This is a genomic window from Bacillus sp. FSL M7-1345, from assembly GCF_038006985.1.
Taxonomy (GTDB): domain Bacteria; phylum Bacillota; class Bacilli; order Bacillales; family Bacillaceae_G; genus Bacillus_A; species Bacillus_A cereus_U.
Genome location: NZ_JBBOWG010000001.1, coordinates 1,862,301 through 2,092,986 on the forward strand (window position 1 = coordinate 1,862,301; position 230,686 = coordinate 2,092,986).

Below are 230,686 nucleotides of genomic sequence, written 5' to 3' on the forward strand. Positions count from 1 at the left end.
ATGGGGCCGTACTGGGAAGTATGTGAAGACTGTGAATGAACATGAAAAAACATCCGTATACACGGATGTTTTTTCATGTTTTTTGAAGTTGTTTAAAGGCAATAATCGGTAGTAAAATGATGCTCACCCAACCGATAATAGGGTATAGAATATGAAGTAATTCACTATATCCGATGAAACTAAAGCAATAACTAATTAGTAATATGAAATAAATAATGTTATTACTTTTCCATCCGGTAATGGATTGCATTTGTTTTGTCATTCCGAATATATTCCCAACTAATGTTGTGAATACTTCACCAAAAATGATAAGAACAAAGAAAAAATGGAAAGTTGCATTAAACCTTCTTACAACTTCAGCCATTGGGATGTTATATTGATAAAATTGATCAACTGATAATATTGCTAAATGGCTACATAATAAAATAAAGCAAAGCCCCGCGCCTCCTAAAATGCCACCCCATAAAATAGCTTTTCGATCTTTTACTTCACTGGCCAATGGGACGAGAACACTTTGGGCGAGAGAAAGATTTAATGCGACATATGTAATAGGGCTAGTAATCCATTTCATATTCCAACTTTCTGTAGGAACAGTTTCAATAATAGGAGTTGTACCATGAATAAAGGTTGTAATAGCAAGTCCGATAATAAAAATCATCATAATAGGTACGACAAGTGTATTCACTTCAAAAACACCTTGTAACCCCCGGCTCCCAATAATGAGGCAGGCGATGACTGTGATGAAAATACCAAGTTGTCTCGGGAGACGGAGTTGTTCTTCAAATACTGCCCCGGCTCCTGATAACATAACGCTAGTTACGCCAAATAATACGAGTAATAATAAAGTATTTACGACATTTCCAAATACATCCCCAAATAAATATTTATTAAATTCTTGCGCTGAAAATGCCCCGATTTGTGATGAAAGTAACATCATTTTTGTACCGAGCCAAATAAAAAAAAATCCACTTATACATATGCCGATGGTCCCGTACAATCCGTTAACTGTAAAAAATTCAACAATTTCTCGCCCAGTAGCAAATCCAGCTCCAACGACCGTTCCGATATAAGTAGCAGCGACTTTCTTTGCTACTTGCCATTGTTGATTGTCCATGTTATCCCTCTTTCTTCTATGATGAGCTTGACTTACTATTATGCATATGTGTGAGCTTGGACAATTAGACATATGAAGTAGTTGAAAGGATACATGAATTATATGATATTAGGGAAATATTAAGGTTGTTAAAACTTTGTTACATATAAGCTGTTCATTCGGAAGAATAGGGGATATATGGTAAAATGAAGTTAGGTTATTAAAAGATAGTAACATGATAAGAGGAGTGGATTGTATGAGTACGAAAACAAATGTTGTTGAAGTATTAAACAAGCAGGTAGCAAACTGGAATGTATTATATGTGAAACTGCATAATTATCATTGGTATGTGACAGGACCACACTTCTTTACATTACATGAGAAATTTGAAGAGTTTTATAATGAAGCAGGAACGTACATTGATGAGTTAGCAGAGCGTATTTTAGCGTTAGAAGGAAAACCGTTAGCGACAATGAAAGAGTATTTAGCAACTTCAACTGTAATCGAAGGGACAAGCAAAGAGTCTGCAGAAGAAATGGTACAAACTTTAGTAAACGATTTTTCTGCACTTATTCAAGAATTAAAAGAAGGTATGGAAGTAGCTGGTGAAGCTGGTGATGAAACGTCAGCTGATATGCTATTAGCAATTCATACGACATTAGAACAACATGTATGGATGTTAAGTGCATTCTTAAAATAAACATAAATTGATTACAGAAAAACTCTATCGAAAAATTCTTTCAATAGAGTTTTTTGTAATTTTTCAGTTTTCTTTTATGCTATAATATAGTAAAAAGGAGGCGATACGATGTTTCGCTTTTTCAGAACTGGAAAAGAAGATAGGGAAATTACGAAAGATGAATTAGAACAAGCGATGGCTAAGTTTCTAGAAACGAATGCTAATATCGTTTATACAGTCTTAGTAAATGATGATTACACAGTAAATTATGATTTGTTAAAGCCTTATTTACCTGCATTTCCAACAAATTTTTTTCTGATAACGAAGGAAACGCTTGAAGTATTTGAACATACAGAAGAAAATTTAAACCTAGTTAAAGAAATTGATATCGTACAAAAGGCCGTAGATCAATATGTAACAGAAAAAGAAATGTTCCCAATTGTTGAAGATAGCGAAGATCGCCTCATATGCGGAGTGAAATTAGGACCATATTTAAATCGTATATTAAAAAGAAACTTATATATTTCAGAAAAGCATTATTTAGTTTCAAGTAAACCAGATAAGAAAAAAAGAATAGTGGATAAGATGTTATGAGAACAACAATAATATATTGTTGTCTTTTTTTTTGTTAAAATATTGATTTTTCAGTTTATTTAGTTTTATACTACAACTAGTGGATAGGAAGGAGTGGTGTATTATGCGTATACATACATTAATTATTAAATATCATTCTGAGAATCAGGTATTGTTAAGTTGAATTGTAGAATTCACCTACTTATACCGTGACCCTAGAATGATAGGAATATTGGAGAAACAATTATTATAAAAGGTTACGGGGGAATTTCTATATGAAAAATAGTATGACTTATATTAAGTTATTAAATGAAACGTTAGATTGTTATACAAATAAAGGAAGTTTTGAGGCGTATTCTTACATAATGAAAAACGCTAAAGATGTAATGGGTAATGAAGCACAAATATATAATTTTAAATATGCGTTAGCAAGTGCTGCAGGACTTGAAGAAGAAGCGATGTATTTAATGAAGGAAGCCATTATAGAGAATGGATTTTGGTACGGAAGTGAGTATTTAATTTCCGATGATGATTTAAAACCACTACATAAATTTGAAGAGTTTCATAGAATGGTTCAATTATGTAAAGAAAGAGAAGAATTAGCAAAGAAATCGGAACAAGCAGACCTGAAATATAAATACAGCAAACAAAATGAAAATCTACTAATAACACTGCATGGGGATCAAGAAAATATACAAATAATAGAACCATATTGGAACTCTGTAATGGAACAAGGTTTTATGCTAGCGTTGCCTCAATCTTCCCAAATTCAATTTTCAGATGGATATGTTTGGGATAATGTCGAAAGAGGAAGAGAAGAGTTAAAAGGACATTACAATAAGATTATATTGAATAATACATTTGAAAATATTATTATTGGTGGCTTTTCTGCTGGGGCAAGAGTAGCGTTACATTCCATGTTACAAGGTGAAATAGAAGTGAACGGTTTTATTTTTGTGGCACCGTGGCTCCCGGAAATGGAAGAATGGGAAGAAATGATTGGAATATTACATGATAAAAGCATAAAAGGATATATAATATGTGGGGATCAAGATGAAGATTGTTTCGAATGTACACAGCAATTTGTAAAGTTATTAAAGGATAAAAATATAGAACATAAGTATAAAGTTGTGCCTAACTTAAATCATGATTATCCTCATAATTTTGAGGAGTTATTAAAAGAAGCTATTGAATATATAGGAAGCAAAAACAATTGATTGGTAGTAAGAAAGGGAGATGCATCATATGTGATGCATCTCCCTTTCGTTATTATAAATTAAAAGCGTCTGCCAATAGGCGATAAGAGTTTAATTTATGTTCAAATTGATGAGTAATCGTGACAATCATAAATTCGTCAGTATTATACGCTTTGCTTAAGTTTAATATTTTTTCTTTCACAGAAGACGGATCACCGACGATCATACGTTGACGATTTTCTTTTATGCGGAATAGATCATAAGCACTATACGCATAATTTTGAGCAGTTTCGATAGAAGGAGTACCAGTAGTCCGTTTTCCTTGTTCTAATAGTAAAATCGATAAATCAAGGCTTGATGCTATCTTCTCCGCTTCTTCATTTGTTTCTCCGCAAATAACAAAAATAGATACGATTGATTTTGGTTTATCACCTAAATAGGAAGGTTGGAATTGTTCTTGATAAGCCCTCATTACTTCAGGGCCACCGTATCCGTTAATGAATTGTGCAAATGCAAAAGAAGCGCCTTGCTTTGCGGCAATCATTGCACTTTCTCCGCTAGAACCGAGCATCCACATTTCAGGAGATGTTGTGATAACTGGAGTAGCCTTTAAGTTTGCATAATGATGATTTTCTGGTACTTGATCATGTAAGTACATAGCAACATTTGCAATTTGTTCTGGATATTGATCAAGTGAGACCATTTTACCTTCTTGAAGTGCGCGAGTTGCTATCGGCATACCACCAGGTGCTCTCCCGACACCAAGGTCGATGCGGTTTGGATAAAGTGCTTCTAGAACGCGGAAATTCTCGGCAACTTTATATGGACTATAATGTGGCAGCATAACACCACCAGAACCAACTCTAATACGATCAGTTTTCGCGGCAATATGTGAAATGAGTATTTCTGGACTTGAACCAGCTAAGCTAACTGAATTATGGTGCTCGGATACCCAAAAACGTGTGAATCCTAGTTTTTCAACTTCTTGTGCAAGCGTAACTGTATGTGAAAAAGCTTCAACTGCTGTGCTACCATCTGAAATAGGTGATTGGTCTAATACACTTAATTTGATCATAGAATATACCTCTCAATCTTAATGTACATTCTATTATATATTTACTTACGAAAAATGCGTAGTGAAATGCTCACACAAAAAAGAGGGTGATATTATATCGGCTTTTAACGAGAGAATCCTCGTTCATAATGATTCATTTCGACTAAGTTTAATATATATTCGTAGTTATCGATCTCGAGTTTTATTTGTTCACGTTCTTTATTAGATAATTTCATATTACTAAGTTTTTTGCATAGGTGTTGTTTCTTTAATTCCAAATGCTTTTTTGTAGCATGGTAGTCATAAGTATGTTTCATTTATCTAACTCCTTCCTTACCGTTTCCTTATTATATGAAGCATGGGGAAATGCGAGAGCTATACCTTATGTATTTTTAGTGAATAATCCAATTGCTATGGTGTTATGTTTATAGGAACTTATGAATAAAATGCACTAAACCACTAATGCATATTTTATCCCGCATTAACGGGCAGTAAAACTCCCACCTCAAAATGCGGCTGGAGCAAAGAAGGTAGGTGGGAGATCAACTGCCCGTAAACGCCCGATTGGTTCAACTAATAATCAGTGGGGGATGAACAAAACCCCCACTGATTAAAGTTTCACTTTATGAAGTAAGGGGTGGAATTGTGCAGAAAGATATAATGTTTAACACTGAGATGGATGAAACGTTAAAAGTTATAGATAAAGGATTGAAGAAGACGACACACCCGAAACAAATTATTGTAGTAGGGGCTGGTATGGCGGGATTAGTTTCGGCATCTTTATTAAAGGCTGCAGGACATCAAGTGAAGATTTTTGAAGCAAACAACCGTGTAGGGGGCCGGATAGAGACGGTTAGAATGGAAGATACCGGATTATATCTAGATGTTGGAGCGATGAGAATACCATATTCGCACACATTGACGATGGCTTATATAAGAAAATTCGGGCTTCAGGTGAGTCCTTTTATGAATCGGAATGAAACAGATATTATATATGTTAATGGCCGAAAAACGACATTGCAACAATACGAAAAAGATCCAAGTATTTTAAGATATCCCGTTGAAATGAATGAAGTTGGGAAAACATCTGAAGAATTATTATTATTAGCAGTACAGCCAATTATAAATTTTATTAAAAAAAATCCAGAAAAAAATTGGGATATTGTAGTAAAGGATTTTGGGAGATACTCTACAGGTCAATTTTTAAAGTATCATCCTTATCAATATAATACGTATTTTTCACCGGTAACGATCGAGATGATTGGTGTTCTATTAGATTTAGAAGGTTTTTTGGAAAGGTCATTCGTTGAGACATTAAGATTTTTATATATTATGCAAGAGGAAAGTGGATTTTGCGAAATAATAGGTGGGAATGATAGATTACCAAAGTCTTTTTTACCACAATTAGAAGAAAATATTATATATAATCAAAAATTAATGAAGCTTCATCAACAAGCCAATGGTGTAACAGCCTATTATCGAAATGAGGAAACTTTTGAGTATAGTAGTATAACTGGCGATTTAGTTATTGTTACAATTCCTTTTTCAACAATGCGATTTGTAGAAGTAGATCCATTTGATTCGATATCTCATGCGAAGTGGAAAACAATTCGCGAATTGCATTATATGCCGGCTACAAAAATAGGGATTCAATTTAAAAGTCGTTTTTGGGAGGAACAAGGGCAATTAGGTGGGAGAATTATAACAGATCTTCCTATACGTTATGCGTATTATCCAAGTCATGGAATCGGTTCAAAAGGACCAGCCATTATGCTTGGGAGTTATACGTGGTCATACGATGCATTACTATGGGATGGTTTATCAAAAGGGGATCGTATCTATTACACATTACAAAATTTAGCAACAATATTAGGTGGTCAAGTATATGATGAGTTCATGTCTGGAATATCAAAGAGTTGGACATTAGATCCATATGCGCTTGGAGGGTTTGCACTATTTCAAGCTGGCCAAGAATCTGAATTACAGCCAGTCATTGTAAAACCTGAGGGGAGAATATATTTTGCTGGTGATCATACAACGCTGTATCACGGATGGATTCAAGGTGCGATTGAATCCGGAGTGCGTGTGGCGGTAGAGGTAAATGATTCGAAAGTATAAAATTCAGAAAGTTCTTTACTGTCTACCTTGAGATGGATATTATTAAATATAAAAGAATTATGGGGAGTGTTTAATTTGAATCCATTATTATTCGATTTTCCTTCTGAATTTTATACCGAAAGGCTTTTAATTCGAATGCCAAAACCAGGTGACGGTAAGGTTGTATATGAAGCGATTCAAGCTTCAAAGAAAGAATTAAGGCCTTGGATGGTTTTTGCACAAAAAGAGCAAACAGAGGAAGAAGTGGAAGAGAGTATTAGAAAATCGCATATTCAATTTTTGCAGCGAGAAGATTTGAGATTACTAGTGTTTTCGAAAGAAACTGGCGAGTTTATTGCATCTGCTGGATTACATCGTATTGTTTGGGATATACCTCAATTTGAAATCGGGTATTGGGTTGATTCAAGGTTTAGTGGAAAGGGCTATATGGTAGAGGCCGCAAAAGGTATAACGGAGTATGCTTTCACTGAACTGAAAGCAAACCGGGTAGAAATTCGTTGTGATTCTCTAAATAAGAAGAGTAGAGCGATACCTGAGAAATTAGGTTTTAAATTAGAGGGGATTTTAGAAAGTGCGAGTGTTGCGGTAGATGAAAATGGATTAAGAGATATGTGTGTATTTGCAATGACGAGAAATACATATGAAAAAGAAGAGCTGTAAAGTAACGGCTCTTCTTTTTGTACATTATGGGACAGGATGTCCGTTAGAGCTTTCGAAAATTGTAAACCATTGTTGGCGGTCTAAGTTAACTTTTGTTGCCATTGCAGCCGTTTTTACTCGATCTAATTTACCAGAGCCAACGATTGGCATCATTTTAGCTGGATGAGCAAGTAACCATGCATACATAACAGTATCGATGCTATCAACGCCTAGCTCAGTAGCAATTTTTTGTAAAGTTTCACGTACACGTACGGCGCGTTCTGATTGGCCAGTAAAGATTTCTCCACCAGCAAGAGGTGACCAAATCATTGGATTGATTCGTTTTTCTTGGCATAAATCAATCGTACCTTTTTCAAAATGCTCAAGCTGCATCGCAGATACTTCAATTTGATTTGTAATGAGCGGGAAATCTAAATATGAACTTAACATATTAAATTGAGAAGGTAAAAAGTTAGAAACACCGAAGTGACGAACTTTTCCTTCTTGCTTTAAGCGTGAGAACGCCTCTGCCACTTCGTTTGGGTCCGTGAATGGATCAGGACGATGAATGAGCAATACATCAATATAATCTGTATGTAAGTTTTGTAATGAATCCTCCGCGCTCTTTATGATATGTTCAGCACTCGTATTGTAGTGAGCAACATATCGCTCTGGAAATTTCGGTGATGGGGGAGCGATTCCACATTTTGTGATAATTTGCATGTTTTCGCGTAAGGAAGGCTTGAGTTGTAACGCTTCTCCAAACAATCCTTCACATGTATATCCGCCATAAATGTCAGCGTGATCAAAAGTAGTAATCCCGATATCCATACAAGATTCAATAAAAGAAAGTAATTCTTGTTTCGTCATATTCCATTCTGCTAAACGCCAAAACCCTTGAATAATACGAGAAAATTCTAGTGTTTCGGCCATTTGAACTCGTTCCATTATAAGTACCCCCTTGATGAATGATAATATTTTTGAAAAGGCTTTCTTGCTACATATTATTATATAGTTACCCGGTTGTACATACAATAAATATGTTTTGCTACAAAAACGTTTTTCTCTATATGCTATAATATAGAAACATATAGCTATAAGGAGAGGTACGAAATGATTCCAGTAACAATATTAACGGGTTTTCTTGGATCAGGAAAAACGACATTATTAAATCGAATTTTAACAGAGAATCACGGTCGGAAATTAGCAGTGATTGTAAATGAAATCGGGCAAATTGGTATCGATAATCAATTAATTATGAACGTTGAAGAAGAAATTATGGAAATGACAAACGGTTGTTTATGCTGTACTGTGCGAGAAGATTTACTCGTTGCTTTAAAACAATTACTGGACGTAAAAGCAGAAGGGAAAATGGACTTTGATGGTTTAGTAATTGAAACAACGGGTCTTGCAAATCCAGGTCCGATTATTCAAACTTTCTTTTTAGATCCAGTTATTCAATCAGCGTACCAAATAAACGGTGTTGTAACAGTTGTAGATAGCTATCATATACATAAACATTTTGAAAAAGGACTAGAAGCAAAAGAACAAATTGCCTTTGCTGATGTTGTGTTAATTAATAAATTAGATTTAATTGAAGAAAATGAGAAAGAAAATCTCTTGCATGAACTTCAAGGAATTAACCCGACTGCAAAGTTAATCGAGGCTACTAACTGTGAGGTAGATATTCCATCGTTATTACAAATTCAAACGTTTAAAACGAAAGATACGTTGCAAATTTACCCTCATACAGAACATAACCATCTAGAAGGTGTAAAATCGTTTGTACTACGTGAAGAACGTCCGTTAGACTTACAAAAATTGAATGAGTGGATGTCAGCTGTCGTTCAAGAACTAGGGGAGTATTTATATCGCTACAAAGGAATTTTGTCTATTGATGGAGTAGATAAACGTATTGTTTTCCAAGGTGTGCATACGTTATTTGCTGCTTCGTACGATAGAGAGTGGCAAGAGGGCGAAGAGCGAGTAAGCGAAGTAGTTTTCATCGGAAAAGATATTAATAAAGAATGGTTTCAAGAACATTTTCAAGAGTGTGTGAAGTAAGCCTGCATAATTGCAGGCTTATTTTTTTAGTTTCAAAAGATATATGAGTGAATTATAAAAAGCCTGTTTTCACAGGCTTGTATTTTCATCTATAAGTAATTCCATTACAACACCTACAACTGGGCCCTCATCATCAATATCCCCATTTAAGCGGAATCCAAATGACTCATATAGTCCCATTGCGTGTTTGTTGTCTGGATGTAAACTTAAATAAATTATTTTACATTCAAATTTTTGTTGTAAATATTGGATTAGTAAACGAAGGAAACGTTTTGCATATCCTTTTCCTTGAAAATGCTGATCAATCATAAAACGATCTAACCATACGCTTTCATGCTTTTGGGAATACCAACCGTACATTGCATATCCAACAAGTGTTTCTTCATCATATAAGCCTACTGACGTTCCGTTTTCTTCATATAATGATTCTGCTAAAGAAAACGCATTACTTTCAATAAATTGCTGCTGTTCTTTTGTTACGTTTAAAGCAGCTACTGAACGCCAATTATTTGCTGTTACTTCACAAATGTGAAGATTCATAGTTCCAACTCACCTTCTAAATTATTATAGCTTAAAAGCTAATATGGATAATTTTACTTGTTATTTCGGTCAAGTCAAGGGTGAATACATAAAAAGGCAGCTGAATGACATATTCAGCTGCCTAGAAAATATAGTTGATTAGTTTGTTGCTTCTTTTAAAGTATTTACGTTTTCTTCCATTAATGTGAAGTAATCTTTATTGTTCTTTGCATCATCCTCAGAAATAGTAGCAAGGTGATTTAAGCGTAAAATTTTTGTACCTGTTTCTTTTTGAATAACTGATGCTACTTTTGGAGTAGAGAATGTTTCAAATAAAATATATTTTAGACCGTGCTCTTTTACTGTTTTTGTAATGTCAGCAAGCTGTTTTTGGGATGGTTCATCAGATGCTGAAATTCCAGCGATTGGAATTTGTTTTAAACCGTATCGTTGTTCCCAGTAGCCATAAGCTGCATGTGAAACTAATATTTCTTTCGTTTTTGCATTTGCAACAACAGCTTTAAATTGATCATCTAAATCAGTAAATTTTGTTTGTAGTGCTGCAAAGTTTTTTTCGAACTCTTTTTTATGTTCAGGCTGTAATTCTACAAGTGCATTTTTAATTTTTTCTGCTTGTTTCATCGCAAGAGTAGGATCTATCCAAACGTGTGGGTCTTTATCGTGATGATGTTCATCTTCTTTATGACCGTCTCCATGATCGTGCTGCTCTTCTTCAGATGAAGCACGAAGTTCGATATCTTTAGATGCATTTACAATTTTTACGTTTTCTTTTTTTAATGATTTTTCCATTTTTTCGGCAAATGGTTCTAATTCTGCGCCGTTATAAACAAATAAATCGGCTTTCGCAACTTGTACAGTCTGCTTTTGACTTGGTTCAAATGTATGAGAATCCGCACCAGGTGGGTAAATTGTTTCTACATTTACATAATCACCACCGATTTTTTTTGCAAAGTCAGCGAGTGGGAAAATGGTTGTATAAACAGAAAGTTTCCCATCTTTTTTCGCTGCACCATCTTTGTTGTTAGAACATCCAGCAAAGATGAGTGTGAAAATAAGTATAAATGAAAATAGAGCTAATTTTTTAGGCATATAATTCTCCTCTTTTCTTTTTTACAATTATATTTTCTCCAAATATAAGAAGAAAATATCGTCTTAATACAAAACGGAATAATTACGTTTTAGTTTGCGAACCTAGTATAATACATCTTTATGAAAGTTGCAATAAATAATAATCATTACGATTTGTTTTTGTTATAAATTTGTCAAAAAGAACGGTATTAATTTGTATGATTGGTGCATATGTGACAATGTTACTTTCATATATTGGGAGGGAGCGGAAAAAAAGGGGATGAGTGCTTGGGTTACTTCATGGAGGCTATCTTATTAATACTTGCCGTAGTATTGCCATTATCTTTTGTTTTAATTTTTTTAAGGAGATTAATAAGTAATTTAGGAGATGCTACAACAATTACGAAATTGCCAGCGGAAGAAAAAGAAAAGAAAAAAGAGTAAGTAAAGCACTATGCATACGCATAGTGCTTTACTTATGGTAAAATGGGGGAACGGAAACTCCTGTTAGCGACGATTAGCTATAGGAGAGAAAAGTAAATAAAGAGGTATGCATATATATGAATGAACGAACAGCGTTAGTACTTGGTGCAAGTGGATTAGTTGGACAAGAAATAACGCGTCTATTACTTGACTCAGATTACTACGATTCGGTTACTATTTTTGTAAGGGAACCATTACAATTACAGCATGAGAAATTGCAGCAGAAACAGGTGGATTTTTCAGTATTAGAGGAATATAAAGAATTTTTTGCAGTAGATGATGTTTTTAGTTGTTTAGGAACAACGATAAAAAAAGCGAAGTCGAAGGCGAATTTTAAAAAAGTAGATTATGAATATACATTGCGAGCTGCCTGCTTAGCTGAAAAACAAGGCGTGCAAAATTTTCTTGTTATTTCATCAATGGGAGCAAATCCTAAATCACTTTTCTTTTACTCGCAAGTGAAGGGGAAAATGGAAGAGGAGCTGAAAAAGCTAGTTATTGGAGGCATACATATTTTCAGGCCGTCATTATTAGTAGGAAATCGACAAGAATATCGTTTTGGGGAAAGAATGGCCGAGAAATTATCTCGTATTCTTCCGTTTATATTTAAAGGGGCTTTTAAAAAGTATAAACCAATTTCAGCTAAAGATGTGGCGAAAGGAATGTATATAACAGCGCTGCGTGAAGAATCTGGTATCTATACTTATAATTCAAATGAAATTAAAACGATAGAATAAACAAAACCGAGAAGAATATGTAATACTGAATCTAAAATAATTAAAGATATATAAGATATACTACACGACAACACATGTTGTTTAACAATGTAGTTTTAAGGTGTATCAACACTTTGCTTGATACACCTGTTTTTTATGTTTTTATCACCCATTTATCACTACATTCAAACTCTTTATTACCACTTTTATTACTACATTCATTAAGTCAACAAATATGTTATGTCCTTTCTTTTAAAACTGCTTTCTTTACTTTAAGTACAATACTTCACAATTTTTTTACACCTAAATAAATTCAATCTCTTAAAAGTGTTATCCATGTAAAAAGATGCCACCTTATTAAAGAAAAGCGCCCTATAGTGGAATAACAAAATAGAGAAATAGAAACAACTTAGGTTATTTCCCTTCAAGTAGGGGTAGCGTCACACATCCATCAACTTAACGTATATTTTTATACAAAATGCGGTCTTTCCACGTAGTTTTTTATTATCTTTTATAGATGTTATAAAAGTAGGCACATCAAATAAACCCTGACGGGCAGAAGTGGTATACTCATACACAACACCTAAAATATCAAAGACTGTTTTTTTCTCATATCTGTGAGATTTTCGTCCGTTTCGCTGTAGGAGGTTAAACAGACGAAGGAGAATCTTTGATAATTCTTGGGTGTTTTTATGTAGTGCTTGATGAAAAAGTAAGAAATAATCTTTAATTATGTACATCGCTTTATATTCACTTAGTTCTTTCTGTTTCTTACGTAACAGGAGTTCTCTCATTTTAAACATAGTAGAAGAACATAATAGGATACTAATGAGTTGTCCATAAAGGTGGCATTCTAATCGCTCTTGTTTAATAGATTTACAACGATGAATTCGAAACCAAGATTTCCATATTTTAAATAACAGCTCAATTTGCCAACGCAGTGAATATAAATCATAGATTTTCTCTTTCGGTACCCATTCCGTAGGAATGTTTGTCATATATACCGTAATTCCTTGTAAAAGTTTCGTACGCTCTGTATATGTAATCCCTTTTTTCTTTTCACGAATAGCTCGATCATGTAGACGTTTCTGTTTTTGCTCCTCTGTACATCTATAAACCACAATGCGAGTGGGTAGTTTGTCTTTGCTCCCTACATATACATCATGTAATTCATACACTTGGCCAGGTTGTAATTGGTTCATGATGTCTTCCAAATGAATTTGTATATATACCGGTCTCAATTGAGCAGGTTTTGTTTTAAATACCACTGTTTCGAATTCTTTTCTATATATTTTAGTTGGTAATTTAAGACGCGATAAATAATACCCTTCCTTATCTTGGATCGATTTAAAGTCTTGTAAACGAAAATACCCTAAGTCACGAATATATAGTTCATTCTTTTGTGTCATGTCCATTCGAGTCGCCCCATATGCCTGATCACTTCGTTTTCCTGGTTCAATTTTCACATCAGAAAACTCTCCACTCAACAAGTCATACTCTAATTGAATTTTCACACCAGCTGTATGACTACAGCCTCCGGCACCAGGATAAGTAGCTGCGAATCGATCTGGAACTTGAAAGGTTGTAGAATCAAGGATGCGAATCCGCTCAAAGTAAGCAGAAAGAGAATGAGAAATTGTAGATGATCCTCCAATTTTAGCTTGTAGAAGTGTAGTAAATACATTTCGAAAGAAGGCTACAGAAGCCGAGTTAAATCGTCGATTCAGTCCCTCAGGACTTAATAAAATTCCTGTTGAAGTTTCTAATTGACTACAAAGTTGAGTAAGAGAGGTTGTAGCGATTTGTTGATTTAACCATACACACAAAGATAAAAAATGGTGCCCATGGCACTTACGTTTTCGTTTCATTCCACCTGCTTCTATAGCTAATTGATTAAGTGTAGCGGGAGACATATATCGATATAACTCTTCGGCAAATAAAGACAGCTCTTGTTTTTGATGCATATTCATAAAAAGCACGTCACCCTTTCTCATTAACATAAGAGAATAGTAACGTGCTTTCAAGTTTAAGAATAGTCTAAATCCTTAAGTTGATGGATGTGGGGTAGCGTCACATGCCCATCAACTTAAGATATGGATATGAAATAAAATCACGATGTTTATAAGAAAGATGCGATGCTATATCTTTTCAATTAAAGAATTCTAAATGTGTTTTGATCAAACTTTTTTATAAAAATTGAACATCCAGTCACAAAGAAAGACTCTATTTTGATCAATCTTTTTTCAAAATGGAGTCTTTTTGTGTAACACAGAATGTGGATTTGTAAGAGGTTTTTAATCAAACTTTATAAACAGTATGTTTTTTATCTTAAATCAATTATATCCATAAATTTAAGAAAAATTCTGTTATAAGATGCATCAGTACAAGTTATTAAATTTATTATCGGATTTATGTCAGTTACAGTCATATATCTAGTAAGCAAATGATCATCTCTATAATAAGTAATCAATTTCTTCTCTTCAGAAAGAAATGGACATAATAACATGTTTTCAATACGTTCTTGTTAGTCTTGGGTTAATGTAGGGCGCTCCACTTTTGTCTGCTTTTTAACAATCTTACCAATACCGATGAATTTCTTCGGTATCGAAGCGAATGGAGTCCGCTTAACCATTCCTATTCTTTTTGGCATATTTGTATAGTTCATGCTGTATATCCCCCTAATTGCTATTAATAACTGTATCATTGTATCTAACTTTAGTTATATTAGGATTAATTATGTTATTATAAAATAAATATTTAGAGGTTTTTGGCTTCTTATAAAATCAAACCAATTTAACTAAGCATGATTTATATATATAATAGGAAAAATTACTGTGGAGTCCCTTTGTAGGTAAGTGTGTTGTTGCTGGTTCTGTTGATGCAGGATTAGGATTTATAATTGATGTGGAGATAAGGGTTCTGGTGCAAAAACTTAAGGACAATTGCAATGAATCTATAAATCTTGGACATACTGTTACTATTACTTTAGAAAGGGTGCGTGATTGGTATGGAAAATGTATTCAAATGGAGGAATTATCAGCCTGATATTATTTTGTTAACGGTAAGATGGTACCTACGGTACAACCTCAGTTTTCGTGATTTGGTGGAAATGCTAGAAGAACGGGGTTTATCCATTTCTCATACAACGATTATACGTTGGGTACACCAGTATGGTCCTGAATTGGACAAACGAATCCGACGTCACCTCAAACAAACAAATGACTCTTGGAGAGTCGATGAAACATATATCAAAGTAAAAGGTCAATGGATGTACCTGTATCGTGCTGTTGATTCGAAAGGAAACACAATCGATTTTTGCCTAGGCAAAACAAGAGACCAGAAGACTGCAAAGCGCTTTTTCAAGAAAGCTTTGCGGTCTTTTCATGTTTCGCAGCCTCGTGTTATGACAGTCGATAAGAATCCAGCTTATCCTATAGCAATTGAACAGTTGAAAAAAGAGAAAAGCATACCTGATGGTATGCAACTTAGACAACAAAAATACTTGAATAACATAGTAGAACAAGATCATCGCTTTATAAAGAAGCGATGATCTTGTTCTATGCTAGGGTTCAAATGTTTTGACACAGCTACATCCATTCTTTCTGGAGTAGAAGCTATGCATATGATTAAAAAAGAACAGATTGATTTACGGGACCAGTCTGTTCAAAACCAGAAAAAATTCATCCATCAATTGTTTGGACTGGTAGCATAAGATACGATTCCGTTAGGAATATATGCGCTTTATTCTCTTTTATTTTATTTTTGCACCAGACCCCCCTAAGGTGCCTTCCTCCGACTTGAACCATCTTAATTTTAATAATATGTATTGGACTCCCATCCAAATATTATTTTACCATGTTAAGTTATATTGTTCATTGAGAAATATGGTTCAAATCTATATTTCTAATTTACTTGATTACACCACCAGAAACTCCGGACATTGCCATAATATTAATTATTTTATCTGATACGGTGGCTTCTTCTCCACCTCCATAGTAGGCGTTTAATGCATCAATAAACCAATATCTATCTTCACGACAAACCTTACAGGAGAGCGTTTAGAAGGCGCATATGATGAACGAATTGTATCGCGTATTTTCAATAACTTTAAAGCGCTTGTTTTCAAAGATACAAAGGATTACAGAAGAAAGGCGCTACCATTCTAAGGGGGAATTAAGATGTGTGCATGTAACGGAACAGGAGTAATCAGAAACGATATGGGAACGGAAATATATCAATTTGGGCCATGTATTTGCGAGGCAGGGAATATTACACCTGAAGAATCGGATAGAAGACGTCATGCCGTTATGGCCGAACTAAGAGAAATTCATCAATTACAACTGGAGGAGGAATGGGATGCCGAGACTTGGGACGGATTTGGAAAAGGAGAATTACACAATCGCAGCACAGCAAAGGAAGTACATGAAGAAATCGCGTCGTAACATGTATGTAGCGTTAGAAGATTTGGACTTGTTATTCGATGAGAGTGAAGTGATTCGATTCCAAGAAATGTGGGAAGAAGATAAAAGTTTCATTGAAATTGCAGTAGAGATGGGAAGACATCAATTAGAAATCGCAGCATTAATCATGGACCGGGCGGATAAGAGCAAGATAAAATCTCGCCCAATGGGGTTAGGGGCATGAAACAACTAACACTTGAGGATGTTGTGGGAAGTTTTGACTATGCAGCAAAAAGTACGTCAGAGAGGTTCTTGCAGCGTAATAGCGTTATGACGTACTCAATAGAGTTTTATGACAAAGATGAGAAGTGGAAGCTTCGTTGGATTGAGGCGGGGTCCGAGGGCGAAGCTATAGGAATGGCTAAAAAGAAATACGGAAAGATACAAATTATTACCACTTATATTTCGGATAGAACCTTAGAAGAGATAATGCATTTGGATTGGGAGGCATAGTGCTATGACGTGTGATACAAAGTTACGCGTGGTTATCGGATAGTGAAAGAGGCAATAACGGGTTTGGATCGACAGGAGTAAAGTAAGACCAATTTTGAATTTTATTCAGGATGGGAATTCAGTGCAACAAAAAGTAATGAATAAAAGAGAAAATCCCTGCGGGGACAGGGATTTTATAGGAGAGATATTATTGTCGTACGGTGTCGAAATTTGGCGTATTCGACGAATTAATATTATCACGAGTTTTCAAGTAATTGTGATGGTTGATGTGTCAAAAATGTGTACGACTTTCATATAAAAGCGTTATTTTATTGCTAAATGTATTTAAAAATTTTGAAGAGGCTTTCTAAAATATAGAAAGGGAATTTTTGTTTATATAAATTATGTTATTAGAAATTCCCCTTCATTTATCATTATGGGTATAGAAAATGGTAAGAACTTAAGGTATAGGACTTGTAAGTGGGAATCTTGCTGCAGAAAAACTAAGCATTGATGGAGTCGGTAAAGCTAAAATTCTACCTTTTATAGTAGCAAGAAATACTACTCTTACGGTATCACCTGGATGTAATCCATAGATAGTGGATACGCTGAAACTAGTAACATCGTCTTTTATATCTCGATAAACGGAAGTGTCATTGACAAATAAATCTAATATTCCCACAAAAGGCTGAATGAATACAGGTTCAAATGTCAAATTTGCATTAATTTGGTATAAACCTTCTTGTTTGGCTGTAAAAGTATTTATACCATCATATTCATTATTAAAATCAAAGAGTTCAGTTGTGAAATTTACAGTTTGAGAGGTAAAAGCAACAGTAAATTGTTCATCAGTTCCTATATTTGCCCTGAATGCAGATTCTATAGCTCCCGGTCCAGTCGGCCCAGTAGCACCGATAACTCCTCTGCGGCCAGTCGGTCCAGTCAATCCAGTAACACCGGTAACACCAGTAGGACCGGTATTGCCGGAAGGACCAGTAATTCCTATTCCGGAAGGTCCAGTAGGTCCAGTGTCGCCGGAAGGACCAGTAGGTCCAGTGTCGCCGAAAGGACCAGTAATTCCTATTCCGGAAGGACCAGTAGGTCCAGTGTCGCCGGAAGGACCAGTAATTCCTATTCCGGAAGGTCCAGTAGGTCCAGCGTCGCCGGAAGGACCAGTAATTCCTATTCCGGAAGGTCCAGTAGGTCCAGCGTCGCCGGAAGGACCAGTAATTCCTATTCCAGACGATCCAGTAGGTCCAGTATCGTCGGTAGGACCAGTCGGCCCTGTTGAATCGATTGAATCTGGGTTTAGAGCAGCGGAAGACAGAAATTCATCCATTATATTTTCACCTCTGAAAAGATTTTAATATCAATAATAAATATAGGGGGAGTGTAAAGTGAAGTGGACAAGTGATTGTATTTTATAAATTTAACAAAATAGTTATTTTGTAAGAATCAAAAAAGAGCACCTCGTATAGGTGCCAGAATAAGAATTATTCAATGATCAAGATAATTACTTACCACCATTTTGATATATATGTTTTAAATAAAAAAATAGAACAAGATTCTTATTTTGTACATCAAGGTAGTCAGCACAATTAACTAACGGCTTGTTGAAAAAAGAAGCCCTGAGGAATTGTTACAGGACTTCATAAGGTTGAGTTATGTCATACTCACAAGGGATTTTAACATGAATGTTGTGGTAAATAAACTGGTAAATGTGTCCGATTGGTTTAGATCTATTATTTTAAACAAAAACGCTATTTGGTAGCTAGACTTAAAAGTAAAAAGAGCTCCGTCTACTGGTCGGAAGCTCTTTTATGAAAATCAGTGAGTTTCGTTCACTAATTGAATATATGTATAGATTATATGTATAGATTATTTTAGTGTGACTAGTACTATAAAAATTTCATTTTGTAGAAAAAAGTAAAAAGAGCACTATCAATTAGTGCCCTTTGTAAAAATAGCGTAAGTGGCCAGCTCACGTTATAAAGAGAGGTAGAATTTAATATATTCAACCCCTGCTTAAATGGTGAAAACAAAAGAACAGCTAGCAAAAGCTAACTGCTCGCCTCCAGAGGAATTGGAGAATGGGTTGTCTACAGTATTGACGGAATATTGAGTTTTATTCAGGAGGTAGAGGGAAATGATTAATTTTAGACTGTCCCAACTTGATTTTGGTCTGCAACATCAGAATCGAATGTGTTTGTTGCACTAACACCGCTAAATGTATTGGCAACAAAAGCAACATTTGATGAACCTGAACCATTATAAGCTTTTGTATTTTCCTTTGGAGAAACGTTATAAAAATCACCTAAGTTGAAAGAACCGTTACTATTTTGTACAACCAGATTTCCAACAACAGATGGCATAGGTTTCACCTGCTTTTCTAAAAAGTATTTAAATTAGTATATGGTGTATGCGTCTAGAGGTTCATTTGAATCTGAAAATTTTGAAATGAATTTTGTTAGAAAACACAACAAAATAATCCTTTGAATAGAAAGCGAGGAATAAAAATGGGACAAGGTAACCGTGGAATGGCATTTGAAATGCTTACCAATCTAGCTAATGAAATGTATCAAAGAGGGGGAGTGGCACTTATAAACAAGCGTCCAACTCCTGTGAAGGTGTTAAAGAGTAAAGGTGGCCGTGTGCTAAATAGATTCTATGAAGCTAAAAGTACAGTAGACTATGACGGCGTGTATAAGGGAAGAGCTGTTGCATTTGAAGCGAAGTCTACAGAGAGTGCTACACGCTTTGATTTAAAGAACATTGCACAGCACCAGTTAGACTACTTTGAGAAAGCAGAGAAGATGGGAGCAATTTGTTTCTTCCTTATTGAGTTTAGCAAGGACCAGTCAATATTCGCGGTATCACTATCAGTCATTCAATCTTATGTAAGGATATCGCAGCAACTAAAAGATAAGAAGTCGATACCGAGAGCAGACTTTGATATTTATGGATACTTAGTAGATCAGACAGAACGAGCGCCAGTTGATTACTTACAATACATTGATGAAGCAGTATCTCCAGTTATGTTTGATAGAATGATTCAATTCGATCAGGACCATAAAAGGGTAACGAATAACATTGAAGCAGCAAAAGCGAAGATGGCCAACAAGAAACACAAATTATTAAAGGCCTAATGGATAATGGAACCATGCAGAGTGGATGATGGGGGCTACTCGCTATGCATGTTTCCCTTATTCAACAAAGAGGTATTAAAATTTCACGTACCTGATGTGAATGTAAAAACCAAAATTTGAAATAAGGGGATTCCTTCATGGAGAGACAATTAACATTATTACCAGCAATCGATGACAAGAAAGTACAAAAGGAAGTAGTCAGCATCTTAAAGGAATACCGTGCATTAAAGATGCGATTCAATAATGAAGTGGAACAGGAAGGGATCAGTTTGTTTCCTGAGTTACGTGATTCAAGAGTGACGAGCAGGATGAAGGTGCAGCAAATAGAAAAGACATTAAACAATATCTTAGATGAAGATGAAAGAAACATCATTACTATGAAGTTCTTAGATAATAAACCAGTTAAAGATTCGTTCGTACAAAATGAACTGATGATGAAAAACTCATACTTTTACGAGAAGAAGAAGAGTGCCATTAAATTGATTGCTACTACATTAGGAATCATTTAAAAATGGTAGAGAAAATGTAGAGAAATAGCGTATTTTTTGGGGAGTTTTTGCAAATGAAATCAATGGTAAGCTATTCCTATAAACAGTTCTTTGAAAAGAGAATACGTTTTGGGGATAGCGTTCCCATTATAATAAAGTTACTCGGTGACGCGGAGGCTAGAGGGGATAAGAGCTTCCCGAAATTATTTGTATTTATCGATCAGCTCGGAATGCGTCCTCTGGGTTGATAATAAATATAAGTCTATTACTCTCTAGTATGTCGGTTCTTGAAAATGGAATGGGGGTGGTTGCTTATGATTGAGTGATACTTACATTAAATTTTAAGAACAATAATGTTTTACCAAGTACATCAGTAATTACTCACGATCTTTATTGATGTAGCGAGCAGAGAGCTTCCGCTTTTTGTTTGAGCTAACGTAGCGGAGCCTTCTCTCCGCCCCCTTGAAAATACGTTAGTCCAAACAAGGCGTCGGAAGAAACATATACGTCTTGGATATTATATAGATCCTTTAGATTTCGACATAGGCCAGCAAAGGTGAAAATGACATTAAGTAGCCGAAGTATTGAGCAAGCTCTACGGAGTGTAAACGAGAAGATTCTTAGTCTTCTCCCAGTCACCGAACACAGAGCGTGTAGCCATACTAGTTGATACGGCGGCTTGGAGAAGCCCGAGAGTATCTAGAATACCAGAGGCTTGAAGAGATATTTATTGCCATTTGTTATCTCTCTTCCCCTTTGAGGAGCTGTCACCTTTCGGTGATGGCTTTTTCTTTGTTATATAGAAATTACACATTAAACCAGTGAACATTCTAATCAGACAGGCATATAATGGATTCGTGGGACGAGTTATCATATGAGGTGAGACTTGGAGCACCATACTTATTTTTGAAGAGTATCTAATGGCAGGTACTCTTTTTTATTGCAGCTTTTGATAAGGACATGCATATATTGAATTGTGGGACAAGTTTTTCATGTCTCATTCAATACCCATAGGAAACTCCTTATCACATTAAGAGCACCCACGGCATGGGTGCTCTTTTAAATTTGAACAAAATGGACATTTGGATTAAAGGATATCTATATAAATAGGTAGAATCTAGTGATTTGGTTCACATTTTAATCCAAGGGGTACAAATTCGATGCGACGTGAAAGGATTTGTTGAAACAGTGGAAGGCGGATTTGCAAGCTGTTCAAGAAGAAAAGAGGCTGAAGAAGAAGGCTAAGAAAAACAACAAAAAATATAGCATTCCTGGTAATACAGCTGACTTCATGAATGGAAAGAATACTTATCGTAAAGAGAATGGGGTATGGAAGCAAAGAAATAAATAATGTGAGGATAAATGAGTTTGATTAAGTGTATAGCAATTATCGTAGGCGCTGCCGTGATTTGGGTGGCGTCTTGTTTGTTGTTAGGGAAAGATAAGGGATGAAATAGATTTGAAACTTAAAGATTAGATAATAATATTATTACTTTTAAATGCAGAAAGTAGACTAGTAAACAAGCCGTTTTTGTTTTTTAGCATAGAATATGATGAATCCTAGAGTTAAGAGGAGGTAATTATATTTATGGAATGTAATTGTAATTTCAGACGTTCCCGAGATTGTGATAGATTTTGGGATGATTTAATGTTCTGCAGACGCAGAAATAGAGATTGTGATGACCGTCGTTGTAGACGTGACCACGACTGTGATTGTGATAAGCGTAAAGATTGGTAAAGTCCTTTGAATGAGTGCGTTTCTTCACAGCACTTTTTTTTTGTTTATGGGTTTCCTAAATTTATACTTATTAAATACGAAGAATGTAGTTGCAATTCGATTTAAGAACTAACAAAATAAACGAACTCAACGAACGGAAATAAATGTTCTCTTTACCTGTCTAAAAGTTGACCTTCTTGTACAATTTAAATTTATAGGGTAAAAACTTTGTAAACAGATAGTTGTTAATGTCTAAAATAAAATTATATAATTCTTAAAAGAATGAAACCAGATTTTGTGTTTACAATATGTCCAAAAACAGTTAAAGTCTATCGGCAATTAGGAGTCCCAGCTGCTCATTTGGACTTTGGCTTTGAAGAAACAGCACACTACAAATCTCCTAAATCCTCAGAATACAATTGTTCAATTGCAGTTGTTGCAAATGTATATCCTCATATTTTGGGAAAATACCCTGATCATTTTAGAAGTCATGCTCTTAATGCCCTAATTCGACCGCTTTTGGAAAAAATATTCGTATTGATTTTTGGGGGAATAAATGGGATGAAATGAATCGTTTTTTTGGCATGGATATACCAAAAGACTGGATTCATGGCCCTATGCACTATTTAGAGACATATAAGGTGTATAACTCGGCAGATATTATAATAGGGTTACAAAATTATCAAGAGCTAATTACCCAAAGAACGTATGAAATTTTAGGATCGGGTGGATTTCTTCTTACGCTAGATACTCCAGGTGTTAAGAAGATATTTAGGCCAGGGAAAGATTTAATTACGGTTTCATCATCAAAAGAAACACTTGAAGCAATACACTATTTTTCGAATCATCCAAAAAATAAAGCGGAAATTCAAGAACGGGGGCGAATAACAGTACAGGAGCATACTTATCAAGCTCGTGCTAAACAAATTATAGATACACTAATTGAGCATAATATATTAATAGAAAGAGAAAAAACAAGTAAGCAAACAGGGAAAATGATGTATGTTACTGATTTAGAAGAAGACTATGAAATGTATACAATTGAAAAAGGAGGTTACACGGGATTTCAAAGGAATTCGGTGTATCTATTGAATCTTTAAAAAAATTAAATCATTTAACATCTAATATGATAGTAGAAAACCAAAGATTAGCAATAAGAAAGAAGAATATCGAATGGAATTTTTAAATTGCATATAACGAACTTTAAGAATTCTTAAGATTTGACTTTTATAGATTTCACCCCAGACCATGGGCACTTTTAAAAAGCGTCTGTCTGGGGTTATATTTTATATACGCATTTCACTTCCTTTTATAAAGAACCTAATAAGATGGGATGGATGAGAAGCAAAAATTTGGTTCATCACCGTAACATGGGGTTGATATTTTGCAAATGAATCAATTTTAGCACACTCTAAGTGTCCACTCAGAATGGAGTGTACATCTATCCAAATGTTACCCTGTCTTATGGTGATGAACTAAAAGTTTACATATTTTCTTTAGCATAGAATCCGTACAGTTGAATTTGTCTATATGACTTTTTCACTACAAGTATCCATAATAGTTGGAGAACCCCTGTTTCAACTGCTCTGTATTTAAATAAAGAGGATGCATACCATATATATCGTCCATATTCGGGATACTTAAAGGATTCCAATCAGGTTTGTCTAAGTTAGAGAAGAAAGGACAAATATCTAAAGAGGTGAAATGGATGCAAATCCTACTAATTCGTCATGGAAAATCTGAAGATGATTTTTTAGAAGAGGGTTATAAAGGATCTAATGATTTACAGTTAACAAAAAGGGGATTGGAACAAGTTGAAAAAATGTCTAGTTATATATCAAAGGAACTCTCTCCAGAACTTATTTGGTCGAGTACTCTATTGAGAGCAACTCAATCTACTGAAATTTTGAATAATGCTGTTAAATGCCCTGTAGAGTATCTAACTGAGTTATGTGAAATGCAGAATAGAGAGAGTAAACTAGACTTTAGATTACGTGCTGAGAACATCCTTGCAGCTGTTAGAGAAAGGGGGAAACAGTACAAACGAATTGCAATTGTTTCCCATGGAGGAGTGATTACAAAAATTATAGATAGCTTCCTTCGGTTACCGAAAGAACATGATGTGTGGTTCCATACTGACAACACAGGCATACATCTACTTGAATATAAGTCAAATTTCCGTATTATTAGGTTTAGTAACAATACCAATCATTTAAACTAAGACAAAAGTCAACTTCTGAAATCGGGAATTAAGTAACCTACTAATCATTTTTTTCATATTCATCATTGTAAAAAGATAAAAAGAGAACGATCGGAATGCCATTTGTATGGGCAACTGATTGCCATTCTACTCTGTTCTTCTACCATGTTTCAAATGCGGCAATTACTTCTTATGAAAAAGAAACGAGAACTGAGTGAATATAAGGCAATATATATGATTAAAGATTACTTTCTTCTTCTTTTCCAAGCTATACAGAAAGACACCCAAGAGCTATCAAAGATTCTAATTCGTCTGTTCAACCTCCTACAGCAAAACGAGCGAAAATCCCATCGGTATGAGAAGGAAACAGTCTTTGATATATTAGGTGTCGTTTACAATTGTATCATGTCTCATAATCAAGCGGCCTAATTCAAAAAATGAAACCCGATAAGTTTTATTTCACATATAAATCTTTAATTTCTCTACACATACCCTTTAAAAAAAGAAACAATCTCTACTATAATTGACATTGTATGAGCTTAAGTTGATAGCGATGTGTTTGTACACCACATCTATCAACTTAAGCATTTTATAACACACCTAAAACGAAAAAATGTGCATCTCCAGAGGAAGATGTACATTTTTTCGTTTTGGGACACTTGTTTCTCTTATCTTAATAGTGATGTGGTGAGACCTATTAATTGTAATCATCATTTTGATAATTGTTATCTAATCTCAGCACGCTTCCATATGAACGATATTATGTTTTTACTTATACTGAGGCTCTTCCTGTTCAATTTGCTGAAGTCGAGGATTTAAAGATTCAATAATTTCTTGAGTTTGTTGTGCTGCACCTATATATAATTGTTTTGCTTGCTTGTTATCAGTATCAAGAACAAATCCTTCTAGGCATGCTTGAGCACTCTTTAATCCAGCAATAGTTTGTTTAAGTTTAGTGATTACTGTCATGTAATATTCCTCCTTGTAAATGTACTTCAAAACATAGAATGCCTCTTTTGTTATCATAGTACGATTTCAAATTTTAGGGTTATGCGAATGGAGAATTTTACAGTTAATCATTCAAAGAAGAATTTTTTAGCTAATAAATGCATGGAATAGCTTTGTCCCAATAACAAAAGAAAAAGAGTACATATTTAATATGTACTCTTGAAAAAGGAAGTCTATAAACGTGATGGAATATTATATGTTTGTCGCGTTTAAAAGTTCAAGGAAATCAATAAAATTGTTATTTAGTAATAAATAGAAAAAACACATGTATTCAGCTCATGTTAAAATATGTACTTTCATATGAAGGGTAAGAAGAAAAAATAATTATGAAGCAAATATCATACGCCCTAACTTTATTTGTTAAATATCAAAAAACTATAAGGATGTATTCATGTAAATATTGGTAATGGAGAGGCTGACCAACAAAATCCTTATTTAATATTGAAATGAAAAAACATGTACAAAAATTGTACATGTCTATATAAGACCTATGCCTTATCTCTGTAAATATATGTTTGTTTTATGAAAATGTTGAGTACCTTTGAAAAATAAAGAGTACTTTAAAAGGTACTCAACAACTAATACTGAGGTGACTATGATTATTATATGTACGTTTCCAATGAATGAGCATTTTATTAAAAACCTTTAATTCATTATATTAAAATGCGCAAATAAATATCGATTGAGATCACACCTTATACCTAATCATAGTGAAAGTGACGAGTTCACATTATACAGAAAGGTAATAATTATAGTTTTTCGAAACATGAGATTAGCGAATGGGTTCAGATAAAATTTAAAAAATATAAAAGAGATCTTAGTGGTCTGAAGTCAAAAGCAAAATATTATCTTTAAAGAGAAAGTAACATCTTGATATGAAATTGTTTTTAAAAATCTTGATACAAAAAACATTACAAAAATAGTTATTCAAATAAAAATACATGCTGGTCTAGGTTACATATGTAAGTGATGAATCATAGAATGTGAGATGGGACTACTGCAAAATCAAGAAATACTTATTAAGGAGATATAAAATGAACAAATACTTTAATAAAAGAAAAATAAGTAGAAAAGATTTAGTGGAATATAAGCTCATTGGAGACGGAAAAGATGGAGAAGTATACCAATTAAGCCATGATAAATGCGTAAAAATATTTTTCCTGGAAGAAACTCAAAAAAAAGAGTTGAGAGCTCTAGTAATTGGGCAATCATCACCTATTATTCCAAGACTTTATGGATATGGAGAAAATTATATTATCATGGAGTATATACAAGGAATTTCACTTGCACGTCACTTGAAAAAAGAAAAACAAATTACAGAAGAACTAACTGAAAGGATATTAATAATGTTGGATGAATTAAAAAAGATTGGATTTACTAGGTGGGACACGGAAGTAAGACATGTGTTAATAAATGAAGAAGGTCAGTTAAAAGTCATTGACCATAAAAGAGCTTTTACTTCAAATAGTGAGGTTCCTACGAAGTTGTTAAAAGGGTTTAAGAAATTTGGACTATCACAAGATTTTCTGAACTATGTGAAAAATATACGTTCTTCTGTTTATGATAGATGGGCGGAACATCGATAAAAAACAGATTATCTTGTGTATAACGTTTTTATATTGAAACTTTCATTTGGCTTCTTAATTATTCCCTTGTAAAATTCATTATAAAAATGAATAAATATATATGTAAATCTTAATACAAGATTATTTTCTCTCTCTTTTTGCGGGCAGTACCCCCATCGTCATCAAGCTAATAAAGGCAAATACCCCCAAAATAAGAAAAATGGCATATAAGGTTCTATATTTCATGTTGCAAGCAAAGTAAAAGAACCCTACACAAAGCCGGATTCTCTTACAAATGTATTCGTTTATAAAAGGCTTCACTAAAGGAATTGAGCCTGAACCACTCAATTCCTTTTTTATGTTATAACAAATGAATAAAAATTTTCAATAAAGGAAATTCCTTTTTGTCTTAAACTTAATTACAAATTGAAATTTTGAAGCAGAAGAATAACAGAACCACTCAAGGTGTTTTCTTAATCTCGCATTGCCCCTGCCTCTCGGGAAGTCATTGCCCCTTGTCCTTCACTTACATCTTTTTGGATTTCTTGCTTTACTTTGTTTGCATCAGTTCCAACAAAATCAGGTTTCAAAATAGAACCCGAATTTTCTTTAGCTTTGTTATGATTTAGCATACAAGTCCTCCTCAATTTCTTGTTTAACGATCTTATTATTTACAAAATTCATTTGGTATATCCCGAGTAGTTGAGCGAATTTTACGTAAAGTAAAAGGGATTTAAATTGTATAAGTGGTTTCTTATTTTAGGAATAGCCATTAGTCGGATTTTATAACTTTTCGCTTACATTTTTGATAACATTTTCAATAGATTGGCACATATAAACTGAAAAGCCCCTCCGGTACTTCTGAAGGGACACATTAATATATTCATTGTTATCAGCTATTTATAGTTCTATTTGGTGAGAGTCTCCCTGAATATACATACATATACTCAACAGTGACAACATAATACCCACAACGAAAGTCATAGGATTATCTTCTTTTTCCTTGTCAAAAGTAAAGAAAGTTACTATACAAAAAATAATTGTGAATATGGGCATGATTACAAATGCGTAACCGAATATAAATGAAACTCCACCCATAACCATCCCTATTAGTCCATATAGATTTTGGGTTGGAATTTTTTCTATAAGTTCCCTCTCATAATCAGATATGCCTTCATAATCATCTTCTTTCCATTTGTTCTTTAGTTTATTAAGAAAATTGATTGTTTTTTTGAAAAACTTCATTGTTTACACTCCTAGAGATTACATGAACGCTACGGTTTATTAAGTTTTCTCCTCTTTATTTTAACAGTAGGTACATTTGCTTTTTCTAAATAAAAACTATTCATTAGTCTAAACCATTACATAAGTAAAGTAGAAAAATAAGAATAGAAGATTGAAATTTTGTTTAAAACGTGGAAGTCATTTTTTGAAATTGATGAATGTAAAAATATTAAAAGAGAACGCCTAGAGTGTCATTTATATGGACAACTCATCGGCATTCTTCTCTGTTCTTCTACGATGTTTCAAATACGACAGTTTCTGCTTGAAAAGACAAAGCAGGAACTGAGTGAATACAAAGCGATTTATATGATTAAAGATTACTTTCCTTTACTGTTTCAAGCGATAGCCGCTGGCACAGAAGAACTTTTGAAAATTCTGCATCGTCTTTATCTGTTGCTCAAAAAGAATGGTCGTAAATGTCATCGGTATAAGAAGATGACCGTCTTTGATATTCTAGGGATTGTGTATAAAACGACGGTGAAGCATAGACAAGCTGCCTAGCGAAAAAATCACGTTTTAATAGGCTTCTTTAGCATGCCTACTTTTCTATCAATTGCTAGTTTTAAAACAAGGATCGTTTCATATCTAGTAATTTACTCGGTTAGCTTGATGGGCATGGGGTAGTACCCCTTATATCATAAAATTGTTGGGGGAGTAAAGAAGTTAGGGCGGAGATAGACTGGCAAGGGTATGAAAAGATGGCAAACAATGAAGCGGTATTTCCGCTAATGCCAGTTTCTTTTTGTAGCATCATTCATACATTAGGATTAGGTCGTATAGGGAGGGATAAGAGTTATGAGAGAGTGTGTTTTAGTTATTGGTGCTCACCCAGATGATGAGTTATTAGGATCTGGAGGGACTTTAAAAAGATTAGTGGAGAATGGCCATCGGGTTATTTCAATAATTATTGCTTCAGGAAGAAGGGAGGAAGCGGATCGGATACATCAACTAGGCAAGGATGCAAATAAAGAGATTGGTATTGAAGAAGTGATATTCCTCAATCATCCTAATTTAGAATTGGAATTAATTCCGTTGCATCAATTAACGAAAGAATTAGAACAATTAATACAGAACTATAAACCAAGTAAAATTTTCACCCACCATTATGGAGATGTCAACATTGATCATCTAATTACCTTTCAAGCGGTTTTGACCGCAACGCGACCTCTACCTAAACGAAATCCGATAGAATTAATTACGTTTGAAACGGTTTCCTCTAGTGAGTGGAATGTCTATACAAATGATAAAGTTTTCAAACCTAATTATTTTGTTAATATTACAGATCAAATGGATTCAAAGATTGCGGCGCTCAAACATTATGATGTAGAAATGAGAGATTTTCCTCATCCTCGTTCGTATGAAGGCGTTCAGCATTTAGGAAGGGTTAGGGGTATGACGATTGGCGTACCATACGCTGAAGCGTTCGAAGTGATAAGGAGGATCTGGCAATGAGAAATGAGAGTATGTTTCCGTATTCCTATTTAATCGAAGCGATGGATAAATATTTTGGAATGCATTCACCTTCATCACCTAAAAAGAAAGATGCAACGAGAGAACGATATGTAAATGCAAAGCCAAAGGTGACTTCAAAGAAAAGAAGACTTTCTATATTAATTGCTACGTTTTGGGATTATCCTCATACGGGGGGGTTATCTAATTATATTACAGCACTTAGAGAAGGTTTAAAAAAATTGGGCCATAAAGTCGATATTATATCTCCTAATCAATTTCTTACGAGCGAAGTAAGAAACATGCGTAAAAAGGTTGTTCCAGAATTGAAAAATTTCTTTTCTGCACGTTATGGAAGCTATAATACCACGATTTTGAGAAATTGCAGACGTATGTATATCTACGAAATGATGTTGCTTAAAAATATCAACTTAAAAAAATATGATGTTTTTCATGCGCAAGATTTGTTTACAGCCAATATATTGGGAAGAATCAATCGACTTTATAAGAAACCTTTGCTATTTACACCCCATGGGATGTTTACTTTTAACCGGGTGAAATTTGGTATATTTGAAAAAGATTCACTAGAAGAAGCCTATTATAAAACATTAGAAAGTAAAGCTATTGAATTTGCCAATCATCTTATTATTCTCAGTGATTCATTTCGTCAACCGTTAATGCAACTGGGGGCAAAGCAAGAGGAAATGACAACTGTGCTTACGGGTATTGATTATCCTGAGAAGTATGATGTAAAAAATACATTGGCACAGAAAAAAATCGTTATTACATGTGTGGCGAGATTAGGACCAAGAAAAGGTCATAAAGTATTATTTGATGCACTTTCACAGATGGAAAGGAAATATACTGAAAACATTAAGGTGCTTATTGTCGGAGATGGCGAGATGAGAGATGCGTTAGAAAAGCAAGTTGCTTCTTTGAATCTTTCCATGGTGGAGTTTTTAGGGGAAAGAGATGATGTACCAAACATTTTAAGTAAAACCGATATTTTTGTACTTCCAACTCTAAATGATAGTCTGCCTATTTCTATTATTGAGGCCATGCATAGTGGAGCTTGTGTCATTTCGACAACATCGGGAGGAATACCTGAATTAGTGCATCACGAGAAGACAGGTATTCTAGTAGATGTAGGAGATGTAAATAAACTAAAACACGCATTAAAGTTCGTTATTGAAAACCAGCAAGATCGGGAGAAGTTAGGTGAAAATGCCAGAAACTTCGCTAAAAAATATTTAACTAGAGAGACAATGATAGCTCATATCGAAAAAATCTACAAAGATATTTAAGTGAGGAAGGATTCTATGTATCATGAACACAGTGCAGTTGTACTGGACTTAAGTGCCAATGGAGTTGGAATTATTAGAAGTTTAGCGAGAAAAGGAATTAAAGTTTATGCGTTTGATGTAGAGGGGCCTTATAAGATAGGGAGATCACGCCTTGCTTCATGTGGAGTATGTCCAAGTCCTTTATCGGAAGAAAAGGAATTATTAACTTTTTTAATCCACTTGGCTAAAGAATTAAAATTGAAACCAGTTTTGTGTACAGGTGCGGATGATTATGTGGTATTTATTTCAAAATATCGAGCGGAGCTGTCTGACTACTATTTATTTTTGTTTCCTGAGCATTCATTAATTGAAACAATACTAGATAAACATAAAATGTATGAACTGGCTGTGAAGCATAATATTCCATGCCCGAAAACATATGTGATTGAACATAAAGGACAGTTAGAAGAAGCAATATTGAACCTCGGTTTTCCATGTATATTAAAGCCGACTTTGGGCCATAAGTTTCGAAAAAAAATAAATAAAAAGGCTATATTTATAAAAGATCCAGATCAACTAAGAAATGAGTATGAATTGTACCGACAGCATGGAAAGCTCATCGCTCAGGAAATCATTCCTGGAGACAATCAGCATTTTTATAAAGTGGCTACTTTTTATGACGACAATATGGAGCTATTAGCATTATTTTCTTTGCAAAAGAACCATCAATTTCCAGCTGACTTTGGAACAGGAGCTCATATTGTTAGTAAACAGATTCCAGAACTAGTGGATGTATGTTTACCTCTTTTTAAAAAAATACAACTTAAAGGTATTGGCATGGCAGAGTTTAAAAAGGACCCGCGAGATGATGTTTATAAGTTTATTGAAATCAATCCCCGTTTTTGGTTAACTCATAGCCTAACAGAATCTGCAGGCATCGATTTTGCTTATATGTATTATTTATATCTAACCAAGCAAAACCCAGCGCCAAGACTTAAACAAAGAGACGGTATCAAATGGATTTATCTTGTGCGGTATTATTTAACTTTCCGTGACAAGAAAAAAAGAGATGAAATGACATGGCAAGATTTTTATGAAGGCTTGCGAGGAAAAAAAGAGTTCGCTCTTTTTGCGTGGGACGATCCGATGCCATTTATTAGAAGCGCATGGTCTCATTTGAGGAATGCATGGAAACGAAAATGAAAATGAAAGGAATGAAATCATTGTATGAAGCAAAAGAATTATCCTATTATTTAAAGAAGTTTAGAATTTCAGATAAAATCTCTTATTCAATGGGTGAAAGGGTAGCAATAGATCCTGCTAAAATTGAATGTCTGAAATCAACAACAAGAACTAGTATCTACAAATTATTTCTTCGAAAAAAAATGAAAAACTATCCCATTATTTTAAAAGTATATAATTCAACAAGCTACAGAAATGAAGTAGAGATTCAAGTATATGAAAAAGCGTATCCGATATTGAAAGAGTTTCTTCCTCAAATATATTATATTGAAAAAAAAGGAACTGAAACCTGGATATTCATGGAGTTTGTCCAGCAAGTACGCGGCCAGATTACTTTCTCCCCAAAACATTTAGAACATATTATCCCCACTGTTGCCAAACTTCACGCACACACATTTGAAGACAATTTGAAAAAATATAAAAATATTTGGAATGAATGGCTCCCCATTTATGAATCAAGCAAAATGAGAAGTGGTCGATCTAAATACATTGGAAGAACGATTACTTTTCTTGATGATGCAGTGCAAGACGATAGGGTAAGTGAGACCATTAAACCCTATCATAAATCGCTAATAAAACTGTGTCAGAAGGGACCAGATTTTTTTCCAGAATTATTTGAAAACGGTTCATCTATAACACATGGAGACCTTCATATGCAAAATATATGTAGTAATAATGTGACACTAGATGCTCCATGGAATATTCAGTTTATCGATTGGGAGTCTATTAAATACGGACCCGTCTGGTTTGATATGGTTGTTTTAGTCGAAATATTATTAGGCTTTAGAAAAGATTGGCAGAGCAATGCAGAAGAGATTCGCACGCATTGTGTGAATTTATATACAAAACAAATGCAGAAGAATGGGATTGAATTTAAAACAGCTCCAATTGATCTTTATAAAATGGCGTATTTGCAGAGAACATTAGAAAAGGGGCTGCATACTCAGTTACGAAGAATATTCAATAACCGTTCTGGTTGCGAATTATTAGCATATCATCTTGAAAAAGTTTCAATTTGGGGAGAAGAATTAGGTTTATAGAGGATAAATCTCCCTTGTATCATTAGAAGAGTTAGGATTTGACACTCCCACCCCTAAAGGGGCCAGCTGACTAACATCAGTGGGATTCTTGCTACCAAAGGCGAAGTCCATTTCTGGTATCGCTGACGTGCAAGATTGCGGTGTGCCATCACCACTCCCACAACAGACCATATAGGTTCGTGGGCTACGGTACTGTGACCATACCGTACAGATTGTTGGTTCTCAAATGTTTTTACGTCTTTTGCATGACGACTTAATACATTTTACGGAGTAGAAGAATTTGCTACCCCAACCTCATATGTATTCTGTTTTCAGAGAACAGTCGTTTTAGAGTCTTTTGCATGACTATGAATAAAGTATATCATGTTTTGCTACGCAAAAACGATACTTGCATCCCACGTCTAAAGACGGACTAAAGTCCTGCGTGGGCTTTCCCGTATCGTAAATTCTGTAATACTTCTGATTGCAATAAAGGAAGAGTGAAATAAATATATCAAATATAGAACTGCAATTTGGATTTGGCAGGAGGCACATCTATAGATTTGGAAAAAGATGTTTAGAAAAGGACGAATTTGAAATGATAATGGGCTATAGAGCTCTAATCCCTTATAAAAAATTACCGTAGGGAATCTTTTCCGATGGTAATTTTTTTTCGATGGCTTATATTGCAAAGGAAAATTTTTTAGGTGCTTTTAATTTATTAATCAATACGTATCCCTAGATAAGAGAAATGATAATAAATTTGTATTTTAATAGAAATAGTAAATATAATGTGAATGATCCAATTATTTATATCAAACCTCATGTTCGTTCAATTAGTAATAACTAATCATGGACAACTAATTCAATCCTTATTTAATGACTTAGACTCCGATACAGCACATGAGCCAACATTAAAGACTGATATAGGAGTTACCATCATTGATGAGGCCCATGAATTTCAAGAAGCATTTATGAAAATAATCGAAAGAAAGGTTAACATGCCTCAATTAAAATCAATAACTAATACGATTAAAAGAAAAATGAAAAATGGAAAAACTCAGTGCAATAGCTATTAAATTGGATACATACATTAAAAAAGAACACCCAGATATAGATAACGGTAAACCTTTAAGAGGTCGAGATGAAGGCGATCCTTTAGGATGTGCCCATTATGATTGCGAATGGGATACTGGTGATCTTTTTGGAGAAGTCAAATATGTTTATAATAAAACTGATGAATCGGATAATAAATAATACACATAAAGAAAAGACACCCATATAAGAGCATAGCCATCAACTTTTTTTACAATCATTGAGTAAAATCCTGTATTTTGGGCATACTCAAATAGAACTTCCCTTGGTTCATATTTTATGAAGCCACTGGAAGTTGCTCCGTTGATATCTCTATTAAGCCTAGGATTTCAAACGGCGTTGTTTTTCGGTACCGCCGCGCTTTTTTCCCATTCTTACTAATATCTTGAAAGAGCCTGCTAAGCACTGAAACAGGATGTTGGAAAGTACAAAAAAGTGTGGTGTGTATTTTTTTCAGATAGATTTGCACCATATAAGCGCATTTAAGCTCACTCATTTCTTTTCTATGTTTCTCCCATAAAAGTCTCCGCATTTGATAGGTCGTGCTTGCGACTAGACATAATCGCAAGAGTTGGCCATATAAGTGACATTGAAACCGTTCTAGTTTCATCCGTTTGTTTACATGAATGCTAAATATAGATTTCCATGTTTTGAATACAATTTCTACTTGCCATCGTAAAGAATAAAAAGCGTAAACCTCTGTGGCTGGCAATATTTCTGAAGGAGCGTTGGTAACTAATAAGTTTACGCAACTTGCAGCTTTAGGCATCTTTTTCTTCATTTTTTTATGATGTATCAACCGTTTATCCCATTCGTTTTGTGTTAAACGGTATAAGATGAGTCGAGTTCGATGCTTGTGCTTCAATCCGATATATACCTCTGGCAATTCTAGCGTCTCTCCTTCTTGTAATTTCTTCGTTAAGGTTTCTATATGTAATAAAATCCATTTCCCATCTTCACCCTTTTGGTACACTTGCGTGTTCCAACGAATTCTAGATATATAGTAAGCCTCGCGTAGTGAGATATTCTCTAAATCACCAATATCATGATATCCAAGATCGCGAAGTACAAGATCTCCATTTTGTAAGGTCTTCGTGCGTTCTTGCCCATATTTTGCGTCGTTACTAGTAGCGTGATCTACCGTCATGCCTAGAAACTCTCCTGAAAGTAGCTCATATTCCAATTGAATCTTCACACCAGCCTCAGAACCTCCACCCCCAAAGCATTTATAAATTTCGGCATAGGAAGAAGGTAGTTGAAAGGATGTCGAATCTAAAATACGGATTCGTGTAAAGCGACTGGATAATGATGTGGAGGAACAAACTTTTTGCCGGAAGGCATACAGAAATAACTTTTTAAGGAATACCACAGTTCGTGCATTCCAACGCTTATTAAGCGCTTCGGCTGAGATACAAGTTCCTGTGGCTTCATTTAATTTTGTGCAGAGACTAACTAAAGACTCAGAACTGATTGTTTGACCCAAAAATACACAGAGTGATACAAGGTCTTGTGCCTGAAATTTTCGTTTTCGTTGAATCATACCTGTTTGATACGCAAGTTCTTGTAAGTGATGGATAGAAAATTTATTTCGAAATTCTTCACCCAATATGCGTAATTCCTCAACTAATATGTTGTTGTTTGTAGACATAAATTAAAACACCCTTTCATGCAGTACTGCATGAAAGGGTGCCCTAATTTTATTATTTTATTCATTTTCTTAAGTTGATGGCTATGCACCCTAAGGTGTCTTGCTTCGACTTGAACCATCTAAATTTTAATAATATGTATGGACTCCCATCCAAATATTATTTTACCATGTTAAGTTATATTGTTCATTGAGAAATATAATAAAATTTAATTAGACATATTTTTGCTACTTACATTATAAAGATCCACTTGCTTATTTATGCTGGTTGTCTGTGTTAGGTCGTTTTGTAGTCCATGCAGCGATTAACAAGAGAAAAATAGCAGTGACGACACCTAAAAGTCCTTGTTGGAGCCACATAGATAATGCGAAATTTGAGCCAATAGCTAGAAAAATAAGCATTACTGTGTATTTATTGAATTTCATTACGAACAACCTCTCAATGGAACTATATTTAAGGGGATTTTACCATAGATTTAAGGAGGATATTTCATAAATGGAGCAGGTTATACAAGAGTTTTTTTCTCCAAATAAAAACTATAAGGTTCAAATCATTAAAAGAAAAGATGGTCTATATACAACAGAAGCCTATAGATGGATGGAGGATTGTGGGTATGAATTTTGGAGTTATATATCACAAGGATTGACTTTGATAGATAGTGAGGAACATGCGTGAAAGATTGCTATGGAACAACTAAAAGAATGTTCAAGAGAAAGGTTTTAAAAATACGTTATTCCATCTGTGAAATTATAGGAAAGTATGATGTTTTATTATTGGTGAAAGAATACAAATATTTTGTAAGTGAACCTAGTATTATTTATTTCAATAGTCATTGAGAAAATATTAAAAAATACTTTAGTAAACATAAAGCGACTGCAAAATCTACTTTTAGTGTATATTTTGCAGTCGTTTTATTTGAAAAAATAAATTACTTGTAGATGTATGAAGTGGTTATAAATAGTTCAATATGAGTATATTGAAACATTAAATATGCAGTAATCAAACAATAAGAAGAGAGTGGTAAAAACTCTCCTTTTTATAGAACTGCAAAGTTCGCACGAAATACTAATTCAATACGAACTTGTGTTCGTATATTTTTTCTGTTATAGTATATATGAGGTGATTTTTATGGATTACAGCAAACAACGTCAAAAATCCGTACATCGTAAAAAATTATACGAAAATTTAAATGAAATGCCATTTTACATAGAAGAATTTGTGGAGTACAAAGAATTGCATGATGCCTCTCCCTCCACCCTACTGAATTATGTATATGATTTTAGAGTCTTCTTTAATTGGCTATTATCTGAACAAATTATTGAATTTAAGCCCATTAAAGACATATCTTTCTCTGATTTGGAGAATTTAAGGAAAAAAGATATTGAGAACTTTATGAGGTTTCTAAAACTACAATAAAACATGCAAAATTCCTCTGTTAACAGAAAAATTTCAGCTTTAAAATCTTTATTTAAGTATCTTACTTCCCTTTCAGAAGATGAAGATGGAGAATGCTATCTTTATAGAAATGTAATGGCTAAAATTGAAATACATAAAGATAAAGAAACATTAAACGCCCGTGCGAAGCGTATGAGATCTAAAATATTCCATAATGATGACGATCAAGAATTTTTAAATTATGTTAAGTTTGAACATGAAAAAGCTTTAACAAAACATCAGTTGTTCTATTTCCTAAGAGATAAAGAGCGTGATGTAGCTATTCTCTCTCTCTTTCTTGGTAGTGGTATTCGTGTAAGTGAATTGGCCGATCTTCGTATGGAAGATATAAACTTAAAAGAAAGACTAATTGATGTAATACGAAAAGGAAACAAAGAAGATTCTGTATGGATTACCCCAATTGCATTGAATGATCTTGAGAAGTATATGGAAATTAGAGATAACAAATATGCTCCGGGGAAAGAATTAAAAAATGTATTCTTATCAAAGTATAAACATACTGCACAGCCTCTTTCAGTCAGGGCTATCCAAGAGGTTCTGGTGCAAAAACTTTGAAGTAGATGAAAATGGTCTATCAAACTTGGAAATACTGATAGTACTACTCTATAAAAGGTGTGTGATCAGTATGGAAAAGGAGAATTTATTTAAGTGGAAACATTATCAACCAGACATCATCTTGTTAACTGTACGTTGGTACCTACGGTACAACTTAAGCTTTCGTGATTTGGTGGAAATGATGGAGGAACGAGGGTTATTCCTGGCTCATACAACTATTATGCGATGGGTACATCAATATGGACCGGAGTTTGATAAACGAATTCGACGTTATCTCAAACAAACGAATAACTCATGGAGAGTGGACGAAACATATATAAAAGTAAAAAGACAATGGATGTATTTATATCGTGCTGTTGATTCTGAAGGAAATACGATTGACTTTTATTTGAGTAAATCTAGAAATCATAAGGCTGCAAAGCGATTCTTCAAGAAAGCCTTGCGGTCTTTTCATGTCTCAAAACCTCGTATCATCACGGTTGATAAGAACCCTGTTTATCCAATTGCTATCGAACAGTTGAAGAAAGAAAAAAGCATACCAACAGGCACCAAAATCCGAAGGATAAAATATTTAAATAACATAGTAGAACAAGATCATCGTTTTATTAAAAAACGTATACGCTCTATGTTGGGATTTAAATCATACAAAACATCAGCCTCTATATTGAGTGGTGTTGAAGCCATGCATATGGTCAAAAAAAAACAAATTGATTTGCAGGACCAGTCTGTCAAAAATCAGAATATTTTTATCAACCAGCTGTTTGGATTAACTGCTTAACAGGTGATTCCGTTAGGAATCCTTGATTCTTTTTTATTTATCATCTTTTTGCACCAGAACCGAATTTTCTTACATTGTATCATTCACTTTTTTGCTTTACTAATAAAACGCCTATACGAAAAATTTTGTCTATTCGTGTTACAATGACTAATATGAACTGGATGGGAGGATAACATATGTACCAGGCTTATTATGAAAGTGAACTAGGTTTGCTGGAAATTACAGCGAATCAAGAAGGAATTACGTCTGTTATATTTGTTGATGAGCGACAAGAAGAAAATACAAATGAAATGATAGAACAATGTATAAATGAGTTAGATGAATATTTTAAAGGAAAAAGAAAAGAGTTTACAATCCCGCTGTCTGCTGAGGGAACAGCATTTCAAAAAAATGTATGGGATGCGCTCTATACTATTCCGTACGGCGTAAGTGCTTCATATCTAGATATTGCAGAGAAGGTTGGAAATACGAAAGCTGTACGAGCGATAGGAGGAGCAAATAGTCGTAATCCCATTTCAATTATTGTTCCGTGTCACCGCATAATAGGAAAGAGTGGAAAGCTTGTAGGGTATGCGGGTGGTTTATGGAGGAAAGAGTGGTTGTTAAAACACGAAGGTATTTTGAAATGAAGTGTGGAAGGAAAGAGGGATTGTTTTGGAATGTATAAATTGTGGGCAACCTTGCGTGAGTAATCAGTTGAATTGTGCAAATTGTCAACGAAACTTGCACAATGAACAAGGTGAAGAAAGCTCGCTAATAGATAAAGAATTAGAAGTATATGTAGGGAGACAATATCCATATTACAAAAGAAAATGGGATCTTGAAAATAAGCGAATTGCTAGGTGGAGTTGGAATGGATGGGCTACTATTTTCAATGTAGGTTGGCTAGGGTATCGTAAGTATTATTTACCTGCTGCTTTATTTATACTGTTATTAGTAGCATGTGATGCATTTTCTTATTATATGGGGTTCAACGTAGCATTGCCAATCATTAATATGGTGCCTCTCACGTTTTTATTACTCGTTTTTATACTATTTGGGATGGGGATTTTTGCGAATGGATTATATTATCAATTTGCAGAAAGGCGTATATATAGAATAAAAGCACGGGGAATTAAAGATGAATCGGTTGAAAATTATCTCATTCGTGATAGTGGCGGAACAAGTAGAATGGGAGCGACAATCGTTACTATTTTAGCAGTTGCTAGTATTTTTTTCAGTCATTTCTTTTTTCCGACTGATCGAGATATTATACAAAAAGTACGTACAAGTTCGCTTTATGAATATCCGTTCTTTTCGATTGGTGAATCGTTTGAAAGCTATTTTCAAAATTCAGGGTGGATATATTATCGTGGTTCGGAAGGTATGGAATTAGTAGAATTTCAAGGATACAGCCCAGGGATGCCAAGACAAAAAGTTACAATTCAATTTATTGTTGATTATAAATTGAGTGAAATTGAGCCATACTCCCTTACGATTAATGGTGAATCTAAAAATGAAGAAGAGTTTTTGAAGATGATGGAAGAAATATTCAAGGTTCAAAATCCGTTTGAAATAGAGGATGGATTGCAAGTAAAAATGATAGAAAAAGAAGCGGATGGAAAGAACTCTCTATCTGCTTCTTTTTTATTTGTGAAAAATAATATTTGAAATAATCTGAATCTTTTGTATAATAATATATATTATACTGGCTTTCATTTATACATATAGATTGGGGGAAGGAAGAATGAAGAGAAAGGTAACAACGATTGCTGTAGTCGCATTATCGACTAGTGTATTAGTTGCAGGTTGCGGAAATGGGGAGAAGGCATCTACAACGAAGAAAGAAGCAGGTAAGGGAGTAGCGGATAAGCAAGTATTAAATTTATTAGAAACAGCAGAAATTCCTTCAATGGATACATCAAAGTCAACAGACTCTGTATCATTCCGGGCCTTTGTAAATGCAATGGAAGGGTTATATCGTTTAGATAAGGATAATAAGCCAACGCCAGGTATGGCAAAAGATGTGAAAATTAGTGAAAATAAAACAACATATACATTTGAATTACGAGATGCAAAGTGGTCTAACGGAGATCCAGTTCGAGCACAAGACTTTGTATATGCTTGGCAACGCGCATTAGATAAAGCAACTGCTGCTGAGTATGCATTTATTTTATTCGATGTGAAAAATGCACAGAAAGTAAATAAGGGAGAATTACCGTTAGATCAATTAGGAGTTAAAGCGAAGGATGATAAAACGTTAGTAGTAGAATTAGAACAACCAGCACCGTATTTCCTTGAGCTTACTTCATTCCCAACATTTTTCCCTTTAAATGAAAAATATGTGAAAGAACAAGGGGATAAATACGCATTAGAAGCAGATAAACTATTGTACAATGGACCATTTACAATGAGCGAATGGAAACATGAACAAAGTTATCAGTTAAAGAAAAACCCTAATTACTGGGATAAAGATACTGTAAAGTTAGAAGAAATTAATGTAAGTGTTGTGAAGGAAACGAGTACAGGAGTAAATCTATACGATAGTGATCAAGCAGATCGAGTTATTCTAAGTTCTGAATTTGTTGACAAATATAAAAAGAGTAAGCCAGGTGAATTTAAAACGAAGCTAGATCCACGTATGTATTTCTTGCGCTTTAATCAACAAAATGAAATATTTAAAAACCAAAAAGTTCGTGAAGCAATTGATTTGGCATATGATAAAAAGGGAATTGCAAATGTTATTTTAAATGATGGCTCATTACCAGCATATTTCTTAGTCCCTGAAAAATTTACGACAGGGCCAGATGGAAAAGACTTCCGCTCTGTAAATAAAAATTTCCGTGATAGTAAAGATAATGCAGCGAAAGCAAAAAAATTATGGGAAGAAGCAAAGAAAGAACTTGGTCAAGATACAATAACAGTGGAATTCCTAAATGATGATAACGGTAGCCGTAAAAAAGTGGGCGATTTTATTAAAGAAGAGTTAGAGAAAAATTTACCGGGTCTAAAGGTGAATTTAAAACAACAACCATACAAACAAAAATTAGATTTAGAGAAGAAGTTACAATATGAATTCTCGTTATCTGCATGGAGCCCAGACTATCCAGATCCAATGACTTATATTGATATGTTCATTACAGGAAGCTCATTTAACGAAATGGCCTATTCTAATCCGAAGTATGATGATTTAGTAGCGAAATCAAAAGGAGAACTATTAAAAGATGACGCAGCACGCTGGAAAGCACTTGCAGAAGCTGAAAAAATCTTGATTGGTCAAGATGCTGCAATCTCACCTGCGTACCAGCAAAGTACAGCTTATTTAGAGAAGCCGTTTGTAAAAGGTATTGCAAATCATACGTTTGGTGGGGACTTTAGTTATAAATGGGCGTATATTACAAAAAAATAGTACAATAAAAGATGAGTGAATTTTCACTCATCTTTTATTGTATAAGGAGGAGCTATAGTTGTTAAGGGGAATCAATCATCTTTGTTTTTCAGTTTCAGATTTAGAAAAATCTATTATATTTTACGAAAAAGTACTAGAAGGAGAGTTATTAGTTAAAGGGAGAAAACTAGCGTATTTTAACATATGCGGAGTATGGATAGCGCTTAATGAAGAGGCACATATTCCGAGAAATGAGATTCATCAATCTTATACGCACATTGCATTTTCTGTTGAACAAGAAGACTTTGAACGCCTACTGCAGCGATTAGAAGAAAAGGAAGTTCATATTTTACAAGGAAGAGAACGGGATGTGAGAGATTGTGAATCTATATATTTTCTAGATCCAGATGGTCATAAATTTGAGTTTCATTCAGGGACATTGCAAGATCGTCTAAATTATTATAGGGAAGAGAAACCTCATATGACATTTTACTAAGGGGGGGGGGAAGCAGTTGCATGTACTTGTAATTGGTGGAACAGGAATGCTAAAGAAAGTTTCTATGTGGCTTTGTGATCAAGGGTTTCATGTTTCTATTATTGGGAGAGATGAAGTGAAATTAGAAAGTGTTAAGCGAATGAGTTCTGCACCAGAAAATATTACATGCCTTTCGTTAGATTATCATAATGATGACGATGTAAAGTTAGCTATTAAAAGTACGATTGAGAAAAATGGTCCAATAACATTAGTTGTCGCATGGGTACACTCAAGTGCCAAGCATGCGCTATCAAACATCTGTAAAGAACTAGATTTGTCGTCTGAAACATATAGTTTATTTCATATTTTGGGCAGTAAAGCATCGCGTATGACCGCATCGAAAATAGGTGGTACACAATGTAATTATCACAGAATTATATTAGGTTTTATGTTAGAAGGTACATACGGAAGATGGCTTACCAATGAAGAGATAGCGGATGGGGTTATAAAAGGGATTGAAAGTAAACGAGCGGAATGGATTGTAGGGAGAGTAGAACCGTGGGAATTACGACCAAAATGGTGAGGGGGAATAAGAAATGAAAACAACTGTCTATGTAACAAGGCATGGTGAAACGGAATGGAATGTAGCGAAACGAATGCAAGGACGGAAAAATTCAGCTTTAACTGAAAATGGTATGTTACAAGCGAAACAATTAGGGGATCGAATGAAAGATTTATCGATTCATGCGATCTATAGTAGTCCGAGTGAAAGGACCCTTCATACTGCGGAGTTAATAAAAGGTGAACGTAATATACCTATTATAGAGGATGAGCACTTCTATGAAATTAATATGGGTATATGGGAAGGACAAACAATCGCGGATATAGAAAAGCAATATCCAGAAGAAGTACATTTATTTTGGAATGAGCCACATCTTTTTCAGTCAACATCAGGAGAAAATTTTGGGTCTGTTTATAAAAGAGTTATTAAAGGGATACAGCTTCTATTAGAAAAGCATAAAGGAGAAAATATATTAATTGTTTCTCATGCGGCAGCGGCGAAATTACTTGTAGGACATTTTGCGGGTATTGAAATTGCAAATGTATGGGATGATCCATTCATGCACAGCGCGAGTCTTAGTGTGATTGAATTTGATGAAAATCTTGGTAAAGTAAAACAATTTGCAGATATAAGCTATTTTCAGTAAACGTAAAAAAGGCCGCAATGCGGTCTTTTTTGGTGGGTATAAAAAACTAGCAATTACGCTTTTTATACCAGAAGTGATCGAATTTTTTATTTTTGCAAGAAGAGGACTTGTGTCCGCTATCTTTGCAATCATTCCATTTACGCCCTGTTGTACATTTACGCCCTGTTGTACATTTACGCCCTGTTGTACATTTACGCCCTGTTGTACATTTACGCCCTGTTGTACATTTACGCCCTGTTGTACATTTACGCCCTGTTGTACATTTACGCCCTGTTGTACATTTACGCCCTGTTGTACATTTACGCCCTGTTGTACATTTACGCCCTGTTGTACATTTACGCCCTGTTGTACATTTACGCCCTGTTGTACATTTACGCCCTGTTGTACATTTACGCCCTGTTGTACATTTACGCCCTGTTGTACATTTACGCCCTGTTGTACATTTACGCCCTGTTGTACATTTACGCCCTGTTGTACATTTACGCCCTGTTGTACGTTTACGTCCTGTTGTACATTTACGCCCTTTTGTACATTTACGCCCTATTGTACATTTATGATGAGAGAATTTATCATCATCGCACTCAAAATTACTTGGATCTTGATATAAGAAATCCTCCATCCCTGCACTTTTGATTTCTTCAACAGCTTTTCTAATATCACGTTTCATAGAAATCCTCCTTATGGTGTATTAAATTGAAAAGGTATTCTTTTTCCTTAACATGATATGAGATACGGTTTCTTTCTGAACAGGACAAGAGTGTAATTTTATATAAATGGATGATAGCGGATGTATGGACAAGGCGTGGTGCATACATTGAATGAAGAGAACTGAGAAGGGATGAGAAAACATGCTGCCTTCATATGATTTTTTTGTTCATCCAATGTACTTAGTGGAATTGAAAAAAGACATTTGGTCAGATAGTCCAGTGCCAGCAAAATTAACTTATGGAAAAAAGAAGTATGACATTGATATTGTCTACCGTGGTGCTCATATTCGTGAATTTGAGAAAAAATCTTATCATGTTATGTTTTATAAACCGAAAAAATTTCAAGGTGCGAAAGAATTTCATTTAAATTCTGAGTTTATGGATCCGTCTCGCATACGAAATAAATTATCTCTAGATTTCTTTCATGATATTGGTGTACTTTCACCAAATTCACAACATGTATTTATAAAAATTAATGGTCAAACTCAAGGGGTATATTTACAGTTAGAATCAGTTGATGAAAACTTTTTAAAAAGTAGAGGATTACCGAGTGGTTCTATTTATTATGCGATCGATGATGATGCGAACTTTTCTTTAATGAGTGAGCGAGATAAAGATGTTAAGACAGAGCTCTTTGCAGGGTATGAATTTAAATATTCGAATGAAAATAGTGAAGAACAACTGAGTGAATTTGTATTTCAAGCGAATACTTTGTCGAGGGAAGATTATGAAAAAGAAATTGGGAAGTTTCTAAATGTAGATAAATATTTACGGTGGTTAGCTGGAGTTATTTTTACACAAAATTTTGACGGTTTTGTTCATAACTATGCACTATATCATAACGATGAAACAAATTTATTTGAAGTCATACCGTGGGATTATGATGCGACTTGGGGGCGCGATGTACAAGGGAGACCACTTAATCATGAGTATATTCGTATTCAAGGATACAACACGTTAAGTGCAAGATTGTTAGATATACCTGTAATTCGAAAACAATATCGAAGTATTTTAGAAGAAATATTAGAAGAGAAATTTACAATTTCTTTTATGAGGCCGAAAGTAGAAGAAATGTGTGAATCGATTCGTCCATATTTAATACAAGATCCATATATGAAAGAAAAAATCGAAACATTTGACCAAGAGGCTGATATGATTTGTGAATATATAAATAAAAAAAGGAAGTATATACAAGACCACTTACATGAATTGGATTAATTTTGAAGAGATTGAAACATTATCAATCTCTTTTTTGTATAATAAAGAAGTATCGATAAAAAGTGAAATAGTATGAATATAATAGAGAATGGAGTTGTGTAGATATGACGGTTAAATGGATTGATTGGGTAAAACAAATACAATCATTAGCACAAGCAGGTTTAACGTACTCCAAAGATGTGTATGATCTAGAGCGTTTCCAACAATTACGAGACATTTCAATTGCGATGATGTCACATTACACAAAAACAGATTGGGAAGTAGTAGAGAATTTATTTGCAAGTGAGACAGGCTATCAAACACCTAAAGTTGATATACGGGCAGTTATTTTTCAGAATGAAAAATTATTATTTGTGAAAGAAAAAAGTGATGGAAAATGGGCATTGCCAGGTGGATGGGCCGATATTGGTTATACGCCAACAGAAGTCGCAGTAAAAGAAGTATTAGAAGAGACAGGTTATAAAGTAGATCATTTTAGGCTACTAGCAATATTTGATAAAGAAAAACATCAACCGTCCCCATCAGCAACCCATATATATAAGATTTTTATAGGTTGTGAGATTGTTGGTGGAGAAAAGAAACTAAGTATTGAAACAGAAGATATAGATTTTTTTAGTGAAAATGAAATACCTGATTTATCAATCGCTAGAAATACCGAATGGCAGATTAAAGAAATGTTTGCGTTTATGAAGGATCGAAATAAGGAAAAGATACTTGATTAATTAAATGAATCAAGTATCCTTTTAGGGTATATTGATGAAGGGTTGTACATATTCTTGTAACAAAAAAGAGTCTAGTGTAGTCTTCTTTAAAGTCTATGAGTTAGGTGAAGAGATTCACATGATTATATTGGCAGATGGCAATCTTTATGTGATAATGGGAGGGTATGTGAAGAAAAAAGGAGATAGAAAAGAATATGTTAGCGAATATAATAGATCAGTTATTGCAATTCTTTGCAAGTCTAGGATACTTTGGAGTAGCACTAGGTTTAATGATTGAAATTATCCCAAGTGAGATTGTACTTTCGTATGCTGGATTTTTAGTGGCAGAAGGGAAAATTAGTTTTGTCGGTGCTGTTATTGCCGGAACAATCGGTGGTACTTTAGCGCAAATCTTTTTATACTGGCTTGGATACTACGGAGGGCGTCCGGTTGTTGAGAGGTTTGGGAAATATCTGCTTATTAATAAACATCATTTAGACATAGCAGAAAATTGGTTTAAGCGTTATGGAGCTGGAGTGATATTTTCTGCACGTTTTATCCCAGTTGTACGTCATGCTATCTCTATTCCTGCAGGACTAGCTAAGATGCCGTTAAAGCTCTTTACACTGTATACAGTAGTAGCGATTATTCCATGGTCAATTCTTTTTATATACTTAGGAGAAAAGCTGGGTGGAAATTGGCGACATATTAAAGAGTATGCATCTGATTACACACATTACATAATTATAGGTGCGGTTTTCTTTATTGCTCTTTACTTCGGTTTAAAGCTTTTGAAAAAAAGAAAAACAACGCATTAAAGTCAATGATTTTTCATTGGCTTTTTTTTAATTGTTTCGGTTCTAAAAAAAAGGAGTTGTCCATAATGTGTAATAATAAAGCGTAGCGGGGGAATGTGATGAAAGGATCACCGTTTTTACGTGGAACGATATTTTTAACGATGGCAACGATGATATCTAAAATGTTAGGGTTCATATATGTTATACCATTTACAGCAATGGTGGGTACGAGTGGGTACGTATTATATACGTATGCATACCGTCCTTATACAATTATGCTTAGTATTGCAACGATGGGATTGCCACTTGCCGTTTCGAAAATGGTATCAAAATATGATCAACTCAATGATTATCATACGGTTAAAAGAGTATTAAAGAGTGGTATTGTTTTTATGCTTTTAATGGGGATTATCTCGTGTTTTACGTTATATATGTTAGCGCCGCATTTAGCTGAACTTGTAATCGATGGAAACGATCAGTCGGGGAATAGTGTAACGGCGGTCACTTACAATATTCAAATTGTAAGTTTTGCGTTATTACTCGTTCCTGTAATGAGCTTGTTACGTGGTTTCTTTCAAGGTTTTCAATCTATGGGACCTTCTGCACTCAGTGTAGTTGTAGAGCAATTTTTTCGGGTCTTAACTATTTTGATAGGAAGCTTTGTCGTTTTATATGTCATAAAAGCTTCTGTTTCGTTGGCAGTTGGTATTTCAACGTTTGGAGCATTTATGGGAGCACTAGGTGGATTAAGTGTTTTAAGTGCGTATTATATAAGAAGGAGAAAACATTTAAAGAAAAAAGAGATGGCAAGTATACCACAAACAACGAAATCTTTCTTCTCGTTATATAAGGAGCTCTTTACATATTCAATACCGTTTGTTGTGGTTGGTTTAGCGATTCCGTTATATCAGACAATTGATACATTTACAATTAATAAGCTACTTATACAAGTAGGATATATACAAGGAGAAGCTGAAAAGATTAATGCGATAATTGGTCTTGTTCAGATGGTTGTACTTATCCCGGTTTCTGTTGCAACGGCTTTTAGTATGTCCCTTGTACCTGAAATGACGAAAGCTTATACAGCGGGAAATGAGAAGCTACTGTATAAACACCTTACAAGGACAAATTTATTAGTGGTAGGAATTACCGTACCGGCGGCGATTGGAATGATGGTTTTAGCAAAACCAGTGTATACTCTTTTATTTGGTGCTGGAAATGATCCAGAGATGGGCAGTATTATTTTGCAGTATTATGCTCCTGCTTGTATACTATTCTCACTATTTACAGTAACCGCTGCCATGTTACAAGGAATTAATCAACAACAGAAAACAGTGCTAGGATTAGTAATCGGAATAACTGTGAAGATAGTTTTAAATATTGTATTGCTACCGTATTTTGATTATGTAAGTTTTATTATTTCAACATACGCTGGCTATACGATTTCAGTCGGCTTTAACTTGTGGATGCTTTCTAAATATGTTATAAAGGCAACATAAGCTTTTTAAAAGGCAGAGAACACTCTGTCTTTTTCTATGTTTACAAGATTTTTCTTAAAAAAACGTTTTCAAAATAATTTTTCTATTGAAATTTAATCGTTTGTTTCATATGCTGAAAATAGCGGTTCAAAAACTGTTGTTTAAGTGAGGTAGATTCCCACATGTAAAAAGAATCGGGGTGATAGTATGTTAAATATTTATTTAACAGACCGAAACGGAAAACTACAAGAGATTGAGGAAATGCAAAAGGGCTGCTGGATTAATGTACTTCATCCAACAGAAGAAGAAATTCAGTATCTAGTACAAACTTTAAATGTAGACTTAGATTTCATTAAAGACCCTTTGGATGATGAAGAACGCTCTCGTATTGAAAAGGAAGACAATAATACTTTAATTATCGTGGATATTCCGACAGTCAGACATGATGAAGAAGGAAATTCAATTTATGACACGATTCCAATAGGTATGATTGTAATGCCAGATTGTTTTGTTACTATTTGCTTAGAAGAAAATCCAATTTTTGAACGCTTTATTAATCAACGTATTAAAGAATTTTATACGTTTAAAAAGACGCGCTTCGCACTTCAGCTCTTATATACAATTTCTACTTATTATTTAAGGTACTTAAAGCAAATTAATCGAAAAACAATCGATTTAGAGCACCAATTAAATAAGTCGATGAAAAATAAAGAAATTTTCACATTGCTCGGCCTTGAAAAAAGTTTAGTTTATTTTACAACATCATTAAAGGCAAATAAAATTGTAATTCAAAAATTAATGCGAAACAGTACATTTTTGAAAATGTATGAAGACGATCAAGATTTACTAGAAGATGTATTAATTGAAAATAAGCAGGCTATTGAAATGGCGGAAATATATAGTCACATCTTAAGTGGAATGATGAATACATTTAGTTCGGTTATTTCTAACAATTTAAATAGTGTTATGAAACTGTTGACTTCTATTACAATCATTTTATCATTACCAACGATGGTTTCTAGTTTCTTTGGAATGAATGTAAAGGTTCCATTTGAAGGAGAAGCATATGGTTTTGTAATTGTACTTATAATATGTGTAACATTATCTTTCACTTTAGCATTTGTTTTTTGGAAGAAACGTTACTTTTAATGATAAGAAAGCTGCTCTAGCATAGTTATAAAACTGCGCTAGAGCAGCTTTTTTTGCTATAAAATTTCAATTTTGGAACAGAATCTAACTTTTGAAATGTAATGTGTATGAAGGTTATGAATTCCATATAACTCTTGTTCAAATAATAAAATGGAGTTAAAATTACATATTGTTAATGAAAAGTTGGAGGAAATACATCATGGAATTGTTTCAATTACCGAAAGCATTCCTGCAAATGAATACAATCTTTATCTCAATATTAATCGAAGCACTTCCTTTTGTGCTAATTGGCGTATTTATTTCAGGATTCATTCAAATGTTTGTGACAGAAGATATGGTGGCAAAATGGATGCCTAAAAACCGATTTCTGTCTGTTTTATTAGCTACTTTTTTAGGTATGATGTTTCCTGGGTGTGAATGTGGAATTGTTCCGATTGTAAGAAGATTAATCGGAAAAGGGGTTCCACCCTATGCAGGAATTGCATTTATGTTAACTGGACCGATTATTAATCCAGTTGTATTATTTGCAACATATGTTGCTTTTGGAAGTAGTATGCACATGGTATGGTATCGTTCTATTGTGGCGATTATCGTAGCAATTATCGTTGGAATTATATTATCATTTATGTTTAAAGAACATCAATTAAGAGATGATCACTTCCCAGAAGTGAATCATAAGCGTCCGTTACGTAAAAAAATGTGGGATGTATGTACACATGCTGTTGAGGAATTCTTCTCAATGGGAAAATACTTAGTGTTAGGAGCGTTAATTGCTGCTGCAGTTCAAACGTTTGTACAAACTTCAACATTGCTTGCTATTGGACAAGGTCCGTTTTCTTCATCAGCTGTAATGATGGGACTTGCTTTTATTTTATCACTTTGTTCAGAGGCAGATGCATTTATTGCTTCTTCGTTCCAAAGTACATTTTCAACAGCGTCACTAGTCGCGTTCCTCGTATATGGACCGATGGTGGATATTAAAAATATGTTTATGATGCTTGCGACATTTAAAACAAAATTTGTAATTGTTGTGACGGTTACAGTTACACTTGTTGTTTATGCAAGCTCACTACTCATTTATGCGATGGGGTGGTAGGTTATGTTTCGAGCATATATATTACTAGGTTTCACAATTTTAATTGGTCAGCTTCATATTTCCGGTAACATTACGAAGTATATAAATATGAAGTATGCCTATTTATCAAAAACTGCAGCTATTATTTTAGGTTTCTTAACGATTATACAAATTATTATCGTTTTCCAGAAAGAGCATCAAAAAGAAAAAGAGAAACATGATTGCAGTTGTGATCATAGCCAGTGTGGGCATGATCATTCGAAAGATGAAAATACATGGTGGAAACGAACGTTTTCTTATACTCTGTTCTGTTTTCCGATTATTTCAGGATTATTTTTCCCAATTGCAACATTAGATTCGGACATTGTTAAGGCGAAGGGGTTTCACTTTCCTGTTGCACAAGCGGAAAGTAAAGATCCATTTATGACAAGACAATTCTTAAGACCGGATACGAGTATTTATTACGGGAAAGAAGGATATCGTGGTGTAATGGAAAAAGGGAAGAAAGAGTTTGTTACGAAAGACAATATCACTTTAAAAGATGAAGATTTCTTAAAGGGTATGGAGACAATTTATAATTATCCTGGTGAATTTACTGGTAAAACCCTGTCTTATAAAGGATTTGTTTTCCGAGATGATTCTTCTAAAAAGGAACAATATTTCTTATTCCGTTTCGGTATTATACATTGTGTTGCGGATTCGGGTGTATATGGTATGTTAGTTAAAAAACCAGAAGGTGTAGAGTGGAAAAATGATGATTGGATTCAGGTGGAAGGAGAAATTTCAACTGAATTTTATCAGCCATTCCATGCAAATATTCCAGTGTTAGAAGTAACGAAATGGAATAAAGTTGAACAGCCGAAAGAACAATATGTATTTAGAGGAGCCGATTGATAAAATCGGTTCTTTTTTGTGGACTAAAAGTTCTAAAAATTGTTAATATTAAACGTGTAGTTCATGAGATGTAGTAAATGTTTGGATATTAGAGATATATAATTAAAGGGGTGATAACAATGACTGAAGTAAAGGGTAAAACAGCTAATGAATCAAGAGTTTTTAAAACAAGTCGAGTATTTCCAACGGATTTAAATGATCATAACACGCTATTTGGTGGAAAGATATTGGCGGAGATGGATATGGTTGCTTCAATTTCAGCAACGAGACACTCGAGAATGGAATGTGTCACAGCGTCTATGGATTGGGTAGATTTCTTATACCCAGTACGTTCTTCAGATTGTGTTAGTTATGAATCTTTCGTAATTTGGACGGGAAGAACTTCTATGGAGATATTTGTGAAAGTAGTAGCAGAAGATTTAATTTCAGGTGAAAAACGTGTAGCAGCAACTTCATTCGTTACTTTTGTTGCGCTTAGCAAGGAGAATAATCCAGTCCCTGTACCTCGTGTTATCCCTGAGACAGAAGAGGAGAAAGAATTGCATCGAATTGCTGTGTTACGTGCAGAACAGCGTCATATTCGTAAGGCGGAGAGTAAGAAGGTAGCTACACTGCTAACTTTTTGATGTAAAATACTTTCCTAGTGGTACTATTTTTGTAATGGGCTAGGGGATTTTATGAAATGAAAAGCGGACACCTAAAAATAGGTGTCCGCTTTTATAGTTTTTTCATCCCCATATCGTATTACAATAACTGCTTAGCAGAAGCAAGCAGCACCGACGATAATTAAGAGGATAAATAATACGACTAGTAGCGCAAATCCATTACCATGTGCGAAGCCCATTGTTATTTCCTCCTTTTATTTTAAGATACAACATACAATATGCAGATGAGCTCCTGTTTGATATGGACGTATATCATGCAATGACATATTTTTTGTATGATAATGTTTAAAAAAAGGAAAGATATAGGAATAACAGTAGTTAGAGAAAGGAACGTATCCATGAAGCACTTTTTAATTGTAATAATTTGTTTTATAGGTGTATTCATATGGATGAACGTTGATGTGGAAATGGGGAAGAAAATGGCTAGTGGATATGAATTAGAAAAAATTCGATCAGGGGATTTTCAATTATATACGAACGGTGATGAGTTATATAGAAGTTTATTTGAGAATATAAATCGTGCAGAAAAGAATGTGTATATTCATTTTTATATTGTAGGTAAAGATGAGGTAAGTAAAGAATTCTTACAATTATTAGAGAAAAAAGCATCTAGCGGAGTAGATGTAAAATTGTCAGTAGACCGCATTGGCGGATATAAGCTTAAGAAAAAGATAATTAATCAATTAAAAGAAAAAGGCGTGAAGTTTACATTTAGTAAAAAACTTAAATTAAAAAACTTATTTTATTCTTTGCATCAACGTAATCATAGACGCATTGTTACTATAGATGGGAAAGTTTCGTACATTGGTGGCTTCAATATCGGAAAGGAATATCTTGGGCAGGATCCTAAATTTGGTCCGTGGCGTGATTATCATGTACGCATCGAAGGGAATGGAGCTACTGATATGGAACGGAAGTTTGCGGAAGATTGGCAAGAAGATACGGGAGAGAAATTCCTTATACATCAAGAGTTACCGGTACAAGGAAATGTAAAATATCAATATATATTTTCGAATGGAAAAGGCTTATGGCGGAAGTACGGGGCACTATTAAAGAAGGCAAAACACTCCTTAATTATTGCTACACCATATTTTGTACCGAGTAAAGAAATGGTAAAAGGACTGAAAGATGCATTAAATCGTGGTGTCCGTGTGAAAATTCTCGTTCCCTTTAAAAGCGATGCCGTATTGTTAAAACAAGCTGCCTATCCTCATTTGAAAGATATGTTAGATGCTGGGGCGGAGATTTATCAATATCGAAACGGATTTTTTCATGGGAAAGTGACAATCATTGATGAGGAAATCGTCGATATTGGTACAGCGAATTTTGATAATAGAAGCTTTTATTTAAATAACGAATCAAACTGTGTCATATATGATAAGACAGTCGTTGCTGATGTCTGGAATCGACTAAAAGAAGACTTTCATAAGTCAAAACGATTTTCAGAAGAAGATTTTGAGAAAATTAGTCGCTGGGATTGGTTTCTAGGAAGAATAGCGAATGGTATCGCATCATATTTATAGTATATAGATGGAAAATAGGAAGGGAGGCGCTTTAATGGATTGTATGAAAGAATTGATGACATATAGTTACACACTTATATATAAAGTTGGAGAGTACACGGGCAAGGTTCGAGATGAAGAATTAAAGGATATTTTAAAGCATCATTTACCGTATATGTTACAAGCATATAATGAACAAGTAAATTTTCAAGAAGGAGAAAATGTACAGCATATAACTTGTAAACAAATGTGGCCGGAATTTACAGAAATGGATAGGGAAACAGATAATGAATATACAGGGGATATGGGGATTGCTATTTGTTATATTACACATTTGAAACGATTGGCATTAAAGTTTGCTCAGGTGGCAGTAGAAGTTGCGAACCCGGAGTTTCGTTCTTTTCTGGAAAATTGTTTTGTGAAAATGAATCGTTACGCATATAATGTTTGGCAATATGTTGTGAAGAAGGAATATAAAATTAAACATGTATATGAAAATGAAAAATTCGCGTGAAAAGCTAAGGTGGAATGAAAGGCGCCTTAGTTTTTTTATGTCTAATTAGAGGGGGGATTAAAGATTGGTTATGTTATCCGAAAATTTACAAAAGTTTACTGTATCTTTACTATTTTTAAATCTTTCCTTTAAAAATAAAGAGTAATATGGGATTGTACATATTCTATCAAAGGGAGGAAACGCAAATGAACAAATGGGTTAAGTCATTAACTGCTATGGCACTTGCAAGTTCTTTATTAATGGTAGGTTGTAGTAAAGATGAGGATAAAAAGAAAGAGGATGACACAACAACAAAGCAAGATGAAAAGAAAGATAAAGAAACAAGCGGAACAGATAAGTCTTCAGATTCGAAAGAAAAGAAATAAATGGATAATAGAGCTTCCTCACATATATGAGGGAGCTTTTTTGTTGCGTATTTGTAAGTTTTGCGGAAAAATAGAGAGAAAGAATTGAAAAGGAGAAAGTAAATGAAAGTATGTATATTAGGAGCGACAGGTAGAGTAGGGTCACACATTATGAAATTGGCATTACATGATTCATATGAAGTGACGGTATTAGTTCGTGATTTGAGTAAAGTAGAAATAGAGCATGAAAGGTTACATATTATAGAGGGAAATGTGTTAAACGGAAATGATATAAAGGAAGCGATTAAAGGATGTGATATTGTAATTAGTGCTCTTGGAACTGATCGGAATGGGACGTTAGAGAAGAGTTTACCGATTATTATAAAGCAAATGGAAGAAGAGGGCATAAAGAAAATTGTTACAATAGGAACTGCTGGTATTTTACAAGCGCGAACAAACCCAAGTATATATCGTTTCCAATCAAAAGAATCGAAAAGAAAAATGACAACAGCTGCGGAAGATCACTTAGCTGCTTATAAAGCACTACATAACAGTAATTTGTGTTGGACTGTTGTTTGTCCGACGCATTTAATAGATGGTGATGTAACAGGTGTATATCGAACTGAAAAAGATATGTTGCCAACAGATGGATCGAAAATCACAGTTGGTGATACAGCTCATTTTGCATGGAGTTTACGTAATAAAAGCTTATACGAGAAAAGCCGAGTAGGTATTTCATATTAAAAAACCATCCCAAAATAGGGATGGCTAAAAAATGATATAGCATACAAAGATGATAATCATAATGATTTGGAGAATGGCTTTGGCTACTGTACTACTTAAAAAACCGACTACAGTTGCAATTCCGACTAAAAGGGCGTCTTTTGGCGCCTTTTTATGCATTAGTTCCGTAATAAATACAGATAAGAACGGTATGATAATAAGCCCGAATGGTGGGAAGAAGAACGATCCGACAATGATAGAAACCATACCAACACGTTCGCCCGATTTTGTACTTCCGTATTTTTTTAGGAAGTATCCATTTGCAATAAAGTCAGCAACGAAAATGAAGAGTGTAAAAATGACTTGAATAATCCAAAAAGATGTCGTTAACTCTCCGCCATTTATTCCAAAATGATAAATGAAATAGCCAGCCCATACGGCAAGGATGCCAGGAATAATGGGGTAAATAAAGGCAAGAAATGAAACAATGAAACAAGCAATGATACAAATTGTTAGTAAAACAGTCACTTTATAACTCCTTTGTAGTATCTAATTTATGTACAGCAATCTTTTTAATTTGATGCCCATCAAGTTCTAATGCTTTAAATTGAAAACCATCATATTCAACTGAATAGCCAGCCTCAATATTTAAATCAATTGATTGAGAGAGAAGCCAACCACCAATTGTATCTAAATCACTTTCATCGATATGTAGGCCAAACATATCATTTACTTCAGAAATGAGTACTTTCCCATCTAAAACAGTAAGCTTAGGAGTACGCTTTTCAATCATTGGTGATTCGTCTGCGTCAAATTCATCTTGAATTTCTCCGATAATTTCTTCAAGAATATCCTCCATAGTTAAAAGGCCAGCAGTTCCACCGTATTCATCCATAACAATCGCCATTTGTACGCGGTTCTTTTGGAGGTGTATTAACGTTTTACGAATGGGAACTGTTTCAAATACAGTTAAAACAGGATGTATGTAAGCATCAAGTGGTTTGTAAATGCCTTTTGTTTGATTATGAAAAATCTCTTTCGTATTTATCATTCCGATAATATCATCTTTATCCTTTTCAATAATAGGATAACGTGTATACTTTTCAGTTGCAACGATTTTCATATTTTCTTCTAACGTATTTTCAGTAGATAAACAAACCATTTCAGTTCTAGGTACCATAATTTCTTTAGCAACACGATCATCAAATTCAAAAATATTATTTACATATTTATATTCGGTTTGATTAATTTCGCCGCTTTTATAGCTTTCACCTAAAATGAGTCGTAGTTCTTCTTCGGAATGAGCAAGTTCATTTTCTTTTGCAGGTTCTAAACCTAATAATTTAGTGAAAAATACAGCTGAACTATTCAGTAACCAAATGAATGGATACATAATTTTATCAAATAAAATAAGCAGTTTTGCAAATTTTAATGTGATTGCTTCAGCTTTTTGGATTGCGAAAGACTTAGGAACTAACTCGCCTAATACAACATGGAAAAAAGTAATCACACTAAAAGCAATAATAAAGGATAGCGTGTTAGCCATTGTTCCAGTAATATTGATTCTTTCAAATAGTGGTCGCAATAAATGCTCTACAGTTGGTTCACCAAGCCAACCAAGTCCTAAAGATGTGATAGTAATACCGAGCTGACAAGCAGATAAATAAACATCTAAATTAGATAAGACGCTTCTTGCAGCTAATGCTTGTTTATTACCTTCATTAGCAAGCTGGTCAATTCGACTTTTTCGTACTTTTACGACAGCGAATTCTGAAGCAACGAAAAAACCAGAAATAAGGATAAGTATAAAGATGAGAAAAATATTTAATATGTCCAAGTGTGTTCTTTATTCCTACTTTGGAATAAAGATGTCACCTCCTGCAATTATGTTATACTTTTATAATAAATCCAAATGAAAAGATTAGTCAAAGAAAATGGGTGAATAATGGTAGGTTTTAATAGTAGTTTTTTAATTTGCTGTTATTTTGTCCTCTATATAATAGGAATAACCGTCTACTTTTAATTTAAGTAGACGGTTATTCTATGTTATGGTTTCGAAATACTTCTAGTTAAAGTATACGTGTTCTGTTTAGGATAGTTTGTTGTCCATAAAGCTTGGAGAAACGATAAGATGCTATATGGAATATAAAGTAGTAATAAACCAATCGTGACAACTATAGGTGCGCTTCCGCCAAATTGGACGATAAATTGTAATAGTCCGTTTGTATGAAAAATACATTCCATAAAAACGAATGAAAGAATAATGGAACTCAAAATAGATTTATGATTAGAAGTAAGCGCAATAAATAACGTATCAACAAGGAAAGATGAATTTTTTATTTCGTATTCATTAGTAATATTTAAGAACGGTAGCCATTTTTTAATTGCTTGCATAACGATTATCATAGAAGTGCTACATACGATGATAAAAGAGGAGAAGAAAGGAAACTTTATGAATTTCGCGATATAGAGAAGTGATAATAGGACTAAACATTGTAATATCACAGTGCCAAAAGAATACGGTATCCAGCGAAATAAAGAACTACACTTTTTTAATGAGTTTGGTGCTTTTAAAAATAGATGGCCAATTCCTAGACTTATAAAGAAACCGATTACAAGAGTGAATGTGAAACGAACGATCGATAAAAAATATATTTCCCATATGTAGGGGAACAGTGGTGACGAATGGTTAGAGGTATGTATTATATTTTGTGTATGTATAAGCTGATTTGCTGAGAAAAGGATAGGTTCATGCATCCAATCAATTGTTGGAATTGAAATGGAAGAAGACTGCACTAAATTATGGAAAATGCTTACAAATCCAGTTAAGTAGGAATAATTATGTGTAATGAATAATGCTGGAAGAGGACTTATGACAAAAATAATCAAAACACCGGCTATAAATTTACATATATGTGAGCGCAATAAGGACATTCAATCACCTACTCTTTGAATATTCAGAAAATTCTTATTCTTATTTTAGCTTTTTTCGGATGAAGTTACAACACATTTTTCTCGAAGTAAGTTAGAGAGAATATACTATACTGAGATTATCCCGCTTTAACGGGCAGTAGACTCCACCTCAAAATTCGGCGAATGCGTAGAATTTAGGTGGGGAGATCAACTGCCCATAAAAGCCCGATTGGTGAAGGCTAATAATAAATGGGGTGGAAAAATCCCCACTTATTAAGGTTTCACTTTAAACAAGTGTATGATTAATGAATAAATTATGACGGAAAAATGAATAATTTTCAGAAAAATAAAATAATATATTTATTTTTTTCTGAAAATATAATATAGTTAGGGCACAGAAAGTATTTTAGCATAAGGAGGCTTTTTTATGAGGATTAAAGGGAATTATGTGCCAAAGAGGGAAGTTTTGTTTTGCTCAAGTTCAATTACGATAGGGGAAACGCTGGAGCATTTAAATAAAACGGGGTATCGTTGTGTACCAGTTTTAGATGAAAAAAAAGAGAAGTTTTTAGGGAATGTATACAAAGTAGATATTTTAGAATATAAAGGTTCACTTGAAGATAATGTATTACAATTATTGAACGATAAGAATGGGTACGTGAGAGAAGACTCTTCCTTCTTTAAAGTATTTTTTACAATTAAAAAACTACCGTATTTATCAGTAGTTGATGAAAAAGGGGTCTTCCTTGGTATTTTAACTCATAAAAAAGTTTTTGAACTATTAGAAGATGCATGGGGAGTCCATTCTAGTAAATATTCTGTCATGATTGGAACACAAGATTATAATGGGGCCATTCAAAAATTATCGACAGTGCTAAAGAAATACACTGGTATTCAAAGCTTAATGACTTTTGATAATGATGCTTTATTAGTACGTAGAATTATGTTTACATTGGGAGAAGAGTTTGAAGATAGTGAATTAGAAACATTGCTAAAGGATTTAGAAGATCATGGATTTAGAGTTGTTTATGTTGAAGAGATGAATAATCCACGTGAAGTTGAAACGATAGAGTAACAAGTAAAAGCCATCTTATTTTTTGATGGCTTTTACTTTCTTTCGCATAAAAATATTCAAATATAATAAAATGTAAAAATCGTAAATTTCTAAAAAAATTTGTGTAATAGAATAAATAAAGGAGGTATGCGTGGATAATTTTGATTTTCAAAAAATTCTATTTAAAAATATGTTTTTATTTTTCAGCCAAATATGTTACTATATGTGTGATAAAAACAAAGAGGTCTGACAACTAAACTCCACGTCATAACACTCTAATGACTTAAATTTTCAAAAAAATCAAAATTTATTATTTAGAGTAATTAAAAGGGGAATGGAGAAATTATGGAGAAGGACATTGCTTTGTAAGGGACATACTTTATGATTATGAACGGAGAGGAGGATGCATAGCATATTGTGAGAATAGAGAAAAACAATGAAAAAGTGCTATGCAAATGAAAGAGATGAAGGGACGATTAAGGCCAGGTGATACGCTAGCAATCGGTTTAATGTTATTTGCATTATTTTTAGGAGCAGGAAATTTAATTTTTCCACCAGTTTTAGGTCAACAAGCAGGAGAAAATGTTTGGATTGCTACAATTGGATTCCTTGTAACGGGAGTCGGACTTCCCCTATTAGCTGTCACAGCTGTCGCGTTTGTAGAGGGGGACTTGAAAGCGCTATCTTCTAGAGTTCACCCTATATTTGCGTTTATTTTTCCACTAGTTAGTTATTTAGCAATTGGACCATTCTTTGCGATCCCGCGTACTGGAGCTGTTTCGTTTGAAATGGGAATGAAGCCGTTTTTATCAGAAGCAATGGTTTCAGAATGGTACATGCTGTTCCTTTACACTATAGTTTTCTTCGGAGTAACGTGGTATTTATCATTAAATCCATCTAAATTAGTTGATTGGTTTGGAAAGTTCCTTACACCGTTGTTAGTATTAATAGTTGCTGTTATTGTCGGAAAGGCAATTATTGATCCGATTGGAACACCGGCGGAACCGTTAGCTGCTTATAAAGAAAATGCTTTCTTTGGAGGGTTTATTCAAGGGTATTTAACGATGGATGCAATTAGTGCTCTTGTGTTTGGAATTGTTGTTGTACAAGTTATTCGCTCAAAAGGAATAAAAGAGAGCGGACAAATCGCAAAAATAACAGTCGTATCAGGAGTAATTGCTGTAATAGGTTTAACGTTAATATATTTATCACTTGCTTATCTAGGTTCAACAAGTACATCACTTGGTGTTTCAGAGAACGGTGGTCTTATATTAACGAATGTTGTAAATGAGTTGTATGGAACGAGTGGGAAAATTTTATTAGGACTTGTTATTACACTTGCTTGTTTAACGACTTCGGTTGGATTAGCATCTGCCTGTGCAGGCTTCTTTACAAACTTATTCCCGAAATTTTCACATAAAACGATTGTAACAATAGTATGTGTATTTAGTTTAATTGTATCTAACTTAGGATTGACACAATTAATCGCAGTAACTTTACCAGTGTTAATGATCATTTATCCAGTTGCAATTGTATTAATTGTACTTTCGTATTTCCATAAATGGATTGGAAAGCGTAATACAATTTATATTGGTGCAATATTAGGTGCATTGTCGATTAGTTTATTTAATGGTTTAGAAAGTGCGAACATCAAAATTGACGCAATTTCAAATGTACTACAAATGTTACCGTTATATAAAGAAGGAATAGGGTGGTTAATCCCAGCATGTATTGGCGGAGTTCTCGGTTTCTTCTTCTATAAATCAAATGAATCAAGCGAATTACAAAAGAAAGGTGCCTAGGCGCCTTTCTTTTTTTGAAGGAGATTTTTGTGCTTTGTCTAAGTAATAATTGGGAGGATTGATAAAATGGCTAGTTTTGAAGATTTTTTAACTTTGGATTTGCGTATTGGGACGGTAAGAAAGGCAGAGGAATTTAAAGAAGCAAGAATTCCTGCAATTAAGTTAGAAATCGATTTTGGAGAGTTAGGGGTTAAGCAATCAAGTGCTCAAATTACGAAAAGATACAATCCAGAAGATTTAATCGGTCAACAAGTCGTTGCTATAGTGAATTTCCCACCAAAGCGTGTGGCAGGATTTAAATCGGAAGTGCTTGTACTTGGCGGAGTTCCTGAAGATGACGATGTTGTTTTACTTCAGCCTAATATGGAACTACCGAATGGAACGAAAATTAGTTAGTGTGAAGGTAGGTGTTAATTTGGATATTGGACGAGAGTATTTAAAATGTGCAATTTCGAATTTCAAAGCAACACAAAACCAAGGAGAACGAGTACTTTCTCAATTATCTTATGAACAGATAATGTGGTCTTCTCATGAGGAGACAAATAGTATTGCGATTATTATTAAGCATTTACATGGTAATATGCGTTCAAGATGGACAGATTTTTTAACGTCTGATGGTGAAAAAATAAATCGTAACCGAGATGGTGAATTTGAAGGAGGCTATCATTCAAAGGAAGAAGCCCTTGCAGCGTGGCAAGAAGGGTGGGATTATGTTTTTGAAGCTTTGGATAATTTAACGCCAGAGAAGGTTTTGCAGAAAGTATACATTCGCGGAGAAGAACACACTGTAATGCAAGCGATCGAAAGGCAAATTTCTCATTATGCTTTACATATTGGACAAATCATTTACATTGGTAAAATGTTAAAAGAAAATGATTGGGAGTGTTTAAGCATTCCTAGAGGTCAGTCTACTAGTTATTTACAGAAAAAACGTTCAACGTAATAATAGGAAAGAAACCGATATAAAATAGGAAGCAAAAAAATAAGCCAAACGATAGATGGCTCCGTGAACATTAGAATGCTACCAGCAATAAGTCCATATATAATAAGAAAGAAACCAAAGAGTGTATTTATAGGAATAAAACGTGAGACAAATAATTGCTGATTTTTGAAACAAGTGTTGTGAAATAAATAAAATCGGAAATGCCATGTAGAGGTAATAAGATCTTTCTTTCTTGCTATTCTTTTTTTACATGTATGACAGATGAATGGTGGCTGCATTTCGTTACGCTCCATTTTTTATATTCATTAGTTTCATAATAATTTGAGACAAAATTAAGTACAAAGTGTATACCCCTATATACGCTCCTGCAAGTAGAAAAAATGGATTTAGTAAAATTCCATGAATGCTTGTCATGAAAACTAAATTTTGTATTAAAACATCATATATATTAATAGAAATAATTGTCCCGAGTACATACAGTGCTAAGTATGCGAAAATATGTAGCGTAATACGAATTTTAGGATGTAAAGCAAACAAATAAAAAATAAATGATAAGACGATTGGTAATGTTCCTATTAGTAGCTTCAATTCATTTCACCTCATTAACAATATAGCCGGAATTTAAGCGGTCTATTCTCTAGAGCTTGTACATAACTTGAAATAGAGAGGGTGATAGTATGAATCGAGGCTTTTTTTACGTGAAATTAACAAGTGTACGCAAGTTAATTATATTTGTTATTACTACGGTATTAGCGACTTTCTTTCTTATTAGTGTAATGGTAACTTCCATGAAAGAGACAAAGTCAACGTATTTATATAATTGGTTAAATGAGTTATCAATGAATGGTTACATGTACGTTATTGGGAAAGAGAATCATTATTTTACACAGGAGTACCGGAATTTGAATCAAGACTTTTCTATTTCTTCATTCCTCTTTTCGATGGCTACGAATATTCGTTTTGATGATGTACGTAGTTTTGTCGGAAAGGAGCTTCCGGGATTTGGAAAGTATGATACAGAAATCGTTATAGCAGGTGAAGGAACAAATTACTCCAACTTACCGATAGAGTCGAGTGTCCCTCTTGAAGAAGTAGTGAAGGAACGGACTGGAGAAGCTGGACAAGTTCCTAAGCCTGATCCGAATAAAGAGAAGAAACAACCATCTCAAACGACGGGAAAAAGGCAAGTTGCATTGATTTATCATTCACATAGCTGGGAATCTTATTTGCCGCTACTCAACTTAACGAATGATCCAAATCCAAATAAAGCAACGAGTTCTGTCACGAATATTTCAATAGTTGGCGATCGATTGCGTGAACAGTTAGAAAGTGAAGGGATCGGTGCTACTAACGATAAAACGGATGTTGGTCAAAAATTAATAAGTAAAGGATTAAACAGTAATAGTTCTTATAAACTATCACGAGAAATTGTACAAGAAGCGATGGCTGGTAATAAAGAACTCCAATATTTTTTCGATTTGCACCGTGATAGTGCACGGAAAAATGTCACGACAAAAACAATTGGAGATAAATCATATGCAAAGCTTGCTTTTGTAATTGGGAAAGGAAATAAAAATTATGAAAAGAACTTACAATTAGCAACAGCTCTTCATGAGGAAATTAATAAGAAATATCCAGGAGTGAGCCGTGGTGTAATTCAAAAAGGGTTCCAAACAGGAAATGGAGTCTATAATCAAGACTTATCAGGACAGGCGATTTTAATTGAAGTTGGTGGCGTAGATAATACAGATGAAGAATTAAATAGATCGATTGATGTTCTTGCTAAAGCATTTGGAGGGTATTTTTGGCAAGCGGAAAAAGTGAATGGATAAAGTGGGAATTTAATTAGCCCTCATCAATCGGGATACCCGTTAATACGGGAAACACGTAAGCGAGAAGCTTACGTGTTTTTTATTCATAATCTATAGGTAGAAAGACATGTCACAGTATAGACATAATTACCTATTATTATAGTAATATCGAAATTTGTCTATTTATAGTAAGAAATTTAGAAAGGAATTTTCAGAATAGTGGAGAAAATGTTTTTACAAGGAAAATTTTAAACTAACAGAATGGATAGGGGATCAAGATGATACGAGAGATTAGAGTAGAAGATGCAGCATCATTTTTACAATTAAGTAAGCAATTAGACGAAGAAACGAAATTTATGTTATACGAACCAGGAGAACGAAAAACTACAGTAGAGCAACAAGAAAAGATGGTCCACCGTTTTATAGAAAATGAATATGCGACAATATTTGTAGCAGTTGAAGATGATAGAGTAATTGGATTTATTTTAGCTAATGGTAATGATGTTCAAAGAAAGAGACATGTGGCAGGCATTGTAATTGGTATTTTGCAAGAGTATAGTGGCCGAGGTATTGGAACGAGTTTGTTTAAAGAAGTAGAGAAGTGGGCAAGATTACATGATGTATGGCGTTTAGAATTAACGGTAATGGCCCACAATACAAGAGCTCAGGCACTATATAGCAAAATTGGATTTGCGCAAGAAGGTGTCAAAAAATCTGCTCTTATCATCGATGGAAAAGGTATCGATGAGTATGAAATGGCCAAATTATTAAAATAAGAGGTCGTTATATGAAAAAAAGATGGGCACTACTTGGTACCGTAGCAATGATACTGATCATTGGAGTAGCGGGAATAAATTATAAGATGTACAAGGAGCAAGAGGCGCGGGAAGTAAATGTAAACAATATATTTCCGAAAGCTAAAGAAACGATTGCTAATATGGATGGGGATATCGCAGTCATTAGTAATCCAAATTCGATGCTTGTACTTGTGAATAAAAATAGGCGTTTACCAGATGGGTATAGACCGCCAGATTTAGTTGTTCCGAAAGTACGTTATTCTAGTGAAGGTGATCAGGAGAAGAAAAAGATGAGGAAAGAGGCAGCGGTGGCACTTGAGGAAATGATTCAGCAAGCCGATAATGAGCGGATTTTCCTTTTTGCAGTCTCTGGATTTAGATCTTTTGATCGACAAAAAGCATTAAATACAATGTATAAAAAACAAGATGGAGAAGCAAAGACAGCGATGTCTAGTGCAGTCCCTGGTACGAGTGAACATCAAACAGGACTAGCTATGGATATTACATCTCAATCTGCTAAATTTCAGTTAGAAACTGTTTTTGGGGAGACGAAAGAAGGAAAGTGGCTTTCTGAAAATGCCCATAAGTTTGGTTTTGTTATTCGATATACGAAAGAGAAAGAAGGGATTACCGGCTATCGTTATGAACCGTGGCATGTACGGTATGTTGGGAATCCGCAAGCTACATATTTATATGAAAACCAACTGACGCTTGAAGAAGTAACGCAGTAATGAATTGAGGGGAGAGGGCTAAGATGACGATGTTATATAAGAAAAAGGTACATGCATATATTACGAGAGAAAAAGAAGGGGTTATGCAACTACTCGTTTTTAAACATCGTGATATACGAGAGGCTGGTATCCAAGTGCCAGGTGGGACAGTATATGAAGGGGAAACGTTAGAGGCAGCAATTTTACGCGAAGTACAAGAAGAGTCAGGACTACGCCATTTTTGTATCGAACGCTTCCTTTCTGATTACATTATTTATATGAAAGAAAAAAAGGAATATCAAAAACGTCATTTTTTCCACATTTCATTATTAACAGATGTGAAAGATACGTGGGAACATATAGTAAGTGCCGGTGAGGAAGACAAAGGTTTAGTATTTTGTTATGAGTGGATTGATATTAACAAATGTCCTGAATTAGCGGGTAAACAAGGCGAGTTTTTACATTTGTTAGAAGAGGTATATGTAAAATAATAAAAAGAGTCTGAGGCGATATTGAATTCGTTTCAGACTCTTTTTATTTCTCTGGAAATTAAAGGTTTTTAAACTGGTAAGTTGAAGTCCTTTAAAGGGATTGTAGTTGTTTATGCGAGGAGCGGAGAAAATGAAAAAGTAATAGATATACGTCGTATATAAAAGGAGAATGAAAATGGAAATTCAGTTCAATACATTATTGCAAAAAGAATTAACAATTCATGATATACAAACTGCAATGGAAGAAGGAAAATTAACGTCGAAAGAATTAGTCATGTATTATCTTCATAGAATCGCAAAATATGACCAAGATGGTCCGAAACTCAATTCTATTTTAGAAATCAACCCAGATGCTATCTTTATTGCAGAAGCGCTAGATCATGAAAGAAAGACTAAAGGTGTAAGAGGCCTATTACATGGTATCCCTGTTTTACTTAAAGACAATATTGAAACGAATGACTCAATGCATACGAGTGCAGGTACGATTGCTCTAGAACAAAATATGAGTAGTGAAGATGCATTTCTCGTAAAAAAACTACGAGAGGCAGGAGCTGTGATAATAGGTAAAACAAATATGACAGAGTTAGCAAATGCAATGTCTTTTGAAATGTGGGCTGGATATAGCGCTAGAGGCGGTCAAACAATCAATCCATATGGAACAGGAAAGGATGATATGTTTGTTGGTGGATCGAGTACAGGATCTGCCGTTGCAGTTGCTGCTAACTTTACTGTATTATCCGTTGGAACAGAGACAGATGCTTCTATTTTAAGTCCAGCTGTTCAAAACTCTGTAGTAGGTATTAAACCGACAGTTGGTTTAATTAGCCGTAGAGGAATTATTCCGTTCACATATTCTCAAGATACAGCCGGTCCGTTTGCTAGAACGGTAACAGATGCGGCTATTTTACTAGGGAGTTTAACTGGAGTGGATGAAAAAGATGTAGCTACTTATAAAAGTGAAGGCATGGCATATCAAGATTATACATCTTATCTTGATGCTAATGGTTTAAAGGGAGCGAAGATCGGTGTTTATAGCAATGCTCCAAAAGATTATTACGAAAATGGTGAGTACGATGAAAAATTGTTTGAGGAAACGATCCAAGTATTACGTAGTGAGGGAGCGACAGTAGTAGAAGATATTGATATTTCGTCTTTTCATAGGGAATGGAGTTGGGGAGTTCCACTTTATGAGCTGAAGCACAGCTTGGATAACTATCTTTCTAAATTACCTTCTACTATTCCAGTGCATTCTATTTCGGAGTTAATGGAGTTTAATAAAAACATAGCAGAAAGAGCTTTGAAATATGGACAAACTAAGTTAGAAAGAAGAAAAGATTTTCCTAATACGTTAAGAAATCCAGAATATTTAAACGCAAGATTAGAAGATATATATTTTTCGCAAAAACAAGGTATTGATTTTGCGTTGGAAAAATATAATCTTGATGCGATACTGTTCCCTTCCTATATAGGCTCTACTATATGTGCGAAAGCAGGTTATCCGTCTATAGCAATACCTGCGGGATATATGGAAAGCGGGAGACCTTTTGGAATTACGATTGCAAGTACTGCTTTTAGTGAAGGAATATTAATTAAACTAGCATACGCTTTTGAACAAGCGACAAAACATAGGAAGATTCCCAACTTGTCATGAATAGAATAAACAAAGAGGACAGGAATTCCTGTCCTTTTTGTTTTATTGATTAAAGTGAAATATCTTTCTGCTCCGTCTTATGATATTTTAATAAGTTAAAGGATAAACAAGCAGAACATAAAATAAGAAAAGCGGCGATAATATAAATAGTACGAACGCCGAACATATCAGTAATAATTCCAACGCTAAGCATAGAAAGACCAGAAGCTGTCGAGAGAAGTGCACCATGAGCTGTATACATCTTCGACAATAAAGAAGGAGTGACGCTGGATTGTAAAACCGTCGTTTGAGAAATATCTCTAATTTGATAACATGGCCCCATTAGAACACAAAGAAATAGAGCAATAAATCCGCTACTTGTCATACCATATAAAAATGTAAGAATACTAAACATAAGAGAGCCTATCGCCATGGAGCGTATTAAATTTTTTTGAATATATGTACTCATTTTCCACGCTAATATCCCGCCAATTAATGTGCCGACGTAATAACTTGTGTTAATATATCCCCACCAATCTTCGCCTTTATGTAAAGCAGTCGTTACATATGCCATCGTAATAGCACCGATCCACATCGTCCCTGCGAAAGTTTCAATTAAGTGCATAATTGTAACGGTACGGAGAGAAGGATTTTGAAATAAGAGTTTCCATCCTTCTAATAAAGCAGCACTGTTTGAAGAGGAAGGCTCTGTTACGCGTTCAGTATGTATGGAACGTAATGAAAAGTGTAATGCAACACATCCAAGAATCATCAAAATGTTATTAATCATGAGTGTAGAGCTAGCGCCAATGAGAAGAACGATAATACTTGTAAATGAATAAGCTGCCGCTTGTACAATTTGTGTTAAAAAGGAAAAGATACTATTTACTTTTACTAAGTTTTCTTTTGGTGTAAGGCACGGAAGAATGCCGTATAGTAATGGAGCACTCCACCCATTACATAATGAAATGAAAAAAATAAAAGTTAATAGGGCTAAAATGTTTGTGGATAAGACCGGGAATAAAATCATTAATAATAGGAAAAGAGCTGCTTTCAGCCATTGCAAAGTATATAGCAACTTATAAGATGGAAAACGATTCATTATAAGTGGTGCAGATATGTTAGCAATTAGATTTGTGATAACTTGCAATAATGGGAAAAGGGCAGTAATAGTAGCTGATTTAGTTGATATATAGATATGAGTTGTAATAATCATAATGTAAACGATGTCAGCGAGAGTAATGCATATTTTGGAACTTAAATAGTAAGCTATTGAGCGATTTCGCAATAAGAACACCACTTTCTTAAAAAATAATACTTTTGAAGTTAGAATTATTATAGTTTGAAAATCAAATTTTCGAAAGAATTTAATTTTTTGTCGTTTTTTGAAAGGAATTTTCATGTATAATGAAGAATATATTAATATAGTATTTTATTAATGCTTGTTGTAACAGCGAATATATATAATAGCTTGTAGCAAACGCCCCTCTATGAGAAAGGGCGGATAAACCATTCTTTTCTTCATATACATATAGAAAATGAGAAAGAAAGTGAGGGTTGCATATGGCTGGATGGGTGATTTGGTTTATAATAGCGGGTATTTTATTTATTGCAGAAATGTTGTCGATTACTTTTTACATGCTTTGGCTTGGAATTGGAGCTGTTGTCGGAGGTCTTATTGCTTTGTTTGCTCCTGATGCACTATTCTTACAAGTTGTTGTTGGGGCGATTGTAAGTTTAACATTGACTTTCTTTACGAAAAGAATTTCAAAAAACTTTCGAGAAGCAAAAGGTTTTACTGATACAGTAGATAAACTGGTTGGTAAAAATGGAATTGTTATGCAAGCGATTACAAGTGAAGTGAACGGTATTGTGAAAGTGGATGGAGATACTTGGACAGCTATTTCGGATACTCCTATTGATGCTGGAGAAAAAGTCGTTGTTATAAAGAGGCATAGTACTATTTTACAAGTGAAAAAGGAGAGTGAATAAATATGGCAGTAGCATTAACGTTAACGATTATTTTCGCATTGATTGTCGTTGTATTTATTGCATTGACGATTAAAATTATTTCGCAGCAAAAAGTTGGGGTTGTTGAAAGGTTTGGTAAATTTCAACGGATTATGCATCCAGGATTAAATATTTTAATCCCAATTGTAGATCGTGTTCGTGTATATCATGATTTGCGTATTCAACAAACGAATGTACCACCACAAAAGGTAATTACGAAAGATAATGTACAAGTAGAAATTGATACAATTATTTTCTATCAAATTGTTGAACCAGAGCTTGCGACATATGGTATTTCAAACTATGAATATGGTGTTCGTAATATTACATCTGCAACAATGCGACAAATTATTGGTAAAATGGAGCTTGATGAAACATTATCAGGTCGTGAAAAAATTTCAACAGAAATTCGTTTAGCACTTGATGAAGCGACAGAAAAATGGGGCGTTCGTATTGAGCGTGTCGAAATAGTCGATATTAACCCACCAAAAGATGTGCAAGTATCAATGGAAAAACAAATGAAAGCAGAACGTAATAAACGTGCGATCATTTTAGAAGCTGAAGCAGCGAAACAAGATAAAGTCCTTCGTGCTGAAGGGGAAAAACAAAGTAAAATTTTAATGGCTGAAGGGGATAAAGAAGCGCGTATTCGAGAAGCTGAAGGTTTAAAAGAAGCAAAAGAATTAGAAGCGCAAGGGGAAGCAAGAGCGATTGAGGAAATCGCAAAAGCAGAACAAAATCGAATTGAATTACTTCGCGCAGCAGATTTAGATGAGCGCGTACTTGCTTATAAATCATTTGAATCATTGATTGAGGTTGCAAAAGGACCAGCAAATAAAGTCTTTATTCCGTCTAATGCAATTGAAACACTTGGTACTCTTGGTGCTATTGGGGAAATTTTTAAAGAGAAACAAGCGAAGAAATTACCTTCGTCAGATACAGAAAAATAACTATCAGAGTGAGGAAGAGAAATGGGATGCCATTTCTCTTTTTTGTGCGTATATTGCGAAAGGCTTGTACATATCCATGTATAAAGAAGGTGATACAGTGAAAAAGTATGCTACTCGTATACATGGGAAAAAACTAGTTTCGTTACTCTTTCTATATGCACTAATAGTAATTATTATTGCGTCGATTTTGACGTCACTTTTACATACAATGAAATCGAATTATGCGAATCAATGGTTTGGAAAAGTATCTATGCAAGGTTTTGTTCAAATGATAGAAAGTGAGAATCGCTATTATGGATTTGATTATTTTAAGCAAAATAAACGAGAATCGGTTGGGAATTTAATGTTCTCTATTGCGACAGATTTAAAAATAAAAGATTTGAGAACGTTTGTCGGTAAAGAAGTACCTGGTATGTCAAAGTATTACTCTAACATTATCGTAGCTGGAGAAGGGACAAACTTTACGAATATCCCAAATGAATCTAGTGTACCGATTGAAGAAGTAACGAAAGAGCGAGAAGTAGCAAAAGATAAAGTTACAGAAGCGGAAAAGAATAATCCAATCAAGAAAAAGAACGGAACGAAAAAAGGAGAAAGCGCAGTATACATTTATCATACACATAGCTGGGAATCCTTCTTTCCGTTATTACCAGGGGCTACCGATCCATCAAGCCCGGATGTAAATGTGTCCTTACTAGGGAAACGTATGAAAGAACAACTTGAAGGACAAGGAATTCCGGTAATTCATGATAAAACGAATATGGGGGATTTATTAGCGAGTAAAAAATGGAAATGGCCGCAATCATATAAAGCGTCTCATGGATATGTAAAAGAAACATTAGCACAAAATAATAAAATTGCGTTTCCGATTGATATACACCGTGATGATCAGCGGAAGAAGGTAACAACAAAAGTAATTAACGGGAAATCGTATGCAAGATTATATTTTATAATTGGGATGGAAAATGAAGGGCGTGCTGAAAATGAAAAAATTGCAAGGGCAATCAATAGTTATTTAGATGAAAACTATTACGGATTAAGTAGAGGGATTTTTCCGAAGTATAAAAAAGATGGAAATGGCGTTTATAATCAAGACTTATCTAAAAACGCAATGTTAATTGAAGTTGGTGGTGTTGATAATACGTTAGATGAATTATATAACACAATTGATGTGTTAACGGAAGCGTTTAGTAAGTATTATTGGAATGATGCAGAGAAAGTGAATGGGTGAGGAACGGGAAACCGTTCCTTTTTTATTTTTGAAATCCTAAAATATGATATAATAGAATTTTGCGAATATTGAACGAGGAGTGGGATAGACATGCAAATACTATTAATACGTCACGGTGAATCAGAAGCTGATATTTTAAATGTACATGAAGGTCGAGCTGATTTTGAATTAACAGAAAAGGGAAGACAGCAAGTACAAAGACTTGTACAGAAAGTGAAAGCGGACTTTCTGCCAGATTTCATTTGGGCAAGCACATTAAAACGTGCTCGAGAAACGGCTGAAACATTAGCTGAAGCGATTCAGTGCCCAATTCAATTAGAAGAGGAATTAATGGAGTTTAATAATGGGGTACAAGCAGGGTTATCATTTGAGGAAGCAAAAAAATATCCAGAGCCAAAGTTTCTTCATGATCGGTTTGAAAACGGGGAATCATTTATTGAATTTAGAATGAGAATAGAAGGAATCTTTTCTAAAATCGTGACAGAGAATACATATGACCGAATTGCAATTGTTGCACACGGTGGTGTAATAAATAGTATTTTACGAGCATTTTTCCAAATGCCAATTAGTATGGACTATTATTTTAAAATGGGAGATACGGGTATTAGTTTGATTGAACTTACGGATAAACAGAAAACTGTTCATTTTATAAATGATACAAATCATTTGGATGGATTGTAAGAGGGTATGTACAAAGTTGTATTTTTCGATGTTGACGGTACTCTTTTAAGTGAGATTGATAGAAGTATGCACGAAAGTACAAAAGAAGCGATACAAAGGTTAATAGATAAAGGAATTCACGTCGTTGTTACAACTGGGAGACCATATAGTTTATGCTCACAATTTAAAGAACTGGGCATAAATACGTTTATTTCTGCAAATGGTGCACATATAAAATGTGCTGATGAAGTTATACATAAATCGGTACTTTCAATTGAAATTGTTCATGACATTTCAAATTTCGCTGAATTACATGGTCACAGTGTTTCTTATTTTACAGAAGAATTTGTAATGAATGGTATTGCCTCAAAAGACGAACGTGTAATACGAGCATTAAATGAAACGTTAAATTTAGAGCGGTATCCTGACAAAGTTAGAAACTTGTCAGAAGAGATTTATTGTGTATGTCTGTATGCTGATGAAACAGAAGCTCAAAAATTCTTTGAAAGATATCCAGCACTTACGTTTGAACGTTTTCATGGTTACGTTATGAATGTGTTGGAAGATAATAAAGTATCGAAGCTAACTGCAATTCAAAAGGTATTGGAACATCTGGAAATTTGTAAATCAGAAGCAATTGCTTTTGGTGACGGTGGAAATGATGTTGAGATGTTACAGTATGTAGGACTGGGAATTGCGATGGGGAATGGCGGAGAAGAGTTAAAAACAAGAGCAGATTTCGTTACAAAGAAATCAAGTGAAGGTGGTATTTCTTTTGCTTTAAAAGAGTTTGGGATTATTTAAAAATAATAGCTAGTCAGTGCAGAGAGAGCCTGTTTAATAACAGGATTTTTTTGTCTAATAATATTCTTGCAATAAAAGGAAGGAAATGAGTATAATGAAAAGTAGTTAGGTAAGCTAATTAAATGAAAGGAAGGAGAGTGAAAATGAATGGATTCAAAAAAAGGTGCTCTTCCTTTAGGGATTGAGCCTTATGCAGAGTTAATAAAAAAGACAGCATCAGCGGATACGGATCCAATCGCAGCAAAACTTGGTTTGTTAATGTTATGGACGTCTGATAATGTTCTTGATGCTGTTGACGTAGATTTAGCTCCGCTTGGTATTTCGGAAAGTAAATTAGATTTTTTACTGTTATTTATTTTGCGTGAAATGGAATCGAATGGGGAAGAAGTGAACATGAGTCCTTCGGATATTGCGAGTCGATTAGGGATTACACGTGCTTCTGTCACTGGCTTATTAGATTGGATGGAGAAACGAGAGTTAATCGTAAGATTCCATCATTCTGAAGATCGAAGAAGATTAAAGGTGAAAATTACTCCAAAAGGAAAAGAACGAGTTACGCATTCTTTACCAACTTTTTGGTTATCTTGCGCTTCGTTAGTTGATGACTTTAATCAAGAAGAGCGTCAAGTTTTAGAGAAGCTATTAAATAAAATGCAAGTAACTATGCAGGTGAAATTAGGAGAAGGTAGATAAAAAAGTTGATTGTGAGAGTCGACTTTTTTATTTAAACATATAATTAGGTTACCTTATTATATGTTTAGCTAATTTGATCAAGGTGGTGATATGTCTTTTAACGTAAACAAATTAAGTGAGTATTGAAGGAATGTCATTTTGAGTAATTTGCTTCAGATGTTTTAAACCGATGGGAAAAATCATTGTAAGGGGGAGATTGTATGATGGAAATATCAAAAGAAGTAAATAGTGAAAGGAATTATGCAGTAATGACAGCGGTGTTATGTTGGGCAGGTATGGTAGTTATGTCCAGCCTATATGTGACGATTCCTTTAAATGCTCTATTTTCAGACCTTTTTAAGGTTTCATTAGCGCAATCTGCGGCTACAGGCAGTATATTTTCTGTAGGCTTTGCTATAGGTTGTTTGTTATTTGGGGCAATCTCTGATAAATATGGGCGGAAGAAAGTGATTTTTTTCGGATTACTTGCGCTGTCGATTGTTTCTTTTTTATTAGGGTTTGCCGATAGTTTATTTTGGTTTGTTATTCTTCGAGGATTACAGGGGATAGCAGCAGCTACATTTTCTCCAGTAGCGTTGGCTTACGTTGTAGAAATGTTTCCAGTAGAAAAAAAGGTTACAACAATAGGATTTGTTAGTACCGGTTTTTTAGTAGCTGGAATTGCAGGGCAAGTAATAAGTACAGCTGTTAGTCAGCATTTTGGATGGCATATGGTGTTCTTTCTTCTTAGTATTGTCTATATCATTACTGCTGTATGGATTCATTATTCTCTTCCGAAAGGGGAAACGCCTCAATCCTATACTGATATTTTGGGACCAATTAAACAGATGGGTAAAGTTTTTACACATAAAAGCTTAGTATTGAGCTATATGATTGCTTTTGTTTTATTAATGGCTTTTGTTAATATGTATACTGTTTTAGGGAATTATTTGAGCTCTCCTACTTACAATTTAACTCCAGAACAAATTCTTTATTTTCGCTTAGCAGGGCTATTGGGTATGTTGCTGTCACCACTTGCGGGTCGCTTAACAAAGAGGTTCGAAGTAAGGCAAGTTCTTCAAGGCGGATTGTTGGTCTCTATTTTTAGTCTAAGTTCAATGGGCTTTATTTCGAACCTGCCGCTACTTGTAATGATGAGCGTCTGTTTTGTAATAGGTATTGCTATATCCGTTCCGTCTTTAGTTTCTCTTGTCAGCCAATTAGGAGGAAAATCAAGGGGAATAGCAGTTTCTATTTATACTTTCATTTTATTTTTAGGAACTAGTATAGGACCTATTATTTCTATTTATCTTATGAAATTAGGGGACTATGCTCAGACGTTTATTTTATTAGGATTGATACTCTTTATTGGTGTTGTTTCCACTCTTTTTATTCAAATAAAGGAATCCAAGGATCTTTAATATGCTCAACTAATAAAATATGAATTTGCCCGCGATGATGATAAAAGTGTGCAACGATTTCAAGTAACCATTCGAATCGAGAGTAAGAAATACCCCAATAAGCAGTCATAATTTCTGCTAATTCTTCATTGGAATAGGATAAAAAAGTTTTAGAAAGTAAATCGTACCCTTGTATCATCGTTTGTTGCATTTGAGTAATTGTTTCTGGTGTTTGTTCTATATAAAAGGTATGTAATTCTTTTTCTGTAATACCATTTAATATGAGTAAATCAGCATGGAAAATAAGGGAAAGATGTGTACACATTTCAAATAATGACCGCTTTGATTCAATCGGTTGTATTTTCAAATCACTTTCAGTATATTGGTTCAGTATTTGAATGGAAGTATCGATAGCAATTTTAACTTGATTCAATGCAGATGGAACAAACATTGTAATTATTCTCGCCTCCGTATATAATAATTTCTTAAGGGTATTATATCATACTCAAAATTCCGAAAATTCTAGTAGTTTGACTAGCATAGTGAAAAGTATTATATTGTAAAAGGTCATATGAAACGTGAAATAGAATGGAATGTAATTATTGAGTTAGGAGTTAGACCAATGAGCTTGAAATATGGAAGAGATACAATTGTTGAAGTTGACTTAAATGCTGTAAAACATAATGTAAAAGAATTTAAAAAACGTGTGAATGATGAAAATATTGCAATGATGGCTGCTGTAAAAGCAAATGGGTATGGTCATGGGGCAGTTGAAGTTGCGAAATCGGCTATTGAAGCAGGAATAAACCAACTTGCAGTTGCATTTGTAGACGAAGCAATTGAATTAAGAGAAGCTGGAATCACTGTACCTATTTTAATTTTAGGATATACACCAGTAGCAGCTGTAGAAGATGTAATTCAATATGACGTTATGATGACTGTTTATAGAGTAGAAGATTTACATGGTATAGATGAAGTTGCAAACCATCTTCAAAAGAAAGTGCGAATTCATGTGAAAATTGATACAGGAATGAGCCGTATTGGTTTACAGGAAGAAGAAGTTAAACCATTTTTTGAAGAGTTAAAACGTATGCGATATGTAGAAGTAGTAGGGATGTTTACACATTACTCTACCGCTGATGAAATAGATAAAACTTATACAAATATGCAAACAAGTTTGTTTGAGAAAGCTGTAAATACAGCGGAAGAATTAGGAATTCATTTTCCATATATTCATAGTTCAAACAGTGCAGGATCAATGGAACTTAGTAACACATTTCAAAATATGGTTCGTGTCGGTATTGGAATTTACGGTATGTATCCTTCAAGAGAAGTGGATCATACAGTTGCTTCCTTACAGCCAGCGTTGTCTTTAAAATCAAAAGTAGCTCATGTTAAACATGCGAAGAAAAATCGTGGTGTTAGCTATGGGAATACGTATGTAACAACGGGTGAAGAATGGATTGCAACTGTACCAATTGGTTATGCTGATGGTTATAATCGTCAGTTATCTAATAAAGGGCATGCATTAATTAATGGAGTTAGAGTACCTGTTATTGGTCGTGTTTGTATGGATCAGCTTATGCTGGATGTTACAAATGCAATGCCAGTACAAGTAGGAGACGAAGTTGTATTCTACGGCAAACAAGGTGAAGAAGAAGTTGCGGTGGAAGAAATAGCAGATATGTTAGGTACAATTAACTATGAAGTTACATGTATGTTAGATAGAAGAATTCCACGTGTTTATAAAGAAAATGATGAAACGACTGCGGTTGTAAATATATTAAGAAAAAATAAAAAAGCTGAATCGTTATGATTCAGCTTTTTTGCTTTTGGCAAATGAAAAATGTTCTATTTGCACCGTGTAGTTGTATATTGTTAAATCCTACAGATTTTAAAGAGGCAATAATTTCGTCTCTAAAATAACATGCTTCCTCGATAGAAAAGTCACTCCTATTCCAATAATCCATAATAATCATACTTCGTCATGATTTCAAATCCACACTGTGTATAAAGTTTTAAGGCATTGTTATTTTTCGTTTCGACGTCTAGTTCAATTGTTGAAACTCCTTCTGTAATAAGTGTATGTACCATATAACTAAGAATATCTTTACCATATCCTTTACCTTGATAAGAAGGATGAACTGCGAATCCTGATAGTGTAGTAGATTGCTCTTGCTCAGTAACGGTAATGGTTCCAATTGCTTTTTCATTAATAAGAGCAATGTAAACTTGATGAGAAGGTGAAGTCATCATCTTTTGTAGCCATGTAGCCATGTAGACGTATTTGCTGCCGAATCTCCAAAAGCTTCACTAGCGATTTCTATAAGATCAGGAAGTAATTCAGAAGATGCAACGGTAAGATTAATATTATTTTTCATTGTTTTTTGTACTTCGTTTATTTTGAACTCCATACCGTACTCGCTATATAAATAAGGCAAGTTCATTTGTTTTGCAAATGATTTCCCTGAAATAGAGTCACCATTAATTATAAGAAGGGCTTCATCTGCTTCTCTTTTTTTTATTTCTTTCATGGCAGTTTGTAAAAGGGTAGTGCCTATATGTTGTTTTCTATAGTTTGGATGAACAAGCATTTTAAAGTACCAATTAGTACATTTTTACTTGCTGTAAATGCGGTTATTTTTGTATTTGTTGCTATTTTATTTTCAATTGAGCAAGCGATGTTCTCATTAGCAATTTTCTATATTGTTACGAAGATGATTGATTTCATATTAGACGGTATTAATCAAGGAAAGAGCGTCATGATTATTTCGAATAAAAATAAAGAAATTGGCGAACTGCTTATGAAAGAATTACAACTGTCTGTTACGTATCTACATGGAGAAGGTGGTTTTTTAGGAGAGCACCAGAGAATTATTTATTGTATTACAAACCGTTTCATTTATCCGAAAATGAAAGGTCTCGTTCTCTCTGTAGATCCAAGTGCTATAATTGAAGCTTCTTATTCAACAGAAACAACTGGTGTAAAGCGTCCAGGAAGGAAAGCGAGATCAGGGCAAGTATCAGAAAAATAGTGAATGAAAATAACTCCACGTAAGTATAACTTGCGTGGAGTTATTTTTAGTTAGGGAACCAGACTCTTTTCAGTAATTTGACAACAGTTTCGATACAATCTTCTGGAATACTACCAAAACCGAGTAATACATACGACGCCTCCCTTAAATTATGAACAGAATCGTATGTTGAGAGAGGGTACAACTTAATGCGTTGTTTCGCAGCGACATGAATAAGTTCTTGTTCGTTCATTCCATTATGAACGTGAAGTACGATATGAAGTCCTGATTGTTCGCCGAGTATTTGAACACGAGATTTCATTTCATTTTTGATAGATTTAACTAGTAATGTATGCTTTCTTTTATATAACGTACGACTACGGTTTAAATGACGTTCCCAATCACCTTTTTGAATAAAGGTGGCAAAAGCGAGTTGTTGCAGGGTAGAAACCGTTTGTTTAAACATGCCACCAAGTTCTTTATAGATTTTTAAAAGATGAGGTGGTAAGACGATATATCCCATTCGTAAAGAAGGTAAAAAGGATTTCGAGAAAGTTCCCATATAAATAACACGTTCCTTTGAATCCAGTCCTTGTAAAGAAGGAATAGGTTTGCCTACATAACGAAATTCCCCGTCGTAATCATCTTCAATAATATATCCTTCGCAATCATTGGCCCATTTTAATAGTTCGAGTCTTCTAGATAAAGGCATAATTATTCCAAGTGGAAATTGGTGAGATGGAGTGACGTATGCTACATTGGCACCTGATTCACGTAAAGCTGAAATGTGAATCCCTTTATCATCTAAAGGGATAGGATGAACGGGAAGGCCAGAACTTTGAATCATAGCAGTTACACGGTGAAATCCAGGGTTTTCGATTCCGTATTCTTTTTTTGAACCGAGCAGTTGAATTAATAACCAAAGAAGAGGTTGCGTACCGGCTCCGATAATAATTTGATCAGGTGAAGAATGTACCCCGCGGGCATGATATAAATACTTTGAAATATGTTCTCGAAGAACGAACTCACCTTGGGGGTCTTCTTTAGCAAATAATTCATTTTCGTACTGAAATAAAGTTTCGTTTAAGGCTCTTTTCCAGTTTGTGATCGGAAAAGCTTTTTGATCAATAAGCCCTTGGCTACAATCATAGTCATATCGTGATTCTATATTATTGTTAGTTTTGTACGACATATTTTGTTCATTTTTTGACATGATATCAATATCAACTTCCGCAACAAAAATACCCCGTTTCGGTTTGCTTTCTACATATCCTTCAGCTATTAATTGTTGATAAGCAGATTCAACAGTAATACGGCTAATATTAAGTTGTACTGCTAAATTTCTGTGAGATGGAAGGCGTATGCCGGCCGGGAGTGTTCCTAAAGAGATTTCTCGTTTCATATAATCATAAATTTGTAAGTAAATTGGTGTTTTACTTTCTAATTGCAGTGGAATAGTAAAATCCATTTTTGCGTTCTCCTTTAAATACTGGCCTTATAAAAAAGAATTGAACTGTCACTTAAGAGAATGACAGTTACTTTCTATAATGATGATATAACATTTAGAAAATTTTATAAACAGTTAGGGGAGAGGCATATTGAATATTAGAGAAGTAATAACAGAAACAGATTTATATGATGTATTACCCGTATTACAACAATTACGAACGAAACTTTCAAAAGAAGAAGCAAGTTCTTTATTTCGAAAAATGAAAGAAGAAAATTATAAACTACTTTCATTATGTAATGAAAATGATGAAGTTGTTTGTCTTGCTGGTGTAGCGATTTGTACGAATTTTTATAATGAGAAACATGTTTTCGTATATGACCTTGTAACTGCAGAAGCCCACAGATCAAAAGGGTATGGTAAAGTTCTTCTGTCATATATAGAAAAATGGGGAATAGAAAAAGGTTGCAGTTCTATCGTTCTTACATCAGCGTTTCCAAGAGTTGATGCGCATCGTTTTTATGAAAGAGAAGGGTATGATAAAGTAAGTTATTCTTTTTATAAAGAGTTATAATATTAAATAGGTTCTGTGTGTAAAAACATATGGAACCTATTTTTTATTTAGATAAGAGCTATGAAAAGGTCTAATGATGTATTTTGTCGAATAGATTCTAGAAAATAATAAGGTGATATGGAATTTAGAGAATGTTAGGAGCGTTTATACGTGGAAAAAATAAAGAAATTAGTAATCCCTAATAATGTTAGAGTGATCGTAATATCGGATATCCATGGAGAATTAAAACTCTTTAAGGAACTATTACATAAGGTGAATTTTAAAGAAGAGGACTATTTAATTATTAATGGTGATCTTTGTGAAAAAGGAAGAGATAGCATCGGTGTAGTCAACTACGTAAAGGATCTTGTAGAGAACAATTCAAATGTTCATGTTGTTGAAGGAAATTGTGAAGTCGTAGTTGAAGCGATTGTAAATGAGAACCCTGCGCTAATTAATTATTTATGTACGAGAAAAAATACAATATTTAATGAATGGTTAGAGCAATTGAACGTTTCCGTTAATGAAGAGACTGATATTCGTGTAGTGAAAAATATATTAATGAGTCATTTTTCAAAAGAAATAAAGTGGTTAACAAAATTGCCAACTGCTATTGAAACAGAGGATTATATCTTTGTGCATGCAGGGCTTGAAGATAGAGTAGATTGGAAAGAAACAGAGCGGAAAAATGCGATAGCAATGCCGGAGTTTTATAATAAATCACATAGAACAAATAAGTATGTAGTAGTTGGGCATTGGCCTGTTGTGAATTATTCTGAAGAAGCGCCGTCTAACAATCCAGTTATTGATAAGGAGAAAAAAATTATTGCAATTGATGGAGGAAATGCGATTAAAGAGGCAGGGCAATTAAACGCATTTATCATTCAGAGGACACCTAAAGGTGATGCGTTTTCTTATACATATGTAGACTATTTTCCGGAGTATGAAGTAATAGCAAATTTTAATGCGGATTCAGAAATGCATGGCGGGGTTACATATCCGTATTATTACATAGAGCCTGTGGAGAGAATGAAAGATTTTACTATATGTAAACAAATAGAAACAAATGAACTACTTCATGTGAAAAATGAGTATATAAAGCAACTTGAATCAGGTGAGTATACAGTGAAAACGGATATTTCTTGTGCCCAAATAGGCGTTAGAAAAGGGGATATTGTTTCTGTCATTGATGGTAGCTGCATGGGATATGATTTAATAAAAAAAGACGGTGTAGAAGGCTGGATAGAGAAAGGGATTCTACTTGAGATAGAAAAGAAGGGAAATAAAATATTTAGCTAAAATAGGAGGGATATAGCCTCCTATTTTTTATTAACTATGTTACGAGTTCGTACTTCATCTAAATTTTTCCGAAGTTCCGTTTCTAAATTAAACTCGAAAAAATTAGCGAACTAACATAAATAATTCGTATCTTATAACAAAAGTATACAATATAATAAAGGGTTTTTGTTTTGATTTTTCAGAAAAAACATTATAATTATTTATGAAATAAAGAGAGATGTAGGAGGAAATTATGCAAAACGTTATATTAAAGGGGAACAAAGTTACAATTCGTACAATAGAAGAATCAGATATAAAAACATTATGGAATCTCGTATTTAAAGAAGAAAATCCAGAGTGGAAAAAATGGAATGCACCGTACTTCCCGTTCTCAATGCAAGGATACTCGTCCTATAAAGAAAAGATGCAAACTTGTTTAAAAGAAGAACCGTTATCAAATCTTATTGTGGAAAATAATGGTCAAATTATTGGGGCAGTAAGTTTTTATTGGGAACATAAACCGACGCGTTGGTTAGAGATGGGAATCGTTATTTATGACCCAGCATACTGGAATGGTGGCTACGGTACAGAAGCATTAACACTATATAGAGATTTGCTATTTGAAAATATGGAGATTGGTAGAGTTGGGCTCACAACTTGGTCTGGCAATGAAAGAATGATGAAAGTAGCGGAGAAAATAGGAATGAGCTTAGAAGGTAGAATGCGAAAATGCCGATATTATAACGGGACATACTATGATTCTATTCGAATGGGAATGATTCGTGAAGAATGGGAAGTGCTATGTGTAACGAAGGGGTGAGGAAGCATGTACGCTATTATTGCTACACTTGATTGTGTGTTCACTAATAAAATTAGAGAATTGCAAAATGAATTAACAAATATAATTGGAACAAATCCACTAGCCGGAGTAGAACCACATATTACATTGGCTGATTATAATGAGTTAGATGTTAATTTATATACTGAGAAGTTAGAGGAGTTTGTAGTTTTTCAAGAGAACATTGCTGCTGTAACTTTTCCTTCTGTTGGAACTTTTCCTACTAATAGAACGATCTTTCTAGCACCAACCATTACCGATGAGTTATTAAGACTTCATCATTCTTATCATGATTATTTCAAAGTTTTTCATGATAATCTACAGTCATATTACGTACCAGGAAAATGGGTTCCGCATTGCACGATTGCTAATGGGTTAAATTCAAATCAATTTTTAAGTGTAATGGAATATATATATGAAAAGTTTGATGTTACACTAGCTTCGATTGAGAAGTTAAAATTAATTAAGGTAAATTATGAAGATGGTTCTGCCGTTTCTTCTAGTATTTTAGCAGAGTGTAATTTAAAGAGAATGGAGACATCGAGATGACATATGTAATTAGAGAAATGAAGCAAGAAGATATTCATGCTGTACAAAACGTAGCGAAAATAGCTTGGCATGATACTTACGAAGGAATTATTCCGGGAGAGATTCAAGACAACTTTTTAAATGAAGCGTATTCCGATGAAAAAATGAAATATCGCCTTGAAAATACACATTTATTTGTTGCGGAAGAAGAGGGAGAAGTAATTGGCTTTGCAAATTTTTCACCAATTAGACTGCAAAACGAAGCAGAATTAGGTGCAATTTATTTGTTGCCAGATCAGCAAGGGAAAGGGATAGGGACAGCTTTGTTACAAAAAGGGATCACGACGTTAAAAGGGATTCGAAAACTGTACATTCATGTAGAAGCGGAAAATGAAAAAGGAAAACGATTTTATGAAGCAAAAGGTTTTGCGGCTTTAGAGCAATTTGAAGAAGATTTCGAAGGGCATATGCTGCAAACAGTGAGAATGGTTTTATACATATAAGGAGGATCAGAAATGAAAATCTTTGATTTCAGTGAAAAAGTGGGAGAGCATATATCAGCATTTCAATCTAATTTTATAATGTCAAAAATATTAAAACATCAAGGGAGTATACATATCGGTTCTATGCATCTACAACCGAATGGAGTTATTGGATATCATGAAGCAGTTGTATCTCAACTGCTTCTAATTGTACAAGGAGAAGGATTTGTTTGCGGATCAGATAAAGAAAAAGTGAAGATAGGAGCTGGACAAGCTGCGTTTTGGGCGAAGGGCGAGTTACATGAAACGAGTACGGAAAAAGGATTGATGGCAATTGTAATTGAGTCAGACGGTCTTGAAAATGGTATTTCAATGATGGTTAGAGGGCAGGAAGGAGAAAGGAATGATTACAAAAGCGGATGAGGAAGAAACGAAACAAATATTACATTATGCAGCTCAATCACTTTTCGAAGGAACGAGAGGAAATTGTCAACTAAGTACGGAAAAAGCGATTGAAATTACAGAACCTTTAGTAGAAAAAGGGGCATATTATTTAGTCATTAAAGAAGAAGATAAAGCAATGGGATGGATATTAATAGGAGAAAATACCGACTATTTTTCTCGTGAAAAACTAGGGTTTATATACGAATTGTATGTCTTTTCAGAGCATCGCGGAAAAGGATTGTCAAGAAAATTAATGGAAGCTGGGATTAAGGAGTTGCAAGAGAAATATTCAGAGATTCGTTTGAACGTATTTGCTGGAAACTTTGCAAAAGAAATGTACGAAGATTTTGGCTTCGTTGAAAGACAAGTAATCATGACTTTGAAGTGAGAAAACGATTTTAAGTGGGCGAAGAAACAAGAGAAAAATGAGTATGTAATTTGTAAAGGTTATATTCTGAATTTTGGGTAAAAAAGGTTTTCTTTTTAATATTAAATAGAAGTAGAAACGCTTAGCAGTCCTTTTTTTAAAAAATAGTTAAATTCATATTATATAATATAATGTTATTATGTTAAAAGAGAAATTTTGGGAAAATATCATTTTTTTATTTAGAAATTTTTAAATTATTGTTATAATCAATTTGTAGAATTGATTTTGGGTTAATTTTACTATTTTTAAATTTTAAGGGGGATTTAATAATGGCAGGACAAATTCGTATGTCACCAGAGGAGCTTAAATCAAAAGCGACTCGATATGGACAAGGTGCAAATCAAATTGAGGACATTTTACGTCAGTTACAAAACTTACAAAATGAATTAAGAGGAGAATGGGAAGGTCGTGCTTTCGAAGGTTTTGATCAACAGTTCAATCAATTAAAACCAAAAGTACAAAACTTCGCAGAGCTATTACAAGAAATTAATATGCAGCTTAATAAAACTGCAGAGGCTGTTTCTAGACACGACGAAGATCTTTCTCGTAATTTCGGTCTACAATAAAAACGGGTAAAAAGAAACATGTAATTTAGCCATGCAACTTTCGTTGTATGGCTAAATTGCTTTAAAACTATAGTAAGATAAGGAGTCCTTAACTTAATAGACTCGCAGCCGCAGGAGTGATAAGTAGTGAAAAAGTTTAAGTGGAGCATCTTGTTGTTTATTATTTTAGCTCTTGTGCTATCAACAGGAGTCTCCTATTTAGCATTAAATCAAAATGTTAAGAAAGCTAATGAGAATAGCACGCCAAAAATGACAGTTGCATTAGTAAATGAAGATCAAGGAACTGTATTTGAAGGGAATAAAATAGCGTTTGGAGATCAATTTGTTAAAAATGTAAATAAAAATACGAAACAAGAATGGTACGTAGTTAGTCGCGGAGTAGCAGAAAATGGTTTGAAAAATAATAATTACAATATGATGATTGTAATACCTAATGATTTTTCTAGGAAGGCCGTTGCGATTGATTCAGAACTTCCAGAGAAATTAACGTTAAACTACAAAGTAAACGCGACTGGGAATAAAGATTTGAAAGCTGAGGCTGAAAATACAGCTTCTATGATTTTAGAGGACTTTAATAAACAAATAATTGATGTTTATTTTGCAAGTATTATCGGAAAGTTGCAAGGCGCACAAGATAATATAGGTAAAATAATTGAAAAAGGAAGCACTCAAACCAATATGTACAAAAAAGATGTACATAGCCCGTTGGCAAATTATACAAATCAATTTAAAACGGTACAAGACTATACAGGGATTTCTGTTAATAGTTTTAAAGGATTTCAAGATGTATTAAAAGGGTTTGGTCAAACATTAGATGAAGGAAATAAATCTAATAATACTTATTTGGAAGGTTTTAATAACTTTCAAAAAATACAATCTGATAATAATTTGTTAGCTAATAATTTTTCAAGTCAATTTAATCAATTTATGAGTGAGATGAGTGCAGGCGATGCTTTAAAGCAGTTAAGCACACTGGAATCGGCAAATAAAATTATTGCAAATCAATTTACGCTTTCAGAGAAAGAACCCAATATTTTAGCAGATGCTTCAGCAATTCAAAAATATTTAACAGATGTAAAAAAACAAGTATCAGAATATGATACAGAACTTGCAGGGAAGTTAGAGAGTGACATTCAATCAACGATAAATAAACGATTACAGAAGTCTCTTTCAAATGATGGGCAACAAGAAGTAGTTATAAATACGTTAATGAGACAACCAGATGTTCGAATAAAGCAACAAATCGAGAATTTAATTACGAAATTACCTAGTTTAAATATGGAAGAAATAGTTCAAAGTGATTTGCCAGATGAAACGAAATTACAACTGAAAAATGTAATTCAATTTACAAATAAATATAATAAAGAAAATAACTTTAATTATGATTCTGTAAATAAAATCTCTTTAGGAAATTCAATTAAAGAAGTAAAGAATAGTCTTTCTAAGGATGGAATTATATTCAGTGATACAGCGAAAGTAATCAAAATGGATTCTTCACAAACTATGAACATAAGTATTCCAAGTGGCTTTGAATTATATGGAAGTACAGGGTCTTTGTTTATTGATGATGTGGATCGTACAAGTGAATTTCTGCAAAACGGAGCAGTTACAATACCTGCTCGTAATGAAGGGGATTTAAAAATTAACCTTCATGTGAAGTTAATAGATCCAAGCATTAATATAGATGTTTTCTCTCCAGTAACATGGGAATGGAGATTAAATGGGAATTACGAAAAAGAAACTAGTTCTGGAAAAGAAGAGCCTAAAAAAGAAGAACCTAAAAAAGAGAATGAAGGAACACAATCCGAAAATAGCAAGGTGGAAAATGTAGTTAATAAAACGCAGTATGGAATAATGCCGCTAGTACACACTGCTAAAAAAACTATCATTCAAAAAACGGAACAGGATAACAATGGTAACGGAGGAACCCCTGAAGGCGGAACGGGGACAGATCCAGGAGGAAACCCAGGAGGCGGAACGGGAACAGATCCAGGAGGGAACCCAGGAGGCGGAACGGGAACGAGATCCAGGAGGAAACCCAGGAGGCGGAACGGGAACAGATCCAGGAGGAAACCCAGGAGGCGGAACGGGAACAGATCCCCAGGAGGCGGAACGGGAACCCAGGAGGAAACCCAGGAGGCGGAACGGGAACAGATCCAGGAGGAAACCCAGGAGGCGGAACGGGAACAGATCCGGAGGAAACCCAGGAGGAACGGGAACAGATCCAGGAGGAAACCCAGGAGGCGGAACGGGAACAGATCCAGGAGGAAACCCAGGAGGCGGAACGGGAACAACGGGAACAGATCCAGGAGGAAACCCAGGAGGCGGAACGGGAACAGATCCAGGAGGAAACCCAGGAGGCGGAACGGGAACAGATCCAGGAGGAAACCCAGGAGGCGGAACAGGGACAGATCCAGGAGGAAACCCAGGAGGCGGAACAGGGACAGATCCAGGAGGAAACCCAGGTGGTAACTCAACGGTTATTGAACGAACGACTAATCAAGTTGTACATCAAAAAACAGAAAAATTAACAACTAATACATCTAATGTACTAATTAAAGAAGCAGTAGATACTGTTCAAAGTTACCAAGGTTTACTTAGTCTGTACCAAATGTATTATGGGATTGACTTAAGAACGAAAGATGTAGGTCCTAAGCTAGAAGAGGGAAGTTTAGATGCAATTGCGACTGATCACTCTCTGTACTATTTATTAAACAAACAAAGCTTAGTTGATTTAATTTCAAATCTTGTTTCATCTAATATTACTGCAGAAGTAAAGCAGGATATGACAGGGTTAAAACAAAAAATAGACTCCTACCAACAACTTGTTTCTAATGCGGATCAAAATTCAATGCTACTAGCAGAGAAATTAAATGAAACATCGCAGCAAGCAAATAGTATGAATCAAAATTTAGGGGAATATTTAAAAGGTTTAGCGACATGGCGTGAGAATAGTTTAAAGCTAGTTGAGGGACAGCAAGTGTTAACGACTAATAATGCTGGTGAGCAAACGGCCACATTATCGTTAGACTCTGGTATTAAATCATTAATGATGCAAAGTCAATCATTAGTTGAAAGCTCAAAACATAGCTTAGCATCATCAGACGATGTATATAAAACATTTGATCAAATTAATGGACAAGCTAAGGAAATTCAAGATAGCGGAACAACCATTGTGTCAAAAGCAGATTCGTTATTAAATGACTTCACAAAGAAAATGGAAGATGATAAATCATTCTCGAAAAACTTCACGAAAATTTTGGCTAATAGCCGTATTGGTGAACGTCAAAATGAGATGTTATATCAATTTTTATCTAGTCCAGTACAGAAACAAAATGAAGGTGTCATTGTAGCTGGTAATGCCTTTACACCATACTTAATCGTATTAGCATGTTTCATCGTTTCGCTATTTACAGCATACGCAATTGCGAATCAAGAAAAGAAACGAACGCAAACAGATCACTTTGAAGAAAGATTCTCGTTAATCGATATGAATGTACCAACTACAGTAGTAGCATTCGGTATATCGATAGTAGAAGGTATTAGTATAGGGGTCATTTCTGGACGTATGCTACAGTTCGGTCAGGATCAAAGTTTACTGTGGATTGCGTTTATCACAATCATTATGATGGCGTTTGTATTAGTTTCAACATACTTATTGCGACAAATGAAAATGGTAGGGATGTTTATATTATTAGTATTTTTAAGTATGTACCTATTTTTAACTGAAGCAGTTGGAAGTAAAGTAGATCAAATGTCATCTGTAGGAAAGATACGTCAATTTTCACCCCTCCAGTATATAGAAGGTTTTCTGAATGATTTTATTAGTGGTAAAGATACTGGAAAAGTAATTTTTATTGTGTTGTTTGTAATTGCCATTATTGGATTGGTTAGTAATCTATTTGTATGGCATAAGAAATGGGAGGAAAAAGAAGTAAATGATCAAACAATGGAGCATAGTGGCTAAGTTATCATTTATCTGTTTCCTTTTACTGTTTGTCGCGCTACCGATAAGGAGCGCGGCTGACAGTTATCTTGGTGATGATGGAAAGATAAACTTTAAAGTAGACCGCGTTGAAGAAAAGGACCAAGAAAAAAATAAAAAGGAACATAAGGAAACAGAATTAGATAAAGCATCGATTGAGTTATTTAACAAAGAAATAGAAGAAGAAATTAAGAAAAAGAAAAAGAAAGAACAAAAAGAGATGGAATCTTTACGAGATTCTCTTTTTATAAAACAAAAAGAAATAAGTAGTGTTAAAGATACGAAAAATAGTTTGTTTAGTAGTGAATACGTTGTGAGAAAAAGCGCAGATGGAGTAGCGAGTAATCAAACAATGAATGAAAAGCCAATTAGTACAACAATAATAATATTGTTTGGAGGCGGCATTGTACTTATTTGCATCGGTATTTATACGGTTCTTCGCAAAAGTTGGAGGTAAGGTAATGGCGATACAAACGCATATTAACGTAACAGTAGATTTTAGTAAATGGAATGGAAATACATATGATTTACGTATTCCAAATCATCAATCTATTAAATATTTATTGAAAAATTTATTAGATACGCTAAAGATTGATAATCATGAAGGTTCGCATTTTGTAATAAAAGTAAAAAATAAATCGATTGTTTTAACAGATAGTGATCGTTTAATAGATCATCAAATAACAGATGGGGATATTTTACAAGTTTTGTAAAGAATATTACCTGTTTTTAGTTTTTTACAAAAAACAGCTTTGTTATTATGGTTTATAAACAAAAGGAGAAGAGGATAAAAATGACGGAAAAAACAATTCAAATTGATTCAATGAACTATCAATTTCAAATAGAAAAAGAAATTTGGAAATTGGAAATGACAAAATCTCAAACGCGTATAAAAGATTTCCGTCAATTCGATATAATTACGGGCGCATCATCTGAGTTTGTACCATTAACGATAGAAGAAACGGATGATATGTTTACGTTTATATTTCAAGTGGATAAAAAATTATATAAGTGGGACGATCTTGGCCGTTTTGGAAGAAATGAGAAATTAAGACTGCTTCGAAATATAGCGCAGTTTCGTAAATACTTAAATAAACGAATAACGTTCTTTTTACATCCAGACAACATAGTTTTTAATGCTAATTTAATACCAAGTATTATACATAGAGGAATTCGAGATATTGTTCCACCAACCCCGTTGTTAGAAGAGCAATTTTTAACACAGTATAAGTGTCTAATCATTGCTTTATTCTCCCAAAAGCATAATTTTGATGATTTGTATGCTGGGTTACTAAAAGATGCAAAAGAAACAACATTTGAACAAACGGTTGCTCAAATGGAGAGCCTAGATGCATTACTGCAGTTTCTTGATGACAGCTTTGAGAAGGAACAAGCAAAAACAGAAAAAAACATGCAGTTAGTACATAAAAAGAGCTACAAATCATTTAAATATTTAGCTTTTTCCTTCATAGCGGCGACAGTTATTTTAGCTGCTCCTTTAATATATTTCACTTTTATAAAATTTCCTTATCAAAATAAATTATTAGAAGCAAATGCGAGTTTCATAGCAACTGATTATGACCAAGTAATTACGCAATTAAATGAAGCGGAATTTGAATCATTACCGATTGCTTCTAAATATGAGTTAGCATTTGCATACATTACAGCTGAAAAACTAGATGAAGATCAAAAAAAAGCAATTATGAAAAATATTAGTTTAAAAAGTGATGAAAAGTATTTGCTTTATTGGATGTATAACGGAAATGGTAATTTTGATAAATCATTGGATTTAGCTAAGACTCTTGATGATCCGGAGCTTATTATGTACGGCCTTGTTAAACAAATTGAATCGCTGAAAAATAATCCGGATTTGTCAGGAGAAGAGCGTGATCAAAAGTTAAAAACATATGAGCAACAATTAGATGAATATAGAAAGAAATATGGTAAGTCATCAAGCGATAAAGATTTGTCGAACACAGAGAAAAAAGAATAAGAAAGCACTTGATGAGACAGTTGAAAAGGAGCAGTGAACGCGCATGGAGCAACTATTAGTATTGACTTATGGAGACAGAATATATAAGAGCACATTACATCCAAAAGAGCAATCAATAGTGTCGATTGGAAAAGAGTGGACAAATGATATTACGAATCCAAGTTTAGAGAAAGAAATAGAGTTAAACTGGAATAATGAAGTAAACGCTTGGATGGTAGAAAGTCAATTAATAGAATTCAACAAAGAATTTGAAATTGGAAAAAATCAAGGCGTGAGCTTAAAAGTCTTTATATCTATTATTGGCACAACTAAAGTGTTTGATATAGGAACGAAACATTCTCTTACAATCAGTCAAAATAGTTATGATGATATCGCTATTACAGGGAGTAGCGTAGATTTAATACTGTCTCGTGAAACGTTGTATGATTCTTTTAAAGTGAACGTATATGACGGGGCTGTATTTCATAATTATACGAAGCTAAATGATAGCGTTATGTTAGAAGCGGGAGACCAATTATATTTTGATGGTGTTTTGATGGAGATTGGCAGTGAAGATATTCAAGTATTGTCCGCAGAAGACAACGTGAAATCTACATTACCTATTTTAGTAGAATCAGAAACGAATTATCAAAGTGGTTATCCAGACTATCATCGTTCACCACGTATTATTTATCGTGAACCAGAAGAGAAAATGACAGTTGCGAAACCATCAAGTAAGCCGACAAAACCAACTGAGCATTTAGCAAGAATAATCGCACCTTCTCTTGTCATGATTGTTGTGACAGTATTACTCGCTATTTTTATGAAATATGGTCTATTTATATTAGCATCAGTTGCAATGACTGTAGTAACGATAGTTGTTTCTGTCACATCATATATAAAAAATTTAAAGCAATATAAAATCGACATTATTGAACGTGACAAAAGTTATAGAGATTATATAAAACAAAAAACGAAAGATTTACATGCAGAAAGTGAAAAACAACGCCATGCATTACAGTATCATTATCCGAATGTTGAAGAAATACGTAATATGGCTGTTCAAGTAAATCCACGTATTTATGAAAAAACAATGCAACATCATGATTTCTTAACATTCAGTGTTGGAACGGGACAAGCTAATACTAGTTTTGAAATTCAATTTAATGAAGAAGAGTTTAGTCAAACGAAAGATGAGTTAATTGATATAGCACGTGAACTAAGGCAGCGTAATCTTTCATTAGACGATGTACCAGTCGTAACAGATTTAATGAATGGACCAGTCGGATACATTGGGCAGCGCTCTTTAGTACTAGAACAATTACAATTATTAGTCGTACAAACTGCTTTATTCCATAGCTATTATGACTTGCAGTTTATTACTATTTTTCCTGAAGAAGAAAAAGAGAAATGGGATTGGATGCGCTGGTTACCCCATGGAAGTGTTCGCGATATAAATGTACGTGGATTTGTATACCATGATCGTAGCCGAGATCAGGTGTTAAATAGTTTATATCAAATTTTAAAAGAGAGAAAACAAAAAGTAGATGAAAAAAGTTCTACAAATGAAAAACTGTATTTCGCACCACACTATATCGTACTCATTACAGATGAAAAACTAATTTTAGATCATGTTGTTATGGAATTTTTCAATGACGATCCGAGTCAATTAGGTGTATCACTTGTGTTTGTTCAAGATGTTATGCAAAGTTTACCAGAGCATGTGAAAACGGTAATTGATATAAGAGATGCAAAGCAAGGGAACATCATCTTAGAACAAGGAGAGCTTGTTAACCGTCAATTTAAATTGAATCATGTACCGAAAGGGTTCAATTTAGAAGATGTTTCACGAGCACTAGCACCGTTAAATCATTTGCAAAACTTAAAAAATAGTATTCCAGAAAGTGTAACATTTTTAGAAATGTACGGTGTTGAGAAAGTAAAAGAACTCAATATCACAAGTCGCTGGGAGAAAAATGCAGCGCATAAATCTTTAGCTGTACCACTTGGATTACGTGGTAAAGAAGATATCGTAAACTTAAATTTACACGAAAAAGCACACGGACCACACGGATTAATAGCAGGTACAACAGGTTCAGGTAAATCGGAAATTATACAATCGTATATTTTATCTCTAGCAGTCAATTTCCACCCTTACGAAGTGGCCTTTCTACTAATTGACTATAAAGGCGGCGGTATGGCGAATTTATTCAAAAACTTACCGCATTTATTAGGAACAATTACGAACTTAGATGGAGCACAAAGCATGAGAGCGCTCGCATCAATTAAAGCTGAATTACAAAAAAGACAACGATTATTTGGTGAAAATGATGTAAACCATATTAATCAATATCAAAAACTGTATAAAGAAGGCTTAGTAAGTGAGCCAATGCCACATCTATTTTTAATTAGTGATGAATTCGCGGAATTGAAGTCAGAACAACCAGAATTTATGAAAGAGTTAGTTTCAACAGCACGTATCGGTCGTTCGCTCGGAATTCATTTAATATTAGCTACACAAAAACCGAGCGGTGTTGTAGATGATCAAATTTGGAGTAACTCGAAATTTAAACTAGCATTGAAAGTTCAAAATATGTCAGATAGTAATGAAATTTTAAAAACACCAGATGCAGCTGAAATTACATTACCAGGACGTGCTTACTTACAAGTTGGGAATAATGAAATTTATGAACTATTCCAATCAGCTTGGAGCGGAGCAGACTATGTAGAAAATAAAGAGGATAAAGAACATTTAGACGCAACGATATATGCAATAAATGATCTAGGACAATATGAAATATTAAGTGAAGACTTAAGTGGACTTGGTAGTAGTAAAGAAGTAATAAGCGTACCATCTGAGCTAGATGCTGTCATTGACTACATTCACGATTACGCAGAAGTAAATGAAATTGAGGCATTAGCAAGACCGTGGTTACCACCACTTCCAGAAAGCGTATATTTACAAGACTTACACGCTATTCAGTTCAAAGAAGCATGGACGAAAGAAAAGAAACCATTAAAAGCAACAGTTGGTCTACTAGATCAGCCTGAATTACAATCACAGACGCCGTTAACATTAGATATTAGTAAAGACGGGCACGTGGCAGTCTTCTCAAGTCCAGGTTACGGAAAATCAACATTCTTACAATCAGTCATTATGGATGTAGCTCGTCAGCATAGTCCGGAGCATTTGCATGTGTATTTATTAGACTTCGGAACAAACGGTTTAATGCCATTAAAATCTTTACCACATGTGGCAGACATCATTACATTAGACCAAGTTGAAAAATGCGAGAAATTTCTTCGCCGCATAGAAGACCTATTAAAAGATAGAAAGCAATTGCTAAGTAAATATGGCGTTGCGAGTCTTGAAATGTATGAGAGAGCTAGTAAAGAAGTATTACCAACAATATTAATTACGTTAGATAACTATGATTCTGTTAGAGAAGCTGGATTTGTCGAAGACTTTGAACGCATTGTTGCACAAATTGTACGTGAAGGGGCAGCGGTAGGAATTCATTTAATGCTTACGGCTACGCGTCAAAATGCATTGAGAGTACAAGTAAATACAAATATTAAACTACAAATTGCTCTATATATGATAGATGAGGCAGAATCTAGGGCTATTGTAGGAAGAACGGATTTAAAAATTGAAGAATTAGCAGGCCGTGGTTTAGTTAAAATTGACGAACCAACAATCTTCCAAACAGCTTTACCGACAGATGGAGAAGATGTCCTTACTCGAATTGAAAATATACAAGCTGAAGGAAAAGAGATGGATTCCTTCTGGGATGGAGAAAGACCGAAAGCAATTCCTATGGTTCCTGAAGTTCTGGAATACAAAGAATTCATTGCATGGCCAGAAACAAGAAAAATTATTGAAGCAGGCAAACTAACATTTGGTGTAGAGACAGAAAACGTTACACCTCTCGAATTAGATTTAACGGAAGCATCTAATATTGTTGTAGGGGGAATTAAGAAAGATGAAGTTGAAAATGTAGTTCATCAATTCCTTCAACAGTTAGCTGACAGTGGACACTTTGACCTAGGTTTAATTGATACAAGAACACGCAATTTCTCAAACTATAGAGAGAGCGCTGCTTTATATGTAGCTGAAAAAACAGGAATTGAGAAAACGATTAAACAAGTTACAAATGCTTATAAATCGAGAGAAGCGGCGTTTAAAGAGGAGCAGGAAGCATCAAGTGAAACAGTGAACCCAGCTGAATTTATTAAGAAATTTAAGCCGATTGTAATCGTAATTGCAGATGTAAATGATATTTTAAGTAATTTAGAAGATAGTGATATATATAGTTTAGCGGAATTAATAACAAATGGTGCATTTATGGGCATCCACTTCGTAATTGGCTGTGATGTTGATTCAATTGACAGTCGATACGATTTAGTTTCAAAAACAATAAAAACGCAATCTCATGTTATTTTACTTAGAAAATCATCAGGCCAAATGGTCTTTGATGTATCTAATAAAGATTTAAGTAGTACAAAATTAAATCCATTTGAAGGGTATTTTGTTGAAAATCGTTTTGCTACTAGAATTAAAGTGCCAACTATTTAAGGGGGGATTTGCATGGGGATAGAGGAATTAAATAGTCAAAAATCTGGTTTATTAAGTAGTATAAGTCATCAACAAGGGCAATTGGCTGAATTACAAATGAAACTACGAAGGCTAATAACTGCTAAGGGGAAATTTGTAAATAATCTTGAAGCAATTAAACAAAATCAAGAGCAGTTTAAGTCTTTAGAAATAAACGAGAGTAGTTGGAAAGGGCAAAGAGCAACTACTTTTAAAGAAACGTATGAACAACAAGTCATTTCGAATTTAGGGAAGTTTATCGGAGAACTAGGGAGAGTGCAAGAAGACATCGATCAAGCTATACGGCGGCTTGAAAGAGAAATCGCTACATGTGAGTCTAGTATTCTTTCTTTAAGTAGAAGTGTTTCAATGGTTGACGCTAGTATTCAAGTAGAAGTACAGAAGGCGGGGAAATGATAAATGGGGGAAATTAAATTAAATAAAGGGGTATTTGATGCGAAAGTAAGTGAATTGAAAAGTAGTGCTAGTGATTTAGGAAAAACGAAATTTAATGATATGAAGTTGAGTCGTACTAATTTGACGAGGTTGATTCAATATTGTGAAGCAATTGAAAAGTTATCTCAAAAAGTGCAGCAATATGAACAGATATTAGAAAATGACTTAAATAAAATACAACAAACCGGGGAGAAAATAGTCGAAAAAGACGAACAACTTGAGAAGCAATTAAGGATCGGTTCAATTCATCATGCTATGAAAAATTAAAATAGGGTGGGAGAAGCGTGGATAAAAATATAGAGTTACAAGAAGTAAAAGAACTTCAAAATAGATTTCAAGCAAGTGCCACCGAGTTGAATCTACAGTTTGAATGTTTGATGCAAAAAATACTTGATTTTACAGAGATTAACTCTTTTCAAGGGAAAGCTGCTTCTGATATTAAAAATTATTTATCTACAGTTCATGGAAGTGTTATTTTTAAGTATATGGAAGCAGTGGAATTATTAAAAGAACAATTTCAAAAAAGTATTAATGATTTCAATAGTACTGTTGACAGTGATGCTGATACGAAAATTTATGGAATTTACTTGGATGATGTAAAGAAAAAAATTAATGGGTATAGTGAAGGATTTAATCTATCTAATGACCAAGCAAGACAAACAGTGGGGTCTGTTAGCGACATCATCGCAATTCAATATCCATCATCAGCAGGGATCATGGAAGGGTCTATAAAAAGCCAAAAGGAAATTAGTGACACTTTAGAAAAATTAGAAGCTTATAATAGTAACCAAAGTGACCTACAAACATTTCAAGAAATGATACGTGAGTTAGATGATGGAATGAATCGAGTACAAGCTTATGGCGGGGATTTTTCTAGTGATTCAATAGAAAAAATAATGCCCGAAGAATGGGTAGCAGCAACAGTTGTGACTTCGAAAGCTTGGATAGGCGGTGTTAATAAAGGAAATAAATGGGGAAAAGGAGTGATATCTTCATTTTTGCGCTACCATTATATGAAAAAAGTTTTAGGGTTTGGTACGCAGTTTGACATTATAGATGGTGAGGGACAATTTTTATTAAAAACAACCAAACCGAAACAAATGGTAGAAGCTCTTGAATTTTTAAAGGCTGATAAGAACGAGGATCATATTTTTAAATTTCTTAAAGGTAGAGTAGAAGAGTATTTAACTGGTTGGATGAGGCCAACTGATCCAAAAGTAACAGATAGAGAAGTAAGAATAGCGAAAAGAGAGATTGTGGAATTACCGGAATTCACAGCGTATAAAGATTTCAAACTAGACTGGAAGAGTAATGGGTTCGTAAAAGCTGTTGGAAACAAATCTTGGAGTTCACTCAAAACAGAACTCGTAAAAGGTATTACTGATTTGAAGCCTTGGAAATGGAAGGATACACTCAAAGAATTAGGTGGAGTAGGGAAAACAATGAAAAGTTTTGGGATAGCTGGATCTGTTCTTTCCGTTGCAAATAATGTTGTAGAGGCTAGCGATAATGCTAAAAAGAATGGTGGTTGGCAATTACATGACGTAGTGGATATAGCAACGGATTCAGCGGTAGATGTTGGAACAACTGCTGGAGCAGCTGCAACTGGTGCTGTAGTAGGTTCATTTTTTCTGCCGCCTATTGGGACAGCAGTTGGAGCAGCGGTTGGGATAGGAGCTACATTTTTAATGAATGAAAAATTTGAAACTTTTGGAGGAGAAAGTTTGGTAAGTGGTACAAAAAAAGGTATAAAATCAGTGACTAAGAAGATTACATCTTTATTTTGGTAATATAATATAGTTCGGGGAAAGGTGGAGTTAACAAATGTGGAACATAAAAGAAGAAGATTTAGATGAATTTAAAATAACATGTAGACATCGTTTAAGCCCTGAAGGAGCTATGTTGTTTATGTTTGGTGGAATGCTTTATAGTTCGTTATTGATGCTTTTTATTTTTGTAGCATTAATTAGATTTGGCTGGGATTACTATCCGACTCTTTTTGACACAGTAATAGTTAGAATGGAATTGTTGTTATATAGCCTACAAGTAATCTTTTTTATTATATATCTGATCCCTAAGGTACGTTTTAAATTTCAAAAGCTCCAGACATTGGTGATATTATTATATGCGTTTCAGTTAGGTACTATAGGTCTTACGGCATTTGTTCTTCCAGGGATGAGTAATTATTCTATTAATTTTATTACGCTTATTTATGTAGGTTTACTAGTATTAGGAGCAATACTTGTTCATGGTGTAACAACAGTTGATACTTTTAAACAAGCAAGTAAAGGTGCATTTAGTATGGGAGAAAGATCTACTTCATTTTTTAATAAGGCAAAGAAAAATGTAATGTTTGGTGTGGCAATTTATGTACTAATTCTTCTTGTTTTAATTTATATACAAAATAATTACTCATTGAGCATAATGTTTGGTTACTTTATATTTACGTTCATCATGTACGCGATAGCCATAGGCGCAGCTGAGTTCCAATTATTAGCCTATTGTAGATTTAAATTTCCATCATTTTATATTTCATGGGAAGAACATGAAAGAGAACGCCAGGAATTCTTAAAGCGTTATAGAGAGAGAGAAGAAAAGAAAGAAAAAGAAATAAAATGAGTTGAAAATTGCTCAAATCTTAATAGGATATATGTTATAAACTTGATGACTATTTATGAATCCACAAGTTGAAAAGGGGGAGATTTTGTGAAAGTTCAGCATAAAGCATTGTCACTTTTAAATTTAATAAGCATTACTCAAATTGTAAAAAAAGAAGATTGGTTGTTACCCGCAAGAGCACTTAGAAATCAAGTAGTTCGTAATGGGATATATGCAGTAGGACCTGTTCTATATAAATATTCACAGTTAGAAAATGAACCAGAATATGGGGAATATACGTATTGTATTCCTGTCAATGGAAGAGTTGATTTAGGTGAGAGCTCTGCATATGAGTATTATGATGCTTTAATTATTAAGAGTGCTCTATGTGTGCGATTTACAGATGAAGATGGTGATATTGAGGAGGCTTATAACCTAATACGTGAGGTTGCAGAGCAGCATCATATGAAATTAGATAGTAGTTTTTATCACGTATGTTTAGATGTATATGGTGATACATGGTTAGATATTTATGCTCCTATTATAGAAGTAGGTGAAACAGTGAAATGCTAATTGAAAAACAAAGTATTGCATATACAAATGTTGTTTCAAGAGAATACATTTTTCATTACCCAGATATGAAAGAAGCAATTGAAGATTTTATGTCAGAAATTTCAAAAGTAAATTTAACGATAAAAGGTCCTATGTTTTATTCTTTGAAAAATATACCATCTGATGGAAATATGTATATTGAATTATTTATGCCGGTAAATGAAGATAAAATTCCAACATCAGAAACACTTCAATTTAGAAGTTATTACTATGTTGATGAGATGCTCATGAAACGATATACGGGAGATTATGAAAAATTAACAGAGCAGGTGTATGGTGAAATGCTTCAGTATATGGAGGATAATAACCTGAATTTAGCCTCGCCAATTTATCATGTGTTTAGCGGTGATGAGTCTTTACAGTATGTTGAAGTGAAGATTGCTGTATTTAATGAAGAATAATATTTTAAGCTTGTGACTTTTAAAATATGGAAACATCATGAAATATCATAAAAGAGATAGTTTTGAATAGGGTTTGGGGAAATGACATAAATAAAACCTTCTCTTCTTGTTAGAATGAGGAGGTTTTTTTATTCTAAAATCTATATGCAATTGATTGAATAGTTCGACATGAGATTTTTCAGTTGGGCCAATCTGTATGGGGAGTAGTTACGTTCTGCAGTTCGCTTTGTTCTTATTTTGAAAGGTGAAATTTATTCGAAAGTCAATTTGGAAAGAGGGAAAGGTGTTATTTTGGATAAAGATCGGAATGTTTCGGAAACAGAGAAAAGTTTTTTTCAAAGGACAATAGTATCTATCTATAAAGCGTTAGAACTTATAGTGAAATATACAATGATTCTTATAATAATAATGTCAATATTTGTGATAATTGCTGCTGTTTATTTTAAAATATATGAGGGTATAGGGGCGGGGGTATTCCTCTTAATCTCGTCATTATTTGCATATTTGGTATTTTTTAAGAAAAGTAAAAATGCCTAAATTAATAGCGAAAATAAAAATCCAAAGATTAACAACTATAATATGTTATTTGAAGAGGGAAAGTTTTGTATATGGCATGAATGTATAACAGCAAGAAAACCTTCTCTTTTCGTTAAAATGAGAAGGTTTTTATTTTTAATCTACATGATTTAAGTAAAGGTAGTTAAAGGTGGGACAATTGGATGTGGAATATAAAAGAAAAAGATTTAGATGAATTTAAAATAACATGTAGAAATCGTTTAAGTCCAGAACGCTCCATGGTGTTTATACTTGGCGCAACTGTTTATAGTTCATTATTCATGCTTTTTATTTTTGGAGCATTAGTTAAATTTGGCTGGGGTTATTATCCAAATCTCTTTGACAAAATAATTGTTTGTATTGAATTAGTTTTATATACCTTGCAAGTAATCTTTTTAATTCTATATCTATTTCCAAAAGTTCGTTTTAAATGTCAAAAGTTGCAAGCGCTTGTGATATTATTATGTACATTTCAGCTGGGAACTATAGGATTCACATTGTTTATACTTCCAGCAATTTCAAATTATTCGATTGATCAAATTACATTATTGTATGTGGGTTTATTGTTTCTAGGAGCAGTTTTTGTTCATCTGGTGACCACAATTGATACCTTTAAACAAGCAGAGAGTGGAGCATTTAGTATGGATGAAAGGGCAGCTTCATTTTTTAGTAAAACAAAAAACAACGTAATGATTGGTGTTACGGTATATGCACTAATCCTTCTTATTTTAATTTATTTTCATAATGATTATGAAACAGAGATATTAGTAGGGTATATAGCAGGAACTCTTGTAATGTACGCGGTAGCCATAGGTGCAGCAGAGTTCCAATTATTAACCTATTGTAGATTTAAATTTCCATCATTTTATATTTCGTGGGAGGAACATGAAAGGGAACGTCAGAAAAGACTAAAGCTTTATGAAGAGAAGGAAAAAAGAAAACTAAAGAAATAAAATAAGTTTTGTGTCGAAATGAGGAAAGATGAATGCTTAAAATAAAGGAAGAAGATTTAGGTTTTTTCAAAATTGAAAATAAAAATCGATTAAGTCCGGATTATATAAGAATCTTTTATGGGGGAGTTTTTGCATATACTTCTATACCCATGCTTATTATGTTTTTAGCTTTTTTGTTGAACGGTGACAAGATTTCTCTAAATCCTTTTGAAAAGATAGTTGTACAAACTGAGGTTAAGTTGTATGTTTTGGAGTTCATTTTTTTAATATTATTCATGTCTAAAAAGATTGCTTTTAAATTACAGAAACTACAAACAATCGTAACTGTATTTTATGCTTTTCAGTTAGCGACATTACCTTTCATAGTTATGGTTGTTGAAGGAATATATGATTTTCCATGTGACAATAAAACATTGGTTTATATTGGTTTAATACTATTAGGGGCAATCTGTACGCACATTGTAGCTACAATTGATGTTTTTAAACAGGCAAAACATGGAGGATATAAATTGGAAGGACCGGCTGTCTCGTTTTTTACTGACATGAAATTATATTTATTAATTGGGATGATAAGTTGTGTAGTAGTTTTGCTTATATTAATTTTCTTAAACCTTAATTATGCATTTGATGAAATGGCAATTTATGTGACACAAACAATAATATTATATACATTTGCTGTAGTATCAGCAGAATTCGTCCTATTGGTGTATTGTCTCTTTAAATTTCCATCATTTAATATTACGTGGGAACAACATGAAAAGGAACGCCAAGAATTTATAGCAAATAGAAAAAGAATAAGAGAGAAAGAGCAAAAGCGAAATAAAAACTGAAATGATAATTGTAAATAATAGTAATAGATTGTTTTTTCATGGTGGAAGAATCTATTTGTGAAGAATTAAAACATTGTATAAGGGTTAGTGATTATGAAAGTTCACTATAAGCATTATCGCTTTTAAATTTAATAAGCATCACTCAAATTGTAAAAAAGGATGATTGGCTGTTGTCAGCTATCGCACTTAGAAATTAAGTAATTCATAGTGATATATACCCAAAAATTAGCTAGAGGTGTGTAACTAGATGTGGGATGTAAAAGAAGAAAATTTAGAAAAGTTTAGGATGATATGTAGAAGGCGTTTAAGTCCAGAAGGTGCTTTAGGTTTTATGATAGGAACAATAGTGTACGTTTCAGTTATGATGTTTTTTCTTATTGGTACTTTAGTAACCTTTGGTTGGGACTACTATACTAGTTTATTTGAGAAAACAATTGTTAAAATTGAACTTGTGCTATATAGCTTGCAAATAATTTTTTTAATTCTATATTCATTTCCAAAAGCTCGATTTAAATTTCAAAAGTTTCAAACGATTGGTGTGTTATTATATGCATTTCAATTAGGTACGATATTATTCACGGCTTTAATTCTTCCTGGAATGTCTGATTATACAATCGACGGAATTACATTGGTATATGTAGGTTTCTTATTTATAGGAGCAGTGATTGTTCATATTGTGACAACGATTGATACGTTTAAACAGGCAAGTGAAGGTGCATTTAGTATGAATGAAAGATCTGCTTCCTTTTTTAGTAAAACAAAAGAAACTATGATGAAAGTGGCTTCAATATACGCATTAATCCTACTTATTTTGATTTATTTTCATAATGATTATGCGATTGATACTTTGATTGGATATGTAATAGGTACTGTTTTACTGTACACTGTAGCCGTTGGTGCAGCAGAATTCCAGCTATTGGTGTACTGTAGATTCAAATTTAAATCATTTAATATGACTTGGGAAGAAAATGAGAGAATGCGTGGGAGAACTCGAAAACAAAATGAAAAATTCAAAACGAAAAGTAAATAATGGTGAAATAGAATTTAAGTGTATGAGAATTATTTAAACTATATAGAAGGTGAAAAAGCTGAATGTGGAATATAAGAGAAGAAGATATGGGTCTTTTTGAAATTGAAAATAGAAATCGATTAAGTCCGGATTATATAAGAATCTTTTATGGGGGAGTTTTTGCATATACTTCTATACCAATGCTCATCATGTTTTTAGGTATTTTGCTGAACGGTGATAAGATTTCTTTAACACCATTTGAAACATTTTTGGTACGATCTGAGGTAAAGTTATACATTTTGGAGTTGATTTTTTTAATAATTTACATGTCTTCAAAGGTTGCTTTTAAATTACAGAAATTCCAAGCCATCGTGACTTTATTTTATTCTTTTCAGTTAGCAACATTACCATTTATCGTTATGATGGTTGAAGGAATGTTTGATTTTCCTAGTAATAATAAAACGTTAGTTTATATTGGTTTAATAATGTTAGGGGCGCTTTGTACTCACATTGTAACTACAATTGATGTTTTTAAAAAGGCAAAACATGGAGGATATAAATCGGAAGGACCAACTGTCTCATTTTTTACTAACGCAAAATTATATTTATCGATTGGAATGACAATTGGTGTAATGGTTCTACTTATATTAATTTTTCTAAATCTTAATTATACATTTAGCCAAATGGCAATTTATGTTGTACAAACAATAATATTATATATATTCGCTGTAGTATCAGCAGAATTCGTCCTATTAGTGTATTGTCGCTTCAAATTCCCATCATTTAATATTACGTGGGAACAACATGAAAAGAAACGCCAAGAATTCATAGCAAATAGAAAAAGAATAATAGAAAAAGAACAAAAGCGAAACAAAAACTGAAATGAAAGTTGTAAATGATACTCGTAAACTTATATTGAAGATAGAATGAATACATTATTCATAAATTAACTAGTAAAGGGAGGAATGTAATATCTTGAATAAAGATTCTAAAGCTGTAAAAAAAGTAAAAGGTTTATTTGAAAGTGTAATAGCACCTATTATCGTTGGGATTATATTTATCTTTTTAATTCTATATAAAGTAGCAGAGTTTCTGGGGAAATGGATTGTTATCCTTGGAATAATATTTTTTATTGGTAGTATATTTCTTTGCATATATCTAGAAGAATATGGAGGGGTGTTGGGCGGTGAGATAGGGTTAATATCGATGTTATTGTTATATTTTATGTTTATTAGAAAAAGTAAAAAAGGCTAGTTTAATATGAAATACCAAAAACATTTATTTACTCTCAGTTTGTCTACAAAAATAGAGTTATTATATGTTTTTAGAAAAGATGGTGTAATTATATGTGGAATATAAAAGAAGAAAATTTAAATGAATTTAAAAGTACTTGCAAGAATCGCTTAAGTCCCGATTGGGCTACAGGATTTATGTTTGGAACGATGTTTTTTATTTCTTTAATAATGTTTTTTCTTATTGGAGGGTTAATAAGGTTTGGTTGGAGTTATTACCCGACTCTCTTTGATAAAATAATTGTTAGCCTTGAGTTAGTGTTTTATAGTCTTCAAGTAATTTTTTTAATTATTTATCTGTTTCCTAAGATGCCATTTAAATTACAGAAACTACAAACACTTGTGGTACTATTATATGCATTTCAGCTAGGCACTATAACATTTACAATGTTGATAATTCCAGGAATGTCAAATTATTCAATTGATCAAATTACATTAATGTATGTTGGGTTATTATTTTTAGGTGCAGTCATTTTCCATATTTTAGCGACTATTGATACTTTTAGACAGGCAAGTAAAGGGGCATTTAATAAGGGAGAAGAATCCTCTTCATTTTTTAGTAAAACAAAGAGGACTGCAATAAAGTGTGCTGTAATTTATGTGTTAATTCTTCTCATTTTAATTTATGTGCATAATGATTATACACTAAATATTTTAGGATTGTATGCGGGAGGAACTCTAATCATGTACGCAGTAGCCATAGGCGCAGCTGAGTTCCAATTATTAGCCTATTGTAGATTTAAATTTCCATCATTTTATATTTCATGGGAAGAACATGAAAGAGAACGCCAGGAATTCTTAAAGCGTTATAAAGAGAGAGAGGAAAAGAAAGCGAAAGAAATAAAATAAGTTTTGGTTTCTGAAAATTCGAACAGATTATATAAGCAATTAAGAATTGTATAAAAATCGATGCTAATAAAAATTAAAGTATCTTCAATATAATCTGTATGAGTAAATAAATACCAATAAGTACAGGTGAAGTGTATTACTTTCCAAAAGGGAACATAATGAACTTAAAAATGCCTAGAGAAATCAACGGGGTGTCAGTATGAAGTTAAAGAAGAAACCTAAGATGATGATAGTTCTGTCAATAGTATCAAGTTTATTAAGTGGATGTGGTTTTGGGGAGACGAAGATAGAGTATGAGAGATTAGTAAAGGCATTGGATGAAGGTGATATGAAGACGGTTATGTCTGCGAGTGATGATGGGTATGCTTATGTGAAAGAAGAGGTTAGGGATAGCACGTTTGGGGCGGAAAATGATAATCGCATTAGCGTTGTATATCAAACAACAGGAGGAGTATACAATATTAAAGAAAAAAGTTCTATGGAACAACTTTGCAAGAAATTGCTAGTTCATTAAATAGTGAGCAAAAAAAAGAAGAGATTGTATATAGAACTAGTATTAAATATGAAGATAATCAATCAAAAAGTCCAGATCAAAATTTGGATGTTTCGAATGTTCGATTTATATTTAATAGATTAAAGGGAATAGATAGTTTAAGACCCAAAAAAGATAAAAAAAGATTTAGTGAGTCATCCAAGGTAACATATTACTTAACCGAATCGGAATTTCAAGAAATAATTAATAATAAGTTAAAGGTGGACTACGAGAAATTTGATGAAGCAATATTATTAATGGAGTTTAGTTCGGCGAAAGATTCAAAAGAAAATCCAATGGAATTCACTACAATAAGCATCACAATGGGATATGAAAAAAAGAATAAAGAAGGCCGATTAATAAGGCATGATCAAAAAATAGCAATCTATTTAAATACTAAAGAAGATAACGATAAAGCTTCTAAAACCCGATATGAGGAGTATGAAAAACAATATTTGAATAATAAGTAATGTATAAAATAAGGGGAAAGGTGTAATTATGGCATGAGTAAAAGGTTAGTTAAAAAAATAGTTATTGTAATGACAGTAACGTTTTTACTAAGCGCGTGCAGTTTCGGGGAAACAAAAATAGAGTATGAGAGATTAGTAAAGGCATTGGATGAAGGGGATATGAAAACGGTTATGTCTGCGAGTGATGATGGATATGCATATGTGAAAGAAGAGACTAGCGAAAGTACTTATGAAGAAAAAGAAGATGGTGAACATAGCAGGATAATATATCAAACAACCCATGGAGTATATAATGTGAAAGAAGACGACTTATATGGGAAAACAACTCAAAAGGTTGTTACTGATATAAAAAATGATAAAAACGTTGGTAGTAATCAAAATTACAAAAAAGAAACGGTCTATAGTACAAATTTAAAAAATGAAAAATCCCGTTCAGTAGCCCAGGATCAAGCTATGAATGTTTCATATGTAAAATTAATGTTTAGAGGATTAAATGAACTTAGTAAATTGAAACCGAGTGAAGATACAAAAAGATCTAGTGAACCGAGCATAATAAGCTATGATTTAACTGAATTACAGTTTAAAAGCATAATAAATGACAAGTTAAATTTAAAATATGATAAATTTGATTCTGCAATATTGATGATTGAATTTAATACGCCTAATAATACAAAAGAAAATCAAATGAGAATAATACAAATAACAATATCGGTAAATTATGAAGAAAGAAAAGAAGATAAGCTTATAAAACGCAATCAAGAAATTTCAACATATTATCATACCAGAGAAGATAATAATCAAAGTGCCAAAAAAGAATATGTAAATTATGAAAAAGAGTATATAAATTAAAAATAATATATTTTGATTGAATTTTGAGAACGATAAATGTTGTGAAGATATGAGTAAAGGGGTAGTAAAAAATAGTTATTGTGATAACAGTTATGTTTTACTGAGCGCGTATAGTTTTGGTAAATCAAAATAGAGTATGAGAGTCTAATAAAGGCATTGGATGAAGGTGACAAGAAGACGGTTATACTTAATTGAAAGAAGAATATTTGGAACTTTTGAGGAAAAAGAATACTACTTGAACCATCAAAAGGCATTCTGGTTAGATGATTATGGTAATTAATATGGTAATGATATACCTAAAAGATTATCTGAATTTAGTTGTACAAAGATCTATGTACTTAAAAATATTAAGAATGTAATAGAATTTTAGTGCACGAAAATTATTTAAACTGTATAGAAGGGGAAATGTCAGGGTGTGGAATATAAAAGAAGAAGATTTAGATAAATTTCGAATAACATGTCAAGGACGTTTAAGTCCTGAAGGTGCGACGGGTTTTATGCTTGGAACAATATTTTATATTTCAATATTTATGTTTATTATTTTTGTAGGTGATTTGAATTACTACAACAATTTTTTTGATAGAACAATTGTTAAAACTGAAATTGTGTTATTTAGTATTCAAATTATATTTTTAATTATATATCTATTTCCGAAAGCATGTTTTAAATTTCAAAAGTTACAAACGCTAATCGTATTACTATATGCGTTTCAACTTGGAACGATATTATTTGTAGTTTCGATTGTTTCTGAAATGGCTGATAATTCAATTGGTAGGATGTATACCGGGCTACTAGTTGTAGGAGCAGTTATTATCCATATTGCAGCAACGCTAGATACATTTAAACAAGCAAGTGAAGGTGCATTTAGTAGTGATGAAAGATCCACCTCGTTTTTTAGTAAGACAAAAGGAGCTGTGATAAAGGGGGCTATAATATATATATTAATACTACTTCTTCTGATGTATTTTCAAAATGATTATTCAATTGATTTTTTTGTTATGTATGGAGTAGGAACTGTTTTAATGTATGCGGTTGCAATCGGAGCGGCAGAATTCCAATTATTGGCGTACTGTAGATTTAAATTCAAGTCATTTAATATGTCATGGGAAGAGAATGAGAGAATGCGTGGGAGAATTCGAAAGCGAAATACAAAATCCAAATCGAAAAGTAAATAAGAGGGAAATAGAATTGAAGTGAATGAAAATTATTTAAACTGTATAGAAGGTGAAGAGCCAGGATGTGGGATATAAAAGAAGAAGATTTATATAAGTTTAGGATGACATGTAATGATCGTTTAAGTCCTGAGGGTGCTATGGTTTTCTTTATTGGAGGGATAGTTTATACTTCAGTATTTATGTTTTTTATTTTTATGGGGGGATTGGATTATTATCATACTTATTTTGATAAAACAATTGTTAAAACTGAAATTGTTTTATATAGCTTACAATTCATCTTTTTAATTCTATATTCATTTCCAAAAGCACGTTATAAATTTCAAAAGTTACAAACGCTCGTTGTATTATTATATGCATTTCAATTAGGTACAATAACATTTACAGCGTTAGTTCTTCCTGGAATATCTGATTATTCAATTGATCGAATGACTTTAATTTGTGTAGGGTTATTATTTATAGGAGCAGTTATCGTTCATATTGTGACAACAATTGATACATTTAAACAAGCGAGTGAAGGTGCGTTTAGTAAGGATGAAAGATCCATCTCATTTTTTAGTAAAAGAAAAGGAGATGTGATGAAGTGGGCTACAATATATGCGCTAATCCTGTTTATTTTGATATATTTTCATAATGGTTATGGAATTGATGTTTTAGTTCTTTATGCGGTAGGTATTGTTTTACTGTATACAGTAGCCATTGGAGCGGCAGAATTTCAACTATTGGTGTACTGTAGATTTAAATTCAAGTCATTTAATATGTCATGGGAAGAGAATGAGAGAATGCGTGGGAGAATTCGAAAGCGAAATACAAAATCCAAATCGAAAAGTAAATAAGAGTGAAATAGAATTGAAGTGAATGGAAATTATTTAAACTGTATAGAAGGTGAAATGTCAAGGTGTGGAATATAAAAGAAGAAGATTTAGATAAGTTTCGAATGACATGTCAAGGGCGTTTAAGTCCTGAAGGTGCGACGGGATTTATGCTCGGAACGATATTTTATACTTCATTATTTATGGTTATTATTTTTATAGGAGGAATAGATTATTATACTACCTTGTTTGATAAGGTAATTGTTAGGATTGAATTAGTGTTATATGGTTTGCAAGTAATGTTTTTAATTCTATATTTATTCCCTAAAGCTCGTTATAAATTTCAAAAATTACAAACGCTCGTTATATTATTATATGCATTTCAACTTGGAACTATCGGATGCACGTTATTTGTTCTTTCTGGGATGATTGAGCATTCAATTGATCTCAATACACGTGTTTATGTAGGTCTATTAGTATTAGGTGGAATTATTGTTCATATTGTGACAACAGTTGATACATTTAAACAAGTAAGCGAAGGTGCATTTAGTAGTGGGGACAAATCAGATTCGTTTTTTAGTAAAACAAAGGGACATGTTATACAAGGTGCTGTAATTTATGTGTTAATTCTTCTTGTTTTGATTTATATAAATAATAATTACTCATTAAACACAATGTTTGGTTATGTTATGTGTAATGTTGTTATGTATGCAGTAGCCATTGGAGCGGCAGAATTTCAACTATTGGTGTACTGTAGATTTAAATTCAAGTCATTTAATATGACGTGGGAAGAGAATGAGAGAAAGTGTGGAAGAATTCGAAAACAAAATAAGAAATTCAAAACGAAAAATAAATAATATATTAATAGAATTTTAGTGTTCGAAAAATAATTGAAACGTATAGAAGGTGAAGAGCCAAGATGTGGAATATAGAAGAGGAAGATTTAGATAAGTTTAGGATGACATGTAATGATCGTTTAAGTCCTGAGGGTGCTACAGGATTTATGTTTGGAGGAATACTTTATAGTTCAATAGCCGTTTTTTCTATTATTGTATCAGGTGGTTGGGAGTACTGTATGGTTCTCCTTAACATAGGAATTGTTAAGCTGGAAGTGTTGTTATATGCTCTGCAAGTAATTTTTTTCATTCTATATTTATTTCCAAAAGCTCAATTTAAATTTCAAAAGCTACAAACAATTGTTGTATTATTAAATGCATTTCAAATGGCAACAATATTACTCGTAGTTTTGATTGGTACTAAAATGGCTAATAATTCAATTGATCAGATTACATTACTGTATGCAGGATTATTATTTTTAGGAGCAGTAATTTTTCATATTTTGACAACAATTGATACGTTTAAACAGGCAAGTGAAGGTGCATTTAGTATGGATGAAAGATCCGCTTCCTTTTTTAGTAAAGCAAAAGGAAAGATGATGAAGTGGGCTACATTATACGCAGTAACTATTCTTATTTTTCTATATTTTCATAACGATTATGGATTTGATACTTTAGGTATGTATGTAGTAGGGACCTTTTTAATGTATACGATAGCTATCGGAGCAGCTGAATTTCAGCTATTAACATATTGCAGGTTTAAATTTCCGTCATTTAATAAAACATGGGAGCAACATAGAAGAGAGACTCCGAGATATCAAAAGAAAAATAAAAAAGGTAAATCAAAACGTAAGGTGTAAAGGAAATTGGCAGAATAAATTTAAATGTCCGCCATTTAATATAACGTGGGAAGAGAATGAGAGAATGCGTGGGAGATTTCGAAAGCGAAATACAAAATCCCAATCGAAAAGTAAATAAGAGTGAAATAGAATTGAAGTGAATGAAAATTATTTAAACTGTATAGAGGGTGAAGAGTCAGGATGTGGGATATAAAAGAAGAAGATTTAGATAAGTTTAGGATGACATGTGAATATCGTTTAAGTCCTGAAGGTGCTACAGGATTTATGTTTGGAGGAATACTATTTAGTTCAATAACCATTTTTTCTATTGTTTTATCAGCTGGGTGGGATTACTGTATGCTTCTCTTTAATATAGGAATTGTTAAGTTAGAAGTGTTATTATATAGCCTACAAATAATTCTATTAATTATTTATTCATTCCCGAAAGCTCAATTTAAATTTCAAAAGTTACAAACAATTGTTGTATTATTATATGCATTCCAAATGGCAACAATAGCGCCTACTGCTTTGACTGTTACTAAAATGGCTAATAATTCAATTGACTGGATTACACTAATGTATGCAGGTGTATTGCTTTTGGGAGCAGTTGTTGTTCATATTGTGGCAACCTTTGATACGTTTAAACAAGCGAGTGAAGGTGCGTTTAGTATGGATGAAAGGTCTGCCTCTTTCTTTAGTGAAACAAAAGGAAAGATGATGAAGTGGGCTACACTATACGCAGTAATTATTCTTATTTTGATATATTTTCATAATGATTATGGGTTTGATGATTTATTTATGTATGTAGTAGGGACCTTTTTAATGTATACGATAGCCATCGGAGCAGCAGAATTTCAGCTATTAGCATATTGCAGATTTAAATTTCCGTCATTTAATAAAACGTGGGAGCAACATAAAAGAGAGACTCCAAGATATCAAAAGAAAAATAAAAAAAGTAAATCGAAACGTAAGGCATAAAGAAAGTGAGTATTGTAAGTTTTGATGGTAAAAAAGTAATAATTTATAGGAGAGTATTTGAACTACTAAAAGAAAATTTACTTATGTAAGGTGATTAAAGTGATTAGAAGGTTATCTGATCGAAAATATAGAGAGTGTAGTGTGATGATGATGAAATGAACAAAAAAAGGGTTTCTAAAATGATTACTATCATAATAGCGACATAAGCGTGGTGAATGTTTCAGAAATATTTCTATTTGTAGTGGAAAGAATTTGAGAATAAACATGTAGCCCCAATTGCTGGAGTAGATCCAATAGTTGGGGCGTTTATCTGTCTAAATTTAGTTTGAATGCATAACATTTTTTAGTTAGAGTCCTCGCTCCTCAAGTAGTTTCTTCATAATAAGGGTGTGAAGTTTTTGTGTAATCGGCTTTTATTGCAAAGTTACAACTATTTCCGCTTATAGAGTACCTCTTATTATCGATACATCGTCCACATCCCAATGTCTTTAAACCCTAGACGTTTATAAATTCGTCCAGCAGCTGGATTGTTATAAAATAAACAAAGTGTTCGGCCTTCTTTCGTAAAGTCTTGAATCATTTTTTGCAATATGAGTGAGGCATATCCATTTCCGCGGTAATCCGGGTGTGTACATACACCAACTACCATTGCGGATAATGAATTTTCAGCGGAAGTTGAGGCGGATGCGATGATTGCGCCGTCTTTTTCAATATAATATGTACGTCCTGTATTTGTTTCAATAGCTTGTCGTAAAATTTTTTCTGATTCATGAGCAGTTCGGAATTCAGTGATGTTATTTCGTAATTGCATAATTCGTTCTATATCATCGAGTGAGGCAAGTTTAATTGTTTCATGAATTTGTGTATTAGGTAAGTGTTTATTGTTTAGACATTCACAAAAATACATTTCATTTTTGGCACCTAGTTGTATAGTAGGAGAAGCTTCAAGTCTTTCTACAATAGTTGATTTGCCAGAGAGTTTAAGCGGCTTATATGCGGAAAGAAGTGCCTCATAATCAGTGGTAACAAATGCTTCTTTACTGTAGGGTATGAATGCATCATGGAAGCGGAGTAAAATCGATTTTAATGTTCCATTCTCTTTAAATACGCCCCATAATTCTTGAAAGTCTGTTTCATAACCGAAAGCTTCTAAATCCCCAATAATAAACAAGTTAAGGGCTGCTTCTTCTTTTAGGTAAGCGAATACTTGTTCATGATCTTTCTTTGTTAATTTTCTCATCATAAAGAATCGACCTCTTTTTTATTTTTCTAAATATTACAACTTAAGTTTTTTGAAATCAATATAAAATTTTATGTTTAGTTCACAAACTTTCGGAAAAACTAGGAAAGATATGACAAAGGAGGTTATGAACGGTGGATCATCCAATTCAAGGGTTAATGAAAGCAGCGATGGAAAATTTAAAGGAAATGGTCGATGTAAATACGATTGTTGGGGAGCCTGTTCAAACGGCTGACGGTGGTGTAGTGTTAACAGTTTCTAAAGTAGCGTTCGGTTTTGGAGCAGGAGGTTCTGATTTCCAGACGAATGATGGACAAAGAGCGAATGGTAACCCTGCATTTGGTGGCGGTAGTGCGGGTGGTGTGTCAATTACACCAGTAGCATTTCTAGTCGTGAATAAAGATGGGGTAAATATTCTTCATTTACAAAATGCGACACATTTAGCAGAAAAAATAATTGAATTAGCTCCACAAACAATCGATAAAATTCAATCGATGTTCCAAAAAGATGAAAAAAAAGAGGGGAATCATCACCCTCAAAATCCAGATGATATCCTTTAAAAACGCCTGCTTATGAGCAGGCGTTTTTTCTTGTAATCAGTATGTAATAAAACACATGAAATTGTAAATAGTTTTTGAAGTTTTTTCTATGTTTCTAAAATTTTTCATGTTAAAATATGCTATAGAATTGAAACATATAAAACGAAGGTGGCTAGGTGCTTTGTCTGGAGGATCTGACCAAGTAAACAATATGATATATATTAATGGTAATCGTCGGGGTCATTGTTTTATTACATCTGGAATTAAGTTTAAAGAGTTTGCAAGTAACATCCCTTCACCGCTTCATCAAGTATTGCTTTTAAAGCATAATTTTGAGTGGACAGATTTTCATTATCATACTTTATTTGAATATGTTGAGGAAGAAAACATACATAAACTCATTCAAGCAGAGATTGATGAATTTGATGAATTTTGTTGGGTAGATTTCGATGATGCAAGCGATTTAGATGAGTTAGAGCCAAAAGAAATTGCAGAATTATTATATTTGGCTCACAAAAAAGAACCACTTGGAAGAACGTTCTTCCCATTGTTGAAGAATAGATTCGTTTATTTTTCACATGATGACGGTTGGTACAACAAAGTGTATTACCGTAGAATCGGTGATTTTGTAGGAATGCTAAGTAAAGTGATTCCATATAAACTCGGTTCGTTTGGAAAGAAACGTTTTACTTTCTTCCAAAAATCAAAAATTTTCCCAGCAATTTCAAAGGAAGTTATCCTTGGGCTTATGCCGTTAATGGAAGATGGGTTATACATTGATTTAGCGGGGAAAATTGAGTCGAGAAGAGGTCTTGAAATTCCGGTATATGTAGTAGGATCATTCGAAAGTACGGATGAGGTACTAGATAATATCGATGAATTGAAAGCGGAAGCAACAGAAACGGGTTGGCTCATTTTTGATAAGAAAGAACAAGAGTGGCAATGGGTTGTGGACTAAGAAAACTTGGCGCATGAAGTCAAGTTTTCTTGTCTTTTGAAAGGAGAACAAATGAAGAAATATTATACAATTGTGGGTATTGTAAGTATTATTCTCGTGGCGATATTACTTATAACTTGTCCGAAAGAATCAGATTTTAACTTGTATTTAGAGGATAAGTATGCATTGAAATGTGACGAGAGTAGCTTTGAATGCACGCAAAATGTAGATGAAAAAAAAGAGAAATTACAGTTTGAAAGTATTGATGCACGAAATGGTGTTTTCTTTATGACTGTAAAGCAAACGTATAAAACAGAAGCTGGTGTTACGAAAGAATATAGCGGAGTAGGTATATTCGGTACATTTCTTTTTGTTTCAGAGAAGACTTTCTAGTAATAGAAGGTCTTTTTTTTATGCTTATCTTCATATAGATGAAGTAAGACAAGCATAGGAGGGGTATTGATGAAGAAGGGATGTATCGTTTGTGGTGGTGAGGAGTTTTTTTCTTCAACATTATATGCACGTACGAAACAAGATTGGGCATATGCGCCAAACATGTACCGATTTGAAAAGGTGTTTATTGAGCATAGAGATGAAGAGAATTATCCGGTTTTTCAAGAAATTACAGCGAAGCATTGTTGTGGATGCGGTCATATCATGTTGTATCATGAATGAACACACCAAGTATAACTTGGTGTGTTTTTTTTAAAACGCTGATAAAGCAAGCGGATATAGTAGAGTGAATAAAACAGAAAAACTGCCAAAACCAATGGCGGTATATCCAAGTGTTCTCGCCCCAAAATTGACAGCTAATAAGCCAACTAAAATAGCAAGGGAGCCGAGTGTAACAGGATAAAAAGCAATGGAGAATAACGAAAGAAATAATGCGACATAGCCGATCATTGCACCGGTATTTGTACCTTCAATTTCATTTGCAATTTCTTTGCGCTCATGTCTAATCGGAATACCAGCTGGAGATATTTCAGCTGCATACTCTTCGTTTTTTTCACCACTTTTAAAATGATGATTTCTCTTTCTTCGCATGTACATCCCTCTCTTTCAATTGGGTGTATCTATAGTATCTTTCATAAGGAACAGAACATGAGTATGAGTTAAACCCAAGTAAAGCAAAAATTGGAGAAAATAGATTTCGTTGTTATCCTGTTCATCTCCTTATGAAGATAAAGTGAAACTTTAATCAGTGGGGGTTTTATCCATCCCCCACTGATTATTAGCCCTCACCAATCGGGCTTTTACGGGCAGTTATCTCCCACCTAACTTCCTCGCATTCGCCGAATTCTACTGCCCGTTAATGCGGGATAAACAGGAATTTTGGAAAATGATGTAGAATGAAATGAATGATAATAACTGAAGGTAGGGGAATGTATGACGAGGTTTAATTGGCATGAATCGGCAGAGAAAAAATGGGATAACAATGCAGAGTTTTGGAATCAAAATAGTCAAGAAATGTGGGATAGCGGGAGCAGGAGTACAATCATTCCATTTTTTGAGCAGTACGTGGAAAAGGAAGTACAAGTGCTAGATGTTGGCTGTGGTGATGGGTATGGTACATATAAATTAAGTCTTACTGGGTACAAAGCGGTTGGGGTGGACTTATCGGAAGTTATGATTCAAAAGGGTAAGGAACGCGGAGAAGGCCCAAACTTATCTTTTATAAAAGGTGATCTTTCTTCATTACCATTTGAAAATGAGAAATTTGAAGCAATTATGGCAATTAATTCTTTAGAATGGACCGAGGAGCCATTGCGAGCATTAAATGAAATAAAGCGTGTTTTAAAGAAAGATGGATACGCATGTATTGCAATTTTAGGACCGACAGCAAAACCGAGAGAGAATAGTTATCCGCGTCTATACGGCAAAGATGTTGTTTGCAATACGATGATGCCTTGGGAATTTGAACAGTTAGCAAAAGAACAAGGATTTGAAGTTGTAGATGGCACCGGCGTATATAAGCGCGGAGTAAATGAGAAGATGTTAGGTCAACTACCTACAGAGTTACAACAATCGTTAACGTTCTTATGGGTATTTATGTTAAAAAACGTATAACGAAATCAAAAAAATTTTAGGAGGTAAAAAAGTGCAGAAAATACAAAAAACTGATACAATATCATCAGAACCAATTAAAGGGGGACTAGGGTATATGACAACTACTACAACAGTTAAATCCGATATTGAAATCGCACAAGAAGCAAGTATGAAGAAGATTCAAGAAATTGCAGCTAATTTAAATATTTTAGAAGAAGAACTAGAGCCATACGGACATTATAAAGGCAAGTTATCTCTTGATATTTTTAAGCGTTTACAAGATGAGAAAGACGGTAAAGTTGTTTTAGTAACAGCGATTAACCCAACTCCAGCAGGAGAAGGTAAATCAACAGTAACAGTTGGTTTAGGTCAAGCTTTTAATAAAATTGGTAAGAACACAGTAATTGCACTTCGCGAACCATCTCTTGGACCAACAATGGGATTAAAAGGCGGAGCAGCAGGTGGCGGTTATTCTCAAGTAGTACCAATGGAAGATATTAACCTTCACTTTACTGGAGATATTCATGCGATTACAACTGCCAATAACGCATTAGCGGCGTTCATTGATAATCATATCCAACAAGGAAACACACTTGGAATTGATACGCGTAAAATCGTTTGGAAACGCTGTGTTGACTTAAATGATCGTGCCCTTCGTAACGTAGTAATTGGCCTTGGTGGACCGGTTCAAGGTGTGCCACGTGAAGACGGTTTTGATATTACAGTAGCATCTGAAATTATGGCCGTATTCTGCCTTGCAACAGATATTCAAGATTTAAAAGCTCGTCTATCTCGCATTGTTGTCGCTTATAATTTTTCAAATCAACCTGTAACAGTTAAAGATTTAGGCGTAGAAGGTGCGTTAACACTTCTATTAAAAGATGCATTAAAACCGAACTTAGTACAAACATTAGAAAATACACCAGCTATCATTCATGGCGGACCATTTGCGAATATCGCTCACGGTTGTAACAGTGTTATCGCTACGACGATGGCAGCAAAATTAGGTGATTATGTTATTACAGAAGCTGGATTCGGTGCAGATTTAGGTGCTGAGAAGTTTTTAGACATTAAAGCACGTGCAGCTGGTATTAAACCAGAAGCGGTAGTTATTGTTGCGACTATTCGTGCGCTTAAAATGCACGGTGGCGTGGCGAAAGATCAATTAAAAGAAGAAAATGTAGATGCGTTAGCAAAAGGAATGGAAAACTTACAGAAACATGTTGAAACAATTCAAAGCTTCGGTGTTCCATTCGTAATTGCCATTAACAAATTCATTACTGATACAGATGCAGAAGTTACATACTTACAAGAATGGTGCAATGAGCGTGGCTATGCAGTATCCTTAACAGAAGTTTGGGAGAAAGGTGGCCAAGGCGGAGTTGACCTTGCTGAGAAAGTGTTAAAAGAAATTGAAAAAGGTGAAAACAACTACGCACCACTTTATGAATTAGAATTACCATTAGAAGAAAAGATTCGTACAATTGCTCAAAAAGTGTACGGCGCAAAAGATATTGAATTTGCTCCGAAAGCACGTAAGCAACTAGCTCAATATGAAGGAGAAGGTTGGAGTAACCTACCAATTTGTATGGCGAAAACACAATACTCTCTTTCTGATGATGCAACAAAATTAGGTCGCCCATCTGACTTTATCGTTACAATTCGTGAATTGAAACCATCTATCGGTGCAGGGTTTATCGTTGCGTTAACAGGAACAATGTTAACAATGCCTGGTCTTCCTAAACAGCCAGCTGCGCTTCAAATGGATGTAAATGAAGATGGAAAAGCAGTAGGTTTATTCTAAAAGGTTGTAATTCATCTCGTTTATCTGTAAACTATATATACATCAAGTGGCGCCTTTCCATAGAAAGGCGCCTGTTTTTTGGAGGAAATTATGTTTGATCCAACTGCTTTTGAAAATTTAAAGGTAATTGTGGAAGGAGCTGTCTATGATTTCGATTTACACGGTGATATTCTCGTAACAGATCGAAAAGATGTGATGGATCTTGCTTCATTAAGTCGTATGTATAGTATTTCATTTCAACTAACAGAAACATTTAAAACGCTGGTAGAGGCGACATTTTCACTATCTGTTGATGCGAAGAATTTATCAGGTGAAATATTAGAAGTACCTCAGTTTATACCAGGTTGTGAAATGAAGTTAGCGTTCTCGTTCGAAATGGAACAGCCAGAGATAGGATGTCAAGAAATTGAAGCTTTATTGCAATCTATTTGGGGAAAAGAGCGAATGATTACACAGAAAATTTCATACGAATATAATAAGCAAGCGATTTCATATCATAATAAGGTAGAGGTTCTATTTCAAAAAGCGATTACAGAAGACCATGTTGATGATTTAATAGCTGTTATTTCACACATGATAGAAACGGTGCGAACAATACAACATTTTCTTCAAAAATAGAGATAAAGGAGAAAAACAAATGATAAAAGATATGCAACCATTTTTACAACAAGCTTGGGAAAAGGCTGGTTTTAAAGAGTTTACTGAAATTCAAAAACAAGCGATTCCAACTATTTTAGAAGGACAAGACGTTATAGCTGAATCTCCAACTGGAACAGGAAAAACATTAGCGTACTTATTACCACTTTTACATAAAATTAATCCTGAAATTAAACAACCTCAAGTTGTAATTTTAGCGCCAACTCGTGAACTTGTTATGCAAATTCATGAAGAGGTTCAAAAGTTTACAGCAGGAACTGATATTTCAGGTGCGTCTTTAATTGGTGGTGCGGATATTAAGCGCCAAGTTGAAAAATTAAAGAAACACCCAAGAGTTATTGTCGGTTCACCAGGACGTATTTTAGAATTGATTCGTATGAAAAAATTAAAGATGCATGAAGTGAAAACGATTGTATTTGATGAGTTTGATCAAATTGTAAAACAAAAGATGATGGGTGCTGTACTTGATGTAATTAAATCAACGATGCGTGATCGTCAATTAGTATTCTGCTCGGCGACAATAACAAAAGCTGCAGAAGATGCGGCACGTGATTTGACAGTTGAACCACAATTAGTACGTGTAACACGCTCAGAGGCACAGAGCCTAGTTGAACATACGTATATCGTTTGTGAACGTCGTGAAAAAAATGATTATATTAGAAGAGTTATGCATATGGGAAATGTAAAAGCAGTTGCCTTCTTAAATGATCCATTCCGTTTAGATGAAATTACTCAAAAACTAAAATTCCGTAAAATGAAAGCGGCAGCTCTTCATGCAGAGGCAAGCAAACAAGAGCGTGAAGTAACGATGCGCGCTTTCCGCAGCGGGAAATTAGAGATTCTACTTGCTACTGATATTGCAGCACGTGGATTAGATATCGATGATTTAACACACGTAATTCACTTAGAATTACCAGATACAGTAGACCAATATATTCACCGCTCTGGACGTACAGGACGTATGGGTAAAGAAGGAACAGTCGTTTCTCTTGTAACAGAACAAGAAGAGCGTAAATTACTTCAATTTGCGAAAAAATTAGGTATCGTGTTTACGAAACAAGAAATGTTCAAAGGAACATTTGTAGAATCGAAACCACCAGCACCAAAGAAAAAGAAACCAGCTTTTACTGGTAAGAAAAAGCCTAGATAAATGAATGGAAAGACGTAACTATGCGTAGTTACGTCTTTTTTGTTTATAAGTTATTAAATAGTAATTTCAAATATATCAACGATTCTATAGGGAATATCGATTTATCGACAAAACACGGCAATAGTGTTAGTTTCTAATTTTGTATGTGCATTGAATGAAATGAGTCAGTCGATAAATTTCGTGAAGAGATACATATAAAATAAAAGGGTTAATAAGAGCACCTATAGAAAGCTACATAGAATATAAAAACCATTAGGGGGAAATGAAATGATTCATAAAGTCGGACAAATTATGTTATATGTAAATAATCAAGATGAGGCATTAAATTTTTGGACAGAAAAAGTAGGGTTTCATGTAATCGCAGAGGAAGATAACAATCAAGGAATGAGATGGATTGAAATCGCTCCAACTAATGATGCTGAGACGAGTATCATATTACATAATAAAGAGGTTATCTCCAAAATGAGTCCAGAATTGAATCTTGGTACACCGTCTTTAATGTTCTTCTCAGAAAATCTGGAACAACTATACAAAGATTTAACAAATAAAAATGTTACAGTTGGCGAAATGGTAACTATGCCTACTGGTAAAGTGTTTAACTTTGCTGATAGTGAAGGGAATTATTTTGCGGTAATGGAAAAAAACAAATAATTATATAGTTATGTAAAAATCCCCCTCGTATGTAATGAGGGGGATTAAATATTTGAAGTGAATTTTTCATTAGAGCGTTGCTCAATATAAAAAGCTCCTTTTTCAATAGCTGTCTCAATATAACCAACGATTTGATCAAATGAAAACACTTGTAAGTTTTCGTGCAAGTGTTGCTCAGGGTATAGCATATCTTCAAAAATATATTGCCGAAAAGCTAAAACATTCTCTCTAGAAATCTCCTCGATATTCACAATGTTAGCCTCTTGATTAAGTAGGGCGAAGAGCTGTTGTTCTTTATCGTAATGATGCAACAATTGTGCGTTCAATAATTTAAAATCGTTATAGTACATAGGCACGATAGTTTCGTCGTTCTCAATTCTGTTTTTTAGCCAAGGTAGAAAAAATCCACTTAGCCAATTATCGTCGGCAATGAGGTGGGTATAATAACCTAACATATAAGAGGAATCCATATGATCTTCATATTTATGAATAAATGAATCATAATCTATTCTTCTCGTATAGTTTTTCGTTGTACCAGCGTAAAAATGTGAAGTTCCTTTTTCTTCTTTTGAATGAACAGCATCAGGAGCTACACCACCAAGTAAGAAAGAGGTTTTATCTTGAATAGAAAGTTTCTCAGCAATACCGTTAGCGATAATGATATGCATAATTCGTGATCCCATGAATAACACCTCTATTTCATGTATTCATTTTAGGGAGCTGTTTGAACGTGTAGTATTACTTTCCCTGTACTTTGTCTACTTTCGACCCATTCATGTGCTTTCCCTGCATCTTGAAGAGGAAAAGATTTCGTAGTTTTAATTTGTAAACTTCCATCGCGTAAATAACGGAAAACTTGATTCGCAGTTTCTTGAAGCAATTCAGGACGTTTTTTTCGTGTAGTGCCAAAGCTGAAGCCGAGTATAGAACGGCAACTTGCGTGTAAATCTTTCGTTTGAAAACTACCAACTTCTCCGCTAGCATTGCCGAAATGGACGAGACGACCGTAATAAGCAAGGCAGTCTAAACTTCTTTCGGACACAGTACCAGAAATAGAATCTAAAACAATATTAACGCCTTCTCCGTTTGTAAGCTGATCTACCCTCTCTACAAAATCTTCATCTTGATGACAAATAACATAATCAGCGCCAGCATCTAAAGCAATTTTTCTTTTTGCTTCACTTCCGACAGTCCCGATTACTTTTTTAGCCCCTAATAATTTTGCGAGTTGAATCGCAGTAGTACCAATTCCTCCAGCAGCGGCATGAATTAGAACAGATTCACCTTGCTGAAGTCTTGCAACATTTGCAAGTAAATTGTAGCTTGTAAAAGATACGATAGGGCAGGCAGCTGCAGTTTGGAAATCAACTTCATCAGGTAATACAAAAGTAAGATTTTCGTTCGCGACAACATATTCAGCGTAAGAGCCATTTTGAGGAAAAGTAATGACACGCTGGCCAGGATAAATATTTTTCACATGAGAACCTACGTGTTCTACAATACCAGCTGCATCTATCCCTGGAATAAAAGGTAAGGCTTTGTTTCCTTTTTTGCCATAACGTGATTTAATATCGGCGAAATTAACACTAGTAGCAACAACGCGAATTAAAACTTGATTATCTGAAATTGTAGGAATATCCATGTCCGTATATTTCAACACTTCAGGACCACCGAATGAAGTTACAACGATAGCTTTCATATACATCCTCCTAAATTTGACTATAAATATTATTTTAAATCTTCATTAGGAATTGGAAAATTATATAATTGTTATGCAGGGTTATAAGTGAAGCTTATGAAGCCATTGCATCCTTATATTAATTTATTTGAAAAATCTTTGAAAGAAATCGAACGAAATATCGTTTGCTTGCCAATATATAGTGTAGGACAAAGGAGGGATGGTATATGAAGGATGAAACAGTATACACAGAACTAATCCAATTAACTTTATCAGGCAATAAAGAAGCGTATAGTGAGTTGTATGATAAAACGATTCAAGAAGTATATAAGACAGCACATTTTTTAATAGAGGATAAAGCAGATATAGATGATGTCGTTCAGGAAATATACATACAGCTATATGAATCGCTTCGTAAATATGATAGTGAGAAGCCATTTCGTCCATGGTTAATTGGACTTGCGATTAAACAAATTCATTCTTATAGAAGAAAGAGGTGGATGCGACTGCGAATTGTAAAAAAAGCAGAAGAGCAAAGAAAACCAGTACAAATTGATTTTTCTAGCGATGTTGTAAGTAAAATATCAAACCAAAAATTAATTGAACTCATTCATAAATTACCATATAAATTGAAACAAGTTATTATCTTAAGATACTTACATGATTACTCACAAGAAGAAGTAGCACATATATTACATACTCCAATCGGTACCGTGAAGTCCAGAATTCATGCAGCACTAAAGAAACTACGTCAAAAAGAGCAAGTAGAAGAAATCTTTTTAGGAGAGGTAGGGAATGTGAAATGAGTTTAGATTGTAGAGTTAGGGAATCAATACAAGAAGAAGCGAAAGGGATTATAGCCCCGCCAGAGTTAAAAGAAAAAGTAATCGTTCAAATTAAAATGAAGCGTGGTGGAAGTAAAAGGAAGAAGCGCCTTATCGCAGGAGTGCTTGCAGCCGCATTTTTAATTCCGACAACTGGTTTTGCTTATCAATCTATTATGGCAGATGGTATATACGGGTCGTTTGAAAATTTAAAGAAGCATGCCGGAGCTATAACATTAGAAGGATACATGCGTTTTAATGCAAAGTTATCTCAAGCGAAAGATGAAATGGGTGCAAAAGAATATGAAGAGTTTACAAAAGAACTAAAGAAATTAACGAATGCAAAGCTTGAGTACGGGGATTCGAATGGTAATATTGATTATGATCAATTATCGCCAGCTAAAAAAGTGGAATTGAAAAAGGTAGAAATGGAGCTTCAGCCGTATTTTGATAAATTAAACGGCCATAAATCTAGTAAAGAAGTATTAACTCCTGAAGAGTATGAACAATATATGGAAGCATTAATGGCATATCAAACTGTATTAGTAAAAGCGAAATCGAGTGGTGGGATAACGGTAGAAGAAGTACCTGAAGCGTATAAAGAAAGATTTATTAAAGCAGAACAGTTTATGGAGTATGTAGATGAAAAGGTGAGATAAGTAAAAAAGCTCATAGCTTAAGCCTTAAGCTGTGAGCTTTTCTTATTGAAACGTAAATATATTAACCACCTATTCCTTTTGCTAGCAATAAGAAATATACAAATACTAGTATTACTCCATTTAATGCCGTACCAACTATTTTAAATAGCCAATTCTTTGATGCGATCGCAAAAATAATACCGAGTAATGAAAGCATACTTAGAAGCACAATAATTAATGTTAAATTCGCATTAGGTCCTCTTAAAACAAAGAAAGAACATATACTTGCGATAAACGTTAGAAACGAGAAAGTCCCTAATTTCATAATAAGTCTCCCTTGTTTGAAATGTATTTTGATTTAGTGCACGACTTTCTTTAGTTTAACATAAATTTCCTATTATCAATTAAATATATGAACAATAAAAAACGAGTATAAAATCTATGCGATTTCATACTCGTTTTGTTATTACTTAAATTTCCTTACCGCATGTATAGCAACTTTTACAAGGAGTATTGCACTTATAAATAAACCACCATAACCAACGACACTTAAAAATTGAACATTAGGTTCTTTTGCATACAAGTCAGGGGCAGAATTATCTTGATTTGCTTAATAAAGTGAAAGTGGGAAATCACTTAGTTATATTCCTTAATATTCTCCTTGTCTTTTTGTATAAAACAATCTAATAGTGAATAACCAGCTATTAAACTAATAATGGTAACGAAAGTTGTATTCACAAGAATAATATTAGTTAAATAAGGTAGGTATTCGCCAAGTGGTGAAAAGAGTAGAGCTGGAGAAAAGGAAATGAATAGTGTAGGCAACGTAATAGCGATAAATTTATCCAGCTGAAAGTTCCAGTTTTGTTTGCTCGTTTCGCGATTAATGGATTGTAGGAATCGTAATAAAATGCCGACTAAAAGAGGGAAGAGTGTAAAGTAGAATAACCTTGGATAAAGGTTAAAGTTCACTTGCGCATCTGTATCTAAATAAAATTGAATTTTTACTCCGACAAATAATAATAAGACGATAAATAATGTAAAGCAGAGGTATAGCATCACTTTTTGCATTGCATTCCACCATCCTTTACTAAAAATATATTCAAAGAAAGAAGAGATATACAATAACTACTGTTGTATATCTCTTTTTTTGCCGTTATTTAATAGTGGAATTTGTTTTTTCTTGCTTTGTGAAATAATCAATAATGCCCATGGCGCTAATTTCTATATCTAGATGTAAAATGTTATAAACGGAATGATTTGATGGGACGTTTAATTTTGTAAGGTGAGAAGAGATTTTATCCATTAATAAAGTTTGTAATGCTTTGGTTGCCTCATCGAAATCATTACATTTTTCAAAGACATCTTTACCAGTATGAACGAAAATAGGTAACCAATGTTCAAGTTGGTTATATACTTCTGTAACATTGGATGATGCACCGTAATGACCGAAATAAATAGTATCTACATTCATACTTTGAATGTGATTTTTAGAAGCAATCATCGCATCTGGTTGGAATTGTGAAGGGGATGTTGATGGTAAATATAGTTCTACACCAAGGTCTGCGAGTTCTCTATAATAAATTCCAATTGTATCGCCAGTAAAAATGCCGTTTGTTAATGAATCGTGAATGCTAATATGGTGTTTAGCATGTCCCGGTGTATCGTAAAATGTAAGTGTACGGTCTTCGGCAATTTTTAACGTATCACCATTTTGTACAATACGAACACGTTCTTCTTCTATAGGAAGAATTGGATCAAATAGTTTATCGAAATCTTCTTTGTATACAGCCTTTGCGCCTAAAATGAGTTTTGTTGGATCAATCATATGACGAGCACCGCGAGAATGCACATATAAAGTAGCATTTGGGCATTTTTCCATCATTAAACCAGCAGCCCCGGCGTGATCTAAATGAACATGTGTAACGATAATGTTTTTAACATCGTTTAAATCAATATGTATTTGTTGTAAGCCGTCTAAAATATACGGAAGAGAAGGGGCTGCACAAGTTTCAATTAAAGTAATATCGTCACCTAATAAAACGTACGTACCAGTTCGTTCATTATGTTGTAAATCAAAATCATCAATCAGATATAGGTGAGAAGATAGTTGCTCTACTTTTTTCATCATTACCACTCCTTAGTTACTGTATGTTTCTATTATACGCTAAAATAGAAAAAGGCAGAAAACGAAAGCTCGTCTTCTGCCTTTTTAAAGTGTTGTTATTTCGTTTGTTCTTTATTGATAGACATAACGAACAGTCCAACTATGCCACCAACGATTGGAAGCATAATCTCTCCTGCTAAATTAAAGTAGGAGCTTAAAAATAAACCATTTACATCGATTACCCAGCCAATCACATACAATAACATCATATATAGTACGAAATAAAACTCGCGATTTGAAATTGTTTCATGTTGTGCAGTTTTCATAATGAACACCATCCTTTTCTTTTATAATGGAATATAAACTGTCACATTTTGTTCACAATTCAATTGTAAAACTTTCCATCATTAAAGTCTAGTAGTTTGTGTCGAATTTTTGAACAAGAATAAAGCGCTATCATTTTAATGTGTAAGTATTGTAATAAGAGCCGTATATTCACTAATGTAGTATAGTATAAACATAGAATGATAGTGAAGAGAGGGGTAGGAACAATGACAGTTTATGATTTTTCAGCTAAAACAATAACAGGAGAAGAAAAATCGTTAAAAGATTACGAAGGAAAAGTACTTCTCATTGTAAATGTAGCTAGTAAATGTGGATTTACACCTCAATATAAAGGGTTACAGGAAGTATATGATAAATATAAAGAACAAGGACTAGAGATACTCGGTTTCCCTTGTAATCAATTCGGGGGACAAGAACCTGGTACAGAAACGGATATTACAAGTTTTTGTGAATTGAACTACGGTGTAAACTTCCCGATGTTTGCAAAGATTGATGTGAAAGGTGATAAGGCTCATCCTCTTTATACATACATGACAGAACAAGCACCAGGTTTACTTGGTATGAAAGCTGTGAAATGGAACTTTACTAAGTTTTTAATTGGAAAAGACGGGAAAGTAGTAGGGCGTTTTGCACCGCAAACGAAGCCGGTGGATTTAGAGGTTGAGATTGAGAAGGTGCTTGGGGAATAATTAGGAGTTAGCTATCTTTTATTATGTTTATTAAATAACACCTCAAAGAACAAAGTAGTTCTTTGAGGTGTTTTCTTTAAACGCACATTATCAAGATTAAATCACTGTATCGAAGTCATTTGATTTAGGCAGAGAAGTTGCTTTTTTCATAAGCACTTCCCATAAGTGTACGGATTTCTTCCATTCGGCTGCGGCCTGTCCCTTTTGATACATAGCGTTCTCATAACTGAAAGTAAGTTGTTGCATATCGGCCGAGTTGTAAAGTGTATCGATCTGGAGAGCATACTCTCGGAATGTTTGACTTTCACCCCGTGGTATGCCAATTCTCGCAAATTGTTTTAAAAGTGCACTGTAAGCTTTTCTATAAACAGCATCATCTTTTCGGTATTTATAGAAAAGAATAATAAAAAATGTAATCCATTTCATTCTAGTAGTGAAGAGAATGTATCCGATGATACTAATCGGTATCGTAGAGAGAAATACGTACCACCAAGAAATCCTATTTTTAGAATTTGTAATCTTTTTAGTAGAGGCTTCTTCTGTATTTTCTATTAAACTTTTGAGCTTCTCTTCATTGTTCCGTTGGTGTATTTGCCCGCTATTAGAATTAGTTTCTTCGCTATTTTGTGAAGTAGAAGCAGGAGTATTATTTATAAAATTATAGGGATTGGTAAACCCTTTTGTTGGTTCGAATGGAATCCATCCGTATTCTGGAAAATATACTTCGACCCAAGAGTGTGCGTTATTGTTCGCGATTTTATAAACATTCTCACCTTCTGTACTAGCAAATGTATTCTCAAGAGTTCCTTCTGTATAGCCTTTTACCCAGCGAGCAGGAATCCCGGCAGAACGAAGTAACACGATCATAGACGTCGAAAAATTATTACAGTAGCCGCTTTTTGTATCGAAAAGGAATTGATCTACATAATCTTGGTTTTTGGCAGGGAATAAGACATTCATTGTTTCGTATACAAAAGAATTGTCTGTGAAGTAATTTTCAATAGCTAATACTTTATCATATCGATTGTCTTTATCATTTGTAAGATTAACAGCTAAGTCTTTTACTCGCTGCGGTAATGATTCGGGAAGTTGTGTGTACTTTGTCATGAAATAAGAACTTGTTTCCTGACCTTCATTCGTTTTTACAGCTTTCAAGTTTTCTATGGAAAACTCCGGGATCTCATATGTTACTTTATATGAATTTAAAGTAGTAGAAGAGTCTCCGTGCATCGTATAGATTTTTTCTGAAAATGGGTCAACGCTGTATGATACATCAGAAGAAGCCTCAACTGATACTAATCCTGCTGGATAGGTAAGGTGAGGATAACTTTTTTGCATGGTGATTGTTGCCTCCGTTGCCTCCGTCTTTGTATTTTGTTCGTACCAGCTCACGACGTCGTTTTTATTTTTAAAAGAAACCTTTTTTTGATTTTCAGAAACTTCCCAGCCTTTTCCTGTATAAAAATCTTTTGTTTCTACTCTCCAATATTGTTTGTTTTGTGTTTGTGCTGTGAAAACAATTGTAGGATCCGCCTTAAAAGGACCGCCTAATCGGGAGTCATCTAAACCATACCCAATTTTAGAAACTTCTTGTTCTTTACTTGCTTCGGATGTGTTGAATTTTAAAAAATTCATTGGGTTTGGCCATTGAGGACCAAATTTTGGAGCAAAGTATGCGATGATTGCTGACAATACAATAAATATTGTAAGAGGTCTAAGTAATTTTGAGATTACTCTAGCATAATTTTTTAAGTGTTCCATCTCTTTTATTCGTTCTATTTGAAGAAGACTGAGCATAAAAAAGCCGATGACAACAGTACGAATAATAGCGTAGTTTGCATTGTATAAATGTAAGTTATGAAAAGTTATGATATAAATAATAGTCAATACAAGAAATAACAAACCACGTTTTTTATGAATCATCCAAAAAGAGATGAAAGAACTCAAAAACCAAAATGATAAAAAAAATAAAAGTGTTGGAAAAACTGGAGAAATATCTAGCAAATTCCCCTGGAAAAACAGGGAGGAATTTCGAGACATATCAGTAAAAAATTTCGTTAGCCAAGATGGATTTATAAAAGTATTTTTATAATACAGGAAATGAATGATGAATAATATTGTGACGATCTTTATTGGAATCTGCCACCTTGTTTGAAAAAAAGAGAGAGTGAAGCAAATTCCTATAAATATTACAAAAATATCTAATCTACCTACGTTTGTAATACCTATAAGGGGTCTTAGCCATTCTAGTAAAAGAAGAAGTGCACATACATGCATGAAGAATCTGCTCATATCCCATTGGTATTTTGTTTGTAATGTTATCATTTGCTCACCTCAAAAAACACGTTTGTATACCGGTTTTCATAAACCGCGTTTACAAATATTTTTCGTTTTTGTAGAGTTTCTAGTATACTGAGTTCTCGCTGTGAGAGTTGATTCGCTTTTTCTTTCACGACAAACACCATTAATTTTCTATTTTTTATAGCAGCACAGTCAGCCGCCTTTTGAATATCGGGAGAAAGATCGCTTGTCACGAGTATAATCGTTACGGGCTCATAAATTTTTCTTAATTCCATTTCTACACTCTGGGAGAGCGGGAATACACTGTCTGCTTGTACTTTCGCTAAATGACAAAAGATTTGCTGCAACTGAGTATCTCCATTGTCTAAAGGGAAAATAGTTTGTTCTTTTCCGACAGACACGAATGACGCTGGTGAATTTTGCTTCAAGACAGCCCTAACAATAGAGGCAGTAAACGTTACGACTGATTCGAATAGAGGGGATGTGGTTCTGTCCATGAATATCATGATATTATGGCTGCGCTGTTGTTCAAACTCTTTCGTCATAATATTGTTTGTTCGTGCAGTTGCTTTCCAATCAATCCATGAAAAGCGGTCACCAGGTTTATAGTCTCTGACACCGACAGAGATTGTAGAGTCTTTTGCTAAATTTATATTTGCTGAAAGCGCTCCTTGTTCGAAATGATTTTCCAATTGTCGATACGTTATATCTACGTACTGGGGATAGATTAAAAATGTATCTGGAACTGAAAAAGTTACTTCTTTCTCCATCATACCGAATAGATCGCCAGTTTTGACACGTACGCTTGAAAAAGTGTGCTCTCCTCTAGGGAGTGTGTCAATCACATATTGAAACGAAATATTTCGTTTTAATCCTGGAAAGAGTATTACCTTATTCATCTTTGTTTGTATACAACTTGTAAATTGTGATGGCAGTTCATCTTCTATAACTAAATAAAGTAAGGGAAAAGGAAATTTTCTTTTTATTGTAATAGTGCTTAAAAATTGTTCTCCTGCTGCATATTCGTTTTTGTTTGTTATTCGTTTTACTTCAGCGTCCCGTAAAGCGTAGAAGGGGAGTAGTAGTGAATAAAGGCCAATAGGAATCGTACTGTAAAACAAAAACCAACTTACAAATCCTCCTTGAAGCATAGCGTACACAAATGTTAAGACTAGGCATAAAGGGATTAGCAATAACTTCGTAACGTGATATAGTGCTCGTAGTAGTCGTTTCATCAAAGGTTCGTCGTCCTTTGAGTTGGCACGGTAGTTCGTGCAACGATTTTGGCGATAACTTTTTCTCCTGTTATTCCTTCAAATCTTGCTTCCATTTTTAGAATGAGTCTGTGAGCTAAAACGTAAGGAGCTAAAAATTTAACATCGTCTGGAATAATATAATTTCTACCATGGATGAATGCATAAGCCTGTGAAGCTTTCATTAAAGCAATTGAGCCGCGTGGACTTGCACCTAGCTGTATAGAACTATAAGTACGAGTCTGAGTAACAAGCTTTACAATGTAATGCTTGATTGCTTTGTCCATGCTTACTTCCCGTACGCTTTGTTGTAAATAAAGTAATTCTTTTATTGTAGTAATAGCTTGTAAATGGGAGAGTGGATTTGTTTTTTCCATCCGGTTTAAAATTTCAAATTCTTCTTCTGGTGTAGGATATCCCATCCTTAGTTTCAACAAGAAACGATCAAGCTGAGCTTCTGGTAAAGGGTATGTTCCCTCATATTCGACCGGATTTTGTGTAGCCATTACAAAGAACGGTTTTGGTAACGGTCTTGTAATGCCATCTATTGTGATAGTGCCTTCTTCCATACTTTCAAGTAAGGCAGATTGCGTCTTTGGAGATGTACGATTAATTTCATCAGCAAGTACAAAATTCCCCATAATTGGTCCAGGCTTAAACTCAAATTGGAGCTCTTTTGGATTGTAAATAGAAACACCTGTTACATCTGACGGCAGTAAATCAGGTGTGAATTGAATCCGCTTGTAATCGGCATCAATTGATTTAGAAAGAGCACGTACTAGCATTGTTTTCCCGACACCGGGAACATCTTCTAATAGTACATGACCTTCAGCTAAGAGAGCTGTCAAGACTAAGATCGTTTCTTTTCGTTTTCCGACCATTAATTTTTCAATATTGTTGATTATTTTTTCTACAATGGGATGTAATGAATCAATCTGGGGCATCGTAATCCTCCTAGTTTTATTATCGTTTTCTAATTCATTTAGTGAAAAATAGAATTTAGGTTAAAGAAAAGGAGTTCCTTCATTTTATTGCAGTATGATAGTAATCTAAGAGGTAATTCGTAATGGTATTATATAAGTTCATATTGAGAACTTGTATAAATAGGAAGAAACTTACATGTTAAAAAATCATGGTGAGATACTTTACAATTTCTATGCCCTCAAAGGAAATCCTACTCTTAATTCTAAGAATATTCAGATTATTAATTCGAAGTATATCTAGTATAATTGTTTCCGTAACCAAGGGCAATATAGTAAATAATGATTTCTAGTTTAATGTAAAATATGTCTTAATATAAAATAGTATCGCTGAAAAAATAAAATCCTTACATACAATTTATAATCGTTTCCTTATAGCATTTTTGAAATAATATCAAAACTCTTTTTAATATATTTATAAAGAAAAACGTAGGAATGTCTCCTACGTTTTTTCTTTTGCAAAATGGTCGATACCTCAAAATACTATTCTCCTAATAATCACTGTTGACCTTAAAACTTCACAACGGAGCAAAGAAACCTTTATTTACGAATACTTTCTCTCAAACTTATTTTTTTATGAATTTTTGACAATCTCTTGAACTGTGCGAAATGTCACATCTGTATTTTACAACCTCTCTTATAGTAAGGGTATGTAAGAGAGACGTATTAAAGGAGTGAACACTATGAAGAAGAAACCTTCAGCACTAATGAGACGCTTAAAATATTTTTCACCAATAGATCGTTATAACGATAATCATACACAAGAAACATATGAAGATCGTGAATGGGAAAATGTGTACAGAAAACGTTGGCAGCATGATAAAGTAATCCGTTCTACACACGGTGTGAACTGTACTGGTTCGTGTAGTTGGAACATTTATGTGAAAGATGGAATTGTAACATGGGAAGGGCAAGAGCTTAATTACCCAACAACAGGTCCTGATATGCCTGATTTTGAACCACGAGGTTGTCCACGTGGGGCGAGTTTTTCTTGGTACATTTATAGTCCACTTCGTGTGAAATATCCGTATGTACGTGGTGTTCTTTGGAGTATGTGGCAAGAGGAATTACAAAATAACGATTCACCACTAGACGCTTGGAAAAGCATCGTGGAAAACCCTGAAAAAGCACGTGCTTATAAAGAGGCACGCGGTAAAGGGGGATTCATCCGAGCGAATTGGGATGAAGTATTACAACTTGTTTCAGCTTCTTTACTTTATACAGTAATTAAATACGGTCCAGACCGCAATGTTGGTTTTTCACCAATTCCAGCTATGTCGATGTTAAGTCACGCTGCAGGTAGCCGTTTTATGCAACTTATGGGTGGGCCGATGCTTAGCTTTTATGATTGGTATGCTGATTTACCACCAGCTTCTCCGCAAATTTGGGGTGATCAAACAGATGTACCAGAAAGTAGTGACTGGTATAACTCTGGCTACATTATGACATGGGGTTCAAATGTACCGATGACGAGAACGCCAGATGCTCACTTCTTAGCAGAAGTTCGTTATAAAGGGACGAAAGTCGTTTCTGTAAGTCCTGATTTTGCCGAGTCCACAAAGTTTGCAGATGATTGGATTAGTGTGAAGCAAGGTACAGACGGTGCCCTTGCGATGGCAATGGGGCATGTGATCTTACAAGAATTTTACGTAGATAATCAAGTGGAATACTTCACAAAGTATGCGAAGCAATATACTGATTTTCCGTTCTTTGTCACATTGAAACAAAAAGGAGATCAATTCGTTGCTGATCGTTTCTTAAACGCTTCTGATATTGGACGTGAAACGAAGTTAGGTGAATGGAAACCTGTTCTTTGGAATGATAACACGAAAGATTTTGCAACACCTCACGGCACAATGGGATCACGTTGGGATAACGAGAAGAAATGGAACTTGCGTTTAGAAGATGAACAGACAGGTGAAACGATTGATCCACGTCTTTCTTTACTTGGAATGGAAGAAGCTGTTGAAACTGTACAAATCCCGTACTTCTCGGATGATGGAAACAAAGTATTAGAACGTACCATTCCAGTGAAAAAAGTTATGACAGAAGAAGGCGAAGTGTTCGTTACAACTGTATACGATTTAACGTTAGCAAATTACGGTGTGAACCGAGGTCTTGGCGGGCAAGAACCGAAAGATTTCAATGATGATGTACCGTTTACACCTGCATGGCAAGAGAAAATGACTGGAGTAAAACGAGAGCTTATTATTCAAATTGCTCGTGAGTTCGCGCAAAATGCAGTTGATACGAATGGCCGCTCGATGATTATTGTCGGAGCAGGTATTAATCATTGGTTTAACTCTGATACGATTTATCGTGCAGTTTTAAATCTTGTTCTTCTCGTTGGGGCACAAGGTGTCAACGGGGGTGGTTGGGCACATTATGTTGGTCAAGAAAAGCTGCGACCAGCAGAAGGGTGGCAAACAATCGCAATGGCAAAAGATTGGCAAGGGCCACCGAAATTACAAAACGGTACGTCATTCTTCTATTTCGTAACAGATCAATGGCGCTATGAAGATACACCTGTTGGACATTTAGCATCACCAATTGAGGGCAACTCACGTTATCAACATCACGGTGATTACAATGTATTAGCGGCACGACTTGGCTGGTTACCTTCGTATCCAACATTCGAGAAGAATGGAATTGAATTATATAAAGAAGCTGTTGCTGCTGGTGCAACAACGCAAGAAGAAATCGGAAAATACGTTGCACAAAAATTAAAAGAAAAAGAACTGAAATTTGCAATTGAAGATCCAGATAATAAAAACAACTTCCCGCGTAACTTATTCGTATGGCGTGCAAACTTAATTTCAAGTTCCGGTAAAGGTCACGAATATTTCTTAAAACATTTATTAGGTACAACAAACGGATTAATGAATGACGATAGTGATTCATTACGACCAGAAGAAATTAAGTGGCATGAAGATGCACCTGAAGGGAAGTTAGATTTACTCATTAATTTAGATTTCCGTATGGCTGGAACGGCGCTTTATTCTGATATCGTCTTACCTGCTTCAACTTGGTATGAAAAACATGATTTAAGTAGTACAGATATGCATCCATTTGTACATCCATTTAATCCAGCAATCGGTTCACCGTGGGAAGCACGCTCTGACTGGGATATTTTCACCACTCTTTCTAAAGCTGTGTCGGATTTAGCGAAGAAAATTGATCTTGAGCCAATGAAAGAAGTTGTTGCAACACCACTTCTTCACGATACACCGCAAGAATTAGCGCAACCACTTGGCAAGATTAAAGATTGGAGCAAAGGTGAGTGTGAACCGATCCCAGGTAAAACAATGCCGCAAATTCATGTTGTCGAAAGGGATTACAAAACGATTTATGACAAGATGACAGCGCTTGGACCAAATACCGGAAAACAACCGATTGGTACGAAAGGGATTTCTTGGTCAGCAGAAAAAGAATATGAGCAATTAAAGAGTCGATTAGGAGTTATTCGAACGGATTCTATTGCGAAAGGGTGCCCAGATATAAAAGAAGCAATCAATGCTGCTGAGGCGGTATTAACACTTTCTTCTACAACAAACGGTCATATGGCTGTAAAAGCATGGGAAGCACTTGAAAAACAAACCGATTTAAAACTACGTGATTTAGCAGAAGAACGTGAAGAAGAATGCTTCACATTTGAACAAATTACAGCGCAGCCTAAAACAGTAATTACTTCTCCAGCCTTTACGGGTTCTGAAAAAGGTGGACGACGTTACTCACCATTTACAACCAATGTTGAGCGTCTCATCCCTTGGAGAACGATAACCGGTCGACAATCTTTCTACTTAGATCACGACATGATGAAAGAATTTGGTGAAACGATGGCAACATTTAAACCAATTCTGCAACATAAACCGTTTCGTAAATCACGACCTGAAGTAGAAGGGAAAGAAATTACACTAAACTATTTAACACCGCATAATAAGTGGTCGATTCATAGTATGTACTTCGATTCATTGCCGATGTTAACGCTGTTTAGAGGCGGTCCAACTGTTTGGATGAACAAAGATGACGCGAATGAAGCTGGAGTTGCCGATAATGATTGGATTGAATGCTTTAATCGTAACGGCGTTGTCGTAGCACGTGCTGTTGTAACGCACCGTATACCGAGGGGAATGGCATTTATGCACCATGCACAAGATCGTCACATTAACGTGCCTGGTACGAAATTAACAAGCACCCGCGGGGGAACACATAATAGTCCAACCCGTATTCACGTTAAACCAACACATATGATTGGTGGATATGGCCAATTAAGCTATGGATTTAACTACTATGGTCCGACGGGGAACCAGCGTGACTTAAATGTCGTAATCCGTAAACTGAAGGAGGTAGATTGGCTTGAAGATTAAAGCGCAAGTCGGAATGGTAATGAACCTAGATAAATGCATCGGCTGCCACACTTGTAGCGTAACATGCAAAAACACCTGGACAAATCGTCCAGGTGCTGAATATATGTACTTCAATAACGTAGAAACGAAACCTGGAATTGGTTATCCGAAACAATGGGAAGATCAGGAGAAATACAAAGGCGGCTGGGAATTAAAAAATGGTGAAATTCAGCTGAAATCCGGTTCGAAAATGAAGCGTCTTATGAACATTTTCCACAATCCAGATCAACCAACAATCGATGATTACTTTGAACCTTGGAATTATGATTATGAAACGTTAACAAACAGCCCGCAGCGTAAACATCAACCAGTTGCTCGTCCAAAATCAGCAATTACGGGCGAATTTATCGACAAAATTGAATGGGGTCCAAACTGGGAAGATGATTTAGCAGGTGGACATATAACAGGATTACAAGATCCGAACGTCAAGAAAATGGAAGAAGGAATTAAAACGGATTTTGAAAATGTCTTTATGATGTATTTACCACGCATATGCGAACATTGTATGAATCCATCTTGCGTTTCGTCTTGTCCATCTGGTGCGATGTATAAACGTGAAGAAGATGGGATTGTCCTTGTTGATCAAAATGCATGTCGTGCTTGGAGATTTTGTGTATCGTCTTGTCCGTATAAAAAAGTGTATTTTAACTGGCAAACAAATAAAGCAGAAAAATGCACAATGTGTTTCCCGCGTATTGAAGCTGGTATGCCAACAATTTGCTCTGAAACATGTGTAGGACGTATTCGCTATATAGGGGTAATGTTATATGACGCTGACAAAGTAAAAGAAGCAGCTTCTGTTGAAAATGAAAAAGATTTATATGAATCTCAGCTTACTGTTTTCCTAGATCCAAATGATCCAGAAGTAATAGCTGAAGCAAAAAAACAAGGAATTCCTGATGAATGGATGAAAGCGGCACAGGAGTCACCTATTTATAAAATGATTATTGATTGGAAAATTGCTCTTCCTCTTCATCCAGAGTACCGTACAATGCCGATGGTTTGGTATATCCCGCCGCTTAGCCCGATTATGAATATGGTGGAGGGGAAAGGAAGTAACTGGCAAGCAGAAGAGATTTTCCCTGCTATTGATAATATGCGTATTCCAATTCAATATTTAGCGAATTTACTCACTGCAGGAGATGAATCACACATTCGTCTTACATTGAAAAAAATGGCTGTCATGCGAACACATATGAGAGCACTGCAAATTAATAAGGAACCAAATGAAGCAGTATTAAAAGAAATTGGTTTAACGAAAGAGGATGTAGAAGATATGTATCGTCTTCTTGCCATTGCGAAATATAAAAATCGCTTCGTCATTCCGACATCTCACCGCGAACAAGTTGCAGATTTATATAGTGAACAAGGAAGCTGTGGTCTTTCCTTCACAGGTGGCCCAGGCTCTTGTATGACAATTTCTTAAATAAAGGGGGCAGACAAATATGAAACAAAGTTTACAAACCGCTTTTTCTTGTTCTTCTTTTCTTCTCTCCTATCCTGAACTAGGTTGGAGAGAAGCTTTACTAGAATTACAGGAAGAGATTCAAGAAATTGAACAGGAAGAAATCAGAGCATCACTTACAACATTTATAAAAGCAGCGCTAGATAAAACAGACAATCAACTTATTGATTCTTACGTCTATACATTCGACTTTGGAAAGAAGACAAATATGTATCTTACCTACATGAAAACAGGTGAACAAAGAGAGCGTGGAATTGAATTATTAGAGTTAAAACAGCATTATCAAAAATCTGGTTTTAACGTAACAGATAAAGAACTACCTGATTATTTACCGCTTTTACTTGAGTTTCTTGCAAACGCGAATGAAAAAGATAGCGAACCAATTATGAGTAAATACACGGAAAATATACAAGCACTGCACGGGCAATTAAAAGAAGCAAACTGTATGCACGAACCAATTCTTGCAGCCGTTCTCCTGGCTATCGATGCATGGGGAGTACAGACGAATTAGAAAGGAGTGTTGTCAAAATGATGGATCAATTTTTATGGGTGCTGTTTCCCTATATCATTTTTGCGATCTTTATTGGTGGACACATTTTCAGATACAACTATGATCAATTTGGCTGGACATCAAAATCTAGCGAACTATTAGAGAAGAAAATGCTCCGGATCGGAAGTCTATTATTCCACTTTGGGATAATGTTCGTAATTGGCGGTCATGTGATGGGGATATTAATTCCAGAGTCCATATACCGCTCAATAGGTATTTCTGAGCATATGTATCATATAGTAGCGATTAGCTTCGGACTTCCGGCAGGGATTGCCTCTATTATTGGATTAATTATATTAACGTATCGCCGTTTAACAGTAAAACGTATCATTGCAACGAGTACAACAGGAGATTATGTTGCGCTTATCTTATTGCTTATTGTGATGCTGGCGGGACTGACTTCAACCTTTTTAAATATTGACTCAAAAGGATTTGATTATCGTACAACAATCGGTCCTTGGTTCCGTAGTCTCTTTATTTTCCAACCGAAAGTTGAATATATGATGGAAGTACCTGTATGGTTTAAAATTCATATTATTGCAGGGATGGGGCTTTTCGCAGTATGGCCGTTTACAAGACTTGTCCATGTTTTTAGTGCTCCGATTAAATATTTAAGCCGTAGTTATGTTATTTACAGAAGACGTATTCCTAATGAATTGAAAAAATAATGCCGTTATACCTATTTAGTAATATATCAAGAAAGACGAGGTTTAATTGAAGCCCTCGTCTTTCTTGATATAGGGGATAGCAACAAGGAAAATAACCAGTAACTTAATATGAAAAAAGAGTAGCATCTAAATAAGATGCTACTCTATGCTACAAACAGAGGCAGAACAATCTTCACAAGCAATTTCACATTTTAAAAATTGTAAATCATGGATTGTAATCTTTCCTTTATTAATAGAAATTGTACCTTTTTTTTTCAAATCATTTAACATTCGATTTACGCTTTCACGCGAAGTTGCACAGAAGTTTGCAAGTTCTTGATTCGTTAATGGTAAATCGATGAGAATCCCATTTTCTTTTAATACACCATAACTATTTGTCATTCGAATGAGAGTAGAATATAGGGCACCTTTTTTGCCGTGTAATACTAAATCTCGGAACTTCGTTTGCATTCTTCTTAAATGTTCACTAATCCATTTCATAAATTCAAATACAAGTGCGGGTTTTTGGAGTAATGCTTTTTCTAAGGCTTCACGCTTTATAACGCCTACTTCAACATCTTCAAGGCATTTTGAATTTAATAAATACTTCGCATTGTCCGTGAACAATGTTAGTTCTCCAATAATGTCATATTGCGAACAAATACGGAGTGTTAATTCTTGCCCGTCAGCACTTAGTTTACTAATTTGTACTTTTCCTGAGTGGATGATATAGAGATCTGTTGCTTCCATACCTTCTTGAAAAATAAAACTTCCTTTTTTTATCTGCATTTTATATTCAACAGATGCAAGTAATTCTTTTAAATCTTGAGATAATGTCATACTGTTTGCCACAGCGATCACCTTTCTTCTTATAAGCAATACATTTCCTATTTTGAGTGTAAGTATGATGAAAATGCAAGAGCTATTTTGAAAATAAAGAAAAATTTCAATGACCGTAGGGGAAAACAACATTAAATTTCTAAAAAGCTACTTGAAGTAAAGGATTATATGACTATAAATTTTTAGTTTAAGAAAAAAGAAACACAATAAGGAATTTCAATATGTAAAGAGAATGGGACTAGAGATGTGAACAAAATTCGAACGGATTTGTGAAGAATTTTTGAATGGGGAAAGTAATGTGAGAAAAGTCACATTGAATATGTAGCTTCTTTTTTATAATGAAGGCAAATAAAAAATTTGAAAGCTTACTAATGATTTGAGTAGAAAAGAAGGGATATAGATGCACGAGAAGATGAGAGATTCTTTAGAGCGGCCACTTCAAGATTTACGTATTTCAGTTATTGACCGTTGTAATTTTAGGTGCACGTACTGTATGCCGGCGGAAGTGTTCGGACCTGATTACGCTTTTTTACAGGAAGAGTTTTTATTAACGTTCGATGAAATAGAAAGATTAGCGAGATTATTTATAAGTATGGGAGTTGAAAAAATTAGGCTTACTGGCGGTGAACCTTTATTGCGTAAAGATTTACCGAAGTTAATCGCAAGGCTTGCAAAGATAGAAGGTTTAACGGATATTGGACTCACAACAAACGGTATTCATTTAGCAAAACAAGCTAAGCTATTAAAAGAAGCGGGATTAAAACGTGTAAATATTAGTTTAGATGCGATAGAGGATCACGTCTTCCAAAAAATTAATGGACGAAATGTAAGTACAAAACCTGTATTGAAAGGAATTGAAGCAGCAAAGGCAGCTGGATTAGAAGTAAAGGTAAATATGGTCGTAAAAAAAGGGATGAATGATAGTCAAATTCTTCTTATGGCTCGTTATTTTAAAGAACAAGAAATTCAGCTCCGTTTTATTGAGTTTATGGATGTGGGCAGTACGAACGGATGGAACTTTGAACAAGTTATTACGAAGGAACAATTAATAGAGAAAATTAATCGTGTATATCCGATTGAGCCTGTTAAGCCTCGTTACTTTGGAGAAGTAGCGAAATTGTATCGATATGTAGGGAACGATGCAGAAGTTGGATTTATTACTTCTGTTTCTGAGTCATTTTGTTCTTCTTGTACGAGAGCTCGTATTTCGGCAGACGGTAAATTTTTCACATGCTTATTTGGAACAAAAGGAACAGATTTACGAACGCTTCTTCGAGAAAATATTTCTGATGCCTCACTATTAAAAATTCTACAACATACATGGGAGTTTAGGAAAGATCGGTATTCAGATGAACGAACGGCAGAAAGTACAAATAAACGTCCAAAAGTTGAAATGTCTTACATTGGTGGATAGCGAAAGGAGGATTCCCTATGCAAGAGCGTTATTCTAGGCAAGTATTGTTTTCTGGAATTGGTGAAATGGGACAAAGAAAAATAAGAGAAAAGCATGTGCTCCTAATCGGTGCGGGTGCACTTGGCGCTGCAAATGCGGAAGCGCTTGTTAGGATGGGAATTGGGAAATTGACAATTGCTGACCGTGACTACGTCGAATGGAGTAATTTACAGCGGCAACAGCTATATACAGAAGAAGATGCACAGCAGTGTAAACCAAAAGCAATTGCAGCGGCAGAGCATTTAAGAAAGATTAATTCTGAAGTGAAAATTGTGCCGCTTATAACGGATGTTACAATGCAAGAAATGGAAGAGTTAGCAAAAGAAGTAGATCTTATTTTAGATGCGACTGATAATTTCGATACGCGCCTACTTATAAATGACATTTCACAAAAAGAAAATATACCTTGGATATACGGCGGATGTATTGGGAGTTACGGCGTAACATATACAATTCTTCCGGGAGAAACACCATGTTTTCGCTGCCTAATGGATCATCCTATGGGCGGTGCAACATGCGATACAGCAGGAATCATTCAGCCAGCTGTACAAATGGTCGTTGCTCACCAAGTAACAGAGGCGATGAAAATATTGGTGGATGATTTTCAGTCGCTAAGGGGAACAATGTTATCATTTGATATATGGAACAATCAATATCTCTCATTAAAAGTAAATAGACAGAAAAAAAGTACATGTCCATCTTGTGGAAATGTACGCACGTATCCAAGTTTAACATTTGAATCTCAGATGAAAACTGAAGTGCTATGCGGAAGGAATACGGTTCAAATCCGTCCGGGAGTAAAGGGGATTCTTCATTTAGAGGAAGTTCAAAAGCGCTTACAAAAAAGTGTGAATGTCCAAAAAACGCCGTATTTACTATCGTTTTTAGTTGATGAATATCGTTTCGTTTTATTTACAGACGGTAGGGCATTTATTCATGGAACAAATGATGTGAAAATGGCAAAACGATTATACGCAAAGTATATAGGATGAATAGAGAGAAAGAGTCTCCTTATCAAAACGAGGTGAAAAAGGAATGTTACAAAAACGTATATCAATTCCAGTGGCAGAAGCAGTTACACTTGTAATGGAATATGCTCGTCAAGGTGAAACAGAAGAGGTTTCTCTTATAGAAAGTTACGGAAGAATTCTTGGAGAAGATGTTATTGCAGATCATGATGTCCCTCATTTTAATCGCTCTCCATACGACGGATTTGCGATTCGAGCAGAAGATACAAAAGAAGCCAGTAGTAGTAATCCCATTCTGTTTGAAGTGATTGGTGAAATTGGAGCAGGTTTTGTTTTTACAGAAGAAGTGAAAGCATTTCAAGCTGTACGTATTATGACAGGAGCCGCAATTCCGAAAGGGTGTAATGCGGTTGTTATGTTAGAGCTAACGGAAGAGTTTGAAGAAAACGAAAAGACTTATATGAAATTAAAACGCTCCTTCGCCGCCGGTGATAACATTTCTTTTAAAGGAGAAGATGTAAAACAAAATGCCATCCTTGTGAAAAAAGGGACTGTTATTAACCCAGGAGTAGCGGCACTGCTTGCTACGTTTGGTTATAGTTCCGTACACGTTGTAAAACAGCCGGTTATTGGAATTGTAACGACGGGTAGCGAACTGCTTGAAGTACATGAACAATTAAAGGCAGGGAAGATTCGAAATAGTAACTCCTATATGATAGCTGCACAAATTGAACGAGCGGGCGGATTTGTACAGTATTATGGACAATTCGCTGACGATTTTGAGACGTGTTATAACACTGTAAAAAAAGCGATAAAAGAAGTCGATATTTTAATTACAACTGGTGGCGTTTCGGTAGGAGACTATGACTATTTACCTGCTATTTATGAGAGATTACAAGCTAATGTACTTTTTAATAAAATAGCAATGCGACCAGGAAGTGTGACAACTGTAGCTGAGTTAGAAGGAAAACTATTATTTGGTCTATCTGGTAATCCTTCTGCTTGTTATGTTGGGTGTGAATTATATGTTCGACCAGTCATTGGAACATACTTGCATAGGAAAGATCCGCACGTATATCGTGCAGAGGCGATTTTACAGAAAGACTTTCCGAAAGCAAATCCGTTTACGCGTTTTGTAAGAGGGAAGGTAGAACTTGTAGATGGCCAATTACAGGTTACACCAGTTGGTTTAGATAAATCTAGTGCAATTTCTTCACTTGCAGATGCGAATGCATTTATCGTTTTACCGGGAGGAACAAGAGGATTTGAAGCAGGAATAACTGTTTCAGTATTGTTATTAGAATCAAACTTAGGAAGCAAGTGGCCATGGGAAGAACCACTTCGATCATATAAGTAATAGAAAAATAGATTGAGAGATTTTCCGCAGATTAGATCTGTATAAGAAATGATTTAAACAAAGATAAGAGGTGCAAGATGACGCATACGTATTTTGAAGTAATTGATACACCTATTGCAATTGAAGAAGTTACAAGTAAAGTAATTCGGCGTGAGTGCGGTGCAGTTACAACTTTTATTGGTACTGTCAGAGAATTTACGAAAGGACGTCGTACGTTATATTTAGAGTATGTGGCTTATAAGGCAATGGCGGAAAAGCAGCTTGCGAAAATTGGTACCGAAGTAGAAGAGAAATGGCCTGGGACATATGTAGCAATTACACATCGCATTGGTACATTGCAAATTTCTGACCTTGCTGTTGTAGTAGCTGTGGCTACACCGCACCGGAAAGCAGCCTATGAGGCGAATGAATATATTATGGAACGAATTAAACAAATTGTTCCGATTTGGAAGAAAGAGTTTTGGGAAGATGGTGAGTCATGGATAGGAGATCAGTTAGAGAAAACAGCATATTTAAGTGGGGAGCCTGAAAAGGAGATGAGAAGATGATTGAAGTATTATTATTTGCAAATTTGCAAGAAGAAGCAAGTAAGCCAGCGTTGCAAATAGATTATGGAAATATTACTGTTACTGAGCTAAAAGATATTCTTGTTAAAGAATACAACATAACAATTTCAAACCAGATTATGGTCGCTGTAAATGAAGAATACGCAAATGAGGATGACATCATTCAAACTGGCGATGTTGTAGCGATGATTCCGCCAGTAAGTGGTGGTTGATTCTTTTCAGTCTAATCATGTTAGTACGTGATTAGACTGGAGGGAATTAATATAACTATGCATACATAGGAGGGAACAGGGTGAAAAGTCCTAATTTTCAATTAAGTTTACAAACTTCTAATCTAGTTATTGGTTTTATGGTATGGGTAATATTATCATCATTAATGCCTTATATTAAAGCGGATATACCATTAACTGCAGGACAAATTTCTATGGTCACAGCAGTACCAGTTATTTTAGGTTCTATTCTTCGCATTCCAATTGGTTATTGGACTAATCGTTTCGGAGCAAGAAAATTATTCTTTATTAGTTTTATTCTTTTATTATTCCCTGTCTTTTACATTAGTGTTGCCAATTCTATGATGGATTTAATTATTGGTGGCTTATTTGTAGGAATCGGTGGAGCTGTTTTCTCCGTAGGGGTAACTTCTTTACCAAAGTACTTCCCAAAAGAGAGTCACGGCTTTGTAAATGGTATTTACGGTGTAGGTAACGCCGGAACAGCAATTACTTCTTTCTTAGCACCTGTAATTGCAACTTCATTTGGCTGGAGAACAACAGTACAGTGTTATTTAGTTTTACTTGCAGCATTTGCACTGATGAACTTTTTATTAGGCGATCGTAAGGAGAAAAAGGTGAATACACCATTAATGGAACAAATAAAAGGTGTATATAAAAATGAAAAACTTTGGTTTTTATGTATCTTTTACTTTTTAACTTTCGGATCATTTGTCGCATTTACAGTATATTTACCAAACTTTTTAGTATCTCACTTCGGATTAGAGAAAGTAGATGCAGGTATGCGGACAGCAGGGTTCATCGTATTAGCAACAATGATGCGCCCAATTGGTGGCTGGCTCGGTGATAAGTTTAATCCATTTAAAATATTAATCTTCGTATTTATCGGCTTAACACTATCTGGTATTGTGTTATCATTTATGCCTAGTATGAACGTGTATACATTTGGTTGCTTACTAGTCGCCTTCTGTGCAGGTATTGGAAATGGTACAATCTTTAAACTTGTTCCAATGTACTTCTCTGAACAAGCAGGGATTGTAAATGGGGTTGTGTCAGCTTTAGGTGGACTAGGAGGGTTCTTCCCACCATTAATTTTAACACTACTATTCCAACTAACAGGTCATTATGCAATTGGATTTATGGCATTATCAGAAGTAGCGCTTGCTTGTTTAATCATTACAGTGTGGATGTATAGTCAAGAGAAGATGTTAGTGATGTTAAAGAATAATTAATAGAGAAAAAGGGTGCCTAGTAGAGGCATCCTTTTTTTATACTTGAACACGAGAGGGGATGAATGGTTGTATCAATATCGTTCTATAGATAACGATATTTTACTTGTTTCATAAAAAAGAACAAACGTCTCTAAAAACGTTTGTCCAAAGTAAATTCATATGCTAGCTAAGAGATAGATTCCGATTTATGTGTACGGGAAAGTTTTTTTATAAGCTTAGGAAGTATAGAGGTTAGTTCCTGCTTCATACGCTTTGTAAACGATGGATCTTTACCTGAAGTTGAAATACTGACAACAAATTCATCATTTCGTATGACACCAGGTGTGTGAAATGATGATGCTGTACCATCACTTACAACGTTAACCCATTGGAAATCATGGGCAGCTTGCTTGACCATCATATTTACAGTATGTTGATTTGTTGCGGCATAAATAAGATGGGCATCTTTAATATCATCATTAGTAAAAGTTTTTTGCTTCCATGTAACATAAGGAAGCTCCTTCATTTCCTCGCAAATTTCCGGGCTGACAACCGTGACAAAAGCGCCTGTATCCTTTAATCCAGACGCTTTTCGATATGCAATTTTACCACCACCAACTATAACAACCACTTTTTTATTTAGATTAAGCATAAGAGGGTACAGGTTATACATACACACATTCCTCCATTCGTTCTAATAATGTTAACCTCATGTATGTATCAAACTGAAGGCAGTTGCAAGTTGTAACGTGATCATACTTTTTTGTATGTAATTTAATTTTTTGAAGCAATAATCCGGTAAAGAGAAGGTACGGCATGACATATACATGTGACGCAGCCTGTGTTATATTTTTGAGCTCAGCAGTAAAAGAGGGAGTTCCTTTTGTTAAAAAGGAACAAGATACTGGCATACCGAGTTTTCGTCCGGCAGCTGCTCCAATTTGTTGTAATTCATATATCGGCTGAGGGTCACTACTACCTCGACCGACGAGTATAATTCTACTGTCTTGCATTGGCATTGTTTCACGTATTCTTTTAACTACAAGTTCAACCATATGTGGATGCGTACTAAAAGGTGGTGCAACTGAAAAATTTATATGTGGATATTTCTTTTGCATTTGCTCTATCTCAAAAGGAATATCACGTTTATAGTGAGCTGCTGCAAATAATAAAACAGGAACTATCATTATTTCAGTTGCCCCCTCTAGTATTGTTTCTGTAACTGCATCTTGAATGGTAGGTGTTGTTAGTTCAAGAAAAGCTATTTTTTGAATTCTTTCGTTACGCTCTGTCATAACTGATTGAATAAAGTGAATGAATTGTTCATTGCCTTCTTGGAGCCGGCTCCCGTGTCCAACATATACAATTCCTTTCATCTTGCCACCATATCCTTCTTCATAATAATTTCTTGTAATTGATGATCAATGTTATGTAACCCGACTTTATTCGCATAGTGTAAAGTTGGAACGTTTGTATACGAGAATGGAAGAGTAAGAACATGCATAAATCCAAGACGCTTTACTTCTTCTAGAAACGTATCAATTGAAGCGCGTCCTTTAAATACAATGCTATCCCATGAGAATTCCGAAAGCATACGGGAATGAATTTCATCGAAGCGATTATCGATTGTATACTCATGAGTCATCATATAGGAGCCTGCACCAATTTTTTCTTGAATGAAAGCAATTCGATTAATATTTCGGCCTAAATAAATAGTTGTATTAGAAGAAAACGCTGCAGGTTTACTTAACAATCCATACTGCATAAGCTTTTCTTGAACAGGAAGGTTCATATATTGCAGTTCTGCCTGTAAGGAACGAATATCTTTATGGTGCTTACTGCATGATTGCATCAAAATCTCTACACTCTCAGCTGAACCAAATACAAGGCGATCAACACTAAAAATTTCATTGATTTGTTCAGAGGTTAATGTGTATTCTTCTTTTTGGAAAGTTGGGATTTGATATATTTCTGCACCGGATTCTTGTAACATTTGTTTTATTGAACTTTCTTTATTTGTTGCAGATGCAAATAAAACTTTCTTGCCGTGCAATGGTTTACGTTCTTTCCAAGCGATTTGATTCCGCAAAGTAACAACATCACCAACAATTGTCATGGAAGGGTTAGAAATATTTTCGTTTTTGACGATAGGAACAATGGTTGAAAGTGTCCCTGTGGCAACGCGCTGCTTTCCAGTTGTACCCCATTCAATGACTGCTACGGGTGTATCTTCTTTTTTTCCTGCTTGTAGTAAGTTTTCACAAATGGTAGGTAAGTTTTTTATACCCATATAGTAGGCGATCGTGTCGCTATTGTGGGATGAATTGTATTTTCCATGATCGGTTAAAGGACCTTTTGAATGTCCAGTTAGTAAAGTTACACTATTACTGTAGTTGCGGTGGGTGAGGGGGATACCTGCATAACTACTAGCGGCGATGCTAGCTGTAATACCTGGCACAATCTCGTATGGAATGTTTGCTGCCGCTAAAGTTTCTGCTTCTTCACCAACTCTGCCGAAAATAGATGGATCTCCGCCTTTTAAGCGGACAACGATTTTCCCTTCTTTCGCAAATTGAAGGAGGTGGGCGTTAATCATTTCTTGTCGCATAGTATGATTCTTAGGCATTTTACCGCAATAAATAAGTTCACAAGTTTGCTTTGTATAACTAAGAAAAGTAGGGTTCAATAAGCGGTCATATAAGACAATATCTGCACGCTTTAAGCAATCTATCGCTTTTTTTGTAATAAGCCCTTCATCACCTGGTCCTGCACCAACTAAATATACATATCCGTTCATATTCGCACCTCGTTTGTTTTTATTTAAAAGGAAGCCAGGGGAGGCTTCCTTTTGTAAATTACATATATATATAAATATCTCCGTCGATAACTTCTACTTCGTACGTTTGAATACAGCCGTCATCCGGTTTTTGAACTTCACCTGTTAGTAATGAAATTTTCCAATCATGTAGTGGACAAAAGACGAATTCCCCAGATACAATTCCTTCCGCTAACGGTCCGTTTTTGTGAGGACAACGATTTTCTACAGCTCGAATATCGCCATTTGAAAGACGAAATAGGGCGATAGACATGTCTTTCATTTGCACTTCTTTACCAATTTGAATAGGAAGGTCTTCCGCACGCATAACTTTTATTTTCTCTTTCGTTTGTAACATATGGTTCACAGCTCCTTATTTCACAGTTTCTACTTCATACATAGCTTTTAATGATTTCGTTTCTAGTGCCTGTCCCCAAGCTTCCGTATATGTGCTACGAGCTGTTTGGAAACGCTCATTTAACATCGTGACCATACTTGTATCCTGTAGTATTTCTTTTATGTGATCGAAGCCTAACCGTTCTGTCCAGTAGGCAGTACGTTCCCCATAAATACCAGTTTCACGATAATATTGCATGTAAGCTGTTGCGATGCGAAGGACATCATCTTCAGTAGGGACGATCATTACAAAATCAGCTTCACGTACTTCCGTACCACCATTTCCGCCAATATAAAGTTGGAATCCATTTTCAACACACACAACGCCGAAATCTTTCGTAAGTACTTCCGCACAGTTACGTGGACAGCCCGTTACACCCATCTTCATTTTATGAGGTGTATCTACCATTTCTAATGATTGTTCAAGGAGCATACCAAGTCCTAATGAATCTTTCGTACCGAACCGACAGAAACGAGAACCAACACATGATTTTACATTACGAAGCGATTTTGAGTACGCATATCCAGAAGTCATATGTAAGTCAGCCCATACGTTAGGTAAATCTTGTTTCTTAACACCATATAAGCCGATTCGACTCGCACCTGTAATTTTTACGAGAGGGACGTCATATTTTTTCGTAACCTCAGCAATCTTCATTAAATCATCTGCGGTTGTAACGCCTCCGTACATACGTGGAATAACAGAAAATGTACCATCATGTTGGATGTTACCATTCATTCTTTCATTAACGTAACGGGATGATTTATCATCTGCATATTCTTCTGGAATCGCCATACGTAAATAGTAGTTTAAAGCAGGGCGACATTTCGAACAGCCGTCTTCATGTGCAAAACCAAGGACATTTCGTACTTCTTTTGGAGATTTTAAACCTTTCTCGTGAATTGCCGCTACGACTTCATCACGTGATAAAGTTGTACATCCACACATACCGGCAGATTGCGTTGAGGCATCAAAAGCATCTCCAAGTGTATGTGATAAAATTTGTTCAACAAGCGGACGACATTTACCACAAGACCCCGCAGCTTTCGTACATCCTTTAACTTCTTCAAAAGTAGTTAACTCTTGCTCTAAAATGGCATGAACGATTGTACCTTTTGTAACACCATTACATCCGCAAATAGTGTCATCCGCACTCATAGTAGCTACGTTAAGTTCACTTTCTTCACCAGCTTTGTGAAGAAGGGAAGCGGCTGTATATTCTTGTATGTCTTCTTCTTTCTTTAACATGCTAAAGAGGCGTGTACCATCAGCAGTATCACCATATAAAACGATACCAACGACTTTATTGTCACGAATTAATACTTTTTTATAGGAACGTTTACATTCATCAAAGATTGATATTGCTTTCGTTATATCATCTTCATAAATTTGGCCAGCAGAGAATAAATCACAACCTGCAACTTTTAATTGCGTACCGACGATACTGCCTGTATATCCATCCGTTTGTAAATTCGTTATTTGTTTTGCTAATATTGCACCTTGTTCATAAAGAGGAGCAACAAGTCCATATGCGATACCATCATGTTCTGCACATTCTCCAACTGCATAAATGGATTCATCATTTGTTTGCATATAGTCGTTGACTACAATGCCGCGATTTACAATTAAGTCAGCATCTTTTGCTATTTGAGTATTTGGACGTATTCCGACAGCCATTACGATTAAATCACAATTTACAATTTCACCATCTTCAAATTGAATACCCTCAACATGATCGGTACCAAGAATCTTCACAGTTTTCTTTTCCATTAGAAATTTCATGCCTTGCGCTTCTAAATCTTCACGCAATAGAGAAGCAGCTTTGGCATCTAATTGTTGCTCCATTAAGCTCGGCATTAAATGAACAATATGTACGTCCATTCCTAAGTCAATAAGACCTCTTGCGGCTTCTAAACCAAGTAATCCACCACCAATGACAACGGCCTTTTTCTTATCTTTAGCAGTATTAATCATAAATTGTGTATCTTCAATTGTTCGGAATCCAGTCACACCAGGAAGGGTGGAACCTTCAACAGGTAATATAAAAGCACTAGATCCTGTTGCGATAATGAGTTTGTCATATGTAAGAGTACGATTTTTTTCTGTGACAATGACTTTTTCTTCTCGGTCAATACTTTGAACTCTCTCGTTTGTATATAAAGTTATTTCATTTTCTTCGTACCAACTATATTCGTTCATAATGATATCTTGCATATTTGTTTTTCCCTGCAGAACATGAGAGAGCATAATGCGATTGTAGTTTGGATGTGGTTCATCTCCAAAAATAGTAATATTATATAAATCACTATCATGTTTTAATATTTCTTCCATACAGCGTATGCCAGCCATACCATTCCCGATCATAACTAAACGTTTTTTCATATTCATTTCCCTTTCTATGTGAAAAGTTGAACAAAGAATTATATTTCCATTATAGAAAATTAAAAAAGAGGGAGATGTGATATTTATCACATATTTATAATGATTCACAAATTGTTTAAATTCGGGTTTATGTGAAGGGAGAAGCGAAAGAGATATTTGGTTATGTGGGCAGATAACTAGATTGTAGTGGAAGTGAAAGGAGAGAGGGACGCTTAATAGTCTGCGGGAAATGAACAAAACCCGGCAAATTAGAAGTTTTACTTTATGAGAGGACTTGTTTTTTAGTGAGATTAAAGAAGAGAGGAAGGAGGAATAATCAGTTGGGAATGAAGAACCCTCCATAACAAGCTGTAGTTCTTCTTCTGAAAGTTCTTTAAAGAGGAGGAACTCTCGTAAATGTTTTTTAATCATTTTTTCTTTCATAAATACAACGCCTTAATGCTACCTGATATATTCCTTTGATAAATTAAATTATATCAAGCTGTCCAGTGAAACGGTGGGGGAACGTGTGAATATTTTTTACAAAATGAAAAGCAGGACATGAGTAAAAATGCTCATGTCCTGCGCCGTAATTAAGCTTTTGCGATAGCACGTGGAAATAAAATGTTATTTTCTAAATGAATATGTTCAAACAAGTCAGATTCAAGAGCTTCAAGGCGCTGGTAAACAAGACGATAAGTGCCGCAAGCTCCTTCTGGAGGAGTAAAGTCATTTGTCACCTTACGAAGTTCTTTAATAATATTGCCAGCGTGGCTATGTTCATTCTCCAACTCATCTACTACTTTACGTAACTTTGCATAGTTTTCATCAGTTGGATTTTGCTCGAATTCTAAAATTAATGGGAAATCTTCGGTTTCTTCTTTAATTAAATGCTGTTCTAATTCAATTTTAAGTTCATGAAATAGCTTATGAATTTGAGCTAAATGAGGCTGACTAGCCCCATGAACGCGTAATACTTTCGTCACATATGGGCTTAACTGTGGCAATTCTTCATTTAAATAGCGATGATGCTTATTTATAACATAATCAATCAATTCTTGATAAGAAGCATTTTTCCAATCAATTTCAGATTCGTTTAATAGTTTCGTTTTATGATAAAGCGTATTTAACTCTGTGATTACCTCTGATGCGGATAAATTTCTTTCATTAATTGCATCAATAAGTGGTCTATTTCCACCACAACAAAAATCTATTCTATATGATTTAAAAAGATCACTAGCTTTCGGAAATTGTGTTACAATCTCACCGATAATTGAAGTTTCAGTAAATGTATGTTCCATATGAAGACCTCCATAAAGTTTAAATGTAATATCTAAATCAAGAATAGCGATAAATTAAAATCAATGTGGTGATTTAAATCACTTATTATGTGTCATTTTTGAGAATAATAAAAGGAGTTTTATTTAAGTAAGAGGAAGCGTAATTCGTCGCAATACTTTAGGATAATAAAAAAAGAAGCTTAGTAGAAGCTTCTTTTTTATTACTATCTTTCACACGCAACTCCATCGCCATCACGATCAAGTTTAGAGCTATATCCTGGTTGGTCTCTATATAATGGGGCTTTCCCAGCATTTTTAACTTCAGTACAATTTTTGAAATATGTATTACTATTGCTTCCAGCAGCCGGTTGTGTTTGAGTTTGCTGTGCTTTTTGTTGTTCCTGTTGTACGCGAGCTTGTTCAGCAGCTTGACGTTGTTGTTCTTCTTGTTGTTTGCGAGCTTGCTCAGCAGCTTGACGTTGTTGCTCTTCTTGTTGTTTACGGGCCTGTTCTTCAGCTTGACGTTGTCGCTCTTCTTGTTGTTTACGGGCCTGTTCTTCAGCTTGACGCTGTTGCTCTTCTTGTTGTTTACGAGCTAGTTCTTCAGCTTGACGTTTCTCATCTTCTTGCTTACGAGCTAGTTCCTCAGCTTGACGTTTCTCATCCTCTTGCTTACGAGCTAGTTCCTCAGCTTGACGTTTCTCATCTTCTTGCTTACGAGTTTTTTCGTCCGCTTCTTTCTTTTCTAATTCCTTTTTCTTTGCGTCATCTTTTTTCTCTTCACTATTAGAAGCGACTTGTTTATTAGTTGCTTTCGTTTTTTCAGAAGAAGGACTTGAAATACCTGATAGCGCAACAAAAATGACAAATAAAACAGCTGTAATTATAAATTGTTTTTTTGCTACACCTGTTTTCTTAATAACAGATAATATTGCAAGAACAAGGAAAAATATAAATAGAATGAAACTTAAAGTAGAAAAAAATTCGACGACTGGGTGTTCAGATTTTGTTGTGCCGGTCATTATTAACATAATTGAAATCATAAAAAGAATAACAGTTGGACGACCATATTGTTTTGCTTTTCCATTTTTCTTAAAGAATGAAATGATACATAAGATTAAAAGAATGATAGCAATCAAAAATAAAGCTACACCAATATTACTCAAAATAGCCATTTTCATACCTCCATTTGTAAGATTTTCTTTATTGATTATATAAGAATTCATTGGAAATTACAGGGTTTTTAATAAAATAAAAAGATTTATATTATTTTTAATAGATAAACAAACATTTATTTTATATATAAGGAAAAATAGATTTAATTCCTATTACATTTTGAAAAGATTTTCATAGATTATAGTATCTCATTTGAAAGGAGGAGATTTGAATGGAATTTCAATTATTAGTGAATTGCGTGTTACAAGAAGGGAATGCTTACTTTTTAGTAACAAAAGTAGATGATGTTATTACGTTGAAGGTGCCAATTACAGCAGGAGTAGCGGGTTTATTTTTAGCTTTAGGTGTACCAAGGTGTTCTTAATTTAGATTTCTATAGTAAAAGGATGAGGGACAAGCCTTACCCTTTTACTATTACATAATTTTTTTATGTAAACTAAATGAGTTTTTTTCAGTTTTTTAATATTATTTTTGCCATAGCACGTTTAAAATGGACATGCATATACTATAATGTTTCATTGGCCTTTGATGATGAACGATAGTTTTAAAAAGTGTATCGAAAGTAGAAGTGGTACTCTTTTTATTAATGAAAATAGAAGAGGTGCTAGTATATATGAAAAGACGAACGTATGAAATTCCAATCGCGTTGCGAAGAGAATGGTTTTTAATAGAGTTAGCGCATTTAACAAAAAAATATGGAATCGAAATTGCAACTAGTAAAATAGAAGATGCACCATTCCTTAGAGATCAAGTTACAGAATTGAGAATAGGAGCTGGTTTGCAATACGATAAATATGATGATGAGTATATCATCGGATTTTAAACAAAGAAGCTGCGTATAAAAGGTTATTAAAGAGACCTTTTATACGCAGTTTTTTTTGTGAAGAGAAAGCTTTATTGAGAAATATTCAAAACGCTTATTGTAAAAAGGAATGAATGAATGTTGAGAGAATAACGTTTGATAAGAAAGAAATGCGGCTACTAATTTCTAATTCTAATGTATCGAAAAAGTAATTGATTAAATGGAATTTAAAACAATTGGTGTTCAATGTAATGGTAGCGTTTTCTTTCTTGCGGAAAAGGGGGATGTTAATGGGAATTATGAAAAGGAGTATAGCATTATTTATTGTACTTTGTTTTATGAGTCCGCTGGTTTTTAGTACAAATGTACACGCGGAGGTTGTAACAGAGCTTAAGACTGGTTTTCCAGACAAAGAAGTATTTACTCCTGGAGAATGGTTTTTAGGTCAGAAACCTGCTAATTATGATGAGAATAAACCACCAATTCTCTTCGTGCAAGGAAGAAATGGTAATGCGGATAGTTGGTATGGAAAGACAGTATATCATGATATGAATGATATGTACGACTACGCCTTGAAAGCAGGCTATCAAACTGTATTTATTCAATTATACGATGCTGCGGGGAAAGGATCAGCTAGCCAATGGGACAATGGAAAATTGTTAGCACAAAAGCTTGAAGAAATTTATAATCATTTTGGTGAAAAAGTAAATGTTGTAGCTCATAGTAAAGGTGGTATCGATACACAAGCTGCGTTAGTTGGATATGGAGCGAATCGATTTGTTGGAAATGTTATTACACTTGCCACTCCGCATTACGGATCAAATTTAGCGGATTTATCATATAGTTGGTGGGCAGGGTGGCTCGCCTCTATATTAGGTCAAAAAGATGATGGGACATATTCATTGCAAATAGGTGAAATGGCAAAGTTTCGTTCTACAATAGATAATAATCCTGCAGCTAAATTAAACCGTTACTATACGGCTACTGGGACAAGCTGGGGACCTGTTTTTTCAGCATTATCTATGGGCGGGTTGTACTTGTCATCATACGGTTCTAATGATGGATTAGTGAACGAATGGAGTGCTAAGTTACCATATGGAACACATTTATTTACGGATGCACGATTTGATCATGATAATATACGAAAAGGTTCAGCTGTTTTCGCACGAATTGAGCCATATTTACGGACAGCAAATTTACCAGTACCGGCTTTATTAGCCCCGAGTAATAGTTCAGAGGAAAAGGTAGAACAATTAAACACAACTTCTAATCAAGCTATTTTAGGAGGAGAGTTGTCACAAAATCAGTGGGTAGGGCAAATTGTCGCAGTTGATAAAAAAGCAGAAGGGGTAGTTTCTGTTTTAACAGCTTCTTCGGATGTAGAAATACAACTAATATCTCCAAAAGGAAAAGTTTATACAAATAAAGATAGTGCTGTATCTACTGGTGAAGGTGAATCTCTCTTTAAAGGAGCGACTATAAGAACATTTAAATTTGATAAAATGGAAGCAGGAGAATGGCAAGTTAAAATGATGGCAAAGCAGCCAAAAGATGCATATTTAATCGTAACCGATTACAAAAAAGATGCTCCGTTCGTCCTTCAAATGCCGGCAAAAGTTAAAGTAAATAAAGCAGAGTATAAACTCAAAAAATCACCTGCAGCTCCAGAAATGAAAGGCAATCTTTCAGTAACAGTACGAGTAATTAATAAAGATGGAAAATTAGTTTCTGAATCAAATGAATCGCAAAATATTAATACAACTACATTCACAGGTGCTTTGAAAAATATAGAACAGCCAGGTGTATATAACGTTACAATTGATATGAAAGGGATGAATAAGGAAGGACAACCTTATAATCGTACGATAGTTAAATCGGTTTATGTGGAGAAGTAGGAAATAATGAATAGGTTTAATAAAAAAGTGCCGAACTCTTGTGGTAGAAGTATTCGGTACTTGTTTTGCTTATTAGATTAATAGAACTGTAAAATGAGAGCATACGTTTTATAAGGTAGATGAATAAAAAATCTGAAGATTGTAGGAATCGAAAGGAAACGCTATTTAATAATAAAAAAAGATGCTGAAGTAGCATCTGAATATGAAGGTGAATTATTATTAGTTTAGTTTTGTAACAGTTAATTCAACTGAATTTATACCATTATCACAAGTTACAATACTTTGATGATTAAAACTACTATTATTTCTAAGTTGAAGATTATATGTAATGACTTTTGAAGAAGAAAAAGGCTGAAAACTTAGCAGATAACTCTATCCGAGGTTTCAAAATGTTGAAGTATTTAAACTTTAAGATAGTATATCACCAAAGTAAACAAGAGAAGTATTTAAAGGACAGCATTTTAGTTAAACAGAGAAATGGATAAAGTGATGACTAAGTTTCCAACTTAGTCATCGCTTTTTATTTATACAATTGAGCAGGAAGAAGGCAAAAAATATCGAATGAATGTAATTATACAGAATTGTTTGTATTTGGTATGAATAGTAGTTAAAGATACGTTAGTTATAGTTCAAACAGTAAGAAAATAGAGATTAAATAATAGAGGGAGCAACTTACATGGAAAATATATTAAAGGTATCCTCAAAATCAAGTCCAAATTCAGTGGCAGGTGCAATAGCCGGTGTACTAAGAGCAAGTGGCAAAGTAGAAATTCAAGTAATTGGAGCGGGTTCTTTAAATCAAGCGATTAAAGCAATTGCGATTGCAAGAGGTTTTGTCGCTCCAAGTGGAATTGATTTGGTTCTTGTTCCAGCGTTTCAAGAGGTTACTATCGATAATCAAGAAAGAACAGCAATCAAATTAATTGTAGGTCCTAGAAGGAAAAGATCTTAATAGCGAACACTAATATAAGGGGATTCGAAAAGGCCAATAGACTCCAAAAAGTTAGACACGTTATTTCATTTGGCAGTTCCTTGGGCGTGGACACAGTATTGTACCGGATTCATGACTTTTAATTTCCCCTTATATTTAGCGGGTTTTTCTAGAACCTTAAAAATGCCAAATCCTTTGTGACATAAGGGATTTGGCATTTTTGAGGTTTTTATGTTTTTTAAAATCAACAATTCTAAAACTGCTCATTCTTCTCCCAAGATTCAACGATATAGCATGAGAAACCTTATTATATCAAGGTTTGTAAGTGGTGATTTAACTCGATACTCACATTTTGCTCACATTAGAATTTTTCGGCTTTTATTTGATGTTTTCATAAGGTTTTATTACATTCTCAAAATTTTCTGCGGCCTGTTGCTGCATGTTTTGTGTGATATGGCTATACTTGTCTAATGTCATTTGAATAGAAGAGTGTCCTAAGCGATCCTGTACAATTTTAGGATGCTCACCAGCTTGGAGCATAAGTGTTGCATGTGTGTGCCTTAAGTCGTGAATACGAATTCGTGGAACACCAGCTTTTTTATAATGGTCTTTCAAAAAACGATGAGGAGCATCTATATGTAAGGGACAATGAATCGTATTGCCAGCGAAAATATAGGCCTCCTCATTCAAGGAGATACCCCAGCGGAAAAACTCTTTCTTTTTATAAAGGTAGTATGCTTGTAACTCTATTACAACAAAGGAAGAGATACTAATACTTCTATTAGAAGATTTAGTTTTAGTAGCAGCTTTAAATAGTCCTTCTTCAGTTTTTACAAGTGATTTATTAACTAGGATACGTTTATTATCAAAGTCAATATCCTTCCATGTTAGTGCAAGTAACTCTCCACGTCTCATACCAGTATAGATTGCGAGTAAAAAGAACATATAGTACTTTTTATTTTTTTCTTTTAAATAATGAAGGAATCGATTACATTCCTCACTGGACCATGTTTTCATCTCACCTTGCTCTTCACGTGGTTTTTTAACCTTATTCATTATATTATCATGTATGATTTCCCATTCTACAGCGTGTTTGAAAATGCACCTTAGGCAGCGATGGATATTGCTGATTGTACCATTTGATAGTCCTTTTTCCTTAAGTTCAGCATAGTAGCTTTGAATCATTACGGGCTTAATACTTTTAATTTTTTTATAACTAAATGTGGGAAGGATATAGAGCCTAACTAAGCTCATGTCTTTTTCAAAAGATGTAATTTTTAACTCAGCTTTACGAAGAGGCTTTAACTTTTCCCATACATCTAAAACAGTTAATTGTTTGTCATTATGGTATTGTCATTCCAAACGAATCCGAAGAAACAGGTGTAGGCTTATACGGAATGCTTTCACAATTAACAAAAGCTTTTCAAGAACATGTGACAAAAACTGATGCTAGGTTGAAAGAATTAGAGCCTATAAAACCTAAAGGGAATATAAAACATAGGAACAGAGTAAAACGTCATAGAAGACCGTCTAGACATACGAAAAGGAATTGTCAGAAAGGGGTGTAATTATGCGAAATGAGGAAATTATTATAGACTTAGCAGATCCTGTGTTTACAAAGACAATTCGTTCCCGTCAAAATGATAAAAATGGATTGAAAATTACTGTAAATGTAAGAGAACTGGGGAATAGTGTTGATTTAACTGGATATGCAGTCAAATATGAAGCGACAAATCATACAGGGGCATTCATTCGTGATGATGCTCAAATAATTGATGCGAAAAATGGTGTGTTTTCATATACTTTTACATCTCAAGCAGTTTCAACTTCGGCCGATTGGACTGCTTATTTTGTTATGGAAAAAAACGCTGAACGAACGAGTACCCCTGATATCCGAATTGTGCTTAAGCGAGATGTAAAAGAAGGAAATATGAAAATAGAAAACTATATTTCTGATTTTGAAAAAGCTATAGAACAAGTGGCAGGATATCGAAAAGAAATTGATGATACAAATAAGAGAATTATAGATACAAACAACAAATTTGTAGAGTTAACAACATTAATTAATGCGAAAGGTGTCCAAGTACCAAAGATCACAACAGAATCAGGTGGGCAAACTATTTCTGTTAGTGATATCACAAAGAACATTCTCGACGAAATAGCTGCAAAAGGTGCTGGGATGAATACAATTTATTGTGCTACAGGTGTGCAAAATACAATTCCATCGAGCAAACCTTGGAGGGGAATTTCTTATTTTAATCAGAATAATATTGGCTTTGTAATCGCTAAAGATAGTGTAGGTGGATTTTATACAAATTATCTAAACGGAAATAACGGGTGGACAGGGTGGACAAATCATGTCACAAGAGAGGATTTTGTAGGGTGGGATTTTACTGTACAAGGATTTAAACGATCTACCGATACAGATTGGACTCAGATGTCAATCACTAACGCTTCAAACGTTGAAGGAAGACAAGTTACTAGAGCGAAACGAAGTGGCGACCAAGTTTCCGTTATAGGCTCTTTAAAGAATATAAAAGAAGGGCAAGTTGTATTCAATGTTCCAGCTGGATTGCGACCTGCTCAACAAATAACAGATGTTGTTATTATTGCTGGTCCACCTTATTCTATATGTGAATTTAACGTAGAAACTGGCGGTAATGTAAAAATATACAACATCACTACTGACAAAACTATTCATTTTTCAATCAATTATTTAGTATAAAAAAGGAGGTAAACAAGTGGAACGTATCGACGTATTCATAAAAACGTTTATAGCTACCTTTGGTGGCTTCTGTGGATATTTCTTAGGAGGATGGGATGCAACATTGAAAATCTTAGTGACGATGGCAGTTATTGATTATTTAACTGGAATGATTGCAGCAGGATACAACGGAGAGTCAAAAAGTAAAGTAGGTTTCAAAGGCATCGCCAAAAAGGTGGTGCTTTTTCTTTTGGTTGGAGTGGCTGCGCAATTAGATACAGCGTTTGGAAGCAACAGCGCTATCCGTGAAGCAACAATCTTTTTCTTCATGGGTAATGAATTGTTATCACTTTTAGAAAACGCTGGAAGTATGGGAATCCCACTTCCACAAGCTTTGACAAACGCGGTTGAAATTTTAGGTGGTAAACAAAAACAAGATGATAAAAAGGGAGATGTTCAATAATGAAAAAACATATTATCGATATTTCAAAATGGAATGACAGTATTAATTGGGATGTATTAGCTCCTCAAGTTAGTTTAGCGATTTGCCGTGTTCAATATGGATCAGATACAGTAGATGGATTATATAAACAACATGTATCACAATTAGAGAAACGTGGCATTCCACATGCTGCCTATGCGTATGGATGCTATGTTTCTGTTAATGATGCAATTGTGGAAGTGAACGATTTTATGAAAAGAACAAATTCAAATGCTAAATTCTTAGTGCTAGATTGTGAGGATGATACATTAAAAAGTTGTGGACCCGACAATCTAGCAGCTGCTTCTCAAGCTTTTATTGATACATGTAAAGTGGCAGGTTGGAAAGTCGGATTTTATGTATCGCATCATATGTACAACCAATATGGTTTAAATAAGGTGAAAGCAGACTTTTTATGGATTCCTCGTTATGGAAGTAATAAACCTGCCTATGCGTGTGATCTATGGCAATATGCAGACGGAGAAACAGGCGGTTGGCTTGATGGTGTAGAAAAAGTTGACTTAAATGTTCTAAATGGAGACAAGCCATTATCTTGGTTTATTGGTGGTAATGAACTAAATCCAATTAACCCAATTGATCCGATTCAGCCTATTCAAAAGAGGGAATTGGACATGCAACATCGAAATACGATGATGGTTATGGTGTGAATCTATATGAAAATCCTGCTGATCCTATTTTTGCTGGACGTATTACACAAAAAATCCCTTACTTAATCCAGAAAGGATACTGGGGTGGTGGAGAAAAAAATATGATCTGCCTTGGAAATGAAAAACAGTGGGCTTACCTAAAACATTTTGATGTCCAATGGTTCTATGCATACACTAAATATTGGTCAGGGTATCAAATCCGAACTTACGATGGACCGAACGGCAATGACACTGGTTTTGTGGATGGAAGTGAGCCGTATCAATTGTTTAATAGACAAGATGGGCATATTGATATTGGTGGTAATCGTTGGATTCGTGAGGAACATGTAATTATTAAGTAATAGGTGGTTTCAAAAGTACACAACAACAAAGGTAAAACCTACTATGTAACTGCTAGCGAAGCATATGTATTTATGAAGTGAAAATCCGGCTCTTATGAGTCGGATTTTCACTTCATACTTTAGATTTTCTGTTTTCCATATTAAATACATTTTGCATAAATTATTAAGTGCTTTTTATTCAACACCAATAACAATCCATTCACTTATATCATTCCAAAAGTTAACATTATAATTAGGTAGCCAAAGTTGACTTCCCGCTTGTCTGATTTATTCAAACTTGCTATTTAATAGGAATTATAATTTGTAGAAATAATATACTCTTATACATAAAGTATTCAGCATGATATTACAGTACAGAGTCTCGTTTAATATCGAAAATGTCTATTTCATTTTGCTCAAATAAATCCTCAAGCTTATTTGAACCATTTTGTTGAGCAAATAAATATTCTTTTTCTGATATTGGGACGGCAAGCAACCATGCGACTTTTTTGTCTGAGAAATCAATTGTTTGTAACTGACCTTCCCACAGAAATGGTGGCACAAAAAACATATGTTTCATTTCACTATTAGGATAATCAAACTTCAGCACATCCAAAAATATTTGACCTGGATAGAGTGGCATTTTTGAATTGATTACACAAAAAGCACATGTTGCTAGTACATTTGCATAATTATTATAAGCTGTTGCACTCGCACCAACAATTTCTACTCGTAAAGACTTTTCATCTATAGATCGTCCTATTGAATGCATATGCAAGCCAATAGTAGAATACGATGTAACACCCTCACAGGGTCTATCTCCTGTTGATAAAATATCTATATTACTTATACCATTATCATCCCAATATTTAGAAACAACAGGATTACCTCCAAACACTTTTAAAGCTGATTTAGCAATTATTTTACTTTCATTTGATATCCCCATTTTACTCTCCTATCTTTCGCTAATAATTTTTAATAATTTCAGTCTCCAAAATAATCATCCGTTAAATCTTCACCTTTATGACTCCTATTCGATGACGGAAGTTCAGGGCGGTAATGATTAGGATTGTTATGTTCATCTAAAAACTGTTCTCTTGTTATTCCTCTTTCTTCAGCACTTTTTTTATGCTTTCTAAATTCATAACCTGGTAAATGCCCCATATCCCAAGGCTTATCTTTATTCATTATTTTATTATCTATTGGATTCCTTACGAGACCATCTTCACTTTTAGCATTATCCCAGACTTTATCTCTTACGCCCTTTCTATATCCTGAAGGTCTTGTGTAAGTTTTATCGCCTGAGTCACTTTCAATACCATTTTCTTTTTTATACTTATCCCAAGCCTTACTCATTTCATCCTTACTATATTTACCTTTGTTGGCAGTTTGAAATTCATTCCATGTCGATGGGTTAGAACTACTACCACTAGAAGACGGGGAAGACTGGAATTTTTGAAGAGTATCCTTACCATTTTGAATTGCATTACGCCCAACAAATACACCATGTCCAGCAAGACTAAGCCCAGCCGCTGTAGCAGTTGCATCTAATGGAAGAACAATTGGTGATGCTAACCCACCACTTCCTACTTCTGCGACGAAGGTTAAGAAATTAGCCCCGCCTATGACGGTAAGACCTTCTAGAATTTCTATAATGGATGCCGCTCCTGCTACAACATTTCCGGCAAATCTTCCCGATTGATAAGTTAACTTGCTTTCTAATTCATCATTATCAGGTGATTCTAGTCCAATAACGCTTTCGAAAGCGGCACTACCAGCGCCTTGAAAAAATTCTTTCATAAATTCCCAAGTACTGATAGCTGTTTTTTCATACCATGGTCTATTGGCTTCTTGTTCTCGTAAAGCAATTGCTTTTTCAATTTGTGCTTCACGAGCTTTACTTTCTCTAATTGCTTGAATAGGACCCGTCCACTCCATATTCAATTCTTGTATGCTAAATGTTCCACTTGCGGGGCTGAAACCTTTCCCACTTTGCACTTCCGCAAGACCTTGCGCGATACTCGCAGCTAATTGAAGTGCAGTATCATAATTACTACTAGAAGTATAATTGAATTCATGTAAGTGTTCTAGTTTTTCTTGCAGTTTTCGTTTCATCGCATCAAAAATCTCCATCATCGCTTGCATACCTGGAAGTGTATTACTAATTACTTCAACCCCTGCTCTTGTTTGGTCAATCCCTCGAATTTGTTCTAGTATTTCTTGTTCGATGACATCTGTTGAAGCTACTTGTGATTGAAATTGACTTGGAAAGGCATCATTCTGACGGATTAGTTCTTCACACAAGTAAATGATTCCTTGTGCTAATGGACGAAAGGTTTGTGCAAAGAATGCTTTTGCACTGCTATATGTTTGTCCTTGTAGAACAGTATCAATTGCAAAAGCATCAATCGACTGAATAGCTTGTTCCATACTTTGAATGGTAGCGGTACATACAGCGTTCATGCTTTGTGTTTGCGTATGTACTTCCCCTAGATACATATTCAAACTCATGAATTGACCTCCTTTGCTAGATTCTGTTTTTGATAGTAAAGGTCATTTTCTAAGTCACTAAGATTTCGTTTTTCCTTAAGCAATGTTTCTTTTTGATTTTCCAATTCGAAAGTAAGTTTTCGCTCAATATATTGTGCATCTTGACTCATATTCATAAAAAACAATGACATTTCTCTATCTCTATGCCAAGTTCCTAAAATACGGTCAAACAAACGATGGTTTTGATTTTTCCATACATGAAAATCCTCTTCTACGTGTTCCTGTGTTTGAATCGCAGATTGATTCCGATTCTGTTCTTCAAATACACTTCGTAATTTTTGATTTAATTGATTCATTTGTTTTTCAATATCTTGACTCATCTTTTTCCTCCTACCGTTTTACTTTACGTAGGTTATCACATTAGCGAAAAATATTTTGAAGTTCTTTATCCATTCTCTCAAACTCGTTAGCTACCGAATGAATATTATCAACCGCTTGTTGAAAGGCTACAGAAAATTGTTTCGTCAAATCTAAAACTTGTTGGCTTGCTTCTTGTGCTTTGGAGTTAACAGATAGTGTTGTACGCGTCGCCTTTGTTATAGAACGACTTGTTGCACTTTGAATCCTGTCAGAAGCTGATCCCATTTTCGTAGCAATTTGTGTTGCTGTTTGTAAATTACTTTGGAATTGTCCCATCGTATAAACCCTTTCTATATTTCTATGAACGTATTAAAGAAGGGGAGTGCCTAGTATGTATGTCCATTATCCTATTGTTCCTTATAGGAACCCTCCTGGAAAAATATTGCGGATATAATTATAACAATAAATGGTTAAAGTTTTCTCAAAAAAATATATTTTACAACCTATGTGTTTGTTATAGTTCTCAAAAGGTAATGTAGTATAACATAGAGGTAAAATACGAATGGGAAAGTAATAAATTGATGCTAATGATTTATATTATGCTGTATGGGCTGAAAAGGGTGGTTGGTTAAATCTTGGCGGTGAACAATGGATTAAGAACAATCCATCTTATGTGAAGTTTAGTAAGAAAAGCACAGTAGATTCCTCTATTGTAGGGAAGCGTGTTGTTACTAAAGTGGACAACCTACGTTTCTATGAATCTCCATCTTGGCAGGATAAAGATGTTGTAGGTACAGTTGATACAGGATTAGGATTTATAATTATCGATAAAGTATCCGTGAATGGTTCACTTCAATATAAAGTGAAAAACTCAAAAAGTAGTGTCTTTTATATTACAGCTAGTTTTAAATATGTAGAAGTAATATAAAAAGGTGCCGGCTCTTATGAAGTGCCTCTATATTTCTATCTCCATGTGTAGCTTTAGTTGTTGAACCTTTACCTTTTCTCATTCTCTCAACTTCTTCTATTTTGTGTGATTTTTATCTCCATCGCCATGCAATCGTTGTATCTTCAATGTGGATTGCTGGAATATCGATTCCTAAATATTTCTCTTCGTTCTCATCGAAGACGGACCAATTTTCATCGTCTAGAAATTCAGGGTCAATACTTTCAAAGTCAAAAGTACTGTCTTCGTCTACCATTTCACGAAAATATTCTTGATAGGGTTTACTATTATCATTTAAGTGTATTGTTCCATACATCCATGGTGTTTCTCCAAAAACGTCTGTGATGCAACCTATTTCAATATCTTTAAAGTATAATTTCATATTTACACCTTCTTATTCATAAATTTTAAAGTAGTCTTTTGGTATCTCACCTTTTATCAAATACTCGTTATCTCTTTTTGTCCACTTTAGAGCTCGGTTTTTCCAAAAAGGTGTGGTTATTTTATCTTGTTCAATTAAATGTTCGATTTGTTTTGGATTTAAGATTGCTACGTCTTTTACATCTCCATTACGGATTGCCGTTCTTAAACCATTAAAATCTAGTTCGATTGATTTATCTCCATACTTTACAGTAGCGCCGCTATTAGGGGAAAAGTTTGTAAATGGACTATTATTTTTTCCACTCTTTCTATATCCTCCTAATATATGTTCAGTAACTGTAACTTGTCTATCTTTGTACATGCCTTCTTTATTAGCTGGAACTAGATTGCCTGATTCGTCGATATATGATTTGTTATTAGGGTGTGAAGCTTAATCCGCACACAAGTTCTGCAATGGGAACGGTAATCCCTATTTAACAAGGTGATTGCAATACAAGATTTGTTGTGGGGACTTATGTCAAATGAATAGGTTTTAAAAAAAATCAATCTAATACAGTGTAATTAAAAGGCTATTATTTGCTCACATTTTGCTCACAAATAATATAAAAACACGTGAAAAAATGTGAAATACCCCTTTGGAATAGAATATAATATAACAAATAAAAAGTGTCACAAATGCTTGTATAACAGGCATTTGTGACACTTTTATAGTTTTATATAACATAAAATAAACAACCTTAAAACTGCTCATTCTTCTCCCAAGATTCTACAATATAATGCGCAATCGTAGGATTAAATCCTTTACCAACTAAAAACATAATCGCAGCAACTTCTGTTAAAGCATGTTTATGTGATGTATGTTTCGCTTCATTTAAACCGTAATCTACCCAAGGTTTTACGAAATCTAATACAGGTTTCTTTAAAGGTAAAAACTGTGTACCGACAACTTGCTGGATTTGTTGTTGCGTTGGTTCTGTAATAGGTCCTGGTGGTAAAATTTGTGGCTGTGTAATATCGAATGTTGGTCCAGGCGGTAAAATTTGCGGTTGCGTAGGATCGATAGTTGGCGGTGCTGGCGGTGAGACACGTGCGTCGTAGCTTGGTTGATACATTTGTTGTTGGTATTGCGGTTGTTGTGGCTGAGTTGTGTATGGATTTTGTTGTTCTTGAGTGTACTGAGTTGTGTATGGATTTTGCTGATATTGTTGTTCTTGAGTTGGTGGTGCTGCATATGGATTTTGAGGATATTCATAATTTGGACGTGTGTCATATGGATTTTGTTGATATTCAGTTTCTTGAGTTTGCGGTGTTGCGTATGGATTTTGTTCGTATTGAGGCTCTTGATGTTGTGTCTCTTCTTCCCCATACTGTTCAGCATATCTTTGTTCCTGATGTTGAGGGGAAAATGGTTGCTGTGGATAAGGCGGTTGATTATTATAGAACATTTTTATTCCTCCTTCATGATGATGCCTACCACCTAGTATATGGGCGGACAAGAAAACATGTGATGAATAAATGCAGGCGTGTTACAATAAGAAACTGGGTGAAGATAAAATGATAAAACAAGAAAAAATACAAAAAACAATAACTTTCGTAAAACATATTTTAGAAAAAGATGCGAGTGGGCATGATTGGTATCATATTGAACGCGTACATAAATTGGCGATTTCTTTATCCGAGCAAGAAGGGGGAAATCGTTTTATAATTGAAATGGCAGCATTACTTCACGATGTAGCAGATGAGAAGTTAAATGTGAGTGAAGAAGCAGGAATGAAAAAAGTTTCTGATTGGTTAGAAGAGTTACGTGTTGAAGAAGAGGAAAGTAAGCATGTTCTTCATATCATCGCCAATATGTCTTATAAGGGCGGTCATGGTGGCACAGTTGAATCACTTGAAGGGAAAATTGTTCAAGATGCGGATCGTTTAGATGCTCTTGGTGCAATTGGAATAGCTCGTACATTTGCATACGGAGGAGCGAAAGGGAGATTAATGTATGATCCAACTATCCCTCCTCGAGAAGTGATGACGAAAGATGAATATAGAAAAAATAATGATCCATCTTTAAATCATTTTTATGAAAAACTTTTAAAACTAAAAGATTTAATGAACACGAACGCAGCAAAACAAGAGGCTGAAGTTCGTCATTGTTATATGGAAGAGTTTATTGAACAATTTATGAAAGAGTGGAATGCACAAATATGAAAATGTTAACTGTGGAGAACTTATCGAAATCATACGGAGAAAAACCGTTATTTGATGGATTATCATGTAGTATTACAGAAGGACAACGTGTCGGAATTATTGGTGTAAACGGTACTGGTAAATCGACATTATTAAAAATAATTGCAGGATTAGAAACTCCTGATACAGGTGATATGACGCATTCACGTGGTTATACAATTAGTTATTTATCACAGCAACCAGAGTTTGATGAAAAACTAACAGTATTAGAGCAAGTGTTCCATGGTGATACACCTTTAATTCGTCTTCTTCGTGATTATGAACAATCGTTATTAAATATCGAAAAAAATCCAAGTAATGAAAAAGTACAGGAACAATTATTTGCCGTACAGCAACGCATGGATGCAATGAGTGCATGGGAAGCAAATGCAAATGCGAAATCTCTTTTAACGAAATTAGGAATTACAGATTTTACTGCAACTGTTGGAAACCTATCTGGTGGACAGAAAAAACGTATCGCAATGGCACAATGTTTTATTGAAACACCTGATCTATTAATTTTAGACGAGCCTACGAACCATCTTGACCATGAGACAGTTGAATGGTTAGAAGAATATTTAGCAAGATATACAGGTGCGGTATTACTTGTAACCCATGATCGTTATTTCTTAGATCGTGTGACAAACCGTATTTTTGAATTAGATAACGGTAAACTATATAGCTACGAAGGAAACTATAGTACATTTTTAGAAGCGAAAGCACTTCGTGAAGAGCAAGAATCGGCACAAGAATCCAAACGCCAAAATTTATATCGTCGTGAACTTGCTTGGATTCGCCGTGGTGCAAAAGCCCGTTCTACGAAACAAAAGGCGCGTATTCAGCGTTTTGATGAGCTGAAGGGACAAGAAGGACCAGCAGCGAAGCAATCAGTTGATATTGCACTAAGTGGAAGTCGTCTAGGAAAGAAAGTACTTGAGTTAAAAGATGTAACGAAAAAATTTGGCGATAAGACGGTACTACATAATTTTAATCATATTGTGAAACCAGGCGATCGTATCGGAATTATTGGGGCGAATGGAAGCGGGAAATCTTCGCTATTAAATATGCTTGCAGGCAAGTTATCTCCTGATAGTGGTGAAGTTGAAGTAGGACAAACTGTAAAAGTTGCTTATTATACGCAAGAAAATGAAGAGATGAATTTAAATCAGCGTATGATTGAATACATTAAAGAGATTGCAGAAGTTATTCATACGACAGACGGAAAAGTAATTGGTGCATCTCAAATGTTAGAACGTTTCTTATTCCCGACACATTCACATGGTACACCGCTTGGTAAACTATCTGGTGGTGAAAGAAGACGTTTATATTTATTACGTATTTTAATGGGAGAACCAAACGTACTATTACTTGATGAACCTACGAATGATCTAGATACACAAACATTAACAGTACTAGAAGATTATTTAGAAGATTTCCCAGGTGTCGTTTTAACTGTATCGCATGACCGTTACTTCTTAGATAAAGTAGTAGATGAATTGTTCATCTTTAGTGGCGAGGGCGAAGTGCGTGAATTCCTAGGTAGTTATACGGACTATTTAGAAATGGAAAAGACGAAAGAACTTATTGAGAAGGCGGAAGTTCAAAAAGAGAAAAAAGTAGTAGAAGAAGCTCCAAAACAACAACGTAAACGTAAACTTTCATATAATGAGCAGCGTGAATGGGAAACAATTGAAGATACAATTGCCGAACTAGAAGAGAAAATTGAGTCAATTGGAGAAGAACTTGCGAAAGTTGGATCTGACTTCACAAAGGCACAAGAATTATCTGAAGCACAGCAGAAAACAGAAGAAGAGCTAGAAAAAACGATGGAAAGATGGAGCGAACTATCAGACATTGTTGAAGGATTAAAATAAAAACAAGCTGCATATATTGAAAAGTAAAGAGAAAAACTTTACACTATTGGTAGAACCTATTTTAGGAGGGGAAAAAATGAGAACATCTAATCCAATGTTGAAAAAAGACGCATTTCGTAAAGAAGGAGCAAGTGCTTCTGCGATGACTATTGGTGGAACAGTAGGCAAAACGTTTATCATGCTTATCTTGCTTCTTGCAACGTCTGTCTATTCATACATACAGATGACAAATAATACGATGAAAATGCCAGTATTAATTGGTGCTTTAGTTATTGCGGCAATCGTCGCATTTGCATCTATCTTCTTCCCGCGTATATCACCAATTGGTGCACCGATTTATGCAGCGGTAGAAGGGATTGTATTAGGAAGTATTTCAGCGATTTATACAATGAAATTTGGCGATACTATCGTTTTAAACGCTGTCTTACTAACAATTTCAATTCTATTTGCAATGCTAGTGTTGTATGCAACGCGCGTAGTAAAAGTAACTGATAAATTCCGTACGGGTGTAATAGCAGCGACAATGGGAATTATGGTTATGTATTTAATCGTATTCTTACTAAACATGTTCGGTGTTACTGTTCCATATATTCACCAAGGTGGAACAATTGGTATGATCATTAGTGCAGTTATTATTGTAGTTGCTGCATTAAATCTATTACTAGATTTCGATTTAATCGAAAGCGGTGCACGTAGCCAAGCTCCAAAATATATGGAGTGGTACGGTGCAATGGGTCTAATGATGACTCTAGTATGGCTATACTTAGAAATTCTTCGTTTTGTTTCTTACTTTACGAAAAATGACTAATAAAAAAATCCTGCATGAAATGTGCAGGATTTTTTTGTTTTCAAAGATAAATTGAAAATATGGATGTTGGCGACTTAAATTGAAGGGGGATGGAATATGATGAAAGAGAAAAAAGGATTATGAAAAAACTATTTTCTAAAAGTTTTTTCATAGAACTAGATGACGCTTTAACATATCCATCAGCAGAAGTCATTCGTTCAGCTATTGAAGGATATGCGGCTGAATGTAATGGGAAATTAAAATTTGAGAGTAAAGTTAAACCGATTATTTTTAACTTGGAAAATGTAATGTACTGCGCTGAAATAAAGATGGATCGCGGAGGATATTACATATCTTGCAGTGAAGTATAATATTTTTGGAAACCTTACATGTTTAAACTATGTAGGGTTTCTTTTTTAGTTTTGTAAGATATAAAGTAATACTTTTTATTTACAAACATGCCGTTTTGTACTTTTTACCCTTCCAACATTTTTCCTTACAATGAAGAAAAATATGTGAGGTGGTATAACTTATGATGAATCGAGTTGTATTAATCGGTAGATTGACAAAGGAGCCAGAATTATACTACACAAAACAAGGAGTCGCTTATGCACGAATATGTGTTGCGGTGAATAGAGGTTTTCGAAATAGTTTAGGTGAACAACAAGTCGATTTTATAAATTGTGTTGTATGGCGAAAATCGGCTGAAAATGTAACAGAATATTGTACGAAGGGCTCACTTGTTGGGATTACCGGACGTATTCATACGAGTAATTACGATGATGAACAAGGAAAGAGAATATATAGAACTGAAGTTGTAATTGAGAGCATTACATTTTTGGAGAGAAGGCGGGAGGGTGCATCGCAATAATATTAGAATTTTAATGATAGTTTCGGATTGATTAGGTGGAAAGAGAAAGAATGAAAAAGTATGATGCTGGGAAGAAATCAGCAAAATTAAGCATCCGAGTAGGAGTATAAAGGGGTAACATGTTACAATACAGCTAAGAACACGCAATAAAGGAGAGTTTTTTACGTGAAGATTAAAGCTATTGAACCGACGCCAAGTCCGAATACAATGAAAGTTATTTTAAATGAAGTATTACCATCAGGAGCGCGTAATAATTATACAAATGAAAATAAAGAACAAGCACCAGTACAAGTGCAAGAAATTTTGAAAATTGAAGGCATTAAAGGTGTGTATCATGTAGCAGACTTTTTAGCAGTGGAGCGAAATGCGAAGTATGACTGGAAAGTTTTATTACAACAAGTTCGTGCCGTTTTTGGTGAAGAAATAGTGGAAGAAAGCGAAGAACAACAACTTTCTCATTTTGGAGAAGTGAAAGTGTTTGTTCAAATGTTCTTTACTATTCCGATGCAAGTGAAGTTAACAGATGGAACGACAGAAGAGCGTGTAGGCTTACCTGATCGTTTTAAAGAATCCATTATGAAAGTGCAAATGTCTGCACCTAACGTTGTGAAAGAGCGCAAATGGGTAGAGCAAAGTACACGTTACGGTAATTTTGAAGAAATCGGGAAAGAAGTAGTAGAAGAAATTGTTGCTGCTTATTCAGAAGAACGTGTAAATGAAACGGTTAAAGAATTATTAGATCAAGCGGGTGCTGTTGAAGTAACGATTCAAAAGCGTGAGCCATATAAAGTAACAGAAGAGATGATGAAGGATTCCGACTGGAAAAAACGTTTTGCAGCTTTAGAACAAATGGATCCTACTGAAGAAGATATGCCAGTATTGAAAATGGCGTTAGATGATGAGAAAGTATCTATCCGCCGCCTAGCAACAGCTTATTTAGGTATGGTAAAAGGTGATGGAGTATTGCCGTTATTATATAAAGCGTTATTAGATCGTTCTGTAAGTGTTCGCCGTACAGCAGGAGATTGCTTATCAGACGTAGGTGACCCAGCAGCGATGTTCGTTATGATTAAATCTCTGAAAGATTCAAGTAAATTAGTACGCTGGCGTGCAGCAATGTTCTTATTTGAACTTGGTGATGAAAGTGCAATTCCGGCGTTAAAAGTAGCTGAAGATGATCCAGAGTTTGAAGTAGCAATGCAAGCACGTTTAGCTTTAGAACGTATTGAAGGCGGCGAAGAAGCAAAAGGATCAGTATGGAAGCAAATGACGGAGTCTCGTAAAGGGGAATAGTTTATGATTGTTTTCTATGATAGTTGGTGTCCGATGTGTACAGCAGTTGCAGAGCGTACGGAAGAATTAGATAAAAAGGGTACGATGAAATTTGTTTCATTTCGAGATGAAGATGTAGTTGAGAAGTATGAACTTTCTCAAGAATTACAAAGTAAGATGGAACAGAGATTGTATATTTTAAAAAATAATAAGTGGTATGACGGAATTCATAGCATTAACGTATTAGCAAAGGCCGTTCCATCTTATTGGTTTGCAGTGCCGTTTATAAAATTATCTATCGTACTTGGATTTGGAAGTAAAGTATACGATTATATTGCCAACAATAGAAAACTTGTCTCAGTTGGACACTGCCGTGAAGGGGTTTGTGAAATCCCTACAAAAAAATGAAATCATCACTATCTTTCTTTTGCACCTATTAATAGCGCGTGATATGATGAAGTTGGAATGAAAGTTGAAGGAGAGATTACAAGATGTCAAATGCATATGAAGAATACATGCGCCAAATGGTAATTCCAATGCGCCAAGAATTAGTGCGTTCTGGATTTGAAGAGTTAACTACAGAAGAAGCTGTAACAGAATTTATGGAGAATGCATCAGGTACAACTTTAGTAGTTGTAAACTCTGTTTGTGGTTGTGCAGCTGGTTTAGCACGCCCATCAGCAGGTCAAGCGGTTGTACGTGCTGAAAAACAACCTGATCATCTTGTAACTGTATTTGCAGGTCAAGATAAAGATGCTACTGCGAAAATGCGTGAATACTTCGGAGAAATCCCTCCATCTTCACCATCTATGGCATTACTAAAAGGAAAAGAAGTTGTTCACTTCATTCACCGTCATGAAATTGAAGGCGCAACAATGGACGAAATTATTACAAACTTAGAACAAGCTTTCGAAAAGAATTGCTAAAGTAGGGGGAGAGTAAATCTCCCTCTTTTCTTTATATAGAGGTGAAAAAATGATAGTAACAACAGCAGGAAGAACAAATAAAGAAATGACAGCTTATGCAAATAAGGTAGCAGAAGAATTAAATTGTTCTTTCGTTTTACGTAATGATATACCTGTGCACAAACTGCATGAGCAGTATGAACAAGATGTGCTGATTGTAGGGAAAAACCGATTAGCTATTTATCCAAAGGGTACGGAAGAGTCGTTTTTCTTTCATCCAAACTCAGCAATGTTTCGTGTGAAAAGGTTAATGCGCGGAGAACACGATCCCTTTGTACAAGCTGCTAAACTAGAGAGCGGAATGACAGTATTAGATTGTACGCTCGGTATGGCATCAGATAGTATTGTTGCTAGCTATATTGTTGGTGAAGATGGAAAAGTAACAGGGCTTGAAGGAAACGAATATATGGCGTACATCATGGGAAAAGGCTTGAAAACATGGTCTTCATCCGTTTCTGAAATCGATGAAGCAATGCAAAGAATCGATGTAAAACAAACTGAGCATTTCGCATTTTTAACGCAATGTGAAGATAATAGTTATGACATCGTATACCTTGATCCGATGTTTGAAGAAACTGTCATCGAATCAGATGGAATAAAAGGGTTAAAACATTTCGCTTTGTATCATGATATTACTGACGAAACAATTGCGGAAGCGAAGCGTGTGGCGAGAAAACGTGTCGTTCTGAAAGATCATTTCCGTAGTTCTAGATTTGAAAAGCACAATTTTCACGTATACAAAAGAAAAAGTGCAAAATTTCATTTTGGTGTAATTGACCCTTGCTAATTGTTTGAAAAGATGTATAATAAGCAATAATTAATTAAATATACTGTCTGTGATGAAGAGAGTAGTCTTTTTCAGAAGGAAAGCGAGCTAGGGATGGTGTGAGCCTAGTGCAGAAGAAAAAGATGAAGCGCACTTCGGAGACGCTTCTTGAACGAATAGTAGAGTAAGCCGAGGCCCCCTGTCCTCGTTATAAACGGGAAAGTGGTTCGGAATGAACAACAAGGGTGGTACCACGGGTTAAAACTCGTCTCTTTTTTAGAGACGAGTTTTTTGTGTTTTAAAAAATAAGGAGGTTACAGTATGGAGTATAAAAAGCAGTTTGCGAAGAGCTTATCAAATATTATTACGAACGAATTAACGCAAAATCAAATTTTAGATTTAATTGAAACACCAAAACAAGATGAATTGGGTGATGCAGCGTTCCCATGTTTTTCACTAGCGAAGCAATATAAAAAATCACCAGCTGCTATCGCAAAGGAAGTTGCGGAGAAATTAAATGACCCATTTTTTATGAAAATAAAGGCTGTTGGCCCGTATGTAAACGTCTTTTTTAATCGTCAAACAGTAAGTGATGAAGTATTAAAAACAATTTTAGCGGAGAAAGAAGAGTACGGTCAAAATCATTTTGGATGTGAAAAAACAGTAGTTATCGATTATTCCTCTCCTAATATCGCGAAACCTTTTTCAATGGGGCATTTACGTTCTACAATGATCGGTAATTCGCTGAAACATATCGCCGGAAAATGTGGATATGAAGTTGTAGGAATCAATTATATTGGAGATTGGGGAACACAGTTTGGAAAGTTAATTACCGCATATAAAAAATGGGGAAATGAAGAAGTAGTTAAAGAGGATCCAATTCGTGAGTTATTTAAGTTATATGTTCAGTTTCATGAAGAAGTAAAGGAGAACAAAGAACTAGAAGAAGAAGGGCGATCATGGTTTAAAAAACTAGAAGAAGGAAATGAAGAAGCAGTCGAACTTTGGAATTGGTTCCGTCATGAGTCTTTAAAAGAATTTTCTCGTATTTATGAACTTCTCGGTGTGGAATTTACAAACTTTCAAGGAGAAGCTTTCTATAACGATAAAATGGAAGACTTTATTGGGATTTTAGAAGAGCACGACTTACTGGAAGAATCAGAAGGGGCATTAGTCGTTAATTTAGAAGAAGAAGGTATGCCGCCATGTTTAATTAGAAAATCAGATGGTGCTACCATTTACGCAACACGTGATTTAACAGCGGCATTGTATCGTCAAAACACATACGAATTTGATAAAGCTTTATATGTAGTAGGACCCGAACAAAGCTTGCATTTTAATCAATTTTTCACTGTATTAAAAAAGCTTGGCTATAACTGGGTGGGTGGTATGGAACATGTACCGTTCGGGTTCATATTAAAAGATGGTAAGAAAATGTCGACACGTAAGGGCAGAATTATTTTATTAGAAGAAGTGCTAGAAGAAGCTGTTGCACTTGCGGAACAAAATATTGAAGAGAAAAATCCGAATTTAAAACAAAAAGAAGAAGTGGCAAAACAAGTCGGTGTTGGAGCAGTTATCTTCCACGATTTAAAAAATGAGCGTATGCATAATATCGAATTTTCATTAGAAAATATGTTGAAATTTGAAGGAGAAACAGGACCGTATGTACAGTACACGCATGCGCGTGCTTGCTCTATTTTAAGAAAAGAAAGTGTGGAATTTGAAACGTGTAATTTTGAATTAAAAGACGATTACAGCTGGAGTGTAGTAAAATTACTCAACAAATTCCCGCAAGTAATTGAAGCGGCCTTCAACAAAAATGAGCCATCTATTATTTCAAAATACGTATTAGATGTAGCACAAGCGTTCAATAAATATTATGGAAATGTTCGTATTTTAGAAGAGAGCGAAGAGAAGGACAGTAGACTCGCATTAGCTTACGCTGTGACGGTTGTATTAAAAGAGGGATTACGTTTACTTGGGGTGGGGGCGCCTGAGGAGATGTAAAATAAAAAAGGCTAGTGTATCGTTAACAATGCACTAGTTTTTTTGCTTTGGAATTTTGCTATTTATACTTAACTAGCCTGAAATTTCAACAATAGTGTAGGGATATGGCTAATCTATAGAGAACTTTAGTTTTGTATATAAAAGGAGGCGTGGTTTTTGGAACAGTAAACTAACATATTTAAAAAATACGAGAGATTTATATTACAATGATGATTATTTAAGTTTTTTAGTAAATACAGTTTGGAAGATTTCTGAACCGGTACATATTGTTGATTACGGCTGTGGATATGGTTATTTAGGCTTAGTTTTGTTGCCTTTGCTTCCAAATGGATCAAAATATACAGGCATTGATAGCGGGAAAGCATTAATAGCTGAAGCGAGAGAGTTGTTTCGTACACTTCCATATGAATCTGAATTTCTTGAGGGAAATGCTACAGAAATTGAATTGAAAAATAAATACGATATAGCAATCTGTCATGCCTTCTTATTACATATGAGTACTCCAAAAACGATGCTAGAAAAAATGATACATTCGATTAAAGAAGGAGGTAGAATAATCTGTTTTGAGCCACATTGGATGTCAAATATGTCTTCATACGTATTAGAGGGAGAGAATCAATCGGAAATCATCCAGCTAGGTCTTTTACAGAAATTATTTGAAAGGGACACACAGAGAAACGGTAAAGATGGCAATATGGGCATGAAAATACCAATGTATTTAAGTGAATTAGGTGTTAAAAATATTGAATGTAGAGTAAGTGATAAAGTGAATTTTTTAGATTCTAATTTAAATCAAAATGATAAGCAAGGATTATATAATTCTCTAAAAGAAGAGGGGATTGCTAGTAATCCAGGTGAAAAACAACAATGTATAGACCGTTTAATGAGTCGGGGCTTAACATTTGCTGAAGCGCTCGCTCAATATGAAGCAGAACTACGATTTTTTGAAGTGTTTCATATACATGCACCTTTAGTATATGCTCCGAATATGAAAATTACATTTGGTGAAATAAAATGATAAATTGTAGTGATATAATTTCATCCACTGAATGAAGCCTCAAAAAAGAAGATAAAACCCATCTTCGAATAATACATGTTATTTCATTAAATTAAACAAAATCCCTGTAAAAATCAATGTTTTTAAGATATTTAGTTAAAAACTTGAATAATATTAAATAATATCGTTCATTATATGAGGTTTTAGTTGAATGCATACTATATGATGTGTAAAATCTAAGCAAGTAGGTTAGAATACTGCTTGCAAATGGCAGTATAAATAATTATTTGAGGTGAATACATGCTAGATTTTAAACAATTAGAAATTTGTTTGAAAGAAAAGAGATTTGTAGATGGATTACATGAGATAAATAATGAAATTGCACATATAAAAGAAACGAATAAGTTATCATACGTGAAGAACTGGCTTTCTAACGTCTCATCACCTAAGGAGTTTGATACATTAATTCGCCTTGCTGATGAAGGTTTGATGCATCAATACAGCTCCTTTTTAATTCGTTATACGTATAAAAAATTCCCAAATATGAGAACGCTCTCTTTATATTGTGATGAGTTAATTGATGAGCGTAAAATTCTTGATGCTGAACAATTATTAAAAGATTCTTTGGAAGAGGTAAATGAAGAAGAAACTGATGCGGATGTTTTAACGAAAGCATATTTTACGTTAGTTAGATGTTTGTTAGATATGAAGCGAAATGAAGAGGCCTATGCCTATATGCAAAAGGCGGAAAAGTATAGTACACGTGCAGTTTTTGATAAATGGGGTTACTTATATATACAGACTGGTGAGTGGGAGAAGGCAGAGGAACAACTTTTATCCGGTCAGCAGCATAAAGATTGTGAAGAGTTAGCTACGTACTTATTGGCGCAATTATATGCATATAAAGGTGAACAGCAGCGAGCATTACAACTCATTAATGATGCGATTGCAAAGTTCCCTCAAGTACCATATTTCTATTTTGAAAAAGTAAAATATTTATTAGATTTAGAGCGCTATGAAGAAATGTTAGCGGTAATAGATAAAATTAATCATATGCTTCCGCATCATGCATATACAACTTATTTTATACATTTACGTGCAGAAGCATTTTATAAAACGAATAGTATTCACGATTTGCAAGCACTATTGAAAAGTGAAAAGAGTTTGAAGAATTCTCTATATCATCATATAGAAAAAAATCCTGATGGAAAAAAGGTTCGTTTACCGATAGTTCCGGTTGTACAAAAGGATAACTATTGCGTTCCGACAAGTTTGGAAATGATGTTAGGGGTATGGGGAGAAAAACGTACGCAAGATGAAATTGCACAATATATTTTTGATGTAACAGGTTCTAAGTTTTCAGATACAGTTACATATATAGAAGAGCAAGGTTACGAATATCGTTATTTTCAAGGGAATGAGGAAAATTATAAGAGATTACTCAATCAAGGTATTCCCGTTTTATTAAGTATAGATATTGAGCACGCTTCCCATGTACAAGTGCTTTCTGGTTATGACGATGTACTGCAAGCTTTTTATATTCAAGATCCGAATTTCTTGGAACCGATTCTTGTGGAATATGATAAGTTGCAAGAAAAATATCGTTATACAGATTGTTTAGCTAGTACGTTTATACCGAAAGATAGAATAGAACAACTTTCATTTTTAAATGAGGAAGAACACACTTATTATAAAACAATCTTTTCTCTTACAGATCATTTAGCTGAGCAAGATAAAGAGGGGATTGAAAAGTTAGTACTATTTTTAAAAGAAACAAGTGAAAATCCAAACACTTGGCTATATACGATTAAACATTTAGATGCTGAAGTAGATAAAGATTTTATTCAGTTTTGTATAGAAAAATTAATGGAAAAGTTTCCGAGCTCTGACTTTGTGAAATTGCATAGTGCACAGTGTTTTATTCGTCTGCAAGATATGGAAAAAGCAGGACATATGCTTCAAAGTGTGGAGAAGAAAAGCAATCAAGCGTTGTATCATCTTATAAATGGACGTTACTCTTTTGAGCAAGATAATTATGCAGAAGCCATTGCTAGTTTTCGTTCATCATTACAATTGGATGCAGATCAACCAGTTGCGTGGAGTTTCTTAGCATTATCATACATGTATATGGATCAATCCGAAAAGGGGCTAGAGTATTCTCTAACAGCTATAGAACGTAGCCCAGAAAGGTTTACACTTGTAAATCACGGTTTGATTTTAATAGATTTAGAACGATATGAAGAAGCATATGGATTCTTTAATGATTTATTAAAAGAATATAAGTATGAAGCGCACATATGGTATGAACGTGCAAGATGTGCTCAGCATTTAGGAAAAGTGTATTTGGCGGTAAAAGGACTTAAAGTAGCAATTCAATTAGATAAAACAGCAGCGTATTTATATACGAAGCTTTCGGAAATCTATGAATCAGATTTGGATGATGGGAATAATGCGAAGGAAATTTTATTACAAGGAATTCAAAATTGTGAAGATCAGGCATCTTTATATGTTCGTTTAGGAGATGTGCATTTTCAAAATGATGAACTTGAAGAAGCGGAAACTATATATAAGCGTTCTTTAGAAGAAAATAATGAAGATGTATATGCCCATTTCGGTTTAACTCAAGTTTATATGGCAAAGGAACAATATGAGGATGCAAAAAACTATATTGTTAGTATTAATAAGCAATTTGAAGACAATCAAGATTTCCTTATGAATGCTGGCATGGTGCTATGGGATGCTGAAATTGCATTAGGTGGGGATGAAAAAGAGTTAAAACTTGCACTTTCTAAATTAGAGAGCGGTATACGAAGTGTATACGCTAATATAGCGAGCGTGTTGGATGAGTATGTAAATCGAATAAAAGACACAGCTTTTGTGCAACGAGGCATAGCGTTTTTAAGAACGTTAGAAAAAGAGAAAACGAAAGTAATTGAATACGGTTGTTACGCTGGTGTTTTATATGAATCTATTGGACAGTATGATCAAGCAATAAAACGGTATAATGATGCACTTAAGAAAAAACAGGATTCATTGCCGTATTTCCGAATCGGTGAAACATTCATGGCGTTAGGGCAATTTCAAGAAGCGAAGCATGCGTATGAAACATGTTTAGAAATGGATAAGAATTTCACAGGTGTACATGTGCAACTAGCTGAAATATACGAAAAAGAAGAAAATCGTTCTAAAGAACAAAGTCATATGGTCCAGGCAATGAAAGAAGAGCCTTTGCATATTAATATGGAATATTTGGCACAGCTTTCAGTAGATTTGAATCTTCATGAAGAATTGCTAGTTGAACTAGAACAATTAGCAGAAGAGGTACCAGAAATATGGCGTTTAGATGCAATTGCATACGTATATGGTGCGATGAATGAGGTAAATAAAGAAAAAGAATATATTGAATGCGCAATGAAAATAGATGAAGCGCATGTGGAAGTACTATATCATTATGCGAAAGTACTAGTTAAAAAGCAGAGTGCAGAAGCAATCGAAGTTGCGCTGAAAGTAATGCATAAAGATTTGGAAAGTGAACGTATATTTGGTGTGTACGTAAAAGCAATGGAACAACATAAAAAATTATCCCAAATACGAGACGTACTTCATACGCTAAAGGTGAAAAAAGCAGAAAGAAGTACAGCGTTTATGTATGCAGCTACTGCGGTTGCTGAAAGATTAGTAGAAAGGCAGCAAAATGAGCAACCGAAAAAATCTTTATTTACAAGAGCATTTTATCGCATGAAAAATCGTGCGAAGGAAATTTCAATGATTACAGTTATTATTGATTTATTTGAGATTTCCTTAAAGTTAAATCCGAAAAATAGTACGGCAGCGAAGCGTTTTGCACTATTTTACGAGAATGCAGCGATGAATACAGAAGCGATAGAGGTATTACAAACATCGTTAGAAAATAAGTGGGATTATGATGTAGCGAAGCAACTTGTAAATCTTTTCATTGAGTGTGAGGAAGAGGATATGTTACGAGATGCTTTTGAATTAACGAAACAAATGGTTCGAGAGCTACCGGATGATTACGATACTCTTCTTTTACAAGCGAATGTATTATGTAAGCTAGGCGAAGAAAGAAAAGCCGAAAAAATTCACTTGCAATTAATTGAGAAAACGCCATTTGTAAGTAGAGGATTCCTTGCTTTAGCAGAAGTATATCAAAGTCAAGAGAGGTTTGAGGATGCGATTTATTTATTAGAAGATGCTTCTGTACATCATCCAAATGAAACGGCAATTCTTCTTGCGTTAGCATCTTCGTATCATAAAGCTAGGCAAACGACAAAGGCAGAAAAAATAACAAGTGAAATATTAGCAATTGATGCTACTGACTTGTTAGCAAGATACGATCATGCTTGTTACTTAGCGTTATTAAATAGAAATGAAGAAGCGAAAGAAGAACTTGAAATTGTGCTTCGTGAAGATGAAACAGGATTTTTCGCTGAACTTGCAGAGGAAGATGAAGATTTAGCAGGATTGCGAGAGTTTGAAAAGTAATTGTATAAGAATAGAAAAAAAGGGTATAAATAAAAATATATTTTGAATTAGTTGACAATTAATTGCCCAATGGCATAAAATAACTTTTAATAAAGTATACAAATCTGAAGACGAGAAAGAGTAAAATAGTGAGCTGTTCCCCAGAGAGCCGGTGTATTGCTGAAATCCGGTGTGCAGACGTTATTTGAAAATCATCTCCGAGGAGCCGTGGCTGAATAAAGTAAGCTCGGACGGATGTCTACCGTTACAAAGAACGCGTATGTTAGTACGTTGCTAAGTGCTATTAGTGAAAAGCTAATAGAATTAGGGTGGTAACGCGGGTAAACCCGTCCCTACTTCATAGGGACGGGTTTTTTGTGTGCTTTTTAAAAAATTCAAAGGAGTGATTGTACATGAAAAAAGTAGATGTCAAAGAGTCAGCTGTAGGGAGAGAAACACGTATTCGTAAGCAGTGGAACGAACAAAGTATTTTCGAGCAATCAATTCAGAATCGAGAAGGCGCACAATCTTTTGTGTTTTATGAAGGGCCACCAACTGCGAACGGATTACCACACGTCGGCCATGCACTTGGACGGGCGATTAAAGATTTAGTAGCGAGATATAAAACGATGGCTGGATATAAAGTTTTAAGAAAAGCCGGATGGGATACACATGGATTACCTGTAGAATTAGGCGTTGAAAAACAACTTGGTATTTCAGGTAAACATGAAATCGAAGAGTACGGCATTGAACCATTTATTCAAAAGTGTAAAGAAAGTGTATTCACATATGAGAAGCAGTGGCGTGAATTTACGGAGAGTATTGGATATTGGGTAGATATGGATGATCCGTACGTTACTTTAGAGAATCCATATATCGAAAGTGTATGGAATATTTTAGGGACGATTCATGAAAAAGGCTTGTTATATAAAGGGCATAGAGTTTCACCGTACTGCCCAAGCTGTCAAACATCTCTTAGTTCACATGAAGTTGCACAAGGATATAAAACAGTGAAAGATTTAAGCGCGACAGTTAAGTTTAAAGTGAAAGATAGTGAAAATGAATATTTCCTTGGATGGACGACAACACCGTGGACACTCCCAGCGAATGTTGCACTTGCCGTACATCCGAATATGGAATACGTTAAAGTGAAACAAGAAGGGTATGTGTACATTGTTGCGAAAGAACGTGTACAAGAAGTACTAAAAGAAAACTATGAAGTACTATCTGTTCATAAAGGTGAAGAATTATTAAATACATCGTACACAGCACCGTTTCCGATGAAGGAAGTTACAAATGGATACCGTGTTATTGCGGCAGATTTTGTTACTGCAGATAGTGGTACAGGACTCGTTCATATCGCTCCAGCATATGGGGAGGACGATTATAAAGTCGTTCAAAGTGAAGGGTTATCGTTCTTACATGTTGTAGATGAAAAAGGTGAGTATACAGAAGCGGTACCATTTCTTGAAGGTAAGTTTGTAAAAGAATGTGACGTTGATATCGTTCGTTATTTAGCGAAGGAAGGTTTACTATATCATAAAGAAAAATATGAGCATAGCTATCCACATTGTTGGCGCTGTGATTCACCATTACTTTATTATGCAGGAGAAAGTTGGTTAATCCGAACAACTGAGATTAAAGAAACATTTTTACAAAATAATGATACTGTCACGTGGTATCCAGATCATATGAAACATGGACGCTTTGGTAAGTTTTTAGAAAATATGGTGGACTGGAATATTAGCCGAAATAGATATTGGGGAACACCGTTAAACGTATGGGAATGTGAAAGCTGTGATCATCAATTCGCACCGAAAAGCATTGCCGAATTAAGAAAGCATAGTACGAAAGAAACACCTGAAGATTTAGAATTGCATAAGCCATATGTGGATGAAGTAAAAGTATGCTGTGAAAAATGCGGAAGTACAATGAACCGTACACCAGAAGTAATTGATGTTTGGTTTGATAGTGGTTCCATGCCTTTTGCGCAATATCATTACCCGTTTGAAAATAAAGAGTTATTTGAAGAACAGTTTCCAGCAGATGTAATTGCGGAGGGAATTGATCAAACACGCGGCTGGTTTTATAGTTTATTAGCGGTATCGGCACTATATACAGGGAAAGTACCATATAAACGAGTATTATCACTTGGGCATGTTCTAGATGAAGAAGGACAGAAAATGTCTAAAAGTAAAGGTAACGCACTAGATCCTGTTGATTTAGTAGAGAAGTTTGGTGCCGACGCTCTAAGGTGGGCTCTACTCGTTGACAGTGCTCCGTGGAATGCGAAACGTTTTTCTGAAAGAACCGTACTGGAAGCAAAATCGAAATTTGTAGATACATTAGTCAATGTGTATAGTTTCTACGTTTTATATGCAAATTTAGATGAGTATAATCCGACAGAAACGTATGATGTAAAGCGGACGAAATTAGATGAATGGGTATTATCAAGATTGCATAGCACAACGAAAAAGGTAAGAACGGCACTTGATGATTATCAGTTCACGAATGCAGCCCGTGAAATTGCAGCGCTTGTAGATGAAGTAAGTAACTGGTATGTAAGACGTTCACGTAATCGTTTTTGGGAATCTGGTATGAATCCTGAAAAAGCAGCTGCGTATGAAACACTTCATGAAGTGCTTGTAACAATTAGTAAATTAATCGCACCATTTACACCGTTTGTAGCTGAGGATATTCATCTGAATTTAGAAGGAAGCAGCGTTCATTTAGCAGATTATCCGGTTGTAAACGAATCACTTATCCAGTCAAAGTTAGAAGCGGAAATGGATGCTGTTTTACAAGTTGTTGAACTTGGAAGAAGTAATCGTAATCAACATTCATTAAAAGTAAAACAGCCGTTAGCAGAGCTTGTATTACTTGAGCATAACGAAAGTGATATGGATTGGGAATCTTATCGTGATATCGTAATGGATGAGCTAAATGTGAAAGCATTCCATGTTGAACTCGATGAATCGAAATACACATCATATCAATTAAAGCTGAATTTTAAAACAGCGGGACCGAAGTTTGGTAAAAATGTGAATGCAGTAAACGGGTGGTTAAAACAATTATCACAAGAAGAAGTACAAAACTTTGTATCTACAGAAAGAGCAGTTTACGAAGCAGCATCAGGAGATGAAGTAGTTGTAACGGCTGAAGATGTATTGATAGAGAAAGTTGCGAAATCAGGATTCTCAAATACGACTAACGGACAATATACGGTTATGTTAGATACGAATGTAACTGAGGAATTGTTACAAGAAGGAGTAGCACGTGAATTTATTCGTGCAGTTCAAGAATATCGTAAGCAGTTGAATTTACCGGTTAATTTACGAGTGGATGTAATTCTTGATACAGAAGAAGAACTACAGCAAACATTAACGAGTCATAAAGATTTATTGGAAGAAAACTTACTCGTCAAGCAATTTACATTTGGTCACTTAACGAATGAGGACGATGAACTTTCTTTAGGTGAGACAAAAGTCCGAATTAAATTAAACGCGGCTAATTAAAGAAAAAAGGAAGTTGGAATGATTCCAACTTCCTTTTTGCATGCTAAGAGATTATCCGGCTAATTTTCTCATAATCCATTCGATAGGACCTCTAGGAAATTTCTTTCTCCATAACACGCTAAATAAAACACTGAAAATGAAAAATCCAGTAGCAAATAGTAAAACGAATAATAGTGTTTGATGTTCGATCCTATTTAATAGAATCAATAGCCCAATACCGATAAATACATGACTTACATAATGAGTTAATGTTAATTGACCGGTTTGTACAATGGATGTAATAAACCAATTCTTTTCATATTTTTCAGTAAGATGGAGGCAGATTATTAATATAGCAATAGCAGATCCTGTAGCGGATGCGACGTATAATATATTTGGTAAAATCGGTCCTGTATTAAATAACAATGTAGATGCTTCCTCACCAATGTATGGGATGAAAAGGTGAGTTAACGCTTTGGATAATAGCTCTATAATTAACGTTACTGTTAAACCGAGCAAGAGCAATCTATGCCTAATTTGTCTATTATGAAGATCTAACCTGCCAATTATCATACCGATTAAGAAGAAAGAAAACCACGGAAAAATAGGGTGATAGCCATTAAAAAGTAAGTTGCGAAGAAATCCTTTTAAGGTCCAAAAGTCTATATAGTTTATAAATGGGATTGTGCCTCCCCATCCTTCGAAGGCGTTGAAAGTAAGTTGGAGATATTGTGCAGCAAGTAAAATAATGATAGAAAGCCATATTAGTATAGTTCTTCGTACAGTAATTAGTAATGCAGCGATGAAAAGGTAAACGCCGTAGTAGTGTAAAATATCACCCGTCCATTCCATTACATACAATAATAATCCTAAAATAAATAAGAATAGTGATCGTTTCCAAATCAATATTCGGCTGGTATTGATTTTTATTTTCTCTTGGCTAGCAACAGATGATTTAGTCATTAAAGTTATGCCAATCCCAGCAAGTATAACAAACAAGGCAGAAGCTCTACCTTCAAAAAGTGACATAAAGGTTTTTAACAGAGGAGGCCCATTTCCTTCCGCCCCTGTTATCACCATGAAATTAACTAGTAACATTCCAAACATCGCCCACGCTCTAGCAAAATCTAAGCCGATAATTCGTTTTTTAGTTTTCATATGAATCACTTCTTTCGAATATGCTGTGGACAGCTTCAATCCATATTTGTTTATAATTCATATTTACATCAAACATCATGAAGTTTCCGATATTATCAAGTACTAATGCTAACATATGAGCTTTTGAAACTAGATTTTTATTTTGAATGAGTTGAAGTTCATTTGCTTTTGTGAGCAGTGATTCAAATCCGTTTAAATATTCTGTTTGTACAGTTAGTAATCGATCTTTGTACATATCGTTTCTTGAAGATAGTAATACATATTCTTGTAATACACGATTAAAATAAGGATCTTTCTGTTGTTCGTCTATCATTTTAAAGCCAATTTCAATACATTTCTCAATGAAATTCTCTTTCGTAAACTCTTCTGTATGGAAGAAAGAGGAGAACTGCATCGCTTCGCATAATTCATTAAAAATACTTTCGATTAATGCATCTTTAGATTTAAAGTAATAATAAATAGATGGCTTGGCGATACCAACTTCTTCAGCAATCATTGTATAGGTCGTTTTGGCAATGCCGTGTCTGGCAAATAGTCGATAACTTGCTCCAACTATGGAAGAGAGTGTTTCTTCACTTTTGCTCATGATAAGTCCTCCTAATAAAACAGGTTACATATAGTGTAGCATTCATCAGTAACTTTTTCAACCTACCGTTAGGTAAAAAATATCCTATTTTTCAATACATTATTTAAAATAATATAAGGTGAAGGAAATTGGTAAAAGAAATATATTTCTAAAGTATTTTTCTCATTTTATACATAAATATTGAGAAAATTTCACTCACCCTAAATGGAAAGGTAATAGAATTGCTCGTATAGAAATACTCGTAGATTCACTTTATTTCGTTACTTGTGGACAGTAATAGCCTTATAGGAATGGGGTAAAGGTTTCAATTTATTAGGGGGAGTGGTTCTATGTTAAACAAAAAAATGGTGGCAATGGCAATGACTGTGCCATTAGTAATGGGGACAATTTCTACTGTTTCGGCACTGGAAAAACAACAGCAAGTAAAGTTAGAAGCTTATTCACCACAGAAAAAAGCAATTGAATATTTAAAGGGACATGCTACGGAATATGGATTGAAGGCGGACCTTTCAGACTTACAATATATTTCTACAACAGAAACATCAGTAGCTTCATATGTTAGGTTCCAACAAGTAGTTAATGGTGCTCCTGTATTTTCAAAACAAATTACAGTTACTCTTAACGGTGAGGGAAAAGGATTACTTGCCGTTTCTGATTATCAGCCTGTTACAGGTGTGAAGGAAGTTACGAAAAAAATTAGTGGAAAAGATGCAGAACAAAAATCGATGGCGTATGTTGGAGGAGAAAGTGAGCAAAATCTATGGGCTCCTACAGAAAAAGAATTCGGATATATTGTTGAAGAAGGTGTCGCTCTTCCAGTATATAAAGTGGTAGTCCATTCTAATAATCCATTCGGTGCATGGGAAACATTCATTGATGCAGAAAATGGAAAGTTAATTAAAAAGGTTGATATAAACCGAAAAGCAGAAGGAACAGGAAAAGTATTTTTACCTAATCCTGTCGTATCTAGTGGTAGTAAAACAGGATTAAAAGATAGTAATGATGCAGATTCAACAGCACTAACGAATCAACTGAAAACTGTTACGTTAAAAGGTTTAGATGGTACAGGATTTTTAATTGGTGAGTATGTTACAATTTCTTCAAAAGCGAAGACGAAATCTACAAACTTACAATTTAACTATACACGTGCAAATGATAGCTTTGAAGATGTTATGTCGTATTATCATATCGATACATTGCAGCGTTACATTCAAGGATTGGGCATTAACAATATTAATAATCGTTCTATTAAAGTGAATGTAAATGGTACAACTGATGATAACTCATTTTATTCACCATCAACGAAAGCCTTAACTTTCGGTACTGGCGGAGTAGATGATGCAGAAGATGCGGGCATTATCGCGCATGAATATGGACATTCTATTCAAGATAATCAAGTACCAGGCTTCGGAAGTTCACCAGAAGGTGGAGCGATGGGAGAAGGGTTTGGAGACTTCTTAGGTGCTACTTATGAAGATGCAGTATCGACAACAGGTTACGGTAAAGCATGTATTGGAGAATGGGATGCGACCGCTTATTCTAGTTCAGATCCGACGTGCTTACGCCGATTAGATACGAATAAAGTATACCCGAAAGATATAACGAATGAAGTGCATAATGATGGAGAAATTTGGGCTCAAGGTCAATACGAAATGGCACAGGCCTTTGGCCGTGATGTAGCAACAAAAATTATTTTACAATCACATTGGTCATTAACGCCAAATGCTAAATTCCGTGATGGAGCGAAGGCGATTAAACAAGCAGATGCTCTTTTATACGGTGGACAACACGCTGCTGATATCGATCGTATTTGGGCAGCGAGAGGAATTAGTACGAATTAATATAAAAAGTCGTGGCATTAATAATCCACGACTTTTTAATTTGCTTAAGAACTGGTACTAGTAAATACAGTTATATCAATGATAGTGTGAATATATCTACATTCTATTTACTTTTTTGCGTCTTTAAAAACAAAATGCTCTTTAAATTTTCTAGACTCAACTTTTTGACCGTTTCTCATAGAGCGGAAAGGGTGTTCTTGCCATGTAATGATAACGTCAACCTCATCTGCTTTTGTAGAAACTGGGAAGTTAGCATGTTCAAATCCAGTTTTTCCACTTGCTAGACGACCTTCTTTTCTGGAAAAGAGTTCATACTTTGTTTTTGTATTCGGTTCATTCCGAAAAACTTCAACTTGTACATTATACACTTCACTTTTCCCGAGATTTTTTACAGAGAAATGATATGTTTGAAATACACCTTTTTTAGGTTGCAACAATTTTTCACTCGTTTTTTTCACTTCATCAATATTTACTTGCCATTGATTAGAATTTTGAGAAACCGGTAAAGATTTTGGGGAATAAGCATACGCTTCATTAACTACAACTATGCATAATAATAAGAGAAAAAAAATAATGGCTTTTTTCATATGTACACCTCCGCAATAAATTTGATATTAATATGCGTGAGAAGTTGGATTTGTATGTAACAAAATGGAAATTATTATGATGTATTCTAAAAGGATATAAAAGGCTAAGTTATTTCAAAATAATTGTGTAGACAGTTCGTATTATTTATATTTAGAAGAATTTAGTTTTCGGAAAAAACCAGAAATTTTTAAAAAAGGCTTGCGTTTTATAAATCGAAGAGATAGAATACTCTGTAAATATAAAAAGTGATGATTAGGAAAAGTACATGATGCATGGGTCTACAGAGAGCAATCGGTTGCTGGGAAGATTGCGATACCGCATGATGGAAAGACACCTGTGAGTGTTGCTTTGAACGTGATAATTAGTAAAAGCAAACGGTACCTACCGTTATCAGGGCTAAGATGGTCATTATGACAATTTGGGTGGTACCGCGGAAAAATCCGTCCCTATTTATAGGGGCGGATTTTTGTATTCTTTGAAAGGAGGTGAGTGACCGTGGATGATGATGACGACGACAACAACAATAAAGTAAATAAAAATAAAATTAATGGAGGGAAATATAATGGATCAAATAATGAAGCGCTCACTCACACGAGAATGTACGGAGCATAGCGGGAAGGTTGTATTACTACAAGGGTGGGTAAAAAAGATTCGTCATCTAGGAAATGTTAGCTTTTTATTATTAAGGGACCGAACGGGAGTTATTCAATGTGTATTAGAAAACGAGTTATCCGGATACAAAGTTGATGTTGAAAGTGTCGTCCAAATAATTGGAGAAATAGTAGAGACACCGAAAACAGAATTAGGTATTGAAGTACTTGCACGTAAAGTGAAAGTATTAAATGGTGCAGAGCCACTTCCATTTGAGATAAATAAAAAGAAGCTACAAGTTGGCTTAGATCAACTGTTGAATGAGCGTGTATTATCATTAAGGCATGAGCGAATCGCGGCGGTTTTTAAAGTGAAATCGACACTCGTTCAAAGTTTTAGTGAATTCCTAATAGAGAACGATTTCACACGTATATTTACTCCGAAAATTGTCTCGCAAGGGGCAGAAGGAGGAGCGAATGTTTTTAAGCTTCCATATTTCCAAAAAGAAGCGTATTTAGCTCAATCACCACAGTTTTATAAACAAATGATGGTAGCGGGAGGACTCGAATGTGTTTTTGAAATTGCTCCTGTGTACCGGGCTGAACATCATAACTCGTCACGACATTTAAATGAATATATATCGTTAGACGTAGAACTTGGATTTATTCATGATTTTCATGAAGTGATGCAATTAGAAACAGATGTTTTACGATATATGTTTCAACAAGTAGGAGAAAAATGTGAAAGAGAACTACAACTATTACAAGTAACAGTACCTGTTATTGCGGAAATTCCTAAAATCACATTATCAGAAGCACAAGAAGTTTTGAAAAGTCAGTATCGAAAAGAATCTCCCATAGGGGATTTAGATACAGAAGGTGAAAAGTTACTAGGGAAATATGTGAAAGAAACGTATAATAGTGAATTTGTATTCATTACACATTATCCGAGAGAAGCGAGACCAATGTATACGATGCCAAATAACGAGAATTCAGCTATTACTGATTCTTTTGACTTATTGTATAAAGGGCTAGAGATTACGTCAGGTGCACAGCGAATTCATAACTATGACATGTTACTTGCCTCTTTTAAAGAAAAAGGATTACATCCAGATAAATTTCAATCGTATTTAGATACATTCCGATACGGTTGTCCACCACATGGTGGTTTTGGGATAGGATTAGAAAGGGTTGTGTATCGACTTTTAGAATTATCCAACGTGAGGGAAGCGAGTGCTTTTCCGAGAGATTGTACTCGTCTTATACCGTAAAAAAGAATCTTCGCGATTATCGCGAAGATTCTTTTTTAATGTTCTTTATATTTCATTTGTAAATATTTTCTATATAAGTCTATAAAAATCCTTTTCGACAAAATAATTAATATATACCTTGACAGTTATAAATATAACCGATATACTTCATATTAATTTCAAAAGAAAATATATTCTAAATATTAAAATGTGTTGAATAGGAGTAGTAAGGTCATGTATTTGTACAGAGAGCTATGGGTTGGTGTGACATAGTCAAATGACATCCTGAACTCGCCTAGGAGCAGTAAGGTGGAACGGAATCACATTCTTAGTAAATCTTAACGGTTAACCTTCGATATTAGGTTTGTAATCAAACGATTACTACTAAGGTGGATTCATAATGGAATCAATAAGGGTGGTACCGCGTTAAGTAAATGGCTTAGCGTCTCTTTATATAAAGAGATGCTAGGCCATTTTTTATTTTATAGAAAAAGAAATGGAGGGTTTATTCGGATAGGTATATAAAATTTATTTATTTATATAAAAAGATTTAAATGGGAGGAAAATAAGATGAAACAGACGGAGCAATGGACTTCGAAATTAGGTTTTATAATGGCAGCAGCAGGATCAGCAATTGGACTTGGCGCAATATGGAAGTTTCCTTATATCGCTGGAAAGAGCGGGGGAGGAGCATTCTTTTTAATCTTTATATTATTTACTGTATTAATTGGACTACCACTACTTATTGCTGAATTTATGATTGGACGCAGTACACAGAAACAAGCAGTTGGAGCATTTAAAAGTATCGCACCAAATACAGGATGGCACTGGATAGGACGTCTTGGTGTTGGAACTTGTTTTATACTACTTTCGTTTTATAGTGTTGTAGGTGGATGGGTACTAATTTATTTATTCAGAGGAGTAACTGGACAACTTATTACTCCGGGACAAAATTATAGTGCATTATTCACAGAGACAATTGGAAATTCCACTTGGGCCATTATCGGACATTTTGCATTTATGTTCATTACGATATGGGTTGTATCAAAAGGTGTACAAAATGGGATTGAAAAAGCAAGTAAATATATGTTACCAGCGTTGTTCGTATTATTTGTCGCTCTTATTATTCGTTCATTAACACTTGATGATGCGATGCAAGGTGTGAAGTTTTTCTTACAGCCGGATTTCTCAAAAATTACTTCAGAAAGTATTTTGTTCGCAATGGGGCAATCATTCTTTGCGATTAGTATAGGAATTTCGATTATGGTTACGTATAGCTCGTATTTAAATAAAAAAGAAAGTTTACCAAAATCAGCAGTTACGATTGTTGGATTGAATTTATTCGTTTCTTTATTTGCGGGACTTGCTATATTTCCAGCAGTATTTTCATTAGGAATGGAGCCAACAGAAGGACCTGGATTACTATTTATCGTATTGCCATCTGTATTTAGTCAAATTCCATTCGGTGGACTATTCTTAACAGTATTTCTTGCGTTATTTACATTTGCGACATTAACATCGGCATTTTCACTACTAGAGACGGTCGTTTCAGCATTAGCAAATGGCGAGCAAGAAAGAAGAAATAAACTATCATGGATCATCGGTTTCTGCATTTTCCTAGTAGGTATACCATCTGCGTTATCATTTGGAGTATGGAGTGATATTACGATTTTTGGGAAGAATATTTTTGATGCGATAGACTTCTTATCTAGTAATATATTAATGCCACTCGGAGCATTATTTATTAGTATTTTCGTATCATTCAAAATGGAAAAGAAAGTGTTAGAAGCTGAATTTTTTATAGGTGGAAATTACGGAAAGAAAGTATTTACTACCTGGGTATTTTTACTTCGATTTATAGCTCCACTTGCGATAGTTATCGTATTTTTAAATGTAATAGGGATTATTTAAGTTTAAATGTTATAATATTCAGTAAAAAAAGAAGGTGATGATAATAAAAACAAATTTGATTGAAGTTGGGAAATATATGAACATTAGAGGGAAAAAGCTATACGTTGAAACACATGGAAGTCCTAAAAATAAGCCAGTATTATTTTTACACGGTGGTCCAGGTGAAAGCTGTTATGATTTTTCATTTCATCAAGCGGAACGATTAAAAGATTCCTTATATGTAATTATGATAGATCAAAGAGGGGTTTGTCGGTCAGAAGTAATTACCGAAGAAGAAACTTTTGGACTATGTGATTTAATTGAAGACTGTGAAGAACTAAGAAAAGTATTACAAATTGAGAAATGGTCTGTAATTGGACATTCTTTCGGTGGATATTTAGCGTTGTTATATGCGTCGATGTATCCAAATTCAATAGAGAAAATAATATTTGAAGGTCCGACTTTCGATTTTGCATTAACAAGTAGGGCCTTACTACAAAAGACAGGAACTTTATTAAAAAAGTATGGAAAAGAATTAGTGGCAGAAGACTGCTTTGCTTATTTATCTAATAATGCTAGTTCAGAAGAGTTGTTAGAAGCTTATATAAGAGTAAGCGCTGAATTAGAAGAAAAAAGAATGGAGATTTACAATTATAAGGAAGATGAGACAGACGATAGTTTATATAGTGATGAAGTGTGGGAAGTATTTTCAAATCGTTCCAAAATCCATTTCGATAGATTAAAATCAGAGGGAGCATGTCATACGTCATTATTATCTAAAATAAAAGATATACAAAATCCAATGTTATTAATTGTAGGAAAACATGATGTAGTAACGTGTGAAAAACAAATTGAAACATTTAATAAAGATGCTCAAAATGGGAAGCATATCATATTCGAAGAGAGTGGCCATACACCACATTATGAGGAAGCTGATCGATTTGCTGAAACAGTCATTCATTTTTTGAACTAAAAAAGAAAGAGCGCTTCGTATAATGCGAAGCGCTCTATTTTAAATTTCTGGATAAGTGATTGTAATATTAGGCCATTTACTTTGCCATTTCTTTTGATTAACCCTATTTTTGTACATATGTATTCGTTCTTTCGTTTCACGAAAATGGGCTGTAGGCTGCACTTGTAATGAAAGTACATCTTCAATTCCGCACGGGGATGTTAATATGACATTATTCTTCTCGTCTAATGTAACACCAAGTGCGGTTGCTGTTTCAGGAAATTTAGAAATAGCATCAACAGCAGAAGAATATGGTGGCATGTTATTCACCACATGCATACGAGCTTGATTCTTTACTGACCAAGGGATAGTAGGATCCATATTCATTAGTTTCGTTTCTAACGATTGTTCGTATGTCTCATCTTTATGTAATTGATCAAAATAGATGACATCAACATCTGGTGTAGCTGTCCGTACTTCGTAGTTATGTAAAGTATCCCAAAGTTTAGAACGAACAAACCCAGCGCAAATCCACCAATCAGGTAGCTCTAGTGATTTTGCTAGTTGTAATACGTTCATCATCCATTTGTCGTTTTCTATTAAGCGAATTATATCTTGCTCTGTTTGTATCTTCATTGATAAATTCACCTTTCTAGTAAATTAATGCATCAGTTCAATAATCCATAAAATCCAGTAAGCACCTGGTACGAACAACAGTTGTGCGAGTAAAGTACCGAGAAGTCTAGATATCATTAGCCAGCCATACATTTTACTCATTGCTTCAGCACCCTTTTCTGATTGTAAAGCTCGTTCTGTTAAAAGAGCAATGCGTGGATCGAGTAGCACTGTTAATAAAATGGTAGCAAAACCATTAACAAGGCCAGAAGCTGTACTTGCATTTGTTGCGTAATCTGGGTTTAAAAAGGAAGCGTAAAGGGCTGAAAGGACACCCGCTGTATAAATTGCAGTAGCAAACATGTTGATAAGCATAATACGCTTTGGGATACCACCGATCCTCATTCGATGAATCATTTCGAATTTTGGGAAGCGTACATATTTTTTTGTGTACTTTAATTTTTGAATGTTATTCGTCTTCATCATTCGAATGAATGAACCATCCGTTTCAAAGTTTTGAATAACGTATCCAAATAGCTTTGTCAAAGTTGGATAGAGTATAATCGCGAGCAATGTACCGACAGAAGCAGATAATAGAACGAGCCGTATAATATGCTCTAAATCAATAGAAGAATCTAGCTTTGCTTCATCGACAATACCACCAATTAAAAAAGCTTGTAGTAAGTTAGATGTTCTTGAAATAAGTAGTACCATTCCTACGATGGATAAGGCAACGACAATCTTTTTTAAACGTACACCAGCTAATCGAATACTATAAGAGCTAGTTTCAACTGCGTGGATAACAATTGTGAAAGCCATTATAAAAATTAACGTAATTGACATGTGTTTCACCAGTTTCTATTAAATTAATTATAACTTTTTCACTTTATCATATCTTTTGTGATTTTGTAACTGAAAGTATAAGGGGTAGAAAAAGTAATTTTCTGAAAAGTTGAATGGTGATAGTATAGTAAAGGTGTAAGTAGGAGAATGGCCTTAATGGGGTACATATAAAATCAGTGGGGGAATGAAATATGTATACAACATTTCTATTTGATTTAGATGGAACATTAACTGATCCGAAAGAAGGGATTATAAATTCTGTTCTATACGCGTTAGAAAAAATCGGGATCGAAGAAGTAAATATAAGCGAGTTAGATTCATTTATCGGCCCACCAATACAACAATCTTTTGTAGATAGATATAATATGAATGAAATAGAAGTAGAACGAGCAGTGTTTTATTTTCGGGAATATTTAAAGCAAAGTGGTTTATTAGAGAATAAAGTATACGATGGAATTCCAACCCTATTGCAAGAATTAAAGGATGCTGGCAATCGTTTGTTTGTAGCAACTTCAAAGCCTACTGTATTTGCGAAACAAGTAATAGAGCACTTTCAGTTAACATCTTTTTTTGAAGAGATTGTTGGGAGCAATTTAGATGGGACAAGAATAAAAAAGGAAGAAATAATTGCTCATATTTTACAAACAAATGAAGAACTTCAAAAAGAAGAAATGGTGATGATTGGTGATAGAAAGCATGACGTAATCGGTGCGAACAGTAACGGAATTGCTTCAATAGGTGTATTGTATGGATATGGTAATGAGAATGAATTGAGTGATGCTGGGGCGAGTCATATAGTGAAAGATGTCGAAGAGTTACAAAGCTTTTGTATAGAGAATAGTACGATAAAATTATAGAAATAGAACCTAGAAATCCCTTTATAACATATGACGATGAAATCGTTTTTGTTTAAAGGGATTTTACATATGTAATCGAATACTATAATTAGACAATTTTAGCATGAAAAATTTGTAATAAAGTGAAACTTTAATCAGTGGAGGTTTTGTCCATCCTCCACTGATTATCAGCCCTCACCAATCGAGCTTTTACGGGCAGTTGATCTCTCGCCTAGCTTCCGCGCATTCGCCGAATTTTAAGATGGGAGTCATACTGCCCGCAAATAGCGGGATAAAAAGAGGAGGAATGTCATGAAATAAAAGGTTTCGAAATACTAGTGAAAGTTCGTTGTCAAAAGATTGAATTTTCAGTTTAAAAGGAGGGTTATAATTGGAGCTAGTTATTATTTTATTAGCACTTAGTTTACTCATGTTTGTAGCATATAAAGGATTTTCTGTAATATTATTCGCACCGATTTTTGCATTATTTGCGGTATTTTTGACAGAGCCTAGTTTTGTATTACCTTTCTTTTCAAATATTTTTATGGAGAAAATGGTAGGGTTTATTAAATTATATTTCCCTGTGTTTTTACTTGGAGCAATATTTGGGAAAGTAGTAGAAATGTCAGGAATCGCTGATTCCATCGCAAAGACGATTGTAGAGTTAGTTGGAGAAAAACGTACAATTTTAGCGATTGTTTTAATGGGAGCTATTTTAACGTATAGCGGTGTTAGTGTGTATGTAGTGGTATTCGCTATATTTCCGTTTGCGGCTAAGTTGTTTCGACAAGCGGATATCCCAAAGCGTTTAATCCCTGGCACAATCGTTCTTGGAGCAGCAACATTTACAATGGATGCGCTTCCTGGATCACCACAAATTCAAAATGTAATACCTACAACTTTTTTTAAAACTGATATTTATGCAGCACCGATACTTGGTATTTTAGGCGCAATTTTTGTTTTAACGTTAGGTTTACTTTATTTAGAGAGTAGGCGTAAGAAGGCAAAAGCAGCAGGAGAAGGGTATTTTGGTTTTAACGATGGAAAGTCTGAAATGGCAGCATCTTTACAATTAGAACAAAAAGATATACCGATACTAAGCAGTATTGAAATCACAAGAGTACAGCAAGTAATTGCGTTTGTACCACTTATTTTAGTAGGTGTAATGAATAAAGTTTTCACAATCATGATACCAAAGTGGTATCCAAATGGTTTTGATTTCTCAGCTATTGGTATGAAAGCATTTGGAAAAGTAGAATTAAGTGCGGTAGTTGGAATTTGGTCTGTAGAATTGGCACTTATTATAGGGATTTTATCAACGCTTTTATTATATTGGAAACGAGTAGTAACTGGATTTCAAGCTGGATTGAATACAAGTATTGGTGGAGCGCTACTTGCAACAATGAATACAGGAGCTGAATTTGGATTTGGCGGTGTTATTGCAGCACTTCCAGGTTTTGCAATTATGAGAGATAGCATCTCTGCAACTTTCACGAATCCATTAGTGAATGGGGCAGTAACGACGAATATTTTGGCTGGTATTACTGGATCAGCATCAGGAGGAATGGGGATTGTTTTAAGTGCGATGGGAGATAAATTTATTGCAGCGGCCAATCAATATGATATTCCATTAGAAGTTATGCACCGCATTGTATCAATGGCATCAGGCGGAATGGATACATTACCACATAATGGTGCAATTATTACTATTCTAACGGTAACAGGATTAACACATAAACAGTCATATAAAGATATATTTGCTATTACAGTTTTGAAAACGGTCGCTGTATTTGCAGTCATCGCGTTCTATACTTTAACAGGAATCTATTAATACTAGTTAATATACGAAAAGAAAATATTTATCAGATTGATATTTTACATAATAAAATATTTATTGTAACTACTCAGTCACTCTATGAAAAATCGGCAGAAAAGTTTTTTAAGTTGGTCGAGAGAGGACCTGGCTATGTATAGGAGCGGTCAGGGCCTTTCCTGCCACGCGCAAAGTTTTAAAACAAAGAAAGGTAGCAAGGTGTAGGTCCATTTTTATCTTCATGGCAGCAATCTATATGCTGAAAAATGAAAACAACTTTCTATAGTTAATAAGGGGGCTTATTTTAACTGGAATAATACACTTTATCAAACTTCTGAATGAAATGCATGGCTAAGTAGTTGCAAATATTTATTATAGATAGAAGGGGTGGAGTACTTGCAAGAAGTTGCTGAGTTTCGTATGCCGAAGTCTGTATTATATGGGAGAAATTCGTTTGAAAAACTAGGGGATCAATCAAGAAAGTTAGGGAAAAGGGCTTTTATTGTAAGTGATACAATTATGGAGAAGTTGGGTTATGTTGAAAGATGTGTGGAGCACTTAAATGCGAAAGGGATTACTGTTATTACGTACAATGAAGTAAATACTGAGCCTACAAATTTACACGTATTAGAAGCGTTATCTATTTGTAAAGAAGGAAAAAACGATTTTATCATAGGTATTGGCGGAGGAAGTTGTATTGATGTTGCGAAAGCAGTAGCAGTGTTATATACAAATGGTGGAGAAATTGAAGATTACGTCCAAAAGGATATAGAAATAGAATACAATCCACTACCGCTAATCGCAATCCCAACGACTTCTGGTACTGGATCGGAAGTAACAAGTGTAGCAGTAATTACGAATAAAAAAACAGATGTGAAAATGATGATAAAACATCCAAGCTTTATCCCTCATGTTGCGATAATAGACCCGATTTTTACAAGTTCGGTACCACCTCATATTACTGCAGCAACGGGAGTAGATGCATTATGCCATGCAATTGAAGCTTATATTTCTAAAGTTTCACAACCTCTTACAGATGTTCTTGCTCTTTCAGCTATTGAAAGCATTATGAAATATTTACGTATCGCATATGAAGATGGAGATAATATGGAAGCAAGGGAAGCAATGATGATTGCTTCATTACAAGCTGGGATTGCTTTTTCAAATGCATCTGTTACATTAGTGCATGGTATGTCTCGTCCAGTGGGGGCATTATTTCATGTGCCACATGGAATATCGAATGCAATACTATTACCTGCAGTTTTAGAGTTTACAAAAATGAGTGCAATAAAAAGGTTAGCGGAAGTAGGACGTAGCTTAAACAAAGATTTGTATTCTCATTCTAATGAAGAAGTAGCGAACTACACGATTGCTGAAATTAAGAAACTTTGTTTTGATCTTCGTATTCCTAATTTAAGAGAATACGGAATTGATGAAGTAGAATTTGAAAATGCTATTTCTAAAATGGCGAAAGATGCTATCGAAAGTGGGAGTCCAAGTAACAATCCACGAGTTCCATCTTATGATGAAATAAAAGAGCTCTATCGAAAATGCTTTGACTATAAATATGAGTCTACTACAAATGTTATTTTCTGAATATTCTTTAATTATTTCCGTGGAAATGAAAAATAACTTTAAATCATGTAGAGGGTTTATTTGATAAAGAAAATATTTTCATTGCTATAAAACGATATTCATTATGTATAAATTACAGTATTAGTGTTGAATAAAACAATATTATCTTAAAGGTGAATATATGAAATTAATAGGTCTTATTGGTGGAATGAGCTGGGAATCATCTACTGAGTATTACAAAATAATAAATGAAGAAATAAAAATAAGATATAATTTTATTATGTAAACAACAATCGTATGTGTGGAAAACATTCAGAAAATATCTTATAATGTAAGTGGTTACATTTGAGGGGGAATGCGGATGTTTTCAGTTCAACCAATCGCATTTGTACATAATGAAAGAAAGGAAATAAAAGATGATGAGTGGGGAGATGTAAGATCCTGTATTACTTTAACTGATATGTATACAGAGGAAAGTATACAAGGGATCGAAGAGTTTTCTCATATTGAAGTTATTTTCTATTTTCATAAAGTAACAGATGAACAAATTCAATATTCTGCTAGACACCCTAGAAATAATAGTAAGTATCCGAAAGTAGGGATTTTTGCACAGCGTGGAAAAAATCGTCCGAACCGAATAGGAGCGACAATTGTTAATGTGATAAGAAGAGATGGAAAAACAATTGTTGTTGAAGGATTAGACGCAATCGATGGTACACCTATATTGGATATTAAGCCTGTTATGAAAGAATTTATACCGAGGGAAGAAATAAAGCAGCCTAAATGGGCAACAGATATTATGAAACAGTATTGGAAGGGGAATGGAGTAAAATGAGAATATATGAAGCAACAATTGCAGATTTAGATGGACTAGCATCTGTTTTTAATAACTATCGAGTATTTTATCGACAAGATTCCGATATTGAAGGAGCAAAAGTGTTTTTACGAAATCGAATCGAGAGAAAAGAATCCATTATTTTCGTCGCAGTTGAAGACGGTGAATATATTGGATTCACGCAACTATATCCTTCATTTTCTTCCATTTCGATGAAAGAATTATGGATTTTAAATGATCTGTTTGTACAAGAGGCAAAGCGCGGAGCCGGAACAGGTAAAAAATTATTAGAAGCTGCTAAAGAATTCGCCTTAGAAAATGGCGCAAAAGGTGTAAAATTACAAACAGAGATTGATAATTTATCAGCTCAGCGATTATACGCTGAAAATGGATACTTGAGAGATAATCGTTATTTCCATTATGAATTAACTTTTTGAAATATATATAGTTAAATGAGACGTTTTCAAAGTGAAGACGTCTCATTTAATTTTTTTATTGATGATTTAAAATCCAATTTGTAGCGTCTTCAAAGTTTTCTGCAATGTAATTCGGTTCAATATGTGCCCATTTGTCTCGGAACGTATGTAAAGCATCATATCCAGCACCAGTTCGAACTAATATTGTTGTTGCATTTACTTTTGCACCAGCAACAATATCAGTCCAGCGATCACCGATTACAGCGCATTTTGTTAAATCAAGCCTATGTTTTGCTGCTGCTTGCAGGAGCATACCTGTGCTCGGTTTGCGGCATTCACATCCGCCACCATGTTTATGAGGACAAAGGTAAATATCATCAAAACCAAACCCTTTTAATTCTTGCACAAAATCATTCGCAGTTGCTTTTCCATCCGCGATACCTGGTTGATTCGTAAAAGAGAATAGTTTAATATTTTGAGCTTTTAACTTTTGTAAAGATTCCTTTGTAAAAGGAAATAATGTGAAAGAACCTGGATAATGTATTGTAGTATCACCGCCAATTGTTCCGTCACGATCAATGAAAATAGCTTCAATGTTTTTCATAGTTACAGTCCTTTCAATTTAAAACTACAAACATTAAATATTCTCTTGAAATATGTTTTTTCCTGCTACCGAAACAAATATATCAGAAGTGATATAATACTAAATTAAGAGGGATATGTTATCATTTTCCTTGATTGTAATGTAAATGGAAAGAAGGTAAGTATTATGCTAGAGGTGAATATCCGCTCAGCCGGATATGAAATTGGTGAAAAGACAGTTCATGATATTGCCTTTGCAATTGAAAAAGGCGAGTTAGTTGCTCTTATTGGTGCGAATGGCGCAGGAAAGAGTACGACAATTAAATCGATACTCGGTTTGCTTGTCAATACGGATGGTGAAATCTCGTTTGGTGAAAAGAAAAATCCATATGCATATGTACCGGAGCATCCCACTTATTATGATTATTTAACTTTGTGGGAGCATATTGAATTGTTAATGGCTACCCGTGGAAATGAAGAGGGAAATTGGGAGGACAAAGCAAGGGAATTATTACATACGTTTCGAATGGAAAAACATATACACGAATACATATCAAAGTTTTCAAAAGGTATGAAACAAAAATCGATGCTAATATTAGCATTTTTAACAGAGCCAGATTTCTATATTATCGATGAGCCTTTTATCGGTTTAGATCCAGTAGCCACGAAAGACTTTTTGAATTACTTATATAAAGAAAAAGAGCGAGGAGCAGGTATATTACTTTGTACGCACGTGCTGGATACAGCTGAAAGAATTTGTGAAAGATTTTTACTCATTTCGCAAGGTACATTAGTAGCAGATGGGCATTTAGAGGCGATCCAATCGTTAGCAGAAATGCCAGGAAGTACACTGTTAGATTGTTTCGATGCAATTGTAAGGCGGGAACAAAATGATTAAACAACAGTTTAATAAAAGGTTACGTCATGAATTGCAAAGAAAATGGAAAGCGATTCGTTCTGTAACAGATTGGACAGTAGCATTATATATTGTTATTCCCGCACTTATATTTATTGGAATGTATTATCGTTCATTATGGATAAAAGAACTATCAATGGAAGAGACCGTTTATTTTGGATTAGGTTTACTTGCATTTTACTTTGTTACATTTTCAAGAGGAGTTCGCTCATTTTTTGAACAAGCAGATAGCTTATTTTTAATTTCGTACCCAAATCATATGCGAAGATTAATGAAGCTTGGCATGATATATACGTTAATTCGGATTGCAATAACGAACGCAATTGTAGTATTCATTATGCTGCCTATACTGATGAAAAGTATGGGAGCGACAATTATACAAATCGTACTGTTCTGGATTTTCTTTACTGTTTTTCGATTTATGCTATCGTTGTTGACGAGATTCATAAATGTACGTGTGGGGAAACGATGGGTTTTATTGATTATAAAAGATGTTATATTTTCTTTTAGTTTGATTTTTTTTGGAATCAGTGTATTTTTTATTTATAAAAATCCATTGTATTCCATATTATTTATCGGTCTAGCAGCTTTATTTACTATAGTCTTGGTAAAAGAAAAGATGAATTATAAAAATTTCTTTTTTAAAGAAGTTGAGAAAGAGAAAGAAGAAAGTATGCGTTGGACGGTAGGGATTATGCAAGTTGGTGGCCATGCTGCGAAGCCAAGTAGTTCGAATAAAAAACCGTGGATGTTCCCTCGTTCTAAAAAGATATTAGGAAAAAAATCTGATTCGCGTATTGTAGAAGCGTTTTTAAAAGAATTTTTGCGTACAAGTAGTGCTTTAATGTTTTATGTTCAAATTGTATGTATAAGTACTGTAAGTATTATCGTGACTCCGCAGTGGATAACAGTTATTATTCTTGTATTTGCTATAGTTGCTATTTCTCGCTATGCGCGTGATTATTGGAATGAATTTACGAAGAAAATGTTTCTACATTTATATTGTGATGAAGGAGAATTACTATTATTAAGGTGGAAGGCGGATCGTTATTTGCTCCTTCCAGTCGTATTTATGTACGGAACAGTCATCCTCTCACAGTTTTATTTATTGCCAGCAGTAATTATTGGAGTTATTTTTATAGTATTCATTGGTTGGATTGTATTTTTACCATAGAAAAAGAGCCGGAAATGGCTCTTTTTCTAGTCTGTAACACACTGATAAATAAAATATACTAAAAGGAGTATGCTTGCGGCGGAATATATGACATCTAAAGTCATTTGATTGCCTCCTCATTGTTGTTGTATTTCTAGTGTATGAAATCTTACAATTTCATATTCAAGTGAAAAATATGTGAACGTTAACAAATTTGTAAAGTGCAAAAATTACAATCATTTTGTATAATAGAAGAAACAACCGTTAAATAAAATATAATGAGTGAAAGGGGAGGGAACATAAATGCCAAATTGGTTTAGAAAAACCTTAGTCGCATTAATTACCGTATTTACGTTTGGTTTAGTGACGCCTCCTTCCATATTACTTGATAATGCCAAAGCTGCGGACAAGCCTACGAGCACAGCTGGGCAACAAAATTTGGAGAGTACGTCCTATACATATGAAGAAACGAATGATAGGTTAACCACTGATACTTTTGTTAACTATGCGATGCAAGAAGCAGAGAAGCAATCTATGCAAAAATTTGGCTCTAAAATTGGGCCTGTAATTGAAGATGAATTTAAAGATGTTGTATTACCTAAAATTGAAGAGGCAATTGCGGAACTTGCAAATGATGTGCCAGAAGAATCGTTACAATCATTAGCAATTTCTCAAAGACCAGCTGGCGGAAATAATGAAAAGATTTTTCATGTTTATGACACGAAATCAGGAAATGACTTACTGCGATTTCATGTAAGGAGAGATCATCCACCGCAAGATGGATATTATTTTAATTTCCACTATCATCGTTTTGATGATGGATACTCAGGACACCATGAGTTAGGAAATATTTATTGGAATACGAATGTACCGCCGAAATGGTTGTCTTAATGAAGAACAAGAGAAAATCTTGTTCTTTTTTTATGTGTATGAAAGGGTAAGACATTTATGATGTTGAATAACATAGGTTTAGGAAAAAAACAAAGGGAGTCTGGGAATGCAAAAATACATTGTTTTTGACTTTGATGGCACGTTAGTAGATTCACAAAATATATTTGTACCAATTTATAATCAACTTGCTGAAAAGCATGGATATAAGACAGTTAGTGAGGAAGAAATCGAGCCTTTACGAAAACTGACTATTGCTGAAAGATGTAAACAACTCGATGTACCACTGTATAAATTACCGATATTAGCGTTAGAGTTTTATAAATTATATCAACCTGCTATAAAAGATCTCGTTTTATTCCATGGGATGAAGGATGTTTTAGATGAATTACATAAAAAAGGCTACGGGATTGCGGTTATATCTTCGAACTCAGAAGAGCATATTAGGGCATTTTTACGTAATAATAGAATAGAAAATATTCAAGAAGTGTATTGTTCTAAAAATTTGTTTGGTAAAGATAAAATGATAAAAAGATTTTTAAAGTCGAAAAAGCTAACAGAACAAGATATGTTGTATGTCGGTGATGAACAGAGAGACGTAGCAGCATGTAAAAAGGCTGGGGTAAACGTAATTTGGGTATCTTGGGGGTATGATGTCATTGAAACAGTGAAAAAAGATGCACCAGATTATATGGTTCATACGCCAATGGAAATTGTGCAAGTAGTACAAGGGGCGCATTCTTAAAATGAATACACTTCGAGCAGGCATTCATCATATTGAATTTTGGGTCGCGAATTTAGAGGAGTCTATTTCTTTTTATGATAAATTGTTTTTGATAATTGGATGGAGAAAGTGAAATGTATTTTAAAGAGGTGGACGGGGAAATTGTAAGGACTTTAGGGCCTAGACATATTTGTTACCAAGCTATTCGTAGAGAAGTAGTTGATGAAGTAGCAGATTTTCTTGCTAGTACAAAAGTGAAGGTAATACGTGGTCCGATAGAAATGAGTCATTATTCGGACGGATACTATACGATTGATTTTTACGATCCGAATGGATTTATTATAGAAGTAGCGTATACACCAAATGTAGAAATGTAAGGGGAATAAACATGAAGACAATTACAGCATGGCAAAACAATATACAAATAGTAAAAGATGCAGCAAATATTGAAGAAATCTCTAAAGGTTTCTCTCCTGATAAAAAATATATCATTACGACTATTGAAGATGAAAAGTATTTGTTACGGACAGGCGATATAAAAGAGTTTGAAAGAAAGAAAATAGAGTTTCAAATTTTAAATGAAATGCAAAAACGTAGTGTGCAAGCACAAAAGCCAATTGAAATGGGTTTGTTGGAAGAAGAAGGTTTATGCTACGGTGTTTTTTCGTATATAGAAGGAGAAGATGCGAAGAAGTTGTTGCCGACATATACGCCAAAAGAACAATATGATATAGGTATAGAGGCAGGAAAAGATTTAGCAAAAATGCATACATATGAAGCTCCTAAGGGTATACTTCCATGGTATGAAAGAGCAATGAAAAAACATCGAAAATATTTAGAGGCATACAAAACATGCGGAATTAAAATTAAAAATGATGATAAAATTATTAAGTTTATAGATGAAAATGAAATGTATGTAAAGGATCGTCCAAATCGATTTCAACATGATGATTTTCATTTAGAAAATATAATTGTGCGTGACGCGAAATATGTAGGTGTTGTTGATTTTAATGGCTACGACTGGGGTGACCCACTTCATGATTTCGTAAAAATTGCACTATTTGCAAGGGACATTAGTATTCCGTATTCAATCGGACAAATAGAAGGATACTTTGATGGTAGAATACCAGAGGAGTTCTGGAATTTATATGCGGTGTACGTTGGCATGACAGTTTTCTCTTCAGTTGTCTGGTCATTACGAGCAGCACCGCATATGTTAGATGATACGTTAGAACGCCTTACTATTGTTTTAGAAGATCATAAAAACTTTGAATTATCGAAGCCGATTTGGTTTGATAGTGAAATGATAAATGAAGACTAGGAAAAGTAGGTGTGTTATCTCACACCTACTTTTTTTATTATTAAAATAATTATTAAATTTTCTTAAATGTAAGCGGCTGAGTACTTAACGTAGCTGGTACATGTAACTGAAGGGATGGGAATTCACCACTCACATTCATTTCATATGAAAACAATAGACTCATTTTCATTTGGAATAAGTCAACTGGTGCGGAGAAAATGTCGTAATGATGATGCTGTAATTGAATCTCCATCTCCATAAATTGTACGTGTAATGAATCATCCCGTTTATATACTTTTAATACTCCATAAGCAGGATGTTCAAAAGTACCAGTGTAGTCCTCTAATTTGTGAGAAGGTGCAGTCCCTTTAATTTGCTTTGGAAGGGATTCAGTTGCTTCTTTCATCATTTCCTTCATTTTTTCAGTATCTTCTACAGCACGTTTATGCCAATCGATGCTTTCTAATTCAAGTAGATCGTCATAAATTTGGTTAGCAAGATAAGTAGGAAGTAATGTGCCTCCAGCATTCGTTAAAATGACAAGGCCTACATTTTCTTTTGGCATGAATGAAACAAGTGCCGAAAATCCATCAATATTACCGCCATGATGAATCACTTTATTACCACGATAAGCGCTAATAAACCAACCGAGGCCGTAACTATTTAATGGAGATTCAGGGAGTGATAGAACTGGTTGATCTGGAATTGAATTGTGTGGTGTATACATTTGTTGTAATAATTCAGGGGAGATTAATTCATGATCTCCAAACTTTCCTTCGTTTAAGTGAAGAAGTACCCAATTTGCCATATCTTCAATTGTAGAATTAATACATCCAGCAGCGCCGACTGTATCGATGTTACGGAATGGAACTTCTTTTATTTCACCTTCATTTTCAATGTAAGGTAAAGCATAATCATCTGTAGTTTGTGAATCTGTAACAGAGAAATTTGTATGTCTCATATTTAAAGGTTCTAAAATATGTTCTGTAGCGTATTGCTCCCACGTTTGATTTGTAATGTTTTCAACAATGTAGCTAATTGTTGCATACATTAAGTTATTATAAAGAAATGCTGTGCGGAACGGAGCATCAAGTGATAAATGTTTTATTTTTTCTACTATATCTTTTCGAGTTAAAGAAGAACTGTACCAAAGAGCCTCGTGACGACTTACACCAGTTCGATGAGAAGCTAAATCTCGTCCTGAAACTTGTGAGCTAGCAAGTAGTTCAGATAAAGAGAAGTTAGGTATATAAGACTGTACAGGAGTGTCCCAATTAAACTTTTTTTGCTGTGATAATAAGCTTAAGGAAAGTGTGCCAAAAGCTTTCGTGGAGGAACCAATTGCGAACCGAGTACTCGGTGTAACAGCCTCTTTTGTCTCTATATTACGATAGCCGAAACCTTCCGAAATAATAACTTCACCGTCTTTTATAACAGCTACAGCAGCACCAGGAACATTTAAATCCTTCATCATTTTTTCAACCGTTGTTTGTAAAGAAGTCATAACAGGAGTTTCAATTTTAGACATACTTCTAACCTCCAAATATAAATTTTATCCTACCGCACTATACTTTCGGTAATAGAAAATGAAAACCTTTTTAAATATGGAAAGTTAATAATTTTGTAAGAATTACTGAAATAATTTTTATTTATCAAGATTATTAAATTTATTGTTTTTCATGTTATGATAAATTTCATATAAGATTGAAAGAAGGTTTTCCTACATATGAAACATGCTGAATATGAATACTTAAATTTATGCCGCCATGTAATGGAGCACGGTACGAAGAAAGAAGATCGTACAGGGACAGGAACTGTATCTGTATTTGGATATCAAATGCGTTTTGATCTGAGTAAAGGATTTCCTTTATTAACGACAAAGAGAGTCCCGTTTCGCCTTGTAGCAAGTGAACTACTTTGGTTTATGAAAGGTGATACAAATATTCGTTATTTATTGCAGCATAATAATAACATTTGGAATGAATGGGCATTTAAGAGCTGGGTAGAAAGTGATGAGTATACTGGTCCTGATATGACTGATTTCGGTCTTCGCTCACAACAAGATGAGGAATTTAAAGTGCAGTACGATGAGCAAATGGAATTGTTTAAAAAGAACGTTTTAGAAGATGATGATTTCTCAAATAAATATGGTTATTTAGGAGACGTATACGGTAAGCAGTGGCGTGCTTGGAAAACGACAGCTGGTGAGACGCTTGATCAGCTAAAAGATGTAATTGATATGATTAAAAAAACGCCAGATTCACGTCGCCTAATTGTTTCTGCTTGGAATCCTGAAGATGTACCGAGTATGGCATTACCACCTTGTCACACGCTATTCCAATTTTATGTAGCAGATGGAAAGCTTTCTTGTCAGTTATATCAAAGAAGCGGTGATATTTTCCTTGGCATTCCATTTAACATTGCAAGCTATTCACTTTTAACACATTTAATTGCACATGAATGTGGTCTCGAAGTAGGAGAGTTTGTTCATACAATTGGTGATGCACATATTTATACAAATCATTTTGAACAAGTAGAAAAGCAGTTGGCACGTGAACCACGTCCGTTCCCTAAACTTACATTAAATCCAGATGTGAAATCTGTGTTTGATTTTGAAATGGACGATTTAACTATTGAAGGATATGATCCACATCCAGCAATTAAAGCACCAGTTGCAGTGTAATTGTAGAGGAGATGCAAAGATGATTATTTCATTTATGGTCGCAATGGACGAAAATAGAGTAATTGGTAAAGATAATAAATTACCTTGGCATTTGCCAAGTGAATTACAGTATGTGAAGAAAACGACAATGGGTCACCCGCTTATTATGGGAAGAAAGAACTATGAAGCGATTGGTAGACCACTGCCAGGAAGACGTAATATTATCGTAACTCGCAATGGAGAGTATCATGTTGAAGGTTGTGAAGTTACTCATTCTGCGGAAGAAGTGTTTGAGCTATGCCAAGATGAAGAGGAAATCTTTATTTTTGGAGGAGCACAAATTTATGATTTATTCTTACCGTATGTGGAGAAATTGTATATAACAAAGATTCATCATGCGTTTGATGGAGATACATTCTTCCCAGAAATAGATATGACTGATTGGAAAGAAGTTTTTGTGGAGAAGGGCTTAACGGATGAAAAAAATCCGTACACGTACTATTATCATATTTATGAAAAGCAACAATAAAAAAAGATTGATGTGAGCATTCACATCAATCTTTTTATTTATATTATTAAATGTATCTTTATAGAGGGGATTCGATAGTGCTATAATGAGAGTTAGCATGTATAGAATGCTATAAATCTTTAGAAGTACGCTATGTGATAAAAGGAGGAGAATCGGTTGAGAAAAATATGGGGGATTCTTTTTCTTTGCTTAACATTCATGCTAGTTGGATGCGGTAAAGAAGAAAAACCACAAGAAGCGTTTGATACATATGTAAAAGCATGGAATAAACAAAAATTTGCAGATATGTATGATCAATTATCAGAAAATGCAAAAAAAGATATTTCAAAGAAAGAGTTTACTGAGAAATATGAAAAGATTTATTCTGGCATTGAAGTGAAAGACTTAAAGGTAGAAACAGGGGAAGTAAAAGAAGATAAAAAAGATGAAGGCCCTGTTCCTTTTAAGGTAAGCATGGATACAGTTGGTGGTAAAATTACTTTTGGACATGAAGCAAAAATGGTGAAAGAAAAAGATGGAGATAAAGAATCTTGGAAAATAGATTGGACTCCTGATTTCATTTTCCCTGGCATGACAAAAGATAGTAAAGTGCGTATGCAAACAACACAACCAAAACGTGGTGAAGTTTACGATCGTAATGGAAAAGGTCTTGCAACGAATGGGAAAGCTTCTGAAATTGGAATCATTCCAGAAAAATTAGATGATACTGCTCCACAAACGAAAGAAACAGTAGCGAAGTTGTTAAATATGTCTGTAGAAGAGATTGATCAAAAACTAGCTGCTAAATGGGTAAAACCAGGGTATCTCGTACCAATTGGAATTTTGCCTGAGGGAGCAACGCAAAATACGTACATTGATTTACCAGGTGTTGCAACAAAGCCTGTAAATGTTCGTACATATCCGTTAGGGGAAGCGGCAGCTCATCTAACTGGTTATATCGGAAAGGTAAATGCTGAAGATTTAAAGACGCTTCAAAAGAAAGGTTATCAAGCCGATGATCCAGTTGGTAAAGCTGGTTTAGAGCAAGTATTGGAAGAACAGCTACGCGGGAAAAAAGGTGGTCGTGTCTTCATGGAAGATGCGCAAGGAAAAGAGATTAAAAATTTAGCGAAAACAGATGCTGTTGATGGAGAAAATGTAACTTTAACTATTGATAGTGCTACTCAAGAAAAAATTTATAATGAAATGAAAGGAGAGGCTGGATCTAGTGCTGCAATTAATCCGAAAAGCGGGGAAACGATTGCACTTGTAAGTAGTCCAGCTTACGATCCTAATCTTATTGCAAGAGGGACATCAAAAGCTCAACGTGAAGCTTGGAATAATGATCCGAAAAAACCAATGACGAATCGATTTACACAATTATCGGTTCCGGGTTCTGTATTTAAGCCGATTACAGGTGCAATTGGACTTGAAACAAAAACAATCGATCCGAAAGAAGAATTGAAAATTGAAGGATTGAAATGGACGAAAGATTCTTCTTGGGGCAATTATTACGTAACACGTGTAAAAGATGCAAATCCGATTGATTTTGATAAGGCAATGAAATACTCGGATAATATTTACTTTGCACAAGAAGCTTTGAAAATTGGAAAAGATAAATTTATGGCTGAGGCGAAAAAATTCGGATTTGATGAGAAATTACCAATTGAATACGGATTCCCAGTTTCTAAAATCGCAAGTGATGGCATAAAAAATGATATTCAAATGGCAGATACAGGATATGGACAAGGACAAGTCTTAATGACCCCTCTTCATTTAGCCTTAACGTATGCACCGATTGTAAATGATGGAACGATTCCGTCGCCATATCTTATTAAAACAGATAAACAACCAAAGGCCTGGAAAGAAAATGTGATTTCTAAAGGAACTCAAGATATATTGAAAACGGCTTTAACGAAAGTAATTAACGATCCAGATGGTACGGGGAAAATTGCAAAAATTGATGGTATGACCCTTGCTGGTAAAACAGGAACAGCAGAATTAAAAGTATCAAAAGAGGCAGAAGGAAAAGAACTAGGTTGGTTCGCTGCGTTTGATTTAAATTCACCTGATATGGTCATTACAATGATGATTGAAGATGTAAAAGGTAGAGGTGGAAGTAATATTCCGGCTGAAAAAGTGAAACATGTTTTTCAAAAGTAGTAATTGGTGAAGACTATCTCCATGAAATATGGAGGTAGTTTTTTTATTTGATTAAAACCTTAATATTTATATACAAAAACTAACTGAAATAATATAAATTATTAACTTACGAAAAAAAAGTAGCTATTTTTATTGACAGCCATTAAAACTTTTTGTATTATACTTACGTAAGGTAAGTTATTTACTATAAAATAATAAATCTCAAATTAAAGATAAATTTGAAAAAGGGAGATAATACAATGACAAAAGTACTATTTATTACAGCAAATCCAAATTCAGCAGAAGGTTCTTTCAGTATGGCAGTAGGGGAAGCTTTCATCGAAGCATATAAAAACGAACATCCACAAGACGAAGTTGTAACAATTGATTTATTCAATACAACTGTACCAGCAATCGATGCAGACGTATTCGCTGCTTGGGGTAAATTTGCAGCAGGCGAAGGATTCGAAACTTTAAGTGAAAATCAGCAACAAAAAGTTGCAGCAATGAACAATAACTTAGAAACATTTATGCATGCAGACCGTTATGTATTCGTGACTCCAATGTGGAACTTCAGCTACCCAGCAGTAGTGAAAGCATACTTAGATAACTTATCAATTGCAGGCAAAACATTCAAATATACTGAAAATGGTCCAGTTGGCTTACTAGAAGGCAAAAAAGCACTTCATATTCAAGCTACAGGCGGCGTTTACTCTGAAGGAGCATACGCATCTATGGACTTCGGTCGCAATCATTTAAATGCAGTATTAGGATTCATGGGTGTATCAGACACTGAATATATTGCAGTTGAAGGAATGAATGCAAATCCTGAAAAAGCACAAGACATTAAAGAAGCAGCAATTGTAAATGCACGCGAATTAGCAAAACGTTTCTAATATAGAAAACTTCAAAATGTCCAAACACTTGTTGTTTGGACATTTTTTCTTCTTTTTCCTTCGTTTGTCTAGTATAATGAAGGTCGGAATGATAATAGGTGGGGGTTCTGTATGATTCAAACGTTTTTTAAAATCTTTTATTTAATTTTAATCGTAATTGCGATTACACCAAGATTGTGGCGTATAAAAAGAAAAGCAAATGCGATGTCACCGCAAGAAAAAGATAGTGTTGTGTATAAAACCACAAACTGGTTTGGTAAGAAAATGGTGGGTGTAACTGGATCGACTGTAGAAGTAAAGGGACTTGAAAATGTTCCGAAAGACAAGCCAGTGCTAGTTGTAAGTAATCATCAAAGTAATATGGATATTCCTGTTTTACTAGGTTACTTAAATAAGCCAATTGGATTCGTTTCAAAAGCGGAAATTAAAAAGTTTCCGGTTGTACCAACATGGATGGAACTAATGAATTGTGTGTTTATGGACCGCAGCGATCGCCGTCAATCTCTTAAGGCAATTAAAGATGGAATTGAACTGTTAAAGAACGGGCATTCTATCGTAATTTTTCCAGAGGGAACGAGAAGTAAGGGTGGCGAAATCGGTGAGTTTAAAGCAGGGAGTTTTCACCTTGCTGTAAAATCTGGCGTATCTATATTACCAGTAACTTTAGATGGTACATATAAGATGTTTGAGGCTAATGGAAATCGTATGAAACCAGCTCATGCAACATTAACAATTTCTAAGCCAATTACACCTGAAGAATATGCAAGTATGGATGCTAAAGAGTTAACCCAGCATACAAAAGATATTATTGCATCTCAATTACATAAGTAATAAAAAAGTTTCAGCTTAAACAAGCTGAAACTTTTTTTATGCTGCGGGTAAGACATAAAACAGTACGCAGAAAAACATCATTGTACTACCGCCTAGTACGAAGAGATGCCAAATGGCATGATTGAACGGAAGCTTTTCCCAAAGGAAGAATATAGCTCCGACAGAATACAAAATGCCGCCTATTAATAGTAGTGAGAAGCCGTGACCGGTTAAATTTTCATAAAGGGGTTTAATGGCAACGATGATGAGCCAACCCATAATGATATAACATAATGTTGATGTTTTAATAAAGCGACGAACAAAGAAGATTTTGAAAATAATTCCACCAATCGCAAGGGTCCAAATAATTGCGAGTAAAGTCCAACCGAGCGGGCCACGCAGTGTAATGAGTAGAAATGGTGTATACGTGCCGGCAATTAATAAATATATGGCGGAGTGATCTAAAATGGTAAATAACTTTTCTACTTTTGGATGATGGATACTATGTAGCAGTGTAGAAAATAAGTATAGCAAGAACATGCTTACGCCATAAACGGTAAAACCAACAACAGCAGATGCTGTACCATGTTTGGAAGCATGAATAATTAATATGATTAAGGCAGGGATGCTTAAAATGGCACCGATACCATGGGTAATTGCATTCGCAATTTCTTCTTTTACAAATTGGGTCATTCTTGTAATTTTTTGCGTCATAATGTTAATCCCTTTCACTGTATTGAGGTAAGTTATATTTTCCTTAACCATATCATATACAAAAGGAATAGAAAATGATATTTGTATAATTGATTTTATTTTTGAATTTTTTTGACAAAAGACAACGGATACATTGACGTTTACAAAATTTTTTGACAAAATGAACTTATGGAATAGTAGGACAAGAATCTACTTATGAAGGGGATGGGGAAATGTTTTCAAATATTGGCTTTCCAGGGTTAATTTTAATTTTAGTAGCAGTGTTAATTTTATTCGGCCCAAAAAAGTTACCGGAAATTGGGAAAGCTTTAGGGGAAACGTTAAAAGAATTTAAAAAATCAACAAAAGAATTGACTGATGAGGCATTTCAAGAGAAGGAAAAAAATAAATAAAAGAATATGATGAAGTTTTTCTCGGAATGGATAAATAAAGTGTGGTGAACGAGATGGAAAATCGGGAAATGAGCGTAGTAGAACATATTGTTGAGCTTCGCAAACGAGTAATATATACAGTATTATCCTTTGTATTATTTTTAATTATTGGATTTACTTTTACGAAGGATATTTATTTTTGGCTTGTAAAAGATTTACCAATGAAATTAACTGTTCTCGGTCCAAGTGATGTGTTATGGATTTTTTTCTCGATTGCTACAGTATTTGCTATCGTTTGTACAATTCCTTTTGCTGCGATACAAATTTGGTTATTTGTAAAACCAGGTTTACATCCCAATGAACAAAAAATGACATTAATGTATATACCGGTATTGTCTATATTATTTATAGCAGGCCTATCTTTCGGTTATTTTATCGTTATGCCATTTTTATTTCATTTCCTAACTACAATTGGTAATGAGATGTTTAATACAATGTTTACAACGGAAAAATATTTTCATTTCGTATTAAATTTAACAGTTCCGTTTGCTGTTATATTTGAATTACCTGTAGTTGTTATGTTTTTAACGAGTATAGGTCTTCTAACGGCAGAATTTCTGCAGAAAATAAGAAGATATGCTTATGTCGTGTTGATTATAATTGCATCGTGTATATCGCCGCCAGATTTTTTATCACATAGTTTAGTAGCGGTACCGCTTATTTGTATTTATGAAATTAGTATCGCTTTATCAAAGATAGTTAGTAAACGAAAACAGAAAAGAGAAGAAGAAACACAGTCGAAAAGTGCCTCGTTATAAAGGCACTTTTTAATTTATTTGTTATACTCTAGCCATAATTGTATACAATATATAGAAGAAAAAAATTATAGAATCTCCAAAATTTAGACAAACTTTTCATTTTTATAAGGTTATACTGAAGTTATCAAGCTATATATGGGTAATAAGACTCCCGTCTCAAAGTATATATAGGACAGGGTTCGAATTAGGTGGATATAAATGAAGTATTAACTTCTAAACGGGGGCAGTTTAAGGATATTTTAGTATTCATAGGAAACCTACACTAAAAAACGTGTTAAAGAATAAAGTGGAGGAAGTTCAAAAATCCAACGAAAAAGAGGATTGATATTGTGATTACGAAAAGTTTTTATTTCACTCATGCAACAGGGAATTGTATTAAAATATTTGAAATCCCTGTCCTACAAACACAGCATCCATTAGCGTTTCTAATTCAGTCTCGTCTTCAATTGTTTATTGCAAAAATTCAAAAACATAAAAACCCAAGAGTCTCGTACTCTTTCCGTGAATATTTACAGAGTTGTTTGAAGTGGAATGATTATTCAAATGTATATAAAACAAATACTCTTGAAAAGAATGCATAATATACAGCAGGGACAGAGTTAGGTAGGCTCTGTCTTTTTTATTTTAGGTATAAAAATATAATTAATTTGGTGAAATTTATTCGAAATTGTTGAAAGCATCAGGAATGCTAGTATAATAACAGGGAGAGCGTATTCGAAAGGGAAGAATATAATATGCAAAAAATTAAAATTGTAACAGATTCAACGGCAGATTTAACTCAAGAAGTGATTGAGAAGTATGATATTCATGTTTTACCATTATCTATTTCTGTAAATGGACAAACATACTTAGATCGTGTAGATTTGCAACCGGATGAATTTATTGAAGAAATGATTAAATCAGAAGAATTACCAAAAACATCACAACCCGCTATGGGTACATTTGTAGAAATGTATGACAAGCTAGGCGAAGACGGAAGCCAAGTGCTTTCTATTCATATGACAGGTGGAATGAGCGGTACTGTCGCAACAGCGAATAGCGCTGCATCAATGACAGATACAAAAGTAACAGTTGTTGATTCTCAATTTATTACACATGCTTTAGCATATCAAGTAATTGAAGCTGCAAAAATGGCAAAAGAAGAATGCTCACTAGAAGATATTTTAAAACGTATTGATGAAGTAAGAAAGAATACTCGTTTATATGTTGTCGTAGATACATTAGAGAACTTAGTGAAGGGTGGACGTATCGGTAAAGGGAAAGCTTTTATCGGTTCATTACTTAATATTAAACCTATTGCAAGCCTTGAAGGTGGCGTATATAATCCGGTAACGAAAGTACGTAGCCAAGGGCAAATTGTAAAAACATTGGCTAAAATATTCGAGGAGGATACTGCTGGAAAAGTGGTGAAAGCTGTTGCGATTCCACATGCTAAAGCAATTCCTTTAGCAGAAAGTGTAAAAGCTGCTGTTGAAAAAGTGAATGGATTCACTCAATCAGAGATTTTCTATACAACACCAGTTATCAGTACTCATACAGGACCAGGAGCAATTGGTTTTATGTATTTAGCAGAGTAATAAAAAAGCTACTTGAAATGAATTTTCAAGTAGCTTTTTTTATGTGTATATGAAGTAAGAAATGAGAAGGGAAATACAGGCGCTTCCGCTAATGATATAGCGAGTCTGTAAATAATCTTTCATGGAAAACACCCTTTTCGATTTTTTGAAGTATATGGTAAATTACTCAGAAAATTTAGTTCTATTATACATGAGAAGTTTCTGTGATTTTTACTGGTTCTTTATCTGGGACAATAGGGCTATAAGTGAAAGTTTGACCTAAAAAGAGAACATGTAGTTGTTCCCACGGTAGCATTCGTAAATTCCAGTTATTTCGTAGTCGTGTTACTGCTTCCCTTGGTGTTTCATCTGCTAAAGCAAAAGTACCGTAGTGCATGGGAATGAAATGTGTAGCTTTTATATCTAGATAGGCTTGCACAGCTTCTTCTGGTGAAACGTGAGACACTTTCATAAACCATTCTGGCTCATAGGCACCAATTGGCATAAGTGCAATATCGATTGAAAAACGTTTGCCGATCTCTTTAAATCCTTGGAAATAACCACTATCACCACAAAAATAAATGGTTTCTGAAGAAGTCATATTATCAATGATCCATCCTCCCCAGTGAGAGGTGTTCATATCAAATAATGTTCTTCTCGTCCAGTGCTGGGCAGGTACGAAGTGAAAAGAGACTTCATCAATTGTTGTACTTTCCCACCAATTGTATTCTTCTACATTGGTGAATTTTTTACGAGTAAATAATTTTTTTAGCCCAATAGGAACTAGGTATAAAGTATCATCGCTTAGTTGACGAAGAGATGAAAAGTCTACATGATCGTAATGACCGTGTGAAATAAGAACGATATCGATTTTAGGTAGTTCTTTTATAGTGAGCCCAGGCTCAGTAAGTCGTGGAACTAACTTTAATTTATTAGCCCATACTGGATCTGTTAAAATATTTAAGCCGTTCGTTTGAATGAGAAAAGTTGAATGACCAATCCATGTGACAGTCGTTTTTTTAAAGTTATTTAGCAGAAATTTACTTTGTTTAACAGGTGATTGTTCTACTAGGAAAGAAAAGTCTTTTTTGTTTTGCTTTCTCTCTTTACGCCAGCGTAAGAAGGAGCGAATTGATTTTTTTGTACTTACATTATCCATATTTTCATAGCGCTTTGCCATGAACATCACCTCATTTAAAATCGTTGTAGTTGTATTGTACCGAAATGTTGTTAAGGAATACAGTGTTTAACATGGATTAATGTTTAAGTAATTGTAAAAAAATAGGGAGATTTATTTACAAATTTAACAATGAACTTTGTTTCGCAAATAATGGTTAGAGAAATAATAGTAGTAAAATATATTTTGTCTAGTAATTAGCTTGAAATAAAGAAGTAACATACGTAAATTCGTACGATTTCGTGAACAAATGAAGTAAACAATTTTCTCATAGTATTTACTTTTGTTATGATATACATAACTTACATAAATTAAGGATAGAGAAAAGAGGTTTAATAATGAAGCATTATCAAAAATTAATTGGTCTTATGGTTGTATTTTGTCTCTTTGTACTTGCCGGTTGTAGCAGTTCAGGTTCAAAATTACGTAAACCATTAAACTGGGATTTGGAAACTTTCCAATACACAAATCAAGAAGGAAAGCCGTTTGGTACAAAAGATTTAAAAGGGAAAGTCTGGGTAGCTGATTTCATGTTTACAAACTGTCAAACGGTTTGTCCGCCAATGACTGCTAATATGGCTAAATTACAAAAAATGGCTAAGGAAGAGAAATTGGATGTTCAGTTTGTTTCGTTTAGTGTAGATCCTGACCTTGATAAACCAGAAAATTTGAAAGCTTTCATTCAAAAGTTTACAGAAGATACAAGTAACTGGAACTTGTTAACAGGTTATTCACTAGAGGATATTACAAAGTTTTCAAAAGATAACTTCCAATCGCTTGTAGATAAACCAGAGAATGGGCAAGTTATTCACGGAACATCATTTTTCTTAGTCGATCAAAATGGAAAAGTAATGAAAAAATATAGTGGTATTAGTAATACACCATACGAAGATATTATACGTGATATGAAGCGATTAGCTGATTAAAAAGAAGGGTGCTTAGCACCCTTCTTTTTTGTCTTTTAGTCTATGGATAATATGTCATGCTGTTGTGGCAATTTCGGTGCGCGAATTTCTAATACACCGTTTTGATAAGAAGCTTTCGCTGTTTTTTTATTAATTAAATATGGTAACTTAATAATTCTTGACGCTTCTGAAATGGAACGTTCTCGGCGATAATAGTTATGAGATGTTTGTTCTTCTTCTGTCTCTTCAAGTATATCTTCTTTTACAGAGACTTTTAAGTATTCGCTTTGTATTTCAATTTGAATTTGTTCTTTTTGTATACCTGGTAGTTCGGCTGTAACGACGAGTTCGTCACCAACTTCGTATAAATCTACTGGGAATGTTAATAAACGGTTTCCTTTTTGGAAAAAATGATTTAAATCAGCGATTACGCCACGAAGAGGTGTTTGTTCGAAAAAATCATCAATTTGTTTTAAGTAATTACGAACCGGTGGGCGAGAAGAATCTTTTTTTTCTTCACTCATGGTATTCCCTCCTAGAAATCAATTTGCAATATCATATGACAAAAGCGGAGAAAGGTGAGTGCCTAGTTTTCATGTTTTCATAAAAAAATGTTAAAAATGTGAAATGGAGTGAGTTTTTTTATAGTTTTTGGTCGCCATATTCAGTTGGTTATGCTAGTATAAATAGGGTTGATATAGTAGTATTGAGACAGAATGAAAACTGAAAGAGGGTAAGAAGTATGTGTGGTTTTGTAGGATGTTTATGTGAAAACCCTAGAGGGTTTTCAGAAACAGAAAAACATCAATTTGAAAATATGAACACGATGATTTTCCACCGCGGTCCAGATGACGAAGGATATTTTCGTGATGAACATGTACAATTTGGCTTCCGCCGTTTAAGTATCATTGACTTAGAGGCAGGACATCAGCCGCTAACTTATGAAAATGATCGATATGTAATTATTTTTAATGGTGAAATTTACAATTATGTAGAACTACGTGAAATGTTACTTGAAAAAGGTGCAACTTTTGCTACACAATCTGATACAGAAGTTATTATTGCATTGTATGCACATATGAAAGAAAAATGTGTAGACTACCTTCGTGGTATGTTCGCATTTATGATTTGGGATCGTGAAGAAAAGAAACTTTTCGGTGCACGTGACCACTTCGGTATTAAACCTTTATACATCGCACAACAAGGTGATACTACATTCTTCGCATCTGAGAAGAAAAGTATTATGCATGTAATGGAAGACAAAGGGGTAAACCCAAAGTCATTACAACACTACTTTACGTACCAATATGGTCCAGAGCCAGAAACATTAACAATTGATGTTAACAAAATTGAGCCTGGTCATTACTTCGTAAAAGAAATCGGTAAAGAGATGGAAATCCATCGCTACTGGAATCCTTATTTCAACGCTTCAAGCGCAACGAAAGAGGAGCATATCCAAGCAATTCGTGATGTATTATACGATTCTGTAAAAGTACATATGCGTAGTGATGTACCAGTAGGTTCTTTCTTATCTGGTGGTATCGATTCATCTATTATTGCTTCTATCGCAAGAGAAATGAATCCAAATCTATTAACATTCTCTATTGGTTTCGAACAACGCGGTTTCAGTGAAGTTGATGTTGCGAAGGAAACTGCTGAGAAATTAGGAGTTAAAAACCATAACGTATTCATTACAGCGCAAGAATTTATGGATGAGTTCCCAAAAATTATTTGGCATATGGATGATCCTTTAGCGGATCCAGCAGCTGTACCATTGTATTTCGTTGCGAAAGAAGCGCGTAAACATGTAACGGTTGTTCTTTCTGGTGAAGGTGCAGACGAGCTATTTGGTGGATATAACATTTATCGTGAGCCAAACTCTTTAAAAATGTTCTCTTACATTCCTAGCCCAGGAAAGAGTGTTCTAAAGGCATTAAGTGGTGCTCTTAAAGAAGGGTTTAAAGGAAAAAGCTTCTTAGAGCGTGGATGTACGCCAATCGAAGAGCGTTACTATGGAAATGCGAAAATCTTCCGTGAAGAAGAGAAAGCTGAATTAATGAAGTATTACGATGAAAGTGTTAACTATATGGATATCACAAAACCATTGTATAACGAAATTAAAGATTATGATGATGTAAGTAAAATGCAGTACATTGATATGTTCACATGGTTACGCGGCGATATTTTATTAAAAGCTGATAAAATGACGATGGCAAATTCATTAGAACTTCGTGTACCGTTCTTAGATAAAGAAGTATTTGACGTTGCATCTAAAATTCCGACAGAATTTAAAATTGCAAACGGAACAACGAAAGCTATATTACGTGAAGCTGCCCGTGGAATTGTTCCGGATCACGTGTTAGATCGTAAAAAGCTTGGATTCCCAGTACCAATTCGTCACTGGTTAAAAGATGAAATGCACGATTGGGCTGTAAATATTATTAAAGAAAGCAAAACTGAGCATTTAATCGAAAAACAGTATGTATTAAACTTACTGGAAGCACATTGTGCAGATAAAGGCGATTATAGCCGTAAAATTTGGACTGTACTTGCGTTTATGGTATGGCATCAAATTTATGTTGAGCATAAATACGATACGAATAAGTTCCACGAAGAAACAAAGCGTGCGTATAGCTTAGTTTAATAAAAAACCTTAAGGTCGCATTCGATCTTAAGGTTTTTTTCATAAATTGCATTTATTATTGATACAATAATAGTAAAAGGATGGACAACATATGATTACGTTTGAGAAAGTAAATATAGAAAATGAAAGCGCTGTAAAAGAAATGTTTCACTCACACAGCTTAGATGAGAAAAAGGTTCAGTATTGTGTAAAAGTTGATGATACATATATTGGTGTAATAGATTATAGCGTTCAAGAAGAGAGTGCTATTTTGTCACAGTTAATTATTCATTTTGATTATCAAGGTTATGGATACGGGACAAATACGTATTTTACATTTGAAGAAATGATGAAACAGAGAAATGTGAAAGAAATAAAAGGATTGCAAGAGATGTTTACTGAACAAGCTAAATCTTTCATAGAGGGATCTGGTTTTATTGAGGAAAATGGAATATATGTAAAGAAAATATAGTGAATATTGATTGCTTGATGAAATGAATATGGGGTAGGTGAACGTATGACAATGACTGCTGGTCTTGCATTAGTTGGAAGTTGCTTTATTGTAGCAGAGTTATGCCAGATTTTCATTCGAAAAAAAATGTATAAGAAGAGAAGGCCATATGAATTACAATATATACCTGTGTTTGTAATTTTGTTTTGCATGTTATTTGTATTACAAAACGCATCTCATTTCCCGCCTCTTTTGAACATCTTTTTGAAGTTTGGTTTGCTATATAGCGGTGTTGGAATGTTCCTTTTGTGTCTTTTATTTTGCGTACGTTACATCCACTATCAATCATACATATTCATTTTAAATTGGTTAAAAAAAAGTGATAGAACCCCCCTTACATAAGGGGGGTTTTTATTTGTACTTGTAACGGAACTTGTACAATTAGCATAAAATAGGACGAGTAGAAATGAAAGCTTATTACAATAAAGAAAGGAACGAAAAAGATATATGAAACTTGTTATAGACGCAGGGCATGGTGGATATGATTCTGGTGCTGTTGGTAATGGGTTAGTGGAAAAAGAGTTAACGCTTCAAATTGCTAGACGTGTGCGAGATATTTTATCTGCAAATTATCCAATCAATATTAAAATGACACGTGATAGTGATGTATTTATCTCTTTATCAGAACGTGCTAATATTGCTAATTCATTTGGTGCAGATTATTTTATCTCATTTCACATTAATAGTGGCGGTGGCACTGGATTTGAAAGTTATATTTACAACGCGCTATCTAATAGTAGTTCCGCATATGAAAAGCAACAAAAAATGCATGCAGCAGTCAATCCTGTATTAACAAAATACGGCCTTCGTGATCGAGGAGCAAAAAAAGCAAATTATGCGGTACTAAGAGAGACTGCAATGGATGCAATTTTAACCGAGACTGCTTTTATTGATACAACGTTTGATGCTAATTTATTGAAAAACCCACAATTTATTGAAGATTTAAGTCAAGCATATGCAAACGGAATAGCAGCTATTTTTGGAGTAGCTCCAAATCCGAATCCTCCAAATCCACAACCTCCAAATCCTCAGCCAACACCACAAACGAAGGGGATTGCTTATATCCTTGGGAAAAATGTGAATTTAAGAAGTGGTCCATCAACGTCTTCTTCGGTTATTCGTCAACTAAACTCCCCAGAATCGTATGTCGTATATCAGGAAAGTAACGGATGGTTAGACTTAGGAAATGGACAATGGGTGTATAATGACCCTTCGTACATTAATTTTGTAAAGACGAGCAATAGTGATGGAAGCGCAATTGGTGTCGCATATATTCAAGGAACGAATGTGAATTTAAGAAGTGGTCCATCAACATCTTCTTCAGTTATTCGTAAATTAAATAAACCAGAATCTTATTTAGTATTTATTAATCAAAACGGTTGGTTGAACCTTGGTGGAAATCAGTGGGTGTATAATGATCCATCATATATTAAATATAATCAATATTGAAAAATATAATTGAACATGTCTCCATCTTATTGCTGAAATGATAAGATGGAGACATGTTTTTGTATTACTTATGTTATTTGTTGACTGGAATAATAATTACTTTCTTATGGTCATTGATTTTTCAAATGTTTCGAATGAAAAAATGAGGGTTAAAGACGGATATATATGTATTTCGAATGGGGAAGAGTGTCTAAATTATATATATTTAAAAAGTTTTCTGATAGATGTATTGACAATATGTAAGATATACATTACTCTTTTAAATGTTATTGATAATCACTTTCAACTAGGAGGACATATGACACGAACTAAAAATATGCTTATACTTTGTATTATGTTACTAATGGTCATAATCGCAGGGTGTGGTAAAGAAGAGAAGAAAGAAAACGATACATCGGTAAAGGCAAAAGATTCATATAGTATCAAGCATGCAATGGGCGAAACGACAGTAAATGGGACACCGAAAAAAGTTGTTGTTTTAACAAATGAAGGTGCGGAGGCACTTTTAGCTGTCGGAGTAACGCCAGTTGGAACTACAAAACCACGTGCTGGTGATGAATGGTATCCTCATTTAGCGAAAGAGTTAAAAGATACGAAAGTTGTAGGAACTGAGCGTGATATTAATTTAGAGGCAGTTATGAAGCTTAAGCCGGATTTAATTATCGGGAATAAAATGCGTCATGAAAAAATATATGAGCAATTGAACGAAATAGCGCCAACTGTATATGCTGAAACATTGCGCGGGGATTGGAAGGAAAATTTTACGCTCTATACAAAAGCTGTAAATAAAGAAAAAGAAGGGCAAAAGGCTCTTGAAGATTATAAAAAACGTATTAAAGGAATACAAGAGAAGTTAGGAGATAAATTGAATTCTAAAGTTTCTATTATTCGCTTCGTACCAGGTGATGTTCGGATTTATCAGAAAAACTCATTCTCAGGTGTTGTTTTAAATGATATTGGATTTAAGCGACCACCACTACAAGATAAAGATGAATTTGCGATAAAAGGAATTACAAAAGAGCAAATTCCGAATATGGATGGGGATTACTTATTTTACTTCACATCTGATAAAGATACAGATAAGAATAACGAAGGAACCACGTTAGCAAAAGAATGGACAGAAGACCCACTCTTTAAGCAGCTACAGGCTTCTAAAGACAATAAAATATTCCAAGTGGATGAAGTAATTTGGAATACAGCAGGTGGTATTAAAGCTGCAAACTTAATGCTAGATGATATTGAAAAATATTTTTTGAAATAAATGAATGGTTGAGTGCATCACTTTAAATAGGTGATGTACTTTTTTGTTGAGTTAAATACAGAAAATTCCTTCTTTTAAGTGTGGATAAGTTGTACAATAAAACCAATCATGGAATAAAGGAGTGGGAAGGAATGAAAGCTACTCATAAAGATTGGATTTTGTTTAACGGAAGAATTGTAAATACGAAAGAAGAACAGCCAATGGTTGCGTTAGAAGAGCGAGGACTCCAATTTGGTGATGGCATATATGAAGTATTTAGGCTATACGATGGGAAGCCTCATTTATTAGACTTACATTTGGAACGCTTTTTTAAATCTATGAGGGAAATAAATATTGTTCCGCCGTTTACAAAGGAAGAGTTAGTTGAAGAACTTCATCAAATGATTGAAAGAAATCAATTTCAAGAGGATGGGAATGTGTATCTTCAAATATCACGTGGAGCTCAAGCTCGAAATCATGTGTATGAAAAAGATTTACAGCCAACATATTTTGCGAATATTGTTTCGTTTCTAAGGCCTACCGCTACTATGGAACAAGGAATAAAGGTTACTGTAGAAGAGGATATACGCTGGAAGTTCTGCCATATAAAATCTTTAAACCTTCTACCTAATATCATGATTAAAAATAAAATAAACGAGCAAGGGTATCAAGAAGCGATATTAGTACGAGATGGAGTTGTAACAGAAGGGTGTCATTCGAATTTCTTTATGGTGAAAAATAATAAATTAGTTACACATCCGGCCGATAATTTCATTCTACACGGTATTACTCGCCACTACGTTATTACATTAGCAAAAGTTTTACATATTGAAGTAGAAGAGCGTGAATTCTCATTGCAAGAAGTATACGAGGCTGATGAATGTTTCTTTACAGCGACACCACTTGAAATATTCCCTGTTGTTCAAATTGGTGATGAGAAGTTTGGAAGCGGCGAAAGAGGACCAATTACGAAAAAACTACAAGCTGCATATGAAGAAAGTATTAGTTTGTTTAAAGTGACAAATTAATAATGAGGAAAAAAGCTGGTATTCCCCCAGCTTTTTTTCATGATATAATTCAACCATAGGACAAGTTTTGAAAACGCTGTAAAAAGGGGATTTAATGTATGAATTATGAAGATTTTAAAGAAGTAATTCACGGTAGACGAAGTGTTAGAAAGTTTACAGAACAAGAAGTATCCACTAGTGATATAAAAGAAATTATTGATTGTGCTCGTTATGCACCGAGTGACACGAACTCACAAACGTGGGAGTTCTTGGTCATTATGAATCGAGAGAAAATTAAAGAAATTGAACAAATGACATGGGATGCATTACATAAACTCGCAGCAAGGGCGGCAGAAAATGGAGAAGAAAAAGCAGGTAAGTTATTAACACGTTCATTTGGACCTTATGCAACTGCTTTTTCGGAGGCGCCAGTGTTAATTGTATGTTTAGCAACGCCTTACGAGTCAAAATTTCGTGAAAAGATATTTGATCCAATTGCCTTCGTTCCTGATTCAGTATGGGAAGAGGAAGGAATTAAGAGTAGCTGTTTAGCAGCACAAAACTTAATGCTGGCTGCACATGCGAGAGGACTTGGCACTTGTCCAATGACAGGACCTGTATTATTAGCTCAAGATGAACTGCGAAAATATTTACAAATTGAGCCTCAAAAACAAATCAATATGGTAATTTCACTCGGCTATCCGAAAGATAAGCCGAAGAAACTTTCTCGAAAAGAAGTAGATGAGATCACAACATTTATTTTTTAAATGCTATGTGGAAAAGACATTGAAATAACAATGTCTTTTTATTTTGAGTGGATATTTTTTTAATGAATTGGGCTAAAATGATGAATAAGGTGAAATTACTATTTATTTCTTTAAAAAAATTAATGTTCTTAAAATGAAAGTATGGTACAGTAATCGTGAGCAAGCTAATATTTGTTCATGAAAGTGTTAAAAACTAGTTTTAAAATTAAGAAGTTATTTTTGTATAATAAATTATAATGAAATTACAGGGGGGATGAATTTTGAAGAAATTCATAATCACTGGATTGTCTGTATTGTTATTAGTAGGCTGTGGTGCTCCAAAGGAAAAAGAAGATGCACAGTCAAATCAGGAAGAACAAGTTGTAAATGCAAGTGATGAGAATATGGTCGTATTTCCGGAAGGAGCAGTGCCAATCGGAGAAGGGAAAGTAAAAGTAACTACGCCAGATGGTACTTCTGAAAATGGCAATATACCGACTGTATTTATCAAAAAAGATACTTTAATTCAGCAAGTTGAATTAGAACTTTCTAATTTTCAAAACGATAAAGAAACATTCGTATTTGTAGATCAAATATTTGCAGATAAACATCAAGTAACTAGTACAACACAGACAACAGTACAATTAAAAGAAAAGACACTTGAGACAGGTAGTCATACGATTACTGCAGCTCAGTTTGAAAACAATGACCCGAAAGGAAAAGTCATTAGCTTTAATCAAGCGACGTTTGAAACGAAGCCTGCGTCTTAATTATGGATAAAAAGTACATTACTTAAAGTGGTAGTGTACTTTTTAATTTGGATAGAAGTAGGTTGTTGAGAATAATTTGTTTCACTTTCTAGTACGTATGAATAGTAAGAAATTACTCTTTACTACTACGAAAGTGAAAGAGGTTGAAGATGTGAATCGGTTTGTTCGTATCTAAATTAAGTTAAGTTATCAAATCCATGACTTGATAATAGGAACTGTATGTTTTGTCATTGTGTACCGATTGTAGGATAAACTCGGATTAAGGTAAGTATTGAGAGGGAAATGTAGGTATTTCATTTGTAATGTCGAATAGTACATACGATGTCGTAATAACAAATTTTCTATTGTTTACTGTGAAACAGAAGAAGGAGAGATTGTAGTTATGAAAAGAGCTCTTATAAATATTGATTATACATATGATTTTGTAGCTGAAAAAGGTGCTTTAACTTGCGGAAAACCAGGTCAAGAAATTGAGAAGGAACTTGTGAGTGTAACGAAACAATTTATTGAAAAAGGTGATTACGTAGTATTTGCGATCGATAAACATGAAGACAATGATGTATATCATCCTGAAGCTAAGTTATTCCCACCTCATAATATAGCAGGTACAAATGGAAGAGACTTGTTTGGTGAATTACAAGATGTATACGAAAAATATAAAAATGCTGAGAATGTATACTATATGGACAAAACACGTTACAGTGCTTTTGCAGGAACGGATTTAGAAATGAAGCTAAGAGAAAGAGGAATAGAGGAAGTGCATCTTGTAGGTGTATGTACAGATATTTGTGTCCTTCATACAGCAGTAGATGCTTATAACAAAGGGTTTCAAATTGTGGTTTATGAAAAAGCAGTAGCATCTTTTAATGCGCAAGGACATGAATATGCACTTGGACATTTTAAATCTTGTTTAAATGCAGAAGTGAAGTAAAAAAAAGAGGCCTTCAAAAAGGTCTCTTTTTCACATTTAAATAGAAACGACTTGCTGTTGAATTAACTTTTTAATGAACGGGCTAATGTTTTCTGGTAGCCCATTTAAATCAAAAAATTGTACATGTAATGATTCAACTCCATCAGCTTTTAGCAAGCCACCTTTAATGTCTTTGCAAAGGTAAGCGATTGTTATAGGATAAAATTCATCTCCGTTCGCTAATTTCACAAAAAACTCTTTACCTGAAAATACACTTACTAACTGAAGTGTACCAATTTCAATACCTGTTTCTTCAAGCACTTCTCGTCTTCCGGCTTCTTCTGTGGATTCACCAAGTTCCACAAAACCTCCAGGAACACCCCACATGCCATTTCGTCTTTGTTGTAGTAATATTTGTTCTTGATCATTTAAAACAGCTACAGCAACTCCTGCTAGATTAAGTGGTCGTGATCCAACAAGCTCTCTTAGTTCTTCAATATATCCCATTGTTTGTAACCTCCGTGAGAAAAAAAGTATCAAATGAAATATTCGGTGTTATGTGAATATTTTCCTTGTAACGAGGTGAGTATTGCGGACTTAAAAGAAAGTCGTTTATAAAAAATTCTATTGTAATATCCCTTTAGGGGATTAAAAAGGGTTATAGTAAATAGAAAAGGACATCTGAAGTTGAAAGATTGATTAAAGGGTTATATTGTTGAAGATGAACAATGAATACAAATACATAGTTAAGAAAGTACGATTTAAGATCAGGATAAAAGATGTTTCGAAAACAAGTGTTGAGATGATAAATACGTATTTAAAATAAAGTAGCTCTGTATGAAATTTTCATTAGTAAGGAAGTGGATGGATGAGTTTATTAACGTATACTGAAGAGTTTTTTAATTATGTAAGGGAATTTTTACTTTTAAGGTTTTTACTATTTGCTTTAGTTCTTATCATTATTTCTTTTGTTATAAATCGCATTATTGATTGGTTTTTTAGAAAATCAAGCTTTTTTGATGAAGAGGTAGAGCAGACGATTCAAAGTGTAATTCGATCTATTTTTAGGTATATCATTATCATCAGTCTGATCATATATTTAATTAGTCAATTTGTAGATATAAAAAGTATTATTGCAGGCGCAGGGATAGCGGGAGTTGTCATCGGTTTTGCTGCACAACAGATGCTAAAAGATGTAATATTAGGCTTCGCAAGATTAGCGGACAAAGAGTTTCGTGTTGGCGATTTTGTTACTTTTAACGGAACAAATTCAGGAACCATTGAGGAAATTAGTATTCGTTTTATGCAAATTCGTGAATGGTCAGGAAAACTCCTTACCATACCACACGGAGAGATTAGAACGATACAAAATTTTAATAAAGGATGGATGCGAGTTATTGAACGCATCACGGTAAGTTATCAGGAAGATCCTACAAGAGTTAAGGAATTGTTAGAAGAGGTCTGTGTTATGTGTAATGAAAAATTGGATCAAAGTCTTTATAGAGTAGAGGATGAAGCTGTTGAACCATTTAAATATGTTGGAGTTACGGACTTAAATCCTAACCTTAAATATGTTGGATATGAATTTTGTATTACAGGTTTGATTAAACCGGAAGATTATTTTGAAACTTCAAGGCAAGTAAGATTTGAATTAATGTCTATGTTCCATAAAAATCAAGTACAAATGCCAGCAGCGAATATGTTCGTTACTACTGAAAGTTTACAAAATATCCATGTGGGACAATCTTTATCAGACAGTTAATGAAAATCAGCTAATTTCTGTTTTGGTTTAGAATTTAGATTTGCAAATCAGCAGATTTGAATGAAATGTATGGGATATCTCCGAAAAAAGAGCTGAAGGAATTCGGTTCTTTTTTTGTTTGTAGTATTTAGAAATTTCTTAATGTTATAATGATAGTTGGTGATGAGAATGAACATAGATGAAAAAGAGATGCATCGTTTAGAAGCATTAAAAGAAATTGCTGAGTTACTAAATGAAGCAACAAACTTACAGGAAATGTTAGGGAAAGTGTTACATACATTATTACAAGTTATGAATTTACAAACAGGGTGGATATTCTTTATTGATGAAAGTGGAAAGCATCGTATGCTTGTAGACCAAAACTTACCCCCAGCTCTTACGTGGCAGGAAAAGAAGCCGATGTGTGAAGGAGATTGTTGGTGTGTAGAACGTTTTGTGAATGGAAGATTGGAAAAAGCGACAAATATTATTGAATGTAAACGAATAGAGGATGCGATTGAATGTAATTGGGGCGAGACAGAAGATGTTACGCATCATGCGACAATCCCGCTAAGATCTGGATCAGAGAAA

At 34.5% G+C, this 230,686-nt stretch carries 229 protein-coding genes, 20 pseudogenes and 4 other annotated features (2 of these 253 only partly in view); of the genes and pseudogenes, 182 read left to right on the plus strand and 67 right to left on the minus strand.

All coding sequences use genetic code 11. The features are described from left to right. Nucleotides 1–39: the final stretch of a DUF3979 family protein gene (locus MHB76_RS09665; RefSeq protein ID WP_078173219.1), read on the plus strand. It extends 330 nt beyond the left edge of the window; only the last 39 of its 369 coding nucleotides appear in the window; the start codon falls outside the window, past its left edge; it ends in the stop codon at nt 37–39. A gap of 34 nt (nt 40–73) precedes the next feature. Here the strand turns inward: MHB76_RS09665 and MHB76_RS09670 are convergent, their stop codons facing one another. Next, nucleotides 74–1,114, minus strand: coding sequence for a YkvI family membrane protein (locus tag MHB76_RS09670; RefSeq protein WP_002158216.1), 1,041 nt, complete (start codon nt 1,112–1,114; stop codon nt 74–76). Between the two features lie 235 nt (nt 1,115–1,349). On the opposite strand from MHB76_RS09670, the gene MHB76_RS09675 reads away from it, so the two are divergent. From MHB76_RS09675 to MHB76_RS09685, 3 genes are all read left to right on the plus strand, one after another. Further along, nucleotides 1,350–1,793, plus strand: a complete 444-nt coding sequence (locus tag MHB76_RS09675) for a Dps family protein (protein WP_002200786.1) — start codon at nt 1,350–1,352, stop codon at nt 1,791–1,793. Between the two features lie 108 nt (nt 1,794–1,901). Beyond that, nucleotides 1,902–2,366 (plus strand): DUF3939 domain-containing protein, encoded by a 465-nt coding sequence (locus MHB76_RS09680; protein ID WP_016104602.1) that lies wholly within the window; start codon nt 1,902–1,904, stop codon nt 2,364–2,366. 254 nt (nt 2,367–2,620) lie between these two features. Then, nucleotides 2,621–3,562 (plus strand): alpha/beta hydrolase, encoded by a 942-nt coding sequence (locus tag MHB76_RS09685; RefSeq protein ID WP_016104603.1) that lies wholly within the window; start codon nt 2,621–2,623, stop codon nt 3,560–3,562. 52 nt (nt 3,563–3,614) lie between these two features. Here MHB76_RS09685 and MHB76_RS09690 read toward each other — a convergent pair whose 3' ends face one another. Both MHB76_RS09690 and MHB76_RS09695 read right to left on the minus strand, forming a co-directional pair. Continuing rightward, nucleotides 3,615–4,616: an LLM class flavin-dependent oxidoreductase gene (locus MHB76_RS09690; protein ID WP_002158212.1), complete on the minus strand. Its 1,002-nt coding sequence runs from the start codon at nt 4,614–4,616 to the stop codon at nt 3,615–3,617. A gap of 104 nt (nt 4,617–4,720) precedes the next feature. After that, nucleotides 4,721–4,912, minus strand: coding sequence for a DUF3896 family protein (locus MHB76_RS09695; RefSeq protein WP_016104605.1), 192 nt, complete (start codon nt 4,910–4,912; stop codon nt 4,721–4,723). A 328-nt stretch (nt 4,913–5,240) separates the two neighbouring features. On the opposite strand from MHB76_RS09695, the gene MHB76_RS09700 reads away from it, so the two are divergent. Beyond that, the gene (locus tag MHB76_RS09700) at nt 5,241–6,713 is read left to right on the plus strand and encodes a flavin monoamine oxidase family protein (RefSeq protein ID WP_078173220.1); all 1,473 of its coding nucleotides are present in this window, start codon (nt 5,241–5,243) and stop codon (nt 6,711–6,713) included. Between the two features lie 75 nt (nt 6,714–6,788). Then, nucleotides 6,789–7,373, plus strand: a complete 585-nt coding sequence (locus tag MHB76_RS09705; protein WP_078173221.1) for a GNAT family N-acetyltransferase — start codon at nt 6,789–6,791, stop codon at nt 7,371–7,373. A gap of 24 nt (nt 7,374–7,397) precedes the next feature. Here MHB76_RS09705 and MHB76_RS09710 read toward each other — a convergent pair whose 3' ends face one another. Then, the gene (locus tag MHB76_RS09710) at nt 7,398–8,300 is read right to left on the minus strand and encodes an aldo/keto reductase (protein ID WP_088078389.1); all 903 of its coding nucleotides are present in this window, start codon (nt 8,298–8,300) and stop codon (nt 7,398–7,400) included. Nucleotides 8,301–8,465: 165 nt separating this feature from the next. On the opposite strand from MHB76_RS09710, the gene MHB76_RS09715 reads away from it, so the two are divergent. After that, nucleotides 8,466–9,416: a CobW family GTP-binding protein gene (locus tag MHB76_RS09715; protein ID WP_340986324.1), complete on the plus strand. Its 951-nt coding sequence runs from the start codon at nt 8,466–8,468 to the stop codon at nt 9,414–9,416. A gap of 69 nt (nt 9,417–9,485) precedes the next feature. On the opposite strand, the gene MHB76_RS09720 is transcribed toward MHB76_RS09715, so the two are convergent. Together MHB76_RS09720 and MHB76_RS09725 are read right to left on the minus strand one after the other, a co-directional pair. Further along, nucleotides 9,486–9,956 carry a GNAT family N-acetyltransferase gene (locus MHB76_RS09720; RefSeq protein WP_002158206.1) on the minus strand — a complete coding sequence of 157 codons (471 nt, stop codon included), beginning with the start codon at nt 9,954–9,956 and terminating at the stop codon, nt 9,486–9,488. Nucleotides 9,957–10,094: 138 nt separating this feature from the next. Then, nucleotides 10,095–11,045, minus strand: a complete 951-nt coding sequence (locus tag MHB76_RS09725; RefSeq protein ID WP_070142010.1) for a metal ABC transporter substrate-binding protein — start codon at nt 11,043–11,045, stop codon at nt 10,095–10,097. Between the two features lie 267 nt (nt 11,046–11,312). On the opposite strand from MHB76_RS09725, the gene MHB76_RS09730 reads away from it, so the two are divergent. Both MHB76_RS09730 and MHB76_RS09735 read left to right on the plus strand, forming a co-directional pair. Beyond that, the gene (locus MHB76_RS09730) at nt 11,313–11,468 is read left to right on the plus strand and encodes a hypothetical protein (RefSeq protein ID WP_157383767.1); all 156 of its coding nucleotides are present in this window, start codon (nt 11,313–11,315) and stop codon (nt 11,466–11,468) included. 116 nt (nt 11,469–11,584) lie between these two features. Then, nucleotides 11,585–12,244, plus strand: coding sequence for an oxidoreductase (locus MHB76_RS09735; protein ID WP_002158203.1), 660 nt, complete (start codon nt 11,585–11,587; stop codon nt 12,242–12,244). Nucleotides 12,245–12,771: 527 nt separating this feature from the next. Here MHB76_RS09735 and MHB76_RS09740 read toward each other — a convergent pair. Further along, nucleotides 12,772–14,193: pseudogene (locus tag MHB76_RS09740) on the minus strand (IS4-like element ISBce2 family transposase); the annotation flags it as partial. A gap of 353 nt (nt 14,194–14,546) precedes the next feature. Beyond that, nucleotides 14,547–14,888: pseudogene (locus tag MHB76_RS09745) on the minus strand (YolD-like family protein). A 336-nt stretch (nt 14,889–15,224) separates the two neighbouring features. On the opposite strand from MHB76_RS09745, the pseudogene MHB76_RS09750 reads away from it, so the two are divergent. The 5 genes and pseudogenes from MHB76_RS09750 (at nt 15,225) to MHB76_RS09770 (ending at nt 17,136) form a co-directional block, all read left to right on the plus strand. After that, nucleotides 15,225–15,935 (plus strand): annotated as a pseudogene (locus MHB76_RS09750) (IS6 family transposase). Between the two features lie 313 nt (nt 15,936–16,248). Next, nucleotides 16,249–16,389, plus strand: a pseudogene (locus MHB76_RS09755) (ATP-binding protein); the annotation flags it as partial. A gap of 12 nt (nt 16,390–16,401) precedes the next feature. After that, nucleotides 16,402–16,665, plus strand: coding sequence for a hypothetical protein (locus tag MHB76_RS09760; RefSeq protein WP_078175166.1), 264 nt, complete (start codon nt 16,402–16,404; stop codon nt 16,663–16,665). Then, nucleotides 16,580–16,867: a helix-turn-helix domain containing protein gene (locus MHB76_RS09765; protein ID WP_078175165.1), complete on the plus strand. Its 288-nt coding sequence runs from the start codon at nt 16,580–16,582 to the stop codon at nt 16,865–16,867. Before MHB76_RS09760 ends, MHB76_RS09765 begins: the two co-directional genes overlap by 86 nt. Beyond that, on the plus strand, nt 16,864–17,136 hold the full coding sequence (locus MHB76_RS09770; RefSeq protein ID WP_002158198.1) for a hypothetical protein: 273 nt from the start codon (nt 16,864–16,866) through the stop codon (nt 17,134–17,136). The genes MHB76_RS09765 and MHB76_RS09770 overlap by 4 nt, the downstream gene beginning before the upstream one ends. Before the next feature lie 439 nt (nt 17,137–17,575). On the opposite strand, the gene MHB76_RS09775 is transcribed toward MHB76_RS09770, so the two are convergent. Together MHB76_RS09775 and MHB76_RS09780 are read right to left on the minus strand one after the other, a co-directional pair. Next, nucleotides 17,576–18,454: a hypothetical protein gene (locus MHB76_RS09775; protein WP_340986329.1), complete on the minus strand. Its 879-nt coding sequence runs from the start codon at nt 18,452–18,454 to the stop codon at nt 17,576–17,578. Nucleotides 18,455–19,271: 817 nt separating this feature from the next. After that, complete coding sequence (locus MHB76_RS09780) at nt 19,272–19,487, minus strand: spore germination protein (protein ID WP_002158195.1); 216 nt, start codon at nt 19,485–19,487, stop codon at nt 19,272–19,274. 144 nt (nt 19,488–19,631) lie between these two features. Between MHB76_RS09780 and MHB76_RS09785 the strand changes: the two genes are divergently transcribed. The 7 genes and pseudogenes from MHB76_RS09785 to MHB76_RS09820 all read left to right on the plus strand — a co-directional run. After that, complete coding sequence (locus MHB76_RS09785; RefSeq protein ID WP_078175162.1) at nt 19,632–20,261, plus strand: Holliday junction resolvase RecU; 630 nt, start codon at nt 19,632–19,634, stop codon at nt 20,259–20,261. 137 nt (nt 20,262–20,398) lie between these two features. Continuing rightward, entirely contained in the window at nt 20,399–20,770 is a 372-nt protein-coding gene (locus MHB76_RS09790) for an ArpU family phage packaging/lysis transcriptional regulator (protein WP_002158191.1), read from the plus strand. A 53-nt stretch (nt 20,771–20,823) separates the two neighbouring features. Continuing rightward, the gene (locus MHB76_RS09795) at nt 20,824–20,997 is read left to right on the plus strand and encodes a hypothetical protein (protein WP_002158190.1); all 174 of its coding nucleotides are present in this window, start codon (nt 20,824–20,826) and stop codon (nt 20,995–20,997) included. Nucleotides 20,998–21,929: 932 nt separating this feature from the next. Continuing rightward, a complete protein-coding gene (locus tag MHB76_RS09800) occupies nt 21,930–22,100 on the plus strand; it encodes a hypothetical protein (protein ID WP_176108048.1) in 171 nt (56 codons plus the stop codon). Nucleotides 22,101–23,032: 932 nt separating this feature from the next. Continuing rightward, nucleotides 23,033–23,566: a glycosyltransferase family protein gene (locus MHB76_RS09805; protein ID WP_254866028.1), complete on the plus strand. Its 534-nt coding sequence runs from the start codon at nt 23,033–23,035 to the stop codon at nt 23,564–23,566. 608 nt (nt 23,567–24,174) lie between these two features. Continuing rightward, nucleotides 24,175–24,687 carry a histidine phosphatase family protein gene (locus MHB76_RS09815; protein ID WP_242476408.1) on the plus strand — a complete coding sequence of 171 codons (513 nt, stop codon included), beginning with the start codon at nt 24,175–24,177 and terminating at the stop codon, nt 24,685–24,687. 48 nt (nt 24,688–24,735) lie between these two features. Beyond that, a pseudogene (locus MHB76_RS09820) lies at nt 24,736–25,095 on the plus strand (IS4 family transposase); the annotation flags it as partial. A 339-nt stretch (nt 25,096–25,434) separates the two neighbouring features. Here MHB76_RS09820 and MHB76_RS09825 read toward each other — a convergent pair. Beyond that, complete coding sequence (locus MHB76_RS09825) at nt 25,435–25,635, minus strand: DUF1657 domain-containing protein (protein ID WP_070142656.1); 201 nt, start codon at nt 25,633–25,635, stop codon at nt 25,435–25,437. 1,073 nt (nt 25,636–26,708) lie between these two features. On the opposite strand from MHB76_RS09825, the gene MHB76_RS09830 reads away from it, so the two are divergent. Continuing rightward, complete coding sequence (locus MHB76_RS09830) at nt 26,709–27,260, plus strand: AarF/UbiB family protein (RefSeq protein ID WP_002158184.1); 552 nt, start codon at nt 26,709–26,711, stop codon at nt 27,258–27,260. Between the two features lie 452 nt (nt 27,261–27,712). Here the strand turns inward: MHB76_RS09830 and MHB76_RS09835 are convergent, their stop codons facing one another. Further along, nucleotides 27,713–27,871 carry a hypothetical protein gene (locus MHB76_RS09835; protein ID WP_002158183.1) on the minus strand — a complete coding sequence of 53 codons (159 nt, stop codon included), beginning with the start codon at nt 27,869–27,871 and terminating at the stop codon, nt 27,713–27,715. A gap of 268 nt (nt 27,872–28,139) precedes the next feature. Next, nucleotides 28,140–28,484 (minus strand): DNA translocase FtsK 4TM domain-containing protein, encoded by a 345-nt coding sequence (locus MHB76_RS09840; protein ID WP_002158180.1) that lies wholly within the window; start codon nt 28,482–28,484, stop codon nt 28,140–28,142. 147 nt (nt 28,485–28,631) lie between these two features. Between MHB76_RS09840 and MHB76_RS09845 the strand changes: the two are divergent. The 6 genes and pseudogenes from MHB76_RS09845 to MHB76_RS09870 all read left to right on the plus strand — a co-directional run. Then, nucleotides 28,632–29,024, plus strand: a pseudogene (locus tag MHB76_RS09845) (IS4 family transposase); the annotation flags it as partial. Nucleotides 29,025–29,318: 294 nt separating this feature from the next. Then, complete coding sequence (locus MHB76_RS09850; protein ID WP_002158179.1) at nt 29,319–29,975, plus strand: PIG-L deacetylase family protein; 657 nt, start codon at nt 29,319–29,321, stop codon at nt 29,973–29,975. Continuing rightward, a complete protein-coding gene (locus tag MHB76_RS09855; protein ID WP_002158178.1) occupies nt 29,972–31,276 on the plus strand; it encodes a glycosyltransferase family 4 protein in 1,305 nt (434 codons plus the stop codon). Before MHB76_RS09850 ends, MHB76_RS09855 begins: the two co-directional genes overlap by 4 nt. A gap of 15 nt (nt 31,277–31,291) precedes the next feature. Further along, nucleotides 31,292–32,458 (plus strand): carboxylate--amine ligase, encoded by a 1,167-nt coding sequence (locus MHB76_RS09860; protein ID WP_078175230.1) that lies wholly within the window; start codon nt 31,292–31,294, stop codon nt 32,456–32,458. Next, on the plus strand, nt 32,443–33,537 hold the full coding sequence (locus MHB76_RS09865; protein ID WP_078175229.1) for a phosphotransferase: 1,095 nt from the start codon (nt 32,443–32,445) through the stop codon (nt 33,535–33,537). The genes MHB76_RS09860 and MHB76_RS09865 overlap by 16 nt, the downstream gene beginning before the upstream one ends. A gap of 1,029 nt (nt 33,538–34,566) precedes the next feature. Next, nucleotides 34,567–34,773: a hypothetical protein gene (locus MHB76_RS09870; protein WP_002158174.1), complete on the plus strand. Its 207-nt coding sequence runs from the start codon at nt 34,567–34,569 to the stop codon at nt 34,771–34,773. Nucleotides 34,774–34,888: 115 nt separating this feature from the next. On the opposite strand, the gene MHB76_RS09875 is transcribed toward MHB76_RS09870, so the two are convergent. Both MHB76_RS09875 and MHB76_RS09880 read right to left on the minus strand, forming a co-directional pair. Further along, complete coding sequence (locus tag MHB76_RS09875; RefSeq protein ID WP_139358325.1) at nt 34,889–36,259, minus strand: IS4 family transposase; 1,371 nt, start codon at nt 36,257–36,259, stop codon at nt 34,889–34,891. Nucleotides 36,260–36,511: 252 nt separating this feature from the next. Then, the gene (locus MHB76_RS09880) at nt 36,512–36,682 is read right to left on the minus strand and encodes a hypothetical protein (RefSeq protein WP_002158172.1); all 171 of its coding nucleotides are present in this window, start codon (nt 36,680–36,682) and stop codon (nt 36,512–36,514) included. Nucleotides 36,683–36,752: 70 nt separating this feature from the next. Here MHB76_RS09880 and MHB76_RS09885 point away from each other — a divergent pair, with 70 nt between their 5' ends. The 9 genes and pseudogenes from MHB76_RS09885 to MHB76_RS09925 all read left to right on the plus strand — a co-directional run bounded on the left by MHB76_RS09885 (nt 36,753) and on the right by MHB76_RS09925 (nt 44,095). Continuing rightward, the gene (locus MHB76_RS09885; RefSeq protein WP_078173792.1) at nt 36,753–36,932 is read left to right on the plus strand and encodes a hypothetical protein; all 180 of its coding nucleotides are present in this window, start codon (nt 36,753–36,755) and stop codon (nt 36,930–36,932) included. Nucleotides 36,933–37,385: 453 nt separating this feature from the next. After that, nucleotides 37,386–38,252 (plus strand): annotated as a pseudogene (gene xerS, locus MHB76_RS09890) (tyrosine recombinase XerS); the annotation flags it as partial. Nucleotides 38,253–38,337: 85 nt separating this feature from the next. Next, on the plus strand, nt 38,338–39,045 hold the full coding sequence (locus tag MHB76_RS09895) for an IS6 family transposase (protein WP_002158169.1): 708 nt from the start codon (nt 38,338–38,340) through the stop codon (nt 39,043–39,045). A 176-nt stretch (nt 39,046–39,221) separates the two neighbouring features. Then, complete coding sequence (locus MHB76_RS09900; RefSeq protein WP_002158168.1) at nt 39,222–39,674, plus strand: methylated-DNA--[protein]-cysteine S-methyltransferase; 453 nt, start codon at nt 39,222–39,224, stop codon at nt 39,672–39,674. Between the two features lie 25 nt (nt 39,675–39,699). Then, complete coding sequence (locus tag MHB76_RS09905) at nt 39,700–40,695, plus strand: DUF2628 domain-containing protein (RefSeq protein WP_002158167.1); 996 nt, start codon at nt 39,700–39,702, stop codon at nt 40,693–40,695. A gap of 76 nt (nt 40,696–40,771) precedes the next feature. Continuing rightward, nucleotides 40,772–42,433, plus strand: a complete 1,662-nt coding sequence (locus tag MHB76_RS09910; protein WP_078173791.1) for a peptide ABC transporter substrate-binding protein — start codon at nt 40,772–40,774, stop codon at nt 42,431–42,433. Nucleotides 42,434–42,491: 58 nt separating this feature from the next. Next, a complete protein-coding gene (fosB, locus tag MHB76_RS09915) occupies nt 42,492–42,908 on the plus strand; it encodes a FosBx1 family fosfomycin resistance bacillithiol transferase (protein ID WP_002158165.1) in 417 nt (138 codons plus the stop codon). 16 nt (nt 42,909–42,924) lie between these two features. Beyond that, nucleotides 42,925–43,470: a short-chain dehydrogenase gene (locus MHB76_RS09920; RefSeq protein ID WP_078173790.1), complete on the plus strand. Its 546-nt coding sequence runs from the start codon at nt 42,925–42,927 to the stop codon at nt 43,468–43,470. A 13-nt stretch (nt 43,471–43,483) separates the two neighbouring features. After that, nucleotides 43,484–44,095, plus strand: coding sequence for a phosphoserine phosphatase 1 (locus tag MHB76_RS09925; protein WP_002158163.1), 612 nt, complete (start codon nt 43,484–43,486; stop codon nt 44,093–44,095). Between the two features lie 46 nt (nt 44,096–44,141). Here the strand turns inward: MHB76_RS09925 and MHB76_RS09930 are convergent, their stop codons facing one another. Then, nucleotides 44,142–44,762 (minus strand): CotG/ExsB N-terminal domain-containing protein, encoded by a 621-nt coding sequence (locus MHB76_RS09930; RefSeq protein ID WP_340986339.1) that lies wholly within the window; start codon nt 44,760–44,762, stop codon nt 44,142–44,144. A gap of 181 nt (nt 44,763–44,943) precedes the next feature. Here MHB76_RS09930 and cotH point away from each other — a divergent pair, with 181 nt between their 5' ends. From cotH to MHB76_RS09970, 8 genes are all read left to right on the plus strand, one after another. After that, complete coding sequence (gene cotH / locus MHB76_RS09935) at nt 44,944–46,020, plus strand: spore coat protein CotH (protein ID WP_078173788.1); 1,077 nt, start codon at nt 44,944–44,946, stop codon at nt 46,018–46,020. Nucleotides 46,021–46,124: 104 nt separating this feature from the next. After that, nucleotides 46,125–46,742, plus strand: coding sequence for an NUDIX hydrolase N-terminal domain-containing protein (locus MHB76_RS09940; RefSeq protein ID WP_078173787.1), 618 nt, complete (start codon nt 46,125–46,127; stop codon nt 46,740–46,742). A 194-nt stretch (nt 46,743–46,936) separates the two neighbouring features. Then, nucleotides 46,937–47,539: a DedA family protein gene (locus MHB76_RS09945; protein ID WP_016104621.1), complete on the plus strand. Its 603-nt coding sequence runs from the start codon at nt 46,937–46,939 to the stop codon at nt 47,537–47,539. A 98-nt stretch (nt 47,540–47,637) separates the two neighbouring features. After that, nucleotides 47,638–49,017: a putative polysaccharide biosynthesis protein gene (locus tag MHB76_RS09950; RefSeq protein WP_078173786.1), complete on the plus strand. Its 1,380-nt coding sequence runs from the start codon at nt 47,638–47,640 to the stop codon at nt 49,015–49,017. A gap of 186 nt (nt 49,018–49,203) precedes the next feature. Continuing rightward, nucleotides 49,204–50,145 (plus strand): magnesium transporter CorA family protein, encoded by a 942-nt coding sequence (locus tag MHB76_RS09955; RefSeq protein WP_002148556.1) that lies wholly within the window; start codon nt 49,204–49,206, stop codon nt 50,143–50,145. 199 nt (nt 50,146–50,344) lie between these two features. Beyond that, nucleotides 50,345–51,241, plus strand: coding sequence for a permease (locus tag MHB76_RS09960; RefSeq protein ID WP_002118586.1), 897 nt, complete (start codon nt 50,345–50,347; stop codon nt 51,239–51,241). A gap of 3 nt (nt 51,242–51,244) precedes the next feature. Beyond that, the gene (locus MHB76_RS09965) at nt 51,245–52,114 is read left to right on the plus strand and encodes a TIGR03943 family putative permease subunit (protein ID WP_002158156.1); all 870 of its coding nucleotides are present in this window, start codon (nt 51,245–51,247) and stop codon (nt 52,112–52,114) included. Between the two features lie 119 nt (nt 52,115–52,233). Then, on the plus strand, nt 52,234–52,740 hold the full coding sequence (locus tag MHB76_RS09970; protein WP_002200764.1) for an acyl-CoA thioesterase: 507 nt from the start codon (nt 52,234–52,236) through the stop codon (nt 52,738–52,740). 131 nt (nt 52,741–52,871) lie between these two features. Here MHB76_RS09970 and MHB76_RS09975 read toward each other — a convergent pair whose 3' ends face one another. Continuing rightward, the gene (locus MHB76_RS09975) at nt 52,872–52,958 is read right to left on the minus strand and encodes a YjcZ family sporulation protein (RefSeq protein WP_000505094.1); all 87 of its coding nucleotides are present in this window, start codon (nt 52,956–52,958) and stop codon (nt 52,872–52,874) included. 159 nt (nt 52,959–53,117) lie between these two features. On the opposite strand from MHB76_RS09975, the gene cls reads away from it, so the two are divergent. The 4 genes from cls to MHB76_RS09995 all read left to right on the plus strand — a co-directional run bounded on the left by cls (nt 53,118) and on the right by MHB76_RS09995 (nt 55,883). Next, nucleotides 53,118–54,302: a cardiolipin synthase gene (gene cls / locus MHB76_RS09980; RefSeq protein WP_016104623.1), complete on the plus strand. Its 1,185-nt coding sequence runs from the start codon at nt 53,118–53,120 to the stop codon at nt 54,300–54,302. Nucleotides 54,303–54,336: 34 nt separating this feature from the next. Then, nucleotides 54,337–54,795: a spore coat protein gene (locus tag MHB76_RS09985; RefSeq protein WP_016104624.1), complete on the plus strand. Its 459-nt coding sequence runs from the start codon at nt 54,337–54,339 to the stop codon at nt 54,793–54,795. Nucleotides 54,796–54,980: 185 nt separating this feature from the next. Then, the gene (locus tag MHB76_RS09990; protein WP_002148549.1) at nt 54,981–55,160 is read left to right on the plus strand and encodes a hypothetical protein; all 180 of its coding nucleotides are present in this window, start codon (nt 54,981–54,983) and stop codon (nt 55,158–55,160) included. Nucleotides 55,161–55,262: 102 nt separating this feature from the next. Then, nucleotides 55,263–55,883 (plus strand): NAD(P)-dependent oxidoreductase, encoded by a 621-nt coding sequence (locus MHB76_RS09995; RefSeq protein ID WP_016104625.1) that lies wholly within the window; start codon nt 55,263–55,265, stop codon nt 55,881–55,883. A 24-nt stretch (nt 55,884–55,907) separates the two neighbouring features. Here MHB76_RS09995 and MHB76_RS10000 read toward each other — a convergent pair whose 3' ends face one another. From MHB76_RS10000 to MHB76_RS10010, 3 genes are all read right to left on the minus strand, one after another. Beyond that, nucleotides 55,908–56,390, minus strand: coding sequence for a DUF456 domain-containing protein (locus MHB76_RS10000; protein WP_000217328.1), 483 nt, complete (start codon nt 56,388–56,390; stop codon nt 55,908–55,910). 1 nt (nt 56,391) lies between these two features. Next, entirely contained in the window at nt 56,392–57,699 is a 1,308-nt protein-coding gene (locus MHB76_RS10005) for a hemolysin family protein (protein ID WP_078173785.1), read from the minus strand. Nucleotides 57,700–57,908: 209 nt separating this feature from the next. Then, a complete protein-coding gene (locus tag MHB76_RS10010; protein WP_002158150.1) occupies nt 57,909–58,796 on the minus strand; it encodes a hypothetical protein in 888 nt (295 codons plus the stop codon). A 406-nt stretch (nt 58,797–59,202) separates the two neighbouring features. Here MHB76_RS10010 and cbpA point away from each other — a divergent pair, with 406 nt between their 5' ends. The 4 genes from cbpA to MHB76_RS10030 all read left to right on the plus strand — a co-directional run bounded on the left by cbpA (nt 59,203) and on the right by MHB76_RS10030 (nt 62,574). After that, nucleotides 59,203–59,850, plus strand: coding sequence for a cyclic di-AMP binding protein CbpA (cbpA, locus tag MHB76_RS10015; protein WP_078173784.1), 648 nt, complete (start codon nt 59,203–59,205; stop codon nt 59,848–59,850). A gap of 443 nt (nt 59,851–60,293) precedes the next feature. Next, a complete protein-coding gene (brnQ4, locus tag MHB76_RS10020) occupies nt 60,294–61,631 on the plus strand; it encodes a branched-chain amino acid transport system II carrier protein BrnQ4 (protein WP_088099012.1) in 1,338 nt (445 codons plus the stop codon). 66 nt (nt 61,632–61,697) lie between these two features. Then, complete coding sequence (gene csaA / locus MHB76_RS10025) at nt 61,698–62,027, plus strand: chaperone CsaA (protein ID WP_340986349.1); 330 nt, start codon at nt 61,698–61,700, stop codon at nt 62,025–62,027. Further along, on the plus strand, nt 62,008–62,574 hold the full coding sequence (locus MHB76_RS10030) for a DUF1572 domain-containing protein (RefSeq protein ID WP_078173783.1): 567 nt from the start codon (nt 62,008–62,010) through the stop codon (nt 62,572–62,574). Before csaA ends, MHB76_RS10030 begins: the two co-directional genes overlap by 20 nt. Here MHB76_RS10030 and MHB76_RS10035 read toward each other — a convergent pair. Together MHB76_RS10035 and MHB76_RS10040 are read right to left on the minus strand one after the other, a co-directional pair. Then, nucleotides 62,547–62,852, minus strand: coding sequence for a permease (locus MHB76_RS10035; RefSeq protein ID WP_078173782.1), 306 nt, complete (start codon nt 62,850–62,852; stop codon nt 62,547–62,549). The two genes, MHB76_RS10030 and MHB76_RS10035, sit on opposite strands and share 28 nt — an antisense overlap. A 4-nt stretch (nt 62,853–62,856) precedes the next feature. Beyond that, nucleotides 62,857–63,162: a hypothetical protein gene (locus MHB76_RS10040; protein ID WP_078173781.1), complete on the minus strand. Its 306-nt coding sequence runs from the start codon at nt 63,160–63,162 to the stop codon at nt 62,857–62,859. An 89-nt stretch (nt 63,163–63,251) separates the two neighbouring features. Here MHB76_RS10040 and spoIIP (MHB76_RS10045) point away from each other — a divergent pair, with 89 nt between their 5' ends. The 5 genes from spoIIP (MHB76_RS10045) to MHB76_RS10065 all read left to right on the plus strand — a co-directional run bounded on the left by spoIIP (MHB76_RS10045) (nt 63,252) and on the right by MHB76_RS10065 (nt 68,034). Continuing rightward, nucleotides 63,252–64,406, plus strand: a complete 1,155-nt coding sequence (spoIIP, locus tag MHB76_RS10045; RefSeq protein WP_078173780.1) for a stage II sporulation protein SpoIIP — start codon at nt 63,252–63,254, stop codon at nt 64,404–64,406. Between the two features lie 257 nt (nt 64,407–64,663). Continuing rightward, nucleotides 64,664–65,161, plus strand: a complete 498-nt coding sequence (locus tag MHB76_RS10050) for a GNAT family N-acetyltransferase (RefSeq protein ID WP_002202264.1) — start codon at nt 64,664–64,666, stop codon at nt 65,159–65,161. A gap of 11 nt (nt 65,162–65,172) precedes the next feature. Further along, nucleotides 65,173–65,913, plus strand: a complete 741-nt coding sequence (locus MHB76_RS10055) for a M15 family metallopeptidase (protein WP_002200752.1) — start codon at nt 65,173–65,175, stop codon at nt 65,911–65,913. A gap of 23 nt (nt 65,914–65,936) precedes the next feature. Next, on the plus strand, nt 65,937–66,383 hold the full coding sequence (locus tag MHB76_RS10060) for an NUDIX hydrolase (RefSeq protein WP_002158140.1): 447 nt from the start codon (nt 65,937–65,939) through the stop codon (nt 66,381–66,383). Between the two features lie 175 nt (nt 66,384–66,558). Continuing rightward, entirely contained in the window at nt 66,559–68,034 is a 1,476-nt protein-coding gene (locus MHB76_RS10065) for an amidase family protein (RefSeq protein WP_078173779.1), read from the plus strand. 49 nt (nt 68,035–68,083) lie between these two features. On the opposite strand, the gene MHB76_RS10070 is transcribed toward MHB76_RS10065, so the two are convergent. Next, complete coding sequence (locus MHB76_RS10070) at nt 68,084–69,301, minus strand: MFS transporter (protein WP_139358324.1); 1,218 nt, start codon at nt 69,299–69,301, stop codon at nt 68,084–68,086. Between the two features lie 275 nt (nt 69,302–69,576). Between MHB76_RS10070 and MHB76_RS10075 the strand changes: the two genes are divergently transcribed. The 7 genes from MHB76_RS10075 to MHB76_RS10105 all read left to right on the plus strand — a co-directional run bounded on the left by MHB76_RS10075 (nt 69,577) and on the right by MHB76_RS10105 (nt 75,761). After that, nucleotides 69,577–70,005 carry an NfeD family protein gene (locus MHB76_RS10075; RefSeq protein WP_002158137.1) on the plus strand — a complete coding sequence of 143 codons (429 nt, stop codon included), beginning with the start codon at nt 69,577–69,579 and terminating at the stop codon, nt 70,003–70,005. Between the two features lie 2 nt (nt 70,006–70,007). Continuing rightward, a complete protein-coding gene (locus tag MHB76_RS10080; protein ID WP_002158136.1) occupies nt 70,008–70,973 on the plus strand; it encodes an SPFH domain-containing protein in 966 nt (321 codons plus the stop codon). Nucleotides 70,974–71,070: 97 nt separating this feature from the next. After that, nucleotides 71,071–72,204, plus strand: a complete 1,134-nt coding sequence (gene spoIIP, locus MHB76_RS10085; protein WP_308033445.1) for a stage II sporulation protein P — start codon at nt 71,071–71,073, stop codon at nt 72,202–72,204. Nucleotides 72,205–72,294: 90 nt separating this feature from the next. Continuing rightward, on the plus strand, nt 72,295–72,885 hold the full coding sequence (locus MHB76_RS10090; protein WP_016104633.1) for a histidine phosphatase family protein: 591 nt from the start codon (nt 72,295–72,297) through the stop codon (nt 72,883–72,885). A 6-nt stretch (nt 72,886–72,891) separates the two neighbouring features. After that, complete coding sequence (locus MHB76_RS10095; RefSeq protein ID WP_078173777.1) at nt 72,892–73,668, plus strand: Cof-type HAD-IIB family hydrolase; 777 nt, start codon at nt 72,892–72,894, stop codon at nt 73,666–73,668. Nucleotides 73,669–73,815: 147 nt separating this feature from the next. Further along, the gene (locus MHB76_RS10100; RefSeq protein WP_002158132.1) at nt 73,816–74,361 is read left to right on the plus strand and encodes a MarR family winged helix-turn-helix transcriptional regulator; all 546 of its coding nucleotides are present in this window, start codon (nt 73,816–73,818) and stop codon (nt 74,359–74,361) included. Nucleotides 74,362–74,564: 203 nt separating this feature from the next. Further along, nucleotides 74,565–75,761 (plus strand): MFS transporter, encoded by a 1,197-nt coding sequence (locus MHB76_RS10105; RefSeq protein ID WP_078173795.1) that lies wholly within the window; start codon nt 74,565–74,567, stop codon nt 75,759–75,761. Here MHB76_RS10105 and MHB76_RS10110 read toward each other — a convergent pair. Continuing rightward, a complete protein-coding gene (locus MHB76_RS10110; protein WP_078173776.1) occupies nt 75,730–76,191 on the minus strand; it encodes a DinB family protein in 462 nt (153 codons plus the stop codon). The two genes, MHB76_RS10105 and MHB76_RS10110, sit on opposite strands and share 32 nt — an antisense overlap. Nucleotides 76,192–76,362: 171 nt before the next feature. Between MHB76_RS10110 and alr the strand changes: the two genes are divergently transcribed. Then, nucleotides 76,363–77,556 carry an alanine racemase gene (gene alr, locus MHB76_RS10115; RefSeq protein WP_078173775.1) on the plus strand — a complete coding sequence of 398 codons (1,194 nt, stop codon included), beginning with the start codon at nt 76,363–76,365 and terminating at the stop codon, nt 77,554–77,556. 1 nt (nt 77,557) lies between these two features. Here alr and MHB76_RS26285 read toward each other — a convergent pair. The 3 genes and pseudogenes from MHB76_RS26285 to MHB76_RS26295 form a co-directional block, all read right to left on the minus strand. After that, nucleotides 77,558–78,017, minus strand: a pseudogene (locus tag MHB76_RS26285) (GNAT family N-acetyltransferase). Then, nucleotides 77,993–78,274 (minus strand): hypothetical protein, encoded by a 282-nt coding sequence (locus tag MHB76_RS26290; RefSeq protein ID WP_439823126.1) that lies wholly within the window; start codon nt 78,272–78,274, stop codon nt 77,993–77,995. Before MHB76_RS26290 ends, MHB76_RS26285 begins: the two are co-directional and overlap by 25 nt. 9 nt (nt 78,275–78,283) lie before the next feature. Further along, nucleotides 78,284–78,334, minus strand: a pseudogene (locus MHB76_RS26295) (GNAT family N-acetyltransferase); the annotation flags it as partial. Between MHB76_RS26295 and MHB76_RS10125 the strand changes: the two are divergent. Next, nucleotides 78,317–78,775 (plus strand): annotated as a pseudogene (locus MHB76_RS10125) (YitT family protein); the annotation flags it as partial. The pseudogenes MHB76_RS26295 and MHB76_RS10125 sit on opposite strands and share 18 nt — an antisense overlap. Nucleotides 78,776–78,821: 46 nt before the next feature. Here the strand turns inward: MHB76_RS10125 and pdxR are convergent. Further along, complete coding sequence (pdxR, locus tag MHB76_RS10130) at nt 78,822–80,222, minus strand: MocR-like pyridoxine biosynthesis transcription factor PdxR (RefSeq protein ID WP_016104640.1); 1,401 nt, start codon at nt 80,220–80,222, stop codon at nt 78,822–78,824. A 130-nt stretch (nt 80,223–80,352) separates the two neighbouring features. Between pdxR and MHB76_RS10135 the strand changes: the two genes are divergently transcribed. From MHB76_RS10135 to MHB76_RS10300, 34 genes and pseudogenes are all read left to right on the plus strand, one after another. Continuing rightward, nucleotides 80,353–80,775, plus strand: a complete 423-nt coding sequence (locus MHB76_RS10135) for a GNAT family N-acetyltransferase (protein ID WP_016104641.1) — start codon at nt 80,353–80,355, stop codon at nt 80,773–80,775. Between the two features lie 150 nt (nt 80,776–80,925). After that, on the plus strand, nt 80,926–82,053 hold the full coding sequence (locus MHB76_RS10140; RefSeq protein WP_016104642.1) for a metallophosphoesterase: 1,128 nt from the start codon (nt 80,926–80,928) through the stop codon (nt 82,051–82,053). A 232-nt stretch (nt 82,054–82,285) separates the two neighbouring features. Next, on the plus strand, nt 82,286–82,852 hold the full coding sequence (locus MHB76_RS10145; RefSeq protein ID WP_016104643.1) for a GNAT family N-acetyltransferase: 567 nt from the start codon (nt 82,286–82,288) through the stop codon (nt 82,850–82,852). 6 nt (nt 82,853–82,858) lie between these two features. After that, nucleotides 82,859–83,419, plus strand: a complete 561-nt coding sequence (locus MHB76_RS10150) for a 2'-5' RNA ligase family protein (protein ID WP_078173774.1) — start codon at nt 82,859–82,861, stop codon at nt 83,417–83,419. Then, the gene (locus MHB76_RS10155) at nt 83,416–83,901 is read left to right on the plus strand and encodes a GNAT family N-acetyltransferase (RefSeq protein WP_078173773.1); all 486 of its coding nucleotides are present in this window, start codon (nt 83,416–83,418) and stop codon (nt 83,899–83,901) included. Before MHB76_RS10150 ends, MHB76_RS10155 begins: the two co-directional genes overlap by 4 nt. A gap of 12 nt (nt 83,902–83,913) precedes the next feature. Then, a complete protein-coding gene (locus tag MHB76_RS10160) occupies nt 83,914–84,303 on the plus strand; it encodes a cupin (RefSeq protein WP_078173772.1) in 390 nt (129 codons plus the stop codon). Beyond that, nucleotides 84,284–84,712, plus strand: a complete 429-nt coding sequence (locus MHB76_RS10165; RefSeq protein ID WP_016104647.1) for a GNAT family N-acetyltransferase — start codon at nt 84,284–84,286, stop codon at nt 84,710–84,712. The genes MHB76_RS10160 and MHB76_RS10165 overlap by 20 nt, the downstream gene beginning before the upstream one ends. 308 nt (nt 84,713–85,020) lie before the next feature. Beyond that, nucleotides 85,021–85,317: a WXG100 family type VII secretion target gene (locus tag MHB76_RS10170; protein WP_016104648.1), complete on the plus strand. Its 297-nt coding sequence runs from the start codon at nt 85,021–85,023 to the stop codon at nt 85,315–85,317. A gap of 153 nt (nt 85,318–85,470) precedes the next feature. Beyond that, nucleotides 85,471–89,284, plus strand: a pseudogene (esaA, locus tag MHB76_RS10175) (type VII secretion protein EsaA). After that, the gene (gene essA / locus MHB76_RS10180; protein ID WP_078173770.1) at nt 89,256–89,759 is read left to right on the plus strand and encodes a type VII secretion protein EssA; all 504 of its coding nucleotides are present in this window, start codon (nt 89,256–89,258) and stop codon (nt 89,757–89,759) included. Before esaA ends, essA begins: the two are co-directional and overlap by 29 nt. Before the next feature lie 4 nt (nt 89,760–89,763). Beyond that, a complete protein-coding gene (locus MHB76_RS10185; RefSeq protein ID WP_033714701.1) occupies nt 89,764–90,015 on the plus strand; it encodes an EsaB/YukD family protein in 252 nt (83 codons plus the stop codon). 80 nt (nt 90,016–90,095) lie between these two features. Then, nucleotides 90,096–91,295 (plus strand): type VII secretion protein EssB, encoded by a 1,200-nt coding sequence (essB, locus tag MHB76_RS10190; protein WP_078173769.1) that lies wholly within the window; start codon nt 90,096–90,098, stop codon nt 91,293–91,295. 43 nt (nt 91,296–91,338) lie between these two features. Beyond that, nucleotides 91,339–95,850, plus strand: coding sequence for a type VII secretion protein EssC (gene essC, locus MHB76_RS10195; RefSeq protein ID WP_340986371.1), 4,512 nt, complete (start codon nt 91,339–91,341; stop codon nt 95,848–95,850). Between the two features lie 12 nt (nt 95,851–95,862). Continuing rightward, nucleotides 95,863–96,285, plus strand: a complete 423-nt coding sequence (locus MHB76_RS10200) for a YwqH-like family protein (RefSeq protein WP_000510565.1) — start codon at nt 95,863–95,865, stop codon at nt 96,283–96,285. Nucleotides 96,286–96,288: 3 nt separating this feature from the next. Further along, nucleotides 96,289–96,591, plus strand: coding sequence for a TIGR04197 family type VII secretion effector (locus tag MHB76_RS10205; RefSeq protein WP_078173767.1), 303 nt, complete (start codon nt 96,289–96,291; stop codon nt 96,589–96,591). A 17-nt stretch (nt 96,592–96,608) separates the two neighbouring features. After that, a complete protein-coding gene (locus MHB76_RS10210; RefSeq protein WP_078173766.1) occupies nt 96,609–98,114 on the plus strand; it encodes a T7SS effector LXG polymorphic toxin in 1,506 nt (501 codons plus the stop codon). A 34-nt stretch (nt 98,115–98,148) separates the two neighbouring features. Further along, the gene (locus MHB76_RS10215; protein WP_078173765.1) at nt 98,149–98,943 is read left to right on the plus strand and encodes a hypothetical protein; all 795 of its coding nucleotides are present in this window, start codon (nt 98,149–98,151) and stop codon (nt 98,941–98,943) included. An 87-nt stretch (nt 98,944–99,030) separates the two neighbouring features. Beyond that, nucleotides 99,031–99,495 (plus strand): DUF5085 family protein, encoded by a 465-nt coding sequence (locus tag MHB76_RS10220; RefSeq protein ID WP_046959244.1) that lies wholly within the window; start codon nt 99,031–99,033, stop codon nt 99,493–99,495. Further along, nucleotides 99,489–99,935, plus strand: coding sequence for a DUF5085 family protein (locus tag MHB76_RS10225; protein WP_078173764.1), 447 nt, complete (start codon nt 99,489–99,491; stop codon nt 99,933–99,935). The genes MHB76_RS10220 and MHB76_RS10225 overlap by 7 nt, the downstream gene beginning before the upstream one ends. Nucleotides 99,936–100,226: 291 nt before the next feature. Continuing rightward, complete coding sequence (locus MHB76_RS10230; protein ID WP_078173794.1) at nt 100,227–100,472, plus strand: hypothetical protein; 246 nt, start codon at nt 100,227–100,229, stop codon at nt 100,470–100,472. Between the two features lie 182 nt (nt 100,473–100,654). Next, nucleotides 100,655–101,443: a hypothetical protein gene (locus MHB76_RS10235; RefSeq protein WP_078173763.1), complete on the plus strand. Its 789-nt coding sequence runs from the start codon at nt 100,655–100,657 to the stop codon at nt 101,441–101,443. Between the two features lie 32 nt (nt 101,444–101,475). Next, nucleotides 101,476–102,273 (plus strand): hypothetical protein, encoded by a 798-nt coding sequence (locus MHB76_RS10240; protein WP_078173762.1) that lies wholly within the window; start codon nt 101,476–101,478, stop codon nt 102,271–102,273. Nucleotides 102,274–102,520: 247 nt separating this feature from the next. After that, nucleotides 102,521–103,303 (plus strand): hypothetical protein, encoded by a 783-nt coding sequence (locus MHB76_RS10245; protein WP_059037776.1) that lies wholly within the window; start codon nt 102,521–102,523, stop codon nt 103,301–103,303. 62 nt (nt 103,304–103,365) lie between these two features. Further along, complete coding sequence (locus MHB76_RS10250; protein WP_078173761.1) at nt 103,366–104,163, plus strand: hypothetical protein; 798 nt, start codon at nt 103,366–103,368, stop codon at nt 104,161–104,163. A 94-nt stretch (nt 104,164–104,257) separates the two neighbouring features. Further along, nucleotides 104,258–104,536, plus strand: coding sequence for a hypothetical protein (locus MHB76_RS10255; RefSeq protein WP_078173760.1), 279 nt, complete (start codon nt 104,258–104,260; stop codon nt 104,534–104,536). A 92-nt stretch (nt 104,537–104,628) separates the two neighbouring features. Further along, nucleotides 104,629–105,423, plus strand: a complete 795-nt coding sequence (locus MHB76_RS10260) for a hypothetical protein (protein ID WP_078173759.1) — start codon at nt 104,629–104,631, stop codon at nt 105,421–105,423. A gap of 199 nt (nt 105,424–105,622) precedes the next feature. Beyond that, nucleotides 105,623–106,425, plus strand: a pseudogene (locus MHB76_RS10265) (DUF3952 domain-containing protein). Between the two features lie 33 nt (nt 106,426–106,458). Beyond that, nucleotides 106,459–107,274, plus strand: coding sequence for a DUF3952 domain-containing protein (locus tag MHB76_RS10270; protein WP_002202229.1), 816 nt, complete (start codon nt 106,459–106,461; stop codon nt 107,272–107,274). A 92-nt stretch (nt 107,275–107,366) separates the two neighbouring features. Further along, nucleotides 107,367–107,460, plus strand: a pseudogene (locus MHB76_RS26300) (DUF3952 domain-containing protein); the annotation flags it as partial. A 227-nt stretch (nt 107,461–107,687) separates the two neighbouring features. Next, nucleotides 107,688–108,449 (plus strand): hypothetical protein, encoded by a 762-nt coding sequence (locus tag MHB76_RS10280; protein WP_002202228.1) that lies wholly within the window; start codon nt 107,688–107,690, stop codon nt 108,447–108,449. A gap of 62 nt (nt 108,450–108,511) precedes the next feature. Beyond that, nucleotides 108,512–109,282 carry a hypothetical protein gene (locus MHB76_RS10285; protein WP_000263485.1) on the plus strand — a complete coding sequence of 257 codons (771 nt, stop codon included), beginning with the start codon at nt 108,512–108,514 and terminating at the stop codon, nt 109,280–109,282. A gap of 62 nt (nt 109,283–109,344) precedes the next feature. Continuing rightward, complete coding sequence (locus MHB76_RS10290; protein ID WP_016104661.1) at nt 109,345–110,115, plus strand: hypothetical protein; 771 nt, start codon at nt 109,345–109,347, stop codon at nt 110,113–110,115. Nucleotides 110,116–110,177: 62 nt separating this feature from the next. Further along, nucleotides 110,178–110,954, plus strand: coding sequence for a hypothetical protein (locus tag MHB76_RS10295; RefSeq protein WP_078173758.1), 777 nt, complete (start codon nt 110,178–110,180; stop codon nt 110,952–110,954). A gap of 180 nt (nt 110,955–111,134) precedes the next feature. Continuing rightward, a complete protein-coding gene (locus MHB76_RS10300; RefSeq protein ID WP_078173757.1) occupies nt 111,135–111,911 on the plus strand; it encodes a hypothetical protein in 777 nt (258 codons plus the stop codon). A gap of 457 nt (nt 111,912–112,368) precedes the next feature. On the opposite strand, the gene MHB76_RS10305 is transcribed toward MHB76_RS10300, so the two are convergent. Further along, nucleotides 112,369–113,154: a GNAT family N-acetyltransferase gene (locus MHB76_RS10305; protein ID WP_078173756.1), complete on the minus strand. Its 786-nt coding sequence runs from the start codon at nt 113,152–113,154 to the stop codon at nt 112,369–112,371. Between the two features lie 131 nt (nt 113,155–113,285). Between MHB76_RS10305 and ytfJ the strand changes: the two genes are divergently transcribed. The 4 genes from ytfJ (at nt 113,286) to MHB76_RS10325 (ending at nt 115,302) form a co-directional block, all read left to right on the plus strand. Next, nucleotides 113,286–113,711: a GerW family sporulation protein gene (gene ytfJ / locus MHB76_RS10310; protein ID WP_002158105.1), complete on the plus strand. Its 426-nt coding sequence runs from the start codon at nt 113,286–113,288 to the stop codon at nt 113,709–113,711. 160 nt (nt 113,712–113,871) lie between these two features. Then, on the plus strand, nt 113,872–114,648 hold the full coding sequence (locus MHB76_RS10315) for an oxalate:formate antiporter (RefSeq protein ID WP_078173755.1): 777 nt from the start codon (nt 113,872–113,874) through the stop codon (nt 114,646–114,648). A gap of 51 nt (nt 114,649–114,699) precedes the next feature. Beyond that, nucleotides 114,700–115,020, plus strand: coding sequence for a hypothetical protein (locus MHB76_RS10320; RefSeq protein WP_078173754.1), 321 nt, complete (start codon nt 114,700–114,702; stop codon nt 115,018–115,020). Between the two features lie 69 nt (nt 115,021–115,089). After that, complete coding sequence (locus tag MHB76_RS10325; protein WP_002012518.1) at nt 115,090–115,302, plus strand: hypothetical protein; 213 nt, start codon at nt 115,090–115,092, stop codon at nt 115,300–115,302. A gap of 30 nt (nt 115,303–115,332) precedes the next feature. Here MHB76_RS10325 and MHB76_RS10330 read toward each other — a convergent pair whose 3' ends face one another. Continuing rightward, nucleotides 115,333–115,671, minus strand: a complete 339-nt coding sequence (locus MHB76_RS10330) for a hypothetical protein (RefSeq protein ID WP_001253195.1) — start codon at nt 115,669–115,671, stop codon at nt 115,333–115,335. A 342-nt stretch (nt 115,672–116,013) separates the two neighbouring features. On the opposite strand from MHB76_RS10330, the gene MHB76_RS10335 reads away from it, so the two are divergent. The 5 genes from MHB76_RS10335 (at nt 116,014) to MHB76_RS10355 (ending at nt 120,935) form a co-directional block, all read left to right on the plus strand. Continuing rightward, nucleotides 116,014–116,694 carry a class I SAM-dependent methyltransferase gene (locus MHB76_RS10335; protein WP_002158104.1) on the plus strand — a complete coding sequence of 227 codons (681 nt, stop codon included), beginning with the start codon at nt 116,014–116,016 and terminating at the stop codon, nt 116,692–116,694. A gap of 94 nt (nt 116,695–116,788) precedes the next feature. After that, complete coding sequence (locus tag MHB76_RS10340) at nt 116,789–118,477, plus strand: formate--tetrahydrofolate ligase (protein ID WP_078173793.1); 1,689 nt, start codon at nt 116,789–116,791, stop codon at nt 118,475–118,477. A 90-nt stretch (nt 118,478–118,567) separates the two neighbouring features. Further along, complete coding sequence (locus MHB76_RS10345) at nt 118,568–119,095, plus strand: hypothetical protein (RefSeq protein WP_002158102.1); 528 nt, start codon at nt 118,568–118,570, stop codon at nt 119,093–119,095. Nucleotides 119,096–119,114: 19 nt separating this feature from the next. After that, entirely contained in the window at nt 119,115–120,284 is a 1,170-nt protein-coding gene (locus MHB76_RS10350; RefSeq protein ID WP_002158100.1) for a DEAD/DEAH box helicase, read from the plus strand. A 267-nt stretch (nt 120,285–120,551) separates the two neighbouring features. Continuing rightward, on the plus strand, nt 120,552–120,935 hold the full coding sequence (locus MHB76_RS10355; protein WP_078173753.1) for a VOC family protein: 384 nt from the start codon (nt 120,552–120,554) through the stop codon (nt 120,933–120,935). A 44-nt stretch (nt 120,936–120,979) separates the two neighbouring features. On the opposite strand, the gene MHB76_RS10360 is transcribed toward MHB76_RS10355, so the two are convergent. Then, complete coding sequence (locus MHB76_RS10360; protein ID WP_078173752.1) at nt 120,980–121,618, minus strand: zinc dependent phospholipase C family protein; 639 nt, start codon at nt 121,616–121,618, stop codon at nt 120,980–120,982. 29 nt (nt 121,619–121,647) lie between these two features. Then, on the minus strand, nt 121,648–122,634 hold the full coding sequence (locus tag MHB76_RS10365; protein ID WP_016104667.1) for a quinone oxidoreductase family protein: 987 nt from the start codon (nt 122,632–122,634) through the stop codon (nt 121,648–121,650). 206 nt (nt 122,635–122,840) lie between these two features. Here MHB76_RS10365 and MHB76_RS10370 point away from each other — a divergent pair, with 206 nt between their 5' ends. Together MHB76_RS10370 and MHB76_RS10375 are read left to right on the plus strand one after the other, a co-directional pair. Further along, on the plus strand, nt 122,841–123,419 hold the full coding sequence (locus tag MHB76_RS10370) for a sigma-70 family RNA polymerase sigma factor (protein ID WP_002158094.1): 579 nt from the start codon (nt 122,841–122,843) through the stop codon (nt 123,417–123,419). Next, nucleotides 123,416–124,096: a DUF3600 domain-containing protein gene (locus tag MHB76_RS10375; RefSeq protein WP_078173751.1), complete on the plus strand. Its 681-nt coding sequence runs from the start codon at nt 123,416–123,418 to the stop codon at nt 124,094–124,096. Before MHB76_RS10370 ends, MHB76_RS10375 begins: the two co-directional genes overlap by 4 nt. A 61-nt stretch (nt 124,097–124,157) precedes the next feature. Here the strand turns inward: MHB76_RS10375 and MHB76_RS10380 are convergent, their stop codons facing one another. The 4 genes from MHB76_RS10380 to MHB76_RS10395 form a co-directional block, all read right to left on the minus strand. Beyond that, nucleotides 124,158–124,400 (minus strand): hypothetical protein, encoded by a 243-nt coding sequence (locus MHB76_RS10380; RefSeq protein WP_078173750.1) that lies wholly within the window; start codon nt 124,398–124,400, stop codon nt 124,158–124,160. Nucleotides 124,401–124,711: 311 nt separating this feature from the next. Further along, on the minus strand, nt 124,712–125,146 hold the full coding sequence (locus tag MHB76_RS10385; protein WP_078173748.1) for a hypothetical protein: 435 nt from the start codon (nt 125,144–125,146) through the stop codon (nt 124,712–124,714). An 85-nt stretch (nt 125,147–125,231) separates the two neighbouring features. Next, nucleotides 125,232–126,203 (minus strand): MBL fold metallo-hydrolase, encoded by a 972-nt coding sequence (locus MHB76_RS10390; RefSeq protein WP_033714163.1) that lies wholly within the window; start codon nt 126,201–126,203, stop codon nt 125,232–125,234. A gap of 95 nt (nt 126,204–126,298) precedes the next feature. Further along, nucleotides 126,299–126,508, minus strand: coding sequence for a DUF3925 family protein (locus tag MHB76_RS10395; RefSeq protein WP_002127081.1), 210 nt, complete (start codon nt 126,506–126,508; stop codon nt 126,299–126,301). Nucleotides 126,509–126,733: 225 nt separating this feature from the next. On the opposite strand from MHB76_RS10395, the gene bsaA reads away from it, so the two are divergent. Beyond that, nucleotides 126,734–127,216: a glutathione peroxidase gene (gene bsaA, locus MHB76_RS10400; RefSeq protein WP_078173746.1), complete on the plus strand. Its 483-nt coding sequence runs from the start codon at nt 126,734–126,736 to the stop codon at nt 127,214–127,216. Nucleotides 127,217–127,312: 96 nt separating this feature from the next. Here bsaA and MHB76_RS10405 read toward each other — a convergent pair whose 3' ends face one another. From MHB76_RS10405 to MHB76_RS10415, 3 genes are read right to left on the minus strand one after another with little or no spacing between them, the layout of a single operon-like run. Continuing rightward, nucleotides 127,313–129,541, minus strand: coding sequence for a transglutaminase TgpA family protein (locus MHB76_RS10405; RefSeq protein WP_078173745.1), 2,229 nt, complete (start codon nt 129,539–129,541; stop codon nt 127,313–127,315). Further along, a complete protein-coding gene (locus MHB76_RS10410; protein ID WP_078173744.1) occupies nt 129,538–130,752 on the minus strand; it encodes a DUF58 domain-containing protein in 1,215 nt (404 codons plus the stop codon). Before MHB76_RS10410 ends, MHB76_RS10405 begins: the two co-directional genes overlap by 4 nt. Continuing rightward, nucleotides 130,752–131,714, minus strand: coding sequence for an AAA family ATPase (locus MHB76_RS10415; protein WP_078173743.1), 963 nt, complete (start codon nt 131,712–131,714; stop codon nt 130,752–130,754). Before MHB76_RS10415 ends, MHB76_RS10410 begins: the two co-directional genes overlap by 1 nt. A gap of 719 nt (nt 131,715–132,433) precedes the next feature. On the opposite strand from MHB76_RS10415, the gene MHB76_RS10420 reads away from it, so the two are divergent. The 4 genes from MHB76_RS10420 to narI are packed head-to-tail and all read left to right on the plus strand — an operon-like array spanning nt 132,434 to nt 138,839. Continuing rightward, nucleotides 132,434–136,117 carry a nitrate reductase subunit alpha gene (locus MHB76_RS10420; RefSeq protein ID WP_340986389.1) on the plus strand — a complete coding sequence of 1,228 codons (3,684 nt, stop codon included), beginning with the start codon at nt 132,434–132,436 and terminating at the stop codon, nt 136,115–136,117. Continuing rightward, nucleotides 136,107–137,582, plus strand: coding sequence for a nitrate reductase subunit beta (gene narH, locus MHB76_RS10425; RefSeq protein WP_340986391.1), 1,476 nt, complete (start codon nt 136,107–136,109; stop codon nt 137,580–137,582). Before MHB76_RS10420 ends, narH begins: the two co-directional genes overlap by 11 nt. A gap of 19 nt (nt 137,583–137,601) precedes the next feature. Beyond that, entirely contained in the window at nt 137,602–138,132 is a 531-nt protein-coding gene (narJ, locus tag MHB76_RS10430; RefSeq protein ID WP_002158082.1) for a nitrate reductase molybdenum cofactor assembly chaperone, read from the plus strand. 17 nt (nt 138,133–138,149) lie between these two features. Next, on the plus strand, nt 138,150–138,839 hold the full coding sequence (gene narI, locus MHB76_RS10435; protein ID WP_002148403.1) for a respiratory nitrate reductase subunit gamma: 690 nt from the start codon (nt 138,150–138,152) through the stop codon (nt 138,837–138,839). A gap of 138 nt (nt 138,840–138,977) precedes the next feature. Here narI and MHB76_RS10440 read toward each other — a convergent pair whose 3' ends face one another. Continuing rightward, on the minus strand, nt 138,978–139,670 hold the full coding sequence (locus MHB76_RS10440; RefSeq protein ID WP_016104677.1) for a Crp/Fnr family transcriptional regulator: 693 nt from the start codon (nt 139,668–139,670) through the stop codon (nt 138,978–138,980). A 388-nt stretch (nt 139,671–140,058) separates the two neighbouring features. Here MHB76_RS10440 and moaA point away from each other — a divergent pair, with 388 nt between their 5' ends. The 6 genes from moaA to narK all read left to right on the plus strand — a co-directional run bounded on the left by moaA (nt 140,059) and on the right by narK (nt 145,464). Then, entirely contained in the window at nt 140,059–141,072 is a 1,014-nt protein-coding gene (gene moaA / locus MHB76_RS10445) for a GTP 3',8-cyclase MoaA (RefSeq protein ID WP_016104678.1), read from the plus strand. 17 nt (nt 141,073–141,089) lie between these two features. Beyond that, entirely contained in the window at nt 141,090–142,103 is a 1,014-nt protein-coding gene (locus MHB76_RS10450) for a molybdopterin-synthase adenylyltransferase MoeB (protein WP_340986394.1), read from the plus strand. 43 nt (nt 142,104–142,146) lie between these two features. Next, on the plus strand, nt 142,147–143,436 hold the full coding sequence (locus MHB76_RS10455; RefSeq protein WP_078173740.1) for a molybdopterin molybdotransferase MoeA: 1,290 nt from the start codon (nt 142,147–142,149) through the stop codon (nt 143,434–143,436). Between the two features lie 77 nt (nt 143,437–143,513). Continuing rightward, nucleotides 143,514–143,984 (plus strand): molybdenum cofactor biosynthesis protein MoaE, encoded by a 471-nt coding sequence (locus tag MHB76_RS10460; RefSeq protein ID WP_078173739.1) that lies wholly within the window; start codon nt 143,514–143,516, stop codon nt 143,982–143,984. After that, nucleotides 143,981–144,214 carry a molybdopterin converting factor subunit 1 gene (moaD, locus tag MHB76_RS10465; RefSeq protein WP_002202200.1) on the plus strand — a complete coding sequence of 78 codons (234 nt, stop codon included), beginning with the start codon at nt 143,981–143,983 and terminating at the stop codon, nt 144,212–144,214. The genes MHB76_RS10460 and moaD overlap by 4 nt, the downstream gene beginning before the upstream one ends. Before the next feature lie 80 nt (nt 144,215–144,294). Further along, nucleotides 144,295–145,464 (plus strand): nitrate transporter NarK, encoded by a 1,170-nt coding sequence (gene narK, locus MHB76_RS10470; protein ID WP_078173738.1) that lies wholly within the window; start codon nt 144,295–144,297, stop codon nt 145,462–145,464. Between the two features lie 166 nt (nt 145,465–145,630). Here narK and MHB76_RS10475 read toward each other — a convergent pair whose 3' ends face one another. From MHB76_RS10475 to MHB76_RS10505, 7 genes are all read right to left on the minus strand, one after another. Continuing rightward, a complete protein-coding gene (locus tag MHB76_RS10475) occupies nt 145,631–146,116 on the minus strand; it encodes a precorrin-2 dehydrogenase (protein WP_070170080.1) in 486 nt (161 codons plus the stop codon). Beyond that, nucleotides 146,109–146,819 carry a sirohydrochlorin chelatase gene (locus MHB76_RS10480; RefSeq protein ID WP_078173737.1) on the minus strand — a complete coding sequence of 237 codons (711 nt, stop codon included), beginning with the start codon at nt 146,817–146,819 and terminating at the stop codon, nt 146,109–146,111. The genes MHB76_RS10475 and MHB76_RS10480 overlap by 8 nt, the downstream gene beginning before the upstream one ends. Further along, nucleotides 146,816–148,240, minus strand: coding sequence for a uroporphyrin-III C-methyltransferase (locus MHB76_RS10485; RefSeq protein WP_340986399.1), 1,425 nt, complete (start codon nt 148,238–148,240; stop codon nt 146,816–146,818). Before MHB76_RS10485 ends, MHB76_RS10480 begins: the two co-directional genes overlap by 4 nt. A 58-nt stretch (nt 148,241–148,298) precedes the next feature. Beyond that, nucleotides 148,299–148,616: a nitrite reductase small subunit NirD gene (nirD, locus tag MHB76_RS10490; protein WP_002148387.1), complete on the minus strand. Its 318-nt coding sequence runs from the start codon at nt 148,614–148,616 to the stop codon at nt 148,299–148,301. A 15-nt stretch (nt 148,617–148,631) separates the two neighbouring features. After that, on the minus strand, nt 148,632–151,037 hold the full coding sequence (nirB, locus tag MHB76_RS10495; RefSeq protein ID WP_078173735.1) for an NADPH-nitrite reductase large subunit: 2,406 nt from the start codon (nt 151,035–151,037) through the stop codon (nt 148,632–148,634). A gap of 572 nt (nt 151,038–151,609) precedes the next feature. After that, nucleotides 151,610–152,317, minus strand: coding sequence for an iron-sulfur cluster repair di-iron protein (gene ric, locus MHB76_RS10500; protein ID WP_002148385.1), 708 nt, complete (start codon nt 152,315–152,317; stop codon nt 151,610–151,612). 203 nt (nt 152,318–152,520) lie between these two features. Further along, the gene (locus tag MHB76_RS10505) at nt 152,521–153,471 is read right to left on the minus strand and encodes an excalibur calcium-binding domain-containing protein (protein WP_078173734.1); all 951 of its coding nucleotides are present in this window, start codon (nt 153,469–153,471) and stop codon (nt 152,521–152,523) included. A 212-nt stretch (nt 153,472–153,683) separates the two neighbouring features. Between MHB76_RS10505 and exsG the strand changes: the two genes are divergently transcribed. The 3 genes from exsG (at nt 153,684) to MHB76_RS10520 (ending at nt 156,169) form a co-directional block, all read left to right on the plus strand. Beyond that, nucleotides 153,684–153,836, plus strand: a complete 153-nt coding sequence (gene exsG, locus MHB76_RS10510; protein WP_000395676.1) for an exosporium protein ExsG — start codon at nt 153,684–153,686, stop codon at nt 153,834–153,836. 249 nt (nt 153,837–154,085) lie between these two features. Further along, nucleotides 154,086–154,295 carry a hypothetical protein gene (locus tag MHB76_RS10515; protein ID WP_002158072.1) on the plus strand — a complete coding sequence of 70 codons (210 nt, stop codon included), beginning with the start codon at nt 154,086–154,088 and terminating at the stop codon, nt 154,293–154,295. 263 nt (nt 154,296–154,558) lie between these two features. Then, nucleotides 154,559–156,169, plus strand: a complete 1,611-nt coding sequence (locus tag MHB76_RS10520; RefSeq protein WP_439823125.1) for a lipase family alpha/beta hydrolase — start codon at nt 154,559–154,561, stop codon at nt 156,167–156,169. Nucleotides 156,170–156,388: 219 nt separating this feature from the next. Here the strand turns inward: MHB76_RS10520 and MHB76_RS10525 are convergent. Continuing rightward, nucleotides 156,389–156,487, minus strand: a pseudogene (locus MHB76_RS10525) (preprotein translocase); the annotation flags it as partial. 358 nt (nt 156,488–156,845) lie between these two features. Here MHB76_RS10525 and MHB76_RS10530 point away from each other — a divergent pair. Continuing rightward, nucleotides 156,846–157,121, plus strand: a complete 276-nt coding sequence (locus MHB76_RS10530; protein WP_002148380.1) for a stage V sporulation protein S — start codon at nt 156,846–156,848, stop codon at nt 157,119–157,121. 357 nt (nt 157,122–157,478) lie between these two features. Here MHB76_RS10530 and MHB76_RS10535 read toward each other — a convergent pair. Then, nucleotides 157,479–158,450 (minus strand): annotated as a pseudogene (locus MHB76_RS10535) (tyrosine-type recombinase/integrase); the annotation flags it as partial. Between MHB76_RS10535 and MHB76_RS10540 the strand changes: the two are divergent. The 4 genes and pseudogenes from MHB76_RS10540 to MHB76_RS10555 all read left to right on the plus strand — a co-directional run. Next, nucleotides 158,432–158,668: pseudogene (locus tag MHB76_RS10540) on the plus strand (tail fiber domain-containing protein); the annotation flags it as partial. The pseudogenes MHB76_RS10535 and MHB76_RS10540 sit on opposite strands and share 19 nt — an antisense overlap. Before the next feature lie 2 nt (nt 158,669–158,670). Continuing rightward, nucleotides 158,671–159,825 (plus strand): BppU family phage baseplate upper protein, encoded by a 1,155-nt coding sequence (locus MHB76_RS10545; protein WP_340986404.1) that lies wholly within the window; start codon nt 158,671–158,673, stop codon nt 159,823–159,825. Between the two features lie 16 nt (nt 159,826–159,841). Further along, nucleotides 159,842–160,267 (plus strand): phage holin family protein, encoded by a 426-nt coding sequence (locus MHB76_RS10550; RefSeq protein WP_078173731.1) that lies wholly within the window; start codon nt 159,842–159,844, stop codon nt 160,265–160,267. Further along, a pseudogene (locus tag MHB76_RS10555) lies at nt 160,267–161,294 on the plus strand (GH25 family lysozyme). Before MHB76_RS10550 ends, MHB76_RS10555 begins: the two are co-directional and overlap by 1 nt. A gap of 346 nt (nt 161,295–161,640) precedes the next feature. Here the strand turns inward: MHB76_RS10555 and MHB76_RS10560 are convergent. From MHB76_RS10560 to MHB76_RS10575, 4 genes are read right to left on the minus strand one after another with little or no spacing between them, the layout of a single operon-like run. After that, nucleotides 161,641–162,219, minus strand: a complete 579-nt coding sequence (locus MHB76_RS10560) for a suppressor of fused domain protein (protein ID WP_078173730.1) — start codon at nt 162,217–162,219, stop codon at nt 161,641–161,643. 38 nt (nt 162,220–162,257) lie between these two features. Continuing rightward, nucleotides 162,258–163,784: a GH-E family nuclease gene (locus MHB76_RS10565; RefSeq protein WP_340986408.1), complete on the minus strand. Its 1,527-nt coding sequence runs from the start codon at nt 163,782–163,784 to the stop codon at nt 162,258–162,260. Next, the gene (locus MHB76_RS10570) at nt 163,781–164,143 is read right to left on the minus strand and encodes a DUF3958 family protein (protein ID WP_078173728.1); all 363 of its coding nucleotides are present in this window, start codon (nt 164,141–164,143) and stop codon (nt 163,781–163,783) included. The genes MHB76_RS10565 and MHB76_RS10570 overlap by 4 nt, the downstream gene beginning before the upstream one ends. 40 nt (nt 164,144–164,183) lie before the next feature. Continuing rightward, nucleotides 164,184–164,459 carry a TIGR04197 family type VII secretion effector gene (locus tag MHB76_RS10575; RefSeq protein WP_000529672.1) on the minus strand — a complete coding sequence of 92 codons (276 nt, stop codon included), beginning with the start codon at nt 164,457–164,459 and terminating at the stop codon, nt 164,184–164,186. A gap of 262 nt (nt 164,460–164,721) precedes the next feature. Between MHB76_RS10575 and MHB76_RS10580 the strand changes: the two are divergent. Next, nucleotides 164,722–165,051 (plus strand): annotated as a pseudogene (locus tag MHB76_RS10580) (N-acetylmuramoyl-L-alanine amidase); the annotation flags it as partial. Nucleotides 165,052–165,163: 112 nt separating this feature from the next. On the opposite strand, the gene MHB76_RS10585 reads toward MHB76_RS10580, so the two are convergent. The 3 genes from MHB76_RS10585 to MHB76_RS10595 all read right to left on the minus strand — a co-directional run bounded on the left by MHB76_RS10585 (nt 165,164) and on the right by MHB76_RS10595 (nt 166,895). Continuing rightward, on the minus strand, nt 165,164–165,451 hold the full coding sequence (locus MHB76_RS10585) for a hypothetical protein (protein ID WP_016104706.1): 288 nt from the start codon (nt 165,449–165,451) through the stop codon (nt 165,164–165,166). A 12-nt stretch (nt 165,452–165,463) separates the two neighbouring features. Further along, nucleotides 165,464–165,811 carry a hypothetical protein gene (locus tag MHB76_RS10590; protein ID WP_016104707.1) on the minus strand — a complete coding sequence of 116 codons (348 nt, stop codon included), beginning with the start codon at nt 165,809–165,811 and terminating at the stop codon, nt 165,464–165,466. 376 nt (nt 165,812–166,187) lie between these two features. Then, nucleotides 166,188–166,895, minus strand: coding sequence for a hypothetical protein (locus MHB76_RS10595; protein ID WP_340986414.1), 708 nt, complete (start codon nt 166,893–166,895; stop codon nt 166,188–166,190). A gap of 109 nt (nt 166,896–167,004) precedes the next feature. On the opposite strand from MHB76_RS10595, the gene MHB76_RS10600 reads away from it, so the two are divergent. From MHB76_RS10600 to ileS, 13 genes and pseudogenes are all read left to right on the plus strand, one after another. Further along, nucleotides 167,005–167,652: an HD domain-containing protein gene (locus tag MHB76_RS10600; RefSeq protein ID WP_078173726.1), complete on the plus strand. Its 648-nt coding sequence runs from the start codon at nt 167,005–167,007 to the stop codon at nt 167,650–167,652. Beyond that, nucleotides 167,649–169,544 carry an ABC-F family ATP-binding cassette domain-containing protein gene (locus tag MHB76_RS10605; protein ID WP_078173725.1) on the plus strand — a complete coding sequence of 632 codons (1,896 nt, stop codon included), beginning with the start codon at nt 167,649–167,651 and terminating at the stop codon, nt 169,542–169,544. The genes MHB76_RS10600 and MHB76_RS10605 overlap by 4 nt, the downstream gene beginning before the upstream one ends. 76 nt (nt 169,545–169,620) lie before the next feature. Continuing rightward, nucleotides 169,621–170,352 carry a Bax inhibitor-1/YccA family protein gene (locus tag MHB76_RS10610; protein ID WP_002158065.1) on the plus strand — a complete coding sequence of 244 codons (732 nt, stop codon included), beginning with the start codon at nt 169,621–169,623 and terminating at the stop codon, nt 170,350–170,352. A gap of 96 nt (nt 170,353–170,448) precedes the next feature. Further along, a pseudogene (locus tag MHB76_RS10615) lies at nt 170,449–170,702 on the plus strand (DUF4318 domain-containing protein). A 161-nt stretch (nt 170,703–170,863) separates the two neighbouring features. After that, nucleotides 170,864–171,202: a single-stranded DNA-binding protein gene (locus MHB76_RS10620; protein WP_002171706.1), complete on the plus strand. Its 339-nt coding sequence runs from the start codon at nt 170,864–170,866 to the stop codon at nt 171,200–171,202. Between the two features lie 165 nt (nt 171,203–171,367). Beyond that, a complete protein-coding gene (locus tag MHB76_RS10625; protein ID WP_002158061.1) occupies nt 171,368–172,495 on the plus strand; it encodes a conserved virulence factor C family protein in 1,128 nt (375 codons plus the stop codon). Between the two features lie 3 nt (nt 172,496–172,498). Beyond that, nucleotides 172,499–172,882 (plus strand): thiol-disulfide oxidoreductase DCC family protein, encoded by a 384-nt coding sequence (locus MHB76_RS10630; protein WP_340986421.1) that lies wholly within the window; start codon nt 172,499–172,501, stop codon nt 172,880–172,882. An 83-nt stretch (nt 172,883–172,965) separates the two neighbouring features. Beyond that, nucleotides 172,966–173,400 carry a BrxA/BrxB family bacilliredoxin gene (locus MHB76_RS10635; protein WP_000063703.1) on the plus strand — a complete coding sequence of 145 codons (435 nt, stop codon included), beginning with the start codon at nt 172,966–172,968 and terminating at the stop codon, nt 173,398–173,400. 49 nt (nt 173,401–173,449) lie between these two features. Next, the gene (locus MHB76_RS10640; RefSeq protein ID WP_078173722.1) at nt 173,450–174,226 is read left to right on the plus strand and encodes a class I SAM-dependent methyltransferase; all 777 of its coding nucleotides are present in this window, start codon (nt 173,450–173,452) and stop codon (nt 174,224–174,226) included. 40 nt (nt 174,227–174,266) lie between these two features. Further along, nucleotides 174,267–174,481 (plus strand) — a binding site (T-box leader). 45 nt (nt 174,482–174,526) lie between these two features. Beyond that, nucleotides 174,527–176,215 carry an arginine--tRNA ligase gene (gene argS / locus MHB76_RS10645; RefSeq protein ID WP_078173721.1) on the plus strand — a complete coding sequence of 563 codons (1,689 nt, stop codon included), beginning with the start codon at nt 174,527–174,529 and terminating at the stop codon, nt 176,213–176,215. 115 nt (nt 176,216–176,330) lie between these two features. Next, nucleotides 176,331–177,233: a class I SAM-dependent methyltransferase gene (locus MHB76_RS10650; RefSeq protein WP_078173720.1), complete on the plus strand. Its 903-nt coding sequence runs from the start codon at nt 176,331–176,333 to the stop codon at nt 177,231–177,233. A gap of 279 nt (nt 177,234–177,512) precedes the next feature. Further along, on the plus strand, nt 177,513–181,715 hold the full coding sequence (locus tag MHB76_RS10655) for a tetratricopeptide repeat protein (RefSeq protein WP_340986423.1): 4,203 nt from the start codon (nt 177,513–177,515) through the stop codon (nt 181,713–181,715). A gap of 98 nt (nt 181,716–181,813) precedes the next feature. Continuing rightward, nucleotides 181,814–182,052: a binding site (T-box leader), on the plus strand. A gap of 55 nt (nt 182,053–182,107) precedes the next feature. Then, nucleotides 182,108–185,209 (plus strand): isoleucine--tRNA ligase, encoded by a 3,102-nt coding sequence (gene ileS / locus MHB76_RS10660; protein WP_199710041.1) that lies wholly within the window; start codon nt 182,108–182,110, stop codon nt 185,207–185,209. Nucleotides 185,210–185,260: 51 nt separating this feature from the next. Here ileS and MHB76_RS10665 read toward each other — a convergent pair whose 3' ends face one another. Both MHB76_RS10665 and MHB76_RS10670 read right to left on the minus strand, forming a co-directional pair. Further along, entirely contained in the window at nt 185,261–186,346 is a 1,086-nt protein-coding gene (locus MHB76_RS10665; RefSeq protein WP_078173717.1) for a DUF418 domain-containing protein, read from the minus strand. Further along, nucleotides 186,336–186,932, minus strand: coding sequence for a TetR/AcrR family transcriptional regulator (locus tag MHB76_RS10670; protein ID WP_002202181.1), 597 nt, complete (start codon nt 186,930–186,932; stop codon nt 186,336–186,338). The genes MHB76_RS10665 and MHB76_RS10670 overlap by 11 nt, the downstream gene beginning before the upstream one ends. A 329-nt stretch (nt 186,933–187,261) precedes the next feature. Here MHB76_RS10670 and MHB76_RS10675 point away from each other — a divergent pair, with 329 nt between their 5' ends. After that, nucleotides 187,262–188,773 carry a M36 family metallopeptidase gene (locus MHB76_RS10675; RefSeq protein ID WP_340986428.1) on the plus strand — a complete coding sequence of 504 codons (1,512 nt, stop codon included), beginning with the start codon at nt 187,262–187,264 and terminating at the stop codon, nt 188,771–188,773. Nucleotides 188,774–188,880: 107 nt separating this feature from the next. Here MHB76_RS10675 and MHB76_RS10680 read toward each other — a convergent pair whose 3' ends face one another. Next, nucleotides 188,881–189,360, minus strand: a complete 480-nt coding sequence (locus tag MHB76_RS10680; protein ID WP_078173715.1) for a hypothetical protein — start codon at nt 189,358–189,360, stop codon at nt 188,881–188,883. Between the two features lie 240 nt (nt 189,361–189,600). Continuing rightward, nucleotides 189,601–189,812 (plus strand) — a binding site (T-box leader). Between the two features lie 111 nt (nt 189,813–189,923). Here MHB76_RS10680 and aspS point away from each other — a divergent pair. The 3 genes from aspS (at nt 189,924) to MHB76_RS10695 (ending at nt 194,064) form a co-directional block, all read left to right on the plus strand. Next, the gene (gene aspS, locus MHB76_RS10685) at nt 189,924–191,222 is read left to right on the plus strand and encodes an aspartate--tRNA(Asn) ligase (protein ID WP_340986431.1); all 1,299 of its coding nucleotides are present in this window, start codon (nt 189,924–189,926) and stop codon (nt 191,220–191,222) included. 183 nt (nt 191,223–191,405) lie between these two features. Next, nucleotides 191,406–191,654, plus strand: a binding site (T-box leader). A gap of 117 nt (nt 191,655–191,771) precedes the next feature. Next, nucleotides 191,772–193,112, plus strand: a complete 1,341-nt coding sequence (locus tag MHB76_RS10690; RefSeq protein WP_340986432.1) for a sodium-dependent transporter — start codon at nt 191,772–191,774, stop codon at nt 193,110–193,112. A gap of 37 nt (nt 193,113–193,149) precedes the next feature. Next, the gene (locus MHB76_RS10695; RefSeq protein WP_078173711.1) at nt 193,150–194,064 is read left to right on the plus strand and encodes an alpha/beta fold hydrolase; all 915 of its coding nucleotides are present in this window, start codon (nt 193,150–193,152) and stop codon (nt 194,062–194,064) included. 39 nt (nt 194,065–194,103) lie between these two features. Here the strand turns inward: MHB76_RS10695 and MHB76_RS10700 are convergent, their stop codons facing one another. Together MHB76_RS10700 and MHB76_RS10705 are read right to left on the minus strand one after the other, a co-directional pair. Further along, the gene (locus MHB76_RS10700) at nt 194,104–194,679 is read right to left on the minus strand and encodes a nucleotidyltransferase family protein (protein ID WP_340986435.1); all 576 of its coding nucleotides are present in this window, start codon (nt 194,677–194,679) and stop codon (nt 194,104–194,106) included. A gap of 24 nt (nt 194,680–194,703) precedes the next feature. Further along, nucleotides 194,704–195,501 (minus strand): lipid II flippase family protein, encoded by a 798-nt coding sequence (locus MHB76_RS10705; protein WP_078173709.1) that lies wholly within the window; start codon nt 195,499–195,501, stop codon nt 194,704–194,706. 191 nt (nt 195,502–195,692) lie between these two features. Between MHB76_RS10705 and MHB76_RS10710 the strand changes: the two genes are divergently transcribed. The 6 genes and pseudogenes from MHB76_RS10710 (at nt 195,693) to MHB76_RS10735 (ending at nt 200,997) form a co-directional block, all read left to right on the plus strand. Beyond that, nucleotides 195,693–196,358, plus strand: coding sequence for an HAD family hydrolase (locus MHB76_RS10710; protein WP_340986437.1), 666 nt, complete (start codon nt 195,693–195,695; stop codon nt 196,356–196,358). A gap of 370 nt (nt 196,359–196,728) precedes the next feature. Further along, complete coding sequence (locus MHB76_RS10715; RefSeq protein WP_002200657.1) at nt 196,729–198,168, plus strand: GntP family permease; 1,440 nt, start codon at nt 196,729–196,731, stop codon at nt 198,166–198,168. A 378-nt stretch (nt 198,169–198,546) separates the two neighbouring features. Beyond that, a complete protein-coding gene (locus tag MHB76_RS10720; protein WP_340986440.1) occupies nt 198,547–199,746 on the plus strand; it encodes an iron-containing alcohol dehydrogenase in 1,200 nt (399 codons plus the stop codon). 160 nt (nt 199,747–199,906) lie between these two features. Further along, nucleotides 199,907–199,993, plus strand: a pseudogene (locus tag MHB76_RS10725) (aspartate racemase); the annotation flags it as partial. Between the two features lie 93 nt (nt 199,994–200,086). Further along, on the plus strand, nt 200,087–200,560 hold the full coding sequence (gene tsaA, locus MHB76_RS10730; protein ID WP_002158028.1) for a tRNA (N6-threonylcarbamoyladenosine(37)-N6)-methyltransferase TrmO: 474 nt from the start codon (nt 200,087–200,089) through the stop codon (nt 200,558–200,560). After that, the gene (locus MHB76_RS10735; protein ID WP_033710381.1) at nt 200,557–200,997 is read left to right on the plus strand and encodes a GNAT family N-acetyltransferase; all 441 of its coding nucleotides are present in this window, start codon (nt 200,557–200,559) and stop codon (nt 200,995–200,997) included. The genes tsaA and MHB76_RS10735 overlap by 4 nt, the downstream gene beginning before the upstream one ends. Nucleotides 200,998–201,052: 55 nt before the next feature. Here the strand turns inward: MHB76_RS10735 and MHB76_RS10740 are convergent, their stop codons facing one another. Further along, a complete protein-coding gene (locus tag MHB76_RS10740; protein WP_340986443.1) occupies nt 201,053–201,580 on the minus strand; it encodes an HAD-IIIA family hydrolase in 528 nt (175 codons plus the stop codon). Between the two features lie 165 nt (nt 201,581–201,745). Between MHB76_RS10740 and MHB76_RS10745 the strand changes: the two genes are divergently transcribed. The 6 genes from MHB76_RS10745 to MHB76_RS10770 all read left to right on the plus strand — a co-directional run bounded on the left by MHB76_RS10745 (nt 201,746) and on the right by MHB76_RS10770 (nt 206,560). Beyond that, nucleotides 201,746–202,456 (plus strand): ABC transporter ATP-binding protein, encoded by a 711-nt coding sequence (locus tag MHB76_RS10745; RefSeq protein WP_340986445.1) that lies wholly within the window; start codon nt 201,746–201,748, stop codon nt 202,454–202,456. Then, a complete protein-coding gene (locus MHB76_RS10750) occupies nt 202,449–203,648 on the plus strand; it encodes an ABC transporter permease (protein ID WP_340986448.1) in 1,200 nt (399 codons plus the stop codon). The genes MHB76_RS10745 and MHB76_RS10750 overlap by 8 nt, the downstream gene beginning before the upstream one ends. A 282-nt stretch (nt 203,649–203,930) precedes the next feature. Beyond that, nucleotides 203,931–204,518 (plus strand): YpjP family protein, encoded by a 588-nt coding sequence (locus tag MHB76_RS10755; RefSeq protein ID WP_002031682.1) that lies wholly within the window; start codon nt 203,931–203,933, stop codon nt 204,516–204,518. Nucleotides 204,519–204,624: 106 nt separating this feature from the next. Continuing rightward, the gene (locus tag MHB76_RS10760; RefSeq protein WP_199710035.1) at nt 204,625–205,260 is read left to right on the plus strand and encodes an HAD-IA family hydrolase; all 636 of its coding nucleotides are present in this window, start codon (nt 204,625–204,627) and stop codon (nt 205,258–205,260) included. Nucleotides 205,261–205,355: 95 nt separating this feature from the next. Beyond that, complete coding sequence (locus MHB76_RS10765) at nt 205,356–205,616, plus strand: VOC family protein (RefSeq protein WP_308033515.1); 261 nt, start codon at nt 205,356–205,358, stop codon at nt 205,614–205,616. Nucleotides 205,617–205,627: 11 nt separating this feature from the next. Then, entirely contained in the window at nt 205,628–206,560 is a 933-nt protein-coding gene (locus MHB76_RS10770; protein WP_078173698.1) for an aminoglycoside phosphotransferase family protein, read from the plus strand. A gap of 52 nt (nt 206,561–206,612) precedes the next feature. Here MHB76_RS10770 and MHB76_RS10775 read toward each other — a convergent pair whose 3' ends face one another. Continuing rightward, nucleotides 206,613–208,067, minus strand: a complete 1,455-nt coding sequence (locus MHB76_RS10775; RefSeq protein ID WP_078173697.1) for a serine hydrolase — start codon at nt 208,065–208,067, stop codon at nt 206,613–206,615. Nucleotides 208,068–208,265: 198 nt separating this feature from the next. On the opposite strand from MHB76_RS10775, the gene MHB76_RS10780 reads away from it, so the two are divergent. The 5 genes from MHB76_RS10780 to MHB76_RS10800 all read left to right on the plus strand — a co-directional run bounded on the left by MHB76_RS10780 (nt 208,266) and on the right by MHB76_RS10800 (nt 213,578). Next, entirely contained in the window at nt 208,266–209,222 is a 957-nt protein-coding gene (locus MHB76_RS10780; protein ID WP_340986454.1) for a thymidylate synthase, read from the plus strand. A gap of 19 nt (nt 209,223–209,241) precedes the next feature. Beyond that, the gene (locus MHB76_RS10785; protein ID WP_340986456.1) at nt 209,242–209,730 is read left to right on the plus strand and encodes a dihydrofolate reductase; all 489 of its coding nucleotides are present in this window, start codon (nt 209,242–209,244) and stop codon (nt 209,728–209,730) included. 156 nt (nt 209,731–209,886) lie between these two features. Further along, a complete protein-coding gene (pbpC, locus tag MHB76_RS10790) occupies nt 209,887–211,872 on the plus strand; it encodes a penicillin-binding protein 3 (protein ID WP_199710034.1) in 1,986 nt (661 codons plus the stop codon). A gap of 239 nt (nt 211,873–212,111) precedes the next feature. Beyond that, nucleotides 212,112–212,747, plus strand: coding sequence for an FMN-dependent NADH-azoreductase (locus tag MHB76_RS10795; protein ID WP_002158014.1), 636 nt, complete (start codon nt 212,112–212,114; stop codon nt 212,745–212,747). A gap of 111 nt (nt 212,748–212,858) precedes the next feature. Continuing rightward, nucleotides 212,859–213,578, plus strand: a complete 720-nt coding sequence (locus MHB76_RS10800) for a lysophospholipid acyltransferase family protein (protein WP_002158013.1) — start codon at nt 212,859–212,861, stop codon at nt 213,576–213,578. A gap of 36 nt (nt 213,579–213,614) precedes the next feature. Here the strand turns inward: MHB76_RS10800 and trhA are convergent, their stop codons facing one another. Next, a complete protein-coding gene (gene trhA / locus MHB76_RS10805; protein WP_002118985.1) occupies nt 213,615–214,271 on the minus strand; it encodes a PAQR family membrane homeostasis protein TrhA in 657 nt (218 codons plus the stop codon). A gap of 212 nt (nt 214,272–214,483) precedes the next feature. Between trhA and MHB76_RS10810 the strand changes: the two genes are divergently transcribed. From MHB76_RS10810 to MHB76_RS10825, 4 genes are all read left to right on the plus strand, one after another. After that, nucleotides 214,484–214,663, plus strand: a complete 180-nt coding sequence (locus tag MHB76_RS10810) for a twin-arginine translocase TatA/TatE family subunit (RefSeq protein ID WP_002012719.1) — start codon at nt 214,484–214,486, stop codon at nt 214,661–214,663. 53 nt (nt 214,664–214,716) lie between these two features. After that, on the plus strand, nt 214,717–215,460 hold the full coding sequence (gene tatC, locus MHB76_RS10815) for a twin-arginine translocase subunit TatC (protein ID WP_033714159.1): 744 nt from the start codon (nt 214,717–214,719) through the stop codon (nt 215,458–215,460). Between the two features lie 329 nt (nt 215,461–215,789). Further along, complete coding sequence (locus MHB76_RS10820) at nt 215,790–216,041, plus strand: DUF2535 family protein (protein WP_002158010.1); 252 nt, start codon at nt 215,790–215,792, stop codon at nt 216,039–216,041. Nucleotides 216,042–216,194: 153 nt separating this feature from the next. Next, a complete protein-coding gene (locus MHB76_RS10825; protein WP_016104736.1) occupies nt 216,195–217,037 on the plus strand; it encodes a DegV family protein in 843 nt (280 codons plus the stop codon). Between the two features lie 184 nt (nt 217,038–217,221). On the opposite strand, the gene MHB76_RS10830 is transcribed toward MHB76_RS10825, so the two are convergent. Beyond that, complete coding sequence (locus tag MHB76_RS10830) at nt 217,222–218,196, minus strand: MBL fold metallo-hydrolase (RefSeq protein WP_078173692.1); 975 nt, start codon at nt 218,194–218,196, stop codon at nt 217,222–217,224. A gap of 335 nt (nt 218,197–218,531) precedes the next feature. Between MHB76_RS10830 and MHB76_RS10835 the strand changes: the two genes are divergently transcribed. Continuing rightward, nucleotides 218,532–219,119, plus strand: coding sequence for an SCO family protein (locus MHB76_RS10835; protein ID WP_078173691.1), 588 nt, complete (start codon nt 218,532–218,534; stop codon nt 219,117–219,119). 35 nt (nt 219,120–219,154) lie between these two features. Here the strand turns inward: MHB76_RS10835 and MHB76_RS10840 are convergent, their stop codons facing one another. Then, nucleotides 219,155–219,622: an Hsp20/alpha crystallin family protein gene (locus tag MHB76_RS10840; protein ID WP_002200637.1), complete on the minus strand. Its 468-nt coding sequence runs from the start codon at nt 219,620–219,622 to the stop codon at nt 219,155–219,157. A gap of 218 nt (nt 219,623–219,840) precedes the next feature. Between MHB76_RS10840 and asnB the strand changes: the two genes are divergently transcribed. From asnB to MHB76_RS10885, 9 genes are all read left to right on the plus strand, one after another. Further along, nucleotides 219,841–221,742: an asparagine synthase (glutamine-hydrolyzing) gene (gene asnB, locus MHB76_RS10845; protein WP_002148240.1), complete on the plus strand. Its 1,902-nt coding sequence runs from the start codon at nt 219,841–219,843 to the stop codon at nt 221,740–221,742. Between the two features lie 91 nt (nt 221,743–221,833). After that, nucleotides 221,834–222,193: a GNAT family N-acetyltransferase gene (locus MHB76_RS10850; RefSeq protein ID WP_078173689.1), complete on the plus strand. Its 360-nt coding sequence runs from the start codon at nt 221,834–221,836 to the stop codon at nt 222,191–222,193. Between the two features lie 45 nt (nt 222,194–222,238). Further along, complete coding sequence (locus MHB76_RS10855) at nt 222,239–222,574, plus strand: hypothetical protein (protein ID WP_078173688.1); 336 nt, start codon at nt 222,239–222,241, stop codon at nt 222,572–222,574. A gap of 105 nt (nt 222,575–222,679) precedes the next feature. Continuing rightward, complete coding sequence (locus MHB76_RS10860) at nt 222,680–223,681, plus strand: N-acetylmuramoyl-L-alanine amidase (RefSeq protein ID WP_002202142.1); 1,002 nt, start codon at nt 222,680–222,682, stop codon at nt 223,679–223,681. A 298-nt stretch (nt 223,682–223,979) separates the two neighbouring features. Then, nucleotides 223,980–224,942, plus strand: a complete 963-nt coding sequence (locus MHB76_RS10865; RefSeq protein ID WP_078173687.1) for an ABC transporter substrate-binding protein — start codon at nt 223,980–223,982, stop codon at nt 224,940–224,942. A gap of 131 nt (nt 224,943–225,073) precedes the next feature. After that, nucleotides 225,074–225,949, plus strand: coding sequence for a D-amino-acid transaminase (gene dat, locus MHB76_RS10870; protein WP_078173686.1), 876 nt, complete (start codon nt 225,074–225,076; stop codon nt 225,947–225,949). Nucleotides 225,950–226,047: 98 nt separating this feature from the next. After that, entirely contained in the window at nt 226,048–226,695 is a 648-nt protein-coding gene (locus MHB76_RS10875; RefSeq protein ID WP_002157999.1) for a nitroreductase family protein, read from the plus strand. 260 nt (nt 226,696–226,955) lie between these two features. Beyond that, nucleotides 226,956–227,444 (plus strand): hypothetical protein, encoded by a 489-nt coding sequence (locus tag MHB76_RS10880; RefSeq protein WP_002157997.1) that lies wholly within the window; start codon nt 226,956–226,958, stop codon nt 227,442–227,444. A gap of 382 nt (nt 227,445–227,826) precedes the next feature. Beyond that, nucleotides 227,827–228,375: a cysteine hydrolase family protein gene (locus MHB76_RS10885; RefSeq protein ID WP_078173685.1), complete on the plus strand. Its 549-nt coding sequence runs from the start codon at nt 227,827–227,829 to the stop codon at nt 228,373–228,375. A gap of 36 nt (nt 228,376–228,411) precedes the next feature. Here the strand turns inward: MHB76_RS10885 and MHB76_RS10890 are convergent, their stop codons facing one another. Further along, nucleotides 228,412–228,861: an NUDIX hydrolase gene (locus MHB76_RS10890; protein ID WP_078173684.1), complete on the minus strand. Its 450-nt coding sequence runs from the start codon at nt 228,859–228,861 to the stop codon at nt 228,412–228,414. 361 nt (nt 228,862–229,222) lie between these two features. Between MHB76_RS10890 and MHB76_RS10895 the strand changes: the two genes are divergently transcribed. Together MHB76_RS10895 and MHB76_RS10900 are read left to right on the plus strand one after the other, a co-directional pair. Continuing rightward, nucleotides 229,223–230,116 carry a mechanosensitive ion channel family protein gene (locus tag MHB76_RS10895; RefSeq protein WP_078173683.1) on the plus strand — a complete coding sequence of 298 codons (894 nt, stop codon included), beginning with the start codon at nt 229,223–229,225 and terminating at the stop codon, nt 230,114–230,116. 189 nt (nt 230,117–230,305) lie between these two features. Then, nucleotides 230,306–230,686, plus strand: the start of a protein-coding gene (locus MHB76_RS10900; protein WP_242476377.1) for a GAF domain-containing sensor histidine kinase. It continues 717 nt past the right edge of the window; 381 of the gene's 1,098 nt are visible here — the first part of the coding sequence; its start codon is at nt 230,306–230,308; its stop codon lies beyond the right edge, outside the window.

Bases quoted from the DNA above. Each gene is read 5' to 3' on its own strand.
- MHB76_RS09670 (WP_002158216.1), bottom strand. From the start codon at position 1,114: ATGGACAATCAACAATGGCAAGTAGCAAAGAAAGTCGCTGCTACTTAT.
- MHB76_RS09675 (WP_002200786.1), top strand. From the start codon at position 1,350: ATGAGTACGAAAACAAATGTTGTTGAAGTATTAAACAAGCAGGTAGCA.
- MHB76_RS09680 (WP_016104602.1), top strand. From the start codon at position 1,902: ATGTTTCGCTTTTTCAGAACTGGAAAAGAAGATAGGGAAATTACGAAA.
- MHB76_RS09685 (WP_016104603.1), top strand. From the start codon at position 2,621: ATGAAAAATAGTATGACTTATATTAAGTTATTAAATGAAACGTTAGAT.
- MHB76_RS09690 (WP_002158212.1), bottom strand. From the start codon at position 4,616: ATGATCAAATTAAGTGTATTAGACCAATCACCTATTTCAGATGGTAGC.
- MHB76_RS09695 (WP_016104605.1), bottom strand. From the start codon at position 4,912: ATGAAACATACTTATGACTACCATGCTACAAAAAAGCATTTGGAATTA.
- MHB76_RS09710 (WP_088078389.1), bottom strand. From the start codon at position 8,300: ATGGAACGAGTTCAAATGGCCGAAACACTAGAATTTTCTCGTATTATT.
- MHB76_RS09715 (WP_340986324.1), top strand. From the start codon at position 8,466: ATGATTCCAGTAACAATATTAACGGGTTTTCTTGGATCAGGAAAAACG.
- MHB76_RS09720 (WP_002158206.1), bottom strand. From the start codon at position 9,956: ATGAATCTTCACATTTGTGAAGTAACAGCAAATAATTGGCGTTCAGTA.
- MHB76_RS09725 (WP_070142010.1), bottom strand. From the start codon at position 11,045: ATGCCTAAAAAATTAGCTCTATTTTCATTTATACTTATTTTCACACTC.
- MHB76_RS09735 (WP_002158203.1), top strand. From the start codon at position 11,585: ATGAATGAACGAACAGCGTTAGTACTTGGTGCAAGTGGATTAGTTGGA.
- MHB76_RS09760 (WP_078175166.1), top strand. From the start codon at position 16,402: ATGTGTGCATGTAACGGAACAGGAGTAATCAGAAACGATATGGGAACG.
- MHB76_RS09765 (WP_078175165.1), top strand. From the start codon at position 16,580: ATGCCGAGACTTGGGACGGATTTGGAAAAGGAGAATTACACAATCGCA.
- MHB76_RS09770 (WP_002158198.1), top strand. From the start codon at position 16,864: ATGAAACAACTAACACTTGAGGATGTTGTGGGAAGTTTTGACTATGCA.
- MHB76_RS09775 (WP_340986329.1), bottom strand. From the start codon at position 18,454: ATGGATGAATTTCTGTCTTCCGCTGCTCTAAACCCAGATTCAATCGAT.
- MHB76_RS09780 (WP_002158195.1), bottom strand. From the start codon at position 19,487: ATGCCATCTGTTGTTGGAAATCTGGTTGTACAAAATAGTAACGGTTCT.
- MHB76_RS09785 (WP_078175162.1), top strand. From the start codon at position 19,632: ATGGGACAAGGTAACCGTGGAATGGCATTTGAAATGCTTACCAATCTA.
- MHB76_RS09790 (WP_002158191.1), top strand. From the start codon at position 20,399: ATGGAGAGACAATTAACATTATTACCAGCAATCGATGACAAGAAAGTA.
- MHB76_RS09795 (WP_002158190.1), top strand. From the start codon at position 20,824: ATGAAATCAATGGTAAGCTATTCCTATAAACAGTTCTTTGAAAAGAGA.
- MHB76_RS09805 (WP_254866028.1), top strand. From the start codon at position 23,033: ATGAATCGTTTTTTTGGCATGGATATACCAAAAGACTGGATTCATGGC.
- MHB76_RS09815 (WP_242476408.1), top strand. From the start codon at position 24,175: ATGCAAATCCTACTAATTCGTCATGGAAAATCTGAAGATGATTTTTTA.
- MHB76_RS09825 (WP_070142656.1), bottom strand. From the start codon at position 25,635: ATGACAGTAATCACTAAACTTAAACAAACTATTGCTGGATTAAAGAGT.
- MHB76_RS09830 (WP_002158184.1), top strand. From the start codon at position 26,709: ATGAACAAATACTTTAATAAAAGAAAAATAAGTAGAAAAGATTTAGTG.
- MHB76_RS09835 (WP_002158183.1), bottom strand. From the start codon at position 27,871: ATGCTAAATCATAACAAAGCTAAAGAAAATTCGGGTTCTATTTTGAAA.
- MHB76_RS09840 (WP_002158180.1), bottom strand. From the start codon at position 28,484: ATGAAGTTTTTCAAAAAAACAATCAATTTTCTTAATAAACTAAAGAAC.
- MHB76_RS09850 (WP_002158179.1), top strand. From the start codon at position 29,319: ATGAGAGAGTGTGTTTTAGTTATTGGTGCTCACCCAGATGATGAGTTA.
- MHB76_RS09855 (WP_002158178.1), top strand. From the start codon at position 29,972: ATGAGAAATGAGAGTATGTTTCCGTATTCCTATTTAATCGAAGCGATG.
- MHB76_RS09860 (WP_078175230.1), top strand. From the start codon at position 31,292: ATGTATCATGAACACAGTGCAGTTGTACTGGACTTAAGTGCCAATGGA.
- MHB76_RS09865 (WP_078175229.1), top strand. From the start codon at position 32,443: ATGGAAACGAAAATGAAAATGAAAGGAATGAAATCATTGTATGAAGCA.
- MHB76_RS09870 (WP_002158174.1), top strand. From the start codon at position 34,567: ATGGAAAAACTCAGTGCAATAGCTATTAAATTGGATACATACATTAAA.
- MHB76_RS09875 (WP_139358325.1), bottom strand. From the start codon at position 36,259: ATGTCTACAAACAACAACATATTAGTTGAGGAATTACGCATATTGGGT.
- MHB76_RS09880 (WP_002158172.1), bottom strand. From the start codon at position 36,682: ATGAAATTCAATAAATACACAGTAATGCTTATTTTTCTAGCTATTGGC.
- MHB76_RS09885 (WP_078173792.1), top strand. From the start codon at position 36,753: ATGGAGCAGGTTATACAAGAGTTTTTTTCTCCAAATAAAAACTATAAG.
- MHB76_RS09895 (WP_002158169.1), top strand. From the start codon at position 38,338: ATGGAAAAGGAGAATTTATTTAAGTGGAAACATTATCAACCAGACATC.
- MHB76_RS09900 (WP_002158168.1), top strand. From the start codon at position 39,222: ATGTACCAGGCTTATTATGAAAGTGAACTAGGTTTGCTGGAAATTACA.
- MHB76_RS09910 (WP_078173791.1), top strand. From the start codon at position 40,772: ATGAAGAGAAAGGTAACAACGATTGCTGTAGTCGCATTATCGACTAGT.
- MHB76_RS09925 (WP_002158163.1), top strand. From the start codon at position 43,484: ATGAAAACAACTGTCTATGTAACAAGGCATGGTGAAACGGAATGGAAT.
- MHB76_RS09930 (WP_340986339.1), bottom strand. From the start codon at position 44,762: ATGAAACGTGATATTAGAAAAGCTGTTGAAGAAATCAAAAGTGCAGGG.
- cotH (WP_078173788.1), top strand. From the start codon at position 44,944: ATGCTGCCTTCATATGATTTTTTTGTTCATCCAATGTACTTAGTGGAA.
- MHB76_RS09940 (WP_078173787.1), top strand. From the start codon at position 46,125: ATGACGGTTAAATGGATTGATTGGGTAAAACAAATACAATCATTAGCA.
- MHB76_RS09945 (WP_016104621.1), top strand. From the start codon at position 46,937: ATGTTAGCGAATATAATAGATCAGTTATTGCAATTCTTTGCAAGTCTA.
- MHB76_RS09950 (WP_078173786.1), top strand. From the start codon at position 47,638: ATGAAAGGATCACCGTTTTTACGTGGAACGATATTTTTAACGATGGCA.
- MHB76_RS09955 (WP_002148556.1), top strand. From the start codon at position 49,204: ATGTTAAATATTTATTTAACAGACCGAAACGGAAAACTACAAGAGATT.
- MHB76_RS09960 (WP_002118586.1), top strand. From the start codon at position 50,345: ATGGAATTGTTTCAATTACCGAAAGCATTCCTGCAAATGAATACAATC.
- MHB76_RS09965 (WP_002158156.1), top strand. From the start codon at position 51,245: ATGTTTCGAGCATATATATTACTAGGTTTCACAATTTTAATTGGTCAG.
- MHB76_RS09970 (WP_002200764.1), top strand. From the start codon at position 52,234: ATGACTGAAGTAAAGGGTAAAACAGCTAATGAATCAAGAGTTTTTAAA.
- MHB76_RS09975 (WP_000505094.1), bottom strand. From the start codon at position 52,958: ATGGGCTTCGCACATGGTAATGGATTTGCGCTACTAGTCGTATTATTT.
- cls (WP_016104623.1), top strand. From the start codon at position 53,118: ATGAAGCACTTTTTAATTGTAATAATTTGTTTTATAGGTGTATTCATA.
- MHB76_RS09985 (WP_016104624.1), top strand. From the start codon at position 54,337: ATGGATTGTATGAAAGAATTGATGACATATAGTTACACACTTATATAT.
- MHB76_RS09990 (WP_002148549.1), top strand. From the start codon at position 54,981: ATGAACAAATGGGTTAAGTCATTAACTGCTATGGCACTTGCAAGTTCT.
- MHB76_RS09995 (WP_016104625.1), top strand. From the start codon at position 55,263: ATGAAAGTATGTATATTAGGAGCGACAGGTAGAGTAGGGTCACACATT.
- MHB76_RS10010 (WP_002158150.1), bottom strand. From the start codon at position 58,796: ATGTCCTTATTGCGCTCACATATATGTAAATTTATAGCCGGTGTTTTG.
- cbpA (WP_078173784.1), top strand. From the start codon at position 59,203: ATGAGGATTAAAGGGAATTATGTGCCAAAGAGGGAAGTTTTGTTTTGC.
- brnQ4 (WP_088099012.1), top strand. From the start codon at position 60,294: ATGAAGGGACGATTAAGGCCAGGTGATACGCTAGCAATCGGTTTAATG.
- csaA (WP_340986349.1), top strand. From the start codon at position 61,698: ATGGCTAGTTTTGAAGATTTTTTAACTTTGGATTTGCGTATTGGGACG.
- MHB76_RS10030 (WP_078173783.1), top strand. From the start codon at position 62,008: ATGGAACGAAAATTAGTTAGTGTGAAGGTAGGTGTTAATTTGGATATT.
- MHB76_RS10035 (WP_078173782.1), bottom strand. From the start codon at position 62,852: ATGCAGCCACCATTCATCTGTCATACATGTAAAAAAAGAATAGCAAGA.
- spoIIP (WP_078173780.1), top strand. From the start codon at position 63,252: ATGAATCGAGGCTTTTTTTACGTGAAATTAACAAGTGTACGCAAGTTA.
- MHB76_RS10050 (WP_002202264.1), top strand. From the start codon at position 64,664: ATGATACGAGAGATTAGAGTAGAAGATGCAGCATCATTTTTACAATTA.
- MHB76_RS10055 (WP_002200752.1), top strand. From the start codon at position 65,173: ATGAAAAAAAGATGGGCACTACTTGGTACCGTAGCAATGATACTGATC.
- MHB76_RS10060 (WP_002158140.1), top strand. From the start codon at position 65,937: ATGACGATGTTATATAAGAAAAAGGTACATGCATATATTACGAGAGAA.
- MHB76_RS10065 (WP_078173779.1), top strand. From the start codon at position 66,559: ATGGAAATTCAGTTCAATACATTATTGCAAAAAGAATTAACAATTCAT.
- MHB76_RS10075 (WP_002158137.1), top strand. From the start codon at position 69,577: ATGGCTGGATGGGTGATTTGGTTTATAATAGCGGGTATTTTATTTATT.
- MHB76_RS10080 (WP_002158136.1), top strand. From the start codon at position 70,008: ATGGCAGTAGCATTAACGTTAACGATTATTTTCGCATTGATTGTCGTT.
- MHB76_RS10090 (WP_016104633.1), top strand. From the start codon at position 72,295: ATGCAAATACTATTAATACGTCACGGTGAATCAGAAGCTGATATTTTA.
- MHB76_RS10095 (WP_078173777.1), top strand. From the start codon at position 72,892: ATGTACAAAGTTGTATTTTTCGATGTTGACGGTACTCTTTTAAGTGAG.
- MHB76_RS10100 (WP_002158132.1), top strand. From the start codon at position 73,816: ATGGATTCAAAAAAAGGTGCTCTTCCTTTAGGGATTGAGCCTTATGCA.
- MHB76_RS10105 (WP_078173795.1), top strand. From the start codon at position 74,565: ATGGAAATATCAAAAGAAGTAAATAGTGAAAGGAATTATGCAGTAATG.
- MHB76_RS10110 (WP_078173776.1), bottom strand. From the start codon at position 76,191: ATGTTTGTTCCATCTGCATTGAATCAAGTTAAAATTGCTATCGATACT.
- alr (WP_078173775.1), top strand. From the start codon at position 76,363: ATGAGCTTGAAATATGGAAGAGATACAATTGTTGAAGTTGACTTAAAT.
- MHB76_RS26290 (WP_439823126.1), bottom strand. From the start codon at position 78,274: ATGAAAGAAATAAAAAAAAGAGAAGCAGATGAAGCCCTTCTTATAATT.
- pdxR (WP_016104640.1), bottom strand. From the start codon at position 80,222: ATGGATTTTACTATTCCACTGCAATTAGAAAGTAAAACACCAATTTAC.
- MHB76_RS10145 (WP_016104643.1), top strand. From the start codon at position 82,286: ATGCAAAACGTTATATTAAAGGGGAACAAAGTTACAATTCGTACAATA.
- MHB76_RS10150 (WP_078173774.1), top strand. From the start codon at position 82,859: ATGTACGCTATTATTGCTACACTTGATTGTGTGTTCACTAATAAAATT.
- MHB76_RS10155 (WP_078173773.1), top strand. From the start codon at position 83,416: ATGACATATGTAATTAGAGAAATGAAGCAAGAAGATATTCATGCTGTA.
- MHB76_RS10160 (WP_078173772.1), top strand. From the start codon at position 83,914: ATGAAAATCTTTGATTTCAGTGAAAAAGTGGGAGAGCATATATCAGCA.
- MHB76_RS10165 (WP_016104647.1), top strand. From the start codon at position 84,284: ATGATTACAAAAGCGGATGAGGAAGAAACGAAACAAATATTACATTAT.
- MHB76_RS10170 (WP_016104648.1), top strand. From the start codon at position 85,021: ATGGCAGGACAAATTCGTATGTCACCAGAGGAGCTTAAATCAAAAGCG.
- essA (WP_078173770.1), top strand. From the start codon at position 89,256: ATGATCAAACAATGGAGCATAGTGGCTAAGTTATCATTTATCTGTTTC.
- MHB76_RS10185 (WP_033714701.1), top strand. From the start codon at position 89,764: ATGGCGATACAAACGCATATTAACGTAACAGTAGATTTTAGTAAATGG.
- essB (WP_078173769.1), top strand. From the start codon at position 90,096: ATGACGGAAAAAACAATTCAAATTGATTCAATGAACTATCAATTTCAA.
- essC (WP_340986371.1), top strand. From the start codon at position 91,339: ATGGAGCAACTATTAGTATTGACTTATGGAGACAGAATATATAAGAGC.
- MHB76_RS10200 (WP_000510565.1), top strand. From the start codon at position 95,863: ATGGGGATAGAGGAATTAAATAGTCAAAAATCTGGTTTATTAAGTAGT.
- MHB76_RS10205 (WP_078173767.1), top strand. From the start codon at position 96,289: ATGGGGGAAATTAAATTAAATAAAGGGGTATTTGATGCGAAAGTAAGT.
- MHB76_RS10215 (WP_078173765.1), top strand. From the start codon at position 98,149: ATGTGGAACATAAAAGAAGAAGATTTAGATGAATTTAAAATAACATGT.
- MHB76_RS10225 (WP_078173764.1), top strand. From the start codon at position 99,489: ATGCTAATTGAAAAACAAAGTATTGCATATACAAATGTTGTTTCAAGA.
- MHB76_RS10235 (WP_078173763.1), top strand. From the start codon at position 100,655: ATGTGGAATATAAAAGAAAAAGATTTAGATGAATTTAAAATAACATGT.
- MHB76_RS10240 (WP_078173762.1), top strand. From the start codon at position 101,476: ATGCTTAAAATAAAGGAAGAAGATTTAGGTTTTTTCAAAATTGAAAAT.
- MHB76_RS10245 (WP_059037776.1), top strand. From the start codon at position 102,521: ATGTGGGATGTAAAAGAAGAAAATTTAGAAAAGTTTAGGATGATATGT.
- MHB76_RS10250 (WP_078173761.1), top strand. From the start codon at position 103,366: ATGTGGAATATAAGAGAAGAAGATATGGGTCTTTTTGAAATTGAAAAT.
- MHB76_RS10260 (WP_078173759.1), top strand. From the start codon at position 104,629: ATGTGGAATATAAAAGAAGAAAATTTAAATGAATTTAAAAGTACTTGC.
- MHB76_RS10270 (WP_002202229.1), top strand. From the start codon at position 106,459: ATGAGTAAAAGGTTAGTTAAAAAAATAGTTATTGTAATGACAGTAACG.
- MHB76_RS10285 (WP_000263485.1), top strand. From the start codon at position 108,512: ATGTGGGATATAAAAGAAGAAGATTTATATAAGTTTAGGATGACATGT.
- MHB76_RS10295 (WP_078173758.1), top strand. From the start codon at position 110,178: ATGTGGAATATAGAAGAGGAAGATTTAGATAAGTTTAGGATGACATGT.
- MHB76_RS10300 (WP_078173757.1), top strand. From the start codon at position 111,135: ATGTGGGATATAAAAGAAGAAGATTTAGATAAGTTTAGGATGACATGT.
- MHB76_RS10305 (WP_078173756.1), bottom strand. From the start codon at position 113,154: ATGATGAGAAAATTAACAAAGAAAGATCATGAACAAGTATTCGCTTAC.
- MHB76_RS10320 (WP_078173754.1), top strand. From the start codon at position 114,700: ATGAAGAAATATTATACAATTGTGGGTATTGTAAGTATTATTCTCGTG.
- MHB76_RS10325 (WP_002012518.1), top strand. From the start codon at position 115,090: ATGAAGAAGGGATGTATCGTTTGTGGTGGTGAGGAGTTTTTTTCTTCA.
- MHB76_RS10330 (WP_001253195.1), bottom strand. From the start codon at position 115,671: ATGCGAAGAAAGAGAAATCATCATTTTAAAAGTGGTGAAAAAAACGAA.
- MHB76_RS10335 (WP_002158104.1), top strand. From the start codon at position 116,014: ATGACGAGGTTTAATTGGCATGAATCGGCAGAGAAAAAATGGGATAAC.
- MHB76_RS10340 (WP_078173793.1), top strand. From the start codon at position 116,789: ATGACAACTACTACAACAGTTAAATCCGATATTGAAATCGCACAAGAA.
- MHB76_RS10345 (WP_002158102.1), top strand. From the start codon at position 118,568: ATGTTTGATCCAACTGCTTTTGAAAATTTAAAGGTAATTGTGGAAGGA.
- MHB76_RS10350 (WP_002158100.1), top strand. From the start codon at position 119,115: ATGATAAAAGATATGCAACCATTTTTACAACAAGCTTGGGAAAAGGCT.
- MHB76_RS10355 (WP_078173753.1), top strand. From the start codon at position 120,552: ATGATTCATAAAGTCGGACAAATTATGTTATATGTAAATAATCAAGAT.
- MHB76_RS10360 (WP_078173752.1), bottom strand. From the start codon at position 121,618: ATGGGATCACGAATTATGCATATCATTATCGCTAACGGTATTGCTGAG.
- MHB76_RS10365 (WP_016104667.1), bottom strand. From the start codon at position 122,634: ATGAAAGCTATCGTTGTAACTTCATTCGGTGGTCCTGAAGTGTTGAAA.
- MHB76_RS10370 (WP_002158094.1), top strand. From the start codon at position 122,841: ATGAAGGATGAAACAGTATACACAGAACTAATCCAATTAACTTTATCA.
- MHB76_RS10375 (WP_078173751.1), top strand. From the start codon at position 123,416: ATGAGTTTAGATTGTAGAGTTAGGGAATCAATACAAGAAGAAGCGAAA.
- MHB76_RS10380 (WP_078173750.1), bottom strand. From the start codon at position 124,400: ATGAAATTAGGGACTTTCTCGTTTCTAACGTTTATCGCAAGTATATGT.
- MHB76_RS10385 (WP_078173748.1), bottom strand. From the start codon at position 125,146: ATGCAAAAAGTGATGCTATACCTCTGCTTTACATTATTTATCGTCTTA.
- MHB76_RS10390 (WP_033714163.1), bottom strand. From the start codon at position 126,203: ATGAAAAAAGTAGAGCAACTATCTTCTCACCTATATCTGATTGATGAT.
- MHB76_RS10395 (WP_002127081.1), bottom strand. From the start codon at position 126,508: ATGAAAACTGCACAACATGAAACAATTTCAAATCGCGAGTTTTATTTC.
- bsaA (WP_078173746.1), top strand. From the start codon at position 126,734: ATGACAGTTTATGATTTTTCAGCTAAAACAATAACAGGAGAAGAAAAA.
- MHB76_RS10405 (WP_078173745.1), bottom strand. From the start codon at position 129,541: ATGATAACATTACAAACAAAATACCAATGGGATATGAGCAGATTCTTC.
- MHB76_RS10410 (WP_078173744.1), bottom strand. From the start codon at position 130,752: ATGAAACGACTACTACGAGCACTATATCACGTTACGAAGTTATTGCTA.
- MHB76_RS10415 (WP_078173743.1), bottom strand. From the start codon at position 131,714: ATGCCCCAGATTGATTCATTACATCCCATTGTAGAAAAAATAATCAAC.
- MHB76_RS10420 (WP_340986389.1), top strand. From the start codon at position 132,434: ATGAAGAAGAAACCTTCAGCACTAATGAGACGCTTAAAATATTTTTCA.
- narJ (WP_002158082.1), top strand. From the start codon at position 137,602: ATGAAACAAAGTTTACAAACCGCTTTTTCTTGTTCTTCTTTTCTTCTC.
- narI (WP_002148403.1), top strand. From the start codon at position 138,150: ATGATGGATCAATTTTTATGGGTGCTGTTTCCCTATATCATTTTTGCG.
- moaA (WP_016104678.1), top strand. From the start codon at position 140,059: ATGCACGAGAAGATGAGAGATTCTTTAGAGCGGCCACTTCAAGATTTA.
- MHB76_RS10450 (WP_340986394.1), top strand. From the start codon at position 141,090: ATGCAAGAGCGTTATTCTAGGCAAGTATTGTTTTCTGGAATTGGTGAA.
- MHB76_RS10455 (WP_078173740.1), top strand. From the start codon at position 142,147: ATGTTACAAAAACGTATATCAATTCCAGTGGCAGAAGCAGTTACACTT.
- MHB76_RS10460 (WP_078173739.1), top strand. From the start codon at position 143,514: ATGACGCATACGTATTTTGAAGTAATTGATACACCTATTGCAATTGAA.
- moaD (WP_002202200.1), top strand. From the start codon at position 143,981: ATGATTGAAGTATTATTATTTGCAAATTTGCAAGAAGAAGCAAGTAAG.
- MHB76_RS10475 (WP_070170080.1), bottom strand. From the start codon at position 146,116: ATGTATAACCTGTACCCTCTTATGCTTAATCTAAATAAAAAAGTGGTT.
- MHB76_RS10480 (WP_078173737.1), bottom strand. From the start codon at position 146,819: ATGAAAGGAATTGTATATGTTGGACACGGGAGCCGGCTCCAAGAAGGC.
- MHB76_RS10485 (WP_340986399.1), bottom strand. From the start codon at position 148,240: ATGAACGGATATGTATATTTAGTTGGTGCAGGACCAGGTGATGAAGGG.
- nirD (WP_002148387.1), bottom strand. From the start codon at position 148,616: ATGTTACAAACGAAAGAGAAAATAAAAGTTATGCGTGCGGAAGACCTT.
- nirB (WP_078173735.1), bottom strand. From the start codon at position 151,037: ATGAAAAAACGTTTAGTTATGATCGGGAATGGTATGGCTGGCATACGC.
- ric (WP_002148385.1), bottom strand. From the start codon at position 152,317: ATGGAACATACATTTACTGAAACTTCAATTATCGGTGAGATTGTAACA.
- MHB76_RS10505 (WP_078173734.1), bottom strand. From the start codon at position 153,471: ATGGCTATTTTGAGTAATATTGGTGTAGCTTTATTTTTGATTGCTATC.
- exsG (WP_000395676.1), top strand. From the start codon at position 153,684: ATGGAATTTCAATTATTAGTGAATTGCGTGTTACAAGAAGGGAATGCT.
- MHB76_RS10515 (WP_002158072.1), top strand. From the start codon at position 154,086: ATGAAAAGACGAACGTATGAAATTCCAATCGCGTTGCGAAGAGAATGG.
- MHB76_RS10520 (WP_439823125.1), top strand. From the start codon at position 154,559: ATGTTAATGGGAATTATGAAAAGGAGTATAGCATTATTTATTGTACTT.
- MHB76_RS10530 (WP_002148380.1), top strand. From the start codon at position 156,846: ATGGAAAATATATTAAAGGTATCCTCAAAATCAAGTCCAAATTCAGTG.
- MHB76_RS10545 (WP_340986404.1), top strand. From the start codon at position 158,671: ATGCGAAATGAGGAAATTATTATAGACTTAGCAGATCCTGTGTTTACA.
- MHB76_RS10560 (WP_078173730.1), bottom strand. From the start codon at position 162,219: ATGGGGATATCAAATGAAAGTAAAATAATTGCTAAATCAGCTTTAAAA.
- MHB76_RS10565 (WP_340986408.1), bottom strand. From the start codon at position 163,784: ATGAGTTTGAATATGTATCTAGGGGAAGTACATACGCAAACACAAAGC.
- MHB76_RS10570 (WP_078173728.1), bottom strand. From the start codon at position 164,143: ATGAGTCAAGATATTGAAAAACAAATGAATCAATTAAATCAAAAATTA.
- MHB76_RS10575 (WP_000529672.1), bottom strand. From the start codon at position 164,459: ATGGGACAATTCCAAAGTAATTTACAAACAGCAACACAAATTGCTACG.
- MHB76_RS10585 (WP_016104706.1), bottom strand. From the start codon at position 165,451: ATGAAATTATACTTTAAAGATATTGAAATAGGTTGCATCACAGACGTT.
- MHB76_RS10590 (WP_016104707.1), bottom strand. From the start codon at position 165,811: ATGTACAAAGATAGACAAGTTACAGTTACTGAACATATATTAGGAGGA.
- MHB76_RS10595 (WP_340986414.1), bottom strand. From the start codon at position 166,895: ATGTTCTATAATAATCAACCGCCTTATCCACAGCAACCATTTTCCCCT.
- MHB76_RS10600 (WP_078173726.1), top strand. From the start codon at position 167,005: ATGATAAAACAAGAAAAAATACAAAAAACAATAACTTTCGTAAAACAT.
- MHB76_RS10605 (WP_078173725.1), top strand. From the start codon at position 167,649: ATGAAAATGTTAACTGTGGAGAACTTATCGAAATCATACGGAGAAAAA.
- MHB76_RS10610 (WP_002158065.1), top strand. From the start codon at position 169,621: ATGAGAACATCTAATCCAATGTTGAAAAAAGACGCATTTCGTAAAGAA.
- MHB76_RS10620 (WP_002171706.1), top strand. From the start codon at position 170,864: ATGATGAATCGAGTTGTATTAATCGGTAGATTGACAAAGGAGCCAGAA.
- MHB76_RS10630 (WP_340986421.1), top strand. From the start codon at position 172,499: ATGATTGTTTTCTATGATAGTTGGTGTCCGATGTGTACAGCAGTTGCA.
- MHB76_RS10635 (WP_000063703.1), top strand. From the start codon at position 172,966: ATGTCAAATGCATATGAAGAATACATGCGCCAAATGGTAATTCCAATG.
- MHB76_RS10640 (WP_078173722.1), top strand. From the start codon at position 173,450: ATGATAGTAACAACAGCAGGAAGAACAAATAAAGAAATGACAGCTTAT.
- argS (WP_078173721.1), top strand. From the start codon at position 174,527: ATGGAGTATAAAAAGCAGTTTGCGAAGAGCTTATCAAATATTATTACG.
- MHB76_RS10655 (WP_340986423.1), top strand. From the start codon at position 177,513: ATGCTAGATTTTAAACAATTAGAAATTTGTTTGAAAGAAAAGAGATTT.
- ileS (WP_199710041.1), top strand. From the start codon at position 182,108: ATGAAAAAAGTAGATGTCAAAGAGTCAGCTGTAGGGAGAGAAACACGT.
- MHB76_RS10665 (WP_078173717.1), bottom strand. From the start codon at position 186,346: ATGAAAACTAAAAAACGAATTATCGGCTTAGATTTTGCTAGAGCGTGG.
- MHB76_RS10670 (WP_002202181.1), bottom strand. From the start codon at position 186,932: ATGAGCAAAAGTGAAGAAACACTCTCTTCCATAGTTGGAGCAAGTTAT.
- MHB76_RS10675 (WP_340986428.1), top strand. From the start codon at position 187,262: ATGTTAAACAAAAAAATGGTGGCAATGGCAATGACTGTGCCATTAGTA.
- MHB76_RS10680 (WP_078173715.1), bottom strand. From the start codon at position 189,360: ATGAAAAAAGCCATTATTTTTTTTCTCTTATTATTATGCATAGTTGTA.
- aspS (WP_340986431.1), top strand. From the start codon at position 189,924: ATGGATCAAATAATGAAGCGCTCACTCACACGAGAATGTACGGAGCAT.
- MHB76_RS10690 (WP_340986432.1), top strand. From the start codon at position 191,772: ATGAAACAGACGGAGCAATGGACTTCGAAATTAGGTTTTATAATGGCA.
- MHB76_RS10695 (WP_078173711.1), top strand. From the start codon at position 193,150: ATGATAATAAAAACAAATTTGATTGAAGTTGGGAAATATATGAACATT.
- MHB76_RS10700 (WP_340986435.1), bottom strand. From the start codon at position 194,679: ATGAAGATACAAACAGAGCAAGATATAATTCGCTTAATAGAAAACGAC.
- MHB76_RS10705 (WP_078173709.1), bottom strand. From the start codon at position 195,501: ATGTCAATTACGTTAATTTTTATAATGGCTTTCACAATTGTTATCCAC.
- MHB76_RS10710 (WP_340986437.1), top strand. From the start codon at position 195,693: ATGTATACAACATTTCTATTTGATTTAGATGGAACATTAACTGATCCG.
- tsaA (WP_002158028.1), top strand. From the start codon at position 200,087: ATGTTTTCAGTTCAACCAATCGCATTTGTACATAATGAAAGAAAGGAA.
- MHB76_RS10735 (WP_033710381.1), top strand. From the start codon at position 200,557: ATGAGAATATATGAAGCAACAATTGCAGATTTAGATGGACTAGCATCT.
- MHB76_RS10740 (WP_340986443.1), bottom strand. From the start codon at position 201,580: ATGAAAAACATTGAAGCTATTTTCATTGATCGTGACGGAACAATTGGC.
- MHB76_RS10745 (WP_340986445.1), top strand. From the start codon at position 201,746: ATGCTAGAGGTGAATATCCGCTCAGCCGGATATGAAATTGGTGAAAAG.
- MHB76_RS10750 (WP_340986448.1), top strand. From the start codon at position 202,449: ATGATTAAACAACAGTTTAATAAAAGGTTACGTCATGAATTGCAAAGA.
- MHB76_RS10755 (WP_002031682.1), top strand. From the start codon at position 203,931: ATGCCAAATTGGTTTAGAAAAACCTTAGTCGCATTAATTACCGTATTT.
- MHB76_RS10760 (WP_199710035.1), top strand. From the start codon at position 204,625: ATGCAAAAATACATTGTTTTTGACTTTGATGGCACGTTAGTAGATTCA.
- MHB76_RS10770 (WP_078173698.1), top strand. From the start codon at position 205,628: ATGAAGACAATTACAGCATGGCAAAACAATATACAAATAGTAAAAGAT.
- MHB76_RS10775 (WP_078173697.1), bottom strand. From the start codon at position 208,067: ATGTCTAAAATTGAAACTCCTGTTATGACTTCTTTACAAACAACGGTT.
- MHB76_RS10780 (WP_340986454.1), top strand. From the start codon at position 208,266: ATGAAACATGCTGAATATGAATACTTAAATTTATGCCGCCATGTAATG.
- MHB76_RS10785 (WP_340986456.1), top strand. From the start codon at position 209,242: ATGATTATTTCATTTATGGTCGCAATGGACGAAAATAGAGTAATTGGT.
- MHB76_RS10795 (WP_002158014.1), top strand. From the start codon at position 212,112: ATGACAAAAGTACTATTTATTACAGCAAATCCAAATTCAGCAGAAGGT.
- MHB76_RS10800 (WP_002158013.1), top strand. From the start codon at position 212,859: ATGATTCAAACGTTTTTTAAAATCTTTTATTTAATTTTAATCGTAATT.
- trhA (WP_002118985.1), bottom strand. From the start codon at position 214,271: ATGACGCAAAAAATTACAAGAATGACCCAATTTGTAAAAGAAGAAATT.
- MHB76_RS10810 (WP_002012719.1), top strand. From the start codon at position 214,484: ATGTTTTCAAATATTGGCTTTCCAGGGTTAATTTTAATTTTAGTAGCA.
- tatC (WP_033714159.1), top strand. From the start codon at position 214,717: ATGGAAAATCGGGAAATGAGCGTAGTAGAACATATTGTTGAGCTTCGC.
- MHB76_RS10825 (WP_016104736.1), top strand. From the start codon at position 216,195: ATGCAAAAAATTAAAATTGTAACAGATTCAACGGCAGATTTAACTCAA.
- MHB76_RS10830 (WP_078173692.1), bottom strand. From the start codon at position 218,196: ATGGCAAAGCGCTATGAAAATATGGATAATGTAAGTACAAAAAAATCA.
- MHB76_RS10835 (WP_078173691.1), top strand. From the start codon at position 218,532: ATGAAGCATTATCAAAAATTAATTGGTCTTATGGTTGTATTTTGTCTC.
- MHB76_RS10840 (WP_002200637.1), bottom strand. From the start codon at position 219,622: ATGAGTGAAGAAAAAAAAGATTCTTCTCGCCCACCGGTTCGTAATTAC.
- asnB (WP_002148240.1), top strand. From the start codon at position 219,841: ATGTGTGGTTTTGTAGGATGTTTATGTGAAAACCCTAGAGGGTTTTCA.
- MHB76_RS10850 (WP_078173689.1), top strand. From the start codon at position 221,834: ATGATTACGTTTGAGAAAGTAAATATAGAAAATGAAAGCGCTGTAAAA.
- MHB76_RS10855 (WP_078173688.1), top strand. From the start codon at position 222,239: ATGACAATGACTGCTGGTCTTGCATTAGTTGGAAGTTGCTTTATTGTA.
- MHB76_RS10860 (WP_002202142.1), top strand. From the start codon at position 222,680: ATGAAACTTGTTATAGACGCAGGGCATGGTGGATATGATTCTGGTGCT.
- MHB76_RS10865 (WP_078173687.1), top strand. From the start codon at position 223,980: ATGACACGAACTAAAAATATGCTTATACTTTGTATTATGTTACTAATG.
- dat (WP_078173686.1), top strand. From the start codon at position 225,074: ATGAAAGCTACTCATAAAGATTGGATTTTGTTTAACGGAAGAATTGTA.
- MHB76_RS10875 (WP_002157999.1), top strand. From the start codon at position 226,048: ATGAATTATGAAGATTTTAAAGAAGTAATTCACGGTAGACGAAGTGTT.
- MHB76_RS10885 (WP_078173685.1), top strand. From the start codon at position 227,827: ATGAAAAGAGCTCTTATAAATATTGATTATACATATGATTTTGTAGCT.
- MHB76_RS10890 (WP_078173684.1), bottom strand. From the start codon at position 228,861: ATGGGATATATTGAAGAACTAAGAGAGCTTGTTGGATCACGACCACTT.
- MHB76_RS10895 (WP_078173683.1), top strand. From the start codon at position 229,223: ATGAGTTTATTAACGTATACTGAAGAGTTTTTTAATTATGTAAGGGAA.